Consider the following 230,686-nt stretch of genomic DNA (forward strand, 5'->3'; position numbering starts at 1 on the left):
TCATAAGCCGGGCCACTGCTCTGCTCACATAAAAAACACCGTGTGTATTTACATCAAACACTCGTTTCCAATCTTCATCGCTGAAAAAAGCAACCGGACCTGTTTCAAGCACACCGGCCACGTTCACCAGAATATCAGGAGCTGATAACTCTGCTTGAATTTGGTCGAGTACATGATCTACAGAACTGCTTTTACTTACATCTGCAGGAAAAGCCGAAACGAGTAATCCTTCATTTTGAAATGCTTTCGCTGTGGAATAAAGTAAACGAGCGTTCTGATCTACCATGGCCACCTTGATATGTTGATTGGCGAGTTCTTTAGCCACTGCTTTCCCGATGCCTTGGGCAGCACCAGTGACGATAGCCACCTGTCCTTCCCCACTGGAAGAGCCCATATTTATTCCACCTCTTTATATTGAGAATAATTATCATCTTATTGATAACGTTTCTCATTATAGAGAATGCAATACCCATTGACCATGGATATTATCCGGTATTTTCCAACAAAAAAAGACATGCCCTTATGAAATAAAGGAATGTCTTTTCTAATACGTTAACTTTACGCTTCATTATTCGTCATAAAATAGCTCGCTCAGCATGCTCTCCTTATGGTTCATAAACTGTTTCATAATGACATAATGATCTGTTTCTTCTAGCGTAACCGTTTCAATTCCATGATCATTTAATTGATAGATAACACTGTCTGGATAAGCCATAAGAATAGGTGAATGTGTAGAAATAATGAGCTGACTGTTACGTTTTACAAGCTCATGAATACGAGCAAGCATGGACATTTGCCGGATTGGAGACAATGCGGCTTCAGGTTCGTCCAGAATATAAAGACCATACCCGCCAAATCGATTCAGAAAAGCAGAGAAAAACGATTCCCCATGGGACTGCTCATGCAACGACTTTCCACCATACGAATTTTTGAGCGGAGGATTATAGGGATTCTGCTCTTCATCAAGGATATCTATGTAAGATGCTACATTATAGTAACTTTCGGCTCGAAAGAAAAAGCCATCTCTCGGCTTAGCTCCACCTCTAACGAGTCTGATATGTTCATGAAGGATCGAATGTGTTTCCCTTGTAGCAAACTGAAAATTACGCGTTCCTCCTTCCGGATTAAATCCAGAAGCAATCGCGATAGCCTCCAGCAAGGTTGACTTTCCCATTCCATTCTCCCCTACAATATAAGTGACTTTGGGATGGAATTTCAAAGATTGTAGGTTACGAATAGCCGGGATGTTAAATGGATAGGTTTGACTAAACCGGTGATCTGCAACCGATACCTTGAGTTCTCTCAAAAAAGGACTACTTAGTAAATCATTCATATTGGTCTGCCCTCCTCCATTTTAGGGGGTAATACTTATCAACCGTATTATAACGATTTTCTGGAAAAGAAAGAAACCGCCATCGATTTAAGTAGCACTCTCTATAAAAAGAATGGTCTTCGATCGAAGTTAGTGCGAACAGCTGTCCCGATCTGGACTATAAAGAGTCATTGATCGGGTTAGCCTTGCTCCACCCAAACCGATACAGAACCTCCATTTACTTTGAAATTTCCATAACCCGAAGAATTGATGACTACTTTGTCTGTCCGGTTCCCTGTTACATCTATCCAAGTTTCACCCGCATTTTGGGTACCCACAAACATATCTTTATTACCACCTGGTCCATCTGTAATCAGTGTTGCAAGACCAGATTTTGACTTGCTTGCTAAGCCTTCACGGGTCCAGCCAATAATGTCCTGATGGTTAATGTAATCATGTTGAGTACCAAATGCATAATTTTTTCTCGCTTGTAGTAAAGGGTCAAGCTTGTCTTTCAAAGAATTAATATTATGATTAGGAATCCCGTAGTAATCACCGTAAAATACAGATGGGTAACCTTCTTCACGAGTCAATATATAAGCATAGGCCAAAGGTTTAAACCATTCATTAACCCAAGAAGTGAGGGATTGCCCTGGCTGGGTATCATGATTGTCTACAAAAGTAACCGCATGTACCGGATCCGCACCGACGAGTGTGTTTTGAGCTATTGTACGCATGTCAAAATTACCATTACTGTTTGATGCGGATTGGAACTTGTAATGTAGAGGTACATCAAAGAGAGAAACGGTTCCACCTACTTTATTCAAATAATTTTGTAGTTTGCCAAGATCTCCGCTCCAAAATTCACCTACAGTAAACATTTCTTTGCCTGTTTTCGTACGCACATTCTGTACAAAGTCTTTCATGAAACTGTATTTGATATGTTTTACTGCATCCAGACGAAAACCATCTAGCTGTAAAGTATTAGCGTACCACTCTCCCCAATTCTTAATCTCATTCACCACATCAGGATGATCAAAATCCAGATCTTCCCCCATCAAGTAATCATAGTTACCGTTTTCCGTATCTACTTCCCAGTCCCAATTCTTACCTGACATTTTGTAGACGGCTTCTTTCTTGTTGCTTTCATTCCAGCTTGTACCGTCAAAATGCTGCCATCTCCACTTGAAACTGGAATACATATTGTTACGACCTGGAAAGTCATATTTCGTCCATGCCTGAATATTGTACGTCCCTGACGTTTCTCGATTACGGTCATTCCCTGCAACCTCTACTGCATTACCAAACTCTGTACCATCACCGCCCATACGATGATTAACGACGACATCTCCATATACCTGGATTTGATTAGCATGCAACTGTGTAATCGCTTGCTGAAGTTCAGCTTTTGTGCCGTATTTGGTACGCACAGCTCCCTTCTGATTAAACTCGCCGAGATCGTATAGATCGTAAACCCCATATCCAACATCGTTTACACCTGCTTGTCCTTTGTAAGCCGGAGGAAGCCATACAGCAGTAATCCCCATGTTTTTGAGATTAGATGCATCCGCTTTCAATTTGTTCCAGTGCTGTCCTGTATTCGGTAAATACCACTCAAAATATTGCATCATCGTTCCGTTAAAGGGTTCTGCAGCAGCACTAGCTTTTATCTCAGCAGCTTCAGTGGTTGGGGTTTCAATGAGGGGAGCTAAATAGAAGCAGGTAAGCAAGAGTGCGAAAGAAGTAAACACAGAAACTAGCTTTTTGGCATGTTGGAACAAGATAAAACCTCCTATAATTTGATAAAATCCGAGGTGCAAACGTTTGTGCAAAGTACAAAATAAAAAATCGCTTGCTTCTTGCCAAAATCAGAGTGCAAACGTTTGTTTTTTAGAATAAGTTACCTCCTTTTTATTCATTTAACAGATCCGTCTCAATGTAAGCATTTACAAATAAATATGTACTCATAGAAAAATCTGTCCGAATGGATTCTATCACAACATTTCTGGAGGATACAATACCCTATTTCTAATATTTTCAAGTTGTATTTGTAGGTTAACTACAATGGAGCTTGAATGATGCTAAGCGGATAAAATTTTTCATCAGCTATGTTTTGTCCGATTTGTTTCAACACCGCTCCATTCCGTAGCATTTGGATATCCATCCTTAGAAAATCACTTAGATTGATCCAGTAGCTAGCTGTCACGATGCCTTTCTCAAGCTGAAGAGAACCGCCTGTAATCTCCCCCATAAAATGAAACATAATCACTTGATCGTTCGTATGACTCGTAAAATTATATACTCCCGTAAAAGAAGTAAGACTGACATCAAGACCCGTCTCTTCTTTAACTTCACGCTTCGCTGCATCAAGAATATTTTCTCCTTGCTCGAGTCTCCCAGATGGAAAATTCCACAATCCTTCAGCATATGGTTTTTTCTCTTCGATAATTAGTAATCTTCCATTACTGACGATAGAAACACTAGCGACCAAAACGATTGGACCCTTAGACATTCTTATCTACTCCTTATATTATCTTTTCCTATCTCATATGTATCGTCACTTGTATAAATTATCCTTCTTTCTGATAGCCAAAAATTTGAATAAAAAATAGATTGAATTTGATAATGATAATTGTTATCATTCATATTGTACTATTACATAGAGAATTATAGGGGGAACCACAATGTTAAACCGTAAGAAGAAGTTTATTACACTCCTGGCGAGTCTACTCGTCGTATCCGCATTTTTATCTGCCTGCGGAAATAGCAATGATGCTTCAAATAATACAACACCGAATACAAATTCAAATACGGAAGCACCCGCAACTGACGGTGCTGAAAATACAGCGCAAGACCGTACGTTAACCGATGCAATGGGGCATGAAGTCGTCGTTCCAGCCAATCCACAACGAATTATTGCTTCTTATCTTGAAGATAACCTCGTTGCTCTTGGAGTAAAACCAGCGGCACAATGGTCTGTTGCGAACGGAATTCAAGAATATTTGCAAACCGAACTAAAAGACATCCCAACTATACCGTATGATCTTCCTTTTGAACAAGTTGCTAGTTTTGAACCAGATCTGATTATTATGGACAATGCTGAAATGGTTGCTGGAGATAAATACGAACAATACTCCAAAATTGCCCCTACTTATGTCGTTGGTGGCGAACAAAACAATGACTGGAGAGAAGAACTTCTGAAGATCGGTGAGGTTCTTGGTAAAGAGACCGAAGCTCAAAAAGCACTTGATGATTACGATGCAAAAGCTGCAGATGCCAAAGAAAAGCTAAAAGCTGCTGTACCGGGTGAATCCGCAGCTGCCATCTGGCTCGTGCAGAAACAATTCTTCATGGTGAGCCAAGACCTATCCAGTGGAACTGTAATGTACAACGATTTGGGACTTGCCGTACCTGAGGTAGTGAAAGAAATTTCTGCTACAGGAACAGGAAACTGGCTTCCTATATCCCTTGAAAAACTAGCTGAGCTTGATGCTGACCATCTCTTCCTCATCAATAGTGATAAGGACTCCGGAAGTGAAGCATTAGATGATGCTCTATGGAAGAACATCCCTGCAGTGAAGAACGGCAATGTGTATGAGTATAGTAAAGACAGCAGCTGGCTGTACACTGGATCTATTGCTAACTCCCAAATGATTGATAACGTACTCGAAAGCCTTGTAAAGTAAAATAGAACAACTAATTAAATTGAATTAAATTTGTAAAATCAAATAAAAAAAGGCGACTTTTCATTCAGAATCGAATGGGGAATCGCCTTTTTTTGATATAGTGTTTATTTTGTTTATTGAAACAAAACGATTTTTGCGAATTTTCTATTGCACTACTTTAACTTCCTTCTTCCTCCAGCTTCTACCGAACACTTGCGGATAAGCGATCCCAAATAAAATAATCACAATTCCAATCCACTGGATGAAATATACTTGCTCCTGCAGTACCCAGACGGAAGCAATTACGGCAACGGGAAGTTCTCCTGCTCCTAGAATGGTAGCAAGGCCAGTACTTATTTTCGGTGCGCCAAGTGCAAACAGTAATACAGGTAGGACAACACCAAAGATGCCTAAAATCAGACCAAATATCCATAGCCCGTCCCCAAATGATACTTCGAACACCACTTTTGGTGTCAATATCGTGAGAAGTAGTAACAAACTTCCTGTCGATGTGTAGAAACTTCTCGTAATGGGAGACATCTGCGTCTCTACTCTGCCACTAAAGAATACAAACAACGCCATCATCACAGCGGCTGCTAAACCAAGTAGCGTACCCTTCAGATTTAATTGAAGTTCCTCAGCACCAATAATTCCTCCAGCCATGATGGTTCCTATAAATAATAGAATGACAGACACCATCGTCGCGGTTGATGGCCGCTTTTTCGTCACTATAGCCTCAATGACAACACCGATCCATGTAAATTGAAATAATAGCACCACCGCGATTGACGCAGGAATACTTTGCAATGACAGGTAATAAGCGACCCCTGTCAGACAGGTACAAGCACCGACACCAGCAAGACGGATAAATTGTTTGAAATTCACTTTCTGCCTGGCAAATAAAAGCATCAGAATAAGAAGCAGAATCCATCCGCTCCCAAATTGTCCAAGCGTCAATTGTTGAAACGTAAATCCTTTTTCATATCCCAATTTCACAATCGTGGACAAGATTCCAAAGGAACATGCCCCTAAAAATACGTACATCGAATTTTTCATCAGTTGAAACAATGAATTACCTACCCCCACAAAAAACCCCCGCCTCTATTGTTTTAGGAACCAGAAAACAATAAAAGTGGGGTTTGAATTTTTCATAATATAAAATTTATTAATAATTGTAAGGGAAATTGTTAAAAAAGTAAACTACTGAATGAAAGATAACGCTGTTAATTCACTTCCACACTCGCCTGTTGATTTTGCTTAAAATGTCCTATTTCTGGACGACTCAATCCCAAATGCTCTCTCAGGGTAGTACCTGTATACTCTTCTCTAAATAATCCGCGTTTCTGAAGTACCGGAATGACCAGATTAACAAAATCATCAAGATCCCCTGGAAGAACCGGTGGCATGATATTAAAGCCGTCACATGCTCTTGCTTCAAACCACTCTTCCATTAGGTCTGCAAGTTGTTCGGGTGTACCTACAAACTGCATATGACCACGCGTACTAAGTATTTTTCGGCCTAATTCAAGGATAGATAGCTGCTCCTGATAAGCCATATCCATGAATAACATCACTCTGCTCTTCATTCCATTGGATGCAGCCACAGGATCTGGTATATCATTTGGCAACGGCCCATCTACAGGGTACCCACTCAAATCATAGTTCAAAAACCCAGACAAGACCATCACTGCCGTTGCAGGAGGGATTAGATCTTGAAGCTCTTTATATTTTTGCTGTGCTTCCTCTTCCGTAACGCCAATAATGGGTGAAAGTCCTGGCATAATCTTCAGCGATCCTTTTTGCCGTCCGCTAAATTCCAATTTCTCATTCACTTCTTCATAGAAGTGCTGTGCTGCCTGAATCGACTGCTGTGCGGTAAAGATGACTTCTCCGTACTGTGCAGCAAAATGCTGCCCTGGCTCGGACGAACCTGCCTGAATAAGTACCGGATATCCTTGAGGAGGACGAGGTACATTCAGCGGACCTTTTGTCGCATAGAACTGCCCATTAAAATCAGCTGGTTTAACTTTTGATCCATCAGCGAATCTTCCATTTTCTCGGTCCAATACAAGGGCCCCGTCTTCCCAAGTGTCCCATAGTGTAGTGACCGCATCAACAAATTCGCTTGCCATCTGATAGCGCAGTCCATGCTCCGGGTGTTCGGGTTTACCATAATTATGAGCTTCAATGTCCAGCTGGGAGGTTACAATATTCCAACCTGCTCTCCCCCCGCTAATAAAATCAAGAGATGCAAATTTACGGGCAACATTAAAGGGTTCATTATAGGTCGTCGATACTGTCCCTGTAAGTCCGATTCGATCCGTTACCATAGATAACGCAGATAGCAAAGTAAGTGGATCAAGCATACCTGAAGCAGCATACTCTACTTGTTGTACATACAATAAGTCGGCAAAAAAGATCATATCAAACTTACCTTGCTCAGCCGTCTGAGCGAGTTTTTTATACAGCTCGACATCAAACATTTGCTCTACCCCAGAATCAGGATGTCTCCACCCTGCATGATGATGACCTGAATAATAAATAAAAGCACCCAAATGCATTTGTTCCTCTCTTTTTCCCATGCCGAAACAACCCTTCTACTATTAATTTGAGTTCATCCTTTATATGTTTCTCTCCAGCGAAGCATTCTTGACTCCATGATCCGAACAATAGAATCTGAAAGCTTACCGATCACAGCGAAAATGATAATGCCTACAAAAACAATATCGGTTTGCGAATAAGCTCTTGCATCTTGAATCATATAGCCGATCCCGCTGCTTGTTCCCATCATCTCCGCAACAACAAGCACCAACCAGGAAACTCCCAGTGCTAGACGAATTCCAAGCAGAATATTAGGTAGCGCTGCGGGTAGAATCAGTCTTAGTAGTAATTGAAGTTTAGTAAATTGAAAAATGCTGGACACTTCATACAGCTTCACATCTACACTCCGAATCCCTAGAAACGTATTCACATACACGGGGAAGAATGCTCCGAGAGCAATCATTAGAATTTTGGAAAACTCACCGATTCCAAACCACAGAATAAATAACGGAATGAGTGATAAAAGTGGAATCGTCCGTAGCATTTGGAGCGTCGGGTCAAGTGTCCGTTCGGCTATTTTTCCGAGACCCGTAAATAATCCTAGGAATAATCCCGTTAACCCGCCAAGCACAAAACCGGATAAGGCACGAATCATACTACTTTCAAAATGCCCCCATAGCGTACCGCTCACTAGTAACTTAATGAACTGCTCCACAATCGCGATCGGAGTCGGCAATAAATTGGGAGCAATCAGATGCAGACTTCCCGCTGCCTGCCAAAAGATAAGAAGCAAAGTAGGAAGAATCCAAGCATGAAGTGGGTCAGGAATCATTTGAAGCCAGTCCCTAGAGACCGCCTGCTTTTCCCTCATGGAACTGATTTTCACTACCTTCCACCTCCCTTATAACTGTCCTGCCATGTAAGCATTCGGCGTTCCAACCATTTGATCAATGAATCGGAAAGTTTACCTACTAGTGCAAACACAAGAATACCTACGAATACAACAGACGTTAATGAAAAAGAGCGAGCATCATTGATGATGTAGCCTATACCTGAGCTTGAACCCATCAATTCCGCGACGACAAGCCCAAGCCATGCCACTCCAATCGATAGTCTTATACCAAGAAAAATATTAGGAAGAGCAGCTGGCACAATCAGCTTCCAAATCAGGTCCCATTTGCTAAACTCCAGGACACGGGCTACATCAAACCACTTGTTATCAACAGAACGAATACCAAGAAATGTGTTTACGTATAGTGGAAAAAATGAGCCTTTTGCAATCAGTAAAATTTTCGATGTTTCACCAAAACCAAACCATAAAATAAATAGAGGAGCAATCGCTAAATGCGGTAAGGTTCGAAGCATTTGAAGGGAAGGATCGACAAGCCGCTCTGCTCGGTAAGAGAAACCAACCCACAGTCCTGTGGCAAGTCCAAGCCCTCCTCCGAGAATAAATCCAAGAAATGCTCTTCCAGCGGATATGCCGAGGTTGGAAGCTAATTCACCGGAAGTCGTCATATTTACAAGCTCATTCCATATGACACTTGGTGTAGGGAGCAGCACGGGATTAAGCCACCCGAACGTTCCCGCTAACTGCCACACCACAATGATGATGAAAGGAACAGACCAACCCAGTAAAATATTGGTCCATCTTATTTTCCAGTAAGGATCCTTCTGCTGAAGCGATGCACGAGGGCCTTTCCGTTTCTTTGATAATTTCCTTACACTTTCCTGAAGCATGGAATACGCCCCCTTTCTAAAGAAATCTTATCTTTACGGTTGAAGTGCTGCTTCAATGTACTGATTATCAAACACGTTCTTTACATCAATCTTTTTGCGTATCGTTTTTTGTTCAAATTGAAAATCTGCTGTCTTCTGCTGCTCTTCTATAATCTCCGGGCTTACGGGAATGTTGAGCTGTCTCGATCGCTCGAACGTACCTTTAATGACATCTACTGGAATGCCCCTTTCATCTGCATATCTTTGAAGTGCGTCCTGTTCATTGTCTTTCTCCCACGCAAGCGCATCATTCAGCACTTTTAGATAGAGAGTTACCAGCTCAGGATGGTCGTCAGCAAAATCTTTGCGAACGATATTAAAGGAAGGAGATAATATCCCCAGCTTTTCCCCGTCTGTTAGAACTTTCGCTTTTCCAGTTAGTGTATTGAGTGTGATATATGGGTCCCATGTTGCCCAAGCATCAATGCTCCCGGATTCAAATGCGGGCTGTGTCTCATCGGGTTGAAGCTGAATCACTTCCAAATCAGAAACGGATATTCCTTCTGCTGCTAGCCCTCGGTACAAAAAGTTAAATGCATTACTTCCTTTGGTTACAGCGATTTTCTTCCCTTTTAGATCACTAAGTGTCTTAGCAGAGCTATTTGCTGGTACAATAATGGCAACATTATTTTTGCCTTCTAAGCTTTGTGAAATCACTTTAAAGGAGATGTCTGCTGCTTGTGCAGCAATGATCGGCATATTTCCAAGTCCTGCGAAATCAAGTCGATTAGAAGCCATCGCCTCTGTCATCGGTGGTCCGCTTTGAAATTCTGCCCACTCTACTTTGACCCCATGTTTGGCAAATTCTTTTTCGAACCACTGTTCTTCACGTGCCTTTCCAAACAGCCCACCGCTGCCTTGTACTCCAATTCGAACCGTTATACCTTCAGCTCCATTTTCCCCACTAGGATGTTTAGTGCTTTGATTCGCGCAACCGGCACTTATTAAAGCAATTAACAATAATACTGTCCAAACCTGGAACGTTTTCTTTTTCAACATAAATCATTCTCCCCTTGATCAATTAATGACGTTCACCATTCATCGATTTAAATACCTGCACCTGTATCAATCTCGGGTTCTTCCACCTTTTCAAATTCACGAAGTACCTTTGCTCTAAGTTCTTGAAAGGAAGATCCTGTTCTCTTGCGTGGAAAAGGTAAATCAATGGGCTGGATCGTCCGAATCTGTCCCGGCCTCGGATTCATAATGACAACTCGTTCTCCTAGAAATACTGCTTCATCAAGGTCATGTGTAACAAATACCATCGTTGTCCGGTTTCTCTGCCAAATATCTAAAAGTACCTCTTGCATGTGAGACCTTGTAAAGGCATCCAGTGCACCAAACGGTTCATCCAGTAAAAGAACATCCGGCTCACGTAGCAATGCACGTGCGATGGCAACACGCTGAGCCATTCCTCCTGACAACTCTCTAGGGTAAGATTGTTCGAATCCTTCTAATCGAACAAGTTCAATAAGTTCTGACACCTTGCGGCGAATTTCTGGTTTTTTCAGCGATAAATTACCGGCAATATTTTTCTCGACACTTAGCCACGGAAACAGCCTTGGTTCCTGAAAAATAAATCCTTTTTGAATACTGGGTCCAACAATTGGCTCTTCGTTTAGCAAAACTTTTCCTTCATAAGAAGTGTCCAGCCCCGCAATAATTTTGAGTAACGTACTCTTCCCGCATCCACTTGGACCAATCATCGTTAGAAATTCTCCTTTGCGAACCTGCAAATCAATCTGATGGAGTGCGATCACATCCCCTGCAGGTGCTCGAAAGATTTTATTTAATTGTTCTATCCTGAGCGTATTTGACGTCATAGGAAATACCTCCTGAGTCGCTTTTATTAATTAAACTTACCTGTTTAGTAGGAAAAAGGTATAAAAAAATAGAGACATTACGCAATACAGGTGCATAACAACAAAAGCACCTCAAAAATAAAAAAGCGTGATATCTCCAGTGGTCTGGTCGATTCGCTATTCAATTGGGTCATTTCACAAACTGAAACAATATTCAGTTTGTTCTGTCGCTTATTCTATCAACAGTAAAAATGGATGTCAAACCTTTTTTTGTAAAGTTATTTCTTTTCAAATAATCTCACTAGACGATGTACCTGAATAGAAACAGGGATTTCGAAACCTGGAGCTTTTTGCAAAGTTAATCCCTGAATTAAACTTACAAAATAAAAGGCCAGTTCAATTGGAGGTTCATCTATGAATAATCCTTCCCTTTGTCCTTCCTGAAAGATAGAGGCAAGCGGCTCCAAATTCCTAGTGAATCTCTTCGTCGCTGCTTCTCTAATTTCTGTATCAATCATTTCATTAGTACGTACACTTTGCAACATAATGGTGAAAGCCCAGTTGCTCTCTTGTAATAGCCAAGACTCCGCAAATTCATGCAGTTTCTGAGCTGGGCTAATTCCTTTTCGTTGTGCATATTCACTAACTGTTCTCCCGTAATTCTCTTGTCCTCTTCGTAACACTTCACTTAAAATTTCTTCTTTCGATTTAAAATAATTGTAGACATTCCCTACGCTTAAACGGGCTTCCATCGCTATATCCGTAATACTAACCGAACTTACTCCTTTTCTAGCGATGGCTTGCAGTGCAGAATCCAAAATCTGCTCTTTGCGAAGCTCCCTCATTTGCATATCTTTTTCCATATTTCTTGGAGACATGCCCTTTCCTCCTTTCTTATGTAAAATATTCATAACAGTCTTGACATTATAACCCAACTCATATGTTCTATCTATTCCTTCTTTACATAGCAAAAGAGTGCTGCAGGTCTTGAAACAGACCCTACAGCACTCTTTATTCATCCTTTATTTTACGGTTACTACAACTTTATCTGTCACTGTAATTCCTGACTCATTCACAAGCTCGGCAACATATTCATACGTTCCCGCAGAACGATTCGATAGGACTGACACTGCACGTTGTGCATTGGGGGTCTGTCCACTTAACGATTGAGTATCAATAAGTACACCATTCTCGAATAAGCGGTAGGAAGATGCATTTGTTCCCCACCAAAGATTCATTTGGATGTTATAGTTCCCGTCACCATCCCAATTATCATGAGAAAGTACAGCGTTCCCAGGACTCGCATCCGTAACTACGACTACAACCGAAGAAGAAGCTGTTGTTCCATAGCGATTCGTCAGCTCACTAGTATAAGTATAAGTTCCGTTTGATTTTCCAGTGATTGCAGTCGTAGCCGACTGTTTTTCTGGTGTTTTATCGCTAATTTTCTGCGTATCGATTAGTACTCCATTCTCATATAACTTGTACTCGGTTGCGTTGTTTCCCCACCATAAATTCATCGTAATGTCGTAACTTCCGTCACGCAGACCATTATCATAACCGTTATTGCTAGAAAGTACAGCTTGTCCTGGTACACCCGTGGCCAGAACAGGTTCCTCCGGATCTACAGGTACTTCAGGCTCTTCCGGATCTGTACTTTCCACAAGAGTTATGTCGCTTATTCCTCTTGGTTTTAACTGATACACTCCACGAAAAATAGCAGATACACCTGTGAGATTCACTTTATCTCCTGTTTGAAATGGAAACGTCTCAATGGTAAGACCCGTACGAGCATCAATCCTTACATGGTTTGTCTGCTCACCACCAACAGCATCAAATTCAAATGATCCCTCTGGCGCTGCACTGACGATATTTTGAATCGTGACATTATTCAATTCTACCAGTTGCCCTTGTGTTTCTTCCGTTATCGTTGTAATAGGTTTCGCACTAGGAACATTTGCGGAGCCTATTTTCTCAATCGATTCAATATCAGCAAGTTCAAGTTCGGTGTTATACACGGTTAGTGTAGCCGTAATTTTTACTTTGTCACCGGTATTAAATCCTTCCTGTGATTGATAGACATAAATGCCCGCCGTATCGTCTTGTAAATAAAAAGCTTGTCCCCCGAACGTACCCGGCTGAGTAGTCACTACCCCTTCAACCATAACCACGGTTCCCTCTGCTTTAGCCCTTGCCTCACTTATCGTTGCCAGAGTAACTTCCGGGGTTTGACCTCCGTCACCGGGAAGAGGCTCAGCAGGAACATTCGCAATCGTAACAGGCGTTGTCACCAGATTGGAACCGTTTAGTCGGAGTCGTAAACTCGCAGCTCCGGTCGTTCCCGGTTTGATCTGTACATTTATATCCTTTGTCGCGATACCTTGACTATTAGCAGTCATGCTGAAAGTCTGACTATATCCATATGCACTCGGCCACGTTCCGCCCTCATTTTGAACTTTGGCAACCTGAGTCCCTCCAGTTGTGTATATACCGGCACTGTAGCCAGATACGGAGCTGTTCGGGGCTAAATTATTGATCACCACACGTATCTGGAAAGTTTCCGCATTGGGTAACTGACTCTGATGCACAAAACTGTAAGTCGGATTCGATGGAGCTGCTGTTGAACTTCCGTAAGAACCAGGTTTATAGGTCGAAGAATCCCACCATTTATACCCTGCGGCAGGCTGTGCCCATGGCTCAGCCTGAGGTTCTGTAGAAGCCGCGGGAGCTTCAAACGGCAAGAGAGTTGTGGGTTTGTCGAGTACAAGTCCACTGACCTTTGTAAAATCAGAGTAACTCTCATCTTCTGAAAGCCAATTGACTAGATTTACGAGTAAAGTAGCATCATCCTGCTCTTTGAACCCATCATATGTCGTTTTTTTACTGCCATTCTCCTCACGAACATATTTGGGTGAAGCATCTTCGACAGGAGAAGAATCTCCGATGAAGGCAGCTTTACCTAGTCCTGCTTTGGAAACAGCAACATAAGGACCTTCTTCTACTCCCCCACCATTATAAACACCCTGATCGACAGCATTTCCCCAGGCTGCTTTTGTTTTTGGCACGTACACAATCCCTTTAGCTTTCGTCGGATCCGTAATAGCAAGCGTAGAACCCGCATGCATCGCAACACCGGATACCCCTTCTGTTATACCAAACGCCTGATTAGGAGCAACGATCTGATTCGCCGTTATGTCACCTAGCGCGTTATAGCGGAATCTTACACCGAAGTTATCCGCTAACCAATCTGAGCTGACAACGCCTTGCATCGCTGCTGAATTTTTCTCCTCTGCACTCATTCCTTTTGTCGGGTCCACCCAAGCTCCTCTACGAAAACCGTTAATAGACTCGGATCCATCCCAGCGATTTTTGTTTCGGTCTGCATTGTAATGATCCCCAATAAAAAAGATACTTCCACCTTGATCTACATATTGTTTCATTGCTTCTTGTTCGCTTTGTTTGAAAGGAATATTGGGTTCGGCAACGACAAAAACATCATAAGCGGAAAGATCCGTTATTGTGATCGGAGTAGCTTTGCGAAGTTCTTTCACATAATAACCGTCGGACGCAAGTGCATTGCCAAAATCGGAAAATCCACCGTCAATAACCCAGTCTGCTGCGCCTGCCGTCTGTGCATGCGTATTGTCGAATAACACTTTTTTACCGGCATTTTCATTTACAACCTTCGCATTGATAAAAGGGGCAGGATCTTGCGGTCCCTCTGCTTGTACATAGGAAATGTTTCCAGACCATCCCGTCTGAACAGATAAGGCTACTGCTGCTGCCACCACGTATTTAAGCCAGCTTTTGTTTTGAACCCATTTCCATGTTGTCCCCATGTTATTCCTCCCATATTGTTAATTATTGGTAGATACAGTCTTATTCTAGCACGCATGTATCAAAAATTATCGAATAGTATGTAAAATGATGTGATTTGAACATTTTTCATTTCATGTTAGATTTCATTCACGTTCGTATATCAAGAGAGAGTTCAGCGTTACTATAAGTCTGAGAAAAACAAAAAAAGACTCAGGAATAAAACCCGAATCTTTTTTAAAACGAAAAAAATCACCCCGTTGGAATTGCAACAAAATGTCCTTTTGAAACTTCCACTAACTCTGACTGTAGTAGATTATACTTATCTGCACTGGTTTGTTCCTCCAGTAATTTCCGAGTTTTTTTCGATTCAATTCTTGGGTCCGGTACTGGGATTGCCGCAAGTAAAGACTTTGTATACTCATGCTGAGGATTAGCGTAAAGCTCTTCACTCTCTGCAAGCTCGACAATTTTTCCGGCATACATGACTGCCACACGGTCACTAATATGTTTGACCATAAACAAATCGTGAGCAATGAATAAATAGGTCAAGCCCAGCTTATGTTGTAGGTCTTCAAGTAATTGAACTACTTGGGACTGTATGGACACATCCAGTGCGGATAAGGGCTCATCGCATACTAAAAATTTAGGCTCTACAGCTAAAGCACGAGCGATGCCGATCCGCTGCCTTTGTCCTCCGGAGAATTCATGAGGGTACCTTTCAGCAAAAGATGGCTCAAGGCCTACGAGGTCCAGCAGCTCTTCAACCCTTTTTTTACGCGCTTCCTTACTCCCACTCATCTGATGGACATCCATGGATTCTCCAATAATATCCATAACCTTAAATCTCGGATTGAGTGAAGCATACGGGTCTTGGAAAATCATTTGCATATGTCTGCGCATCATTTTCATTTCCTTATTATTCAACCGATGGACAGGCATTCCTTGATACAACACTTCTCCAGCGGTTGGCTCGTGCAATCGTAATATCGTTCTACCCGTAGTAGATTTGCCTGAACCGGATTCACCTACAACCCCTAGGGTTTCACCTGGATGGATATGAAAACTAATGTCATCCACCGCTTTCACAACATGTCCTCTACCCATATTAAAATATTGCTTCAGCCCCGATACCTCAAGCAGTGGCTCACTTTTACTTGAATTCAAAATCAAGGAAGCTGGCTTAGGTTTCTTCTTCTCATCCAGGCGAGGTAGTGCATTTAGAAGTTTTTGAGTATATGGATGTTTGGCCTCTTCAAAAATCTCTTCCGTTGTACCTGTTTCCACCACTTCTCCGTCTTTCATCACGACAACACGGTCACACATTCCTGCTACTACACCAAGATCATGAGTAATTAGAATAATGGAAGTTCCAAATTTCTCTTGCATATGTTTCATGACATTCAAAATTTGTGCTTGTATCGTTACATCAAGCGCTGTAGTCGGTTCATCTGCAATAAGTAAGGTTGGACGACAAGCAAGTGCAATCGCAATCATGGCACGTTGTCTCATGCCTCCCGAGAACTCATGCGGATACTGATTGTATCTGGACTCACTATCTCGAATACCAACAAGTTTCAACATTTCAATGGCTTCATGCTTTGCTTCTTTACTAGATAATTTGCGATGTTTCTTTAAACTTTCGGCAATCTGTTTCCCTACTTTAATTGTAGGATTCAGTGAAGTCATGGGGTCTTGAAATATCATCCCTATGTCTCTTCCCCGAATGGATTCCATTTCTTTCTCGGTTTTATGCGCCAAATTCTGACCCATGAACTCGATTTCTCCGTCTTTCATATGAGCAGGGGGGGATGGAAGCAATCTCATGATCGAACGAGCTGTAACACTTTTACCGCTACCTGATTCCCCAACAATACCGAGCGTTTCTCCCTTTTTCAGTTCAAAACTAACTCCTTTTACGGCTTCAAACTCCCGATCCTGATTCAAAAAAGAGACTTTCAAATGATTCACTTTTAAAATTGTTGAATTCACGATGTTCACCTACCAACGACGTTTTCTTGAAACTATGTAAAAATAATGCTTGGAATGATTGACTTTTAAACCAGTCGTAAATAAAATATACTATATTGATCGGAATAATGCAATTTAAACGAAAGGAGGTCATAACCATGGAAATTGCGAGAAATTCTCAGCCTGATTCTTCATCAGAGCGTTTCCGTCTTTCAGACACCATAAGTGAAACCTACAAGAAGATACAGGTTCGTCCTACCTATTCATTCTTTCTCTTAATTCTCGGATTCCCAGTTCATTTGTTTACTTTCTTCTATTATCTACTGAAGATAAATAAGGCGGGATCTAATAGTATCAGAGAACAAGTTCAGCAGGAAATGCTCGAAAGAGGATTTTATGATGAATTAGTAGAGCGGTATACTTTGCAATTGGAACGCAAAAATGCCTTTTTCGATCAATCGGCGACTACGAAACAAATTCGTGAAACAGCTGAGAGTTGGGCTAAAGCTGCTAGCGTAGAGAAACAGGAGGAGCTTGTAAGGTTGCGTCTTACGGAAATCGGTCATGAACAGCGTACTTATCATCAAACATTTCAAGACCTTGTACATAACCCGCTATTTCTTGCCTTGTCCTTTCTTCCAGGCATTTTGATGTATACGTTAATTCTTATGTACAGTAATCCGTATACCAAATATGTAATGGAACGTTTCGTCATGACGCTCTTTGTTATTATGGGAGTTGTCATTATTGTTTTCACACTCTTATATATGTCTCCTTTTGATCCTGCTGCGAACATCCTTGGAGAAGGTGCAACTAAAGAGCAGATTGCGAACTTCAATCATATTTACGGTCTGGATCAAGGATACTTTACCCAGTTGTGGAACAATATCAAAGGAATCGCTATGTTTGATCTCGGTACTTCCTATACAGGTAATGAAGATGTTGCCTCCAGCATTGCGCGTAAATTTCCGATTACGCTGACACTCACGCTGATCTCGCTCTTCTTTTCTGTACTGATAGCCATTCCCGTTGGAATCATTTCGGCAACAAGACCTAATTCATTTTTTGATTACACGTTTATGTTTATCGCCCTGCTTGGTCTATCCATTCCAAATTTTTGGCAAGGGCTAATCTTCATTCTTAACTTCTCAATAAAATTGGGATGGTTCCCGGCTACCTTTAGTCCTGAGAATGCAGCATCGATCATAATGCCCGTTATTGTACTAGGTACAGGACTCACTGCTGCGGTAGCAAGAATGACTCGTTCTTCTACTCTGGAAGTCATTCATGAAGATTATATTATTACAGCCAAAGCGAAGGGTCTTAGTCGTAGGGTAGTACTTTGGAGACATGCGGTAGGTAACGCCATTATTCCAATTATTACTGTTATTGGTCTTCAGTTTGGTGGGATGCTCGGGGGAGCAGCGGTAACGGAGAAGGTATTTAACATTAGCGGAATCGGGAGCTACATTGTAGATAAACAGTTTATTCCTGATATTCCCGGCATACTAGGCGGAGTCGTATATACGGCCATTACCATCTCTATCGTCAATGTGTTCATCGACATCTTGTATGCCTTTTTCGATCCTCGAATCAGGTCCAAGATGAAACAATATTAAAGCAGGTGCTGTAATGTCTACCCTAATTGAGCAAAAGACTTCACGGTTCGAAAAGAGTCAGCAGTTAAAACTTTCACCCGAATATATGCAGTCCCAATTTATTTGGGTCGTTTCTCTGTTGATCACTGCCATTCTACTTGTAAGCAGTTATGATTTTGCAGGCAATGCGATAAAACCTATTGTTTTTGCTGTATTTGCTGCTTATGCATTGTTTACTTTGATTCAAATCCTGATCACCTGGCTTATTCGGCGGGATATACTGACGAACGGTGAAATTAGACCCGTCACAAGACGTCTAGGTTATTTGCAGCTATTCTCTGTCCTGACAGGTAATATTTTTACTGTGATTTTTGCGATGCATCTCATCAAAAAGAAAACGACAAGTCAATACACACTCGCCGTCTATTTACTCATAACCCAGATCTTTATCATCGTTCTATCATCACTGAACCTGTTCAAGCCTTATGTGACAGATACTTTTTTACCCGCCATGTTTGTACTTGCCGGAATTGCCGTATTTTATTTCGTTTCCTTGACACTAGTTGCTAAGTTCGTGGATCGCCGTCAGGCTCCCAAATGGATGATATACATAGCTGTTCCACTCCTCTTAACTAGTATAACTGGAAATCTGTTTGCCTTATTACTAGGGCTAGACTTGCTTTTCAAAATACGTCAAACCCTGAAACCAGGTTCAGGGAATTGGGAACGAATATGGAACAAAATTACGAGAAACGTCAGCTCTATGTTTGGGTTATTTTTTATCCTATTTATGTTTGCCATCTCGGTGTCGAGCTTTTTCACTTTCGACTATGATATGGCGATTCAAAATAACTATAGTGCGATTCTTCAAACACCTAGCCTAGCTTACCCACTCGGTACGGATCATTTCGGTCGAGATTTATTCTCTCGTATTGTGTTTGGAGCAAGGATCTCCCTTGTGGTCGGATTTATCTCAACCTTAATTCCGGTTATTATAGGCGGAATACTAGGTGCATTAGCAGGATATTATGGACGCCATACAGATAACATCATCATGCGATTGCTGGATGTACTCTATGCAATTCCAGGTATTTTGCTTGCCATCGCCATCATCGCAGCTTTTGGTGCAAACACGACCAATCTAATCATTGCACTCAGTATTGGCTCTATACCAACTTATGCTAGAACCATGCGAGCGAATGTACTGATGGTATCTAATTATGAATATGTGGATGCTGCACGAGCTTTCGGTTCTAGCAATTTATCGATTATTTTCAGACACATTGTTCCTAATTCTTTCGCACCTATGATTGTTAAATCTACTCTTACGATTGGCGGGGCCGTGATTGCTACAAGTAGTCTCAGTTATTTAGGGCTTGGTGTGGAGCCGCATATCCCAGAATGGGGAAACATCCTAAAAGTCGGCAGCACTTATTTGGAATCCCATTCCTACCTTGCCATCTATCCTGGTCTCGCCATTGTTGCACTCGTCTTATCTTTCAACTTTCTAGGAGACGGACTTCGGGATGCACTGGACCCTAAACTAGATTAATTCATCACTTCATATACGAACTTAAGGAGGATTTCACTTGAAAAAAGCACTCTTACCCTTATTACTTGTTCTCATCCTGGTTATATCCGGTTGCAATGTGAACACAAAATCAGATGTAGCTGGTGAGAATGAAACTACAGAAAACCCAACCACTACGGAACTTAAACCTGTTGATATTGAGCTTCTCGCGATGAGCAGCGGCGAATCTGACGTCAATATTATTCGAGATCAACTAATCAAAAATGGTTTCAACGTCAAACTGAACCTCCAGCCAGATTACGGCAGTTTCAAAGCTCAAGAAGATGCAGGCAACTATGATATTTCCTTGTCCGGCTGGACTACCGTGACGGGTAACCCTGACTATGCGGTTCGTTCTCTTTTCAAAACAGGCGGTGATTATAGCATTCTAGCTGATCCTGAGGTCGACAAATTGATTGAACAAGCAAGTACGGAAACACCTGAAGAATATACAGCGACATATAAAAAGCTGGAGGATTATCTTGTTTTTGATAAGGCATATATCGCTCCACTCTATATTTCACTGAAAAGCCAAGGGTTTAACAAAGATGTACTGAATCCGGATACGATTCGCCTGTCAAAATCTCGTTCACAGGTTTGGGAATCGATTCAATTTAAGGATACTTCCAAAAATGCAACCGAACCCCTACTTCTAACCCAATCGAATTCTACACTGACTTCACTAGATCCGATTAAAGGGAACGATGGGTCCATCAATGCGCTTAATACAAATATGTATGTTCGTCTCGTTAATCTGACCGATGATGACCAAATCACTTCAGAAGGTTCTCTTTCTTTAAATCATGGCATTGCAGATGGCAATTCAGAATATTACTTTGTCCTGCGTGATGATATTCATTTTGCTAGGATTACAGATAAGAAAGCCGAAGATTCCGGCGAACGTGTAGGTGCAGAAGATGTTGTCTTCTCGCTAAACCGCGCGAAAGATCAAAATTCAGTGCCCGATCACCGTACGTATTCCTTACACGAACATATTAAGGATGTCGAAGTCGTTACAGATCTGAATGCACTCGAATCGGTCAAACAAGCGGGAAGCGGAGAGTCGATTAAAGATGCTCTTGATAAAGATTTAGATCAAGGGATTACGCAACTGGTAAGTGATAAAACAGAGGCAGATAACAAATCAGGCAAATACCAAGTTGTAAAATTGACGACGACAGAACCTTTCCCGCAAGTACTGAATTATTTGGCTCACCAGTCTGCAGGGATCGTATCCAAAAAACAAGTGGAAAGCATAAACACTTATGATGTAGCAAGCTTTGATGTAAATAAAGATATTCCTTACGGTGATCAAAAAACAGTAACAGAAGGAAGTTCCTACAATAATACGCTCTATGCAAGCGGCCCTTACATTTTGTCTTACAAAAATGATTACGAAGCTGTCTTCTATAAAAATCCGGGTTATATGAAAGGTACGAAACATGAACCGCAAATTTCTAAGATAATAGTGAAATTCATTAAAGATGCGGACAACGCTCTATCTGCGCTTCGCAGTGGAGAAATTCATATGTACTACGGAATACCTGAAACCAAATATGATCTAGTCAAGCAAGATAGTAAACTACAGTTGCAAACATTAGAAAGCAATGGAGTCAGCTATTTGTTGTTTAACACAAAAGGCCGTGATGTAGCGGAAAGCGAAGATTTGAGAAAAGCAGTTCTCTATTCCATCAATCAAGATGAGATTCTGTCCTTCTATAACAACAATAAAATCAAAGCTGTATCCACGGTAAGCCCCATCGTCAATACGGGTAATGAACTAGTTGCTGATCCGGCAAAAGTAAAAGATTTTTTGACGAAGTATCAGGCAAGCAAATAACTCATGTTATTTAAACTTAAAAAGGAGTGCTCTCATAGTAGAGCACTCCTTTTTTAATGATACGTTTATTAAAATGTAATTTTAAGGAATGTAGCCCTTTCACATTTTTTTAATAGAGCCCACAAATAAGCCAAGTCCCTAGTCATAAGGGAACTTGGCTTTTATTAGAATATCCGGTTCGACCAGCCGAGTAGCTTGGCGATCGTCTCAACGTAGAAGTAATCCCCGTAGATGAGTGAGACATTCACGTTCTGCTCAGCTGGTTTATTGCCCGTTCCTTCCCGAAGTAAGCCTTGATAGTCCGGCTCATCAAGTGTCGCGTAATGCTCAGTCAATGATTTGATGATCTTTTCTGCGGCTTGTTGATAAATTCTGCCCTCCTCGGGAGGAAGCAGATGAGCAATTTCAATCAGACCTGAAGCCGCACAACTAGCGGCGGAAGTATCTCTAGGCTCGTTAATTGGGTCTGGAGTACGGAAATCCCAATGCGGTATATGATCCTCAGGTAAGCAGCTAATGAAATAATGGGCCACCTGCTGAGCTGCACGAAGATAACGAATATCTTTAGTATATTTATACGTATTAGCCATACCATATATCGTCCAAGCTTGACCTCTGCTCCAAGATGAGAATGGACCGTATCCTTGGCCACCCAAATATTTCTCTACCTCACCCGTTTCTGGATCGAATGCAACGATATGATGTACAGAACCATCCTCCCGAATAAATTGGCTGAGAACCATATCTGCATGTGCACAGGCGATTTGGCGGAATCGCGGATCGTTGATCTGTTCGGATGCCCAGAAGAGCAGCGATAGATTCATCATCGAGTCTATGATTGCCCAGCCCGTTTTTTCTTGGTTCCATGCACGCAGAAACTGCCCCTTCAAGTTAAAACGTCCCGCCAGAAAATTAGCTGCACCTAGCGCTATGCGACGGGCATCTTCATTCCCCGTTAACCTGTGCTTCACTACTGCAGTAGGGAGAAATTGAAAGCCAACATCGTGATGAAGATTACTGTTTATAATAAAACATTGTTCAATTCGTGCATCCCAATTCCACGCTGCAGAACGATATTGTTCTTTTCCCGTCATTTCGTGCTGTATCCACAACATACCCGGCCAGAAGCCAGAGGTCCACCAATCTATCCTCATATCATCATAAATACCTGAAACAGAGACATGCGGTGATTTATCGCCAATATCTCGAATCATACGGTCCGTCTTATTTTGGATTTTCTCCCACCACGAGAACAGTTCTGCTTTTTGTAAAATGACGAGATCTCCCATTTATTCATTCTCCTTATGATCATATCGTCTAACAACCCTGTATAGCTTTCCGGCTTCCAATTGGAATTTAGCTACTGTAGAACATGGAACTTCGGCAATTAGGTTCTCACCGTCGACAATTATGACTGCAATATCACCACAACGCAGCGTGCAATGGGTACTTTTCTTCGCAGTTATTCGTCCTTCCTTCAGCAACCCGTCCTCCCACTCAAGATCCACTGTTAACGCTCCTCTTGCCCGCAATCCTGTCACCTTCCCGCTTCTCCAAACGGATGGTAGCGCTGGCAGTAATGAAAGCTCGCTGCCATGCGACTGCAAGAGCATCTCTATAATACCGGCAGCCCCTCCAAAATTACCATCGATCTGAAATGGTGGATGTGCATCAAGTAAATTCGGATAAGTCGAGTGAGTCAGCAGCTTCCTTACATGCGAATAGGCTTCATCCCCATCTTCCAGCCGAGCCCAGAAATTCAATATCCAAGCGCGGCTCCATCCAGTATGACCGCCGCCATGCGCTAATCGACGCTTTATCGTCCGCTTCGCAGCCTCCGCAAGCGCGGGCGTCTGTCTCACCTGAATCTGTTCGCCAGGGTGCAGAGCGAATAACTGCGAAATATGTCGGTGACCCGGATCCTCTTCATCCCAGTCCTCCAGCCACTCCATGATGGTCCCATTTTTGCCGATTTCAGGCCGGGGAAGCTTTGCAAGTGCCCTTTCCAGCTCAGAACGAAGTTCTTCCTCCGTTCCAAGAATTCGAAATACGTCAATACAGGAACTCCACAAGGCATGAACAATCTGACTATCCATTGACGGTCCCATACATAGTGTTCCGACCTCGCCGTTTGCCCTAATGAAACGATTTTCCGGAGAGATTGAAGGTCCTGTTACCAAGCGACCTGACTCGTCCTCCGACATATAGTCGAGGAAGAATACAGATGCTTCCTTCATGAAAGGATAAGCTCTCTCCTTTAGAAATTCTTCATCTAGACTATAGCGGTAATGCTCCCATAGATGCAGGCTTAGCCAGGCCGCTCCCATCGGCCATATCGATGAGGATAGCAGGACACCTTCTACTTGTGTATCGCCCCATAGATTCGTATTGTGATGGGCTACAAATCCCCGGCAACCGTATACATTACGAGCCGTAACCCTTCCTGCAGGCAGCATACTCTCTATTAGATCAAATAATGGCTCATGGCATTCTGGCAAGCCACCCGTCTCCGCCGGCCAATAATTCATTTGAGTATTAATATTAATGGTATATTTAGATTCCCAAGGCGGAGTAAAATTCGAGTTCCAGATCCCTTGTAGATTCGCAGCAAGTGTACCAGGTCTAGAGCAAGACAATAGTAAGTAGCGTCCATATTGGTAATATAGTGAGAACAGCCCTGCATCTTCCTCACCCTCAATTAATCTGTGCAGCCGGACATTAGTCGGCTGCTTCTCCAATAGAATCGCTGCTTGTTCATCAAGACCTCGAAGCTCCAGCTCTACTCTTCGATAATATGTTGAATAATCTTCGACATGCCGTTCTCTCAGTTGCTTGTAAGATAAAAGTTCGGCAGCTTGAAGCTGTTTTAAACAAGCTTCTTGAGGATTCTCATGCCGGAAAGACGTACTCGCTGCAAACAGCAATGTGACAGCATCAGCCCCTTCAATAGAGAGGAAATCACCTATCACCTTTAAGTTACCTCCCTGAGTAACCGCTTGAACTGCTGCTGCATACCGTACCCCATCGCTACCGTTCTGTCCGCTCATAATAATTGTCCGATCATCAGCCTTTATGGTCCCTTCATCGAAAGGACGTCTCATCAGGTTTACGCCAACCGTTATCGCACCGATAGCATCTGCCGTTAGACGAATCGCCATCACTTGATCAGGCGAACTGCTGAAGTACTCTCTTTCATACCTAACACCGTTACATGTATATTGAACACGAGAAATAGCTTCCTCCAGATCGAGTTCCCTCTCGTATCCTTCTACGGTGCCATCCTGTCCTCGCGACCACAACAGCATTTCGCCAAGTGGCTGATAGGGATGATAATATTTCGGACTGGACATCAAACTCATCCGTGCCAAATGCTCCGCTTCGCTCTGTTTACCCTCTATCAGCAAGTTTCTAATTTCCGGGAGATAGACTGGCGCATCCGCATTATTACCATTTACCGAGCCGCCGTACCAGAGGGAATCCTCATTCAATTGAACGGTTTCCTTGGCTACACTCCCGAATACCATGCCACCAAGCCTGCCGTTGCCTATGGGTAGTGCTTCTTCCCACTTGCTTGCCGGTTCTGTGTACCATAGCCTGCGTTTCATCCTCCCATTCCCTCTTTCGTTTTCGTCATGAGTTTCCCTGTACACCTAGTCCCATATTCGCAAAACTCCAGCTCAACTTATCGTACGACTTTGGAAGATCTGAATTGCCTATTAGTTCGCCTTTAAACTCACCAGTGTCCGATTTGGTCACGACAGCCTTAAGTTTGGAAGCATCTATTACCACTATACTTTTGCTAGTTTCGTCTAGATTCCTTCTAATGTGGGCAGTATTCGTGAAAGTGTCCCATCCAACCGTCTTCAAGCTAATGTATTTTCTTAAGCTATACATGTGTAAATTCATGAAATACACCTCATTTGCCTTTTCCTAAACGTTAGTACAATATATCCTCTTCATTCCATTGCCAATAATGCATATGATTGCTGACATTCCCGTATAAATAGTGATACGAACAAATCGATGAACCTTTGTTATATGATACAAATGAACAAAATGGGGTTGATTGTCACAAAATGATATTAAGGATGAGATGGAATTTAAAAATTTTAGAAGAAAAACACAATATTGTAATCTTCCTAGTCTTAAGACCAGGTTTCATATAGACTATAGTCAAGATCTGAATTACTACTTCAGCACGTTTTGTAAAGATAGCTAGCAAGCTAGAATAAGGGTAACAATGTTTTTGGAGGGGAAAAGAAACATGTCAGCGAATAGAGTTGTTTATATCGTTCTGACTTCAACAGGCACGTATTTATCGAAATTGATCCAATTTTATACGAAAGCTTCAATGAATCATGCATCCATTGCGTTTGATCCTGAACTGAAAGAGGTGTATAGTTTTGGACGTAAAAATGTAGCGAATCCGTTCCTGGCAGGACTTGTCCGGGAAGATTATAGCTCACCTTTTTTTCATTCGTCTCACTGCGCTGTATACACCTTAACCGTTACTTCCGAGCAGTATGATCAAATGCACCGCCTTGTCGGGGACATGATGCAACGACAGCATACATATAAATATCATCTTCTAGGCCTGATCGGAGTCATGCTCCAAGTAGAACTTCGTAGGGAGAATGCCTATTTTTGTTCTCAATTTGTATCTTATGTTCTTGGACATGGAGGAGCTCTGCCGGTTCGTAAACCTGCCCACTTTGTCACCCCAAGTGATTTTGAGAAAACCGATATTCTTAAAGAAGTGTATCGAGGCAGTTTGTGGGAATATACACTCAAATCTAAAGAGCGATCCGTCCGTAAAAAGGCCGTTTCTTCTATAGATAGAGTAAAGGCGCATATCATTTAATAGCCGTGTTGTGTCTTGCAATATGGGCAGATAGGATGTCTATTTACAATGGTTTATGACTTTTTACTTGAATTCATTGATCACTTTGGCTACATAGCCTTGTTCCTTGTACTATGTTTGGGACTCATCGGTCTTCCGATTCCCAATGAGGTTGTTGTCATGACAGCAGGTACTCTGTCAGCTACAGGAATTCTTTATTATCCATTTGCTTATCTCGCCGTTAGTCTTGGAATATGCTCTGCAATGACCGTTGGTTATGTCGTAGGACGTTTTTTTGTCAAGACTCGGCTCTTCCGTAGCATGCAGAAGACAACAAAGACGGAACGTTATTTTATGATCTCTGAAAAATGGTTTCATAAATATGGAGGATTCGCAATTAGTATGAGTCTTTGCTTGCCTTTCTTACGTCACATTACGATGTATGTCGCGGGAATGAATCGGATGTCCTATCGAAGGTTTGTTAGGTATGCCTACCCTGCTGCTTTTCTGTGGACACTTGTCTTCTTTTTGCTCGGTATTGTTGCTGAAGATCACATTGCGGAGATAGGTGCTCTGATAGAACATTATGGGATCATCATCGTTATTGTTTTGATCGTCTTATTATTCATATATTTACTGTTCAGATCATCTCGTAAGAAACAGCCTCATAAAACGTTATCTGGGAGGAAGTAAGTATGAAAGATACGAGTCACGAACTTTCCAAACATGACATCGCTGCCTTCTTCAATGCCTATGATACTGCAATTCATCAAGATCCATATCCATTTTACACAAAAATGCTTCAGGATTTCCCGGCCTATTATTTAGAAGAACGAGATACATGGATTGTCTCCAAACATGAATATGTACAATTCATTCTGAAAAGTCCGAAGCTGATTCGTGAACGAAGCAGTCTTGATGGGGAACCCGTAGTTGATGATCCTCCTAGATGGAGAAACATACAGGAATTAGTGCAAGACTGGATGCTGTTTCGCGATCCACCCACACACACGCGCCTTCGTAGTCACGTAGCTTACGCATTTACTCCGAAGACGCTGGAACAGAGCAAACCTCAAATCAGATCCATTGCCGAAAGTTTAGCAGCAGACATGCAAAAGGAAACAAACCCTGAAATATTGCAGCAGTTTGCTTTCCCTCTTCCTGTCATGGTAATTGCTGATATGCTTGGTGTACCAAAAGAAGAACGGGATGTCTTTAAGAAATGGTCCAATTCACTCGCTAGGCTTCTTGATGTGGCCATTTTATCTGAGGAACATTTGGACGAAGGTGACCTTGCTGCGTCAGAGATTCGTGCCTACTTCCGGCAACTAGTTAAAGAACGAAAGAAAAATCCTAAAGAAGATATCATCAGTGAGCTGATCCATGTTCAAAATCACGAACATCAGTTGTCAGAAGAAGAACTGATCAATAACTGTATCTTACTTCTGGTTGCAGGGCATGAGACCACCGTTAATCTCATTGGAAACGGAATGAAACTCTTTATAGAAAATCCTTCTTCCTATAATCTGCTACACCAAAATCCTGAGTTGATTCCTTCTGCGGTAGAAGAAGTGCTCAGATATGAGGGCCCTGTTCAGTTCACTAATCGTGCTGCTGGAGAGGATATCATACTCGGTGATACTTTAATAAAACGGGGCAAAGAAGTAATCGTTGGTCTAGGTGCAGCAAACCGAGACCCTGCTATATTCAACGATCCGAATCATTTCGATATCACACGAAAAAAGAATCGTCATTTAGCTTTTGCAACCGGACCCCATTTCTGTATTGGTGCCCCGCTCGCAAGACTGGAAGCCATCACTGCTTTTCAAGTACTGTTGCAACACTTTCCAGCTCTAAGGCTTGCTGATCCTTCGCCTGTATGGCGTGATCAGATTTTGTTCCGCGGCCTTGAAGCACTTCATGTGAAATTCTAATACGGTAAAAAGCTGAGTCCTCGTTATGAACAGGGACTCAGCTTTTTATTATGTGATCTTATCGACCGATACAATCTGAATATACAGAACGTACATGATATGATTTTCAGCAATGGCCTGATGAAACTGTTTCGAATCAGACAAGCAAATGCGAATAAAATGATTCCTATAGAGCGCCTAAGCATGAAACCACTCCCTCTCTATAGAAGGAACACCCACTCACCCACTACTACTAAAAGAAAAGTTACAAACATTTATGCTTTAAAAAACTAATCATTCAATCCTTTTCCGGCCAGAATTTGCTGCATACTCTTTTCAACCCTTGACACCCTGGTCTTGGATTGTTTGGGACTCGAAAAATAAAGAAGGTATGCTCTTTGCCGTCCAGGTGTCAATGCTTCAAAAGCAGTTTTCAAGGCAGGTGTTTCATCAAATTTATTTTGAAGTTCCTCAGGAATCGTGTATTCATCATTCTTTTTCAGATTCACTTCCAAACCCGATTTTTCAATTTCAATGGCTTCATAAATATAGATTTTCAAGATGGCTTCCATTTCAACTATTTCTTGAACACTATGGAACCGAATCTGACGCGCCGCTTGTACATTTTCTGTTTGTTGAATTAAAATCCCGTTAGGATCCTTTAACAAGGCACCTTTGTGAAACAGAAGCGCACAATAATCTTTGAATCCATGTATTAAAACAACGTTTTTATTCTCTAACGTGTAACAAGGATGCATCCACTTAAATTCTTCGGTCAGCTCACAGTCAAGAACGATAGTTCTCAACTGCTCATATTCTGCCTTCCACTTTTTAGCTTTACTTAAAAATTCATCGACCTTAGGATTCATTTCATTATTTGTCATTAAAGTACTTCCTTTTCATCATCAAAATATTGTTTTAAAATAAGCCGTTTCCAAAATCCACTTAATCTGATGAGATCATCTCTATCTCGTATCTATCATCTTATAGGTTCAATTGTACTGTTTTTTTATGCATTGTACAGTTTACTTACTCAGATGCTAGTTAAACCGATATTTTACATAGATTTCAATCGTTTTACATTTATTGACCTTATGTCAATCCAGTTGTAAAATAAAGTAAATATTTATATTTATTTGTTGAGGAGAGGAAATAATGAATGAACATTATCCTTATGACGAGCCTCTAGACTTAGACACATTAGTTAAATTAATCAAAATAAACTACAGCATCGAAAACTGGGAGGAAGTTATCTCTTTATCGGACGAGCTAATAACTTTAGCAAAAGAAGTTCATAAAGAGCTCGTTGAAACGGATTCTACTTCTCACATATTTAGTCAACATATCATTTATTATTTTGGTTATAGCTATCTAATGACGAGTCTTTCCAATCAAAAACTAGGTGACTATATCAAAACTAGAGAGTACATATCATTTTACGCTAATCTTGACTGGCTTAATGATTCAACTGAAACAGGGAAGCTAATTATACAAGACTTTAAGTTTTTTGCTTCCGCAAATAATCTCCAAACGGATGTACTAGACGGTAAACAAGAAAGATTCCCTCAATATGTTCAATTCTTAGACAAAAACCCTGAACAAGTACTTCAAGGTTTAATAAATATCCTTCGTTCTGCAAATCAGTTCAATTACAATGTCGATTCAGAAATCGCGCAGCTTACGAAACACATAGAAGGATATACTTACTATAGAGAAAAAATTAGGACAGCACATTACTTGTCTTATCATTACCAACTCGCTTTATACAGACATAAAAGACAGGAACATTCAATTGCTATCGATATTACTCTGCATATTCTTCATACTGCCGATAAATTAGGTAATGATAAATATTTCAAAAAGGCCATCTCTCTTTTTGAAATTATTAGAAAATTTAGTAGTGTTTCTCAGTTAAAGACATGTTATGATATATTAAACAATATCATTATGAGAGGGGATTTATCAGATGAAAAAGACCATTCTTTCCGCAACGATCCTGTTGGCGCTGTTAGTAGGAATAACTTTTTCTAGTTTAGGGCCAACTCAGATGCAGCTAGGTGATCATGGTTCTGAGTACTCAGGTCGTGGTAAAAACTAATTTATACATAAAAAAACTATTCACGCAGTCTAAATTTTAGCTGTCGTGAATAGTTTTTTTGATACTTACTCGTCTAGGGAAACTATTAAGACACGGGGTCCATCAGAAACTCTTTGGCGCACTGCTCCAACCAATAACAAAAGGATCGATTCTGTCCTATATAAAATGATGATAAATCATATCGATTCTTATTTGCTTCATAGGTGACTAACAAACGATATCCCATGCGTTCCATAGCATATCTTACAAACTTCTCAGTATTCGGGCCTTCAAAAAGAGTCACATAAGCATAAAGAGAGTGATCCTCGGGTTCGTCGAGTATACTGACTCCGGCACAAGAAAATTCTGTCTTGAATTGTAGCTTCTTGAGTTCCATCAGAGCTGGATATATTTTGGCATCCACTTCGACTCCCTCAAACAACAGCAGTTCTTTCTTCCAGGTTTCAGGCTTAGGGCGCTCGATCCAGGCAGCAAGTTCCAACTTGCGTCTTCTCCACCGATCTCTAGATTGATTGCTCCACAGCTGTTCCACTTCCTGTTCCAACACTCCAAACCCTCCCCTTACGTTCTAAAAACTATCTCTGTTCATTCTACTACAACTTGTAACAAGTGCACATCACTAAAATCGTAATTATTACGATTAATAACATTCAAAATTTTTTCTTTCCTTGTCTTCCCTATAGCTTAAGCACTTTGTTTACCTAGTTTCCTTGTGGAGGGTGTATCTTTTTAATCTCGGACTATATTTCATAAGCTCTATACGCTCAGGGTTTGTTCTCTTGTTTTTGGTCGTCGTGTAGTTTCGATCGCCCGTTTCCGTACAAGCTAGTGTAACAATAACACGCATCATTCACACCTCGTTCTCTTATTTTACTTACATACCTATTTCTGTACTCCATGGTAAAGGGTTAACAAATTCGGACCAATCCATTATCATCTCTTGTTCAGACAAGAGGCATTGATCCAGCCCCTTTATCAGTTCTGTCTCATTCATATCCATTCCAATCATGACAATTTCGCTCCCTCGATCGCCCCATACGTTATCCCATTTGTTCACAATCTCAGGTTCATCCAGTAAAATCATTTCCTGATCTTCCTTGGATAAAGCCGCAACCCAGAATCCAGCGGGTCCAAATTCTATAGAAGGTCCTGCTTGACTTATACTCGCAGCATAATCCTCTTTTGTCGCAATCCATGCAAGTCCTTTGGCCCGCACAACTTCATGTGGCCAGTTACTCAAGTAATCGGCAAGACGTTCTGGGTGGAAAGGTCTTCTTCTCCTATATACAAACGAGCTGATTCCGTACTCATCTGTCTCTGGCGTATGATGTTCTTTCTGTAATTCCTGTATCCATCCTGGTGCCATGCTGGCACGTTCAAAATCAAACAATCCTGTATTGAGAATCGCTTTAGAATCAACTTGACCCTTCACAGTCCGTATCAGTTTAGCCCCAGGTTGAAGTTTTCGAAGAACGGCTTCCAGTTGAGATAACTCTGCTTCATCGACCAAATCACATTTATTTAATAATAAAACATCACACATTTCAATCTGGTCTATCAATAAGTCGACCACATCTCTTACATCTTCAGGTCCAGTTCCCTGCTGCCGATCAAGTAAACTTTCTCCCGATGCATAATCATGCCAAAAACGATTTGCATCAACTACAGTAACCATGCAGTCCAGTTTTGCCAGTTGAGTTAGATCCACTTTTAAAGAGTCATCAGCATAGGTAAATGTTTGTGCCACCGGAGTAGGTTCCGAAATCCCTGAAGATTCTATTAATATATAGTCAAAACGATGGTGTTTCGTGAGACGCTCCACCTCTTCTATTAAATCTTCTCGTAAGGTACAGCAAATACATCCGTTTGAAAGTTCCACCAGTTGCTCCTCCGTCCGAGATAAGTTCCCTTCTCCTTTAATGAGGGTAGCATCAATATTCACCTCACTCATGTCGTTTACGATGACCGCTACTTTCAAACCTTCACGATTATGTAGTACATGGTTTAGCACTGTCGTTTTTCCTGAACCCAGGTATCCACTTAACACGGTTACGGGTGTTCTTTGTTTTGACATTCGTATACCTCCTTGTCATTTATTAATAGTAATTATTACGATTAACAACAAAAATATACTTTCTTGTCGCTTTAATGTCAACTTCGTTTTTCTTGTTCCTTCAAAATTTGATACAATCAGATTCATAATTACGTTGAAGGAGAATAATCATGTTCAAAATATTCATCGTCGAGGACGACAAGTCTCTTGTCTCCTTGCTCAAAGAACGTTTACATAAATTCGGTTTTGAAACCTTTGCTGTACAGCGATTCGATACCGTCATCGAAGATTTTGAAGCTTATCAGCCCCATCTTGTCCTGCTTGATGTGAACCTCCCTAGTTATGATGGCTATTATTGGTGCAGACAGATTCGAAATCTTTCAACCTGCCCGATTGTATTTATATCCGCTAGAGAGAGCAAAATGGATCAAGTGATGGCACTTGAAAACGGAGCGGACGACTATCTAACCAAACCTTTTGACTATGATATTGTTATTGCTAAAGTAAACAGTCACCTACGCAGGGCATTTGGCTCTTACGCGTCTAAAGATCATGATCGTTCCGTAACGGTGGCAGGACTAACACTTGATGTAGAACGACTTGCTTTGTTCTATGAGGATCAGAGACTCGACCTCAGTCATACCGAGGCAAAAATCATGGATGAATTCATGAAAAAACCAGGTCAGGTTATTTCTCGTGATCGTCTTCTAGAAAAAATTTGGGATGAACATACCTTTGTTGATGATAATACACTGAATGTCTATATTACTCGGGTTCGTAAGAAGCTAACGTCGCTCGGTCTTTCTGGCGCACTTGAAACCATTCGAGGTTCAGGTTATAGGCTACATCCTGAACTGGAAGATCAGCCATGAAAAAAGGACTTCTGCTGTTTTTGAGGGAGCAAATGCCGCTATTGTTTATTTATGTACTTCAGCTTGCACTCATCTCCTTCGTCTACTGGCTTGGAGGAATGAGAGACTCTTCCCTCACGCTGTATACCATCTTACTTAGTGGCATTCTTTTTGTTGCCTATTCGCTATATCGTTACTATACTCATCGCCATTTCTACGAACGGCTCGCTAGACCTAAAGCTGCTAATGATGAATTGACGTATAGGACCGAACATGCACCACTAGCAGAAAGTTTGCATGAGCTTCTGCTGCAGCTAGATCGAAATTACAAAACACGTCTTTTGAGCGTGAATGAACAATTGGATCAGCATATACACTTTATCAACCAATGGGTTCACCAGATGAAAACACCTCTCTCGGTCATGCATTTGATCAACCAGGAAAGAGATGATGAATCATCCCTTGGCATGGGGGATGAACTCGACCGAATGCGGAAAGGACTGGATATGGTGCTATATACAGCAAGACTGGATTCGTTTGAACACGACTTGCATATTGAGACTTTATCCCTCTTTTCAACAGTAAGAGCCATTACATCTGATCAAAAGAGACTTTTTATTCGTAATCATGTATTTCCTGTCATCCAGATTCATCAAGATATCAAGGTCGTATCCGACGAGAAATGGCTCAAGTTCATGATTACTCAACTGCTCACCAATAGTGTTAAATATAGTCATCGCACAAATGCAAAAATATACTTTGAAAGTTATACACGAGACAATCGGACTGTACTTGAAGTTAAAGACGAAGGAATTGGAATTCCTAAACAAGACCTGGGAAGGGTGTTCAATCCTTTTTTCACAGGAGAAAATGGACGAACAGTCCAGGAATCCACAGGGATGGGACTGTACCTAGTTAAGGAAGTTTGTGAAAAGCTCGGTCACCAGATAGAGATTGACTCTGTCCAAGGAAAAGGCACCAGCGTACGTCTTATTTTCTAGCCTTACAAATCTGTAAGTTAACTGTAAGTTTGCATGCTGGTAAGTTCATTAGGTAAATCATTATAATAAAACAAGGAAAGAGAAGGGAGGTCACGCTAAAAGTGCCACTTCTTGAAGTGAAAAACGTATCTAAAATCTATGAAGGTACGAATGAAAACAAAGTACTGGACAACATTCGTTTCCAGGTAAAGAGCGGTGATTTCGTTGGAATCATGGGTCCTTCCGGAAGTGGAAAAACGACCCTGCTGAACGCGATCGCTACGATAGATCCCCCATCATCTGGAGACATAAAGATTCGTGGTAACAACCCTTATCATATGAATGCTGAAGAAATGGCGCTTTTCCGCAGACGTGAACTTGGCTTTGTCTTTCAGGACTTTAATCTGCTTGATTCGCTTACGGTTGAGGAGAATGTTGTTCTGCCTTTAACACTTGATAACATCCCTCTTCCTACCATGAATACTCGTTTGGAAGAAATCATTAAAACTCTTGGGATTGAGTCTATCCGTAACCGTATGATTCATGAAATTTCAGGAGGACAGAAACAGCGAACAGCTATTGCTAGAGCGATGATACACCATCCTTCTATCGTTCTTGCGGATGAGCCAACCGGGAATCTCGACTCCAAGTCTTCGAAGGATGTAATGATGATGCTGCAGCAAATGAATGAGCAAGAGCAAGCTACCATTCTCATGGTTACCCACGATGTAATGGCTGCAAGTTATTGTCAGCGTGTCATCTTTATCAAAGACGGAAAGCTATACAATGAAATATACCGAGGAGACAACAGACAAGCTTTTTTTCAGAAAATTGTGGATATGTTAGCTTTGCTCGGCGGAGACCGCTATGACCTTACGACAGCTCGCATTTAACAACGTCGCACGTAATAAACGTACGTATGCAGCCTATTTTTTAAGTAGTGCCTTTTCTGTAATGGTGTTCTTTATCAATGCCATGCTTATTTTTCATCCCGATATCAGACGTGGTTTAAGTTCTGAGATTGCTATCCAAGCTTTCGTTCTTGCAGAATGTATGGTATTTGTATTCTCATTCTTGTTTGTACTTTACTCCGTACGTTCATTTCTCACATCACGCAAGAAAGAATTCGGTGTACTCATGATGCATGGGATGACCCTTGCCCAGCTTGGCAAAGTTATTTTTCTTGAAAATATGATTATTGGGTTATCTGCAACCATGATAGGTACTGCGGCCGGTGCGCTTTTTGCCAAGTTGTTTTTTCTCGTCAGTGCCCTGGCGCTGGAGATTGACTCATTGCCCTTTTATTTATCAATGTCTCCACTCATGCTGACCCTTTTTGCTTTTGTATTCCTGTTCCTGCTGATCTCGGCCTATACTTCAAGAATCGTACGTACCACGAAATTGATTGATCTTTTTCAAGCAGGAGCAAAAAATAAGACAAAACCGGAAGGTTCACCATGGCTTGCTTGGCTAAGCTTACTATTGTTAGGTACGGGATATACGCTTGCTGCCGGTGCTGATACGTATACTATTTATTACCGAGTTATCCCTGTAGTGATCATTACGATGGCAGGAACCTATCTGTTCTATTCCCATCTTAGTGTAAATTTGCTGCAATGGATCAAAAGAAAACGAAGAATCTACCTAAGAAAAACGAACTTAATTATGTTCTCAAGTCTCTCTTACCGGATGAAAGAACATGCAAGACTGTTTTTTATGGTAACAATGGTCTCAACTGTCTCCTTCTGTTCACTTGGTGTGTTTGCTTCTATTAATGTAGTGTCTGAGCTTTTTCTGGAAGATTATCCCGCAGCCATCGGCTATGTATCTAAGCATGGTAATTCATTAGAAGAGGCCCACCTAACTCGCATTACATCCGAGCTTTCGAAGCGAAACATCCCCTATAAGGAGGATCAGATCAAGATAAAATATGCCACCATTCGTTTTGATGAGAAGAACCGGGTATTATCAAACGAACTGCCGATCATATCTTTTTCTGATTATAAACAAGTAGTGGAGCTTGCAGGATATGATTGGTCCGAAAAATCGCCATCTTATAATGAAGCTTATGTACTCATCAGCTCACAGAATGACAAGAGCAAAATCAGATTTAAACAATTAAAAGAGTACACTTTGCTTCAGCCCGATGTGACGATCCGTGAAGTAGGATATACGAAACACGTAATCATTCCGGATAATTTGCTCGCAGATTTTGATGAAAGCTTTGAAGCAGTCGTCATTCATGATAAACTATTCGCTCAGATCGTTCATCCAGAAAGAACCGATATATACACCGGTTTTTACGTAGATCATTTTGAGCAGACCGCATTTCTTGCTGATGAACTTGCTGATCACGGAAGAACACGTTATGACGCAGGAAAAACATATGCAATGTCGGTTAGCGGAACCCTGTTTATCCTAAGGGAAAGCATGTACCGAATCCTGCTATTTATCGCAATGCTGCTTGCGGCTATTTTCTTTATTGCTGCAGGAAGTTTCCTATACTTTAGATTGTACGCGGACCTTGATTACGATCGAAGACAGTATTTAACGCTACTGAAGATGGGGCTCACCCCCCGGGAATTTCGGAGCATCGTGACCGGACAACTTGCGTTTCTGTTTTTTGTTCCTACCGTAGTTGCCGTCATCCATAGTATTTTTGCATTTATTGCACTGCAGAGCTTGTTCTACTTATCCATTGCATCTACAATGGGAGTTGTGCTTTTGTGCTTTGTACTTGCCCAGGTACTGTATTTCTTCTTTATTCGATTTCACTATTTACGAAATTTGAAAAAGTCACTTTAGCAACATATTATTTTATTCTTAGGAGGTAAATCTTGGAGAACTGGATCACAAGTTTTATGGAGCAGTTTGGTTATATTGGTATTGCTCTAATCATTGCACTTGAGAACGTATTTCCACCCATTCCGTCTGAAATCGTCCTTCCTTTCGGTGGGTTCATGACAACTTATACGTCCCTCACGGTATTTTGGGTTATCATCGCAGCTACGATTGGTTCTGTCGTTGGTGCGGTTATTCTGTACGGTGTCGGACTGCTTCTTGATGTGGAACGTCTGGAGAAAATCGTTGAACGCTGGGGACACATCCTACGCGTCAAGAAAGAAGATATCCATAAAGCAGATGCCTGGTTTGAAAAATATGGTTATTGGACGGTATTATTCTGTCGCATGATTCCTTTGGTACGAAGTCTGATCTCTATTCCGGCCGGGATGTCCAATATGAAATTCGGGTTATTCCTGGTGTACACAACGATCGGTACTTTGATCTGGAACACCATTCTCGTCATGGTCGGCGCAACGCTCGGCAGTAACTGGCATGAAATTACAGACTTTATCGGCGTCTACTCCAATTTTGCTTATGCCATTATCGCCATTGTCGGTATTGTCTTCCTAATTTGGTTTTTCAGACGCAACAAAAAATCTAAGAAGTAATAAGAGAAGAACCTTTTATAAAGGAGAAGTGACATCAACATGAATTTTATTGATTTGCTAAAAACCATTATTCTCGGAATGGTGGAAGGATTAACTGAGTTTGCACCCGTCTCTTCTACGGGACATATGATCATTGTTGATGACATGTGGCTAAATTCAAAAGAATTTCTAACACAGTATGTGGCTAACACGTTCAAGGTTGTCATTCAATTAGGCTCCATCCTTGCTGTCGTGGTCGTATTTAAAGATCGTTTCATTAATCTGCTCGGACTTGATAAACTGTTTGGCAAAAAGAAACCCGCTATTCCTGAAGCGCCCGGACATGGTCGCCTCAAACTAACTCAGGTTCTTGTTGGATTGATTCCAGCCGGTGTTCTTGGATTGTTATTTGAAGATTACATTGATGAGCATCTCTTCTCCATCAACACCGTACTTATTGGTCTTGTCATTGGTGCTTTCTTTATGATTGCAGCTGACTTGTTTGCTCCTAAACAGCCTAAGGTAGAGACAGTGGATCAGATGACCTATCGTCAAGCATTTTCAATTGGACTCATTCAATGTCTATCCTTGTGGCCAGGGTTCTCTAGATCCGGCTCTACGATCTCTGGTGGTGTACTCCTTGGAATGAGCCACCGCGCAGCAGCTGACTTTACTTTCATTATGGCTGTTCCGGTCATGTTTGGAGCAAGTTTCCTCTCCCTCATCAAAAACTGGGAGTACTTTACGATGGATGCACTTCCTTATTTCATTGCAGGTTTCATATCTGCGTTCATCTTTGCCCTCATCTCCATCCGTTTCTTCCTGAAACTGATTAACCGGGTTAAGTTGATCCCATTTGCGATCTACCGTATTATTTTGGCGGCGGTGATCTACCTAGTATTTATTATGTAGTCCGAATCGTTTATCCACTCTCCAAAGAGGGTACAAAGAAGAGAGGAGCGGCCGTATAACGGCCCTCCTCTCTTCTTTGTTGTTCGCCTTACGACTTACGAGAACTGAGCTGAATAATCATCAAAATGAGCACTAGCAGTTGGATGAGCAATTCTGCACTCATACGATTCGCCTCCTGCACACAAGATGCTCCTTCAAGCCGCGTTCCTCTCCCATTCGTTTGGAATGCGCCAGTTTTACGTTTCCCGTATTATGTATATGACTGACGAAGTCATAATATGATCTTTATATGATTCTTTGCACTTGCATTACTCGTATGACTCGCATTGCTTGTTCTGTACGTGGTATAAATGTCATACTACATATATACACTTTATTAGCTGTCCCATTTCATTATCAATACATAGTAGAAAGGCTGATTACGAAAAGATGAAAAACTTGCGAAACAAGAAATTACAAACCATTATGATGACGATACTGCTCACTCTGGTCCTCTCCGCATGTGCACAAGGAGAAGCTCATGTTACTGTGCATACCGACGGTACCGCCGATGTGAAGTTAAACCTCAAGATCCAAGATCGTAATTTGGAACTGATGGGTCAGAAGAATCTGATTCAGGCCATACAGAATACGTTTGATGAGAACGGTTTTGAAACGCAAAATACGAAATCAGGGGATACGAGTGAAGTCTCTGCATCTAAAGAAATAAACCTTAACGAAGCAAATGGAACAAAAGAACTCCCAGAGAGTATTTCATACTCCAATGTAACGCAGGAAGGTTTTCTATTTACGAAGTATCAAATAACGGTTGATGCGGATCTCATGTCTGCCATCCCAGACAACACATGGACAGAACATTTACAGGGTATCCCTTCCTTGGTACGTAACTTGTTGTTGAAGGACGTCAAATTGGATCTCAAATTAACACTACCTATTAAACCGGAATCAAGTAATGCTGACGCGGTCACTGCAGATGGCAAAACGATGACGTGGCAAGTAGAACCATTATCAGCCAACCATCTTGAACTATCTGTAAACGTTCCTAACGTTCAGAATATAATTATTACGGCCGTAATTGCACTAGTTCTCATTGTAGCCATCGTTTGGTTCATTATTAGAAAAGTACGGAGAAAAAAATAGCTTGAAATAAAAAAACGCGGTAGATAAATAGGGTTTCAGAACTTGTTCCTAAGTTCTGAAACCCTATTATTATATGTGCTTATAACCACCTGCTATCCAGTTGGTGAATACATGCCTAAAGAAAGTAAGAAGGTTACATACTTACATGCGTTCTCTTATATAAAACTGGTATAGCCGCTGCTATAAGGATCATCCCCATAACAGCGGGTGCGCTAGACCCAAGTGATACATAGATTTGACCTCCAATGATAGGCCCAATCATTCTTGCTAAAGCCTGAACCGATTGGCTCCCCCCTTGAATCCTTCCTTGTTCACTAGAATCGACAGACTTGGATAGCATCCCATTAAATGAAGGCCCAAAGATCGAATCACCAAAACCAAATATAAACATTCCAGCGATAAAAAGAGGATAGAATGAGAACAAAGCAGATAGCGCAATAAGACTGTAGCCTATCATCTCCCAAACCATTCCAAGAATGGCTATTTGTTTATCACTACGTTTTTTCAAAAGTTTTGGCATGATGAAACCTTGTGAAATGATGTCTTGAAGACCCATAATTGAAAACATAAGTCCGATGAGTGCAGGCTTCCAACTGAAAGTATCCATTGTAAATTGTGAAAAAACGGCCTGTAAAGATCCGTTGGGTATCCAAAGTAAGAACGCTGAGATAAGTAGCCTATTTAGGTTTTTCATGGAAAGCAGGTTTGCAAGCTGAGTAAATGGATTCAGCCTTACAAAGGTAATCTCTTTCAGTCTATTATTCTTATCAAGGCTCTCAGGCATAAAGAAGAATCCATAAACAACATTTAATAAAGTGATGATGGCTCCAAAATACATCGGTGCAGCATAATCAAACTTGGCAAGTAATCCGCCTACAGTTGGGCCAATAACCGTACCTACACCTACAACCGCACTCACCCATCCAAAATATTTCGTTCTCTGCTGCGGAGGAATGATGTCCGCAAAATAGGCGAAGATCGTGCTTATGCTCCCTCCTGTGACACCCTCTATTATGCGCCCTACAAATAGTACCCATAGAGCCCCTCCTATCCCAAAAACGAAGTACCGGATTGCTTATATAAGGCTCTACTAAGAATGGGACGACAGGTGTTATGATACTGAAGCCTATTCCGCAAAGAAACACAGAGATAAGACCGAATATTAAAGCGTGTTGATCTACGGTTTGTTCTGCGTTCTGTTTGTGGTGTGATCTAAATTTGAACATTCAAATCTCCCCTCATAAGCTGTGGTTTTATTTCCTTGGAAACATTTTTATTGTATCGCGATTTTGTTTCCTTGTCAACAAAATAACAACAATAAAAAGGCAGCCTGTTCTTAATAGAACACGGCTGCCTGTGGTTTATTTTCATTATTCAATTTTATTCCGAATTCATATCTACACTCTGTTTCTTTATTTCTGCATCCAAATGCCTATTATACTTTTCCACAAAGCTTAGCATACTATCAAATTGTTCCTCGGTTACCTGCTCAAATACGGCTTTATCCCGCTCTTGAAACTCTTTGTGCAAGTCCTCGTGAATTTTATAAATTACTTTCCCTTGCTCAGTAAGCCTAAAATAGATTTCTTTCTTGTTATCCGACTTCTGGTAACTTTCGATAAGGCCTTTTTTTATGAGCTTCTTGGTTAATTTGCTTATGGCACCACGGGTCATATAAAAGGACTCCGCAAGTTTTGTCACGTTAGAATCTACATTTTTTTCAATGTATTCAATGCAATGTACTTCAGAAGGCTTATAACCCTTAAGACTGTCTTCCATCTTATCCTTATTAAGCCAAACCATCTTGTTATATAACTCCCTGAAACCCAATAAGACCTGTTCTTCTTTGTTCATGGTCTGTCCTCCCACCCGCACTTGCATTAACAATATATTATATTAAATTTTGTTTCTATTTCAACAATACACGGCGCTTATACTTGCTGCAATGAAACAGATCAAAAATAAAATTGACAGAATTGCAAGCAAATAGGGTTTTGAAACGGGAATCATTCGTTCCAAAACCCTATTTGTCTCAGTCTGATGCTGTCACCATGTAGATATACCTACGGGTGACCGCCTTTTGTATATCCTATTTATGTTACTATTCTACGTCTCGTTTTTGATCTTTACGCAAGGAATCCGTTGCTTGATCAATAATATTAAGAAAAGCAGCAGGCAGCATAAACTGCTGATCGCGAATTACAATTTTACGCAAATCTTCCTGACTGTTTTGCTCTTCAGCGTCTTTAATCTCTTTAATATCATGATGCAAACGCTCCATCTTAAGATCAAGACTATTTGCTGTGTCCGCAGCACTTTTGAGCTCTTTGAGTAAGTTCTCGGGTACTTCTTTATTATATTTATAAAAGATCTTATGCTCTAGACTTGCCCAGAAATCCATCGCAATCGTCCGAATTTGAATTTCTACACATACATGTTCTACCCCATCGGAAAGAAACACAGGGACTTCCACGATCAAGTGTAAGCTTTTATACCCATTTGGCTTAGGATTTTCGATATAATCTTTGACATCCAGCACTTTAATATCGCTCTGTTTTTGAAGCATCTCACTGACTCTGTAAATATCGGAAATAAAGGAACAAGTAATCCGCAGTCCAGCAATGTCTTTAATATGTTCTTTAATATTAGCTACCGAAATAGGAAGACCTTTTCGATACAATTTTTTAAGAATACTTTCCGGTGATTTCAGTCTGGACTTTGTATGTTCAATGGGACTGTAATCATGAAAAGCTTCAAACTCCTCTTTGAGGATATCAATTTTAGTCTCGATCTCATCCAGTGCAAATTTATAAACCATTACGAACCGTGTAATTTCATTCTTTATTCTTTTCACTTGATCCATTTGATTCTGATGTTTGTTTAACTCGTTCATAGGCTAACTCTTCCTTCCTCACTCTAAAACGAATGTACAAAAATAATCGTTACATGATCTTACTTATCCATTGTACATGATGTGAAGGTCAGAATTCAAAACTGGGCAGGTATGGTAAAATCTAAACAAGAACAATGTTTACCTTGCATTGACTCAATGTAGTGTACAATTACATAATTAACGATCACTCTAAGGGGCGCCTTAAGGGAGTTATAATGCCTATGATTTTAGAAACACCGCACAGGGATATATCAGATCTGCTAATGTCACTCCCCTTTCACAGAATGAATTAATAAAAGCCCTTGTAGCAACTTCAAACTGCTGCAAGGGCTTTTCTATGTAAAAATGGAAGAGTTCAACTAATAATTATTTACATTTTGTAATTATTTTATAGAGAAAAATGTCTTCCATAATTCTGATAATCAGTGATAAACGAAACTAGAATTAACGAAAGTGAAACACTTTTCCAAAAAACATAGCGAAATAAGGAAAACAGTGTTGAAATATTACGCTACCAATGTTAAAATTTCGTTTGTAGAGAAAGTAACATTTTCGTCATTAAATTTGTAACTAATTGTAGTTATTGGCAAAAATACATAGGTGCAATTATGATAACCGCCGAATTCTTACGCACCGAGAAGCGGGGGACCCGCCTACCATGGGTGAATTGATCTCGAAACAGAGTGATCATAGGGTACCTTCAACCGAATCCTTAGCTAACCTCGCAGGCATTGGAAGGAGTATTACATTTTGAAAAAGAAACTTACAGCAGCAGCACTAGGACTTGCACTACTATTCACAGCAGGACTCGGACAAGCTTCCGCTTCTTCTGTTCTCCAAAGCACCGTAAATAAAACAGTTGGAATTCCTTATAAATATGGCGGTACGACACTCGCTGGATTTGATTGCTCTGGTTTTACTCGTTATGTATACAAAAAAGTAGGGGTAACTTTACCCCATAGTTCTAAACAACAGTATCAGAAAGGTCAATCCGTTAAAAAGACTCAACTGACTAAAGGTGACCTTGTATTCTTCGACACTAGCGGCAGCGGCATTTCCCATGTTGGAATCTACCTAAGTAATAATGAGTTTGTTTCTGCCACTTCATCTAAAGGCATTGCCATTACTCCTATTAACAAAGGATATTGGAGTTCCAAGTACTATGGTGCTAAACGTGTACTCAGTACTTCTGCTGCCAAAAAAGTAGGTTTATAAAATCCATTTACACTGTATCCGGACCATTGAAACATCCATTACGAAAATATATAAAGGTCAGAGGAATATTCCTCTGACCTTTTTTTAATGCACCTAATAACGTTACAAGATGTCTTTTATAAATGACTGCTTTTGGCAATGACATAAGGTTGTCTCGCATCACCGATGAGTATTCGATCTGATGTTAAATGTACATCTTTATCAAGGATGACATTTTCAAGCACGGCATTTTCCTCAATCACACATTTTTGCATAATAATCGAATTTTTTATTTTCGCCCCATTGTGAATTTTGACCCCTCTAAAAATGATGCTATTTTCTACCTGCCCTCCGATGACGCAACCATTAGCAATCATCGAGTTACTTACGTCCGCATGATCCAAAAATCGGGTAGGCGGTTCGTATTTGATTTTCGTATGAACTTCATTTTGCTTGAACAAATGTTGATATTGTTCTTGATGAAGTAAATCCAGACTGTTTCGATAATAACTCTCGATAGAGTTAATAACTGCATGGTAACCATCAAAGGCAAATCCAGCCACTTTTAGGTTATGCAAATTTTCTTGAATTCCATCACGGAAAAAGTAATCCTGACCATGGGCAATGCAGTGATCAACAAGTTTTAGGAACAACTGTTTTTCCATAATAAAAGCTCCAAGATATATGTTAGGATGATCCCCTTCCTGGTGAATTCCAGTTACCTTATCCCCATCCACATCTACACGTACACAGGAAGCATGCTCCGGCAGGATCTCATCAACTTTTTTATATAACAGTGTGACATCAGCTTGTTGTGAAATATGAAATTGATACATCTTGCGATAATCCATAGTGTAAATATGCTGACTGCCTGTATGAATAATATGGGTTCCTTTCGCACGTACAAAATAATCACGGTTATTATGAAAATGTTGTAGGTCGCCTTTGGAGCGATCTGTAGGATCATTCCAATCGGGCGGTAAAATAAACAACCCTCCATGCTTGCGATCAAGATCCCATGGTGCGCCCTGACCCAAATGATCGAGCAGAGAACGATACTTACGACGAACAAATAAAGCCGTATTATGAATCCCAGAGTGCATCAAATTTGATAAAACAAAATCGATTAAACGATAACGACCAGCAAACGGAACGGCTGCACCACAACGGAAATATGTTAGTTCATTCATTAAATCCAGCTCTTGATCTAGGTTCACTACACCCATGAGTTGTTGCATACTAGGTCACCGTCCTCATTCATAATTTAACTTAGTCCATAGGTACGTTGTCGATATGTCTCATCAATGAGCAAAATTTCATCTGCCTCATCTTTATCAATACCAATTCTCGCGTAATCTTCAATTACTGTATCCTCACTAACGATCGCCTTATGAATTCTTACATTCTTGCCAATTTTCACTTTAGGCATAATTACTGAATCTGTAATTACGCTTCCCTCTCCGATTTCGACGCCATAGAATAATACAGATTTACTGACATCTCCTTTAACAATACATCCTTCATTTACGATACTGTTGCGAACCTTTGCATCTTTAGCAATATAGCCTGCAGGTTCGTTCGGATTACGGGAATAGATGCGCCACTCTGGATCATTCAGATTGAGCGGAGGATCATCGCATAAAAGATCCATATTCGCCTCCCACAAGCTCTGTACGGTCCCCACGTCTTTCCAGTACCCATTAAATGGATAAGCGTATAGATTCTTCTCATTCTTCAGCAGCAGTGGAATAATGTCTTTACCGAAATCGTACGTAGAATCAGGATCCTGTTCACTCTCAAGCAAATGTTGTTTGAGCACAGACCATTTGAACAAATAAACACCCATGGATGCCAAGGTACTCTTAGGATGAGCAGGCTTCTCTTCAAATTCATAAATTTCATAATTGCTTCTCGTATTCAAAATACCAAATCGACTCGCTTCATGCTCCGGTACATCAATTACGGAAATCGTGCAATCCGAATCCCGTTCCTTGTGATATTGAAGCATTGCATCATAATTCATTTTGTAGATATGATCACCAGATAAAATAAGTACATGCTCCGGTTCAAACTGATCCACAAAATTCAAATTCCGATAAATCGCATCAGCTGTCCCTCGATACCAACTGTTACTTCCTTCTCTCTCATGAGGGGGAAGAACAAACACTCCACCTTTTCGGCGATTAAGATCCCAATCACTCCCGATACCGACATAGGAATGTAACACTAATGGCTCATACTGCGTTAATACACCTACGGTATCAATTCCAGAATTAGCACAATTGCTCAACGGAAAATCGATAATTCGGTAGGTCCCTCCAAAATAAACGGCGGGTTTAGCTAAAGTCCGAGTTAACCCTTTCAGACGTTTACCCTGGCCACCAGCCAACAACATGGCTACCACTTCTTTTTTGTTCATGCAAGAGCCTCCTCAAGATGTGAAATTGGTTAACTGCTTCTAGAGTGTAGGGATAAACAAATAACATTTTGAAGAAGTTGTGACTGCACATGGGTGGATGGATCTTGGAAGTGAGGTAACATTGAAGATCATCTTAGAAGAAGATAATTATAATTGAGGTAAATATGGAGAGAATGTATCAAAGAATATCGATGGCATCCTCTAGGTCGTTATTTATGTATACACATTTCTATTTCATTATAATCAGCCGAAATCCTTCCTGACAAACCGGAGTTATAAGAATTTTATTAGAAATTTATTCATCTGACAGAATATGACAAAATTATTTAATCATTTATCCTTTATTAATACTTGCATTAGGAGCCAGCTGATAGTAGAATACGACTTTGAGTGTGAATTTCTACGAATAGAACTATAGTTTAGAAAGGGGATTATTCCCATGGAACTTCTCAAATCCGCTTTGCCCGGTGTAGGTATGAAATATCAACTGGAGACAAAAGCAGGTTCAAATTTCATTATCGTTCATCACGAAGATGGTCGTCGTGAAATTTACTGTTCGGACCCAGAAGATAATGAAAATCTCATATTCATCGCAGAGCTAGAGGATGAGGAGTGTATGTTGCTCTCTAGTGTAATTGGCGGATGGAACGAATAAAATTAAAATGGACAGTCCACCCTTCTTCTTTATAGAGATGAAGGGTGAGACTGTCCTTTTCATTTCGTGATCATTATTCATTAAGGTATGTCCAGCTCCAGTAAAAATTGAAAGGTAGCCCCTCTACCTTCTTCACTGCTAACGCTGATTGAACCTCCCATAACTTCTACCAAACGCTTGGATATCGCTAACCCAAGGCCTGTGCCTCCGTATTTACGATTTATCGATGTATCCAGCTGCGAAAAGGATTGAAACAATTCATCTTGTTTATGAAGAGGAATTCCAATGCCCGTATCTTGAATTTGGAAGATTAGTAATTTCCTATCCGCTAGATGAGTGTTCATCTGATCCACTTGAATGATCACTTCGCCAGAATTCGTGAATTTAACTCCATTACTAATTAAATTAATGAGGATCTGCGTTATTTTAGATGCATCTCCTAAAAATATCTCAGGAATTTCATCATCACAAATGAGTGAAAGATGAATCCCTTTCTCCTCTGCTGCCGAGATAAATAAACTTTGTGTCTCAGTAAGCACGTCTTTTAAAGAAAAGGGCTCATGAGTAACTTCAATTTTCCCTGCCTCTATTTTGCTGTAATCCAACAATTCCGTAAACATTTGCATTAAAGAATTGCTGCTATTCGAAATAATTTCGGTGTAAGCTCGCTGATCCTCATCGAGCTCTGTATCTAAAAGTAGAGAAGTCATTCCAACAATGCCATTCATTGGTGTACGCAGTTCATGACTCATCATCGCAAGGAACTCAGATTTAGCACGATCTGCATGAATAGCTTCCTCTTTTGCCTTCATGATCTCCTTAATGGAAGTGATGTCTCGTATTACAACGACTGCACCTTTATGTTCATCTTGATCCATCATCGGAGTTACTTGATACTCTGCAATAAAAGTGCTACCATCCTTGCGTCCAAGCACGGTTTCTTTCACCGAATGACGGACACCTGAAAGAATATTCTCATACATCGGCATTTGGTGAGAAGGATAAGGATAATAATCTTCATTGAATTGTAGAAACTGGTTTGTCAGTTTAAGACCTACTGCATCCTCCTGACTCATGTCTAGTAACTCCGCTCCCGTTTTATTTAAATAGGTCAGATGACCTTCATGATCTACCCCAAAAATGCATTCATTCACTGTATTGAATATCAGTTCAAGTTTGTTACTTAGATTTTCGATTTCCAGAAGATATCGCCTGCTTTCTGTTACATCGCTAGTAATCCCGTAAACACCGACCACCTCTTCATTTAAAATAATTGGTACGTTAATTACATGTACTTCAATGGAATGTCCTTCTTTATGCAGCAAACGAATGTGATATGCTTGAGGAATCCCTTTCGAAGCCATGGAAAAATGATAATCTGTTTTTTCCAAATAATCAGGGTGAATAAGGGGAGTGAACTTGTCCGAAAGGAGTTCTTCCTTTGTATGTCCTGTTAACTTGCATTGCCCATCATTTACACGTAGCAGATTCCCATTCAGATCCAAAGAAGCGACACCTAAAGGATTATATTTAAACAACGATTTGTACTCTTCTATTTCCCGTTCAAGTTTTTCTGAGTTCACTTGATGAGCTTGGGGAAAGGGATCTTGACGACTCTTCTGAGTAGAAACCAGCTGGACAATAAAACAGTGACCTTCGGATTTCGATGAAGATTCCAAAAGAGAGATGTATAGATCTGCTTCATTTGCTTTTATATGATTAACGTTCAGAGGAACCTTGAAATGTACAGAATCTTTTATTTCCTTTAGCAATTCATCTGCAATGTCCTTGAAATTCAGATCATGTTCATTCTCATACCCTAATATATGTATCAAAGATTTAGTAAGCAGATCATCCGAACTGAGTCCAGCCCAATTTTCAAAGGCTTTGTTCACTTTACATACGATTCCCCTATCGCCAGCAACCATGGCCATTGGAATAGGAGCGTTCAAAAAAATGTTCTTCCACACTTTGTTGTCCGTTAAAGGCCCTAACATCTGGCCGCCTCCTTCATCAGTTCCAATTCTGTCTATCTTATAGTTACCTCGTTTAGCCTTACTCCAAACCCAGGTTACAAAAGATTCATTTATTATTTTTTGAATCCCCATTTATCAATCATTTTGTGCAAACAAAAAAAGCCTGGCTATGTATAATAAATGCCAAGCTTTTCGGATACCAAAACTGTTGCTTACATACTGAAATTATAAAAATAAAGTTGCGTTTAAATATCGTTTAGATAAGGAATGAAGGTATGTGGTTTGTATAGATAAGGTTGCAATAAAAATCGTATTTCTTACAATTTGATGCTGTCTTTTTGTTAAATGAACGAATGAATCGACAATCTCGTCTGCAGCTAAGCGGATCTCTGCTTCTGTTAAGGTATCGGTATGAATAAAACGCTCATGCTCACAATCCAAATGCTCAAAAAGGTCCGCATACGTATTGTACAAGAGTAAAGGATTCAATAAATCATCATCATCACGATCCGGATCAACAAAAATGCCTTTAAACAAATTACGAATCGATTCAAAATCCAATACCGCTTTTAAATCATCTATCATAAAAAGTAATGCAGCTTGATGAATGGAATATTTCTTACCGATTTTTGGAGAAGAGAAATACTCTTTAAAATCCCGTTTCACCCAATTTTGCATTGAAGTTATAGATGCGTTTGAATATTCGATCATTTGTGCGAGTGAAGCGATCTCCTGAAGTGAAAAACCGGCTGTTCGATTCCCTTTAATTAACTTTTCCAATATGGGAGGAAGTGAAGTCGACAAAAAAGCAGCATAAGTCGTACCTTGAACTACATCCGACTGATGGTGCTCATTCCATGTTTTTTGAAGCAGTTCTAGCGGCGTAATCTTATGGTGTCCTTCGATGGACAGCAGCAGTTGTGCCATTTCACTACGAGTAAGGGTAAATAACTCTGTCATCTCATGGACCTCCTACAATTAAGTTTTAACTATCCTATCAAATCATATGGACTTATATTACGTGACCCGTATCACCTTGTAAAGGCGTGTATGTAAGAGCAAAGTTGCATTATGTTCTTCATTTCAGACGCTAAACGTCATAAATCAATCATACTAGACGATATTGCACATTGCTCATCAGATGATAAGTTCTGTATACTAGTTCATATGAACTTAAAATTTATTAAAAAGGATTGTGAAAAAGTCGAATGGATGACATAGGACTGAATTTGTTTTTGTTTGTCGTATTAATTGCGCTTACGGCTTTCTTCGTAGCAACTGAATTTGCGATTATCAAGCTACGTTCGAGCCGTATTGACCAATTAGTACTAGAAGGACGCAGAGGTGCACTTGCCGTACAAAAAGTGACATCCAATCTGGATGGATACTTGTCTGCGTGTCAGCTTGGTATTACGATAACTGCCCTTGGACTTGGATGGCTAGGTGAACCTACTGTCGCTAAATTGATTGAACCGTTGTTTGAACGCTTCGGCATTGCTACGGATGTCAGTCATATCTTCTCGTTCATCATTGCGTTTGCTATCGTTACCTTCTTGCACGTCGTCGTAGGTGAACTCGCTCCGAAAACAATGGCTATTCAGAAAGCAGAAGCCGTGACCTTCTTGGTTGCTAGACCCATTATGTGGTTCTATAAAATTATGTATCCATTTATCTGGCTCTTAAACGGATCTGCCAATGCCCTGGTTCGACTCTTCGGACTTAAACCAGCAAGTGAACATGAAGATGCTCACTCTGAAGAAGAAATTCAAATCATCCTCTCTGAAAGTTATCAGAGTGGGAAAATTAATAATACAGAATACGGATATGTAAATCGTATTTTTGCTTTTGACGACTTATTAGCAAAAGAAATCATGATTCCTCGTACAGATATGGTTTGTCTTTATACCAATAATACATTTGATCAGAACATGGATATTATCCGTAGAGAACAATACACACGTTTTCCTGTTGCCCATCAAGGCAAAGATCAGATTATCGGAATGATTAATACGAAACAAATGTTTCTTAATTATGAAGAAGGAAAAAGCCTTGACCTCAAACAGTTCATGCATCCCGTTCTTACGGTCTCAGAAGCTACAGCGGTTAATGATCTTCTGAAACGAATGCAGAAAGAACAAGTGCATCTCGCTGTACTTGTAGATGAGTTTGGCGGAACAGCAGGTCTTGTGACAATCGAAGATATTCTCGAAGAAATTGTAGGAGAAATTCGCGATGAATTTGACTCCGAAGAACGCAGAGAAATTGAACAACTTGGTGAACTACACTATATCGTAGATGGAAAGATCCAACTGGATCAAATCGCTGACATGACGGGTGTACATTTTGATCTGGAAGCCGCTGATACCATTGGCGGATGGTTGTTTACGATTTTACTCAACCCAAAACCAGGTCAATCTCATCATCATCAAGGTCTCCTCTTTACCGTAAGAGAAGTTGGACGCAATCGTGTGAAGAAAGTAGAATTTAAAAAAGCACCGGAAGAAACACAATCAGGTCTAGAGCCAGAACCTTCCGTCTCTATCTAAATAAAATGAATCATAAAAAAAACCTCTGACAAATGCGTCAGAGGTTTTTTTGATTCGTATATTATACAAGTGCTTCTGTAAGGACAGGAACAATTTGAGATTTACGGGATACTACACCTTTAAGTAAAGCTTTCTTCTCTAGAAGTTGTACACCATATGCACGTTCAACAGCATCTGCTTTTTCACCAATAGCGAGGACAACAGAATCATTATTAAGAATATCCGTAATTACGAATACGAACAGATCCAAGTTTTTCTCTTCAACATTAATCGCAATCGCTGTTTCGAGCTCATCTTGTTTCACCAGTACATCATTAATATCTACTGTATTTACTTGTGCGATTTCCACTTTAGAATTACCCATTTGGAACTCTTTCGCATCAAGTGTCAAAAGTTGAGCGATCGATTTCTTGCTCAGGTCTGCACCTGCCTTCAGCATATCAAGACCGTACACATGAGCGTCTACGCCAGCGATCGCCGCAAGTTCTTCTGCAGCTGCTACATCTTGATCTGTGCATGTAGGGGATTTAAACAATAAAGAATCAGAAATAATGGCAGACAACATCAAACCAGCAATCGGTTTGGAAATTTCAACATTATTTTCTTTGTACAATTTATTGAGAATGGTCGCTGTGCAACCAACAGGTTCAGCACGATAGTACAGTGGCTGGCTTGTCTCAAAATTAGCAATACGGTGGTGATCAATAACCTCAGTAACTTGTACTTGATCAATGTCACTCACACTTTGTTGACGCTCATTATGATCTACCAGAATTACAGTACTTACTTCGTTCGCAACTGTATCCACCTGACGCGGTGCAACAACGCCAAAATAGTCAAGCGCGTACTGTGTTTCGCCGTTCACTTCACCAAGTCGAACAGCTTCAGCTTCTACGCCGATCTTGTTTTTTAGATCAGCATATGCCAATGCTGAGCAAATCGTATCCGTATCCGGATTTTTGTGACCAAAGATTAATGTTTTCCCCATGAGAAGTAACCTCCGTTATTTGTAAAATTATTTGTTAAAATTAGAGCATCCGCTTAGGATGTAAGTCCTTTTAAGATTATAGCGTTAAATCAATTGTATTCCAATAACTATACCTTGATTTAACGACATTTTTTTTATGGATGTAATTCCACTACAGCCTGTTTTCCACTAAGTTGAATCCCTGTACTAGGTGAACCCCAAGGTTTCAAATCGCGAATGAGGTCTTCAAGTAACTTTTTAGCTGCATCTCCTTGTTTCCCTTGGATCTTAACGACCAATTTAGCGATATCACCTGACTTTAGGATTCTTTCCATTTGTGTTTTTTTCGTATCATAATCATGCTCTTCGATGTGAGGCGTAAGTCTAATTTCCTTCGTCTTAGGTGCTCTGTCCTTCCGTTTCTCTGCTGCTGCCTCCTGTTTCGCTGCTCCCGCACGAATGAGCTTGCAAGGCGGAGGACTTGTCATCAGTGAAGTACATATCAAATCAACCTTTAATTCTTTGGCAAGCTTAAGCGCTTCTTTCGTAGACATAATCCCTAAGTCTTCTCCTTCAAGTCCGGTTACACTAACTTCGGATGCTTTTATCTTTTCATTTTTTATCATGATTTCGACCCCTCCATCTGTCTTTTATCCTGACAAAAGGCACCGTACCTTGATACGGTGCCTTTTCGCTAAATTTTATAATCCCCGCTTAGGGAGTAGCTTCACATATTCATCAGACAATTTCATTAGCTGCATAATATATTCATAGTCTGATTTGTATTTCGCAAAATCTTCAACAGGGGTATAAGTTTTGAGTGAGATCGCCTGACCATCCTCAAACCCAGTACCTGGAATAAACATAATGTCATTGTTGAAGAAAGAACCCGTCGGCAGGTAGTATCTCATGCCAATCACATTTTGATCCACATTCAGGAGATCCTGACCGAACGCGGTGAACTTCGTATCCTGAAGCGAAATTCCTAAAAGATTGCTAACCGTAGGCACGATATCCATCTGTCCACCCACCGTCTCAATCTCTTTCCCTTCCATCCCGGGAACATGAATGACAAGAGGAATATTAAACCTGCTGATCTCTTCATGATACGGAATACCAAGAGCTGACTCCACTTCCTCTGGAGAAGTACCTTGGTTCTGTAGTCCAAAATGATCTCCGTACACAACAAGCACGGTATCATCCCATAGTCCCTGCTCTTTCAGACCATCAATCAGCGTTCCGAGAGCATAATCAGCGTAGTTGAGTGATGTCAAGTATTCACCCAGCGCAGTTCCTTCAATAGAAGCAGGAGTTTGCCACTTTAAGAATTCCGGTTTCACCTTGAAAGGAGAGTGACTTGATGCGGTAATAAACTGAGCATAAAAAGGCTTATTCTGTGCTTTTAAATCTGCTAGTTTATCAACCCCAACCCGAAATAGTTCTTCATCTGATGCTCCCATTTCATTGTAATTGTCATTATTGAAATAAGGTTTGTCATAATACTGATCAAAATGAAGTGCAGGATACATTTTACTGCGATCCCAGAAGCTAACCGAATTTACATGATACGTTTCTGCGGTATATCCTTCATTTTGCAGCAATCTAGGTAAGCTCGGAAGTACACGATCTCCAAAACCAGTAGACATCGCCATCGTGCCGAGCGGATAGATAGAAGTATTGGAAATAAATTCGGCATCAGATGTGTTACCTTGACCAATCTGCTGAAATACATTAGGGAAATAAAGACTGTCTTTGACAAGCTCATTCAGAACTGGAGTGACTTCTTGTCCCTCTACAGTCTGACCTATTGGAAAACGTTGAAAAGATTCCAACTGAACGACAATGACATTTTTGCCTTTCATCGCTCCAAAACCTTCAGGTTTGGAACCCTGTTTACGCTCTGTAGTCTGGTAAGGATATGACGACTTTAGATCGTTCACTTTTTTAATTGTATCTTCCAAATTCCCTGCTGCGATTGCTTTGTTCTCCGCATTCGCTAAAATGGCGGCAGCTATTTGATAATTTAGAAATCCAAGCTCATCTGCGCGCACGGTTTCGTTCTCAATGGTTCCGTCCTTAGCAATTGTCAGTCCGGAGAGGACGATACAAATAGCTGCAACCCCAACAATAGTAATACGGGACAGCTGTTTGGTGTATAAGTTACGTTTACCCTGCAGTCGCAGATAGAACCAGCCGAGAGCCATAAGGATCACATCTGCAAAAAACCAAAAGTGAATCGGCTTAATCAGCATTCCAATGCTTCCTGCAACCTGTGGAACCTGATTCAAACTGAGCAACGTCGTGTAAGTAGGTATAGAACCAAACTGCACATTATAAAGCGTTGCTGCAAACAGAATGACAGAGAAAAGTGTATTTAAACCAAAATAAGCACTACCTTTCCACCTGCGGGGTATAATTAGCTCCCAAATGCTAAGAATAACAAGAATAGCGAGGGCATCTGTACCCAACCGTTCCAACGACAAATCTCTGAATACAAAAAAGCGAAATAGTGCAAACTTTGCCATAAGCAAAATAAATACAACAACAAATAAGGACCCGCGAAGCCCCTTCATCGTTTTTTTCAAAATAATGACCCCATTTATACATAATTTACTTCTATTTTACGAATAACAAGATCAATTATAACACTCATTCAGCCTGTCTTCCATTTCAAATCATGGGAAGACAATCTCGTCATAATAAAAAACACCCAAAAAGGGTGTTTAAGGATTTTTCTTTTCTCAGACTCTATTTATTTTATCTACTATTTAAAAATTATTTTTTGAATGGCAGGCTCTGTTTCGTGAAAAGCTCGGTTTAGTCCTTTTTTCTGAATGTCTTTTTTGGCTACTCTGCGATAGCATAATTCCGTCTCGAAAGAACGACTAAAGGGAGTCGGCGACACCTCTACTGTCATTTCGTCTCTCCAGTTCGCTATAAGAGGTTCATCCCCCTCTTGATTAAGAACTGATGTTTTACCAAATCCTTTTTGAAACCATGGATGTTCTTTTTCTTTGCTAACTCCAGGCTCGTTCATGCAGGCATAAAGAGAGAGATCGTCACACAACTGTAGCAATAGATAATGTTGACTTATCTCAGACTCATCTTTAGCGCCCATTTTCTCCTTCAGCCGCTCCTGCCTGCATATCTCCTCTTGAATAAAAGCAATACTAAACGGGTCCTTCCCGTTCTTAATATCAGGAAATGAAGAGAAATGATAACTAACTAGATAAGCAGCATAAGGATTCACCTCTTCTACTTCCTGAATTCCAACCTGATACATTTTCAGTTTAACTGCGTACGGATAATCCACAAAATAATAAGGTGCTTGCGATACTTCATTCAAGATGGGATCTGCATCAATGCGAATCCATCCTCGGTCGTGTTCATAGATTGCATAAATTACATCCTGTCGGTCACTTTCATGAAAGAAGTATTCAGATTTTAGATTGATTGCGATATCTCCACATAATCTGGCATGTTCATGCTGCTCAATCATAATGAAATGTTCTACTTGTTCTCTTATCACCATACGAGATTTCAACTCCTGTCATCATCTTTGTCTATGATAAGTAACCCAGGCTGGGGCAGGCTCAAACGGATACACATTTAACATTTCCATTTGATAAGGGTCCGTGCTGTCCACTTCGGACTTAAGCTGATGTATTCCGTTGTCTATTGCATATTTTATTTGCTCTCTTGTAACGAGTGTAATCAGATCCAGCTCCTCTGAAGAAGCAACTCCTCTCCATCCCAGCTCCGCCACGAATTCATCTGAGGTCGAATGAAGCATTGCAAATCCTGCACAGCGACCTGTAGTACGATGAATGACTACATAAGAACCTTGTTTGATCACATCCTGCTCATGCAGAAAAGCTTTCCAGCGAAATAGTTCAAAAGCTTCCGGCGGGTTCACACGATGTGTATATTCGTACGTCTTTTTTACAAGTAATGCGAGTTCTTCTTCTCCTTGCTCACTCTTCAGCAGTTCAGATAACTTTAATAATTGATAGTCCGAGTGACGCCTCATTAGTACATCTTCGTCTCTCACATCATACGCTTTTGAGGTTTCAATATGGACATCATAAGTACTTCTGATTTCGTAGAAGCCTTGTTTTACAAGCGCCTGCTTGATTGCAAAATCCGTATCCCAGATAGAAATTTGAAGTGGATATACCACCCGAAGTTCTGAAACCGCTTCCAGAAGCTGCGCTGCAACCAGCTCTCTATCCGTTGATGGCAATACCATAAGCGAAACATATGTGCAAAAAGGATGAAACTGATTATGATATGTAAAAATAATGCCTGCTTCTTTACCTTCCGCTACAGCAACAAAGGCAAATTGCGAATCTGCCGGGTCTTGACGTATCCCATAGCCAGTTATAGCCCGCTCTTTTATCTCTGTATAAAAACGACTATGCTCTTTACAAAAAGGTTCAATTGTAATACTTCGGTACCCCATTCCAGAAAACAAATAAACTCCCTCCGTTATCATATTATTTTCTTTTATCGTATCAAAATAAACAGAAAACCGCCAGAAGGCGGTTTCATATATAACCCAGTATAATGCCGGCTGTCTCTTCAATCGCCTTGTCTGTGACATCGATGACAGGACAACCTAAGCGGTCGAATAACGTATAGGCATATTCCAGTTCCTCCACGATCCTTGCAAGCGAAGCATATTTGGAACCATGGGGGAGGCCCATCACTTTGAGACGTTCCGTACGAATTTTGAGTAGATGTTCTGCATCCATCGTAAGACCAATCACTTGCCCTTGAATGGTCTCATTGAGGGGATCAGGAGGTTTGATCTCAGGTACAACGGGATAGTTAACCACCTTATACCCCTTATGAGCCAAAAAAATGCTAAGCGGCGTCTTCGAAGTTCGAGAAACACCGAGAAGTACGATATCTGCTTTACGAATGGCACTCGTATCTTTGCCATCATCACATTTCACTGCAAACTCGACCGCTTCTACTCGCCGAAAATAATCCTCATCTAGGCGATGAAGTACCCCGGGACGCCGAGTAGGTGAATCATGAAAGGTATCGATAAAAGCCTGCATCATTGGCCCCATAATATCAACAGTTCGAATTCCTAACCGAATGGACTCCTCTTTAATGGCCTCACGCAGTTCAGGCTGTACAAGAGTGTACGCAACAAAACCTGACTTCCTATGCACTTCCTCCATCAGTTCCCTGATTTCATCTTCACTGCGAATTTGCGGATATCGTTTAATCCGAATTTGTAAAGACTCGAACTGGTGCAGAGCAGCACGTACTACCAAATCAGCTGTTTCTCCAAGCGAATCCGAACATATAGCAACAAATTGCATAAATTCCTCCTCCAGCGGCCTATTCTACTGCGATGTGAACGACAAGCTTGGTTATCGTCGTCTTCGAGATCCTGCCCACCACCTCATATCCTTCCTCCGTATTCCACGAACGTATAACCGGAAGACTGTCCACCTCATGATGTATCATTTTCTGAGCTGCTTCAATTACACGATCATCAGGCGTTACAGCAACGAGCTGGGCTACTCTTGTCATCATCATACTAATAGGGACCTCTGATATGTCCTGATTTCCTAGCGTCATCTTCAGGAGGTCCTTGCGAGATAGAATACCTGCTAGTCTCCCCTCATTGTTAATGACTAGCAGGGTTCCCACATCCTCCAGAAACAGGGTGATTACTGCTTCGTGAATTGTGGCGTGCTCATAGACCACGACAGGGACGCTTTGCACATCCTTCACTTTCAGATCATGAAGTGCGGTTCGAAGAGGCTCTCGAACTGTCAAACGCTCACCTGGAAAGTATCCCACCTTGGGTTTGGCAGATAAAAATTGGGTCATCACAAGAAGGGAAAGATCTCCCCGGATGGTCGGTTTGGATAGATGAAGCTGTTCTGCAATTTGATCTCCAGTAATCGGTGTTTGACTTTGTACGATTTCAATAATTTGCTGCTGACGTGAGGTAAGTTCGATTTCTTTCACCCTCCGGCATGTTTGATGTTCCGTGCTCTCATGCTGTTGTAGAAATATGGATCACAGCAGGTTTATCCGCAGCATTTCTTAATGACAAAATTTGTGCCTGAGCTGCCGCGATTCGGGCAAAAGGTACCCGATAAGGAGAGCAGCTTACATAATCTAGCCCGATGTCATGACAAAAGAAGATAGAGTCTCGCTCCCCTGCATGTTCACCGCAAATTCCGGCGATAAGGTCTGGTTTTATCGATCGCCCTTGTTCAAGAGCAATACGAATCAGTTCACCAACCCCATCCTGGTCCAGTACTTCAAAGGGATTGGCAGGCAAAATCTTTTGTTCTACATAATGGCTTAAAAACTTACGTTCTGCATCATCTCTGCTATACCCTAGTGTCATCTGTGTCAGATCATTTGTACCAAATGAGAAAAAATCGGCATGACTTGCAATTTGAGATGCAGTGAGTGCTGCCCGAGGGATCTCAATCATCGTGCCAACCCGATAAGGACAATTTTTCAGTTCTTCTCTAAGCACTTGTTCTGCCACTCCATCCACCAGTTTACGAAGGACAGATAACTCGCTCGCATGGCCAATCAGCGGAATCATAATCTCTGGGGCAACTTTGATTCCTCTATGGATACACTGTAACGCTGCCCGGAATATAGCTTCGATCTGCATATCATAAATTTCAGGGAAAACGATGCCGAGCCTTGCTCCTCTCTGCCCTAACATGGGGTTCGACTCTTTCAGCTCTTTTACCTTCTCGATCACGCGATCTACTTTTTCCAGTTCATCCGTATCACCGTCGAGTGTAATCATATTCAAATGTTCTCTTCTTCCTTCAAGAACTTCTAGTTTAGGCAAAAATTCATGAAGCGGCGGATCAAGCAATCTAATTGTCACGGGAAGACCATCCATCTCTATAAAGATCTGTTCAAAATCAGATTGCTGTACTGGTAATAACCTTTGCAGCGCTTCCTGACGTTCCTGATTACTGCCTGCTACAATCACTCTTTGTACGAGCGGAAGTCTTGATGGGGACAAAAACATGTGCTCTGTACGGCATAAACCGATACCCTCTGCGCCCCATGTACGAGCGAGCTTAACATCCTTCGGATGATCGCTATTCGCGAACACTTTCATTTTCTTCACTTCATCTGCCCAGTCCAACATCCGTGTTAATTCTTCGGATATTTCAGGTTCTCTCAGTTCGATCTCTCCGGAATACACTTTCCCTGTTCCGCCATCGATTGAAATTAAGTCACCTTCCCGAAAGGTATGTTCAAAACAAAGGAGTTCTTTCGTCTCTTCTCGGAGTTCTAGTTCTTCGCATCCGCATACGCAAGGTGTTCCCATCCCTCTTGCAACAACAGCCGCGTGGCTAGTCATTCCTCCACGTAGAGTAAGGAGGCCTTCAGCAGCAATAACTCCGTGTATATCTTGTGGGGTCGTTTCTCTTCGAACCAAAATCACTCGTTTTCCGAGTGAAGCCCATGATTCCGCTGTTTCTGCATCAAAAACGAGCTGTCCGCTCGCCGCTCCCGGAGATGCGGGTAGTCCGTTTGCTACAATTTCATCTTCTTCCCTAATCTGGATCGATTGATGGAGAAGCTGATTCAGATGCTCCGTTTCAATTCGAAGAAGTGCATCTTCCTTCGAGATAATGCCTTCCTCTGCATAATCAACCGCCGCTTTGAGCGCCGCTTGCGCAGTTCTTCTGGCGTTTCTCGTTTGTAATATGTACAATTGCCCTTTCTCAATCGTAAATTCAATGTCCTGAATATCACCATATAATTCTTCCAATTGAGAAGCAGCTTCATGAAGCTGTTCGTATACAGCAGGCAAGGTCTGCATGAGATAAGTAATACCAAGTGGAGTCCTTGTACCTGATACGACTTCTTCCCCTTGAGCAGCGGGTAAATACTCTCCCAACATCTCATTACCGCCAGTTGATGGGTTCCTTGTAAAGAGAACACCCGTGCCGCTCGTTTCATCCAGATTTCCAAAAATCATTTCTTGGACGCTCACTGCAGTTCCTTGATCATCTGCTATTTTATGGACTTTCCGATATACCTTTGCCCTTGGATTCGACCATGAACGAAAAATGGCCCTTACGGCATCAATTAACTGTTCTTCTACATTTTGCGGGATCGATTTTTTGGTACGATGAAGGACAACCTGTTTGTATTTAAGGATCAGTTCTTCCAGCCTCGCTTCCGCCAACTGTCCGATATGATCTACTTTTGACTCTTGATTAACCTGCTGAAGAACTTTGGTGAATGCATTATTTTCGATATCCAGTGCGACATGACCATACATCTGAATAAATCTTGCATAACATTCCAGGGCAAATCTACGATTTCCTGTAACTAGCGCAAGTCCTTCTACTGTCTCATCAGTAAGACCCAGATTAAGAATCGTATCCATCATACCAGGCATAGAAGTGACCGCTCCCGAACGAATCGCGAGTAAAAGAGGATCAGATGGATCACCAAAACGTTTATTTGATTTGTCCTCAATAACCCGAAGTGCAGCTTTAATTTCATCAATGAGTGTAAGCGGGATATGTCCAAGGTGCGTATAATAATCTCTGCAGGAAGCTGTAGTAATGGTAAAACCATAAGGAACCGGTAATCCGGCATTCGTCATCTCGGCAAGATCAGCACCTTTACCGCCCAGCAGTTCGCGCATGGATGCATTTCCTTCATGAAACAGAAATACCCGCTTGTTCGTCATTGTATCGCTCCTCGTCCTAATTTCCATTATTTTCAAGTTATGCTCAGCCAATATATTACGTCACGAACTACAATCGGTCAATATATAATACGTCACTATAAACAACCTAACGAAACACGGCTAAATCCCCTTATATCATGCAAATTTCAGCATAACAAAAAGCCGCCTAAAGGGGCGGCTTGGTCTACATTTTGTTTTGATATGAACTCTTTTTATGAATAACAGCTTATATAGAACATCTTAATTAATGTTTCAGTGTGAATTCATATTGTCTGATTCATTCGGAATGCCCTCTCTGTCAAGAAACTGACGGATAGTGCTACTGAGATAGGCAATTCTAGGTCGCAATAAGATTTCTTCCGGTTTACCTTTCAAGTACAATGTAAGCTCATTCGTTTCATTATATTGACGATATCCTTTGATCTGATCGAAGGTGTAAAAACGCGTCCCCCACTTGATGCCGTGAGTCCCCAAATAAAACCGTGTAACAAAATAATGTACGATAAAAGCGATGATGAACAACGCATATTTGATCAAGCCTGTACCTGTAATAAGGTAAACTCCCCCTAGAATAAATACAAGTGTGGTCAGAAGCGGTTGTTGTTTTCCCTGACCATCAAACCAAATTTGTCCCACTTTTTGGCGAAGCCATAGACTATAAATGAGCGCTCCGGCAGACAAACACAAATAAATGACCAAACAAATGACCTGATACGATAACATGTACTCACTCCTTGCGGCTGCTGATATTCATGGATTTTCTGTCTTTCCTCATTGTACTTGCTATGTACAAAAAATGTACAGGTTTTTCCAATCGTCTAAGGTCTCTCAAAATGAGAAACGGCAGCTTAACTTCACTTAGGAATCCACCCTAATAAAAAAAGGCCAATCCCAGTTCATATTTCAACTGAGATCAGCCATAATTGCATCTATTCTCAAGCTCCTGCCCAAACATCCTTAGCATATTTACCATTTGATTCGAGTTCAGATAACCATGAAATCGCATCTTCTTCGCTTACACCATGTTTGTTCTGATAAGCTGTTATCAGCGTTTGTTCCACATCCGGCGCCATTCTCGTACCGTCACCGCAAATGTACATCTTAGCTCCTTGTTCCAGCAGACCAAGCAGTAACTCCCCATCTTGTTTCATCAGATGTTGAACATAACATTTATCCTGACCGTTCACTCTTGAGAAAGCGGTATGAAGCTGGACAAGTCCATCTTGTTCCGCAGCTACTAACTCTTCTTTATACAGATAGTCATGTTCCGGATTTCGACATCCAAAGTACAGATGGGCTTCGCTTAAGTTTGCGTTTTGCTGTTGTAATACTCTTCTGGCCTGAATGAAACCACGGAATGGAGCAACCCCGGTACCCGGTCCAATCATAATAATAGGAGTCTCGGTCTCCTCAGGAAGATGGAATCCCGATTCTGGAGTCCGAACAAACAGGAAGACTGCTTCGCCTGTTTTCAGTCCTTCCAGGTAGTTAGAAGCGATCCCCTTATACTCACCTTGACCACTCCATGCAGCATCCCTTACTACACTCACCGTAATACTAACAGTATCAGCACTCACCTTAGGTGAACTTGATATCGAATAGTATCTTGGTTTCAATGCAGGCAATAGTTCCATGAAACGTTCAAATGACAGTTCACAAGCTTCATACTTTTCTAACAGATCTAGCATCGTAATTCGTTTCCCTCTGATTTCCGTCTGATAAATATCATCTTCGAGCATAGCTGTCAGTTCTTTCGCATGAGGAGGACATACGGTATGCGCTGCAAGCTCGCGAATCTGAGCACGGGTTGCAGGTTCTTGAAGCTCCACACTTCGTGATAACAGATCGTCAAGACGAACCGGAGTTCCTACTGGCAAATGAGCACTGCTTCTTCCGCTGGCAGATAGAACAAGGTGACTGCTTCCTTGCAGAGCAAACCGTTTCAGCACTCGCTGTACCAGAACATCAGGATTAACAGGTAAAATGCCCAGATGGTCTCCTTCCTGATAAGTCACACCTTCTGGCAATGCAATCTCAATATGCTGCGTTATTCTACCGCTATCTGCATTTTGCAAATTCAGACTGCCTACTACACGCCCTAGATCTGCATGGTATGTCTCTACCAAAGGTACAGCGGCTACTCCGCTGACATACTTCACTTTTAGACTGCTGCCTTTCTTCTTGTTGCTTTCTTCGAGTTTAAGATCAAGTGCTTGCATCAGATCTGGCCACAATCCTTCTGTCCAGTCATCCACTTCCTGTTCGAAATCACCACTCGCATCACTTTCACCCCTGCTTAGAAGACGAGTTGCCCCTTTTGACTTAAGTGTTTCATCAATCAATCTTGGAATACGTTGATAAGTACTGGCCCAGTTGTGATCCCCACAGCCGAATACAGCATAACGAACCCCTTCCATCTCAGACGGTTCAGCTGACTCAATCCACTCGATGAACGATTTGGCATTAGAAGGTGGCTGACCATTGTAGGAAGCAGAGACGATAATTACGACACCCTCTTTAGGCAGTTGGCCTGCGTAATCATCCATTGGAGCAACATTGCTGTCAAACCCTTGATATTTGGCATGATCGGCAACTTCACGAGCGATCCCTTCCGCGGTACCGAGGTTTGATCCATACAGTACAAGCATAGGCGTATGATGAGCATTCTCCGGCAAAGATTCGGTTTCCACCGTTTCCAAATTGTCGTCTTGAGCGATAGATGCCGTAGCCCCTGGGATCATAAGAGCGGCGTTGTTCCCTCTACTGCGAACCTTCACATGGAAATCTTCCGGTTTCAAAGTTAAAGTTTCTTTGACTTTAAGCTCATAATTGCCATCATCTATAAGTTCGAAATGTTTCACAACCATACCGAGTACGAGCGTAGCTTCCTGAAGGGCAAACTGCTGTCCAATACAGGCTCTTTGGCCATTACCGAAAGGTTTATAAGCATCGTGCGGCACCTTGCTCGGGTCAGCGAATCGTTCCGGCTTGAATTCCTCTGCATCGTCTCCCCATACTCGGGTATCCCGGTGCAACTTAGGAATGAGAACTGTTACACTATCGCCCTTTTTCATAGGATACTTACCACCTATTTGGGTCTCCTCTTTCGCATACAAGGAAAAAGCAGGAGCAGTTGGCCACAGTCGCAGCGCTTCATTCAGCACCATCCGAGTATACTTCAGATCCCTGACCTGATTGTACGTTGGTACCGGGTCTTTCAGTACCCGGTCTACTTCCTCAACTACCTTTTTCAATTTGTCTGGATTTTTTATCAGGTAATAGATTGCAAAAGACAGGAGACCACTTGTCGTCTCATGGCCCGCAATGAGGAAAGTAATAATCTGGTAGCGGATATTTTCAGAATCCAGACCTTCCCCAGTCTCGGGGTCTACCCCTTCTAACATATAGGACAGTAAGTCGCCACTATTGCCACTGCCATGTTCCTTTCGCTCCTTAATCAGATTATCTACCAGGTTAAACATGAACTCCGTGTCTTCTTGGAATTGCTTCTTCTTCTTGACCATAAACATTTCCTGAATACCGAGCCTGTGAAGCTGACTCATCCCTTCGTCCAATGCACGAACCATACTATCGATAAAAGGATGATTGTCTTCTCTATAAAAACTATTAAATCGGTATTCAAAACCGCACAGACCGATCGTATCGAGTGTAAGTCTTGTCATGTCACCCGGGACATCGACGGTTTCATCCGGATTTAATCTTGCCCATTTCTGAATCAGCTGAAAAGCAATATCAAGCATCTTGGTGTGGTACCCTTGCATCGCCCGTTGACTGAAACTGGACAGCAAAATATTATGCGCTTTTTTCCAGTTCGGTTCGTACGTTCCGCTCGTAAACAAGCCATCTCCAGCAAAAGGACGTACATTTTGTAGTGGAGCCCATATTCTTTTGTCAAAACGTTTCTCGTCACTTGCATCCTTTACGAATTCATGACCTGATATATACAGCTCCTTGCGCCCAGCAGGATATTGAATTTGAAAGATGGGACCATACTCTTCTGCAATTTTGGATAGTGATTGTATAGGCGCATTTCCATCGATGAGAGGTAGATTCCCCAAAGGTCCATATGTTTTGGGTTGTGGTATTTGAACAGATTCTGTCATTTTGTTTCCCTCCGTTATCCTATATTTCTGTTTATTTTCACTTCAACAGAACTGACTGACCATTATAGTAAAACGGTCATTTTATTGTAAAAAAAAGCGGATCTGATTTTTTCATCTCTCCTACTGATTACACTACCACGATGTTAATTTGGCACACAACAGGTACAAGGTCATGATTCATTCCGACAAATGATCCATATTTTTTTCTGAAAATAATCACTTTTCTATCCTCATCCTGGTACTTTTATCACATCATATTACCATTTCATCCTCTTGATAAATAAAAAAAGTGAAGAAACCTCTCTCATTTTGTGATCAGAGGCCTTCACTTGATTCTGGTTTATCCTACAATAATGGCGTATACAATCCCGGGTCCGTGAACTCCGATGGTCAAATCATTCTCTATATCAGAAGAACGGCTTGGTCCCGATATAAAATGAACACCTGCCGGTAAATTCTCTCTTCCCTGTTCATCAAGTTCGGTAAGAAGTTCGCCAAGTCTCGTTCGAATACGCTCTTTTGGAACGATGAGAAATAGGACCGTAGGTAATAAACTAACGGATCTACCCTTCTCCTTGGCCGACTTTACCATTATTGAACCGGTATAAGCTGCGACTCCGTCGGCAACAACGATCCCGATGTCCGCTTCCGCAGCCGCAAGTTTCTCGTTCGTCCCATCCTCCGTGTTCCAAACGCTTACCTTAGCATAAGGAATTGAATCTTCCAGCTTTAAGGCTCTCAGCTCTTCCTGATCTTGAAGGATAACCCTTTTTGGCTCAAGCTCTTCTGCTTTTTCCTCGATCCATGCGAGCAATTCCTGTTCATTACGAACGCAGGCGACATATCCGCCCACACTTTTAAAATGCACAGAAAATTGTTCTACACGCTTCTCAAGATCCCAATCGGTCTCATTCCAAAAATCTGGCGATCCTTGAAACGGTCTAATCGGCTTGTCTGTAACAAGTGGTCTTTGCAGTCTAGAGGCAATTCGTCCCATAAAGACATCCTGCCTGCTGCGTGACTCTTGTTCAAGTTCCGTTAGCCACGCTTCATTCGGTCTATTCATGAGATGCGCCCCCTTGTTGTCTGCGGTCCAGCATGGTTTGCATTCGTTCTCGGACAGCGGAGTCCATTTCCAGGTGCTCTGTCCGAATTTCGGACTCGAGTGTACTCCATGTCTGTCTGAAAGATTGCTTCGCAAGTGATGGAGTTACTCTATATCTGTTCCAGCCCTTCAGCGGGCCAACCTTTATCGATATTTCACCATTTTTCACGATCAGTTTTTGACCGATTTGCCCCATTTTTATTGCCGTACCAAAACGACCTGCCTTGGCAACTACCGTTCCAAATGCTTTCATGCCCGCAGTTTCTGCCTTATTTCCATAACCCTGTTCTACCTTTCGTCTACGGAGAGAAACAAGCATCTCATGTAACGGAATCTTCACAGGGCAGGCCTCATAACAGGCACCACATAAACTAGAGGCACTGGCGATGTCATCCCACTCCGCCACATTTTTATTCAGTGCAGGTGTGAGAACAGCTCCAATCGGTCCACTGTAAGTGCTTCCGTAAGCATGGCCTCCGATATGTCGATAGACCGGGCAAGCATTAAGACAGGCACCGCAGCGGATACAATTCAACAGTTCTTGAAACTCAGGATCGCCAAGTTGTAAGGAGCGGCCGTTGTCCACGATAATGATATGCATCTGCTCCGGTCCATCGGCATCTTCTGTTCGTTTTGGACCTGTAATTCCAGACATGTACATCGTCATGCGTTGACCTGTTGCCGATCTTGGCAAGAGCGTAGCCATGACCTCAAGATCAGCCCAAGACGGTATGATTCGCTCCATACCCATAAGCGTAATCTGTGTACGCGGGAGGGTACTTACCATACGGGCATTGCCTTCGTTTTCGAAGAGGACCATGGACCCTGTTTCTGCTATCGCAAAATTACAACCCGTCATTCCGATATCCGCATCAAGAAACCGTTCTCGTAGTTTTTTACGGACAAACCCGGCAAGGATCGTTGTATCCGGCGCCAGCGTTTCTCCAGCCACTTCTGATAGAAGTTCCGCAATCTGATATCGGTTTTTATGAATAGCCGGGATAACGATATGGGATGGCATCTCGCCTGCAAGCTGAATAATATACTCACCGAGATCCGTTTCAATGGCTTCAATTCCCGCCTTTTCCAGCGCATGATTCAGATGTAGTTCCTCTGAGACCATGGATTTCGATTTCACGACAGACTTTGCACCTCGGTGTTCGGCAATCTTCAGAGCAATTTTCACAGCTTCCTCACCTGTATCTGCAAAATGGACATGGACACCGTTTGCTCTCGCATTCTCTGTAAATAGATTCAGATAATAGTCCAGATGGGCTATCGTATGAAGACGAATCTGTCTTCCTCGCTCCCTCCATTCTTCCCATCTACCATGCTCTTCCGCTGCCAGCTTTTTGCCTCCACGAAGTCTTTCTGTCGTAAACTTGACTGCTCTACGCAAAAATTCATCATGTAACGCGATTTCAGCTCGTTCTCTTACGGCATGTTTTCCCACTCCTGTACTCATGAAGACTTCACCCCTTCATATAGCAGTTCAGCAAGGTGCATCACGCGCACCGGCTTATTTTTGAAGCGAAGCTGACCGGCAATATTCATGAGACATGCCATATCCAGACCAACAAGAACTTCGGCTTCGGTTTCGGCGATATGTTCTGCTTTTTCGGTCACCATTGCACCTGATATATCTGCCATTTTCACCGCAAAGGTTCCACCAAAACCGCAGCAATCTTCGGCAAAAGGAAGGGGAACAAATTCGATGTCCTGGACTTCCGCGAGGAGCGCCATTGGCTCTTCTTTCACTCCAAGCAAACGACTGCCATGGCAAGAAGGATGATAGGTGACTTTATGAGGGAAACGCGCCCCTATATCCGTGATTCCCATTACCTTTACAAGAAATTGGGTAAATTCAAAAGTTTTTGCTTCGAGACGTCTTGCTTGTTCTGCAAGCACAGGATCATCTTTGAACAAATCTGCATAATGATGAATCATATAAGTACACGAACCAGAGGGAGATACGACAAAATCACTGTCTTCAAAAGCTTCAAGAATGGTTCTCGCTGCCGTTCTGGCTTCTTCAAAGTACCCGCTATTATAAGCCGGCTGACCACAGCAAGTTTGCACTTTTGGAAAATGAAGCGTAACACCGTATCTAGCCAAAATACGAACCATTGCTTCTCCCACACTAGGATAGATCGCATCACTTAAACAAGTAATAAACAAGGAGACTTTCATCAGCTTACACCTCTTATCTAAACAAACTCATCTTATTCTTTAGCGGTTAAACATATGCAGCAAGATTTGTATACTTTACATAGCGGAGATAAGCTTCTTTCCACGCTTCTGAACCCTCTGGTTCATACGTAAGTACAGGAAATGATTCCTTGATGGCCTTTCTAGCTTCTGTTAATGAACTGAAAACGCCTTCATGAATCCATTGTACAATCACATTCCCAATCGCACTTGCTTCCACGGGTCCTGCGTAAACAGGCTTTCCAATCGCATTTGCGGTCCAAGCACATAGGAGGCGATTATGAATTCCTCCACCGACCATATGAAGTCCACTGAATGAATGTCCAGATACCTGTTCCGTCAGTTCAAACACATATCGATACTTTAATGTCAGGCTTTCCAAAATACATCTGATGATCTCTCCTTGTGTTTCCGGTGAACGTTGATTGGTTTGCTTACAATATTCCCGTATTCTTGAGGTCATGTTACCCGCAGGAAGAAACAAGGAATCATCTGGATCAATAAAATGCTGAAAAGGAGTAGCTTGTTCAGCAAGGCCGAGAAGTTTATTGTAGTTAACATTCAGACCTTCCTGCTCCCACTCTCTTATCGTTTCTTGAAAAATCCACAATCCCATAATATTTTTCAGCAAACGATAAGTATGGTCTACGCCGCCTTCATTCGTGAAATTACTTGCCAAAGTCTTTTCATTCATGACCGGAGCATCTACTTCCGTGCCCATGAGCGACCATGTGCCGCAGCTTAAATAAGCAAAAGGACCTTCGTTTGCCGGAACAGCCGCAATCGCAGAACCGGTATCGTGCTCTGCTACAGCGATAAAAGGAACAGAGGAAATTCCGAGCTCTTTCGTAACAGCGGTTCTGAGCATCCCTACTTCTGTGCCCGGAGCTACTATCGAACCGAACCACTCCTCCGGAATCCCTACTTGATGAATCAATTCTCTGTCCCAATCATTCGTAACCGGATTAAATAACTGGGTCGTAGTTGCGTTTGTAAATTCATGCTGTTTTTCACCTGTCAGAAAAAAACGAAGCAAATCAGGTATCATCAGGAGATGTGCCCCTTCTCTCATCAAGTACGAATCCCGTTTCTTTAGTGCTGCCAGTTGGTAAATTGTATTGAACGGTAGAAACTGAATCCCTGTTTTCCGGAAAATCGTTTCTGCAGGTATCTTTGTCAGTACCTCTTCCATTACACCGCTTGTATGCGGATCACGGTAGTGGTAGGGGTTACCTAGAAGCTCTCCATCCTTGCCAACGATACCAAAATCGACTGCCCAGGAGTCAATACCAACACTGCGCACCGTTTCTCCTTCCTGCTTCGCTTTCAGTAGTCCTTGCTTCATTTCATGAAGAATTCTCAGGATATCCCAATGCATTCGCTCCCCGGCGAATACCGGGTTGTTACTGAATCGATGTACCTCTCTAATCTCGATACGGGAGTTGTGGAGCAGTCCGAGGACTGCTCTCCCGCTGCTGGCTCCCAAATCGTACGCCAGGACACTCACCAGCTCGCCCCTCCTTTTCCACGCACCGCAATTTCAGCAGTATAACGGCTGCTCAGATAGGCTTCCATTGGATCCACCGGAACCCCTTGTTCTTCCCGCAATACATGAAGTAGTGGAGTAACATCGAATTCAAATGCTTTCCGTACGGCATTTTCGGCGGCAAGAACATCATTATTTTCCTGTGCAGCTGCTACTTCCTCATGATCAACAAGCAATGCCTTGGCATATTGAGTTTGTACATTCAGTACAGACCGAATCATCGCAGGGATCTTCTGTTCAATATTATGAGATTGATCGAGCATATAAGCAATGTTGTTTACTCCACTGCGTATGCTCTCATCTTCATCCATACTTCCTTGCTGAATCTGATAGAAAATAAGGAAAAGTTCATATGGATTAACAGTCCCTACGATGAGATCGTCATCGGCATATTTCCGACTGTTGAAATGAAAACCTCCCAATCTTTTCTCATCCAGAAGGTAGGCAACAATATGCTCAATATTCGCTCCTGGGAGATGGTGCCCGGTGTCGACGAGAACTTGTGCCTGATCCCCTAGCTTTAGTGCCATGTTGTACGCCATTCCCCAATCCGCCAAATCGGTATGGTAAAAGCCAGGTTCAAAACATTTGTATTCAATCAGCATCCGCATGTCTTTATCAAGAGCACTGTACATCTCTTGTAATGCCTCATACATCCAGCCTTTTCGTTTGCGAATGTCGCCTTGCCCCGGATAGTTCGTTCCATCTGCAAACCATAGCGATATATCTTTGGAGCCTGTTTCTTTGGCGATATCGACACACGTAAGCAAATGGTCGGTTGCCATGCGCCGTATTCTACGATCGCTATTCGTTACGCTACCAAGCATATATTCGTCAGCCTGAAATAAATTCGGATTGACTGCCCCAATGCGCAGTCCAAGTCCTTCTGCATGAGAACGAAGTTTACTGTAATCGTCCACTTGATCCCATGGAATATGAATCGCTACGCTCGGTGCAAGCCCAGTAAAGCGATGAACTACCGCAGCATCTTCTATCTTTTCAAAAGGATTTCGTGGTACTCCCTCTTTCTGAAATACTTTAAATCGTGTACCTGAATCTCCGTATCCCCAGGAAGGTGTTTCAATTTTCAGCTCCCCTAGTTTTTTCTTCACGTTTTGAAGATCGATTCCTCGTGCTAACTGTTGCTCTTCAAAAAGAGCATAGGCTTTATCCTTCATATCAGACCCCTCCTCCGAATAAAAAGCGCAATCAAATGTTAAATCAATAGTTTAGCGGGTAAAGGCAGCTGGCACACCACCGTCAATGGTAAGCATACAGCCAGTCGTTTTTTCTGCTTTGGATGAAGCAAAGAAAGCGACACCTTCGGCAATATCTCTTGGGTAAATGTTTACGAGCAGTGTCGTTCTTTTTCGGTAATGTTCTTCCAGCTGATCTGGTTCGATACCGTAGGCTGCCGCTCTCTCATTCCGCCAGTTGGAGTTCCAAATCGCGGAACCTTGTAAAATCGCATCAGGCAAAATGGTGTTCACACGGATGCCGTATTCCCCGCCTTCTGTCGCAATGCAGCGAGCCAAATGTGCTTCCAGCGCTTTCGCTGAACTGTAAGCGGTCACATTTTTACCAGCATAGATTGAATTCTTGGAACCGATAAACACCATGCTGCCTCCAAGCTCTTGTTCTTTCATTACCTTAAAAGCTTCGCGTGCAACAAGGAAATATCCTGTTCCTAACACATTTATATTTAAATTCCATTCTTGTAAAGAAGTTTCGTCAAACCTACTTGAGGTAGCAAGGCCCGCATTATTCACAATAATATCGACACCGCCATAGGTGATTGCACACTGACGATAAGCTTCTTTGATTTGTTCTTCATTTGTAACATCCATTTTTACAGGAAGCGCACGGCCTTCTCCATATTGCTCGTTAATCTCAGCAGCGACACGTTCTGCTCCTTCGAGATTAAGGTCAGCAATCACAACGTGGGCCCCCTCTGATACGAGTAACCTAGCGGTTTCACTGCCGATGCCTCCCGCACCTCCGGTAATGAGTGCAACTTGACGAGAGAACTCGGTCTCTTTTGGTGCAAGTGATAATTTATAGAGCTCAAGCGGCCAATACTCAACGTTATAAGATTCATTTTCGCTAAGTGAGACAAAATTACCGAGTGCAGTAGCACCTTTCATCACAGCAATCGCCCGATGATACAAAGCACCGCTGATCAGAGAATGTGCGTGGCTTTTTCCCGTATTAATCATACCAATACCGGGAATCAAAATGACACGCGGTGCTGCTTCAAACATCTGATCTCCCTCATGTTTGTTTCGTTCGAAATAATCCTTGTAGCTATGTTTGTACTGCTGAATTCCTTCCTTCAAATTCTGTTTCAATTGCTCTATATTTTCTGCCTGTGGCTCCCAATCAATATATAGAGGAACTACTTTGGTATGTACGAGATGATCCGGACAAGCTGCACCTACCTGAGATAACACTTTTGAATCTGTTCCATTAACGAACGAGAGTACATCCTCCGCATCATCAAAAGTCAGAATCATTTTCTTATCATCACTTACCGCTCCGCGAATGAGAGGCATAATTTCTGCAACAGCCAGTCGGCGTTCTTCTTCTGCCAGTGAAGCATATTGGGCTCCCCCAAATGTTGCCTTCTCCTGTGAACGTTGATTAATGTAAGATTCGGCTTCCTGAATGACACGAATTGTCTTCGCGTATGTTTCTTCCGGAGTATTGCCCCACGTAACCAGTCCATGTTTCTCCATAAGAACGAGTTCAGCGGAAGGATGATTTCTGACCCCTTCTGCGATCATTTTTGATAATGTAAAGCCTGGACGTATATAAGGCACCCACACAAACCGATCCCCGTAGATTTCACGAGCAATCTCACGACCATTATCTGCACAGCAGATACTAATAATCGCATCGGGATGAGTATGATCCACGTGAGGAAACGGTAAAAAGGCGTGCAGCAACGTTTCAATAGATGCTCTTGGGTGCTTTGCATCGATCATACAATTGCTAAGATAAGCGACCATCTCTTCATCTGACATTTCATCTAATTCATATAAAGGTGTAATATCCTCAAGCCGAAGTCCCGTAAAATGTTTCCCTTGCATCGTGCCCAAATCGGACCCGCTGCCTTTGACATACATGACCTCTATTTCTCTTCCCCGGAAATCTTCTACGATTGTTTTGGTGGATGTATTCCCCCCGCCCCAATTACATACGCTCCGATCTGACCCAATCAGATTGGAACGATATACAAGCTCATCAAGCCCTTTCTTCAGCTGTGCCGCTTTCCCTGTGTCCCACAAATTCTGTACCATAACGAAATCAACCCTCCAGAGGTTCTGTATTTAGAATATTTTGTAAGTTCTTACCGGGAGTATAACACTTTTATTTGGGTTTGAGTATGTATTTTTCTGTTTTTTAAAGAAAAAACAATGATAATAAAGCAAATACATCTTTGTTTCAAACATTAAAGATGCATTTTCTTGGAAAAAAATGAAGTCACTTTCTCGGACAGGGACAATCTTTCCCGGAGGACATTCCTTGTGTTCACAGCGCATATCATAATAACAATAGAAGCAAGTGTGCTAATGAACATTACTTATTAAGACAATGTTGTAGAGGAGGAACGAATTTTTATGATGATTGAGGTAGAGGCTGGTGTACAGCTATATGTAGAAGACCTGCGTCCTCAGGACGGCGGAAACGGACAAACGATGATGTTTATTCATGGTTGGCCTGTAAATCACCGAATTTTTGATTATCAGATGCAAATGTTTCCGTACTTTGGATTTCGCTGTGTTTCTCTCGATCTTCGTGGATTCGGAAAGTCAGATAAACCATGGCATGGGTATTACTATGATCGATTTGCTGAAGATATCTCTCTTGTAATGGATATGCTCAACCTTGAAAATGTCATTCTAGTCGGATTCTCCATGGGGGGTGCTATCTGTGCTCGCCTTATTGCGAAATACGATACAGGAGCTAGAGTAGTGAAGCTCGTTCTCGCCGGAGCAGCAACGCCTTCAATCGTAAAAAAAGAACAAGCTTCATTTGGCTTGCCCTTGGCTCAAATTGATCATTTGCTACAGCAGATACAGATTGATCTCCCTCAAGCACTCTCTGATTTTGGAGGTACCTTTTTCTATCAATACATTAGCCCAGAATATAAAAACTGGTTTCAAAATATGTGCCTTGAAGGGGCCTCTTACTCGATTTTACAAACAGGAATCGCATTAAGAAACGAAGATGTGTCCACTGATTTATCACAGATTCAAATACCTACGGCTATATTCCATGGGGTTCATGATCAGATTGCTCAATTTCAGGGGGCAGTTGCTACTCAGCAACATATTCCTGGTTCCTTATTGTATCGTTTTGAGGGGAGTGGTCATGGGTTACTTTACGAAGAAAAAAATCGTTTTCAAGCTACACTGCTTGATTTTATTCAAAAAACGTAGCATTTCCATTAGATGATTAGCCAGCGTTTGATGAGCATCGCCTGAGGGGTATAATAGTACAAGCGTGAACCTAACAACTATGACAAAAGGTGATGAGCATGTATTATGATTTATCATGTTACTTATCCATCGCAAGGACTTCAAGTAAAAGGATATCTTAGTCTGCCCTATGGATATCAGCTTCTCGAAGAGGAAGCACGTCATTTGCTGGCAGGCAAATTTAGTAGTGTAGAACACCCGGCAATACAACTAAACTCACCACTACATCCATCAGGTCAAGATTTTGCTTCCAAAAAGTGGCCTGTGTTTATTTATTGCCGCGGTGGAATCGGCAATTTCGGCAAAGTTCGAACCCCTTGGGTAGAAGAGTTTGCCATGCATGATCATATCGTATTCGCTCCCTCCTATCGGGGTACAGAAGGCGGTGAAGGTCGTGATCTCTTTGGTGGCGATGACAAAGAAGATGTATATGCTGCCGTCAAACTATTGTCCGAGCTTCCTTTTGTTGATGCTGGTCGTATAAGCATTATGGGATTTTCGCGAGGTTCAATAAATGCAGCCTATACTGCGCGCACCTTGCCGAGTATTCATAAACTGGTGCTCTGGAGCGGAGTCTCCGATATGACCCAAACCTATGAAGAGCGAGTCGATCTTCGCCGTACGTTCAAACGTGTCATTGGAGGTCCTCCTTCAAAAGTTCCAGAAGCTTACGAAGAGCGCTCACCCGTTAATATTGCAGGAGAACTAAGCTGCCCCGTGCTCATTGTTCATGGTACAGAAGATGTTCAAGTGTCTTTCAGTCAAGGGGAGAAAATGTACCACTCCTTAAGTGAAGTAGATGCGGATGTTAATTTTCATCGCTATGAAGGCCTTGGTCATCATTTCCCGCAGGAAACACACCGCGCAGCCATCGCTCGAATGTTCGAATGGATTGGTGAAGGATCAGGGAATACAGAAACAGCAATTCCAATGTAATTCGAAAAAAGGCTACCCGTGTAGTATTAAACTACAATGGGCAGCCTTTTTTATGTTTTACACATTTAGATAACGCACAGTTTCTTACTTAGCTGACGGAATCCGGTGTGCGGAGTGTCTTGTCGGACCAACAAATTTGTTCAATGGGAAACCATTAGAAATGGCTTGCGTAACGAATGTTTTTGCGCCAGAAACTGATTCACGAACCGTGCGTCCTTTGGCAAGTCCCGCTGTAATCGCAGCCGAAGACGTGCAGCCAGCACCGTGTGTATACTGTGTAAGAATGGCACCCGCTTCAAACCATTCAAAAGTTTGTCCATCATATAGAAGGTCAACAGCCTTACCTTCACGAATCTTTCCTCTATCTTTAATCAAGACATGTTTTGCTCCCAGGTCATGAATGATGGATGCAGCTTCCTGCATTTGTTCCAGGGTCGTAATTGGACCTGTTTTTGCAAGTTGCGAAGCTTCAAATACGTTAGGCGTTACGAGATCAGCACGCGGAAGAAGGAACTCAATCATCGCTTCTGTATTTTCCGGTTGCAACACTTCATCTGTCCCTTTGCAGACCATAACAGGGTCAATTACAATTCGATTAAGTTTATAGCGATCTATATAACGAGATACCAGTTCGATGATTTCGACAGAACCGAGCATGCCGGTCTTCATCGCATCAAAACCAATACCTTCAATCACCGTTTTGAGTTGGGTCTCCACAATCCCGAGTTCTACTGGAAATACTTGATGATCCCATGTGTTCGGTTCCATACATACAATCGTCGTAAGAGCTGTCATCCCGTACACATCAAATTCCTGAAACGTCTTCAAATCAGCTTGAATCCCAGCACCACCACTCGTGTCTGAGCCGGCTACCGTTAATGCTTTTCTTATCGTCATGTTCATGTTCCCTTCGCTAGTAAATAACTTTTTATTAACAAAAAATTTAATGGCTATAATCCATACCCATTTAGTAAGATTATAATAAATCTCCATTTCCTTTGGCAAGATAATGTTCTTCTTATTTCTCATTTAGTTTAACATATCTTATCAAAAATAAGGACTGCGCGATCCATTCTCCTTCGAGATGATCGGGCAGTCCTTTTACGGATTCGTACCTTAGACGTATCAAGTCCGCATTTATTTTTTCATGATCTAAGTGGATTTTTCATTCTTTCAAACCCTAAGTAGCGGGTTCCCTGATAAGTAAGTCTCCCCTCGTCTCCTTCAACAAGCAGACCATATTCATCTGCTTTCACCTGAAATTCCGAGCGGTGCCCGTCCTCAAACTCAAAGGTAATATAATAGGTCGTAAAAGCACTACTGTCACCGGAACCTCCGCTCACATTCGTTCTTTTGGTCAGAATGCGTGCCTGCTCCGTCAGACGTTCAGCAGCATTATTACGAAAATAGGTAGTAAGTCCTTTAATAATAACAAAAAGAATCGTTCCCACAATGATTAGTGGGATGATCGTAAATAAAAAGTTGAACAATGGTGGTCCTCCGGAAAAGAATCCTCCGAAGCCTGAAAAGAAACCCTCGTCCACTTCAGTAAAAGCATCGTAACTGTTAAAATCATAACCAAATAGATATCGACTTTCGAACATCTCTTACCTCTTTCCTATACTAGGATAGAGCCTGCAATATGAACCATAGAGCTTAATATAGACTTTCCAGTTCATCAATCAGTTCCCCTACATAACGAACGGCACTACGGATCGGATCCGGTTGCGACATGTCTACTCCTGCTAGCTTCATGAGCTCGAGCGGGCTTTGACTTCCTCCAGCTTTCAGTACTTCTAACCAGCGATCTACGGCAGGCTGCCCTTCGTTACGAATCTTTTCAGCAACGGCGGTCGATGCAGTTAACCCTGCTGCATAAGTATAAGGATACAAGCTCATATAATAATGTGGCTGACGCATCCAAGTGAGGGATGCATTATCATCAATAATGACATCTTCTCCCCAGAAAGCAGATAGAATTTTACCCTTGAGCTCGCATAACTTCACGGCTGTAATTGGCTCATCATTCATCGCCAGCCCATACACCTGACGTTGCAATTCCCCTTCCAAAAGATGCGTCACAAAGTTATGGAAATAAGTGCCTAGGAGCTGAGAAATAACCCAACGCCGCATGCGAGGATCACTGGAGCGTTGAATTAAGTGATCTGCCAGCAGCAACTCATTCATTGTAGACGGTGCCTCAATAAAATAAAGCGACGGTCTTGCATTGATGAGACGTTGATACTTTCCAGCAAGCATCAAATGTCCGGCGTGACCAACTTCATGAGCGAGGGTAAAGGCACCTCTCATATTACCCGACCAGCTGATCAGAATGTAGGAATGTACATCCGGTATAGACATACAGAAAGCACCGGTTCTTTTACCTGCGTTATCAGCGTAGTCAATCCATCGCTTGCTGAAGGAGTCAGCTACAATCTCACCGTATTCAGGGCCAAGAATAGATAACGCTTCTTTGATCAATTCTCCTGCCTCTTCAAATGAAATCCCAGGGCTAAAATCAGGATCAAGCGGGGCTTTCAAATCCGCAAAAGTCATCTCAGATAAGCCTAGAACCCGTTTCTTAAGTGCGGCATATTTCCGCATATGAGGTGCTAGCTCTTCTTGGATAATATCCAGTATATTATTATACATCTCCGTTGTTACCTGCTGAGGTGTAAGTAGCATCTCCGTAACAGAATCATATCCGCGAAGCCTTGATTCGATGATTTGGCGCTTTACTTCTGTACCATAAGCTTCTGCAAACGTATTACGATATTTATACAGTGTTTCACTAAACGCTTTGAACGAATTCCGGCGCAAATCGGTATCTGCAGATTCTACATATTTATTTTCATATAAAGCGAATGATACCGGTACTTCTTCTCCTCGCCCATTTTCGGCAGAAGAAAACGTCATATCCGCAAGTTTGCTGCGTTCATAGATACGGTAAGGTGCACCCAATACATCCCCGAAGGAAGCAAGTACCTTTTCCGTTTCAGGTGATAGACGATGTGGTTTTGATTCAAGCAGCAACTTCAAGCTTCTCTCAAACACTTTAAGTTCCGGCTCCTCTTCTATGTAGGCTTCAATTGTTCCATCCGGAAGGGAAAGAATTTCTGATCTTACAAAGGAGAGGGCTGAGCTTACCGCCGAAGATACATCCCTTGCCTTAGAAGCATTCATTTGGTTCTCTGGATTGATGCTGTCCCCCGATTGATGAAGATATGAATACGCACCCATTCGTTGCAATCTTCCCTGAAGTTTTTCCTGGGCTTCAAGACATGCGAGTAGTACGCCTGCCCCTTCCCCCAATTTCCCTTCATACCGAGTTACTGAAGAGATGTCTTTCTCAATGGACTTACGTTCTTCCTCCCAAGCTTCTCTGGTTGCGAAAATATCCTCCAGATTCCAAGTGGATTCGGTACTGACTTCAGACCTTGTTAAAATTTTGGACATACGTAAAGCTCCCCTCTCCAACATCGTAATTTAGGACCAACTTATTCCATTGTATCATAAAACCTCCTCCCCTTCTTTTTTCAAAAAACTACAAAAAGGACTCTTTTCTGTTTCCAGAAAAGAGTCCTTGATTCATGATTATTGTTCAATTAGCTCATTCATTGTACCTAACGTCTCTTCACGCTCATCTTTCCAGATGACGTTCTCGCCGTACTCTTTGCCCCAATTATACATGGCATGGAGTACAGGCATCAGGCTCTGACCATGATCGGTAAGGGAATATTCTACTCGGGGAGGAACCTCTGCATACACTTTGCGGTGTACAAGTCGGTCCTCTTCAAGCTCGCGCAACTGATTGGTTAACATCTTCTGTGTAATATGGGGAATCAGCTTTTTAAGTTCACTAAAGCGCTTCGTCCCTTCAAGACCCAAATGCCATAATATAATTAGCTTCCACTTCCCGCCAATAACGGCAAGTGTCAGTTCCTTCTCACAGTTAATTTCTTTCAAATTAATACGCTCTTTCACTTCAGATGCCACAGTTATCAAGCCCCCTTTATCCCAGTGTACTACATCTTCATCTTTCCCGGCAAAAGGGGACGCAAGCTATTCGAGATTGGCATGCCTTTGAAACATAGCTCCTGTATCCTGATTCATCTTCTTCATTAACGACAGAATGATTCCATCCAGCGTAATGATTAGGCTTTGTTCAAAAAGAGAGCCCATCGGCTGGATTGATTTTCGCTCACCCTCATCTTCCTTCGCAGCAGCATGAATTTGAATAGCTACATCAGCCAGCTGACCAATCGAAGATTGTTTATGAATGGTAAGGACTACGACAGAAGCACCTAACGATTTTGCTTTTTGTGCCATAGAAAGTAGACTTTTGGTTTCACCAGAACCGGTGCAGAGAACGAGCACATCTCCTTTGCGGATGGGAGGTGTGGTTGTCTCTCCAACGACAAACGTGGGTACCCCAAGATGTGCGAGTCTCATGGCAAAAGATCTTCCCATCAGACCTGATCGTCCTGCCCCCGCCACGAATACTTGACTTGCTTCTGCAAGCAGGAGCATCGCTTCCGTTAACTCCTTTTCGCTAAGGAGATTCGCTGCCTGTTCTAGCTCCCTAAGAATAGATACTACATTACTCTTTACCATCATCTTTCGTTACCCTTGTTTAATTAATTGCTGCATTTGGGAGGCTACCGCTTTTTTATCTTCCTGTCCTGTAATACCGCCCCCAACAATAACGAGATCTGGTCCCGCTTTGATTACTTCTGGCAAGGTATCCAGCTTAATTCCGCCAGCAACTGCTGTCTTTGCTTGTGTTACTGCTCTTTTGATGGTTTGTAAATCTTCAAATGAGTTTTGACCCACAGCTTGAAGATCATACCCTGTATGAACACAAATGTAATCCACACCAAGAGCATCAATTTCTTTAGCACGTTGTTCGATGTTTTTGACGTTGATCATATCCACAAGAATTTCTTTACCTTGCTTTTTAGCTTCTTCAACGGCACCCTTGATTGTCATATCATCGGTCGCACCGAGTACAGTAATAATGTCTGCCCCAGCTTCGGAAGCTTTCATAATTTCATATCCGCCTGCATCCATAATTTTAAGGTCTGCAAGTACGGTAAGATTGGGGAATGCTTTTTTCATTTCTTTAACTGCATGCAGTCCTTCATTGATGACAACCGGTGTTCCGATTTCGACAACATCAATAAAAGATTCAACCTCTCTTACGACTTCAATCGCTTCCGGGATATTTACTAGGTCAAGTGCTAATTGTAATTTCATTAATATACGCTCCTCTATATTTAAGTTAATTACAAACTAAGTTTAGATCGTCTGTATCACTCATATTAAGTCCATCCTTTCTAAAGCGGAAGTACGCACTTTGAAGTAGGGTAGTTACCTGGAGGATACTATTGAGAAGAAGTTGCATTTTCCAACTTCTGTTGACGACCAAAACCGTTCATAGATTTACTCGTTTGATTCGCTGGTCAGAGCTATACTATAATGCTAAGAGGTATGATAAATATTATAAATTGATAGAAATTAGCAGGGAGGGAAAACTTTTGTCCGGCTGCAGGACACGGCAAAAGTATAATTGATGAAACCACCACTCGAAAAAGTAAAAGCCCAGGACGATGCCTACATAAACTACGCACCGAATGAACCTGAGCAAAAATCACAAATGCTTGCCAAGACGTCTAGATTCCTTACTATGATCTGTTCTCGCTCGTTATTGTTTTTTTCACTAATTATGCTGTTTAAAAGCTATGTTGCTTGGTTTGGTGTTTTTGAAAATGGACCTTCTTGGGCTATCATGCTCAAAGAACTACCTTTTATTCTGCTCATTTTCTGTCTTATCGAATGGTTTGCAACGAAGCGAAAACTAATGGTGTATACCATCTTTAATTTGCTTCTAACTGCGATTTTCTTCGCAGTTATAATTTATTACAAATATTACGGAGTCATCGTTACTTACAAAGCGCTAGAACAAGTAAATCAAGTAACAGCAGTCAGTAACAGCGTCTTTTCACTGATTGACCCTCAATATTTGCTCATATTCACCGATGTACTTATATTTGGATATTTACTGATTAGAAATAAATCCGCGAGTAGCTGGAAGCAGGCCATTCGTAGACCAGCAAATAAAAAGCTCGTTGCTTCCCTCTTTTGTATATCACTCCTCATTACATCGCTGAATATATACACAAACCGCGGTGGTTTTAATGAAGTAGTCAAGGCAGAGAAAATGGGCATATTCAATTATGAAGCATACACCCTGCTGAATCAGCGGGAACCAGAACTCATTCCTTCCGAAGAAATATCGCAAGAACGAATCAATACTTTAAAAGGAATATCAACTGACCCTTCTGCTGTTCCGAGTCTGAATGGTGCTTTAAAAGGGAAAAACCTGATCATTATTCAAATGGAATCATTGCAAAATTTTCTTGTTAATCTGAAGATTGATGGACAAGAGATAACGCCGAATTTAAATAAGCTTGTTAAAGATAATACTTATTTCTCCCACTTTTATCAGCAGGTAGGCCAAGGAAATACGTCCGATGCTGAATTTGTAGTCAATACGTCATTCTACATTCCTCCTGAAGGCGCGGCAGTGCAGAATTATGTAGATAAGGATTTACCGAGTCTGCCGAAACTACTGAAGAATGAAGGTTACGATACTGCTACGTTCCATACGAATGTGGTGGAATTTTGGAATCGGGGCGAATTATATTCTTCGCTAGGCTTTGATAAATATTATGATAAGTCCTTCTTTGGTGAAGAAGACAAAGTGTTTTTCGGAGCTTCAGACCATGTCCTCTACCGAAAAACGGCGGAAAAGCTGGAAGAGATGGATCAAGCGGAGAATCCTTTTTATGCACAAATTATCTCCATGACAGCGCACCATCCATTTACCCTGCCAGAAGACAAAATGACGCTATCTCTTCCAGATCGATATGACGACACCTTTGTGGGAGACTATATCCGTGCACAACATTATGCAGATGCCGAACTCGGAAACTTTATTGCAGATCTGAAGGAACGCGGTATATGGGATAACAGTGTTATTGCTCTTTACGGAGATCACTTAGGACTTCCTACTACTTCTCTTGATGATAAAGATCTAGCCCTTCTGAATGAAGTGCTGGGGCATTCTTATGATTATCCAGATATGATTAATATTCCATTTGTCATTGCATCTTCCGGTGTTACCCCGACAGGTGAGCAAAAACAAATCGGAGGACAGGTCGATATCTTGCCAACCTTATCAAACCTGCTCGGTATTTCGCTTGAGAATCACGTCCACTTTGGTCAGGATTTATTAAATGAACAGAATCATAACTTGTTACCAGAGCGCTACTATTTGCCAACGGGTTCCTTTGTGAACAGCAGTGAAGTTTTCATATCTGGTAGTGGATATGATGATGGGGAACACCATAAACTGGAGAATATTAAAGAAACGGATCATAAGACGACCGAAAAAGATTTCTATAACGCACTTTCTCTGCTGGATTTGTCACATAGCTATATTTCTCAGCTTCCCCTTAAAAAATAAAAAGAACAGCACCCCATACCTTCACATAAAAGCGGGAAGATGAGGTGCTGTCTTTTTTTTAGTAAAATACCTTCTAATTACGTAAATACGAGTTACATGTATACAGGCCACACACATACTGGCTTCGGTGATTCCATTTGTTTGCCTGTATATGTAAGCTCACCTGTCTCCTTGTTCACTTGGAACAAAGTAATATTGTTCGTGTCCCGATTCGCTACAAGCAGCAAATTACCGCTTGGGGTCAGCGCAAAATGTCTTGGATGAGCGCCTTCTGTGGAAATATGCTGTACATATTCTAGTGATCCGTTGTCAAGAGCCGCATATACGACGATGCTGTCATGTCCACGGTTTGAACCATATACAAAACGTCCATCACTTGAAATCGTAATTTCGGCACATGTATTTTCACCGGTAAAGTCGTTTGGCAGTGTAGGCAATGTTTGAATCTCAGTTAAATTGCCTTCTTGTCCATCGTAAGCGTAAGAAGTTACCGTAGAATCAACTTCGTTAATCACATACGCATACTTTCCATTTGGATGGAACACAAGATGTCTTGGACCAGCTGCTGCATGGGTATTCACTTCACGATGGAGCACAAGCTCTTCTTTCTCTCGATCGATTTGGTACACAAAAATTTTATCAAGCCCTAGGTCTTGGACCATAATATATTGTCCATCCGGAGAGAAAAAAGCAGAGTGTACATGAGGACGGTCTTGACGTTCTGGATGAGATCCCTGACCCGCATGCTGTTTGGAATCGAGCATTTCACCAATGCTGCCATCTTCCTTCAGTGACACTAGGCTTACTGTCCCCCCATGATAACTGGAAATAACGAGATATTTCCCTTGTGGGTCCTTCTGTACATGACATGTTGGAGCATAAGCGGACTGAGCACGATTCATGAATTCTAATTCCCCAGATTCCGGCTTAATCGTATAGGCAATTACTTCGCCTGCCTTGGAACCATCAGCTGCCGACATTTCTCCAATGGAAACAAGACGATTTTTTTCTTTGTCCACATGAAGGAAGGTCGGATTTTTCAATCCCTTTTCCTGACTGAGCAGTGAAAGCTCGTATGTACTTTCGTCAAGTTCATAGACATGAATCCCTGAATCTTCTTTTTCTGAATAAGAACCTGTAAATACCAATAATTTTGAAGTTGTCATGTTGTGTTTCCCCCTTACATACTGGCTACGAGCACTTTGGGCTCTGTTTTTAATTGTACATTTCCTTCAACAGCTCTTGAAATCATGCAGGAACTTTCCGCTTTATGTGACAAACGATGTGCCTTGTCCACTTCTGATTCTGAGGAACCTTGTTTCAAAGTCACCACCGGACGATGAGTAATGGCTTCATAAGTAAATATATTATTCGTCACATCTACTGTCGCCTCTGAAGTAAGCGTGAGACTTTCCACTGAAATTTCAGACCGCTCCAGCATTGCAGCGAGTGTAATAAGGTAGCAGGTTGCCGCTGCTCCAAGCAGCATTTCATCGGGATTCGTGCCGATCCCGGGCCCACCCATTTCCTTCGGAATTGAAATTTTTGTTTTGAGTTGTCCAGCTTCAATGGTACCGTCGCTGTCTCTTCCACCGTTCCATACGGCTTCAAGTACAAATGGGTGTTTCATCTGCAGTCATCCTCTCTGTCTTTCTTACTATATCATAGAGTAACTAAAGAAATGAAATAAAGCCGGAAGGCTTCAAACGAAGCTTCCGACTAACAAATCATATTACTTTGACTCCCCTGTTTCAAGTACAGGGAACCAGCCTGGCACACCCAGAATCATGTTCCACAGCGGATCTGGAATGACGAGACGCTCCTGATCCTCTTTTGACAGATGTACTGCAATATGTTCTTCGTTACCAGACTCAATCTTCTCTACCCAGTCAGGTTCAATAATAAGTTCTCTACCAAGTGCGAGCATGGTAATACCCGTACCTAATGCAGCCAATGCCTCATCAGGTGTATGAATGAGACCTACTCCTATGACAGGAACTTTACCCTGAGCACGCTCAACAAGCCATTCCATGCGAGATTTCGAATCATCTGCCCCGCGTCTTGGTTTGGACCAGAAATCAAGGAGAGACACATGAATATAATCGAGATTTTTCTCCGCTAATGCATCCATCAGCACGAAAGACTCTTCCATTGTAAGCCCTGGTGTCTCTGGTTCTTCTGGAGAGAATCGGTAACCTACGATAAATGGACTTTTCGCATGTTTTTGGACAGCGGATTGAACGGAATCAATCACCGCCATTGGGAAAGACAGTCTTCTCTGAACATCCCCACCCCAGCGGTCTTCTCTGCGGTTCGAATGAGGAGAAAAAAATTGCTGAATTAAATAGCCGTTCGCACCGTGAATCTCCACACCGTCAAACCCGGCTTCGATCGCACGGCGAGTAGCCTCTCCGAAATCTTCAATAATAGAAACAATCTCGGCATCTTCCAGTTCACGTGGCACAGGAGATCCAGGTTTTTCACTTGGGATTGTACTCGCACTGACCACATCACCACCTACGGCGTCCGGCGGACATAATCTACCACCATGGAAAATCTGCAGAACTGCTTTCGCTCCTTGTTCCTTAATGGTATCAGCTAGTTTCGTAAGTCCGGGTATGAAGGAATCATCTGTAATCGAAAACTGGCCGGGGAACCCTTTGCCGTTGTCTGACACATACGTAACCGCAGTAACAACCACACTTGCTCCTCCAGATCGACGTGCATAGTAGGCAAGCTCTGCATCCGATACCGTGCCATTGTTATTCGAGGACGAATGCGTCATTGGTGCCATCATAATTTTATTTTTCAAGATCATTCCATTTGGCAAGGTAACCTGCTCAAAAAGAGGATTATATTTCGAATTCATCTCTCCATCACTCCCTACAATTTCATAATATATCTGTCTGCCTCATATGAGTATGCAACATGAGTATGTTGTAAACCTTTTATCTCTTACTGAAACAAGTATAGTTACTTTAAACTATTCATGCAAGATTATAAACCTCCTACATACAAAAACATACCAAAAAGGCGACTCATATTGCCGCCTTGGTATGCATATGTGTATTTGGCCTCCTTTTAAGGTTTGATCAAAGCCATTCGCATATCGACTTCTTTGACGCATTCTAATGAATCATGATTGTCATTTCCGACAAGAGGAGATACCGGATAGATTTCCATTGGTGTTTCCTGATATGCCGTGAGGTGAGGAAGCAATTTGTGCACTTCTGTAACCTCTGGATCAAGCCATGCGTCTATAGAATCTTTCGTTAATATCGCTGGCATTCTGCTGTCAAATTCACGAATAGTGAGATTTGCATCCGACATCAACATCGTACAGGTACGAAGTGGAGTCTTACGGGTATCTTTCCAAACTTCATACAGTCCCGCTATTCCAAACATGGATCGGTCTGGCATAACTACGCGAACCGCATAGGTTCGTTTACCTTCCTGACGCCAGTAAAAGAAACCGTTACAGGGAATAACACAACGTTTCGTTTCAACCATTTTTCGATAAGTAACATTGTCATGAACAGACATCAAGTCAGCATTAACAGCATCTTTGCCCCAAAAAGGAATAAATCCCCAACGATACTCGTCCAGGACACGTTCCCCATCTTCATGAAGAATGAGCGGAGCATGTTGTGTCGGGCTAATATTGTAACGGTTTTTGTAATAATACATAACCCGCTGAATGCCAAAATGATCACGAACTTCATCCAAATCTGCTGCAAGCGAATAACGTCTACACATCCTTTGTAACCCCCCTAAATTTTCCTTTACTGTTTACAAAGAAAGGGAAAAATATGCATCGTTTTTTATGAATAATTCATTCAACTTCTAATAAATGAAAAATTTGGGTTTTCACCTCTCTGATTGGAGCGTATAATCATCTTTGTTTTGTATTTCGTTTTGCATGAAAATAACAGCTGGAGGAATTTCATCATGAAATTAAAAAACGTATGGAGCAATCATCGAAATTACGCTCTACAGCTTGCCACCGTTTTTATCGGTTTTCTCATGTTCGGTTTTTCGGAAAATGTGAAAGGACCTGCTATTCCGCGAATGCAGGCAGATTTCCATATCGATGAAATGCAGGTTGGAACACTTTTGTCTCTAAATTCACTTGGATATTTAATCGCCTGTTCCTTTACCGCTCTGCTTGTTCGAAGGTTTGGTATTAAATACATAAGTGTTTTTTCATTTGTTTTTATGGCTTTTTCAGGCATCCTTATCTTTCTGTCTCATAACTACACTTCTCTTGCCTGGTCATATTTCCTTATGTATTTGGGGAATGGAATGCTCGAGATTGCGCTTGCCGTTCTGGGTGCTCGGATTTTCATTAAGAATACGGGTACGATGATGAACCTTGCACATTTCTTCTATGGTCTCAGTTCAACTTTTGCTCCGTTAATCGCTTCCGGGCTCATGAGTCTTACTTTGTTCGGATATACGCTCGACTGGAGGGGGATGTATCTTATTATCCTGATGTTGTCCTTGATTCCAGTTATTCCAGCTCTCTTAAGTAAGTTCTCTGAAGATCAAACAGCAGAAGAGGACCGGATGCCCTTCAGTCAATTACTAAAAGATAAGGCTGCTTGGCTCGTCGTTATTATTCTAACCTTTGGGGTTATTGCCGAAATGGGCGTAGGGGGATGGCTCGTTAATTTCCTGGAAAAAGCTTATGGATGGAATGCACAAAGTGCAGCTGGAATGCTGTCTGCCTTCTTCCTCTGCTTCATGCTAGCACGGCTTTTGCTTGGTCCGTTCATCGACCGAATCGGTTTTACTTTATCCCTTGTTATACTCGCCGGATTTAGTGGAATTTGTACGCTGATCGCCATTATTGCCGGAGAACCCGGAGCTATTTTCTTCGCACTAGCGGGTATTGGAATCGCACCAATTTATCCTACCGTCATGGCGCTGATAGCAAGAAGATACGCGAAAGGCAGTGACTCCGCCATCACTTTTACCGTAACGCTCATGGGCATTGGTAATGTCATTGGTAACTATTTAATTGGAGTAATAATTGATGGTACCAAAAATCTACATGCAGATACGGGTTCAGATACGGCACTTCGTACCGGTCTTCAGTTTGGTTATGGCTTTATCGGCTTATGTACGTTTCTCTGTGCGTTGTTTAGTATCGTTTTATATGTATACCTCAAAAAACGTAATGAACTGATTTGATGAAGGATCATCGTAGGAAACGATGATCAATAAGGCTTTTCATCCCCCTCGTTTCATCTTTCTATATCTTGGTGAATATGCCTAGAGTTAAGGAAGGAAATGAATTTATTTTGAGGGGTTGTGAGTGGATGGATTTCTGGATGTATTCAATGATTACTCTTGCATACATAGTCTTGTTAATTTTGATGATTAAAATGATATCACAGACAAACCACTGGCATCAGTATCCCATTTTTATGGTGATTGTCGCTCTAGGTCTCGCTTACGATAATGGCATTATCGCTGCTGGGAATCGCATCGGTGAAGGAGCGTTGCTTATGATGTTAAGCAGTCTCCGATTCTGGATCCATGCTTTCGTAACCCCTTGTCTCATTCTTGTCGGATATTACATACTTCGTAGATCAAGCGTAGCATTTGCTTCCAGATCTTATATCCGTATCTGTGCATGGATAGTAACGATCCTATTGATTCTATATCAGATCTTCATTCATACTTTGCATGAAATACGAAATTTACAATTAGTGCAGGATTACGGCGTACTTCGCTATATTGCTGGCGGAACCACAGGTCCTCCTGTGATGGTAATTGTCGTTGGTGTTGTTCTACTGGTCGTAGGGATCATGATAATGATTCGACATAAGTGGATTTGGATGTTTGTCGGAACAGCAATACTGTTTATTGGGCAAGCAGTCCCTCTTCCTTTCGAAAGCTCTGCTCCAACGAACATTTTAGAGCTAATCCTGATCATATCTTTATGGGCAACCATTCGATATCAAGACCTTAAGGAAGAAAATAATCCTACGTAATATCAAAACAACACGGGCTTAATCTTTCATCGAATGTATTATTAAGCGCATTAATAAACCTCTCGTATCTGCTAATATAACGCAGTAGCGAGAGGTTTATTTGTTGGCAACTTTATTCATAGCATCCACATTCGCTGGGTAAGTGCAGGCACGCTATTCCGTTCTCCCCACTTTGACAGACCATTGATACAGCAGTAGTGCAAGTCCTAACAGGAACAAGAAGCCTATAATCACTGTAGTTATATCGATATCAGGAGAATCGAACCTATCTGAAATGGACTGATATCCCATCATATGTGTAGATAGCCATAGCGAATAGATTCCTGTATCTTTTTCTGGAGGTGACTTAAATCTCAGGTCCAGTCATGAACATATCCACCCTTTCTCTGTTATAGTAATGATCTGACTTTACCATCTCGAATTTCAATCTGATATTTCGCTGCCCATTCCTGTAACTGGTCGAACGCTTCCTGTTCCGTGTGCTGGTCAGCAAATAGAAATTGTAAGCGCTGAGGAATCCACCTGTGATTTGTTAGTTTTATCCCAATAGAAGAATGAATAAAGCCTTCTGAGATAATCAGATCGATTTGAGTAGGAAGAACCACCTGATTATGTAAGATTAGACGATCTTCATCTATAATTAGAAATTGTTTTTTGCTGGCACGATTGTATGTAAAGTAATAATAAATTTCATATCCTATGAGCAAAATATAGGCCGTAATAACAATAAAAAGGAATACGTTTAGAACAACATGATCTGGACTCGATTGAAAAATAACAATAATTAATAGGGTTAACATAATAAATAAAGCTGCCAGCCGTGATTTACGATCTTTATTCATAATACGATATTGTTTCTGTTCCATCCTCTATTTAATTCCCCCTTTCCTTGATTAATAAAGGATACTTTTGTGTTGAATCGGAATCTCATGCATTTGAGCCCAAGAGCGCAACTCTTTCATGATCTCTTCCTCTTGTTTTGTATCTTGATATTTGAGCCAAGGGGAATCCGTTTATTTTCTTTCAGTTTAACCCCCACCGTCGGATTCCAATATCCATCAATAAGAATCACATCAATCTCAGTCGCTTGAATTGTACAATGATCGAGTCGAAAGGAACCAGGCAATAATTCGAGTTCAACTAATCGGAAGGGATAATACGTAAAGCTATATCGCAGAAAACAAAACAACTTATAGGCAAAAAATACGAACCCAAAGGTAAACGTACTCATTAATAAGATATAAAGAAGCAAAGGTTCGTCATACCTGATATTGATGACAATAACATAGACATAAAAGGCAAATAAGAAGATCAAATATAAAATTTTCCCAATATCATTTTTTCTCTTCACCCTATGTACGTTATCAATCAATGACTTCTCCCCTTCCTCAGCATCCACCTGATCCCTGTCCGAACCATCATATAGATCAGGAGTATTAATCCTGCCAAACCTATCAATAGCAAGGGAGAAACGGTAATCGATTGAACACGAGAAGGCTCACTATGTAAAATCTGGGGAACGTATAGCCAGGTCATAACCATTCCCGAAAAAATAGGAAGTGTCACAGCAATAAGCGTAAGAACACCTGCACCTTCCAGGACGAGCCGCCATGTCTTGCTCATAACATCACCTCTCTTCGATTTTCATTACATGCATTTCCATAAAATACGATTCCCTTGTTATTGTAGAATTTATTTCCTTTTCATGTCAATTCATCCTTTTAAACACTATAGATATTTACGGAAACCCACAACCGATTCATGTTCATTGTATCCAAGTGATTCATACAGCTTATGAGCTTCCGCTCTCTCTGCTCCAGATACCAAAATGATATACGAACAATCTTTACTGCGTGCCATCGCCTCCAATTGGTTCATTAGCTTCCGCCCTACTCCTTGTCTTCGTACCTTGGAAGATACGACTACATTTTCGATCACCATAAAAGGTCTGCATTCACCCACAAGGTCCTGACAATAGATTCCCATAACCGATCCGGCCAGCTCACCTTCGTAAAAGGCACCCAACACTTCATAGTTTTCATTTTGTAGCAGTCTTTGATATGTTAGTTCAAGCTTTGCCTGATTCGTCTCTTCTCCCGTTAATTGTTCATACAGTACCGCTAAAGCAGGCAGATGTTCCATCTCAATCTTTTGAATCGTAACCATACTCATCCTCCACTTTCATCTAGTTCATTTATTTCATCACATAATAACTGTTCATTACAGTTGTTTCTTCAAATAATATTGTTTGATATTCTGAGGGAATGCATCATTCACACCATAGATTTCATATCCGTTCTTCTCGTAAAAAGACGGAGCCTGATAAGAAAATGTAGAAGTATGGGCAAACAAGCAGCCGATTTCCTTTCCCCGGCGTTCTGCTTCGAGCAGCATTTGTCTGCCATATCCCGCATTACGATAGTCTTCAGAAATCCACAATACATCGATATACAGCCCGTATAGCCACGATTCACAAAAAATGCCCCCAACTACCTCTGAATCGGGATTTTTTAAATACAAATGAATGCTTTGCCCCGGCTCTTGAAGCAAGCCATTCGTCGCTCGGACATTATAGCCATATAGTTTCCTACAAATATGCTCATAGTCTTCCGCCTGCTCACGCAGATCTGATAATCGCATATCTTGAATCTGGATATCGCTCATCTATGTATTTTCACCTCTTTTCCATTTGTTTGTTTCTTGTCAGCCATACGATGATAAGAGAAGCGAGTATTCCATTCACGATTCCTCCATACGGAAATAAACTATTATTTCTCGGGTAATCGCACAATGCCCTTTTCTTTGACAAAGTTTATGCTTCTCTGTCAGGAACCGCTCCAAAGTTCTGATGAAACAGGTAATATTCAGCATACATTTAGCGATTTATTAGCGTGTTTGATACTCCTGCTTTAGCACAGAGAACAGAAGTGAACTATGATATTCCCCATTATAGAATACATGTTCGCGCAGTACTCCCTCCTGCGTCATTCCAATTCGCTTCATCACCTTACTTGAGCCTACGTTTCCGGGCCGACAAGTAGCGTAAATGCGGTGTACTTCTGGTTGTTCAAAACCGAATTTCAGCATTGCGGATGCGGCTTCACTCGCATACCCTTTTCCCCAATAATCCGGGTGAAAACAATAGCCAATTTCAGCATTACTCCCCATAAATATAATATTTACGCCTCCCAGAAACTCTCCAGTATATTTGTTTTCGACTGCTAGCGAATACTCATCTCTGTTTATTTTCTGTTGATCCTCCATACAAAACTGTATGAATGCTTTTGAATCTTCTTCCTCGTTTGGCCCCCATAGTGTATATTTCGTCACCCTTACATCCGACGCATACCGATGTACATCCATCCAATCGCCAGCTTCAAACTCTCGGATTATTAAACGTTCGGTTTCCATTGTTGTAAACAACATCGATTCCTCCCTTATAAAATAAATAAACCCGGTCATTCCTTAATAGGGAAATATCGGGTTTATCCAGCTTTTTCTATTATACGATTTGATAGAAATGAACGAAAGGATATTCCCCTCTAGAAAAAAGGGTTGAATTAAACAAGCGGCTTGGAGTAGCGATGCTCTTCACCCGAAATTGCAAACCCTAGAGCGCGATATAGCTCGAGCGCATTGTCGTTCTCCGCCTGTACACAAAGCATAGCTTTGGGATATCCTTTCTCTTGAAGATATTTTAAACCACACTTGATTAGATGTGTTGCAATTCCTTTCTTCTGCCAAGCCGGAACAACAAACACCTCTTCCACTGCCCCTAATGTTTCATCTTCTTGGCATACGATGATACTCGCGACCAGTTCCTGTTCCGTATCATATGCAGCAAAACTCGTAAAATGAGCTTTTCCTTTCAGCCAGCGAAGACGATGTAGCCCAAGTGGAGATTGCGGCCAGATTGTACTTTCCGTGCGTAGGTAACGTTGTTCTTCTTCCATAGATTCAATGGCAGATTGGATAAAATGAAGTTCAGGAATACAAAAATCTGGTGCTTCCTGCATATCGTATAATTCTCTTTCCATTTCGTACTGACGATACAAAGGGGTAAAGCCATTCTTTACAAAAAGATTAGAATTCTCCGTTTCTTCTTCGTTATTTCCAACGCATATTTGTACTGGATGTGTTTTCGGAAGACCTTGAGCCAGGACAAGAGCTCGTTCATATACTGCACTGTAAAGTGACTGAAACACTTCTTGCTGAGCAAATACATCCGGTCTTACTTTTATATTTAAGTAAATATGATGAAAGCTCTCTTCTGTTCTAACACTTGATTCTGCACCACCACTTGCTTCATCTAGGGATTGAATCGAAATGATTTCTACCTGCCCTTTTCCTATGAGTAGGTCCCCCGCAAATGCACAATACACATTCTCATGATTCGGTTTCGGACCAGGCCACCAAAAACAAGCATGTTTGTACTTGGCTGTAACCGCCTGATATAGCTGTACAACTTGCTCATGAAATGAATCTTCATAAGGAATAACTTGAATTTGTTCCATTTGCTTCCTCTTTTCATTTGTTTTCTTCATTGTTAACCTTGAACCGATATAGAGCAAGCTACTGAATAGGTATAGTCGTTGTCTACCGGGGTCAACCATCCCGCTCCGTCATTTATCTAATGAAAGAGAAGCTTCGTTTCAAGTTGATCCTGATTTTTAGATATGGTACGTTTTGACATGAATCTGTAAGTCTAGGGAGTGAAAATGGATGTACATAGGAAAAATTCAAGAGATCATTCGCCATCCCGTAAAATCTTTTCAAGGCGAACGAGTATCCCATACCCACGTGATGGAGTATGGACTTTATGGTGATCGCAGCCATGCTTTTGTGCATAATACTAACTTGAATAAATACGTAACCATTACACAGTTCCCCCAAATGGCAGGTTTTCAAGCTCGGTTCACAGGTGAAGAAGGTTTGCAGCAGTATCCGCGTGTAGAAGTCACTACCCCGGAAGGACAAAAGTTTTACTTTGGAGATGCGGACCTGACCCAGAAGTTAGAGCAAATGTATAACAAACAAATAGTCCCTGTTGAGTTTGCACCTGAACATGTACCTCTCGGTGCCATAGAAGAAGAACATATTCAGTTCGTAACCGATGCTTCCATTCGAGCGCTTGAGGCGTTATGGGAAAACAAAGAAGTAGATCCTCGCAGATTTCGACCCAATTTTGTTTTGTCGCTTGTCGAAAAAATCCCTTTTATCGAAGAAGAGTGGTTTGGCAAACGTATACGAATCGGGGAGAATGTCATCCTAAAGATCAAAAGATCTTGTGAACGCTGCTCCATTATTAATGTACATCCTGAGAATACAAAGAAAGACCCTTCTTTACTTAAGAAAGTTGCCAAAGAACGAAATAATCAGTTTGGTGTATATGCTTCCGTTCTTCAGACGGGTATCATTCGCGCAGATGATCAAGTTTTTCTTTTGGATTAACTCTATATAAAAATAAAAACCCGGAAGGAGTTTCCCTTCCAGGTTTAGTGTATCTATTTTATGATTTAACTTCGATTGGTTTTTTCCATAAGCCGAGAATCAGAGCCGATACAATCGAACCAATGATTACAGCGACTAAGAACAACAAAGCATGGTTCGCAAGTGCTGCTACGAAAATACCACCATGCGGTGCAGGAAGGTTGATGCCCCATAGTTGTGTCAGCCCGCCCGCAATACCGGAACCAACAATACAGGAAGTCAAGACACGCAGTGGATCTGCTGCTGCAAAAGGTATGGCACCTTCGGTAATGAAGGAAAGACCAAGTACATAGTTAGTTACACCTGACTTACGTTCTTGTTCCGTAAATTTGTTTTTGAAGAACGTTGTAGCAAGAGCAATTGCAAGGGGAGGAACCATACCTCCGGCCATTACTGCTGCCATCATTAATCCATTTTCGTTACCGCTGGAAGTAAACACACCGATAGCAAATGTATACGCTGCTTTATTGAACGGGCCACCCATATCGATGGACATCATTCCACCCAGAATAATACCAAGGAGAACCATATTTCCTGTTCCTAGATTATTCAGAATATCGATCAAGCCAAGGTTAAGCCAGCTGAAAATCGGCGAAAGAATATAGAACATAATTGCACCGGTTATCAAAAGTCCAAACACAGGATACAGTAATATCGATTTCAAACCATCAATTGCTGATGGCAAGTGTTTAAATACTCTACGCAGACCAAGGATTACATAACCAGCAAGGAAACCGGCAGCAAGACCACCCAAGAAACCTGCGTTCGCATTTACAGCCATGATACCACCGACCATACCAGGCATAAGACCCGGACGGTCCGCAATACTCATCGCGATGAAACCGGCAAGGATTGGAATCAGGAAGTGGAATGCCCCGTCTCCGCCGCCAATGGTTTGCAGCAACTGGAAGATCGGACTGCTTTCACCGGCTACTTGCTCAATGAGGAAGGAAATCGCAAGAAGGATACCTCCGCCCACCACAAATGGGAGCATATGCGAGATCCCGTTCATCAAGTTTTTATAAAGCGTGCTGCCAATACTCATTTTCTCTTCAGAGGAAGAGGAAGAAGAATTCCCTTCTGCACGAAGAATAGGCGCATCGCCTTTTAATGCCTTCGTAATTAATTCTTCAGGTTTACGAATTCCGTCCGCTACCGGACGCTGCAGTACAGGTTTTCCGTTGAAACGATCCAGGTCGACTTTTTTACCAGCCGCGATGATAACCCCTTTGGCACGGCGGATTTCATCTTCGGTCAGAACGTTTTTCGCACCTTCGGCTCCGTTCGTCTCAACTCGAATGTTGACACCCATTTCCTTCGCTTTCTTAATGAGTGCATCTTCAGCCATAAACGTATGGGCAATTCCCGTTGGACAAGCAGTTACAGCAACGACGAAATCATCTTGTGTAGACTCTGCCTTTTCTTCTGCTATCTCCGCTTGCGGAGTGGCTTTTACAGCTTCTTCTTTCTGTTGGTCCACTTCTTCTTCTTGTTGTTTCGCATCAAATAATGCAGTCACTTCATCCGGCGTTTTCGTATTCATTAGCTGTTCAATGAATTCGCTGTCAATCAGCAGTTTGGACAAAGCAGCAAGTGTACGAAGATGCGTATTTCCTGCTCCTTCTGGTGCTGCAATCATGAAAAACACATGCGCAGGAGCACCATCAAGGGAATCAAAATCAATGCCGGCTTTGCTTTTTGCAAATACAACCGTAGGTTCATTGACTGCTTTAGTTTTGGCATGCGGCATCGCAATGCCTCCACCAATTCCTGTGCTTGATTCTGCCTCTCTCTTGTATATCATTTCTTTGAACAGAACAGGATCATTAATACGGCCGCTCTTATTAAGGCTGGTAATCAGCTCATCAATTGCTCCATCTTTTGTTGTTGCTTGTAAATCCATAATCATTGTTTCTTTGATCATCAGATCTGTAATTCTCATGGTCTGTACTCCTTTACTTAGGGAGGGACAATATCGTCCTTGCCCCCCACTATGATGTATGTTATTTCCAGCTTGTGATTTGTACTTGAGGAACTAGAGCATCAATTTGATCTTTTACCGCAAGGTCATCTGAGAACGCAGTGGCACTACCGGATGCAACACCTGTACGGAAAGCTTGAACCACATTACCTGTTAGAACGAGCGTTCCAATAAATCCAGCAATCATGGAATCGCCTGCTCCAACTGAATTTTTCACTGTTCCGGCAGGAACATTTGCGTGAAGCACTTCGTTTTCTGTAATAAACAATGCTCCTTCACCAGCCATAGAGATGAGAACATGCTTAGCGCCTTCTTCAAGAAGCTTCCGTCCATATTTAACTAGATCTTCTTTTGTATCAATCGTGACACCAAACAGTTCCGCGAGCTCATGATGATTAGGTTTAACCAGAAGTGGTTTATCTTTTAACGCATTTAAAAGAGCTTTACCCGTCGTATCAATGACGAACTCTGCTCCAGTATCCTTACATACCTTAATCAATTGTTCATAAAAATTTCCTCCAAGTGATGGAGGTACGCTACCCGAAAGAATAAGGATATCGTCTTTTTTCAAATGAGATAGTTTCGCCAGAAGAGATTTCGCTTCTTCATCTGAAATGGCAGGTCCGAGACCATTGATTTCTGTCTCATCCCCGTGCTTCAGCTTCACGTTAATTCTTGTATCATCAGAAATACTTACAAAGTCGGACGGAATCGATCCCTCGGTCAAGAAATCGCTGATGAATTTACCTGTAAATCCACCAAGAAACCCCATCGCTGTATTCTCTGCCCCCAACTGTTTAAGCACACGAGAAACGTTGATCCCTTTACCGCCGGGTAGCTTCAAGTCGCGCTTCATACGATTTAACTCACCGAGCTGTAAATTATCGACTTCCACGATATAGTCAATGGAAGGGTTCAGTGTAACTGTATAAATCATCTGTTCATCCCTCAATTACTTTATATTTCTGACCGATGGATACCTTATATGGTTCAGGTACCGAATCGGTAATTAGCGTTGCCTCGTTCAAATTAAATAATTTTGCAAAAGCAACTTCGCCAAATTTACTAGAGTCGGCCAATACATAAGTGTTACCGGACATCAAATGTGCACTTCTTTTTAATAAAGCTTCTTCTGGATCTGGAGTAGTATACCCCATTTTTACATCTACACCATTCGTTCCTATAAAAGATTTATCAAAGCGGAATTGATCCATATTTTGTAAAGCAATGCTACCAACAACTGCTTTTGTATGCGTTTTTATCAATCCACCGAGCAAGTAACTTCTAATATTTTTTGACACTAAAGCTTCCACATGGGACAACCCATTCGTAACTACGGTGATATCTTCCGCCTCTATATAAGGAATCATGGCAAGAGTGGTCGTACCTGCATCAAGGTAGATACAGTCCCCATTTTGAATTTGCTGTGCAGCAAGTTTAGCCACAATATTTTTTTCTTGAACGTTTTTGAACGTTTTTTCTTCCATGCCAAGCTCAGCGCTTTTCTGCGTGATGAGGGATGCCCCACCATGCACCCGTTTGAGCAATTGGTTCGCTTCCAGATCAATTAAATCTCGTCTAACTGTTGATTCAGAAGCTCCTAGCAGTTCAACAAGCTCTTGCAGCTTTACTACACCGTGTAATTGTAAGCGTTCTAATATTAAACGGTATCTTTCCTCGGTCAGCATTCACATTCCTCCTGACAGCTATTATAGTAACATAAAATCATTAAAAAACAATCATTTTCTATCAAAAATATTCAAAATCCGTCATTAAATGAGCTACTATGTAACAATTTTCGTAATTTATATGATTTCATTTCCGCCTGTGAGCAGTTTCACTGCTTATATCCCTTTATTCCATTTATAATCATTACCCCTATTTTTCTCAAATCTATACCCCATATGTGTCCGATTTTATCCCTACGCACATGTATAAGTCCTTTATCCCTATACGGACCCAAAATATGACAGCATGCCTTTTCATTCTACGGGATCTTCTGCTCTGTTTAGCATACCGCTCATTACTTCGTTTATCCATATGGATGACTATCGATTCGAATACGAAATTCACAGGCTTTAGGAACTATGTACAAACTTTTTATGACTTTCTATGATGAGTTTGGAAACGAAATCCAATTTCTATGACCAGAAGGAGAATGACGATGACTGAAGCGAAACGTTCCGTATCCAGATCTCTAGCCTATAAAAGTGTTGGTATTGCTCTCAGCTCTGCTCTATTGCTATCCCCCTTTACTGCTGCAGCCCAAAGTCAGAACTCGGTAGTTTCCAAGGAATCTACTACTAATCCTTCGCCTGGAGGTTTGACCAAGTTAAGAGGTCTTAGCTTGATTCAGTACAAAGGCAGTTTTTTAGATTTGGGAGAACATCGGTTGCTCTCTCGTAAAGATATCGTTCAGGAATGGGATGATATTGACCCGGATTATTCACCGGACAAATCCATCGAAGCCGTAAAAGCATTGCTATCAGAACAAGATTTCGAACAATTATTCCCTTACCGACTTGGCTCGGATGAATGGTTCAAGGTTGCCAAGGGAAAAGAATACTATAAGGAAAACCAAAGTGATTATTTCTCGTATGATAACCTCATACAGGCAGTCCAAGAAGTATCCAACCTGAAAATCAAGATCAGCACACGCTCGGGTACTCCTTCACAGGAAATTGTGCGCCTTGATAAAGAAGCTAAAGTAGAGACTCTTGTCCTACGCTCCGATGATTTTAATTCAGAAGAGAATAAGATGAAAACGATAGAAACGGTTATTGTCGATTGTGGAACTTTTCTAAAGGAAGGATTCAAGAAAGATCGGAAACGAGAACTCGCTGCATTTCTGGCAAATCTGTCTCATGAAACAGGAGGAGGATGGGCAGATGCGCCTGGCGGTGAACTAAAATGGGGTCTTTTCTGGAATGAAAATATCGCGGGTCGTACCGGAGTCAATATGGACGCTTTTGTTGATCCAGCCACTGCCAAGCTATTTCCTGGTGTCAATGGTCAGCGATATTATGGACGTGGGCCGATCATGCTGAGTTGGAACTTTAATTACGGATTGTTCAGTTCTATTATCTACGGAGATAAAAATGTACTACTTAAAAATCCGGAACAAGTAGCCGCAGATGGAAAACTCGGTTATATGACAGCAATCTTATTCTGGATGACACCGCAGGACCCAAAACCTTCTGCACATGATGTCATGGTGGGAAGATGGAAGCCAAATTCCGCAGAAAAAGCAAAAGGTCTTGTTCCTGGATTTGGTGCAAGTATTCTTGTACTGAACGGACTTGAAGCTGATCTTGGTGAAACCATCGGAAGCCCTGTTCTCCGCAGAGCCGGCCACTACCGTGACATTACCAAGCGAATGGGCGTAGATATCACGGGAGAGAAAATAGACACGTTAAATATGAAACCATTTTAAATTATGAAAACGTATTCACAAGCTAGGAAGTAACGATCAGCTCTTGCTGCTTTTTAGTCAGGCTTTTAAGAACCAGATCATAAGAATGATCAATCATGGATATTACATCCTCAACGGGTAAACTTCCATGAAGATTCACAGAATTCCAATGCTTCTTATTAAGATGATAGCCGGGGACAACTTCTTCATGTTGTTCCCGCAAATTTTCGGCAATAACAGGATCACATTTCAAGGAAATATTCGAAGCTTCCTTTTTCTCATTGATAGTAATTAGGGCAAACATCTTTCCACCAATTTTCACTACAAGAGGAGCGGGTCCAAATGGGAAATCTTCCGTTGCTCCCTTTTTTGACAAACAGTAAGCTGTAACTTTATCTTTCGTAAGCAATTTTATCTCTCCTTTTAACTTAGAAATAAGTTATCTTTCCACAAACGATTCACCTCAGTAAGCTTCTTGTCACGAAAGATTAAGTGGTAGATATCCGGCTTTGAGGTTTGTTCCCAGAAATGATAATCATACTTCGAATGATAGTAGTTCATCATGATTGTCATAATGTTGCCGTGCGTGCCAATAACGACATGTTTCCCTTCATACTGTTCTAGTAGTAATTCAAGTGTAGGAACGGAACGTTCTCGTGCTTGGTTCGTTGTTTCGCCCCCTTGAAGCGCATAATCTTTATCATCAAATGACACCCGAATGGCTTCAACAATTACATCCCACGTTTCCTTGTAATTGAGTCCTTTTATTGGACGCTCTCTCAAATCTTCGTACTCCTGAATGTTAAGACCTTTTTCAGCTGCTATATACTGAACCGTTTGTATTGCTCGCTCATAGGGACTTGAGACCACAACGTCGACCTGAATATTGGCGAATAAATCTGCTATGTATTTAGCATGAAGTAGCCCTTCTTCTGTAAGTCCTCGTGAACGTTCCTCACCATGAATATGTACCGATTCTGCATGTCTTACCATATAGATATGTGTATCTATCATTGTCAAGTTCAGATCCCTCCTTTCATATTATTAATGATCGTCTGAACCACTTCTTCAGGTTTCATCTGATCAGTAACGATTTTGGTTTCAAAACGGGCATCAGCGAAAGCAGCGATACAATGTTCAGCTTGCCGAAAAGTCCATCCACCTGGCGTTTCTCCACGCTTCTTCAATCTGTTGAAGATGGTTTCCCTAGAAGCAGAAAGACAAAAATGAAATACCTCTGAATCAATTTCCGAAAGACCATTCCTGATATATTCATAATTCTCATGTTTATAGATGGTCATCGGAATGATTAGTGTCCGGTTATATTTACGTTTTAGTTCTTTCGCACAAGCTACGGTAAGTGTTCTCCACAGTTCCAAGTCTTGAAAATCATCCGTTTGCTCTTCTTTACATTTTACCTCATCCGAAATAACCTGTCTCAGCATATAACCAATCTCTTCCGGGTCAAATAACATACTATTCGGTAACATCTGATTCAGAGCTTCTGCGGTAGTTGTTTTGCCCGCTCCAAAAGCACCATTAATCATGATCATCATAAGCGTACACCCCTCTGCAAAACTAAACATTACATTAATAATTTCTATGTCATATACTTCTCCATTTCACTCCTGTTCCCTTGTAGAAAATATAAAAAGAGAGCAGCACGAAGCTTCTCTCTGAATATACTCTCTATTTACTAAGACTAGCAAAACGCTCATTATGAGAAGAAACCATGGCAATCTCAGTGGCTTCTGGTTCAAGATATCGTTTCGCTGCATTGACCGCGAGAACACTATCCGTAATTGCTGCGGCAATAAGAGGCACATGCCCTTCATGGGCAACTACATTTCCTGCGCCAAAAATACCAGGTACACTTGTTTCCCTTTTTTCATTTACAGCAACACGCCCATCTCTCGTGTCAATGCCCCATTTTGCAAGTGGTCCATATTCGCCTCTCATCCCGTGATTCACTATAACTGCATCCACCCTATGGGTTTCCAGATGATCCGTTTCCCGGTGCTTAATCGTGACCTCTTGAATCGCTGTGCTGTCCCCGTGCAGCTGATGAAGTTCATAGGGTGTTTTTAAAATTGCACTGGATTCCTTCAAACGTTTCACGTTCCGCTCCAGCCCGCCAAAGTGATCCCTGCGATGAACCACCATTACTTCTTCGGCTACATTCACCAGTTCATTTGCCCAGTCTACAGCGGAATCTCCCCCGCCGGAGATAAGCACTTTTTTACCGCGAAAAACGTCCAATTCTTGCACGGTATAATACAAATTAGAAACTTCATATTGGTCAATACCTTCAAAATCGAGTTTCGTCGGCTGAATAACTCCTCTTCCCATCGCGAGAATAACTGTTTTTGAATAATGTACCTTTCCTGAATCCGTTGTAAGTAAAAAATATTGATTCTCATCACGCTGGATGTCTACGACCTGTTCTCCTAAAAACAGATCAGGTTCGAACACGGTTGCTTGATTCTTCATCTGATTCACCAATTCCCTCGCCATAACCGGAGGAACTCCGCCTACATCCCAAACTGTTTTTTCAGGGTATAGCAGTACTTGACCACCAAGTTCAGTTCCGACTTCAATGATCTTCGTTTTCATATCCCGCATTCCACAGTAAAATGCGGCATACATCCCTGCAGGACCCCCGCCTATTATCGTAACATCGTACAGTTCATGTTCATGTTTCATTCGATTTCCTCCTGGTGACATCATGTCAAGTTATGTATCTCGTAATCGGTTTGGAGCCAATCTTATGTATAGGAAACGGTGTCCCTTATTAACCAAGTCATGTAATTCATGTAATTCAATTCATTAAGGATATTCTTACCTTATTATATTGATATTGAAAATCATTATCAATAGATAATGAAAAAAATATAACCTGCTTTTTAAGAAGTGGCTATATTTTTCATTTCTATTGAAAAAAGAATTGTTAATTATTCCGATTTGTCAGCATACTCCATGAGCCAGCAATCTCTATATGCTCCTTCATGCCATTCGTGATTTGGCAACAATTTGATTTTTTGAAAACCACATCTCTCATAAACATGAATTGCTCTCGTATTCCACGCCTGTGGGTCCATTACAATTCGAGCTGCTCCACATTCTCTCGTCAGATAACGAGTCATTAGCTTCATCAATTTTGTCCCGATTCCCCGGTTCCAGTAAGAAACTTCGCCAATGAATTGATCCATCCCATAGATATGCTCACCAACTAGTCCGGTTAACCCGTACTCTTCTATTTCTTCAGACTCTACGACATAGTACTGTATATATCCAATATCCAGTCCCTCATATTGAATGATACAAGCATGAACTTCATCCCTATTCTCATAAAAATGACGCTGTACTAGCTCCGCATCATGAGGGCGGTCTCGACCTTCATAATAACGCAGTACTTCTTGATCTGACAGCCACTTTACGAGAAGATCAGCATCTTCTGGCTGTAGTTTACGAATAGCTAATGAAGCGTCTTCTAACATCGTAATTATCATAACCGATCACCTTTTCTACACTTCTCCCCAGAAGATCTGGGTCTTGTAATCAAAAAATACATGACCTTCCTTCTGAGTGCGATCAAATATCGACTGGAGCGCATCCATCATTGGTTCGTAATTCGGATGTCCAGGCGACGGACTATAGGAAGATGATAGCAGCCTGCCTCGTAAACCTTCGTAATCAAAAATTTGTCTGTTCGCAAATTCTTTGAGCTCTAGCGTTCCTTCTTTAAAGAAAGAACTGAACATTTCTATAGTAATATTCGTATGTTTTACTTCTTTATAATCCGTTCCATAATCGTGTAACAACTGATCATATTCCGTCAGAAATTCACTTCCTTCGGTTAAACGGGAGTTCCAAATGAGCACAGCTTTGCCTCCTGGCTTTAGAACACGGTGAAATTCAATTCGAGCTGCTTCTTGATCAAACCAATGGAAGGACTGCGCACAAACAATAGCATCAACGGATTTATCATCTAGGCCAGTTCCTTCAGCCGGGTAAGGCTGTATACGGAAATTCGGATTACTAGATAACCGTTTCTCGGCAGCCTGACGCATGTCCGCATTTGGTTCGACAGCAATAACCTTACTTCCTCTTGCAAGCAGTAATTCGGACATAATCCCTGTACCTGCTCCGATATCTGCGATGACACTATCCTGTTTTATACCAATCGTGTCATACAAGTAATCCAAGGCTTCTACCGGATAGCTTGGGCGGTATTTGACATATGTATCTACCCGATCTGAGAATCGTTTTTTACTATCCATCTGCTTGTTCACGCTCCTCACTTTTGATACCCATATCATATCTTTAATCTACCAATGAAGGCAAACTTTTGAATATAAAAAGACTGTACTGGACATTAGAATCCAAGTACAGTCTTAGTTACAGACATTTGGCCATAAAATACTCATCTATATAGGTTCCGTCGATCAAAAGCGAGTGTTTCTTGGTTCCCTCTACCTGAAATCCAACCTTTTGATATAAACGAAATGCTGCTGTGTTATGTGACATCACCGTTAACTCTAAGCGATGTAGTCCTTTCTTTTGACACCATTCCTCCATAGCAGAGAACAATTTACCTCCAAGTCCTTGCCCTGTACATTTTTGTTTGATCCCAATGACAAGATAAGCGGTATGTTTGGTTCTGGCAAGTGACGAACCAATGATCGATAGTTGACCGACCAATTCTCCTTCATCTTCAGCAACAAAAATGGTAGAATGTCCACTGTCCAGCATAGAATGAATTCGCGTTTCCTGCGCCTCAACAGTCATTTTTCTTTCTCCAGGTTCAAACATCATAAACTTTGTTTCTTCATCTAATTGTTTATTCAAACGTACGAAATCGCTCGCATCCTGTGGGGTAATCATTCGAATTAGCATATGTAGGTTCTCCTTTATACAAAAGCTATCTTTATTCCATCTCTTCATAGAAAATAAGTCGGTTACCAAACGGATCGATCACCGTTACTTCTGAAGCTCCCCAACTTGTCTTCTCTATTCCAGGCTTTGAATACGTATTATTTTTACTTAGTAATTGTCGGTGATAGGCTGCAAGCTTAGAAACATGGATACGAAGAGCACTACCCGGCGTTGAATCTCCATAATGTTCAGATAAATGAATACGAATATTGTCCCTAGATACTTGTATATAGAGCGGCATATTTTCATCATACTGATGTTCAAAATCCAGCTTGAAACCAAGATAATCAACATAAAATGTCTTCGCGGTTTGAACATGAAATATCCGAAGTATTGGGGTAACCTGATTCATATACATTTTTATCCACACTCCTCTTCTCTCCTACTAAAAAAAGACCGTGATTCATTAACCTACGGTCTGCTGTGAGCGATGAAAGCTATGTATATGAGTAGGAACATCTAACCATCAGCTAGGTTCCTATAACTCCTAGTTCTTTTACAAAATAGAGAAGTAAATCATCGTTCACTTGTACCGTTTCTCCTTCGGAAACTTCCCGGTGCTCATACATCAGTCCATTTCCGTCTGGAACATAACCTCTTTTACAGTAGATACGCTGTGCTGCGCCAAAGTCTTTGTATAAACCCATACCTATTCCGATGCTGTCATATGAGTTATAGGCCGCGATACTCTCAAATTCTTCAATCAGCTGGTTCCCGATCCCGCGACGACGAAATTCCGGAAAAATATTAACATCATTAATCTCAGGAATACCTTGTGCTCTAAAATAGAGGTAATCGGATTCAAATTTCAGATGCGCGCATCCCGCAAGCGTCCGCCCATCTAAATAGACAAGTAGCGTAACCCGAAGTCCAATTCTATTCTCATGCAGACACTGTCCGTAAAAAGAATCTGGACGTCCAATTTTATGTTGATCAAACGCTTTTTTCCAACTAAGAGCCGTTTCTTCTGAATCAAGTCTTTCGATGATCATGGACATAATCAACCTCACATTAATGGAATTTGAGCAATAACACGGGTGAGAATAAGGAAGACGTTATAAAAAGAGTCACGATTCAATAATTGCTGATAATTATGATTATATTCCTTTTTCAGCTGTGAGGCTATAGAAGAAATCTTCTATACGGGCAATAGGATGTTATTTCATGTGTAAAGAAACAAACGATAGCTGCAAGCTACCGTTAGTGTTGTACTTTAAGCGAAGATGCTTCTAGCAACTTACCCGTTAGCGCGAATTTCAAGTGGATAGCGGGAACTCCAGTATTTAAGCACCCATTTCCGAATGTATTTTGCACATTCCTCGGGTGAATGTAGAGAAGTATCGATCGTTGATATAGCAGGAGTGAATGCAGAATCCGCATTTTGAATAAACCAATTAGCGAGTAAGGCATGCTTTTGGATATGCCCCTCTTCTGCTCCTTTTTCCCGTAAACGCTTTGCGCGCACCTCATCATCACAATGTAGATTTATATAGTATATATGGCTGAACCGATTCTTTACTTCGCTTCTTTGAACAATTTCCGGGGTAATCGTACCAAATAGAAGGGTTCCCCGATCACTTAAAGAGATCTGATGAGCGACTTTCAACCAGTGCTCTATCGTCTGCTCAGGATTTAGTGCTCCCTCCAGATCCATATCAAACACATCAAATTCTGAAAGCAGACTTCTTACATAAGGAATTACAGACGTTTTTCCAACACAACTTGCACCAGTCACGATAAACAAGGGAGTCTTAGGCATCATTATATCTCCTCTACTTTAGAAATGATACCGCTTTCGAAAACGGTTTTAGGGCTGCGAAATAGCCTTTTAAAAAGGTTACCACAACAATGAGAGGTTTTAAATACGAAGATCACAAAAACGACAAAAATTATCCCTTTTTATCCATTAATATGTGATATTTATCCTACTTTTGTGCATTGATTTTGTATTTTCAAAAAATTACGAACAACATTTTTAATCACGATCTTTGGCAGTATGGTGGTGGAGATTTAAGGGGCTCTGTCGAAAGGAGTCCAACTGTTTATAAAAAAAGGGTTGAAGACTTTTTTGTCTTCACCCTTTTATTTTAACTTCTTCTGTTTTATTTTTTGAAGCAGAGCTTCTTCTAAAAGTGGGTTCGCAGATAAATTCATATAGGATTGGGGCGGAGAAAAGTGATAGCCTCCTTTTAATAATTCGAGTGATAAGGGAGCGAATTCCGTAAAGGAAAGAATCGGAATGGCATATCCTGAATTCATTCCTTTAAAATACTCCTTCAGGCTATCCCCAGTTCCTGGATATAATTTTTCGGAAATTGATATCAGTGCAGAGACATTCTCTTGTTCAGGTTTACCAAATTCAATGAAAGCTTTTATTTGTTTAACAGGGGACGAAACATAGATAAAGGCGCCTACAGGTTCTTTGATGAATCTTCTACGGAACTCTATCTTCTTCCTTCCGCTTCGTATCTCCTCGTAAGGTCCTGGTTGCAGACTCAAAATAATTGTTCTTTGTGGCAAATCAAGTGAAAGGAGTAACTGTTCATACATATGCTCATTCATCCTTCCTGTTCTATTACCAAGTTATTTCGGTAGTATTATCGAAAATCCCTGCTAGCTACTACGGAAACTTCCGTAATCTTCATATCAAGGTTTCATCTACAAAGGAAAAGAGCTGCCATCTTTAGCAGCTCTTCCTTACTTATATTATTTATTTGGTAATTACCCACTTTTGCCGATCAAGGGTGGCATCAAGATCATTTAATAGGAGCGTCGTCCCATCTTCCGATACTTCGAGTGATTTCTGATGATGAACAGAAGCAATATTGACAGTTCCATCATCACTCTTGCGAAGAAGTTCAATTTTCACTTTATAGGTTTAACCCGGCTGAATGAAACTAGGAACTTCGGCTAACAATTGACGATCTTCAAAGTGACCATCAATCTTATAAAACAGACGAATAGATTTCATATTCGGGTCCATATTCAGATAATATCCAGTTCGTCCGTCCTCACTTGCCCGGAACAAAATCGAACCTGCTCCCCCCCGTTTCCCCAAGCATCATATCTGCTTCATAAGTAAAATCCCCTGCTTTTTGCTCAGCAATATAATTGGCGTCAATAGCGTAGCTTCCTCGAATTCCGTTTTCACTTACGATCCAAGAAGCTGCTGACAAGTCTTTTGTCTATCCACTTAAATTGGTCTTGAATTCACCACCTGATACTTTAACAAGCACACTTGCTGAAACCCTCCCATTCGGTGTAGAGACAGTAATGATGGACTCACCTTCTTTTTTTGCTACAATGTTTGCCATTGATTTGTCCACCACGTTTTCCCGTTTTCATCTCCGATGCCACACACGAATTTCGTTCCACAGGCAAAAACCGCTCCTATACGCATCTAAATCCACCCCTCCCACTGACTAGTTCTTGCTGTGCTCTGAAGATGAAGTTAACTTATAGACATCGACTGAAATGAACAAGTCATTCTCATGATCTGCAAATACCGCAAGACCGGTTGACTCTGGTTCAGGGAAAATCAGATCCGTAATAACCGCTTGACCTCCATTACTGAACACTTCAACTGAAGAGCGATCCACAAAAATGTGAAGATCATTAGACTCACCGAGTGCTTCTAATTTTGCAGAATGGCACCCAAGGAAATGTTCATGGAAATCATGCTGGCCTGAAACCATTCGATCTACATATAGTTCATCCGTCTTCGCATTAATACCGATAACGGTTTGTTTATTTGCCCCTACTCTAACTTTGAAACCGGCTGACGTACCTGAAGTAAACACAGCTTTGATCTCATAAGATTCCAAGTGAAGCTCAGCAAGAGAAGTATTGAGTTCTCTTACAGATGTATCTTGTAACGAGAGGACAGGGACTCGGGCCGCTTCCAGTTCTTTTGCTGGTTTCTGAACAAGAACGGTTTTCCCTCCTCTGGATTCTAGGTAAAGTTCTCTTGCAATGGTCATCGCACCGCGGAAAATTTCTGTTGGCGTCTGGTTCGCATACATCCAGTTACTCATCCATCCGATGAATAGTCGTCTGCCATCTTCAGCAGGAACATCTGACCAGCTTACACCCGCGTAATTATCTCTCCCGTAATCAATCCAACGAGTTGACATAGAATCTTCATCCGGCGTGAAAACTTCCCCATCAAACTCACCCGTAAAATACTGCGTTCTTGACCCTTCTACAAAAGCAGGATCAGCGCCAATACTCACCAGCATCACCCATTTGGAGTTCGATTTGTCGCCATCAATTGCAAGTGGGAACAAATCTGGGCACTCCCAGACACCATCATGTGAACCGATTCCTTCGCCAAATTCGCTGGCAAACGTCCAATGGATTAAATCCGGCGAATGATACAGACATACCGTTTGTCCACAAGCGACGATCATTACCCATTTACACGTCTCCTTGTTCCAGAACACTTTCGGATCACGGAAATCAATGAATCTGTGATCTTCTAATACTGGATTCCCCTCATACTTCGTCCAGCTTCTTCCGTTATCTTTGCTATAGGCTAGACTTTGACGCTGAATGGCAGGTTTGTCTTCCGGCATTTCCAAATGATGTGTAAAGATGGCAACGAGCCCTGGCTTATCATCAAAAAATCCAGTTGTATTGTTCCAATCAACAACAGCACTTCCCGAAAAAATCATTCCCAGTTCATCCGGCGCGAGCGCAATAGGTAACTCTTCCCAGGTTATAAGATCCTTGCTTACTGCATGACCCCAATGCATAGGCCCCCAAGTCATCCCGCCTGGATGGTGCTGGAAGAACAAATGATACTCTCCTTCAAAATAAACCATACCGTTTGGATCATTCATCCACTTTGCCTTCGGTGAAAAATGATAGAGACCTCGGAAATTTTGTTTTGCAATCGTAGACATTATCGTTTATCTCCTTTACTCCTGTAATTGGTCCTGCATTCAAGGACCTGCTCTCTTTAATAGAAGAAGGTCGTGATCAGCAGTGTGACTGCTTGAAACACGGCCCTCACCGTTTAATGAATTTATTTTGCTGCTCTGTCATAGCCGCCTTGCTTTATTTGAAGCCATTCTTGCAAACCAAGACGATCCAGTTCTTTTAGATATTCATCCCACTGCGCGTCGATTTTACCGTTTTGGTACCATTCAGTACGCATTCTAAGCACATAGGCGAAGAGGTCTGTTTCAATTGTCGTAAGACGGTCAAGCTCTTCAATAGAATTAAATACGCTTGGCATTACATTTTCTGCTTTCATATTAGGAGCCATGATGTTCTTGATAATATCCATCCTGCCTTTTGCATCATCCGGCATGGTTGTGTATTTACCATAGTAGGAGTCAAGAATCGCAAGTGGCCCACCGATACTTGTCTTCTCACGCAATTCAACAGGAGCTGCACCATCTAGTGGCAAGTGTTTCAGCATACCTTTTGATTCATCAAATTCGAAGATATTCTGCTGTGTGTCATCTCCAAAAGTTCCCCAGTTATTCTGTACAGATTGCACTGGATCGTATAGCTGATCAACCCATTTTGCTGTCGTTTCCAAGTTTTTATTAGCACTAGTAACAACCATCTTACCTCTGCTGAGTCCAAGAGCGTTCGTTCTTGTTACGTTAACTTCCCCGTCCGGTCCCGCAAGTGGAGGCATGACATCGTAAGTATCGTTTGCTCCCGTAATGTTGGCTTTATCCCAAGAGAAGTAAAGTCCATATTTCTGATCCTTCCCTTTTGCAAGGTACGTACTCCAGTCTTGCGTGTATGCTTCGATATCGATAAGTCCTTCTTTATATAGTTCATTAATAAATGAAACTGCTTCTTTGTAGTCTTCTTGTGCTGCTGTAAAAATCACTTTTCCATCGTCGCTTACCACCGCATGGTCAGGGTTCTCACCCAGTCCAAACGAACCAAAGAGGAATGCCAGATCTTCGGCTCCCGGTTTGTTAATGAAGGACAAAGGAATTTCATCTGCCTTACCGTTGCCATTTGGATCTTTTGTCTTGAATGCAATCAGCACTTCTTTTAATTCTTCTGTTGTTGTAGGCATTTCAAGGCCGAGATTATTAAGCCATTCCACATTGATCCAAGGCATGCTGTCTACAGCCTGAATTCTTTCTTTTCCGTTACCCAGCTCTTCAATCCATGGGAATGCGTAGATGTTGCCGTCTGGAGCCGTAATCATGCTCTTGTATTCAGGAGCCTCTTCCAGCACTTTTTTGAAATTTGGCATATTGGTTTCGATGATATCATTCAGCGGAATGATCGCTCCATCTTTGGCGAGTTTAAGTAACTCATAGTCACTGTAATCTGCATTGAAAATAGCATCAGGAAGATCACCGCTTGCTACAGCCAAGTTTCTTTTTTCAGCAAACACGTCACTCGTGAAATTTTTCCAATTAATATGAACATTCGTCTTTTCTTCGAGACGTTTATTGATCAGTTTTTCGTTCGGATCAGCTGGTGCGAGTGCGGAGCTTTGCGTAATAAAGTTTAGGGTTACTTTACCGTTTGGATCTTGTTCTTTACTCGCAGCGCTTCCTCCCCCGCCTCCCCCACAGGCAGTCAGGAACATAAGAGAGGCAAGCACAGAAGCGGAAGCTACTTTCGTCGAAACTCTTGATTTTTTTATTCTTTTCATCGGATATGACCTCCATAATTGGGTATGAATGAACTTATCTTTATCTATGTGCAATCCTGCTTCCTATTTAAGGGAACCGACCATGACACCTTTTTCAAAGTACTTCTGAAAGAACGGGTACATAATGATAAGAGGCAAACTGGAAACAACAATGGCAGCATACTTAATGATTTCAGACAATCGTTTCATTTCCGCCATAGCAAGTTGATCACTGATCATGCTCGGATCTACCTGATTCTGAATCAAGATGGAACGCAGTACGAGTTGCAGCGGATGTAGATTGGGATTATCCAAATAGATCATTGCGTCAAAGTAGGAATTCCACTGACCAACAAAGGCATATAGAGCGAGTACGAAAATAATTGGTTTGGAGAGAGGCAATACGATACTGAAAAATATTCGCATCTCTGACGCCCCATCCACATTCGCAGCTTCCTTCAGTTCATTCGGTACTCCTTTAAAGAATGTTCTGGAGAGAATGATGTTCCATACATTTACTGCCCCCGGAATGATGACCGCCCAAACCGTATCAATCAAACCAAGATTCTTAACAAGAAGGTACGTTGGTATGAGTCCTCCGCCAAAGAACATGGTAATGATAAAAAGTGTCATGAAAAATCCTTTTCCTTTTAACCTGTCATCCGACAAGGCGTATCCTGCACAGATCGAGACAAGGACAGTAAGGATAGCGAATGAAACGGAGTACAATACAGCGTTTCCAAAACCACGGATCATAGCCGGATTAGAAAGAATCTTTTGATACCCCTCTATAGACCAGTCTGACATTTTGAAGGATAACCCTTGACTAAGCAGCACAGACGGATCCATAAAGGAAGCGACCACTACATAGACCAGAGGAAGAACGACAATGAGTACGGCAAATGTTAGAAAGATGGCATTCAGCACAAGAATAAAGCGATCGAGTCCGGAATGTTTAATGGGCATGACGTGTTGCTCCTTTCTTAGTAGAGACCATCGCCGTCATTGAGTTTCTTCACGATGAAGTTAACCGTAACGAGCAAGATGACATTAATGAGAGAGTTAAATAATCCTACAGCTGCTGAGTAAGCATAATCACCGGACTGCAAACCGATTTTGTAAACGTAAGTCGGAATGATTTCAGATGTTGGTAAGTTCATTGCCGTCTGCATCAAATAGGCTTTCTCGAATCCAATAGACATGATGCCACCGGCTGCGAGGATGAACACAATAGCCATAATCGGGCGAATCGTTGGCAGATCGATATGACGTATTCTTTGAAGAAGATTAGCACCATCAAGATTTGCTGCATTATGTAACTCGGGATCGACATTCGCGAGAGCTGCTACATATATAATGGAAGCCCAACCCGCTCCGGTCCAAATATCCGATAGGATGTAGATCCAGCGGAAGTACTCAGGACGAGACATGAACATAATGGGTTCACCGGTAATCCAGTTAAAGAGTTGATTAATTGGGCCTGTGGGAGACAAGAAAATAAATAACATCCCAACCACGACGACGACGGATATAAAGTTAGGGGCGTACAAGAACAATTGAATGTTCTTTTTGACTCCAGCCCTGCGAACCTGATTCAACATCAAAGCAAGCAAGATCGGAACCGGAAAACTCAGAATTAAACCAAAGAAACTTAATTTAAGCGTATTCATAAAGATCACTTCGAAATTGGGAGAAGAAAGGAACTTCTCGAAGTTGTAAAATCCTACCCATTCACTCCCCATAATTCCTTTGATTGGGCTGAAATCTTTAAAGGCGATGATCGCACCATACATAGGACCGTATTTAAAAATAAGGGTCAAGATCACAGCTGGTGCGAGCAAAAGATAAAGAAAGTAATGTTTCTTTACATAGTCGAGCATCGAGCTCTTATGTTTTGTCACCATTGTTCTGTGATCGGCTTCTATTGAGTTATGCAATGCCTTTACCTCCGTTCTTTTGCAAAGTTTACATTTCAGTGCAGTAAGGGCTTTCATTGAAGAATTTTCATTTTCGCTTATGTCCTGCTGCATTTACAATTTACCAAAAGTGTCATCATACGTCAATACATTTTGTAAAAATAATATTGTGCATTTGACAATATTATTTGTTCATAAATAACCTAAATAATTTTACATAATTACAAATATAGTCGTTATAAATGGAATTATATTGGGAAAAGAGTAAATTTAAGATAAAAAACATATAATGTCCTTGACGTATTCACAATGAGAAGTACATAAAACATTAGTTTTGACCACTTAAATCAGTAATAAATGTAAACCAAATTGTGCATTTGTAAAATCAATGTTGCTATTTCAATCAAACTATTATACATTTAAGAGAGCTGAAATGTTAACAAATAGCGCACGTTTTGCTAAAACGATAAGAACAATCATACAGAGGTGAAATTACATACATGGCTAGGGAAAAAGTAACCATACAAGACATCGCAGATGCGTTGGGGATCTCCAGAAACACCGCTTCCAAAGCCTTGAATGGAACCAATAGCATACCTGATGAAACTAGAAATAAAGTAATTAAAAAAGCGATAGAGTTAAAATACAAGCAGTTCGCTTTTATGGAAACGGAAAACCTCCTATCAAAGAACTCGGGGAACATCGCTTTATTAACAGAAAACTTACCGAACACATCTCATTTTGGATCGACACTGATCAGCGGTTTGGAAAAACGAATCAGCGCCGAAGGATACAATTTGTCCATACACATTATAAGAGACGTTGATCAAGAGTCGTTGTCCCTTCCGAATAATTTTGACATCTCGAATGTTGACGGTATTATTTGTATTGAGTTATTCAATTTGGAATACAGTAAACTGATTACAAGTCTTGATATTCCGACTATTTTCATCGATTGCTCGGCACATGTCTGTTACCCTGAATTTCAAGCGGATGTACTGCTGATGGAAAACGAACATAGCACTTATCAACTTACGAAGAAATTAATTGATGGTGGCTACGAAACATTGGGATTTATCGGGGATTATAATCACTGTAGAAGTTTTAATGAAAGATGGGTTGGCTTTAATCGCGCCCTGACGGAGTCTGGAATTCAGCTTGATCGCTCACAGTGTGTTCTCGATGATGACAGACTATTTTTCGCAAGTCCAGGTTGGACAGATAGTAGATTAAGTGAAATGAGCGAGCTCCCTTCTGCTTTCGTATGTGCTAACGATTACATCGCTGTCACCTTTATGAAATCACTTAAAAATACGCTCTCCATTCCCAAGGATATCGTCATTTGCGGTTTTGATAACGGTCCAGAATCAAAGATCGTAGAGCCTCATCTCACTACCGTTCATATTTACAGTAATGAGATGGGAGTGAAGGCTGCCGAAATGCTACTTTCTCGGATTAATGATCCTAAACAGCCGTATCAAGTCTCTCATATCTATACAAAACCGATCATAAGAGAATCTACACCAAACATTGACTGATTTTTCGATAGAAATGCCAAAACCACCCTACTCTCCTTGAGAATAGGGTGGTTTTTTGCAGTAAAACATGACTTATTTTCATTGATTAAAGTAGGAAACGACAAATACAGCAGGTGAATTCCAATAGATCGTAATCTCGTTGCCTGCATAACTGTCTTCATGATCAATGTAACTGGCTGCAGCCGGTTTCCCTTTTAAAGTCTGCTCCATAATTTCGTCATTCAGATTTCGATTAGGTCCTCCTACTACCATCCCTGGAACTGGGGCATCTACATGATCACCTACTGACGGACGATGATGTGGGTTCATAACTGATCGCGTTCCAAAACCAGTGACATACGATAAATAAAGAGTGTTTTTCCCTAACAAATAATGCAAATGTTGAGTAGCCGCATTTACATATTCCGGTTTTGGAGACCATTCCCTTGCTATTAGCAGTAACATCGCTCGGTTCATCAGAACCATATTGCTGCCCCAAATATAATCATTTTCTTCAAGGGAGATACCATATCCATCTTTCTCGCAAATCACCAAAAGACGTTCTGCCTCCTGAATCAGTTCTTGCTGTAATGAGGTATATAGGGATTGACTTTCTTCCGTTTTCCCTTTACGCAAGTAGCTAATTGTGCCGTATCCCCCCACATCAGCCCAGCCCAGCTCACATTTAGAAAATGATTTGGTGCTGTAATGCCGAAAAGCGAAATGATATTCCTCCTGATTGGTCGTATGATATAGTTCTGCAGCAGCCCAATATTTTTCATCATATATGCAATCATCTCCATACTCCCCAGTTGTAATATCCGGTGGATTTTTAAAGTCACCTGCTTCTGGATGCTCCATGATCCACTCCCAAGCATACTCTGCAGAATTTAGACATTTATCCGCATAAGAAGGATCGTATGAACGGTAGATCCGGGATGCAAATGCCATGATAGCTGCATAACTTGCTGTCGCGGCGGCAGATATGGGTGAGAAGACCAATTCCGCTAGGTCATCTTCTGGCATTACAGATAATCCTGGGAAATGCCTAGTTGTCAGTTTGTGATACACTCCTCCACTTCTTTTGTCTTGCATTTTGAACAAAAAATCAAGCTCTACCTTACATTCATGTAGAACATCCGGCATTAGTTGATCCGATTCTGGGAGAGGAATAGATTTACTGAATGCTTTCGGGTACATTTCATAGGCTAGTAGTAAATCAGCCACCGCTTTAGCCCCGGCAACGACGTACTTTCCATAATCGCCGGCATCATGCCATCCTCCGTTACCATCAAGATACAAGCCTTCTTCCCCATGAACTGCACCTAATGTTGTATGACAAGATTCATGTCCCCATTTGCCGGCATACCTCTCATCTAGAGTCACGCCACATCGCAAGTAATAAAACGCTTTCAATAATCCGTTATGTAATTCAACGTAAGGACGTTCTTCCACGACAAAAGGAGTAGACCGATTTCCTTCATCGTCCACTACTACATAGGTACCTGGCTTAGACAGTTCGGAAAAATCGGCTTTTCTCACAATGCTCCCTGAGGACAGATCGAAAGTAGGCGGCGACGCATTTCCACGATACACAATCTTATTCGTCCCTTCCTCAGCAATATGAAATCCAGATGACTTTTCAGTGACAATGGCCGTTTTCTGCCCGTTTATCGGATAGCCAATTTGATTCACCGCTACTGAGCGCTTCATCTTGTGCATTATGTTCTCTCCCTCTGGAAATAAGTTACAACAATTCCCGGCTGTGAATACACAGCCGGGAATTGTTCAAACCTTTGTATAATACTATTTCTGCACTTGTGTTTCTTTAATAAAGTCGGCCATGGAACGTACCTTAAGATCACCAGCACTTGCTAGTTCAAATGCTTGTTCTCCGCCCTTACGTGCATGGAATGTAACTTCTTTCGTTTCCCCTGGGATAAGGTCAAAGAAATTGTCGCTGAAAATTCCTTCCTGATCACAATCAAGCCATACTTGTTTTGCTAAAACGGATGTTTTCAAGTGGAACTTCGATCCTTCTGAACCTTCCACTTCCGTAAGTTCGATTTCTGGCTGACTTAGTTTCAGATCCTTAAACGGAACAAAGTAATGTTTCTGACTATCAATCACTTTACCTTGACGTACAAGCTCAGCAATCATAACCGTACTCTGTTCGTCTCTTCCTTTCAGAAGCTCGTCCTTATCCAGAGACAAAACAAGTTTGGTCGTATTTCCTGCAATGCTTACGGTATGCGTCTGTACATCATGAAGGGTACCATCAAAATCTGTAATACGGATACTTATTTCACCTTCCAGTGGCTGTAGTACATCCGACAACAGATAAAGATCAACTTTACCTGGTTTTGTACCATCTACAGAAATCATCTCATCAGCAAAGCTTCGTTTTGCGTAGTAGTGCAGTGCTTTCCAGTTCCCGTAGTAATCCATACCTGCCCATGAAGCTACAGGCCACGTATCGTTCATCTGCCAATATAAAGTTCCCATAACTAAAGGACGATTTCTACGATGCGCTTCGATCGCCATTTTCATAGCATCGGCCTGAAGCACCTGACTCATATATAGGAAGGAAGGGAAATCCTTCGGTTCAGTCATATACATGTCCATATATTGTTTGATCAAACGATTCCCGTTCCCATTCTTCTGGTGAGCCATCATTACTTCTGAAGTCAATTCCAGATCGGATGGTTCTGCATAACGAAGCACTGATTTGTGCTCAGGGAAGGATTGGAAACCATATTCACTCATAAATCTTCCAAGCTGTACATTATAGTTTTCGAACGGTTCTGCATTATGCCACACACCCCAATAGTGAACATCGCCTACTGTGGAACTGGTTGAAGCATGCTGATTGATATCATTCGAAACGGATACGATTGGTGACGAAGGCCAGTAGTCTGCACCAGGCAAATACTCCTCAACCACTTCTGGAAGTAGCTTGTGGAACACAGCTTCATAGTCTGACCAAATCTTTTCACGCTGCTCAGGAGTATAATCTTTCTTCCAACCCCAGCCACCATTTTCGTTATAATGAGCCCACGCAGAATCAATCTCATTATTACCACACCAGAGAGCTATACTTGGATGATTCCGCAGACGTTTTACATTGTCAGCAGCTTCATGACGAACACTATTCAGGAACGCTTCATCTCCAGGGTACATGCTGCATGCAAACATAAAGTCCTGCCATACCAAAATTCCGTGTTCGTCACAAAGATCATAAAAAATATCCTGCTCGTAAATCCCTCCACCCCATACGCGTAACATGTTCATGTTCGCTAGAACGGCAGACTCAATTTCATGGCGATATCTTTCATAAGAGACCTCGGTAACAAAGCTATCATTCGGGATATGGTTTGCCCCTTTAGCAAATACTGGAACTCCATTCAGTTCAAAATAAAACGATGTTCCATACTCATCTGCTTCTTGTACAAGGCGAATGTTACGAATACCTGTCTTGACGCTACGTTCTGCCTTAGACTCGCTTCCTGATTCATCCAATATTTGAACTTTAAACGTATACATATGAGGTTCACCAAGACCTCTAGACCACCATAACTTTGGTGATTTCAATTCAAGTTCCACTTCCACTTTAGAAAGACCTGCAGGTAGATCAACCTCTTTTGTCCATTCTCCACCGTCGGTTTCAATACGAATTACTCGTGGTCCAGCCTGATCAACGTTGACTTCCACAACTGCAGTAAGTGCCGCGGACTCTTCATTCACCTTATTCTGATGAATATATAGATCCTCTATATAATCCTCAGACCATGCTCTTAGTTCAATATCACGCCAGATGCCGCTGGTTACAAATCTTGGACCCCAGTCCCAACCGTAATGATACGGTGCTTTTCTTGCGAAAATACTTACTCTCTTCTCACCCAATTCGCCTACTTCTGATTGGTCATTGGAAGCAGGAAGTGGATAGCCAAGTGCTTCGAGTTTTGGTAAATCTTCTTGAATCGGAGAACGAAACTTAATGCGAAGCACGTTATCCTCAGATTTCAAATTCGATTTCACATTGACTTCCCATACGCGAAACATATTGTCTGCTGATAGGATATGTACATCATTCAAATACACATCCGCATATGTATCAAGACCATGAAAGACTAGATCTACATGCTCTTCTTTTAAAATATCTTCTGTCACTTGAAAAGTGGTTTGATACTCCCAGTCTTTCTTGTCAATCCATTGAACCAGTTTTTCATTTGTTCCGTAGAAAGGATCAAGTATAAGTTCGTTCTTAAGTAAATCCGTATGCACAAAGCCAGGAACTTCTGCTTTCTTCCACTCCTGCTCATCGCATGCCTTAAAAGTCCAAGCTTTGTTTAACACCAATTTTGTTTCATGCATGGTTTGAAACCCTCCAATTGTGTTATATTTCCTTGAAGCCATCATGTGAATTCTGCCCTGAATCAAAGGAAGTAAAGAATTGGACTATTCTATGATCCCCACTTCTGCGCTTCTTTGGTATCAGTAAGTCCATTGTCTCACGTTCTTGAAAACGATTCAATACATTTTGTTATCCTAATTTTAGGTTTGTAAATAACTTTTATAGCAAAATTGTTTTTCTATCCTAACAATCGTCTTGCGGCACTCGGTCTCTCCACACTTCATACAAAATAACACGGTACAAATAATAAAATAAACGAAGCAATCGCGAGCAATATCCCGCTTTCTACGGTGTATCTTTTTTTATCAATTATCAGAATCTCTGCGGAAACGAAAAATCTTGTCTCTACCGTTTTTAGGTAGGTCCTTCATTACTAGCCAAGCTTCCGCAATATTACCTTCATAACTTTACCGCATTAAAGATACAATGTAAAAAAAGCAGAGGCAATTAACTAGGAACCTGTACCCTATTTAAAGTGTCTCTGCAACATGTTTATGTTTGCTCTCTTATTCTTTTTTTAGCTTCTCTTCATCAATCATAATCGTTAATTCTTCTTCCACTTTACGCAAAAATTCTGCAATATTCATATCTGAATTTGCAAATTCAGATAACTTCTCAACTATAAAGTCTTCAGCCAATTTTTGATATTGCGATTTTCTACCTTCCAAAACTCTTGCGTTTTCCGGGAAATACGCTTTTACATTTTGTCCCTCATAAATGTCTTTTTCACTACCGAATGTAGCGATGACTTCTGGACTCTTCAGTACTGTCGGGAATCCATTAGCGGAGAAATACTTCTGTATATCTTCCGATACTTCTTCCTTCATCCATTGGAATGCAGCGTCCTTATTTTCACTGTATTTATTCAGGATAAACATATGAGCTTGCGTTGGTGGTGTAAATTGATCTTCTCCTCCCCAGATCGGAGCAAGAACTGCATTGGTACTCGCTCGAACTTCCTCAGAAATTCCCCATTCCATGTATGTCGGCCAAGACACTAACATCGCAGCGGTTCCACTAGCATAGAAGCTTGCTTGTTTCTCAAGGTCACGTTCATACAAACCTGGTATACTATAAAACTTCTTCATCAATTCGAAATATCTAGTTATATCAGGATCCTTCGTAAGCAACACTTCATCGGTTTCTGGATCTACGAAGTTGCTAGTGATTTCTTTAAGAGGTGCAAGAGAATCATTCGATACACTATTATTATATCCGATTTCAAGACCCCGGTATTGCACTCCGTTTCGTTCTCCAGTCAATTTCTTGGCTAGTTCAATCGTTTCATCCCATGTCATGTTGTCCGTCGGGTAAGGTACACCGAACATATCAAAAATTTCCTTGTTGTAAAATAGCGTGAATGTATCAGCAAACGTAGGTACACCGATCACAGAGCCTTTATCATCATATGATCGGAGTAAGGACATTACCGATGGATCAATCAAGCTTGTATCCATTTCATATATTTTCATATAATCATCAATCGGCTCAACCATGTCCAATTCCTGCAAGGCAGATACTCCGATAGACGAATAAATAATATCAGGGACGACGCCACTAGCGTTTAATTCTTGCAACGATACTGAATCGGCACTCCCTTGAATCCAATTAACGGTTATATTTTTCCCTTCAGCTTTGAGCTTATCTTCAATTGGCTTCATGAGGACAGAAGTCAGGTCCGACCCCCACTCATGTTGAATCGTGATAGTTGTCTCTTCATTAAAGTCCGTCACTGCTTTACTCGTCCAATCCACCTCTTCTTCTGTAGTCCCCCCAGCCTGTTCTTCGGCTACTGTTCCCGGTTCCTTAGCTTCCGAATCACTTCCAGTGCAGCCAGAAAGTAATGTTGCGAGCATCAATACAAAAGTAATGATTAATAATAATGATTTTTTCTTCATATATACCCTCCTGTATTTTACCTAAATATAATAATTACAGATCTACTCAACTAAACCTGTACGTTCAACACTCTCAACAAAATAACGCTGTGCAATCAAGTAAAGAATGAGCGGAGGTAAAATAACTAAGAAACTCGCTCCCATCTTTATCGGCTCTGCCAAATATTCTGGTAGTCCTCCATTCGTTATAAACGTTGTCAGTTGATTATCGATAAATGACATCTTCAATGCTAGTGGCATATCGCCGTTTGAACCGAGGAACATCCTCGGGTAGTACGTATCATTCCAAGTCCAGACGAATGAGAACAACAAAACGACGAGAATAGCGGGTCTAGCCAGTGGGAACATGACTCGCAAATAAAACCGTAATGCACTTGCCCCATCGATTCGCGCTGCTTCTTCTAGTGCTTTAGGCTGCGTGGAGAAGAATTGACGGAAGATGATGACAAACAGTGCACCTTTCACACCGAATCCAAAGATTGAAGGCAAGATTAATGTTAATAAATGACCGTTCAAGCCAAGCTTGGTATACGCCATAATTGTAGGCAGAATTACGACTTGCGGCGGAATAATGAATGCTAGGAAGACGAGGAAAAGAATCGTCTTCTTGAAAGGTACATCCAGCCTGGCCAATGCATAACCCGCAAGCCCGCACGAGATGCAGTGCAACGCGGCAGTAGAAATCGAAATAAGTAAACTAATGGAGAGGGACTTCGGGTAATCTAGCAAATCCCATGCTTCGACCACATGGCCTAAGTAAATGGAAGATGGAATCCACGTCACAGTGGGATCAATTAAATCCTTAGCACTCATAACCATCTTCACAAGCATTGTTAAAATAGGGTTCATATACACATAAGAGGTTACGATAAATATTCCATACAAGACCAATTTAAATAACAGGCCTTGATTCATCTCTCGCCCTAAAATGGTATATCTCACTTGCCGCAATCCACGCTTCGTCGAGAACTTCTGTTTCACACGTGTCGTTAGATCAATCTTCATGGTCTGCCTCCCTTCCGCATTAACGATTTGTTCCGGTATGTTTCCGATTAATTCTGCTGTAAATGAGAATGACAATTCCCAAAAACACAAGAATGATAGCGAAATAGATCCATGCCAGCGCACTATTGAAACCGTAGTTACCTGTATTAATCAGATTAATGACTGGGTTGGAGGGGAACGTAAACATATCTACAACGGTATAAATCAAGTTCAACAGGATGAATGGTGACATCGCTGGAAGTGTTATTTTCCAAAAAACTTCCCACGGCGTAGCCCCATCGATTCGAGCTGATTCATATGCAGAGGTTGAAATGGTCTGCAGACCAGCAATAAAGAGTAAAATTTGCACCCCAGAATACCACAGGACAAGGACAAACTGATTTAATACGGTCTTTACTGGCGTCGCCCACGAGCTATCCCCAAGGAACATATCCATATAACTCCCAATATTAAATCGTTCTAGGAACCCGAGATTCCCTTCCCCTTGATTAATAAATGACATAAGTACTGCACCTGTTGAGAAGATAACTGGTAGAAAGAAAATGGCACGGAACAAAAATCGACCAGGTAGCTTCTGATTAAGCATGATGGAGATCATCAAGGCAAAGATAACAATTACCGGAATCATAATAACGACTTCTTGGAAATACGGTATTAACTTATCGTATAAATCTGAACTGTTAAACAGGATTTCACGATAATATTGAATGCCAACAAAGTCGTACACAACTTTCTTCGGTAATATTTTGACCGTGTGAAAGCTCATAAAAAGTGAAAAGACTAGTGGAAATCCTAAAAAAGCGGTAAAACCAATCAACCACGGTGCAATAAATAATAACCCTTCGAGCTTTCTGGATCTTTTCGCAGACAACATTCGCTTCGAGGCCATCTTACACACCTCCCTTGATTACGATGTAATCTTGCGCTTTCACAGTCGTGTTACCCACAAGAACGTCATTGTCGTTATAATTCACGATCACTTGCTTCCCGTTGCTGTAGGTTGTCTCGAACACACCGCTTACGATTTCACGATGACCGTTAATAAATTCATTCTGTACATCGCTAAGTGCTTCTTCAAATTTCTGATACTGAGATACGATCTCTTCCAACCAGTCTTTATAGTTCGTACTATAAAATTGATGTAGAGATAGGGATTTTAAAAGCTCCTGTGATGAAGCATTCGTTACAACAAATGATGGTACTGCACCATATTCAATCCCCTTCAGGAAATTTTTCTTGTAATCATCACTCAAGTTCGCATACTCGAAAGAATATGTTGTTAAACCATGGAGCGCAATTTGAGCAAAGGGTACAATACGATCGATAAACAAATCGTAGGAGAAATTTGAAGCCATGTTGTTCATATGGTTAATGTAAGGAAGTGTGTATGCATTACCTCTTGCCCCGTTGACACTGCCAAAAGTTTCTTTTGTCTTCTCATACAACTCTCTCTGAATTTCCATCGATTGTTGTCTTGTTGTTAAATAATTCTCATTAAAATCGGTGTTTAAGAACGAGCCAATTCCATCACCAAACAAATAACCATTGATGCCTAGCGATTTTGCCTCTTCTAGATCGCCTTCAACTACACCTTTCATAAATTGAGGACTGACAAATGTCTTCCGTCTGCTATCCCAGCTCCTCGACTCAATAACAGAAGAAGCAAGATCTCGCAGACCGTCTCGATTTTTCCGGAATCCGTCTTTACCACCTCGGTTATACGTATAGGAGGATGCGTCCAGATAAACTGTGTAGCCCTTCGATTGGGCGAAATCGGTAAATTTCTTCATACCTTGATTCCCACCGAGCTTATTTGCTACCGGGAAGTCACCACCAAACTTGCTGTATCCATCGTTTTGCCAACCGAGATAGGTGATGTCCATATGATCAACACCGAGTGCAGAAAGCTCTTGGACGATTCCTTCTGCCTCTTTCGTTGTTGTTAACGGTAGATAGGAATCCCATAAGAATCCGTCTTCCGTGTCGCCACCAAGCAGATGAAGTTGAAGCCTCAGCTTCGCTTGCTCACCTTCTAACGGTTTCATTCCTGACTCGCGCATTAGCAATTCCCGAAAACGCTCGGCTAAAGTAACATAACTTATCTCATCGTCCTTCTCCTCGATCAAATAGTAACGGGTCTCACGATCGGATTTCGTTATTTCCTTGCTATAGGTTAAATAACCGTTCTGCTTCTTCGTATCTGTCGGCTGAAAGAACTTGAATCTGTATTGATACTCCGGCGCAATCCAGTTGAATTGGCTGAAAGATCCTGAGGGAGCAGCAACCACATTGGTATACTCTTCCCCTTCCGTAATGACCCCAAGCAAAGCTTGCTTATTCGATTTAATCCCAAATACCGGCATCGTAATTGGATTACGATCAGACATAGTATTGCGGTTACTATAGGCCCAATCGTCTCCATAAATGCGCTCAGTATACAGATTTTGCGTACCCGCACGACGTTCCTTAAAATCAATCAATGCACCCGGACCATCTGGAACGTATAAGAATCCGTCCTCATCCTGCGAAGTTTGAGCGCCCATGAATGGGAATAATCGAATGGAAGCAAGGCGGGCCATCGGATCTTTCTTAGGCTTTGGCTTCTCCACCTCTTTCCCATCCTTATCCACGTTAACCGATTCTTCCCTCGGAATGACCAACTCATCCACCAGTCCATCGCCAAGTACTTTCGTTTCGACGAAATCTTCACCTAGCTTCACTTCGACAGGAATAATAAAACCAAGATCCGGCATTTCGTAAACCACCTTAAACCCTTTATCAGTAACTTCAAATTGACTAATTACACCGTTCTGTGCATAGAGGTTAGACTCTTTCAGTAAATCCTTACGCACATTGAACTCCACATAACGAAACATAAATGGTGAGGCAAGATGTAACTTCCATGCATCTGTATTCTTCTTATCTTGCCAATCCTTCGGATTAGGAAAGGAGCGCCATACTTCTCCGGTTGTTTTACTTATTACGTTAAAATGACCAGAGGATTTATCCGCTTTGAGCATTAATTTCTCGTTCTCTGCAATCATCTGGAACTGGGTTTCATCTGGCAACTTCCCTAAAGATTTTTTCACAGGGGTCTCAGCCTTTGCAGTCTGCGCATCGGTCTTCGTTACGGTCTGGGCTACTGGTTCAACTGCTGTTTGAGTTTCCGTTTCTGTTGGTGTTTGCGCTTCAGTCTGCTTCTTATCCGTGGAACCCGATTGAGCGTAGATAAATCCGCCGAGTGTAGACGCCGATATAGCGCAGATCACCGCTACCATTACTATTTTTTTGGAGCGTACTAAGCGCATCACATCGACACCTCCTGATAGATCGTATAAATGAAGTTACCGAATTCAGATGTGAGTCCGATTAAGATGAACAAAAGTACCCACATAATGGTCATCGTGATGGCCGTCAGTGTTATATTCAGCACTGTTTCGCCAACTCCGTAATTTTGAAGGGCTTGGATATTCCAGAAAAATAGCAGTCCACTCCACAAAATCATACCGATTTCAATAGCGCTATAAATGGATGCCTCGCTTTGAGTAAAGACATTCGAAAGAAGTGCCAATGGAATTCCTAGCAGCACTACTGGAAACAAGGAATAGCAACTTCCTACGAATACATCCTTAAACCGGGCTTCACCTTGCTTGATAGAGCCAACCAGATAGTTGCAGATAACCCAAGAGAACCATACAGCTAAGAAAACTGTAAGGATGTAGGCCGATCCTTTGGCATACACCGGCACTGGATTATACGTGAAGCTTGTATAGAATGATTTCACAAGAAGCATGATTACGGTTAAGATCAGGATCACGGAAGCACTAATATAGCCACCTTTATTCAAATACCTCAGATCACCAAACCCATCAATTGGATGTTTTAAAATGTAAAATACATGCTTTGCTTGCTGGAACCAGGTCTGTTTGTATAACTTCGACGATTTCGGCATGATTCGAAAATTGAATTTCTGTTTTAGCTTTATTAGAATCCATAATAATAGACCCGCAATAATCGCATAGTTTGCCAAGGTAGAAAAATTTTTCTGGAACCATTGCAAACGAATTTGCCAGAATGAATCTGAGTAACCTGTCCCATCGCCTGCAAGCTTAAATAAGTCTCTAGCACGCTCATATTCACCACGGGAAAACGCTGCATCAGCAATTCCTTTATACGCTGGGGAGAAATGACCATTCAGCTTAAGAACTTTGTTCCAATATTGTTCTCCTTCTAGATACTTACCATCTTGCATCAACTTGTAAGCTTCATGGACCATTGCTCCAAATTCGGTTGGCTCATAGACTTGAATGAGGTTAAGCGCTTCATCCAGGATGTACAGGCGCTTGTTCGAATTTGTCTCTACAGCTACAGGTGCCAACGTTAAACCGACAAGCGAATTTCCTAGAGCAGAACGACCTGACCAGTAGAATAACAACGTTCCGTTTGCATCATACTGAGAAACAATGTTTTTTGACTTATCAATGATCGTGACATTCTCGTTCTGATCCAGGGATACATCGGTCAGCTGATTCTCTACCAATTCTTTTGAATCAGAAGTAGCTATAGAAAACATATTTTCATTAAAAGACTTTTCTTTCCATATGTTTTCTCCGCGAATATTTAATTTCTTAACTTGTTCTGTTTTGGAACCGGACACTGTATAGATGAATCCCTGTTCGTCGATATCAATATTCCGGATTGTTACAGGCAACAATCGTACTTGCCGACTCAATTGCTCCTTCGAATAAAACTGTCTGCGGATGATATCCATCAGAGTGACTTCCGTTTTATTCGTACCGAAGAACTGATCGAACTTTCCTTCAGGAGTGAACTGAATGATCCCGTTATAGCTCCCTTTGGATACGACATAGATAAATCCGCGTTGATCAACAACCATATTGGTCGGTTCATATACGAAGGAATCATTAATAAAACGAGAATCCGGACGACCGATTTCTTTCAATAACTTCCCATTTCGATCCAGGTGAACAACCCGCTTATTCCCTGTATCCGCAATGAAGATATCGCCGTTTTTAACTACAAACACACCCTGTGGTTGTTTTAGCGGACTTTCTGGTACGGTGATTAATCGAATAAATTCACCATCTTCATTCAGATGAACAATCCGATTATTATCTGTATCTGCAATGTATATGTCATCATTATCTGCTATGAATAAATCTTGGGGTCTTTGCAGCGATGAGTACTCTGTTTCGCCTTTCTCATTGACTACTGGAATTTCCTGTGCTAAAACGCCGACCGGAGAATAAGCAGATTGAGTCATAATCGTACGTTCATAACTATCCTCAGTGAAGGTACGATAAGGAACATCAGCGCTAGCTTTCATCGGGAAACCAGTCAAGGCAATCAAGCAGACTAGCCAAAGCACATATTTCGATTTGCTTTGATTGTTGCGCATGGTACACCTCCCCATTCCTCTGCTTATTTGATCCCCGAATGCGCCATCGTCGTGATCACTCTACTCTGAAAGATCAAAAAGATTAGCAATGATGGTAAAAACATGAATAAAGCTCCTGCTGCTGCAGCCCCTTGTCTAGCTACCGAGTTACTTAGACCCGATGTTAAGGTATTCATGTAGAACGGCAGAGTCTTCATAGAATCTTCCTGCATAAATAACGTAGAAGTCTCCAAGTTTCCCCATGCCGATTGGAATGCAAGAATTGAAATGGTAGCAATAGCAGGTGTAACGACAGGTATGACGATTCTAAGGAAAATGGTGAATTCTTTCGCTCCGTCGATCTTCGCTGCTTCAAGCAGCTCGTTCGGCACTTGGTCCATAAACTGCTTTAATAAGAATACCCCTACTGGCATTGCGACAAGAGGTAGTACATGACCTAAGTAGGTGTTCATAATCCCAAGACTTTGAATAACGATAAAGCGTGGAATCGCAATAGCCTCTGTAGCAAATAGTAACGACAGCATGATCAGCCCCAAAACAATTTTCGAACCTGGAAAAGGGTGCTTAGACAAAGGATAAGCGCACATCGCTCCTGTAATAACCATGCCAACGCTAGATAATAAGGTAACGACGATACTATTAAAAACATACCTCGATACCGGAATTATCGTACTTTCTGTCATGGCGAACAGTTCCGTGAAGTTTCTTGTTGTCGGCTCTCTAACAAAAAATGTAGGCGGGAACATGAATAGCTCGTGCAGTGGTTTAAATGCATGGTTGAACATATATATCAGTGGAAGGAGCATGAAAATAGCAAGCGGGAAGAGACAGATGGCAATCCATATTTGTGCTCGATCGATTAATCTAAGAGCTAACACAAAATCGTTCCATTGTATCTTTAATTTCCGCTGCATGGCGGTCATTCTTGCCTCTTGCATCATTCATCCTCCTTCGGTGCAAATAAATAACCGAAAAATCTACTTAACACATAACACATCAGAAGAACAACGATAGATATCGCACTGGCATATCCGAGTTCGAACCGAATAAATCCATAATCGTTGATGTGATCAATTAATAATTGTCCCGAGTAATTCGGAGTTGGGTTCGTCCCCGATAATTGAACCCCGATCCCGCCAGATTTAATCGTATGAACAATTGACATAATCGCTGCGAACATCATCTGTGGCTTCATCATTGGAATTGTGATATACCATACTTCCTGAAGACGACTCGATATGCCGTCAATTCGACCTGCCTCATACAACTGTCTATCCACATTAAGAATACCAGCCAGAATAGCTAAGAAACCGATACCCATGGAAGACCATATTGAGACGACGATCATAATGTTAAGCAAGTAGTCTTTATCGAGTAGGAACAATACGGGCTGATCAATCAAGCCCCATTTAAGCAAAATGCTGTTAATATAACCCGACCGGTCCCCTGTAAACATAACCGTCCATATTACGGTCATCGCTACACCAGCAGATAGAGAAGGAGCATACATGGCAAGAGCGTACCAAGTCCTCATCGTGTTTGGTAACTGAGCGATTATCCAGGCCAGTAGGAAAGCTAGAATATAGCCTATTGGTCCGACAAATATGGCGAATTTAAACGAGTTAGGCAGTACATATTGCAGGAAAATAATATCCTGTGAGAATAAGTTCTGATAGTTAAGCCATCCACGCCATGTTGGGAAATCAAAAGCGTTAAAATAAGTGAAGCTTAACAGAATACCTGAAACAACCGGAATGAGTATAAATACAATAAACATCGCCATAAACGGTAAAATAAATAAATAGGATAAGCGATATTTCCATATTTCTTTCAGCAAATAATTGATCCGTTCCGAGAAACTCGGCTTCGTATTACTAAGCTTGATGGGAGCTCCATTCATCTGTTCAGAAAGGGCTGCTGCATTATCCTTCAATTTAGATTCGCTCCTTTCCAAGGTTCTGTAATTCGGATCAGTTCCAGCTTCTTCAATATATTCCCGTTCTCATCGATATAATTGAACTCTTGCTGTTTACGCTTCATCTCTCGGTTAATTTCTTTAACCGCCTTTTCCAGCGCTATCCTTGGATTTACTTGATCAATGACTGCATTGTTCCAAGCAAAACCGAGCTCACGAGCCGTCATGTATCCTCCCGGTACATTCGGCCATTCTTGCAACCACTGCCATTGATCCAAAATAACACTCAGATCATCCTGCTTCCATGGCATATTGGCAAATGCATGAACATTAGCGGAATTCCAGCGGAAGCTCTCCCCGCGATATTGTTCCAAGTTCAGTCCAAACTCCGTTTGAATATCTTCGGACATATACCATTTGAGGAAATCCCAAGCTACAACACGTTTTTCCTTCGGTGTATCATTAAATAGAACGTTTGCTGTAGGTGCTCCTGCAGCAGCCCATCTTGCAATCGTACCGTCTTTCTCCTTCGTTCCAGGAACAGGAGCAATTGCCCACTCATTCATAATCTCAGGTGCTGCGACAAGTAACTGCATATAAGTATTGAAATCTGAAATTCCGATAGGCATTGTTCCATCTCTAAATTGTTGGTAGAAGCTGTTTACTTGACGTTCCATACCGTACACATTGAACATTTCCGTCCACTCTTTGAACGCCGCGTAGGCTTCGGGTTCATTTAAAGCACTTGACAATCCGTCATCCGAATATAGATCCACTTTATTTTGGAAGAATAGATAGGAGAAGTTATCCGGCGGAATGTAGAAGTTACTTTCGTTCTGCAATAATGTTGGTAAAATGCTGTATACATCATCCCAAGTTTCCGGAACTGATAAGCCAAGCTGGTTCATAATATCTTTACGATAGAACATGATATTGAAGTTGTTCGTCTCAGGTGTACCGTAAATACCACCGTCATAACGATAAGGCTGAATAATCCCTGGATGAAATAGATCCATTACTTGATCTGAGTCCGTGAACTTCGTCAAATCATAGACAGCATTACGTAATGCGTAATCAAAGATAGATGCACTCGGTACCCCAATTGCTATATCCGGTAATATTCCAGCCGCTTTACCAAGGACAACTAAATCCGCCGATTGTACTAGATTAATATTCACTTTAATGCCGTACTCTGGTGTGAATCGTTCATTAGCAAGCTGCTGTAGTTCATCGACGTAATCACGTCCTTTAAACATCCAAATATTTAGTTCATCATTCGCATTCTCATCAAGCTGATTCTCGCTTGTAAATGAATAGAACAATGTAACGATTGAGTTCCATAATTTCTCAATGAAGTTTGCCTCGATCTTAGGAAGTTTTGTGTCTGGAGCAGCTACATAAATACGATCTATTTGCAGTGGAGTATTCATCAAATCTACACGCTGGGCCTCAATCTTCTCTTGCATCGTTCCAATCGTTAACTGACTGGATGGAATTTCATTTGGATCTTTCAATAAATCTTCTAAATCCCGGGCACTAGATTTAAAGGATTGAGATACATTGTCCTGCACCTCGTTAATGGCGAACATATCATCTGTAAGCTTGTTGAAATTGTCTTTTAGTACTTCAAGTCTTTTGGTCATGCCGGGGATGTCTTTCTCAATATTCCATACACGGTAAGCATCTGTACTATTCCCTGTCGCAATCCGAAGTTCTTTCGATACATTACGAAGCTCTTTCGACAACTGATCAATACCCGCTAGGATCGGTATATATGGTTCAACTGTAGCCTCCATCTTGATGGAATGCTTTCCTTTCGTGAAAAAGAAATCGTAGGCAGCCCCGTCTCCATTCGACAGTGATACTTTTTTCCAATCACTGCTGTATGGGAAAGGATAGTTTTTCATCTCCGTAAACGGAATCTCCCCGTCAATGTAAATATTGCGGAATACCGTAGCGTTTTCACGTAAATTTTGCTTCACACTGAAGGTTAGGTTGTATATGCCATCTTCCGGAACTTCGAAATCCCAAGTTACCGCTTGCCCGCCCTTATTCCATCCTGTACCACCAATCGTATTAAATCGAACGCGATCGAGCGACTTAGGCTGAGAAAGTGGACTCCGATCATACTGGGTTTGAATCGAAGATGAGTTTTTTAGACTATACTGTTCACCCTCAATGACAATTGCTTCCTTACTGCCGCTTGCATCAGCCTTTGGATAAGCTTCTTTCACTTCTTCATAACTAGCTAAAGATTGAGGAGCTTGCAGACGGAGAGATTTCAACGCAACCGACTGTCGAATCGTCTCGATCCGGATCGTATTCTCCCCTTTGATCAGATGCCATTGTAATGGCTTACTATAAGACCCCTCAGAATCACGAAAAGAGGTCGTTTTCCAGCCCACTTCCTCCTCGATGAGAGAGCGAAGTTGATTTCCATCGTCATCAAATTTCACAGGCCTTACCTCTGTAAAAAGTCGTTCCAACGAAATGGAGTGTGCCTCGCGAAAAGGATATTCTCCATTAATCTGAACACTCATCATCACAGATTGACGTCCGATCCCATCTTCAGAGAGGAGGGGATGATAATCTGCCCCCAGTTCATAGATCCCTTCTTCATCTACATTGATTTTGTACTCTACCCAGCCTTTTGGTTGAGACCATAGCAGTACGTCCTTCGCTCCTTCATAAGTACCGACAGAGACGATTGAATCATCAGATTTTGCGTCATACTTTGATGCATCAATCTCCAATAGTTTCGTCCCCAGCGGAACCTTCTTCTGTTCCCATTCTTTCGAAATCGTATAGAAATATGGTTCATTACTCGATAAATCTGAAGTAAGTGTATCCTCACTACTCTTTTTTACTGTCTTGGAAGCTCCTTCTGCGTTAACTGGCAACACCGGATTACCTATAAGGGCTACAAATAAGATGACGAGCAATAATCGGTTAAGAAACTGGTTTCTTCTCTTTACCATTCGTACCCCTCCATCACTTTGTTAATAAAAACCCAGTATCTTTATGGAAAAACAATGCTTTATTCATATCCACGGCTACAGCAGTTCTCATTCCATCATCGAAGTGATAGCGTGGGTGTGCACGTGCAACTAGATATTTCTCCAGTCCAATATTCATATGGTAATAACGATCTGAGCCAACGAATTCACTTAATTCCATGGTTCCGTTAATAATCGAATTTGGATGCGCTTCCATCATAATTTCCTCGAAGCTAATGTTCTCTGGACGCATACCAATAATGATTCCTCGGTCTACGAGATTCATCTGTCTCATCGCATGAGCTTGCTTCTCAGTAAGTCTGAGTCCGAATCTCTTCGTATTGAATTCAAGGAAACCATCACGGTCTTCAATCTTTCCGGTCACAAAATTCATCGGTGGGTTTCCGATAAAATTAGCTACAAATAGGTTAGCCGGTTCGTTATAAATGACCTCTGGCGTATCCACTTGCTGAACAATCCCTTTCTCCATCACCACAATACGGTCACCCATCGTCATGGCTTCAATCTGATCGTGGGTAACATAAATCGTTGTAACACCGATCTTCTTGTGAAGGCGAATAATTTCAGAACGCATCTGCACGCGCAGCTTCGCATCCAGGTTGGAGAGCGGTTCATCCATAAGAAAAGCTTGCGGTGTACGAACGATTGCACGGCCCAGAGCCACACGCTGACGCTGACCACCGGAGAGTTCTCTTGGTTTACGATCCAAAAAGTTCTCAATCTCAAGTACACGGGCAGCTCGTTTCACAGATGTCTCAATTTCATGTTTCGGAAGCTTTCTCATTTGCAAACCAAAGGCGATATTTTCATAGACAGACATGTTCGGGTATAATGCATAGTTTTGGAAGACCATCGATATATCGCGATCTTTAGGAGGCATATCATTTACAATCGTATCGCCGATGTAAATTTCACCTTCAGAAATATCCTCCAATCCCGCGAGCATACGTAATGTTGTCGATTTACCGCATCCTGAAGAACCTACAAAGACAAGAAACTCTTCATCCTCTACTTCGAGATTGAAGTCATTCACCGCGTATTCTTTATATTTTCCGTAACGCTTGTGAACATGATTAAAAATAATTCTCGACACTGGAACTTCCTCCTTTGCACGCACTCGCCATTTTATTGAAATGTTTACTATAATTTGTATCTTAACAACATCTCTGTGGGGGTAGTGTGAGAATGATGTGTGTTTCTTGTGAATGTTGTCTTATCTTCCATCACTCGACAAAGGGTGACCTTATTAGAGCAAGCCTGTCCTGGATAGACAAGCCTGCTCTTGAATGATGTATCATACCGCTTATTGCTTGGACTTCTCTTCCTTGATCTTGATATCAGTCTCTTCCTTCAGCACACGAGTAAACTCCGCTACGTTCAAATCACTCGTTGCAAACTTTGTGAGTGCTTCATTAATCGCAACATATTGATCCCATGGACTTTTACGTGCTGGTGGCTCAGCAAATGTATTTTGGAACATTGCGCTAACATTTTTATCCGTATACGTTGGGTCGTCTGCACCGAATAGTTCCCCGTCTTCTTGACTCAAGGAGACCGACGGGGTACCCATTCTCATCCGGTACTGCAGCTGGTAATCCGGTGAAATCAGATAAGATAACACTTGCAGTGCTGCTTCTTTATTCTCACTAAAATCATTGATGACCCATGGGTGAGTGCCTGGTTTCGGAGCTATTCCCGCCATATCTGCAAACGACGGAACGGGAACCATATCCATGCTTTTCTCATATTCAACTCTCTCTTCCGTTTCTCCGCCAAACCAAGTTAAGAAGCCATGCCAATTAACGACCATCGCAGCTGTTTTACCTTCAAACTTACCTTGATCTTCCGGATTATAGATATTTGGAATGCTGAAATACTTTGTAAGAACCTCCATCATTTTTGCAAACTTCGGATCTTTATCAAACAAGACTTCTCCCGTTTCCGGGTCGGTATAGTTCATAGATAATTGATTAAAGATCGCTGTTGGCATGTACCCTAAATCAAGACCACTGTATTGAACACCATCCTTCATGACGGTTAGCTGTTTCGCCAAGTCAAGAAGTTCATCCCAAGTAATATTGTCAGTTGGGTAAGAAACACCAAACAGATCAAATATTTCTTTGTTATAGTACAAAGCGAGAACATCTCCAGCATCTGGAAGACCAATCAAGCGTCCTTCTTTATCGCGTGAACGTAATTCCTGAAGCAGCTCTGGATTCACCCCACTTACATCAACACCATATTCTTCAATCATTTCATCGAGGCCGAATACCATCTCAAGCTCTTCTAGCGGTGCTTGACCGGTGGAGCCATGAACGATATCAGGAACAATTCCTTGCGCACTTAGCTCCTGCATGTTCTCAACCGTGCCGTTCCAGTTAACATACTCTACTGTTACATTGGGAAATTGCTCTTGAATTGGATCAATCATTCTTGGTGTGAAATAGTTTAAGTCCCACGTCGTTGCAATTTTTAACGTGACAGGCTCATCACTAAATTGCTTGGTTGGTTCTTTCGGTCCTTCTTCTTCTGATGTACCCGTGTTATTGGTGTCCGAGACCCCTGATTCAGGCTTGTTTTCTGTTTCATTTGCTGTGTTATCCGAGCTACTACATGCAGTTACAAAGAGCGTGAACATTAGGCATAAAACCATGAGTAAGTTCCCGATTTTACGTTTTTTCATCACAATCAATTCCCCCTAAGTGATTTTAAAAGCAAAATGCTAGAATCTTTTCCCCAATGGAAGGAGTTTAACTCTTACTCTTACCTAAAGGTTGATGTTTAGGTTGTTCTCGTATGATCGAACCATCACTAAGGTGCAACCAGGTATCGAATGTTCTTGCCCCTTCTTGTAATTGAATCACTCTGGCTCCCACCTCAATCTCCTTCCCCCACTGGATGTAGCTCGAGGATCTTCCATAACACAGTCGAATCCCATGTAGTTCCCCGAAGTAATCATTACCATGGTCGTGTCCGGCGAAAGTTCCCATAACATCTCCCATCTCTACCATCGCGGTAAATAGACCACTGTTCACACGGGGTGCGGTAATCTCCTCTCGTTTTTCTCCATAACATATTTTCGTGTTCCAGACCTCTTCGTACTCCGGAAGCGGGATATGAAAGAAAGCCAAGGACGGAACCGTTACTCCCTCATTGTTCTTCGTCAACTTCTTTGATTGTGCTACATACCATTCAATCTGGTCCCTTCGAATCCAATCATAGCCGCCCACATGCCCTAGCGTTGAATAGCTGCCACTATCCATAAAATAAAGTGCTGCACTTGTCTGATCCTCATGATTTATCAACTTCAATACAAAATTGCCTGCACCACTAAGACTCTCTTCTCCTTGTTCAGCAACACAATATTCGTGACTTAATTGAATCTCCATTAATTGATCCCTTGTAATACCCGCTTCCGAATCATGGTTGCCAAAGACAGCAGCCCATGGAATCTTACATTGTTCGGCCACAGACACGACCTCTCGAAAGGTGTGCTCCGGATTTATACAGCGCAAGCTCCCAATAATGTCGCCGGTAAACACAATCAAATCAGGACGTTCTACGCGAATAACATCCTGCATCATCTTCCCTGTCTTCGCGTTTAATCCATGGTCATCATCTAAGTACTCTGTATCAGTGAACTGTACAATCTTGAAGAAGCCATCATTGTTAAATCTCAATGCTTTATTCAGATACATAGGTCTCCCCCACGTAGTAGATTGCCATCTGACGGATAACAGGTACGTCTTCACATTCAATAATTTCTAATTCGACACCCCGTACTTTCATTGCAGGGATACGAATAATCGTTTTATGCCCGATGTTTTTTCCTTCATAAACCGTAATAGAACGATGTGTCTTCTCCGTGGTGACATTAATGCGGAAACTCCGGGCATGCTCTCCGTTCGTTAAATCCTCTTGAAGGACAATATGGTCAATTAAATGAGGTGTGTCTGTCTTATAAGACCATCCTGACTTGCTCTGAGAACACTGCTCTATTGTCGCCATAGGCTTGTTGAATCTTCTTCGGATCTCTTTTCCCATGGCTTGCAATTGAACAGTATCTAGATCAGGTAACAGCCCCTCTCGATTGGGCCCGATATTTAATAGCATATTTGCCCCTCGCCCTACCGAACAATAATACAAGCCCATCAGTTGATCCAAGCTCTTGAGCGTGTGTTCATCACTATCGCTATAGAACCAATTCGCACGCATCTGTACATCACATTCCACAGGCAACCAAATATCTTCTCCTAAAGCTTCCTTCTGTTCAGTTAAAATCGAGAATTCCGTTGCATCTGTGACATTCCAACTAGGAATCGGTGCAATCCCGTCTTCATTACCTACCCACCGAAAATTAGGATCGCCCATGTTAAAAATCAATATATTCGGCTGCAGACAGCGAATCTCTCCAATAATTCTTCGCCAGTCATATTCATGATCCTCAGAGCCGCAGCCGTCAAACCACAATACATCAATATCCCCATAGTCACCTAGCAATTCCGTAATTTGATTCACGAAGTAGTCATCATAAGACTTCGCATCCTGATGATAGAAATCTGCCGATCCGTCAAATGGAGAATAATAAAGTCCGGGCTTCACGTCGTACTTCCGACATGCGTTAACGAACTCCTGAACGACATCCCCCTTTCCCTCTTTCCAAGGAGACTGTGCAACAGAGAACGAGCTATATTTCGATGGCCAATTGGAGAATCCATCATGATGCTTCGCGGTTAGTACTGCGTATTCCATCCCTGCTTCTTTCGCTGTTCGAATCCACTGTTCACAATCCAACTGATTGGGATTGAATGCAGAGGGTGACATCGGCCTTTTATCAAAATCAATATACCCCTCATAAAATGTACGTAGGCCAAAATGTAAAAACAGTCCGAATTCCCATCCCTGATACTCTAACTGCCTATTTGTCGGTTTGATCATCGAATTCTCTATCACCTAGAGCCACCCCTCAACATTTTTTCTAATCGTATCAATTCTGTTGTGAAGGTAGTGTGAAGACTTCTGCGCATTTCATGTGATAATATATACGACCATGTTTCACAAATATTTACCAACAGGAAAAATTCCAAATTTAAGTATACCCTTTTAATTTTAAGACTTTCTTTTAGTCGACTGCTGTTGCTTCTTCAGAATCACTTTCGTCCTCTCCTCTACTTCGAGGCTTGAAGGAATTGGGGTTGGAGGTGGGCTAACTTTCGCTTTCCAACCATGTGCTGAATAAACACACCATGGTCTGCAAAATGAAGCAGGCCTCCAAGTTTGAAACCCTTGAACGGCCTGTTTTTTTCTATTTAGGCGAAGATCTATCCCCGCGTGTCTAAAAACGTCTACTAGGCGGATAGCTTTTTTAAGAGGATAATTATGTATAAAATGGATATTATCTGTTTCCTTGCAGATGCTTGGTTTGACACAACTGCTGCATAAAAGCAATTTGGACAGCGCCAAGAACCACTGCGCAGATTGGTATCGCAATAATGATAGCTACTGGACTCCACAGCTGGTGGATCAGCAAACTAATGACGCCCGAACTTATCATCATGGCAATGATTATGCCCGAAGTACTAAAGCTCGTTGCTTGAAAATAACGTATACTTTGCCGAAATGCTACGTTCACGTTCAATTGATCAACAACGATACAGAACTCTACATAGATAAAGATTATTCGGAGAATAACGAAGATAATGAGGGAAAGAAAGAGGCCAACGGCACCCAGAAACGCTACCAGCAATGTGGTCATTGCAGTCTTGGCTGCTGTTATGATCATAAAAAAGAAGATAAAGCGAACCCAGTGCTTTTTGCCATCCATCATAAATTGACGGATTGAAATTGGACGACCCTCCACAACATGATTCAGCGAGGCAATATAGCCGCCTTGAGCAAAAGCCATCAATAAAAGTACAAAGATTACCGGAATCCATGCTCTTACCGACACCGTATCTCCCATAAACTGCATTTGGTTAACAAGCTGCGGTATATTGCTCACATAACTTACAGATGGAACCCCCATCTCGAGAATCAGACGCACTGAGAAGGATGGTGAACCTATAAATCCAACGATTATGAGCCCTAAAATGAAGGACAATGTATCCAAAACGATCGGATATATTAATATTAATGGATTTTTAAACAGCATGCGGAATACTTTTTTCATTATGAAGACAACCTCCGTCACAACTAATAATTGAGTATTTAATTTTGAGGCAGGCGAGCTTCCGGAATATCAATTTGAAACATCGAACCATGACCGAGTTCACTTTCCGCTTGAATGGTTCCACCGTGGGCTTCAATAAGCGCTTTAGCGATACTTAGACCCACTCCTATTCCTCCGGTATCTCTTGAACGAGCTTTATCTGCTCGATAAAACCGATTGAAGATAAGTGGTAAATCTTGCTCAGATATCCCGATGCCATTATCGCTGCAGTAAATCGTGATCATATCCTTGTGTTCAATCGTTACACCTACATCAATGGTCCCTCCTACCGGGGTGTATTTGATCGCATTGGAGATAATATTTGTTATGATCTGGACGCAACGGTCCGAGTCGACTTTGACAGGACACGGGATAAAAACGGTATGTAGATTAAAGGTTATATCCTTGGCTTTAGCCAGAAATATTAAGTTTTCGAACACATCCTTAACCAGATTACGTATATCAATAAATTCAGTATCCAGCTGGAATTTGGCACCTTCTGCTTCCGACAACTTCTCTACATCATCAACCAGACGACACAGGCGATAAATCTCAGCATAAACACGGTTCAAATTTTCTTCATTTGCTGGATAAAGACCGTCAATAAGCGCTTCCATTCTTGATAACATCGAAGTCAGGGGGGTACGAAGCTCATGCGTTAAATCCTGCATTGATTGCTCACGCCAGTGTTCTTGGCTATTCAAATCCCCTACAAGCCTGTTCGTGGAAGCAATAAGCTGCTTCAATTCCGCTGTACCTGTCTCCGAAATTAACGTCTCCCTATGACCAGCAGCAATATGATTCGCCTGAAGGCTACTTAATCGAAGTGGCTTGGACAATCGCATGGCTAGAATGTAACAGATAGCTATGGCTAAGCACAGAAGAAGGATTGCAACACCACCCTCTAAAGTCGAAAATGAAAAGAAAGACATCGTAGGTAGATTATAATCGTCACCTAAATCCACGATAGATTCCAAAATCCCGATTAACTGACCATCAATATAAATCGGGCTGCTTACCGTGAAAGGCCTCTCCAACTCCTGAACATCCGGCCACGAATCGTACAACACAGTTTCATGGTTTGGAGCATAGTAACGTACATTCATCGAATACACATTCACCGCCTGTTCCAGCCAATCTGCCATCTCGCCTGGTAACCTATCAGGTTCAAGTTGGGTTCGTAAAGAAAAGGCAATCTTCTGTGTCTGGTCTTTCGCATAGATCATCTTGTAGTCTTCTAGAGAACGATCAATGGTGAACTTAAATAATAAATACGCCACGGTTAAGAAGAGCATCACAGTCACGATAAAGGTAATAAAAAGAACATAATGTGTCTGTCCAAATCTGTGCTTTAGGCCCATTAGTAATCCTCATCCGGATGAAATGTAAATTTATACCCTGCACCTATTTTAGTTACAATATAAACCGGATTTTTATGATCCTCTTCAATCTTCTTACGGATATTCTTAATATGGGTATCCGTCGTTCTTCCATCACCAATATCACGATAACCTTGAACTTCATAAGATAAATCTTGGCGACTATATAGCTTATTAGGGCTTTTGAGCAAGACACTGAGCAGCTTAAACTCCGTAACCGTTAAATTTACAAGTTTACCATTAAGTTGAACCTCTTTCGATTCGAAATTAATGATAAGACTCCCTTTGTTAAATCTCATCACCGTTCGGCTATTCACAGATAGCATATTCATTCTACGCTCTAAAGCCCGAATACGGGCGACCACCTCTTTCATACGGAAAGGCTTTGTAATGTAATCATCTGCACCTAAATTAAGACCATTAATCGTATCAATTTCACGAGCCTTGGAGGTGATCATAATAATAGGCATGCTTGAAGACTGCCTTACTTTCCGACAAACCTCTTCTCCTGGTATACCATGAATCATCAAATCCAGAATTAACAAATCAATTTTAAAATTATGAATTTTTTGCAGGGCATCATTACCGTCCTCGGAAGTGATTACCGTCCAGCCTTCATTCATCAGGTATGATTGCAGTATGTTACAGATTGATTCATCATCCTCAACGACTAGAATATTCATGTTACATTTCCTTTCATTACATAATTTGGTATATAAATATCCACTTATTCTATCACCTAAGAGCGTCACTGAAAACAATAAGAATACATAAATAAGAATATCTGCTACTAAAGGTCCGTTTTTCCTTACATCCTCATTACAATTGGTATACTAAATTCTCATTTCTTGCTTTCTTTTTCCTTCAATTTAGCACCAAATCATATTGATATTTACAATGAAAATTTACATCAAAAAATATAATAACAAATTTTCTGATAAGTTCATTTTGTTATTTCATGTTAAGAAAACAACGAACAAAAACCATCATTTCTGGAGCAGCGCTACTCCAGAAATGATGGTTTTTCATTTATATCTATCCTCTTTTAGGTGTCATATATGTATCCCTAAATATCATTTCTGCATGGATAAGCAGTCTTTCCGCCGGAGAAGACGGATGTTCCACTCTCCATAACAATTGATCAACGGCTCTTCTTCCAAGTAACGATTTATTCACATCTACCGTTGCCAGTATCGGGAGGTCCACCATGACATTATCAAAACCGGTTACCGTACAATCGTCTGGGACCGATACATTTTGATTGGTTAGCTGTTCCAGCACAAAACGTGCAGTTGAATCATTCACACATACAAATACTTCAGGAAGTTGACTCTTTGGAATCTCGCTCACTGCTTCCTTCAGTCCTACTATATCTTCATGAAACAATTTGGTGTTTTGTTCCAAGGGGATATTATGTTCATCGAGCATCATCCGAAAAGCCGTCCAACGCTCTAAGAAGCTGGGCGCATCATAGATATTCCCTGCAAACTGAAATTTTCGATAACCAATGGCAATCAGTTGATTCATCATCTCTCTCATGAGACTTATATTGTCACTAAACACGGTGTCACAGTGAAATGCAGAATCAGAATGATCCACCATGACCACTGGGATCTGCAACCGCTGGAACTCAAGCAGTAGTGAGGGAGAGACGGCTCCAACCGTAATAATTCCTTGTATTGCTTCAGGATTTAGTAGGGAGAACACTTTATCAGAAGAAGGTTCAGTTAAAGTTAATATATCGAGTCCCTTCTCATTCAGCCTAGCAGATATTCCTTCAAATACAGGACCCCAATATAAAGAATCCATATTTTGATGCCTTATATTTGGAAACAGCACAAGAATTGTACCTGTCTGTCTCTGCCAGTCAGGATTCATCTCTCGATCCTTTTCCTCGTCAGAAACAACCGCCCTTGCAGCTCCACCCGTCCCATTCTTAAAATAACCAAGCTGGCCAGCAGTACGAATGATCTTATCTCTTGTCTGCTCGCTAACTCCGGATTTGCCCGTGAGTGCTCTTGATACAGCGAATTTGGACACACCTGCCGTATCAGCAATTTGCTGCATTGTCACTTTCTTTCGCATCTTCTCACCTGTCTTCTAAGGTCAAAATGTACACATATAGCGTCATCTTATCATACTCCAGGGGAAGAAGCCTACTTTATGTCCGATAATCTACGATGTAAGGCTTAAGACGTGTTTTGTAGTAACCAATACTCCACTCAATGGCACGATCCATTTCATCAAATGTATATCGGTGTCGCTGCAATACAACCTCACCCTCTTGCATTGCTAGTTCATAGGCAACCGTAGCAGGAAGTGGTCCAACGGTAAATTGATCCTGATAATGATCAGCAACTAAATTTTGCTCCTCCATCCACTCATACAAAGAGAATTCATCTCCCGGATTCCATTCCACCTGATCCGCTAAGTCTGATGAGAGCCGGTGTTCATAAAAAATATAGGGTTCCTCATTCAATAAGTATAACCGTTCAATACACAGACAAGAGGGTCCAAAAAGGGTATACGCCTCATCATTAGGACGATTTTCTTTCACTTTTTTACTTATTAATTTCTTATCAATTCGGTCCCCTTGCTCTACTAATATTTCCGTGAATCTCTTCCCTTTAGACATTTGGGGAGAAGTAGAGTTTCGAAGTACTGTCGTTCCGACTCCGCTTTGCTTCAGTACATATCCTTCTTGTTGTAATTCCTGAATTGCATTTCGCACTGTCATCTTGCTCACTTTAAATTCTTGTTCGAGCTGTGGCTCTGAAGGAATGAGCGAACCAATAGGGTACCTGCCATGCACAATGCGATCCCGGATTATTTTTTTTAGTTGTAAATAAAGCGGCCCTTTTTTTCTGGATAGGGTCACGTAAATCACTACCTTTCAATATCAAGCACAAGCTCATTCATGACCTGAAGAATGTCCTCCTCCGAAGAGAGGGCGGTATCTCCAATGATCGTATGAGCGAGGACGGACGCAGCCGTTGCATACTGAACAGTATACCCCGGATCATATCCACAAATCTCACCGTGAATTATTCCTGCTGTGTACGCATCGCCAGCACCAATTCGGTCAAGCACCTGTACTCTCATCGGTTTGCCAAACGTCATACCACCTGTTTCCTTGCGGTATAGAAACCCTTGAATGGAATGGCCATCCGCTTCAATCGTCCGCTGGGTCCCGGAAATGACACGAATATGATAATCTTCTGCGATCCGAGGAATGAGCTCTTTGATTTGGTCTAATCGGTCATCCGATGAAGCCTCGTAACCTAGCAGCGATATGGCATCCCGCTCGTTCATCATGACGATATCCGACAGACGGAGCATATCCTCGTAGTGATGCTTCGCCTGTTTTTTCTCTTCTTCCGACCATAAAGAGGCTCGAAAATTACAGTCAAAGACCACCGTTCCGCCTTGTGACTTCACCTCACCTGCTAAGGTTTTCATCTGATATCTTATCTCTTCATTCATCGCAAGTCCAATCCCGCACAGATGAAAGTAATCACTTTCCTTTGCCACAGGCAGATGATCGTACACATCGCGAGAAGCGCTATTGAAAGAGCTGTTTTTACGGCTTGCATAAGTCACCTTACTTTTTCGGGGACCATAGCCAGTTTCGAGAAAATAAGATCCGAGCAGTTGTCCTTCCCTACGCACGTATTCCATCTGAAACCCGAGTCCTCTTAGCGAAGCTTCAGCAGCATCTCCCAGTGAATTAGACGGCAGAGTAGTTACAATCGCTCCTTGATGTCCAAGCTTAATAAGGGCTGCCACTACATTCACACCAGTCCCTGTGAAAGAATAATTCAGAGAGCGGCTTTGACTCAAAGTTAAGTGTGAAGGCACCTCGAGTCGCATCATTACCTCACCAAATGAAGTAATTTGCTTTAGATTAGCCTTTGCCATGAGCATCCACCTCGTACTTAAGAATTTCCGTTAATTCTTGTACGTCCTGGATGATGGTCTCTCCTGTTGTTTTATCAATAATGGATGAATAAACGTGGGGAATCACTACAGGCACGCCTGCCTTAAGTGCAATTTGCACAATTTCACGGAAGTTCTCTTTATCAATACCTCCGGTTGGTTCGAGTGCAAATCCTGCTTTTGCGCAGGCGTTAGCAACGGCGATGAACTCTTCTTTAGTATCCAGTCCATTCATTGGAAAATACTTCAGCGCATTGCCGCCCATGTCAGATACGAGAGCAATCGCTGCTTCCACAGGTACAATCGCTTTCTCGGGCGTAGAGGAACTAAGAGGTCCTGTAGACAGATTAACATAACCCGGTTTTCCGCAAGGAGATACAAGGCTGTTAATCCAGCTTTCTTCTCCGTTCAAGCTTGAACGGGTTGCCCCTACTCCTGTAAACACTTGATTAATATGCGTTCCTGCATATTCTCTCGCAATCTCTGACACGACCTCCGATTGCTTCGGATCTCCTGCACCCAGTCCAATGGACACTGCATCTTCGCATACTTCACCGTGAAGTTTCATCGCTGTTACTGCAGCGTTTGCGTCTGGATAATTTTTAGATAAAACACCAATGACCACATGTCCTTCTGCTGCTTCAAAAATATTCTTTGCATTTTCTACGCTTCCTGCCAGTACATTAAGTGCTGCTCTGCCTTTATACAACCTGTTATCCATTGTCGTCATGATTGTGTACCTCCAGATATAATTTGATAGATACGAGAATAAATAATGTCCATATCATCTTCTCTTAGTGATCTTGGATCAATATCAAAATAACCTTGTCTTACCCCGTAATCACGGGTATAAACAGCAATATCTCCTGTACGCAGCTGCTCAGCAACCTCTACAGCGCTGATGCCCGTCTTTTTCTCATCAATTCGAATACGCCCTCGAAAAATAAGTCTGCCCGCTTCGTCCTGTACTGTCGACATCTCAACGCCAACAAGTTCGGAAAGGGATGCAAGCTTTTGTAATGCTTGTTTCTCTTGCTCGCTCTTGTTGGTTTTCACGCCATATTCATCCAGCGCTTTTAGCAGTCCGAATGTTGTTTCTTTACCCACTTTCATACTCCGTCCAATTCCAGAAAGTTGTACTTTTAGCCATTCAATATACTGCTTTTTACCCGCCACGATTCCGGAAGTAGGCCCTTCAATCGCTTTCGATCCACTAAAGATTACAAGATCAGAAATACCGATATAGCTGGTCAGATCTTCTTCCGCTGCAGCATCAATGATCAGAGGGATTTTATGTTTTTGTGCGACTTCGTAAGCTTCTTGAGCCGAAATCATATTCTTTTGCACGCAATGATGGGATTTGACATACAAAATTGCAGCTGTGCGATCATTCAATGCTTCCTCAATATGTTCTTTCTTTCCTTCGTTGGCATACCCAACTTCAAGAAGTGAACCGCCTCCCAGATAAACCATCGTCTCTACAGGAGCACCATACTGAACGTTATGACCTTTTAACATCACAATCTCATTTTTCAGGATCAATTCTTGATGGAGTTTTTCGCTCTTTCTCTTGTTCCCTTGGGTTACAATTGCGGCTACAGAGAGCGCAATTCCACTCGATGCAGAATTCACCACTACTGCTGACTCAGACCCTAGTACATGCGCGATGTGATCACCTGCTTTGTTCGTTAGATCCGCAATCTCCACATACTGCTGTCCTCCCTGTTTCATTGCATCCATGACCGTGTCCGTTGGCGCCGATACGCCAAGAATACTCATTCGACCACTTGCATTAATAACCCGTTTCAAACCATATTGTTCAAGAATAGAATTTGTCACCCATAATCGCTCCTCTCGTTTTAATGATTGTCTCTGCCTTGCGCAAATCTCCCATAGAATCTGTAAGTTCAATTGAATCTTGAACCAATTCGAACAAAGTAAGGTTTGCTTCATCCCCTACCTGAATCCGTCCTAGCTCAGGGCGCCCCAGCCAATCTGCTGCATGCGTCGTAACCGCATTTACAACATCAACTAGCGAATATCCCAGAAGTAAAAACTTGCTCATCACCTGAGCTAAACTATAAACTGGCCCGGTTAAACGATTGCCACGATAGATATCCGAGCTGATTGTACCTGGGTGGATACCCAGTTTCCTTGCCGTTTCCGCTACCTCAAATGAAAAACTTGCCGTTCCATGACCTACATCAAGGTGAACTCCCCTTTTTATTGCAGCAAGAAATTCGGGAAGAGGCTGTTCATTTTCATCCAGCACATTATTTTTCTTTCCATTCAAATAGTGCGTAATGATATCTTTACGTTGAAGTAGGTTCAGAACTTCCTCTATAGCAGGTGGCCCTGAGCCGATGTGTACCATTAGAGGCAATCCTGTTTTATCTGATAAATATCTTGCGGTTTGAAGTGGACGAATGCCTTCATTCTTCACGACACTCTTGCTAATTCTTGCTTTGAGTCCAACAATAAAGGAACCAAACCTGTTAATCGATGTAGTAATTTCATTCTCATCTACCCATTCCTCAGCGCAAAGCTCATCTTGACGCTCTCCAAGACCAATACGTGAAATGTTAAGAAAGGCAAGAACCCTAGTTGCAGCTTCTTTACTTTGCTGTGCAAGGCTTGCGATATGATCGGCACCACAGCTTCCTGCATCAATGATGGTAGTGACACCCTGGCGTACGCCAATCTCATCCATGTTGTCGCCGTAAGGCTGATAACTTTCCATCGCATGGACATGCATATCAATCCAGCCACTAGACACGTACAAACTACTGCAATCTATGATATTATTTCCTGAAGCAGTTCCCGGAGCAGACTTCCCAGCGATGATACCGTTTACAATAATTAAATCAAAACGTTCCTCATGATCAGCTGTGCGTACAGAGCGAAGTATTGTTGTAGCCATTTCACACCTCCTTCTTCCTAACATTGGTATTTTATTATGTGATTAGGATAACACAGTTTTTGTGTTAGGTAAATATAACGTTATAATGTTTGTTCGATAAAAAAGATCGTCTTACATGACGATCTTTTACTCCAAGCTCATTTAAACTCCTACTTTTTCGGTTCGTTTTTGTTTTCTTATCCACTGTGGTAACCGTGGCGTAATCTCTGTGAGTAATACCCCTGACAAGATGAAACACGCCCCTACCCATCCATTCCAAGGCAATTTCTCTCCGTAGAACATCAACGCAAACCCCGCTGCAAAGACCGGTTCCATGGAAAAAATAAGTCCAGCACGTGTAGAAGTCATATGTCGCTGAGCCAATATTTGAAGTGTATAGGCTACTGCACTGCATAGCACAGTCAAACCGAGTACTGCTACCCATGCCTCATTTGTATCTGGTAGCCTCGGTTGTTCAAAGATAAAGGAAAAGATTAGAGCAATACCTCCGGCGAATCCGAGCTGCAAAATACTAAGTAAGATAGCGTCCCCATTTTTCACGATAAATCCAGAAAGTATAATGTATACAGCATACATCAGTGCTCCTAATATACACAGTATATCTCCCGAACCAATGCTCAGGCTCTGATCTAAGGTCAGTAGAGATATGCCCGTCACCGCCAGCATGATACAAACTACCATTTTTTTGCTCGGAAGTTGCTTCTTCCAAACTGCTGTTAGTAGTGGAACAAACACAACTGACAAACTAATTAGAAAACCGGCTTGAGAAGTACTTGTTCGTTTTACACCATAAGTAATGAAAATAAAAGCGGTGAACAACACTGCTCCTAATAAAAATCCTTGTCCTACAAGCTTCCAGTTCAAACATGACCACTTTCTATAAAACAGAATACCCAGTAGCAGAAAAGCAAAACCAAACCTGAGAGCAATCAGATTTATCTCTTGTACACTTCCAAGTCCTTCTTTCATAAACAAATAAGATGATCCCCATAAGAGGGTAACAAGCAGCATTTGCAAATCGGCTATTCTTTGTATATTCATTCTCCTAATCATGTCTTGCTTCTTCCCCTCGTTACCTTGTTATGTATACTGAGCTAACCGCTTCCATAAGCAGCAAGACAAAGTATATATCAACTCTTCCCATTAGAAAAATGAATGTTTATAATACATAACATGAATATATTTCATGTAAGGGGAAATGAAGATTGAGCCTGACCAAATACGCTATTTTGTGTACTGTCATTGAAGTTGGCAGCTTGACGAAAGCAGCAGAATCCTTAAATTTAACACAATCTGCTGTCAGTCATGCCATTATGAGCCTGGAAAAAGACTACGGTTTTACTCTTCTTATCCGCGCGAAGTCAGGCATACAGCTCACCACTAACGGAGAACGAATTTATAACTATATGAGAGAGATTCTTAAATGGCAGGAAATGATGCAGCAAGAAATTCATTTGCTGAATGGCATTCAGACAGGAACAGTACGTGTCGGTACCTTTACCAGTGTTTCTTCGCAGTGGCTCCCTGGTGTTATCAAATCTTTCCATCATGAATATCCAGATATTCATATTAAATTGAAAGAAGGGGATTATGGGGAAATCAAAAGCTGGATTGCTTCCGGCGCCGTAGACTTTGGCTTTATCTCTATACAAGGGAATTCGCCGCTGGATACGATTCCACTTAAGAAAGATCGCATGGTTTGTATCGTTTCAAGAGAACACCCTCTTGCCGGATCTCCTTCTGTCTCCCTTGAACATTTGAAAAACGAACCCTTCATTATGCCGAAATGGGGAGGAGATGATGAGATCGAGACCATGATCAAAAAGCATCAGACGAAACTGAATATCAGATACGAGGTCGCTGAAGAGCAAGCGATTATTGGAATGGTTCAGCATGGTCTTGGCGTAAGTATTTTACCTGAAATGGTACTTACTAGACTTCCAGAGACCATTCAAGTCATTCCAATAGAAGAGGAACCTTACCGGTTCATCGGATTAGCGGCCCTCTCCCTATCAGAACTGTCTCCAGCTGCGAATCGACTTCTTCAAGCGATTCAGGACTGGTTACGTCTTCAACATCTACTGGATGAATCTCGTAGTTGAATCTACTTTCCTTCGCTTGAGGATCATCAAGTACATACAGCTACCAAGTAGTAGGGCAGCGATCGTCCATTGGAGCAAGGAAGCAGAGACTACTGCTGTTTTTACATTGTGCAATTCAGCTACATGACTAATGAACCAGATCATTATCATTTCAAGCAAGGCATGTACAAAGCTATATACACTAGTAACTCGCCCGATCATAGAGCCCGGAATTTCATTTTGAATAAAAGTAAAATAACCCGTATTCATAAATGCTTGGAAAAATGACAAGATCACAAATCCCATACCTGCAATAACGAAGAAATGGGACAAACTGTAAATAAAGTATCCTGTAGAAAATAGCATAGCCCCGAATCCCAGAAGGATCATAGTATGCATCCTATGGACGATACGGGTCTGAATAAACGATCCCAGTAGAAAACTGATGCCTGTGACACTCAGAAGCAGGCTATATTGTGAATCACTACTGTGAATGACTTGTGTGATGAAGGCAACTTCAAGAGAATCCATAGCAGCAGCCATGATCATAACTGCATGAAATAACCCATAGATAAGGACTACTCTTACATGCGTTTTACTGAACGCCCATACGACTGACCAGTCCTTTTTTAGTAAGCTCCATTTGTTCATAGTTTCTTCACTTCTCTCCTCCAGCCGATCTATAGAAGGCTCAGAAAGAGTTTTGGGTAGCCCGGTAAGCAGAAGTGCAGACAATAAAAACGAGAAACCATTAATGAGAATCGCTGTTTTTCCAGTCGAGACAGCAAATAATCCGCTCGCTACAGCAGGGCCAATAACGTAGGCACCAGATTGAGTCAACGCAACCCATGCATTGTATTTTTTTCGAAGGGAGATCGGAATTAGAGAAACGGTATAGGCCAGCGAAGCTGGTTCAAACAAGGAACTAGCCATGCTGATTAGAAATACGAAGAGATAGATAAGAGATAAGGAAGGCAAAAAAGGGATAGCGAGGATAAAAGCAGCTCGAATGAGATCGAGCATAATCATCATATTACGCTTGTTCATTCGATCTACGATACTGCCGGCAAAACCCGCAGTCAACATCGTGGCAATGGGCCTAAGAATATACAACAACCCAACGGCTGCCGGAGATTCGGTCATATGAAGAATCATTAGATTAATAGCGATCAGATAGATCCAATCCCCAATGTGGGAAATACCAATACTGGACAATAAAAAGGTAGCGTGTTTTTTTCTGAATACATACAAATTCATGATATACATCCCTCTCTATGTAGAGGGCATATGGCAATAGAAGTTACACCGGATGCCCTGCATTAACTTTTTTCATCGTTTTCTCCTCCTCCTTTATTCATTTTCTGTCGTTTGCACATCGTCATTATAAACTTGGCATTCATTTTGATCTCCTCCTTGAAATTTTATCCATTAGCATACCTTATTCCTCACCATCTGGCAATCATCCATACAAGATACGTGCCTATTTTCACGGCAGAAATGTATTAGCCCAAACCTATACCCATTATTTGTCATAAGATGCAGGAGGTTGGTGAGGGGAGGTCAGTACTCATGAGCGAAGAAAAACGTAATGGCGGATATGGCTATGGATGTGGTGAATCTGGATTTGGCGGCGGAGGATACCAGTCTATCGGAGCAATCTTAGTTCTCTTCATACTTCTTGTTATCATTTCTCGTGCATTCTCCTGGTAGTCATCTTGTGAAAAATAAAGAAGACATCTTCCACTGTGAAGATGTCTTCTTTGCTTGTTCATCAAAAATCAGCTTGAATCAAATCCATATTGATTCCAATTGCTGCACGGCTCCCTTCCCCGGCAGCGATAATAAGCTGAGTCGGAGACACGACTGAACTGTCTCCAGAAGCATAGATCCAGCGGATATTGGTTCTCCCAAAATCATCCGTCTGAATGGCTCCCTTGTTATTCATTTGACAGCCCAGTTTGTAGCAAATCGCACTTGGCTGGGATAGTTGAGGGGTCACAAATCCTGCCTCACAATAAAGTTGATCTCCATTCGTAAATACGACACCGCTTATTTTCCCTTCTGTCCCAACCAGATGATGTATCGGCTGATCCCGTACTTGAATCCCTTTAGACCCCAGTATTCGATATTGCTCTAAAGTAAGAATGGAATGCCCATTGGTACATAACACCAGATCTTTACTCCAGTGCTGAATAATCCGAGCTGTAGCAAATGCGTTCATCGATTCCGTAATAAGAACAAGCTTCTTCCCTCTTATTTCATACCCATCACAATAGGGACAACTAAACAAACTTTGTCCATAAAAAGAATCTAGGCCTTTTATCTGAGGAAGGGTTTCCTTTAGGCCCGTAGCTAAAAGCAATGTTCTGGCTGCCGCCTGTTTGCCTGTTGAGGATAGAACTTCAACCCCCCCACTAGCCCCTTGGCGCACATCAACAACTTCTTCATTTATCATTTTTACGGAAGGATAAGCACTCAGATCCTTGTACGCAAATCTTCTGAACTCTGCCGGACTTACACCATCCCGCGTCAAAAAACCATGAGAGTGGCGTGTAGGAGCATGTCTTGGTCTGCCCTGATCAAAGATAAGAACAGTTCGCAATGAACGCCCAAGTACTAACGCCGCACTAAGCCCTGCTGGGCCACCTCCGATGATAATACAATCAAACATAGGGACACCTCTTTTTATCGAGCATCACTTTCTAGGCATTATATGTTGTTCATATCTGTTCTACGTCCATTAAATTTCATTGTGATTTCAGACTGTTTTCAGCTTCTACTCAGTTTGAAGACATGTTCAGTTCATATGAAAACGATACACTGTTCTCATCAAGTAAGTTTAACTACATTGTTTAAAGGAGATCTAGAAAATGAATCAAAAAAACAAGTCACAACTTATGTCTATTGGATTAGGCATTGTACTGCTTTTCATGTTATCCGGGTGTGGTACAACAACAGAAAATGCCCAGAGCAGCACTGCCTCCGTACCTGAGACATCTTCTTCAGCAAGTACTACTGCCTCATCATCAGAAACGCAGGGAACGATGCTTCTTGGCAAGGTTAAATCTTTAGATGAAAATACACTTACCATTTATACATCATCGATGCAGCCTGGTCAGGGCGAGGGGATGAACGGAGCAGAACCGCCACAAGGTCAGCCGCCTGCGGGTTCTGGAGCTGGAACAGGAACTCCTCCAGAACAAGGACAAGCACCAGAAGGAGAAGTACCGGCGATGCCACAGGATGGAACTGCACCACCGGATATGGATAATTTATTTACGGAGGAGACAACGGAAATTACCATTACGGACACCACAAATATGCCTTCCTCTGAACTGCAAGCAGACGATATTGTAGATATTACACTTGAAGAAGGAACACAGAATGCACTTTCAGTACAAGTTCACGAAGGATTCGGGGGTCAAGAAAAAAGTACAACAGAAGAAAGTACAACACAAACTCCTTGATTCACCTTCGTTCTGAAATTAGATGAAATTATAAGGTATTCTTCATAACAAAACCCCCTTCCAATTGGTAAGGGGGCTTTGTTCTATTCTAGAGCTTAAGGGATATATTGCTGTACAATTTGAATGACTTCTCCATCTTGAATTGTTACATGATAAGGAAACTGACTCATATCCAAGTTCTCTTTATTTTCATAAAGTTGGATGAACTTCTCAAGACTGATCTTCTCATTCCAGTTCAGATCAATATCTTCTGGATTGCCTGTACGATCATAAATTTGTACTAGCACTTCCGCATCCGGAGCGATTTTCAGCTCTTGGATCGATTGGTCATCATTTACGATATAATAACCATCCGGTGCATAATCAATTCCTGCATTCGGTTCATGCTCTACGAGAGCCTCATCTGCTGCTTTACCTTCAAACCAATCAATATCATCAGCTAGAATCGTAAGTTGCCCAGCTTCATTGACAAGATTCGTAACATAAATGGTTTCCTTGGTTGTATCTGCTGTATCTTTATTTTCAGTCTGCTCGGCTGGATTAGAAGTTTTGGCTAACACGGTTGCCGAATCATAATTTATATTTCCATATGTAAAGGATCCCAAAAAGATTACACTCAATAAACTAATAGCAAGTATTGATTTTTTCATCCTGCATCTCTCCTCATGTTCAGCATGATCCCAAAAAGTGAATCACCTGACTTGTTCCTAGTGTCGAAAAAACGGTGCACCCAGCAATTGTTGGGTTATCAATTCATCTCTATGCACTCGAATTTCGGCTCTAGATATAGTATAAACGTTGTAAATGATGAAAGAGTTTCAAAGTTGTTATCAAAAATATAATAAATATTCATATCAAGGTCTAATGGGTCCCTCTAAGACTTATCTTGAATACATTATGAATCAGCTTTGACAAAACGGACAAGTACCCTTGCTAAGATGAGTTTCTCTTCATTATCTGCAACATTCCATAATTCTTGAAGTAATTTTTCCTCACGATTTCGTGGTTCTTCCTTCAAAGCAAGAATATCTGCTATCTTCTGGGCTACTTTTGACATTTGTTCTTCATCCAGCCCCAGTGATTCACCAAGCGATACCCTTTTGCTTAAATATTGTTTGAATGCATCAAAACTTTCAAGGATATCTTCTTTTTGCTCGGGATCCATTCGCTGCATCACACTTTCCACCTGATCGAGACTCATTTCTTTATCCTTATTGATCATATGTGTTTGTTCTGACATCGTGTATCCCTCCAAATATTTTTTCCTAGGTTTTTCCATAGCTCGTCTTACTTTCTATTAACCTTGTCCCTCAGCTTGAAACAACATCCACGAGTAAAATTTGTGAAAAGATCTCATTTTTTCATTTTATGAAGTGCTTTGTTAATCCAAATTCCAGACAATACGCCATCACCCATTGCGACTGCAACCTGTTCTGAATGTATACCCATTCTCAACTGATGTCATTCTCGAACGCGCATCTGCCACCACGTGCTTATTATCCGCAATTTCTGCACCGAGTTGTTCAGCAAGTTCGGAATGAACTGGGTTATTCCCAAAAGCAATAAATCTTTCGGACGAAAACCTTTGTAGATAAAGGGTTACGCGACTATCGAATAGCCACTTGGTCATATATTGGTCACATTGCGATCATTATTCTAAATTCTCTTAATCACTCAAGTACACAACTTGTTCTAAATTTTCTGCAACTTCGTTCGCCACACTCCGAAGAACATGACTATAGGTATCAAGTGTTACTCCTACTTGAGAGTGTCCCAAACTTTCCGAAACTACCTTTGCATTAGTGTTCATTGTTAACAATAGAGTTGCATGAGAAAGCCTTAAATCGTGGAATCGAATAGATGGCAAGTTCGATTGAGCAGAGTCTCTTTTGAATGCATCATATAGTCTGTTCGGGAGCACTTGCTTACCATTCTTAAGATTAAATATAACAAAATCCATTCTATCCATTCTTCTATCTCATCTTTAGAGAGTATTTTGATGAGTTTCTCTCTATAAGCTTGTTTAATCTCTTTTTGTTAGAAATCCAGAGACATGTATTTGATTCTCCATAATATCCTCCTGTTTTTTAAATCAAAGTCGTCTTTTATTAATTCTTATATTTTTACATGTATGGTGCATTTAGAGTATAGTTAAGGGATTCCCATAAAGAAGACGGTCATCTTATAAAAGTTCAACGTATCTATAAATCAAAAGAAGATCTTCTAAATAGAATGAAGTCAGTCGATGCTACATCTCAAATTAATTTCAATCTGCAGGATATGTCTCTACATATCACGATTACATCTTCAACTGAAGATCAATTGTTCATCAAACTATCAGAATTCGTAAATTATGATGATGATCCTCAGCTTTTAGCGGATGATTCGTTTTTTATAATATTGAATGAAATCAAAGCCATTAATTCTGGCGAGAAATTTATTGGACCATTATTGGATCTATTTAATAGAATACTTGTTGCTGTGGTTCTTATGCCCGAAGAACATTACCATATAACAGATAAAAAGCTAATTGATGAGATTCAAAAAGATTTTTATTGGAGCGATATCTATGAGAGTGGAAATTTAAAAACTTATGTAATATTTCTTTCTGCCGAAAATTTGTGAATTCTTATAATTAGCCTCTGGAGGTGTGCCTATGTTTATTTATTGGGTTATTGGTCTGGGTATAATAAGCGCTTTAATTCTTAATTGGCCTTTCAAGAAATTTCTAAGTATAAAACCAACGTTTACAGATATCATGATACTAACTCTGTTTTTACTTGGAGTAGGATATCTCTTTGAAGTTTTATTTAAATATAATTCAGATCCTTTTGTTGCTGTCATGACCATTATTACTTCAATCATACTTGCTTTCCGTCGCTATATGGAAATAAAGAAAACCTTTAAACAATCATAAGTTAATCTTCATAACTAGACCTTGAGAAGAGGTTTTTTATTTGTCATCAAGGGAGTGATTATTGGCATTAATAACATACCAATCACTAACTCTTTGAATAGCCAATGATCTATGAGATAGGTGAACAAAATACACATGCCTATTGCTAGTATTCATCTAGTTCTATGTTCATTCTTTTCAGTAGTGTTTTGATATGCATTGTCCTCTCTGAATAAATATGGGTTTCATTAATAAAGTTCATTTATCTGATTTATTACTCGATTTATTAGCTCTGTTTCTTCAAACAAATTCTCTAACAGTCAAGTTATCAAAATATAATACAACCCCATTTTTGCGAACAATCATATACTTATCCTCATTCCTATCTTCATTAAAAAGTGTCTCCTAAACGATAAATTTAATGGATTCAAGAGAATCGGATAAAGATACATAAATCCACCCGTAAAGTCCCGTAATTGATCTCCGTTGTTACTGAAATATCTACCCCATTCATGTCTTCCAAATGAACTTGCACCATCAATCCCAATCTTGTCTCCATCATAACTAAACCAAATGTCATCATTTTTTTGTAAGTAACTAGTTGGGGTATGCCCGAATACAACTTTTATTGTCTGTGTTGGTCATTTTATTTCTATAAAAGATATCTCTGATCCAGAGAAAGTCATCGTCATGTGTCAGTTCACATGACCTATAAAATGGATTAATTCCTGCATGAACAAATATATGACTGTCTGTCTCATGGTAATAAGGTAGAGAATTAAGAAACTCTATGTGATGCATGTAATGTTTTAAAATAAACTCTTTTGCTTTCTCATATGTATCCCAATCAAATTGCTCTTCGAAGAAATCAAAACCACAATAACTCTCAACCGTCTGGTAAGCACCGTTATTCAACCACAACTCATCTTCGCCATTTAACATAGCATCCACAAACATTTGATCGTGGTTACCCTTTAGAATAACTACTCCATGTTCTTCGTGTAATGTCTTTACTTGTTCAACAACCTGCCTACTTTTAATACCTCTGTCTACATAATCACCAAGAAGAATTAAATTGTCTGAGCCTGGATTGTATTTATTTTGAAAAAGCAGCGGTTTTCTTATCTAATTTTATTTTTCTTTGATTTTTACAAAATATTGTTTATAAATTACATATATTGGTTATTTATCCATTGTACTAAAAAAATATATATTGGAGGTAAAGAAATGAAGCGACTTTTTACAGCACTATCTTTTTTTCTTGTTATCCTATTGATTCCAGCTAATTTTGCTGGGGCTGCATCCAACGAAGAAGGAGATACGATAAGTATCAATCTCGATGAAGAAAACTTAAATTCAATATCATTGGATACTATTAAATCTCACATAAGTAAACCTGGTAATACATTGATACTAGAGGCAAACGAAATTGATAAATTAGAAGTCTACAACAACATACTAGAACCTTTGAAAATACCTTTGTTTTTAGAAGATAACGAATTCGTTCAGGCAAATCCTGATGCAGAACCGTCAAAAGAAGAAACTAGTATTGATGGTTGGGAGAACGTAACTGTTGAAACTAAAACAACGTTAATTGCCCTATACAATGCTCATGGGAAAATTACAGTGTTGCAAAACGATCAACCTATTAACAAAGAAGCAGAAAAAGCAAAAACGTTCAGGACTTACACGACAACAGATAGTATAGAATCGTTTATCGAAGATTTTAAGAATGATATGGACAAAATTATTCCTTCTCAAGAGGTTGCGCCCTTAGCGGTACAAGAAGGGGAGCTTCTCACTAGTATTCGAAAATCATTTTCTGTAGACGGAAGTTATGTAGCTATAGGCGGCACTACCGTTAAATACATTGCAGGTAAAGCTGTAACTGATTATATTTTATATGCAAACGGAACAGGTACCCATTTCTACGTTCTTGCTGATTCTCAAGTTTCTCCGGCAGGGGTAGCCGATACCAATAATTCAGTTTACACTTCTGGGTATAAATCAAATATTAGAACTAACTCAACTACTAATTCATTAATAAGTTGGACCCCAAACACTTCTAATTTAAACTTGAATACCAGTTCATCATATCAAGTTGGGGTGAGTGTTGCTGGGACAGGAATTTCACTGAATTTCGGTTACACATGGAGTGGTAAATCATCTACAAGTTTGCAAGGTTTAGGCGACAAAACAAGCGGTTTAACAACTAGTTTTTACTCAAGGGAAGGCAATGTACTAACAGGCTATGGGCTTGCCTCTTCTAAATTCACCACTGGACATGGTGCATTAATTAAAGCTTCTAACAAAGTACTATCTTTTTCTTCAAGCCATCAATTTAGAAATTCTAATTTACAATCAGCTGGTGGTACTTGGTATTCTACAACGGCCACTAACCTTTCATACAGTTATAATTAAGGCTGGACATATTACCTATGAAAAGTTATCATTTTTAGGTAATATATATCAAAAGGAGGCATATTATGGTTAGGATTTTCTTGGGTTGCACATCAATTTTGTCTTCCGTTATTATCCTGTGTACAGGATTTATACTTTCCGGTCTAAATTCATTGCAAGATGCCATTACTAGTCGTAGCGGTGGTTTCGTTTACAGCATCTTCGATATTAACTTATTTTGGTTTATAGTTCCCATCTTGTTGTTTATAATTGGTGTCATCTTTATCTATTCAAATTCTGAAAAATAACAACTATATAAAAGATCAATGGATAATGAGAACTCGTTCATTCCATTGGTCTTTTATTTTTATGAAAGCTACATTTCATTATTTAATATTGTTTATAAAGAAGTCGCGTTATACAACTCCTCTATAAATTTAGAAAATAAAAAACGATGTACTGAAAGTTTAAGTACATCGTTTTTTATTTACTGAAATTTTTTAGACAAATCATATATGATAATTTTATAAAAATAAAATCTATATTTAATAAAGCTCTAGCTTGCTTATTCTATCTACAAAAAGAAAGCCCAGTTCTACGAGAACCAGGCTTTAATAATTCTAGATTAGATTTAGTTATATACGTTACCGGCAAATGCAGTTGCTTGTGTGATAAGATTCTTGCAATTCAAATAAAGCGGCACGCCTGTATGCACTAATTTACTTGTAAATGTGTTGTAATACCATTCGTTTGATAGTGACTGTTTGTAAGTTCCCCATACACCAATTTTTGATAGCGGCGATGTTTGTCCTGTTACTCCATGAAGCCAAATAGAATACATCATATCAGCTTGCTTAGTATTGGACTCTGGTTCTTGCCAGCCTTTAATGGATATAGCATTTGCACTATATTTACGTTCAAAAACATTAGAAGAATTATGCTGTTGTAAGCCGCCTATTGTTGCAGCATAATAGCTAATTGCTGCTTTTGGAGTTGGCGCTGCTGCTTCTGTGTAACCGTAAGAAGCATTGTTATTTTTGTATAGCTCTACCTGGTTATTCTCTCCCAATGGTTCAAGTGGGCTAGTTTTCTCTAAAGTTGTACTAGTTTCTTCGAGAATTTCTTTAGCTTCTGGGTTATCTTTGTCAACTAATATGTATTCCTATGATAAAGATGGTAATCAAGTTTTAAATACGCCAAATGGACGTAGTAAAGTTTTTTATGACATCGCAACTTTTGTGTATCGTTACCTCAATAAATAATCAAATTAAACTAGGAGTTGTTACGTATGAGTAAATGAAAAAACTCTGGTTTGTGGGCAGCATTGGTATCCGCGTTTCTTTTGGCTGTTCAATCTGTGGGTGCTTTATTTGATTTCCAACTTACAACTGAACAGTATGATGGCATTATGACATGACCGCCGTAAACTCTGTTCTAGGACTGTTGGTTGTATTAGGAGTAATTAGTAACCCTAACCTATGTAAAGGCTTCACAGATAAGAAATAATAGCTTAAATTGACTGTTAAGATGAAATGGTAATTTTATAAAGAAAACAGGCTTAAAAAACGTTGATTTGATGCGGTTTTCAGACATACATATTTAGAAATTGACTGGAAATACAACTATACCCTTCTTTAGGATGAGATTTTCCTATTGAGGGGTATTTTTTTTCATTTTTTAATGCCCAACTCCTATGTATCTCCCCTGTAAAATTCAGGGGGGTCATTTTCCTTATATTCACATGTTCACTTCGTTTCAATTATGGTCACTTTGGTCACAGTTTTGGTCACAAAAACTAGATAATCAGGGGTGAAACTAGTGACTAATCAGTAAAAGTCAGAAAATAGTTAAATCTTTCTATTAACCTTGTCCCTCAGCTCGAAACAACATCCACGAGTAAAATTTGTGAAAAGATCTCATTTTTTCATTTTATGAAGTGCTTTGTTAATCCAAATTCCAGACAATACGCCATCACCCATTGCGACTGCAGCCTGTTCTGAATGTATACCAAGATCTCCTGCAATCCATAAGTTCTCAACTGATGTCATTCTCGAACGCGCATCTGCCACCACGTGCTTATTATCCGCAATTTCTGCACCGAGTTGTTCAGCAAGTTCGGAATGAACTGGGTTATTCCCAAAGGCAATAAATCCACGTTCCGCTTCGACCACTCTGCCACTATTCAGAATAACTGCTGAGATCATTCCATCTTCTTGTTCTTGAACTTTTTCAATCGGTTCATTTATATATTCAATCTTCTTATCTTTCAGTTTTTGAAGAATTTCGCTCGGAACTTCGGTTTGCTCATGATTAATGTATACCATCTCCGGTGTTCTGCTTGATAGAATACGAGCCATATTCGCACCGGCTGTTCCCGAACCCATAATAATCGTTTTTTTATTTTTGATCTCATATCCATCACAATCAGGACATACATATACCGAAATCCCTAACGTGTTTTTTAATCCAGGAAGCTCTGGGTGGCGATCGGTTAACCCTGTGGCGAGTAACAACGTTCTGGACTCATACATTGCACCAGAATCCCCTGTTAAAGTAAACACACCTTCTTTTTTATGTGCCCTACTAATACGGTCATGAATAAAGCTTATGCCATAAGCTTTTGCATGTTGTACTCCTCTCTTCCGCAACTCTTCTCCTGATATTCCATCTGGAAACCCTAATATATTATGATAACTACGACATAAGTTCGATCTTCCTTCTCCACTATCAATGACGAGCACTTTATGCTCAGAATAGCGCCCCAGCTGAATAGCTGCCTGTAGTCCGGCAATGCCTCCACCTACAATAATGCAGTCATGTATCATCCTATCCCTACCTTCTCTCTAGTTACTATCTATTTTCAAAAGTTCATCTCTTTTATCCTTAAACAAATCCGTTGTTTTTAAACGTAGATACAAGGAACAGCAAAAAGACCATGTGTAATCACATGGTCTTTGATTAAATATTTTATTAATCTAACTGAAAACGATAGTTTTCATAGATTCTCGTATTGTTAATAGCAGGCCAAATATCTTTTGTCTCTGAGCCCATATACCAATAGGCATACCCAGCTACTCCTAGTTGTTCTGACAAGCGTACTTTGGCAGAGAGCGAACGACTGTCTTCTGTCCAAATTTTACGTTTTGAACCTGTATTCGTATAAGTTAGTGTATATTGCGAGCAGATCGAATCCCAATGAAGAGCACGCCGATTTGAGCTATAAATCTGACCCTGACGCTGTAATGTAATATCATAAGAACCCTTAATAGGATCGGCAAGTGACCAGTCTCGTGTATAAGTTGGGAGCGCCACTATAATATGTTCCTTATCCATCACCTTCATCAGTTTCTGAATACCTGATTTGAGCCAAGGCAAGGAGGATACAGAACCAGGATTCGTCGATCCATTCCAATGCTCTTCATATGCCATTAGAATGACGTAGTCTGTATTCTTCCCGAGCATTTCGTAATCGAATGCAGCGGTCCAGCTCGAACCAAGATCAGGAGAAACGTCAATAGAAAGAATAATTCCGTTGCTTTTTAATTTGGGATATAAGGAGGCAATAAACGCACTCAAATAATCGCGATCCTCGGGTTTTACATTTTCAAAATCGATATTCAGTCCAGCCAGACCATAATTAGATGCACTTGAAACAAGTTTCTGCACGAGTAATTCCCGTTTTGCCGGACTTGAGAGTATCCGATGTGTAAGCTCCGCATCCGAACGATTCCCTACCATTCCCCATATGTCCAGCTTATGTGTTGTTGCAAAGTTAATGAGTCGTTGCTCAACATTACTTTTTACCAGATTGTCCTCATCTAGGAAAAACCAGCGAGGAGATAAAGTGTTGATTCCTGAAGACAATACTTGTTGTTCAAATTGTGCCGTTGTTGAATCGTATTGCCATCCCAGTTGCACTTTGTTCACAGGTTTCATTCGAAGCGCATTTTTTACTGTAGGAGTTTCCAAGATTCGATCAATGAGTACGGCAGCTTCCGCACGGATCAATGATCTTTGGGGATAGAAAAGATGATTATCCCCTTGCATATACCCCAGCTCCGTTACTTTGGCAACAGAAGATCTAGCCCACGCAGAAATTCTTTCACTATCATAATAAGGAAGCTCAGATGGAGATGTAACGGCAGGCGGGCTTGTCTTTAACATACGAGTCATAATCGCTGCAGCTTCTTCTCTAGTCACGGCTGACTGCGGCTCAAACCTAGAAGTAGATCTCCCTTTCATCATCTCCAAATTAACAAGGGCATGGATATCCCCATAATACCAATCTGTTTTTTTCATATCCAAAAAGGGAGACAGGTCATTTTTCACGGGAATTAACCTTAGTGCTCGAACAATCATCGTAGATAGTTCTGCTCTTGTCAGCTTTTTACCTGGTTCAAAATAATGAGAACTCGTTCCGCTGACGATTCCGTTCTTATATAGCCGTAGAATAGCTTCTTCTGCATAGCTAGCAGATATATCATAAAAAGGTTTTTTCACTGAAGCGGCTTCCGTGAGCTCTGGTCTTGATATACCGATCGCTGTAGTCAGCAGGATCAGTGCAGTGCATGTCATGGTTATTCTTTTTATTGTCCGTTTCAAAATAGGAGCGCCTCTCTTTATTTTTCATAGTACATCCATCCTATCAATGAACTCGGTTACTGTATCTATGTAAATACTAGAAAGATTACCAAGTATATAGAAAAACACCGCTTTGCAGCGGTGTCCTCATGAATCTATTTTCGATAATCAGCTCGATACTTTTCTTTGGTAGATGAATTACTTTTGGTAGCTTCCTTATCTTTTTCTTCCTGTTTTTCAAGACTCAGATCTTCCATGGGAATAGGATCAACATGGAGTTCATCTTCATAACGATCGAATAAACTTTCTTCCTCGGTCCGGTATTGTTCTGGATGATCCATAGTATGACTCCGTTTTTTATCTTCTTGTTCGTAAACATGATCTTGTCGATCTTTATTCGGTAGTTTGCTCATTACTGAATCCTCCCTCACATTGTTGTTATTTATTACCATAATACTTTGGAGTTCAAACAATCTATCCACTTCATCCCTTCTTAATACAAAAAAAACACTACAGAATATCATTCCGCAGTGTTTTCATATTAAGTGCCAAACTGAATCTGTGCCTCAAATATAAGTTTGCCAGTATGATTGATCCCCCTGAACCATATCGATTGATCTACCAGCTCAGAACGTTCAACAATCCCCTGTTCGTCTTGCTTCACCTCTCGGTGATAGGTTATTCGAAACCGTTCCATGCGAAGACTGCTGACTTCATTAGCACTCAAGGCATCATAACAAAGATCAGCATACCTCGCATTGTTAACATGTCCATTGCTATCAATAAGACTATATGTAGCTATAAATTCATAGGCTTTCCTCATCTCAATCTCAAGGGGAATGGATACCTTAGCGGGAGGTCCGTCTGTTATATCTCCTGCTACTACCGGGATCTCATAAGGTAGGGCTGAAGGACGCAAAATTTTACGCTTATGAATATCAACTAATGTCCAAGCAGAACGAGCATATCCTGATGCTCCTGAGGTTCCTATAAATTCATAATCTCTCAACCATACGACCCCTTGATAACCTTTAGACCAAGTAGAAATCTCCACTTTTTCCTCCAGAACAGGAGTCTGTGTAAGTGTAAGATCCATGGTCATCAACATCCAGCCAAAACCGTCCCGAAGCATTTCAGAAATGGTCATCCCTAGCTGCTGCAGATGCCGGTCAGCACCATCTTGTAGTCGTTCCAGCATGGCTGATAACTTGATTCTAGACTCTACATCAGATTGACTCGAACTAACTTGAAATGATTCTATTCCTTTTTCGTTCATTGGTTAATCCACATCCTTTAATTACTACACTATTCCTATTACTTTACCGTGTTTGGGTAAGTAAAGGCAAATAGTTAAGTCATGGATCGAACCTCAACCTCCCAGTCCGCTAAGTTGCTCTCGAAGGTTATTTATATTCGTAATTAAATCAGGAATCCCTGTTTGCTCCCAAGCTTCTTGCGTAAATCCTCTCTGTTCCAACTCCGTTTTGAAACTTTCTACCATCCCCATCAGCTGCTCATTGTACTGAACAAGCTGGGTATGAATCGCTTCACCCAATGCAGGTGGAGTCAGTTGAGTAAACTCACTCGCTTCTGTTTGAATCTGCTGAAGAGTTTCTTTCATTTGTGTTGCAATCTGAGGATTAGTTACCGCTTGTTCCGCCAAACCTTGCAATTCAGTTCCTGCCGTTGAAATCTGCTGAATATATTCGGTTGCATCATTAACATAAGTTATAGAACTGTTTACACTCTCAACTGCACCACAAGCCGATAACAATAATGTGGTTACAAGGACAGACGTCATAACCGCTATGTTACGATTTCTATTGCTGTTCTTTTTTCTCATTTTCAATCTCCCTTCAAGCTGTAAGCCCTTTCTTAATAGTACGTTCCGTCTCATGCAACCGTTTCAGTTATCTTGATGTAACCGTGTTTGTTGCTGAATTCGATACGTTTCAGGAGAGCATCCTACCGCTTGTTTGAAGGTACGGCTAAAATGGGAAATTTGTTTAAAGCCTGCTTTTTTACTGACTTCCGTTACACTAATTTCAGGCTGGAAACGAAACAGTAATTTGGCCTGATTGATCCGTCGCTGATATAAATACTTGATAATTGTCGTACCAGTCAGCTCTTTAAACAAAGCTGCCATGTAAGGTTTAGATAAATGGAGTTCACTCGCAATGTCTGATAACGCTACTTCGTACATATAATTTGATTCAAGATAGGTGATAATGTGCTGCAAATGTTCTTCTTTGTCTGATAAAATTTTACGATGATGCATAGCCGTTTCATAAAAATGAGCGGCCATCACCAGAAAGTCACACAACTTGAAAATAAATCGATCATGCGCCCTCTCTTGATTTTCATTCCCCTGATGCAGCTGATTCATCTGCGCAAAACATTCTTCCACTTCGATTTGCTGTGCTTGTGTAAGATGAATCACTTCATTGTTTAATTTTTCAAATGGTTCAAGAAGCCATTTCGCTCTCTCTGGATGCAAATATTGTTCTATTTCAGAAGGGTAAAAGTGAAGCGTTGTTCGGATATAAGTTGTATCAGGTTCGGGGTGAGGCCTGTGAAGCGTCATCCCATGCATAAGGATAAGGTCCCCCGGCTCGAGTATATGAATCCGATCTCCGATAATATAATTGCATTTTCCTGCGTGAAAATAATAAATTTCGTAAAAAGGGTGGGAATGAAATCCGTCATCAACCTCAGTATGTAATGGATCACAATTTCGGTGAGTAAAGCTGAGCGGCTCCTTCATCTGCATTGTATAGGCCAAAAGCAAGGTCACTCCTTCATCGTTAACCTGTTCTTCTGGCTCCATTGTAACATGATGCGGTCTGCCGCAGTTATATATCAGCGATGCTCTAATTAACTATTTATAAGCTGGTGCAAGTTGCTCTGCTTGCTGCTGGGCAATGAGACATAATTCAGCTGCTTTAAATGCATGTTCCTGGGTCATGGCAAGCTCTGTCCGCTGTAAGCAATCTGTAATCAGTTGACCAAAGAAAGGATATCCCACCTTCCCTTTCACGCCAAATCGGTATTCACCTTCATGATTCACGAGGTAGACTTGGTCCCCTTCTTGTTCCCTCGCGACATCGGTATATTTTCTAAGTTCAATGTATCCATCAGTACCAAGAATTGTCGTTCTTCCATCCCCCCAAGTAGACAAGCCATCAGGCGTAAACCAGTCCACTCGAAAATAGCCGGAAGCACCATTATTTCCAATCAAAGCAGCTTCACCAAAGTCTTCAAGCTCCGGATAAGCAGGGTGATTCAGATTGGCAGCACGGCTATACATTACTTTTGCATCTTGGCAAGAAGCGAAAGTTAGAAACTGTTCAATTTGATGACTACCAATGTCACATAGAATTCCTCCGTATTGCTGCTTTCGAAAAAACCAATCCGGACGACTTGCTGCATTTAGCCTGTGTGGTCCTGTCCCCATGACTTGTAATACACGGCCAATTGCTCCTTGTTCAATCAGCTGACCTGCGTATACTGCGCTTTCAACATGAAGACGTTCACTGTAATAGACCATATACTTCCTGCCCGTCTCTCTCGTCTTAGTACGAGCGGCTTCCAGCTGAGCAAGGGTTGTAAATGGAGTTTTATCGGTAAAATAGTCCTTTCCTACATCCATCACTTGCAGCCCAAGCTCGCCTCGCTCCGATGGAATTGCAGCAGCGGCGACAAGCTGAACTTCATGATCTAGAAAAATCTCGTCCAAAGATCGGGCAGCACGAACTCCTTCAAACTTTTCCATAAAGACTTTTACTTTTTCCGGGTCTTTGTCATATACCCATTTAAGCTTTGCTCCTGCTGCAATCAAACTACTGCACATTCCATAAATGTGCCCGTGATCTAAAGCTGCAGCGGCGAAGACAAATTCCCCCGGACCACATACCGCCTCTTGGGCTACACTTTTAGGGGCATAAAACATTCCGTCTTGAGGGCTCATCCGATTCTCTCCTTCGATCATTGATCAGTAGTTACATCCAGGAAGACGATGCTGTTATCGACTTTTTTAGTAAGTACCACTTAAATCTACGAGCTCTTTTGTAGCCTGTTCTTCCGATTTTTTGATTTGGGAAGATCTGATTTTTTCTTGCAGCTGTTCATAGAATTGATCCTCATCTATAGGAAGATCAACCCACTGATCCGTCCAGGTAGACAAATACATTGCATTGGACAGGGTAAGCCCTTTTATCCCCTCTTCACCTGGGGCAATGAGCTGCTTCTGCTCCCTAATCGCATCAATAAAGTTTTGAATGATACCTAGATGACCCGTTTCTTTCCCCGTAATCGGAATTTCCGTTTTCCAGCATTCAGGTTGAGCAAAAGCGGTCGTATTTCGTTTATTAAATTCACTCTCTAGTTCACGTAACCGCCAGAAAGTCATTTTCCCGTCTTCAATTACAATTTTGCCGCGATCTCCCGTTATCTCAAAACGGTTTGTGCCCGGTGCTTCTCCTGTTGTTGTTACAAACACTCCTGTTGCCCCATTCTCATACTCCACATAGGCGGTAACGTCATCTTCCACTTCAATGTTTCGGTATTTACCGAATGAACAAAAAGCACGTACACGCTTAGGCATCATACCGATCGTCCACTGCCATAAATCTAACTGGTGCGGATCTTGGTTTATGAGAACTCCGCCCCCTTCTCCTGCCCAGGTGGCGCGCCATCCTCCAGAATCATAGTAACTCTGAGAGCGATACCAGTTCGTAATAATCCAGTTCGTACGTCTGACCTCGCCAAGTTCTCCTGATGAAATCAGATCCTTGAGTTTAATGTACAAGGGGTTAGTCCGCTGATTGTACATAATGGAAAAAACTTTACCGCTCCCTAGTGCTGCTTCGTTCATCTCACGTACTTGCTTGGTGTAGACACCCGCAGGTTTTTCAATGAGAACGTGTAGTCCATGCCTAAATGCCAAAATAGCCTGCTCCGCATGATGGTAATGTGGAGTAGCTACAAGAACAGCGTCTATGCTGCCAGATTGATACATCTCCTGCGGCTCTTTATAAAAGAGTACATCTTGGGGCAGTGTTTTCTCTGCCCACTCTCTAACCGAATCCCTAGCGTCACATACAGCAGCAAGCACCGCACCCTTAATATGACCTTGGACAAGCGTCAACGCATGGGAAGAACCCATATTTCCGATACCGATAATCCCTACTCTTACCTGTTCCATGATGCTATACCTCCGTCCGAAGCTCGCCAAGGAGCGTTCTCATACTATGGCTAAAATGCTTCAACATCTCCGCTGAAGACAGACTCTGGCTGAAATCCTCAATGCCTAGGTAACCTTCGTAACCTACAGATACCAAATCCTGTAGCACCTGACTCCATGGAACAACTCCGTCAAGTAAAGGCGACCATTTACATCCATATTGTATTTCCTCAAGGCCATCCACAACGTCAGTTCCTGGTTTCTGTGTCCAAACTGCATTCTTAACATGCACATGTGCAAGATAAGGACCAAGGAGCTCAAGTCCCATACGATAGTTTTCATATCCTTCATGGACCATATTACCTGGATCGTACAAGACTCCAATATGATTAGGGTCGAAAGTAGACACTAGTCGATAGGCGAGAGATGCGCTTGGTGCAATGGTTACATGATGAGTTTCGACGATCGCCTTTACTCCATATGTGCGGGACATCTCCTGAACTTCAGAAAGATAGGAGATTCCTGTTTTAAATAATTCATTATAATTTTCTGTTCGATTGTAAGAAGGCACACCTACTCTCATCATGGTGGCCCCTAGGGCACGAGCAGCTTCAAATGCTTGTTCGGTAGATACAAGGTCTGTTGCAGATAGATAAGGGACAAGTGCAATCGATGTCAATCCTTCTTTTTCAGTCAGGTTTCGAATCGCCGTGATGTCTTCTAATGTCCCAGCAGGATCGATAGATGCTAAATTCCTCCCCCAAAATGAAGGACTTTCCGCTATTGCATGTTCCGGAATTCCCTTGTATCTCCATTCAATTCCTTCTAATCCGGCGCTGGAAGCAGCCTTAACAAGTTCCTCTGGAGTAAAGTCAGGGGTTGCGACGGTAAATACGGATAACTTCATTTTCGAGCACTCCTCTCAAATAAAAGCGTATTCATTAATTCATCGTAACATCACTTTCGCTCAGCAGATACTCCACTTCCACAACAGAAGAATCTCAGATAACAAACGAAGGAAGGTAAACAATCTCGTGCAAATGATCATGATTCAACGGCTAGGCCCCATTCGCTTCCCAATACAAAAAACACCTCTTGTCATGACAAAAGGTGTTCGTTATATGAAGCTTACATTGAATTTATAATGAGAATAAGAGCTATGATTTACTATCATAAAATACATGCTCTGCATGAATATCGCCATCAATCGTAATCACCCCATGTGAATATTGAGGTTGTCTCCGTTTGTCTGTTGGCGATCCAGGGTTAAACAATAGGCATTTTCCATCCTGTTTCAGTAAAGGTATATGGGAGTGTCCAAAAATAATACAATCAACCTGTTCACCACTGAAGGCAGCTATAGCATTCGCTTCTGTGCTTCCTTTGCCATGATGTCCATGCACCAGACCAAATCGTTTTCCCCCGGCTTCTATGATCGTTTGTTCAGGTAATATCCCTCTGATCATCGTCAAGTCTGTGTTGCCCGTTACACCATGAACCTTCCCCATGGATGTAAGTTCTTCATATACCGAAATATCACTCCAGTCTCCTGCATGAAAGATAAGGTCAGAATCTTGTATATCCTGAAGAAGCGGAGCTGGCCACTCCTTCGACATTCTCGGCATATGTGTATCTGATAGAACGGTAATCTTGATCATGATTAGTAACCTCCTTCACCCGAAAATGGGATGGTTCTACTTCATTTAATCTAAAAAGGGATCTTTGCTTTCAGGACGAGCTACTTTCCCCTTCAACTGACGAATACTGTATTCGAGCTGTTTAACCACTTCTTCTAAGTGTTTGCGGTCAATCAAATTCGGATCAGCTTCCGGTTTTGGAGCACTCTTCATACTTCGAATCGTATACTGCTGTTCTTGCCACTTATCCATTAAATCCGAAATATGGGCATAGAAACGCTCATAATCCTTAATAATGAGGTCCAGAAACTCATCCACCTCATCAGAATCATAACCTCTAAGTTTATAATTAAACTGCTTTTCATGGATTGATAGAGCATCCAGCTGAATTCCGAGCTGTTTAAACAATTGTTTTTGCTTATCTAGACGACGCTTCATATGTTCATCCATCATAACGACCCCCATTACATCTTTCCTAAGGAAATCACCTGTTGTCATGAGACAAGTAAAGGTTCCCCTATATTTTTATATCATAATTTGGCCAATTAAGAAAACGATACCGCTTAATTCGCCACCTCTGATGACCATAAATTTACTTATCAACCAAATACATTATGATATTTTGAGTAGCATCGATAGATTTGGTTGTAAATCGACAAAACCGGGTATATAGATGACACGAATGAAATACCGAAAGGAGATTTACACATGACATCTACATTAACTAAAGCAAAAATTCAAAAATTACAGGAGCGCCTTCTTACTGAAAAAGAATCCATTGAAAATCATTTTGAAATAAATCAAGAGAGTTCAGAAATAGCTGAATCTTCACTCCGTGACTCAACAGGAGAATTATCTTCAGTCGATAATCATCCTGCAGACATCGGTACTGAAACCTATGAACGCGGACGTGATCAAGCTCTGGACGAGCACCAAAATAACGAGCTGGAACAAATTAACCATGCCCTTGAGAAAATAAAGGATGGCTCTTACGGTCTGTGTGAAGTGTGCGGTCAGCCGATTCCCTACGAGAGACTTGAGGCTCTTCCCTTTACCACACTATGTATCGATGATGCAGCACAAGCCGGGCAAGGAAAGCTGAACGAACGACGTCCTGTAGAGGAGCAAGTAATGACCCCACCACCACGTGGTGCAGGAGAAATCAGTCAGCGTAATGCCGGTAAATTTGATAATGCAGAAGCATGGGAAACTGTAAAAGAATTTGGTAATTCCGATTCACCGGCCACTTCCACCAAAAGAGATGTAAAAGATTACGATGATATGTAATCCTTAGCGAATTGGTAAGAACCTTTCCTTTATTGGAAAGGTTCTTCTTTTATGTTCATGTACATCATTCTTATTTTTCTTTATTACGTACAAAAGTGGCAAACACATCATAGCCAGCCTGATCTGCGCCTTTCCTCTTCCTGAAATAAGGCTCACATAACTTAATAATTTCAGCATGCAGGGCTTCTGCTTCAGTATCTGTCATATATAAAGAACGGTTAAACAGATGTACTGAGGAAGAATCCTCAGCGTTTCTCTCTACATAATTGATTTTGTTGCGATCAAACAATTGTCCCAAATGGTGAACATGTTCTGCCACGATCACATCTTTTACCTCATCATCCTCTATATTCTTCTGACCAATCTCAATTTCCCCTGAAAATACGGCATAATACTTTGCTATAATTCCGTTGATTTCTTTAGTATCTACCAAGGAAAGGAGACCTATCTTCTCTAGTTTTTTAACATGATAATGTACTTTAGCAGGAAGCTCTCCTAGCTCATCTGCAATTTCCTTAACCGTAGCAGGCTTACCAAATCGCCGAAATACATGTAAAATCTTTAAACGGTAAGGGTCAGAATAGGTCTTGATTTCCTCCATTGTGGTCAAAACTTTTACATCCATGAAGAATCCCACCTTTAAAAAGGGTTGATGTCTATTATAGTGTTAAGAGGATGCTCTGGTCAAAATCGTCAAAAACGCCTCTTACGGACAGATCCTGGGAGAGACGTTTTGATGTATAGCTATTATCATGTGAACCGAAATATTAACATTTAATAATGAGATCAGAATACAGGAACCTTAGAAGTTAACTGAACACGTTCACGCTTATGAGCGGATTCCAAACAAGCTTCAATAACCCGAATATTGTTGACTGCATCTTCCGGAGCAAAGGGAAGCGGCTTACCATCCAGAATGGCGTCAGCAATAGCTTCCGCCTGAAGCACAAACGAATTAGAGACGGAAACTCTTTCTTCTCTGGTTACATGGTCTGTATGAATAATGATTTGCGGAGGAATATCACTGTTTTCCCAGCCAAATACTTTGGGAAGTTCTATTCTTCCTTTCGTACCGAGTATTTCGAATTCCGCTCTCGCACAAGCCCACATCCCACAATCGAAAGTGAGTGCCACCTTATTAGGAAATTCGATAAGACCCGATGCCATCATATCTACATCATCATGTTCTGGTGAAAACAACGCATGCACAGTGACTGCTTCGGGTTCAGTTTCTAGAAACATGCGAGCAGCAGAAATGGGATAGACGCCTACGTCATAGAGAGAACCTCCACCCATATTTTTTTGAAAACGGACATTGTCCTTATCCTCACAATTGTTATACGTAAAATTCGCATGAATAGCGCGGACTTCGCCGATCTCTCCGCTTTCAATAATCTCCTTCACTCGGCGGTGCTTAGGATGATATCGATACATGAACGCTTCCGCAAAGACTACATTTTCTTCCCTGCACACTTCAATCATTTGAGAAACCTGTTTCTCATTGAGCGCAGCTGGCTTCTCACATAATACGTGTTTGCCGGCTCTTGCGGCACGGATCGTCCATTCCATATGCAAATGATTCGGCATGGGAATGTAAACAGCATCGATCTCTTCATCTGCCAGTAGTGCATCATAGCTCCCGTAAGCTTTAGGAATATTTAGTTCCGCTGCAACTTCCGCAGCTCGGCTCTCATCACGACTTGCAATTGCTATAACCTGACCACGTTCTGATTGCTGTATAGCAGGAATCACTGCAGTTCTACCGATCTTTGCAGTACTCAGGATCCCCCATCGAATCTGCTTACTCATACGCTATTCTCCCTTTCTGTTTCAGATGAACTTTGAAATACGAATCCACTGTTTACCACTCGTTATACAAAGCTAAAAGTTATCTCGCTCTGCTTTGTTTAACATGCCGAGACAGCGATCCAAATCTGTTTTCACTTGCTTTTTATATAAATTCGCCTTTTCTTCTCCATCATCAGTAAAGTGATACAATACGATTTCTTGAAAATCAACACGAGGGTCGTTTCCCTTTAACCGCTTTGTTCGATAGAACACGCCTTCCTGAACTAGTTCATGTAAGGCGCGATAAACTTCACTTTGAGGCGGGACATAACCAAACCCTTTGAATTCATCCTTCATGGCCTCCAGCATTTCGTAGCCGTAACCTCTATGTTGCTCTACCATCGTAATTAAATAGAGTTTGATAAATGCTCGCTGGGATATCATAAAAGCCAAATGATGTCCTCCTCTCATAACAATCAAATAACCATCTTTGTTCCATTATAAACCTCTTTTTATGTCTTGACATCCTTCTATTTTTTCAAATAGCTATTTTGTGACAGAAAATATCACATCGTAATAAAGGAAATATAACGTGGGGATGAATAAAAAAAGGAAATAAGGATCTTACTTGAATTTACTATTTTGAATTTTTCATGTATTGAAATTTAGATGATTTGTTTTATTATAGATGGCCATTCTTCTTTTTTATAGTAAAATTAAGGAAATAACGAAGAATAGGACGTGTTATTTTGACCACCCGTATTTATTTCTCGGCCCCGCGTATGGCTGATATAAAACAATCGACCTTGCAAGATATGCTATCTCGCTGGAATCTCGGTACCCTATACTCATACAAACCAACGGATCACGGCATGATGAAACAAACGCTGTTTATTTATACCTCTTCTGGTAATTATGTATTCAAAGGAAATCCTCTATTTCCCGGACAGTGGAAGGAAGAGAAGTTTATAATTGATCAGCTCTCTATACATACAAATGCTCCGGTTCCTATGCCCTATCTGATGGACACAAATGAAGATCTATTTGGTTACTCGTATGCACTTATGCCTCTTCTTCCTGGAGTCCATTATCATGATTTGGATCTACATTCTTTGACTGAAGACGAGCATAGTGCGATTCTCATCCTGCTTGCTGCTACGCTTGTCGATCTCCATGGATGGGAAACAGCACTTGCAGGGGAATATGATCCGGGGACAGATCGAATCCAGCCTTTTGATAACAGTTATTATCATTTTCTAGAGCACCAGATTATGTACTGGCTTGAAGACGCACGAAAATATGCTCCAATTAAGGAAACAGACGTAACTTGGGTGCGTGAGCAGATGATCTCGGCTGAAGCTGCATTTCGTCATTTAAATACTTATTCGTTTGTAATGGGAGATTACAAGTCAGAAAATATTTTGCTACAACAACACACCGATAAATGGAAAGTAAGTGGTGTTTTTGATTTTACAACAGCTTATTTTGGTGACCCCCTTGCAGATGTAGTAAAATTCACGAATCAACTTCTATGGAAAGGACAACAGAAAGAGGCTGCTCTATTCCTCACCTCTTACCTACAACGAAATGACAGATCCTTTTCCCGCAATGATGTCTCATCACGACTTACCATTCATTTCTTGTACAGTCTCATTCTTAAATGGGGTGAAGCCCACGCAACCGGACAAATAGATACTGAAGAAAAATTCACCTTTCGAGAGTTTGCTTCCCGTCACTTGGAAATGGTGCGGTCATTATACTAAAAAGAGCCTGATTGCTCGTATGATCGATGCAATCAGGTTGTTTCTCATCACTACTATGAACTTTTCATAACTTGTTCTTTTTAGATAAAGGAATATGGATCCCTACGATCCACTTTCCTACCTTGAAGAAAGCAATGAGCCGCGTCATCCCAAGTGATAGCAAGGAAGCAATCAAAAAGGTCATTAACATTTGCAAGGTGACACTCCAAGAGGAGTACAATGCTTTTTCAATCTGATAACTAAATACAAGCATAAGCGCGTGCATAAGATAAGCTCCAAATGATAAGGACCCCATGACAGCGAGTGCCCGTGAGAAGAATCCTTTAGGTAGCAGCATAGCAGCCAAATAACAAACAAACAGGGATATAACGAGATAGAGCGCCATATCTGGTCGAAGTAAGGAGACTCGATTAAAATTGATTTTCAGCCCCTCCGGAGTAAGAAAGAGACTCGAAAGTTCGTAAACGTAATATCCGGAAAACAAAATAAATAAGGGAATCATCACCATTCTTGATTTCCAGACGATGGACTGCCACAAATTTGGATATAATCCGGCTGCAGCACCAAGCAAAAAGTAAAAGAAAAAAAATAGAACATTTCGGTCTGCATACGTAGTGAACCAAGGCGTAATCCCTGGAATATTCGCGATCGCTGCCCATTCCCCAATTCTCCCGCGATAGTACATTAGAATCAGATAGACAACACCCATGATCAGCAGTAATAAGAGCAGCGTAGTTTCTTTATATTTATTCTTCAGCTTGAGAATCGCGATACGAATGAATGGAAACAGCAAATAGAGCTGCATGATCATGATGATATACCACAGGTGATAACTGCTCTTACCTGTCAGCAGTTGCAATAAACTCTTCCCTATATCAAACGAATAAAATCCTGCAGGTCCAGATGTTCTCCATATATTGAAGCAGATATAGATAACGGACCACAAAATGTAAGGAAGAAATATATCGGTTACTCTACGTTTTAAAAATGTGCGGCTGGCAAATCGGTCTTCGTAATTGTAAAACAACACCATACCTGTAATGAAAATAAAAGCAGGTACAGCAAATTTAGATAACATAAGTAATACTGACATTACGATACCATCCGTGAACGTAACCCCAGGTACATAAGCATAATGAGCGATGGAATGTTGGAGAACAACAGCCATAAAAGCTATTCCTCGCAAAGATTCAATTGCAGTCAATCTCGGTTTATTTGGCACAAATCCTCCGTTAATGAATTTATTATTCATCTTATTATTTGAAATATTTACGAAGTCTATCATACACGAAAAACCCGAAAAAAACCTCCTGAACCAAAGGCTCAAGAGGTTAATAAAAATAATATGTTCTTAGGACAATCTCTCCTTAACGGATGGAACGATCCATATTGGTTTTGATTGCTTCTTCTTCCACTCGATCACGAGCTACACGATTGGGACCTGGTACATTGTCTGCATGTTCATAATCGTGATAACGATCTGCATTTAGAGACCGATTGTCTCGAAAAATACCATGAACTTCCGTGTCCTTCGCTCTTTGGTCTACTAGAACGAGAATATTACCCTCATCTACGTTTTTCTCATATTCTTGCGCTTCATGTTCTGGAATACCTAGCCCTACTAGACCACCAACTAACCCACCTGCTCCGGCACCTACAGCAGCACCAGTTAAAGTAGCCGCAATCGGCCCTGCTGCCAAGATCGGCCCAATCCCCGGAATAGCCAGTGCTCCAATCCCAGCGAACAATCCTGCTAAACCACCGAGCACACCACCTGTTGCCGCACCAGCGGCTACACCTTCCGGTGCTTTCGTACCTGTCTCGGATTCGATTGCTTTCATATCATCCTTACTCCGAGTAATAACCGAGATTTCATTGTTACGATACCCTCGTGCTTGCAGTTGCTCTATTGCACGTGAAGCTTCCTGTTCTGTTTCGAATACACCGACTACTTTTTTGTTATCCATCGTTATTTCCTCCTCAAGGAAAAGTAATTTGTTGTTTGTTAATTACCCGCCTCTCCAAGGACTAAACAATTAGATACATAAATATTGAAGACAAACCAGAAAAGCTATTCTATTTAGACACGTCTGCATGGAACAACATGTAAAGAAGGACGGATTATTTTTTTTGCTTTACACGACTTGTCGCTTCCGCTTCTAATGGCTGTTCAGGCCAGTAATGTTTAGGATATCTTCCTTTCAAATCTTTTTTCACCTCATAATAACCTTCCCGCCAAAAGCTTGCGAGGTCAGATGTGACTTGTACAGGTCTTTGCGCAGGAGATAGTAGATGAATTGTTAAAGGAATACGACCTTGTCCCAAACGCGGGCTGTCCATGAGACCAAACATTTCCTGCAGCCTGACCGCAATATAAGGACCACCTTGACCATCATATTTGATTGGAATTTTGGAGCCGCTAGGGACGGTAAAATGGGTCGGGGCTTCCCGCTCCAGTATTTGGCGGTCTTCCCACGACAGACTATCTAATATAACGGATGTAATCGAGATGTTCTGTAGACCCGCTGCTGAACGTACGCCAACTAGATAAGGTGGGAGTTTATCCAGTAAGTATTCTAGAAGATAGGGATCTGACATATCCGGCCAAGCAGGATCTGCTTCATGCAGAAATTGCATTCGCTCCAAAAGCTGACGAGTAGATTTACCGATTGAAAGTAATGATACTCCTTCCGTCCGGATCCCCCCAAGCAAAGCTTGCAAAACCTCTTCCTCAGGCGGATCAGGGTAAACCATTTCTTTCAGGATAATGGCTCCTCGTCTCTGTCTTCTCACTGCTCGTACACTTCGTGTATTCTGATCCCAATAGACGTCTTCTTCGATCACGATCAGTTCTTTCAGAAAAGAGTACATGTATTCAAGCTTGATCGGAGCACAAGTCCGAATCACCCCATCCGCACCTTGGTCGTCTGCTTCAGCAACGACAAGATAAGGAGCATCCAGGTCGCGCGCGTTCGAAGCGATCCGAACTCCACGGCCGCTAGCAAGCAGATAGCGGCCGTCTTCTCTCCTTTGCCCGATCCGGTCCGGATAGGCAAAGGCTAGCAGCAAGCCACAGCTGTCTTGTGGAGGTAGAGTCTCGCTATCGATCTTGCGAGACTCTACCTCACTGTACAGCTGGCGGCTCTCTTGCATGAGGCGGCGAAGCAGCGCCTCATCACGGGAAGCTGCCGAGGCAAAGCCGGCAGCTGAAACCGCCCGCAGATACTCGAGCTGCGGGCGAAGATCCCATCCCGCCGCTGCATCTTGCAGGCGGGGTGATCCTTGCTGCAATAGCGCGCCAAGTAGGCTGGCATCTCTGGCCAGCCCGAGCTCCGCTGCTTGCAGCAGCATGTGCCCAATGCGGGGATGTGTCCCCATCCCCGCGATATGCTTGCCGCGGCTCGTTACTTGGCCGCGGCCTGTGAGGCAGCCCAGCTGCTGAAGCAGCGCACTTGCTGCCTCATAGGGTCCGGCTGGCGGGACATCTAGCCAGCGGAGCTCTTCAGGGTGTTGCACGCCCCAGACTGCAAGTTCAAGTGCAACGGGTGCAAGATCGGCTGTCAGCACTTCTGGCCGGTTTTTATCGGGTCTGGCATCTTGTTCCAAGCGACTCCATAAACGGTAGCAGATACCTGCTGACGTCCTTCCTGCCCGTCCTTTTCGCTGTTCTGCAGAAGCTTTAGAGATCGGAATCGTCACCAAGCGGCTCATTCCTGATCGGGAGGAAAACATGGAATCTCTTCTTAACCCACTATCGACCACTGCACCAATACCATCAATGGTTAAGCTGGATTCCGCTATCGTTGTAGCTAGAACGACTTTTCGGTTCATAGCTCCAGAAGATGAGATCGCTTGATCCTGTTCTATTTGAGATAAAGCTCCGTAAAGCGGGTATACCTTTACCTCTGATCCCCATTTTTTATCATCCAGCATCCTCTTCACCCGGTGAATTTCTTTTGCACCAGGTAAGAAAGCCAAAACATCCCCTTCTTGCTGATCTAATGCCATTTGAATAACATCTGCCATGTGAGATTCCATATCCATGATTCGAGGTTTCGGGACATATTTCGTTTCCACTGGAAATGTTCTTCCTTCACAAGTAATCAAGTCAGTATCCCCCAGCAGAGAAGCGACAGGCTCGGCTTCTAGTGTCGCTGACATGACCAAAATTCGTAAATCTTCACGGAGTACAGATTGGCTTTCGAGGGCTAATGCAAGAGCTAGATCACCCTGCAGATTGCGTTCATGAAACTCATCGAAAATGAGAAGCCCAGCCCCCTCCAGTGCCTGATCCGTTTGAAGCATTCGTGTCAAAATCCCTTCAGTCACTACTTCTATTCGGGTAGCACTACTAACTTTACTATCCATCCTGACCCGATAACCTACGGTTTTTCCCACTGGCTCACCTAAACTTTGGGCCATCCTCGTTGCAGCATTTTTGGCAGCTAGTCTTCTAGGTTCAAGCATTATTATTTTTTGATCTTTCATCCACTCTTCTTCTAGAAGAGATAAAGGAACGACCGTGGTCTTCCCGGCGCCTGGTTCTGCAATAAGAACGGCAGATGTGTGATCTATAAATGTGCTTTTAAGCTTTGGAATGACTTTAAATATAGGGAGTTCATTATTAGATTCTTTAAAATGTATTGGCATTTCTGGTCTCTTTTCTCCATGATGATATATTGTTAATCAGTCTTCCAATCTTGCGCGGATTTGTGATTCATACTGGGCTAAAGCAGGATTCTGATAAATCCCTCGCTGTTCCAATAGTAACCGGACCCGTAATTGTTGTTCTGTCAGTCTCTTTTTCAGTTCATGCAGCTCCGTATTATTCGTACAAGCAGCAATTAACTGCTGGATTTGGATTGTATCCTGCTGTACGAGTAGCTCTTCGGGTAAAACACCTGCATTTTTCAGTATTTTATACGAGGCTCTCAGTTCTTCCGGTACATGAGACAAATCTTCCAGCTCCAATGGTTTCCCCATACCAGGCAGATTATCAAGATCTCCCCGTTCCATGGCTTCCGCTATTTTCTGTTCTGCGAGTCGTTCTACCCATCCCACCTGCTCAGCCCTCCTTCATCCATACGCTAGTGTCAATGTATATAAAATAGCGAAAAAAACCGCCTCCCGCAAGGGAAACGGTTTTCTATTCAATTAAAAGTTTGCATCAGCTACTAGGGAGTATCCTATGTTTCTGCTAATTCCTAAGCAATCCTAGCTTCGAATATCCCTCTTCTACCTTCTTATAGGTTCACACTAACTCAAAAGAGATTCAGCCCCATCAATCACAATTTGAGCTCCCGTAATGTGCTGTGCTGCATCAGAAGCCAAAAAAGCGACCAATTCTGCTACTTGTTCCGGTTTTCCAGGTCCATCGGATAAAGGTATTCTTCCTTCTGGAAATTCCATCTTTATAGAAACTTCGCTAAGCTCATCTGATTTTTCTGTACTTTGATCAATATTGGTTGAAATTGCACCCGGACAAATAACGTTCACCCGGATTTTGAACTTAGCAAGCTCAAGCGCAGCCATTTTAGCAAAAGCAACTTGTCCTGCCTTGGATGTACTGTACGCCGACATTCCTATATTAGAAAAAGTATAGTTACCATTAATGGAACTGGTAATGATAATACTTCCTCCATTTCTTTTCTTCATATGAGGTAATGCAAATTTCACCGTAAAAAAAGTGCCCCCTAAATTCGTAGTCATCGTGTTATGCCAATCCTCAACGTCAATATCCTCTATGGGAGCAACTACACCATTAATACCTGCATTTGCAAAAATGATATCTATTCCGCCAAACTCAGCCACCGTATCTTTTACTGCTTTTTCTACCCGCTTAGGGTCGGATATGTCCACATCATAAGAGACTACTTTTCCCGTGTTTAATCTCTTAATTTGTTGTTCTGTTTCGTCCGTTCGATGATCTATTAGGTCAAATAAAGCTACATTGGCCCCTTCTTTTGCCAGCTTCAACGCTGCTGCTTTCCCGATTCCGGAACCCGCTCCCGTTACAATAGCCGTTTTTCCTACAAAACGTAATCCTGCTTCCGAAGATGCTGACATAAAAAATTCGCTCCTTTTAAAGTCTGTCCAGAGAAATTTGGAAATTCTCTTAGACAGCCTGCCCAAAGGAGCGAATATTTAACAAAGATTTATGATTTCCAGTTCAATTCAATAAAAGCAGCGTCATCTTCGAGCCCGCCTGTATGAGGTGCATCCATCAGTACCTGTATTTCCTCATCGGGTAGATGAATACCAATGGGATCAAGTTCTCCCATCCCGTCCGTGTATAACCGAAGGACAAGATCCTCTCCTGAAGAAAAAGTCTGTTCACACACATGAGGACTTCCCCCTACGGGACCTTCGGCCGTAGACCACCGCTCAGCCGTAGCCCTAGTCTTTTCAAAAGAGAGATCTATTTCTGTCCCGTTACGGAACAGTCGAATTCTAGAGTCCCCTTGCCAAGCAAGTTGCAGCGTGCTTCTTTTTTTACCTGCTAACTTAATTTTACCGCAGATGTACATGGACTGGCTTCCTTGTTTCTTCTTGGTTTCCAGAACTTCCCGAAGTAATATAGGCATGTTAGCGTTCTGACTTCCTTCGTAATTGCTAAGTTCCCTAGAAGCAGGAATGGTAAGACTCATCAGAAATTGATACAACAAAGAGGAGGACCAGTCTTTGGTTTCGTTCATCCAGGCAAATAAAGCCTCTCCGAGATATTTTGCTGCAAAATCTCCGTGATAACTCATAGACACTCCGTCACAAAGCACAAAGGTGCACACATCTCCCTCAATATGAATCGCGGCAAAATCCTGTCCTCTATCTCCATACGATGCCGACTCGGATGACAAGCCATATCCGTATCGACAGAACCATTGCCCCTTATACGTAGATAAAGGTTGGTTTGTATGCTGGGAACTGACATAATGGAAAGTTTCTTCGGAAGAGAGGGATTTCCCTCGATCTGGTACCGATGCTCGCAAAGACTTCAATCTCGTCCCCTCCTTACCTTACCGGCGTAGCCGCCGACATTTGGAATCCTATAGACACTAGTTCTGCACAAGAGCCTGGCAGCATCATTAGTGAACCAGGTGACAACAAATAATCTGCCTCTATCAGCATTTCCCGATAACTTTCGGGAAGAACCGAAGACATATTGCGAAGTTTCTCCCCATGTTCATCTTTCAGCTCTGTATCTTCAAGAATTCCACCCCATCTTCGTGGCTCGGTGATGGGTGTATCCAGTAGATGATCGGATATAAATATATTCTCTATGAGTACATTCCCGTCTGGTACACTCATATCCATAATGCGTCTCGCAATTGGCTCCGGATCCTCGCCCGTGGCAACGCCGTCTGTCATATGACAGATCAGAGGTGCTGGACAGTCTTGCATGTGTGGAAGCTCACTCTGCAATATTTTTTCTGCCTGAAGAAATGCTTTAGCTGAGTCAGAAAAACGCATAGGTGTTAGATCCGGGATAGAACCAATCGCAGCAATCTCATCGATTCCTTTTACACCGCCAAGTAAATCATACACATCATCACTATAAGCAAGAATCGCAATTCGATATCTTGGAGTAAGTCTATTTCCCTTCGTCGAACGAAAAACCATTTGACGAATGGCCAGAGATAAAGCATCGTACACGATATCCATCCGTCTACGGTTATCCATCATCATATTCATGGATGCACTAATATCAATTAAATAAATGATCAGCGCAGGAGTACGCTGCGACGCTTGTATCGTATAATTCATTTGTTCCTTCTCCTCTGAAAAATAAATAAAAATGTTATTGATCAAATATCAGGTAGCCGGTAACTTCGATTACTAATAAATTTCTTGATATGTTTTACTCGTTCCGAAATTTTACCCACTCCACTGTAGTAGCTGGCATCCTTTTCATAGCGATCCATAAAAGCTCTCGCATGAGTTCTTGCACTCTCAATTTTACGTCCTTGCTGGGCATTGTAAGCCAGATTATAGGAAGCAATGAGTTGAACTACGTTCTCTGCACGTTTTTTCTTTAGTGCTGCCGCTTCTTCTTTTGCCTTTTTCTCAGCAGCAGCTTTTTGAGCTGCTTTCTGAGCGGCTGCTTTCTGAGCGGCTGCCTTTTGGGCTGCTAATTTCTGTTCAGCTGCTTTTTGGGCCGCTAGTTTCGCGGCTGCTTCTTTTTGCTTTTTAGATTCTTCCGCTTGTTTCGCTTTTTTAGCTTGTTGTTCTGCTACATATTTTTCATACTTGGCTTGTTTCTCGTACTTCTCTTGCAGTTCTGCTTTTTCGGCCGCTTCTTTTTGAGCTGCTACCTTGGCAAGATAAGCTTCATATTTCGCTTGTTTCTCATACTTCTCCTGTAAGGCAGCCTTCTCTTTTTGCGCCGTTAGTTTCGCTGCTACTTCATCTGCATTCTTTTTGGCGAGCGCTTCGGCTTCCTGCTTCTTTTTTTCTTCTGCGAGCTTTGCTGCCTCTTGCGCCTGCTGTGCTTCTGCCTGTTTCTTCATTTCTTCCTGCTCTTTGAGCTGCTGCGCCTCTTGCTGGGCCAAAGCTTGCTTCGTCTCTGCTCGATCTGCAAGCGTATGCATACCAGGAATAGCGATAGCCCCAACCACAGCTACAGCCGCCGCCGCAATTAGAATCTTTCGATTACGAAGAAAGAATAACGGGGCTTTCGGTGTTTGGCTCTCTTCCTTTTGAAGTTGATCACGTTCTAGCTGCTTTATAGCCGCTGATATTTCAACAAATACTGCGCTGCCTGATTGTGTGTTAGGCAGGACAGATTGGTACTTTTCCATTGCTAGAACATACTCACCTTGATTTTCGAGAACTCTCGCATCCTTGATTGCCTGTTGTATTTCCTGCTCAGTCCAAATCCTGTTTGTGACAGTATCATGGGCAAGAGGTACTACAGCTGTATCAAATTCACTGTTCTTCTGCTGCATATCCTTAGAAGGAAGTTCATTCTTGCCTTCATCACTATATATAAATCCTGTTGGAACATGTTCTTTTTCAGAAGAGTTCTTAAGACTTTCATCCAAGTCTGCTACTTCCGGTTGCAGTTCAATGGTCGATATGGCGATCAGCCATTCTCCAAAAGTAGGACAACTACTAAGATCTTGACTATTCCATGCTCTACTGAATAATTCTGAAATTTTGCGACCATATCTTCGTTCCAAAAATTGTAGCAGCTTTATATATCTGTCGCAGCTCGTTTGGAGTTCACGCTGATCAAAATAACTTTCTCCGTAAGTCCTTTGAACGATATCCTGATCACTGTAACCAAGCATCTCAGCTAGAATAACAGCCCCTGCAAAACGATCAGCATAACTGCTCCATAACCCGCTATTTACGATACGATGCGCCGCATATCCTGCTGAGCCTGCAAGCAAGGCATCCGGTCTATCCATTTTGGGACTATATATTTGCTCCACATCAACCAATTCCACTGCTGAAGAGCCTTCAGGCTGTTCAACTTCGGAAAAAAACGGAATAAGCACATTGGGCGCCGATAAATCACAATGTGCAATCCCTCTTTGCTCCATCGCTGATCCAATCCCCGCAAATGAAGCTGCAAGTGTCAGACTTTCACTAGGAGTCAAAAGTTTCTTGTCACATATGATATCAAACCAGGTAATCCCACTGATCCATGGCATAAGCACTGAGTATAGTAAATCCCCATGCTCACTAATTAATTTTCCGTTTCTTTCAGGAGTGAGCACGTCACGATTACAAACCTGCAAGCCTGACACTTCACTGTACTTTTCCATCTGTTCAGATTGATAGACCATGGCTGGAACACGGAACTTTGGAAAAAACACTTTTAACGCTTTAGATTCGTATTCATTACCATCGGCAGGTATTAATTTATAGACTGTACCTTGCCTTCCCGTCTGTGCATATGCGATGCCCGGGGCAGCCGGATGTTGACCCACCAGGTAAGTGATACCATTAATATGGATCTGATCCCCGGGATTGGGTTGAAAAGACATGAACATCCCTCTCTTTTTCGTTATCGATGCAAGAAAACCGGAAGTTATGTAAACTTCCGGTTTCTAGGTTGGAGAAAACTTCGGTTTTAATTAAGTAAGTATAAGTACATTAAATCTAATCCACACGCAAATTAGCGAGATTGGTCAACAGAACGGAATTTCTGAGCAATAGCATTAAGCTCTGTGCTAATGCTGTTCAATGTTTGAACAAAACTTTGCATTTGCTTGCTTGCTTCTTGAAACTCGGTGAAGAAGCGTTGTTTCGTCATCCCTTCCCATTGACCTTCCATACTGTTAATGGATTGAGTCAAGCTGGAAACGATTTGTTGACTTTGCTCACCACTTTGCTTGAATTGATTAGCTACTTGATCCACTTGTTCTGGGGATATGAGAATACGTCCTGACATAAAATGATCTTCCTCCTTCATTTTCACCAAATATTAGTTAATTTCTAATAAAATTGTACCAAAATGACTTTAGTCCTGTCTAAAGTCATTGGTCCTAATTGTAAATAAACCCAATTTGGTAAGAATGAAACTTCTGCAAACAATGAGTTTATAAAGGATTACCATAAATATTAGCATTGACTAATTTACCATTTTTTTCGCAATCGAGAATCTAATAAGGAAGTTGTGTTCTTTGCTTAACCCGCCTTTTCTCCTATAGCTGGGTCCTTGAAACTCCATCCTCTCGGATTTGTTTCAGAAGCTTGAAGGAGTACTCCTATCCCATTTCTATCTTCTGTGCTGTTAAAAGACTGATGAATGGCCATGACAGCGGACCTAGGATTAGACACGGCAAAAGATGTTAATTCATTATTTCTTAGAGAAGTGATCTGCTCAGATTGGAGCATGCGCATGGGTGAGACGTTAGAATAATCAACATAAGTTAAAATCGTATGATAATCCTCGTCTGCACGAGCAAAATCTTCCGCCTTACGCGACAATTCGGAGCTAAATCTCTCAAGCTCTGATTCGATAAATGCAGCAAGCTGCTTTGATCTCATCCACTCATACACAATTCCTTCATGAACAGCCGTGTCTCCCTCGATTGAACTGAGAGCTCTTTCCAAAACAACAATAGTTTGCTGAATTTGCTCCGCCGCGAGCTTTAATTGACTGCTAAGCGTTCGAAGCACATTCGGTTCCACACGAATGCGCATAATGCATCACCTTTCTTCATGATCTACAGGCTGATTCAGCCAATCGAGAAGCATATCTTTAAATTGTTCTTTTGTTGCTGGAGAAGCAACAAGCCAGTCCCCTTTTCCAACCGTACTCATGCGCAGCAACCAGTTCGCTGAAGCATCGGATATAAAAGCAGCGGACTGAGATTCCCACTCATGTCCATTCCAGACAAGCAACTGGAATTCCCCTTCAGACTGCTGTTCTACGATTGTTTTCGCGAGAGCATCAGCTCCCTGACTGTCATGACAGTCTTCAGCGAGAGCCTTACTCAAGGTCCCCCATTCCTGATGTTGTTTCATATTCTCATAGAACTTTTTCTTCGAGAACATTAACGCTGGAATATTTTCGCTTATATTTTCTGAACTCCAGTTAATTCTATTAACAACATTCTCACATGCCTGTTCTACATTACCAAGATCCGATAATTGGTAGGTTATCGGCTCTTCTTGTGTTCGGATCACTTCCACTACGCGTTCATTCGTGCAGTGCAGGTATCCTTCATAACTACTACCCTTTTCTTCCAATTGAAAACGGAATGCTCTTGAGGATAATCCTGCAATGGCTACTCTAGAAAATACGGTTGGTGTCATCGTGATATCACTGGAGCCTTCATCTTGAATCAAATATCCTTTTTGCAGCAATGTTTCCTTAACCTTGTCCCATTCCTTAACAATATCTTCTGTCAAATATCCTACAAAGGGATCATCAATACCAAGCAATCGATCAGATCCTAAGATTCCGGCCAGAAAAAACAGCTCTGTTCGTTCCAGTGTTACTACCTTCTGTTTGGAATGATGAACCGTCAACATTATGAGCCACCTCCCTTCAAACTACAACATGCCATCGGTCACGAATTTTTTTAATCCATTCCGCACATTCTTTAGTGTTATTCCATGGCAGCGCAGCTTTAATCCTAGAAAATCTTCTTTTTACATAGTACCCTTGCCCTGGTGGAAGGACTTTCAGACCATTCGTTCCCGCACTCGATTCTGAATATGGTATACGGAAGGAGGATAGATCGTTCGGGTCAAGGGTCCCGAACAGTAATCCACTTTGTGATGCTTTCACATCTGTTACCCAATCAGCTCCAAAAGTAGGGAAATCTGCTGCCACTCCAGCAAGTACTACATGAACTCCCCGATCTCTCCCCTGCCTTACAATCGCACCTAGCTGGTCTTTCATCGTAAAATCATTCATCTGTTTGGCCAAAGTATCGGCATCATCAATAAATAATACGATTTCAGGACCACAGGCTTCAGATGAAAGCTTCATTACCCGCTCGTATACCTCTTGGATAAGGGGCGCAAGTTCCTCTTCACGGGCTGCATGTCTACAAACATGTGGCAGTTCTTTTAATTGGCCCAATCCATGCTCGCCATATCGCGTATCAATGGTATACATATTTAACTGATCCGGTGAATGATGATAAGCAAGAGATAACATCCAGGTCATTAAAAAGCTCGATTTTCCGCCCTCCAGTGGACTGGCCACCATAAAGTGAGGGCCTTCACGCAGACTAATATGGAACACTTCAAGATCATCTGTCATAAGTCCCACCGGTACTTTAAAGATGGTGGTTTCCTCCTGTGACCTCGCCTGAACAGGAAGAAGTTCCGAAAGTGTCACTACTTCTGGTAAAGGTTCGATTTGCGGTACTTCCGTACCGAAATACTCATTTTTGATCGTTTGAACAAGTACCTTCAATTGTTCGGCTCGCTCAGACTCTTCCCTACCCGATACAGGAAGGGCAACTTGGAATTCAAGCGGAGGGATCTGGCCTTTAATGAGCGCTCTACCTGGCGGATAGCCATTGGGAACTCGCGCTGGCCTACCCACTGCATAATAGTAATCACTCGGATCAGCCATTTCAAATGAAATAGCATTAGAAATATTACTTCTTACTTTTTCAAATATGTCTGTAATCCGATTCGCCGTAATTATGAACGTAATGCCTAGGCTGGTTCCTTCTCTCAGAAGAACTTCAAGCTGTTCGTTCTCATCTGGGTAAGAATTACGGAATGACAAATATCCATCTATCACGACTACGATTTGAGGAATCTGTTGTCCTGTTCCTCTACGATATGCAGAAATGGTCTTGACGCCTGCCTCGGAGATGAATTCTCGCCTTTGCACAAACACTTTAGACAAATAGCGGAATAAGCGTTTAATCCGGTCATCATCCTCTGCGGTCATTACACCGCCAATCTGAGGCAGATTGTTGAATTCTCTCATCATACGGCCCATATCAATGATATATCCGTGCCAAAGGCTACGGTTGTTCTGGGCTAGTGACATCAGAATGGTTTGAACAAACGTCGTTTTACCAAGTCCCGGCATTCCGTAAACTGCATAGTGTCCAGAGCTTAGTGAAATCTGCAAAGGTACCTGCCTTTGATTGGGTAGATCATCTAGTAATCCTACGACAGGTTCCCAAGACATCACTTCCCCCGGTTCATGACTGGTTTTAGCAACTTGGGAAGAAACAAAATCCAAATCAACAGCTTCTGGTAATGGTGGCAGCCAAGGTCCTTGTAAACGCTCGATCCCATTTTGCTCAGCAATTTCAGCTATATAATCAATAAATACTTGCAACTGTTTGGAAGAACCCTCTGATTTCATCATAGTCACGCGCTCACCAGTAAGCAAAGGTTCACGTTTGCCGTTAAGCCGCACCTCCATCAGCGGAAGGGAAGAGGCACTGTCATCCGTGTTCGATGTATAAGGTGCCCCGCTCCAAGCGAACTGCATTTCTTCAAATACTTCATCACTTCCAACCTGAAAATATCCTCGCCCTGGCTTTGTAATCCAAGCTGCGTTCGGTATTTTAATCATATCCCGACTATCGCCTTCGCTTTGTACCCTTAAACAAATACGAAATCTTGAGTTACTCCAGATTTTATCATCAACGACCCCAGCTGGTTTCTGCGTTGCCAGAATGAGATGAACCCCCAGCGTCCTGCCGATCGCGGCAATGCTGATCAGTTCATCCATAAATTCCGGTTGTTCTCTTTTGAGCTGAGCAAACTCATCAATAATAATGACAAGATGAGGGAGCGGTGCGGCATGATGGGAATCAAGCCATTTATAATACTCATCAATATGTTGCAGATTTCCTGCATCATTCAGAAGTTTTTGTCTTCTAACGAGCTCCGCACGCAGTGAAATTTTAGCTCTCTCCATCAAAGATTGATCGAGATTCGTTATCGTACCTACCACATGAGGGAGTTTATTAAACGTGTTCGACATGCCTCCACCTTTATAATCAATTAGCATGAATGCAAGATCATGTGGATGAAACTCAGAAGCAAGAGAAGCAACAATTGATTGAATAACCTCACTTTTTCCTGAACCGGTTGTACCCGCAATAAGGCCATGAGGACCATGCCCTTGTCGTTCTATTTTGTCATGGAGATTAATGAATACACGTTTCCCACCTGCACGAACTCCCATCGGCACGGGAAGCGTATTGGGATGCCTGTTGCTTGACCATCTAGATGCTACATCCAGTTGCTCGACTCTTGATACCTCCATCATATCAAACAAAGGAAGCAGCGGCGGTATATCCGAAGCTGAAGAACGTTTCAAGCGAAGAGGTGCCAAATGTCTTGCACTGATTTCCGCTTCTTCCTTACTCATTCGATCGGGAACAAATGATTGATGTATCACATCCGCTTGCTCCGTCTTTTTAGAATAACTTCCTTCTTTTTTACCGGCTTCGACAACTAACTGACAATGCATAGGAAGATGTTCTTTACGTGAAGCAAGAATGATTGTACATGTCGTAATTGCCTCTGCATCTTCTAGAATAAGTGGAAGTAAAGGTTCCTCTTCAATAATGTCTCTTTCCGATAACAAAACTACGTAGCACGGAAGATCTGGGCTTTTCTTTCCCCGTTCCTTTCGAGTCATTTTACGACGATGCAGTGATGTATACAGATTATCTGCCAACTGGTGAACCCCATTGTGACGATCCGCCATATATCTCAGATCACGTTCATCATCCCAAAAATGAGGCAACCAGCGCATCCATTCCCATTCATCTGCCTCTTTATCTTCATAAAAAGCAGCAAGTTTCATTTCATCCGGTGAATGACGTGTCGTTAGTTGAGTAACGAGAACTCGTAACATGGACAGAACATCTTCCCGTTCACCAACGATTCCGACTACTTTGGATTCATAAATTGGAAGAACTATGGAAGCTTCTTTCACCATACGAAAATCTTCCGCAAGTTCATGAGCCGCTTCAATCAGTGGTTCTTTCTCATATCCGTCCTGCCTAGGAGGAACAACCGTAATACGAAACGGTACTTCTCCAAGTCCTGCACGAACTTGTAAGAAGTCAATATCATCGGGGGAACGTTCCCACAAAGAACTATGTCTGTTTTTCACAATCTGACAGCATACATCAGGATCTCCATGAATTTCATGCATCACCTGTACCTGCCGCTGCGCTTCAAGTGTCAGCTCATCCCGATGTTTCTGAAGCTCTGACCGATACATCTGATCTCTCTCTTCGATCTTCCGCTTGTAGTCCTTCTTGTTGCTTAAGTAAACAAAAAAAGGAATGGTATAGGTCATCAGCATCATCGACATCATGACCATCTGGATCGTCATGAAACTACTGTTACCGAGTTTTCCAGACCTGCTTAAATAGAAATACAAACTAACCGTAACGGCAGTCATTACGATAGGTATTATAATAGAAATAAGAGAAAATGTTGGTTTGTTCGGTTCAACGGGAGGTCGCAAAATCTCTACCGTTTCTTTCTTGAGCACTTCCTTCATTCGGGGGGAACGCTGATATAGAATATTCATTTAAGTTCCTCCTCTAGGCTATGTAAGAGATCCTGATTGAAATAAAAGACGTTTACCGATCACAGGAGCTTCTTTTTCTGTCGTAGAGAACGTTTTTTGTAATCTGACATAACTTCCTTCTCGGAGTCCTGTTTCGGAAAGCTGTTTCGTATCCGGAAGCACAAACCAATGAGCTCCAGGAAATTTTGCTTCTACTATATATTGAACATGATCTTGTGGCGGCTCATTAAATAATCGAACAGCAAGTACAGATTTGAAATACTGAATTGTGCTCTCATCTGGAACTTCAAGATCAAACCACTCACTTCCCTGCCTGCCTTGAACTACTGTGAGAATCATCCCATTCACACCCTTTTTGGCTATGTCCATCGTCCTAAACAATATTTCACATATTTTGACGAATAAGCTTATCCCTTAATCTATCATATTTTCTTACAGAAGATACTTATTTGCAATGTTAAGAATTCATTTTTAAAGCTAATTACCTAGTTTCATAAGTCAAAACTGTTACTATAGACTTACTTATTTTTAAATCAATCTATTAGAGTTGATCTCGTTCGACAATAAAACCTTTATTTTTCACTCTTCAAATAAAAAGCGAGATAACCTGTTGTTCACAACCTAATTGTGAACACTTTGCAAACGTTACTGTTCTTTATGTTTATATAAGCTAATTTTAAGGTAATTTTAAGCAACGGAATATATGATTAGCAATATGAAATAGCTCTAGTAATCTAGTTGAGGTGATTTCAATGAGAACATTAATTTTTTTCCAAGACAAAAGAATCCCAGTTTATTTTAACCCAGAAAACAAACAACCTGTCCAAAAGACTCTAAAACTACTTAGCAGTGCTTTGGAAACAAAGATTAATCACGGCAAACGTGCATTGCAGAAATGTTTAAATACGCTAATTAGTATCGAAATTATTGGAAGTGAAGCTATTTTGCACAGCATCAGCGAGAATGACACATTGGCACTATCCCTTTATTAAGGGATGGTGTTTTTGTTTTGTAACAAAACATAAAGATCCTCGCTCAAAAAAAAGAAGACTTCTACCCTCAGAAGCCCTCTTTTACACCTATGTTTTTAAGACACATATCCAAATGTAAAAACGGATTTGCGCCGAGTCATTAGCTCCTCCGTTCGCTCCGCCATCTCGATTCGGATCATAAACAGTTCTAACAGATGTTCTTTTGTATGTTCTTCTTGGCAACTATTTAATTTCCTAATAATAAAACGGTCAATGGAGTTGGACATACGTGACAGCCTCCTTTTTCATTTGGCGTTCCCAAGTGACTGTAAAAATACGCATTGTTCCGGCACTTTCCATTAACCATTTATTTACATATTTGAAACAGGTTTTTGTTGTTTACTTAAAAAAATGAGGAGGAAATTGATTAGCAATTACCAAGCTTCTCGAAGTTTACGTAGAACCACAATTTGTCCTATATGGTAAGCATCGTGCTGAGTCCATAAAGGTAAATATTCATGAACATACTTGTCATCCATCGTTTGATTTTTCCTTTGTTTCTCTAATTCTTTACGAATCCCCTTATATATTTCAAAGCTTTGCTCACAACAATTTTGAAATCCTATATCGTCAGTCGGATCTCCTGGTGCTCCGAAAGTCGCTTCATTCGTCATATCATTATTAGGAAGAGCTTCTCCCTTTAATGTACTTAGTACTCTGTTATTGTAATAGTTCATATGCCGCAGTGTCTGCCATATCGTATTCACACTCCCGCCTGGCTGCCATGAAGCAAGTTCTGCATTCACCCCGTCTAATACTTTCATAAGTGTCGCATACCAATCTTCCTTGGATTCATTCTGATCGAGTTGAAGTAAAATAGAACCGATTACATTTGTAGTCATGTTTAACATCCTCTCTTTTTTTATTCTAATCCCCTATAGAAAATGGAATCCTACACTTTTAGATGAGATACGACTTCTTATTCAATTCTTCAGGGGTTACAATATAATATATCCGAATTCCATTATTTTGTAACCTCCTATTTTTATTTTAAAGGTTACAAAATAATGTGTACATCAAGAATGGAGGAACGAACATATGGATCGTCTTTGGACAGACTATGCTAATAGTAAGTGGCGTGATTGGAAAGGAGATGGTCATACAGAAGAGGAATTATTTGATGAACAGTGGCAGCATTCATTTTTGAACCGTTATTCATTTGTTCTAGAAAAGGAATTATCCTTAGATGAAATGCCCTTCATGCTCGAAGTACGGGATAACCTTATTAAATCCGCACATCATTTATTCCATCATCAGACTCTATCTGACGAGGAGATGTCTTATTATAATGAGATTTTAGGAAGAAAGCATCTTCAACCGGTACTCCGCAAACAAACCGAATCAGGTTACGAATTGAACTATAATCATCGAATCACTGGATGGAGTGATATCATCCATTCCGTTTTGCTTGATTTTGCCAAGACGCTAGCGGAAGAAGACATCGGACGTATCCGATTATGCACGAATCCTAACTGTCAGTGGATCTTTTATGATGAGACTCGCAACCGAAGACAACAATATTGTGATGATAAATTGTGCGGGAATCTTATGAAAGTTCGAAGATTTCGAGCGAGGCAAAAAGAAGATTCGCAGGATGAATAGCAAAATAAAAGCGGATAGAGTTTCGAGTGTACTGAATCTCTATCCATTTTGTAATTACCTTATATGTAATTGAACCTTACCCTTAATCAAATCTACCAAGTTGCCTGGAGTTACTTCTGTAGTAACGTATCTAGCACTGTATAACATATCTCTTGTGATGGAGTCTCATCATGGTTCGATACCACGACAACGCCTAATCGCTCTGATGGAACCATACACACATAGGCACTAATTCCATGAAATCCCCCTCCATGTTCAATAATGAGTAGATTCCCTTCCTCCCTTGTTCCCCATCCTAATCCATATCCCGTTTCACGATCAAAGTGCCAAACGGGCTCATACATTGGATTCATCATAGCTTGAGATATAAAGGGAGCTTCACTCATATACGAGGATAAATACTTCCCTAAATCATTCGCAGTTGAGTAAATGAACCCCATTGGAGCGCCTAAGGAATTAATTGGATAGGGGCACTCAAACACATCCATATCTAAGTTAGGTTTTGTTACATGATGTAAGATTTCTTGATTACTACAATAATATAGTGCAGAATTTTCATCTTTGTATATGTTCTCAGCATGTAAGGTCGTTCTTTTTAGATCTAGTTTTTTGAAAAGCACATCTTCTATATATTTGTCCCATCGTTGCCCACTAACCTTCTCATACAGATCAGCTGCGATCATATATGCGTCGGTGCAATAACTCCAGTCTGTACCTGGTGCATGAGACAAAGGAACCGATTTAAAAAACTTCGTTATATCTTCTCTGTTTTTTATCTTTTCAAGATCAGAATCCGTTACTCCGTATTGTTTCTTCACCTCATCAAACTCACGAAATTTCTTGGCGTTGGTACACAGTAAGTAACCGATTCCTATATCACCCGCAAATCCTGCGGTATGCGATAATAATTGCCTTACAGTTATCGTGTTACTTATTCTTTTCTCTGTGGTCTGAAAATAGGGCAAATATTGCACAACGGGTGCATCCAGTTCGAGCATTCCCTTTTCTACTAAATGAAGTAATGAAGCTGCTGTAAAGCTTTTTGAGATACTTTGAATGCTAATGATCGTATCTGGTGTAAAATCTCTTTCATTTTCGCCTATCCTTGCTTTACCAAATCCTTTTCCATACATCACCTGACTATCTTTCACTACGACAACCGCTCCACCAACAAGAAAATCTTGCGGACGTATAACATGATTCAGCTGTTCTTCCAGTGTCAGTCTCATTACTATTCCCATCTCCCAATTCCAATTCAAATAGAATCGCTCATGAAAATAATGATATCAAGTCCCAAGGTTCAATGGTTGGTAAAGATTAATTATTACTAAACTATGCTTGTATTTAATGAAAACAAAAAAACCGCGCTATACGCGGTTTCTATGGATGTCTCTTCCTTAATTAAATTGCAGAAGCTTTGTCCGTTTTATGAAGGTGACAGGCTACCCAGTGCCCCTTTTCAACTTCCTGCCATTCAGGCACTTCTGCTGCACAGATTTCAGTTGCAAATGGACATCTAGTTCTGAATCTGCAGCCGCTAGGTGGATTCATCGGACTTGGTAAATCCCCTTGAAGCACTTGACGTTCCCTGCTTCGTTCAAGCTTCGGATCCGGGATAGGGATCGCTGATAAAAGCGACTGTGTATAAGGGTGAAGTGGATTATCGAATAGCTCATCACTTTCTGTAAGTTCCACCATACCTCCTAAATACATAACGCCGATCCGATCACTGATATGCTTCACCATGGATAAATCATGAGCAATGAATAAGTAAGTCAAGCCGAGCTCTTGCTGAAGTTTCTTCATTAGATTGACGACCTGCGCTTGAATTGAAACATCCAGTGCCGAGATTGGCTCATCTGCAATGATAAAACGCGGATTAAGAGCAAGCGCTCTGGCAATACCAATTCTTTGACGCTGACCTCCAGAAAATTCGTGCGGAAAACGCTGGGCATGATTACGATTTAAACCGACCGTTTCCAGCAGCTCGTAAACCATTTCCTCACGTTCCTTGCGATTTTTAGCAAGTCCATGTGCATCTATGCCTTCAGCTATAATATCTGTTACGGTCATACGCTGATTCAGCGAAGCGTAAGGATCCTGAAAGATCATTTGGATACTTCTGCTTAACTTCTTCATCTCTGACTTAGACATCGAACCATGAATCGGATGGCCCTCAAAGTTTACCGTTCCCGCTGTCTCTTTATATAACCGAATCAGTGTACGCCCTAGCGTAGACTTACCGCAGCCTGATTCACCTACAAGACCAAAAGTCTCGCCAGGATAAATCTCAAAACTGACATCATCAACGGCTTTGAGGATTTGACCTTTGCCGACATTGAAATGTTTTTTTAAGTTTTTCACTTCGATAAGTGGCATTTTTTGTGTACTCATCACCATTCACCTCCTGCAATCGGACGTTCTACCTTGGGTGCACGACTGTCCTGCAGCCAACAAGCTGCACGATGGGTATCCGAATGCTCTGTATAGGCTGGCATATGTCCATGGCAAATTTCCATTGCATAAGAACAACGTGCTACAAAAGGACAGCCTTTGGGCGGATCACTCAGATCGGGCGGCGTACCTGGAATCGCAATCAGCTCTTCTGATTTCTCATGCAGCTTCGGCATCGAAGCCATTAGCCCCCAGGTGTATGGATGTTTACCCTCGTAAAATATTTCATCGACGGTTCCAGTCTCTACAATTTTACCCGCATACATTACAGCAACACGGGAAGCCATATTCGCAACAACGCCCAAATCATGTGTAATAAGAACAATGGATGTACCGAGTTTCGTTTGAATCTCCTTCATCAGTTCGAGAATTTGTGCTTGAATCGTAACATCAAGCGCAGTTGTTGGTTCGTCGGCAATAAGAATTTTCGGATTACAAGCAAGTGCAATCGCGATGACGATCCGTTGCCGCATTCCTCCAGACAACTGATGCGGGTATTGTTTCAGACGTTTTTCCGGATTCGGGATACCCACCTGTTCGAGCAATTCTAAGGCACGCTTGCTCGCTTGTGCGGTAGCCATGCTTTGATGTTTTTTAAGCACTTCGTAAATCTGCTTTCCAATCGTCATGGTTGGATTCAGTGAGGTCATTGGGTCTTGAAAAATGAGTGCGATTTCCTTACCACGAATATTTTGCATCTGTTTCTCCGGCAATCCTGTGAGCTCCTTGCCTTCGAAGAGGATTGAACCACTTTTAATTTTGGCGGTCTTTGCTAGGAGTTTCATGATGCTTTTCGAAGTCACCGATTTGCCTGATCCTGATTCACCTACGATCGCGAGCGTCTCCCCTTGACCGAGGGAAAAGCTGACATCACGTACAGCCTGAACCTCGCCAGCGTATGTGAAAAAGCTGACCTGCAGATCTTTAACCTCTAACAAGTTGTTCATCGTCTTTTCCCCCTATTTCCGCATTCTTGGATCGAGCGCGTCGCGAAGACCGTCGCCTAGTATATTAAAGGTTACCATGATTAATATAATCACTATGGAAGGATACACCATCAAATAAGGTTGCGTCGTTAATGAAGCAAATCCATCATTGATCAGCACCCCAAGTGAGGACATCGGTGATTGAAGTCCAAGACCAATAAAGCTTAGAAAAGCCTCCGTAAAGATCGCAGATGGGATGGTAAACATCGTGTTAATAACAATAATACCAATCGTATTTGGAACGAGATGCTTCAGAATGATACGACTGTTCGAAGTTCCAAGTGTGCGAGCTGCCAAAACAAACTCTTGTGATTTCAGCTTTAAAATATGTGCACGAACAAGCCTTGCCATATTGACCCATCCCGTAATGGACATCGCTATCATGATGGTAAGAATCCCTGGCTTCATAATCATCATGAGCAAAATAATAATGATTAAGCTCGGAATACCTGTCATTATTTCGATAATACGCTGCATCACGTTGTCTGTTTTTCCTCCTAATAGAGCAGAAACGGCACCGTAGATAACACCCACAACTAAGTCAAGTGCAGCAGCTAATACGGCGATGAGCAGGGATACCCGTGTTCCTTCCCATATTCTAGCCCACTGGTCACGTCCAAACTTGTCCGTACCAAACCAATGTTCAGCGCTTGGCTTTTGATAAACTGCATCGTAATTTGTATCGTAATAATTGTGGTTACCCATCCAAGGGCCAACGACTGCCAGCACTAGCATAATGATTAGAATCACAAGACTGAACATAGCCGCTTTATTCTTTCTGAGCCGTCTCCAGCTATCCTGAAAAGCAGTTAGCGATTCACGGGAGATTTTTTCTCTATCGTCGGGCCGAGCTACAGATGGTGTAAACAAGGCATCCAAGTTTTCTACTTCCTGCTTCATAAGCTTACTCCTCCCCTGATGCCAGACGGATCCGTGGATCTACAATGCCATATAACAAATCTACGATCAGCATGATAAATACGTAGAAAGCACTGTAAAAGATCGTAATCCCCATAATCGTGGTGTAATCGTTCATTTTAATAGAATCTACAAATAGACTACCAATACCAGGAATCCCGAAAATATTCTCAATAACGAGTGATCCAGTCAAAAGATTAACTACAATAGGTCCCAAAATCGTGATGACCGAAATTAATGAGTTACGAATGACATGCGAGAACATGATTCGTAGGAATCCTAAACCTTTTGCTTTCGCTGTAATAATATAGTCCTGTTCTAATACTTCCAACATCTCTGTACGAACAAAGCGTGCAATTAGTGCTACTACTCCGACGGAAAGAGCAACCGATGGCATAATAGAACTTTGATAACTTTCCCAGAAGGCAACGGGTAAAAGCCCCCATTTGAGTCCCAAAAAATATTGCATTAACGCCGCGAGAACAAAGTTTGGTACCGAAACCCCTAAAACTGCGATAATCATTGTTGCATAATCCCAACCCGTATTATGGCGATAGGCAGCAATAATTCCGAGTATCATGCCGATCGTGAGCCCAAGTAAAACAGCCTGAAAGCCGATGAGTATCGAAGGCCCGAGACGAGCAGAAATAATATCTACAACTTCCTGACCCTTATAAAAATAAGAAGTTCCCAAATCACCTGTAGCAATATTTTTCAAATAATTCACATATTGAGTAAAGACCGGTTTATCCAGGCCATAGCTAGCATAAATAATTTCTTTTTGCTCCTGCGGAAGTTGAGTTAGCTTCTCCTCATCAAACGGAGTACCCGGTAATGATTTCATCAGAAAAAAAGTAGCTGTCGTGATAATAAATAACGTTAATAGTAAATACAAGATTCTGATGCCGATGTACCGTTTCAATATTGCACCTCCCTATGTATGGGGCATGTATATTTTTTGTCGTAATAAAGAAAAAGGAGAAGCAAGCTTCTCGCTTTTTCAGAAACGATATTCAAGTGTAACTATTTGATGTCTGTGTATTTAAAATCTACCGGGCTACCATATGGATGATATACAAGTCCTTCTACTTTTTCGTTAAGAAGGTATGAGTAACCCCCGAAGAAGATTGGGGAAACCACTACATCTTTTGAAACCAATAGTCTCTCAGCTTGTAGTAACATGTCTATACGTTTTGCCTCGTCTGCTTCTTGTTTTGCTCCAGAGATTAGAGCATCAAAATCAGCGTTCTCATAATTACCACGATAAGGTGTGTGGTTTGCCCATAAGTCTAGATATGTCATTGCATCGTCATAATCTGCGCCCCAACCTGTAATCGCCATTTGGTATTGGCTATTATCCATCAGTTGTCCACGAGCTTTAGCTGTCTTCGTATCGATAACGACATCAATACCTAGGTTCTTCTTAAATTCACTTTGCATAAATGTAGCCACATCTTTTGTTTCTGAATTGTCCGCTACTAACATCGTGATTGTTGGTGTTTTACCCAGTTCTTTTACACCTTGTTCCCAATAAGCTTTAGCTTGTGCCGTATCTGCTTTGAGCAGGTCGCCTTGCATATCTCGGAAGGATTTACCGTCAACTCCACTCATTTGGAAAGGAATAAGTCCTGTAGCACTTTTAGAACCGTTGTTTAATACTTGATCAGCTAGCAAATTGGAATCATACGCAAGACTTAATGCTTTACGAATATTAACATTACTTACGCCATCTGCTGTTGTGTTGAATTGTAAATAGGTTGTTTTGAATTCAATCCCTGTTCCGAATCCTGGATCGGATTGGTTAGCATCCACATCAGAAGAAGTAAGGAGAACGCGATCGAGTTGACCCGCTTTGTATGCGTTCATTGCTGTACTTTTCTCTTTAATAACTTTCATGTCTACTTTGTTCACTTTTACGTTCGCTGCATCCCAGTATCCTTCATTTTTCGAAAGTACTGCACCGCTTGCCGCATCCATAGTAGTTAGAGTATACGGTCCATTAAAGAGCATGTTTTCTGGATTCAGAGCAAACTTGTCACCTTTTGATACAACAAACTCTTCTTTCATCGGGAAGTACGGAATAAATGAAGTCAATCGTAAGAAGTAAGGTGTTGGTTGTTTCAACGTAACAACCAGCGTCTTGTCGTCTGTAGCATCGATGGCAACTTGATCAGCAGATCCACCTGCGGCATATTCCGCAGCACCAACGATATAGTCATTAAGAATAAAGGAGTAGCCATTCGTTCCGATTGCTGGGTTCATTCCACGAAGCCATGAATATTTGAAATCAGCAGCAGTTACTGGAGTACCGTCACTCCAATTCGCATTATCACGCAATTTGAAAGTGTAAGTAAGCTTGTCCTCAGAAATATCAACCGCTTCCGCCATTGCAGGCTGCGGCTCATTATCCACGTCTAGACGATAAAGCCCTTCCGTTACATTGTTCAGAACGGAAAATGAAATATTATCCGATGCTGTCCATTGGTTCATATCTGTGATCTCTGTCTCTACATAAAGCTTAAGTTCCTTTGCGGAAGTAGAGGTTCCCCCAGTAGTAGCGCCATCTGTCCCCGTTGCATTTTTGTCAACTGTGAATGAGCAGCCTGTAAAAACAACTGCTACTACTAGCAAAGTTGCCAGCAAACTTACCTTTTTCTTCATTGCTTGTTCCACTCCTTTTGTCTTAAAACTAATGTATGATTAAATCGTTATTTCATAGAAACAACGAATGAATCTGCTACCAAGAAGTTTAGATTAATGATTGCTATCTGTTTGCACTGCTTTTTCAAACTGCTTGTCAATATTCAGAAACTGAGACTGAGCAAGCAAGCTTGATCCGATGACAACACCATCATCTTCTAGTGTAGAATATTGAATTTGGAATGTTCCTTTTAGCGGTTCCCATACGAAATGTTGCATGCATTTCTCAGCTATGAATTCTTTCACTTCTGGAAACTTTTCGACTAGCTTGCCGCTTAATATTACGGTGCTGGGATTGTACATACATGCAATGTTACTGATGGTTACCGCAATAAAAGTCATCGCTCGATCTACAATATTAGCAGCCCAATACTCTCCTTCACGTTTTGCTAGAAATAACTCATCCAATGTTGATATTGGTTTCACTTTGTTAGACTGCTCAATCAAGGAAGCTTCGGCGATATAGGTCTGCAAGCAGCCAACTTTGCCACATTTGCATAATAGTCCGTTAGGATCAACGACGATATGCCCAATCTCCCCGGCGCTGTTTGTTTCACCTCTGTAAATTTCTCCATCAATAATAATGGATGAACCTACTCCACTACCGAATCCAATCAGTACAGAATTGTTGGAACCCCGAGCGGCACCATATAGATGCTCTGCGAGTGCTTTTACTTTTAGCTCGTTATCAACGACTACATCAAGTCCGGTAAGTTTTTGAAGCATGCCAGCCACATCCAGCTGCTTCCATCCAAGTTGTGCAGATAGCAATGCCGTTCCGTTCTCGTAGTCAATAATACCTGGCAAGCCGACACCAATCCCTACAACCTTACGAGGATCAATGTAATCATGCTCCATTAGCTCCTTGATGCCTTGAGCAATTCGTAAAAGGGTTACTTCCGGACTCTCACCAATGTCGATCTCTATCTGTTTACTACGAATTACTTTGCCGTCCAAATCTACAACACCAATGCGACTGTTAGTAATGTCGATCTCGACACCAATCGAAAGGACCGATTCTGGTTTCGCTTGCAACATCACTGCCTTTCTACCTACACCTGTAGTTACATATTCAATTTCATGAATAAAGTCCTTATCAAACAATTCGGACACAATTCTACTAATCGTGGTTGGACTCATACTAGTTAATCTTGCAAGTTCAGCACGGGACAGCGGAGCGCTGTTCTTTATCAGTTCAAATACAGTACTTCTATTCTTTCTTCTAATAAAATCCTGATCGTGCTTCTGCATACCGGAGACAGCGCCTCCTTCGATTATTTTCACTTGTGGAGAAATTAATTGTAAATAAAAAGAAATATAGACTATTTAATTCCAATAACTATCGAATATCTTCCTTTTTTGTTTTATTTTCTCCAGTGGTGTTATTAAAGAACTGTAAATTAATTCAATAATGGTGTCAATATACATGTCATGTATTTTTTTCTTATTCAAATCACTTGTCGTGAACATAAAAGGAGCCCACTCTATAAATAGAGCGGGCTCCTTTTCTTCTGAACGTTATGCTTAATTTGTTAAATAGGCGAGATTACTCCATCCATAAGCAATCTCCTGTAGTTTTTTTTCGCTAATCTGGATCTCTTTTCTTCCTGCAGGATTCCCGCCGAGCTTTTCATAAAAAGATCGGTAAGGATTGTCTTCAAGAGCCCACAAATACATCGATTTATGTCCTTGTTCGACCAGAAAACCAGTCATAGAAGATATGAGCTGCTGTCCAAGTCCCTGTCTTTGATAATCTTCAAGCAAATAAATCGCATAAATCTCCCCGTCATAGGGCATCTGATCCGATCGATTGGGTCCACCACTCGCAAATCCTACGATCTGGCATGTGTTATTCTCAGCTACAAATACTTTGGTTCCTGCATTTGAAACTTCCAGCTGTCTTTCCCATTGTGTTGTACGCTGTACTACAGATAAATCAGCCAAATAAGAATCTGGAACGATTCCTGCATATGTTGATTTCCAGCTATTTACATGAACTTCGGCAATCTGACTTGCCTCTGATTTTCTCGCAGATCGAATTATCATTTACTTTCCCCCCTTAGCTAAGTGAGTGCATATTGCCATAAAGATAACAACTATCGAACAAACTTCTCTGCAATTTTTAACAATTCCTGCTTACTTAACTTACTTTTCTCCGTGTCATTTATATGATAATAGACTCCCGACGATTCATCGACCCATTTGATAACATGGTGGGGATTCTTCCCCTTATACTCCATATAAAGAACTTTTACTTTCCTCTTCTCCACATCCTCTGCATCTTCCCTGTTCCCGAGTAAACGCCAGCAGTACATAAATATTTTCTGCTCATAAGTTTGAACAATCGTTATGTAGGCATCGATATTACCTGACTGTACAAGTCTTATGGCATGAAGCACATTATCATCTGCTGATAGGTTACTATTTTCATCCAAATCGTCCCCCCTCTCATGGATCTTGTATTTGCTTCTCATAGAGTTACAACACATGAGCTTTCAAAAAAGGGACAAAAGAACACAATCGGATCACTTTTTCATTGCAGCAATAATAAAGCGGTGACAACTGCAATCAAAATACCCTTGATTTACAATGATGTCATAGATCTCTCTCAGCTGTTTGTCATACTTTTGAATTGAGAAATCCGGAATTTGCCATGGAATAGCCTCAAGATAATAGATCAGGGCACCCAAATCATAAAATCTAGTCTTCGTCACTTCCTCATCCTGAAAACGGATGTCAAAATGGGAAGAAAGCTGCTGAACCGCATATTCTGCATTTAAATAGGCATACTCAAAAGGGACATCAAATCTAGCATTAATCTCCTGATCGTTTAAACCTCCAACTTGCTGAGTAACAAATATTCCATCCGGCCTCAAAATACGAGCCACTTCTGAAACATCATAGGATTCATGCTTATTCATAACCAGTTCAAACCATTCATCCTGATAAGGAAGACACTCATCTTCCGTAAAATAACTAACTTGTACACCCATAGGCTCTAGCTTGTCCTTAGCTACATTTACATTCGGCTCATAGCCTTCTGTCGCACATACTTGTCCTGGAAAAGGGTGAAACAGAGAAAGGCTTTCTCCTCCTCCTGTCCCCATGTCAAGCACCGTATCTCCTTGCTCCCACAGTTCTTTTACTCTACTGTAGTAATTCCAGCGCAGCGGAAACTCTCTCATACGCCCTGAGCTTTCGATTCTTGAAAAATCCCATCCTTTAAATGTACTGGGCTTGTCCAATAATGCCTGTTCATAACTTTGTGGTTTGTATACTTTCTTCATTAAAGGTCCTCGCTTTAACTAGGTTTAGAAATAATTGATTTATGGAACTCAGTTACAGGACATCCACCTATGAGGAAAGTATCGAATGCCCTGTTAAAAAGTCCAGTTATCAAGCTCTTTACAACATCAAGAACGGATACTTACTCTGGTACCTATAGACACCTTACTTGCGAGATCAAGCACATCTTCGTTATACATTCGGATGCATCCATGAGAGACATTGTGACCAATGGATGCCGGGTTATTGGTCCCATGAATACCGTAATGTGCTTTGGATAATCCGAGCCAAAATACGCCGAATGGTCCGCCAGGATCTGGCTGCTTATTCACAATCGTAAATTCACCTGTCGGTGTTTGCGTTACCATCGCTCCAATGGCGACCGGATAACTTTTGACGACAACATCGTTGTCTAAAAGATAAAGCATATGATCCGTCTGATCCACAATGATACGATAATTTGGCATATACAACTCCCCCTGCCTTATCGTATGCATATGCTTATTTTGAAGCGCCGAATTCTTCTTCGACTTCCCCACGCCATCCGCCTCTTTTTTGACGCCGGGGTTCGTTTTTCGCTATTTTACTGTTCTTTTTCGAAGCAACCGCTTCTTTTCGCAGCTGATAGGCAATCTCACGTTGCATTTTTTGATAATTGATCAGTCGACTAGGATCCATCTTTCCTTCGTCTATTGCTTCTCTTACGGCACATCCCTTTTCCTGTCCATGCTGACAATCATCAAAAAAACATTGTTTTGCCAATTGCTCAATATCGTCAAACGTACGAGAGACTCCGTCCCCATCATCCCATATCGATAATTCCCTCATTCCGGGTGTATCAATGATGACTCCTCCATCAGGCAGTAGAAACAATTCACGATGTGTTGTCGTATGTCTCCCTCTGCTGTCATCTTCCCGTACCTCCTGAGTCATCTGATCCTCACGACCCGTAAGCCAGTTGATAATGGTAGATTTTCCACAACCAGAAGATCCGGTAAGAGCCACGGTTTGTCCAGAGCAAGCATATTTTTCAAGCTGTTCTCTGCCAAGACCTAATCTCGCAGATACTGCAAATACAGGAACTCCCGGGGCAATCGACTGCGTCTCTGCTAATCTAGATTCTATGTCATCGCATAAATCACTTTTGCTAAGTACAATGACAGGATTTGCTCCGCTATTCCAAGCGAGAATCAAATATCTTTCCAAGCGGCTCACATTGTAGTCCCCATTCAGGGCACAGACGATAAATAAAGTGTTTACATTGGAAGCTATGATTTGTTCCTTGGTCTCAAAACCAGCTGCCTGTCTAGCTATGACGCTACTTCGCTCCAAAACTGCATGCACCCGTGCATCATCTTCTGCCCCATGGGATGTAATTACAATAAAGTCACCTACACCCGGTTTACTTTCCCCTTCATTCAGCTTTTGTCTGAACTTTCCTGTTAAACTTGCAAAGCGGCTACCCTTCGATGTAATTATTCCGTACTTTTGGCCAAAGTCAGCAACGACGCGAGCTGCTTCAAAAGCACGGATCTGATCTTCATCTGCTTTTATGATTTCTAGAGCTTTTTCCCATTTTTGATCCCATTGTTCCGTCCAGCCCCAGCATTCTAATGTTTTCATGTTCAAATGTGAACCTCCATTTTCTCTCATTCATTATTACATCCATCTAACTCATCTCTCCAAACAGACACAAAAAAACCGCAGGAAATTAGATCCTGCGGTTCTGCTATTCATTCTATGCTTAAATAGAATAACAAAGATAAAGCCATAGACTTATCTCCCTAATCCTAATTGAGCAATCAAAAAAGCATCCGCAGGATATACTCCCATGCGGATGCTTTACAGGTATTAAAGAAAAGGGTTACGTAAAATACGCCCTACTCTATAATAACTGTGGTCCGTTTGGGAGACGATGTACACAAGCAACATTTAATTCCATCATCATATAGTTACTCATAGTTATCGCCTCCTTCATCATTTTCCACATATTACAACACATCACTATTTAATGTCAAACTTTTTTTATTTTACTTGATCCCACCGGGTCCACATTTCCACCGGATTCACCTCATACACCCCGTTTTCCCGGTACATAAACTCATGCATAATAAATTCCCGGCGAAGGGTTGCGAAATCTTCGTGGTATCCTTTAATGAATTCATTAATTTCTTTTTCTTCGTACTTTTTCCCTTTGTCCAGCTGTTCTACCATGTGCTGAAGCACGATTAATTTCTTCTTATATTGAGCAGGGATCGATCTCAGCTTACCTTCTTTACTAAAGAAATTACGCATAACGGATTCTTTCAATTTCTGATTCGGGTCCATTTCCTCCACCTCATTCTTTCCCTTGAAAATAAAGTTTAGCGATGCTTCAGCATGTTGTTTAATAAAATAAGGATACAAACTGAAATAAATCGTATTCTTATCTCGACGTTCTTTAATGAGTCCTACTTCCCTCAGTTTAGCTGCATGATGTGTCACTGTTGGCTGCGACAAATTGAGACGTTCTGCGAGCTTTTGACCATTCATTTCCCCCTGGGATAAGATCAGCAAAATACGCATCCGAGTTGGGTCTGCCAGTGCCTTATGATAATTAACAATTTTATCGAGCTGCAATAGATATCCCTCACTTATAATTTAGAAACTTATCTAATTAGATAATATTGCAATCTCATTCTAATGTCAATCTTACTCCGCTTACACCTGTTTACTGGCATTCAAAAGACGAATACGGTAGGATAATAATACTTATGTTTAACCATGAAGTATGGAAAGATAGATACAGAAGGAGGAAATGATACGGTATGAAAAAAGATGTCATCATTATAGGAGGAGGACCTTGTGGTTTATCCGCAGCTATAGAATGTGGAAAACTTGGTTTATCTTCACTTATTATTGAAAAATATAACGTGGTCCAATCCATCTATTTGTACCCAACGAACATGCAGTTTTTTAGTACAGCAGAACTGCTCGAAATTGGAGATGTGCCTTTCAGCACACCTAACGACAAGCCCTATCGCTATGAAGCGCTTGCCTATTATCGCAAAGTAGCATCACATTATCATCTTGAAATGTCCCTGTATGAAGAAGCATATACCATAGAACCTTCGAATGAGGAAGGATACAAAGTGAAAACGAAAAACCGTAAAGGGGACATTACGGAATATGAAGCTCAACATGTCGTTGTTGCTACGGGTTATTTTGACCACCCGAATTTTCTCGGTATTCCGGGCGAAGAAATGGATAAAGTGACCCATTACTTCCGTGAAGCTCATCCTTATACACGTACGAAAGTTACTATTATCGGAGGAAGTAATTCTGCGGTTGATGCTGCTCTCGAACTTGCTCGTGTGGATGCAGAGATTGATATGGTCTACCGGGGAAACAGCATTTCCGAGCATATCAAACCTTGGGTACGTCCTCTCTTTGAAGGAATGGTTGCGAAAGGAAAAATTAAATTGCACCTTTCTTCAAGAGTAACCGAGATTCATGAGAATCATGTCGTCATTACTCCTATTGAAGGCGAGCCAGTAGAACTTGCGAATGATTTTGTTCTGGCTATGACTGGATTTCGTCCAGATCGCAAACTGTTAACTTCCATTGGAGTAACGATGTCGGATGATTTGGATAAACCTCTGTTCAACCCGGATACTATGGAGAGCAGTGTTCCTGGTATTTACATAGCAGGTGTTATCGCTTCGGGACGTAATGCTAATGAAGTATTTATTGAGTCAGGCAGATGGCACGGGAAACGTATCGCTGAACACATTAAATCAAAGCTCGCTACTGTGGTCATGGAAGGATGAAAACGATGGATGTTACTTCCCTATTGCTGTTAGCTTTTGCAGCTCTCGGGATTATCAGTAGCAACGCTCCCATTACGATCGCCGTAGTGGTGCTGTTACTGATCCGAGTAACCGGTATGCAGCAAGCTTTTCCGTGGCTTGAAAAGTATGGCTTGACTATCGGAATTATTATCTTAACGATTGGGGTAATGGCTCCTCTCGCCAGTGGAAAAATCAGTTTAGAAACGCTTGGCTCCTCTTTTCTAAACTGGAAGTCGCTTCTAGCGATTGCCGTAGGCATGCTTGTTGCATTCCTAGGTGGACGCGGAGCTAGTTTGATGAGTGGTCAGCCTACAGTCGTAGCTGGACTTCTAATCGGCACCGTTCTTGGGGTTGCTCTTTTTAAAGGCGTACCTGTTGGTCCCCTTATTGCAGCGGGAATTTTATCCTTACTAATCGGCAAATCATAACTCGCTAGGCGTAAAAGGTCATCTCTTACATCACTAAGAGATGGCCTTTCTGTTTAGCCGTTCTTACACCGATAAAGCTGTATAGCCTAAGTGATGTGTGATATACTCAAATCAATTGTCAAAAAAAAGAAAATACATCGCAGCAGGAGGATTACCCCATGCCACGACAACTGGTTACGGAAGCCGTGATGATTGCAATATATGGTCAGTTGCTGGCGCCATCAGCGCCTGTTGAATATCTGTTACCTTACACCACGGTGGTGGAATTATACGAACTACAATCAAGTCTCGATCCCCTTATGGAATCCAAACATGAGGATCAACATGTAAAGAAAAAAATCAGTCAGCTCATTCAATATTTTGAAGAGCCGCTCAATCAAAAGAAAATACGCCGTGCCCTTCAGATTCCATGGGCTCAAAGCTCATCTATTCTACTGAGTGACTTAGTCTCCGTTCGGATTGTGAACGCACTTGATACAGCAGTTTACGGCGAATTTTTTGATCCGATTGAAACCGAACTATTGCTGACTTCTCAGCGATATCAACTTCCACTGTTAACCGATCAAGTAGAATGGATAGCCCGGATACTGGAAGCAAATATTTCTGTACAAATTTATGATATTGACGATTTTGAATATGCTATTGAGAATAACGACTTTCCTACAGAACCATAAAGTGTGATCTTATTATCCCTTATCTTCATCTTCACATCAAAAACGGCCACCCTTGTATAAGAACAAGGGTGGCCGTTTAGGTCTACCTTACAAACGCGAAAGAATCATACTTGTAACAGGACATAGATCTGGGAAATCCTCTTGAGCAAAAAAACGTAAGGGTCCCTCTTTTACAGCATCATAATCAATTTCAGAAGAAAGTGCACCTTGGGCAGAGTAAATTCCAATCAAATCGTACTCTTCATCTCCAGAAGAAAACGTGCGCTTCAGCTCAGGACCCGATAACAAGGCTTCGAGCTTGACTGACTCTGCGGTAAGCCCTGTTTCCTCCCATAGCTCTCGATGCGCAGTATCCTCCAGAGCCTCGCCGGGCTTCATGATTCCAAGAGGGATATACCATAAACCATCATCTGCACGCTGCTGCAGCAAAAGTTCACCTTGCCTGTTCTTGACTGCAACTGCTGCCTTAACCGTAATTGAGGACTTTTTCATTACAAATTGCGCGATATCCCCTTTTTTGGAATTCACAAGGTTATCCCTCCCTGTCTATGAGTTACAAGCCTTTTAATTCTGTATTCGCTTATTCCGTCGTCTCGTAACGGTATATGATGTCATCTTCTGCTTCCACATAGGTTACATCCAGCCGATGGCCTTTTAAATACCAATGGTCTTGTTCCTCCATATAGAACGTAATACCCGAAACTTCGGTACGTTCAATCGGATCTTCCGGCTTTTCAACTGCAATCCCGAGTGAGAAGCCCGGATGAAGTCCTCCGCCAGAGCTGTACCGAGCAAAGAATCGAATGGCTTCCCCATCGGATATCCCAAGCTCTTTTTTGTACCATTCTGCGGCTGCTTCCGTTACATGTATGCTCATCGTTATGTCAACTCCTCATCGTTTGTTTGTATTTTATCATATTGACTCCCTTCAAGTCATACTTAAGCAGTATGAATTGAGAAAAAAGAGAGAACGATTTTTGAAACACCTAGTTTTTGAATTTTTTATGAAAATATTTGACAGATAAATTGACGGGTGGTAATATTCTTTTCAGACGATTCCTTAGCTTGAATTAAATTCCAATTTACGAAAGGGTGATTCCGATGTTGAACTTTATGGATGATTTGCATACAACAAGACAACTGAATACGGAGCAGCCCATGATAAACATTGGATTCAATTCTGATAAGTGAAAAATGTAGCTCACGACTTTTACACCTAACTTTTTTACATCCATTAGCGGCTTTTGCTCACGCAAGTGACTTTTGCTGCGTATGAACCTGAATATATTAAAGGCATACCGTTTAGCGAACGGTATGCCTTTTTTTGTGGCTATGTAAAAATGTGCTAGGACCTTGAATCGTATCTGATATGCTCAAGGATTACTATATCCAACTTAGAAAGGAAGGGATTTACTTGTTCGCTGTACTTAAAAATTTAAGCTGGTATTTTAAACAGGAACGAAGGCGATATATCGTTGGGATGCTATTGCTTATTTTGGTCGGTGTCGCTGAATTGTTGCCACCAAGACTGCTAGGTCATGCCATTGATGATATTGTCAGCGGTTCGATCACCTGGTCCTCCCTTACTCGTTATATTCTACTTATTATTGGCATGCTCGTTGTAATCTATCTTGTTACATATGTATGGATGCACAAACTTTTTGGAGGAGCTAATCTCGTAGAAAAACTGCTGAGATCAAGATTCATGGGACATTTGCTTCGGATGACTCCACCGTTCTTTGAACGAAATCGTACAGGCGACCTCATGGCAAGAGCTACCAACGATTTACGCTCAGTTGCACAAACCGCAGGTTTTGGCATGCTCACACTGACTGACTCGACTGCGTTTTTAGCTACCGTACTATTTGCGATGGGATTTCTAGTCAGCTGGAAACTCACCCTTGCCGCTATCCTTCCTCTTCCATTTATCGCAATTGCCATGATGATTTACGGTAAAAAAGTACATGAACGTTACTCACTTGCACAGGATGCATTTGGAGATATGAATGACCAGGTACTTGAATCCGTAGCAGGAGTAAGGGTCATTCGTGCCTATGTACAAGAACGGCATGACGAAGACCGCTTTAATGAAATTACGGATGATGTATATCGCAAAAATTTAGCCGTTGCCAAAATGGATGCTCTATTTGAACCCACCATCCGCTTGTTTGTTGGACTCAGTTATATTATCGGGCTTGGTTACGGGATGTACCTTGTTTTCCGCAATGAAATTACACTTGGAGATCTGGTTTCCTTTAACATGTATCTGGGTATGATGATCTGGCCAATGTTTGCCATCGGCGAGTTGATCAACATCATGCAGCGAGGCAGCGCTTCTCTCGATCGGGTGAACGAGACCTTGCATGTAGTTCCTGATGTGCAAGATCCTGCTGAACCTGTTCATGTAGCTTCACCTGAACGAATCCAAATGAAAAATCTAAGCTTCCGTTATCCGACCTCTACTGTCAACAATCTAATAGATATCAACCTTGATATTCGCCAAGGGCAGACGCTTGGGGTCGTTGGAAGAACAGGCAGCGGTAAATCTACTTTGCTGAAACAACTCCTTCATGAGTACCCAGGAGGTTCTGGTGAACTACTCATTAATGAGACGAAGATGGACGACATTTCCAAAGATCAACTCCATAGCTGGATCGGGTATGTTCCTCAGGAACAAATTTTGTTTTCCAAAACGGTACGCGAAAATATCCAGTATGGTAAACCGGGGGCTTCCGATGAAATCATTATGGATGCCATCCGCACAGCTGCTTTTGACGGAGATCTCGGAACGCTTTCCGATGGTCTTGAGACACTCGTTGGGGAGAAAGGGATTGCCCTATCGGGCGGCCAAAAACAGCGCGTATCCCTTGCAAGAGCTTTTATTGCTGATCCCGATATTCTGATTCTAGATGATGCGTTGTCAGCGGTTGATGCTCGGACAGAAGCTAAAATCATTACCAATATTCGAAAACAGCGTGCCGGTAAAACGACCTTTATTTCCACACATCGTTTATCTGCTGTTGAGCATGCGGACCATATCATCGTTCTTGATCAAGGTAATATTATTGAACAAGGTACGCATGAAGAACTGTTAAACCAAGATGGATGGTACAAAGAGCAGTATGATCGTCAACAAGTTGAATCTAATCTCACTAGTTAAGGAGGTGCCTATTCCATGAATTATACGAAAAATGTAACCAAGCGATTAATTGAATATGCTCTTAAATCTAAAGGTACATTCGTTGCAGCACTGATCATGTTATCCATAGGAGTTGCAGCAGATCTAGCCGGACCCTTCATTGCGAAAAATATGATTGACAATCACGTTCTCGCGATCGAAAAACCTTACTTCGAGTCACAGGCTAGTGATGAAGCTGTACAGTATAAGGACACATATTATAAACGTTATGACCGATTTAGTGAAGGTGAAACAAAAGGAGAAGAAATTCGCATATTACAAAGCGGCCGTTCTTTTTATTTCGTAAATGATCCGGTCACTATTGAAGGTGGAGATCGTACCTATGAGAACGGTATTCTCACGGTGACACGTGGAGATCAGACCGCTGCGTATGAAGCAACTCCCCTGTCTGTAGACGAGATCTTTGCTTTCTACAAACCGGAGCTACCAGGAATTTATAAACTGATTGCAATTTATTTTGTATTTTTGCTTATTGCTATCATTATGGAGTTTGGGAAAACTTACTGGCTGCAATCCTCTGCGAATAAAGTTATTCAACGACTTCGAAGAGATGTATACGCCCACATACAAACACTGCCTGTTCATTATTTTGATAATTTGCCTGCTGGTAAAGTGGTTTCTCGAATTACGAATGATACAGAAGCAGTTAAAGACTTGTTTGTAGCCGTACTATCCAATTTCTTCTCAGGGATCATTACGATGGTCGGAGTTTACATTGCACTCTTCATCCTTGATGTAAAGCTTGGCTTAATTTCATTGTTTGTTGTTCCGCTTCTTGTTCTGTGGGTGGTAATCTATCGAAAAATTGCAACTCGTTATAATACCATCATTCGTTCCAGACTGAGCGAAATTAATGCCATGATTAATGAATCCATTCAGGGGATGTCCATCATTCGAGTGTTTCGTCGTCAGAAGAAAACTTATGATGAGTTTGAGGCATTGAACGAAGACTACATGAAACATCAGAATAAAATGCTGAATCTAAATGCATTCACTTCTCATAACCTTGTAACTGTACTTCGTAACCTGGCGTTTGCCATCATTCTTCTCTATTTCGGCGCAAGTTCGATCGATGGATCCAGCATCATCTCTCTCGGTGTACTCTATGCGTTTGTTGACGTACTCGGCCGTTTGTTCCAACCCGTTACAGGTATGGTAAACCAGCTAGCGAACCTAGATTCCTCCATGGTATCTGCCGGACGTGTCTTTGAACTAATGGATCAGACAGGGGAAAAAGTAACAGACGGTTCCATGCCTAGGTATCTGGGGAACGTTGAATTTAAGGATGTCTCGTTTGCTTATAACAAAGATTACGTACTCAAAAATATTTCTTTTGAAGCGAAGCAAGGTGAAACCGTAGCTCTTGTAGGTCATACGGGCTCAGGAAAAAGTTCTATTATTAATCTGCTATTCCGTTTCTACGACCCGCAGAAAGGTACCATCACGATTGACGGTCAAGAGGTAAAAGGCTTGCCGAAACAATGGATCCGTGAACATATGGGAATTGTGCTACAAGATCCTTATCTTTTCACTGGAACAATTGCATCGAATGTCAGTCTGAATGATAACAAAATTTCGCGCGAAACGATCGAAAAGGCGCTGTGTGATGTCGGTGCAGAACAGTTGCTCTCTCATCTACCCCAAGGTTTTGACGAACCTGTCGTTGAAAAAGGAAGTACTTTGTCCGCTGGGCAACGTCAGCTAATTTCTTTTGCAAGAGCTTTAGCTTATGATCCCGCGATTCTGATTCTTGATGAAGCGACAGCGAATATTGATACGGAAACAGAATCGATTATCCAAAGTGCGCTCGAGGTTCTTAAAAAAGGAAGAACGACTTTTATCATTGCCCATCGCCTCTCCACCATTCGCAGTGCCGATCAGATCTTGGTTCTTCATAAAGGACAGATTGTGGAACGTGGAAATCATGATGAATTGATGGCTATCGGCGGAAGATATCACCAAATGTATCAACTTCAACAAGGGAATACGCCTGCAGCTCAGGAAAGTTCAGACAGATTAACGAATCCCGTAGGCGTCCAAGCGGCAACCTAAATGTAATCCACCATCTAAAAAACCCTTTTGCAAAATCGGCATGCCCATCAGTTCGGGCACACTCCATTTTGCAAGAGGGTTTTTTGCCATTCTTTTAGAAAGTCCTAACGAAAGAAATGAATACATCTATAGCCTATGAGCAGGAAAGTCTCACGCAGGAGAAAAGGAAACTTGGTGCTAAGACTCACGTATTTTGAAGAACGGGTAGGTGAAGTCACTACATTCATCCCCATATTTTTCCCGATCACAATAGCTCTCCTCATATGAAGCGGATCACTAACAAGGGTGTAGGTGGTAAATCCTTTTTGATCTCCTATTCTAAGAGCTTCCTTCAGGTTCTGCTCTGTAATTCGAGAAGAGGTTTCCACAAAAATATGTGATTCAGGAACACCTTGTACCATTGCATACTGCTTGCCAACTTCTGACTCTGACAATCGATCTTCTGGCGATCTTCCACCGGTAAAGATAATTACATCTACGTCCCCAGAAAGGTAGAGCTTAATAGCATGATCAATACGTGCCTGAAATACAGGCGAAGGGATATCATCACGAACTGCAGCACCAAGAACGATCGCAGCATCGGTATGTATGTCCTCCGTTTTCTCGGCATATTGTGTAATTTCTGTCATGGTATACAGCATCCATAATGCTATCAAGATCAAAAGCACTATAATCGATTTAAACCAGCGTTTATTTCCGCCTCTACCTAGTGATGTCACCTGCGCGATCTTCTTCATAGGCTTCTTGATCCATTTCCTCGTCTAGTTCAAGCTGATTAATCAAAATCTGTGTATAATACAGCAATTTATGTTCCAGTTTCTGAGCTTGATCTTTAAATTCAATCAGCTCCTCAATCATTTGAGAACGTCCTTCAAGCGTAAAAGTTTCCAAAATCCGTTCTTTAAAATAATCATGCACGATATAATTTCGTTTTTTCCATATATTATTTAACAGCATACTTTCCTCTTCTGAGAAATCGAAATTGTGCTGAATTTCATGGACTAGCTGTCCTAGTGAGCTGCTTAATTTTTTATAATATAGGTTCGTAAGTTCTTCTTCCGGGCTGATCTTTCCTTGCGTCAGCTTCATTAGCACCAGCAAATTGACGAGTTGTTGTTCTAAAGCTTGTGAGTAGTATACCGCCAATCCGTAATATGAGAACAATTCTTTGGAATGTTCACTATCCAGTAGCCGATGCTCTTGCATAACATGTCTCTCCTTTATACTTTCTTATGCTTATGTTACAAGGAAAGTTGTGGAAAGATCAACCAAAATCTGATCATTTTTATTAAATTTCGTTCTTTTTCTGAATTGGGATAATGATGGTAATGTTGGTTCCAATACCTAATCTACTGTAAATCGCCACTCCGAATTCCTCACCAAAGGATAACTGAATACGTTCATGAACATTAAAAATCCCGTAACCTTTTTGATCGTCCCCGTCTTTTTCTAGCAATGATTCAGCATACTGTGTTTTCATCCCAATCCCATCATCGATGATCTGAAATACCACTTTATCATCCATCTGTTCACCAATCACTCGGATATAGATGCGATCCCCACACCAAGCATGTTCCAATGCATTTTCAATAAACGGCTGTAAAATAAGTTTGATCGTTTCATACCGCAATATGTCAGGATCAATATCAAAATCAACTTCCATCCGATCTCCATATTTCACCTTTTGAATATCAAGATAGGCTTTCACCTGCTCAAGCTCTTTGTAAATGGAAATTATGGTCTGACCGTCATTTAGAGTAAGCCGATAAAATTTGGCAAGATTCATGATCATTTCATGTTGCTGCTCCACTCTTCCAAACTTAGCTAAACGACTGATGGATGACAGCGTGTTGTATAGGAAATGAGGATTGATCTGGGCTTGAAGAGATTCGAGTTCTGCCTGCTTCTTCTTTAGATTTGTCTCATATACTTCTTCGATCAAATGTTCTGTCTGCGCTCCCATTTTGTTGAGTGCATCCGCAATTAATGTAAATTCATCCGTACCTTTATAATGAATTCGTTTATGATAATCCCCCTGCTGAAACATGACTAGGACCGAGATAAGCTTACTGAATCTTTTTGAAATATAGCGAGATAAGTAGCTGGCAACTGCACTGATTAGTAGTACAAATAAAAGGCAGATCAGCAGTGTAATCTGAGTAACTTTTTGTACCCCTTTTTCCAAAATATCCTGTGGTACATAAGCTGTAATGGTCCAATCAAGCTCTGGTATCTTCTCATGGATGACGAGCTGATTAGACGTGCTTCCATTATGCATGGCCTGATGTTCCACGGAATCCAGATCGCCTGTAGAGTACATTTTAGTACCATTCTGATTAATGACTTGGATCAAGCTTCCAGGCCCGATTTTGTTATAGTCCATGCTCTCGAACAGTTCAGATAAATATACACTTCCTCTCATAAAACCAATCTCTTTCAAATCGAGAGGATCCACAGTATTCACCAACCGTCTTAACAAGGAGATCCGTTCAAATTGCTCGTCATCATCTACTTGGGTCCACTTCATGGTCTTTCCATACTGTTCCGGCGGAAAACTTTTATACCAATTTTCAAATTGAATCCGGTTAATATGATAAACATCAAAATACTTATCTTTCACCCGCAGTAAATCCACATCACCTGAATCGTAATAAATTTCCGGCAAATTCGTATCACGTAAATAGATGGACAACCATAGTTTCTGATTCGTAGATTCAACAGCTTGTCTGAATTTAGGAAGAAGAATAGTTGATGTTGTTTCGTAACTAATCCATCCTTCTTCCAGTCTCATGAGATTCAGTGCAAGAGTCTCATCGTAATAAAGCATATCCGAAATTCTTTCCGTATCCCTTAATTTATAACTTACATTATCTCTCATTTGAGCAAGTGTGCCATGCAGATTCGTTACTGTTTGTGTTCTCATAGAATCTACTAGAATGGAGTTTGCCGTGTATGCTAAAATCACAACAGGAAGGATGATTAGTATTAGATAGGAAATAAATAATTTCCAGCCAAACGGAAGAAACTTTGACCCAGGATTCATCAGTTTATACATTAGCAAGCCTCATTCTTCTTTATGCTTTTCTACGATATTCGATAGGCGTCATACCATACGTTTCTTTAAATTGTCTGCTAAAATAAGGCATATACCGGTATCCTACCCGGTCTGCTACCTCATACACTTTTATTTTCGGATCTTGCAATAACGTCCTCGCCTTCTCCATACGAAGAGCAATAATATATTCATTGTAACTTTTCCCCGTCTCCTCTTTGAAAATAGCGCCCAGATAATTGGGTGAAAAGGACAACTCATCTGCTACTTCGCGGAGCGTCACATTTAAATGTAGATGCTCCTCCATATATTGAATAACCTGACCAATAACCTTGGCATGTTTCTTCTGCTTGAATCTTGGATGATTATCCATATCAAATAAATTTAATAAGTGTTCCGCCAGCCAGCAGATGAGTCCACTTTTAGAATGATGGCTTTTGATCTGCTCTACTTCCATTTCACTGAGTGGGATAAAACCTACCGGGTAATTTAGATGCGTACTCACATAATTATCAATACGAATAAGCAAATATAGGACAATGAAGTGGAGTTGGGACTTCCTATTATCATTTCGAACGGCACTTAACAAATCTTCCATCTCTTGAAGCACCATAACTCGATCACCAGCAAGCAGACAGGACACCAACCGATCCAGAGGTTTATCAAGAATAAGCGCCTTTGCATCTGCTGTCATACGGTATATATCAGGATGTTGTTCATTTATATGAGCGGAGCGTTTTCCAATTAGATGATATTCGATTGATTTAATCGCTGCCTGACTGAAAGCAAAGTCAAATTCGTCACACAAGTGTTTCTCGTTTAACTCATTCGTTATTTTTTGAAGTACGGTAATAAGTTCGTGATCATCCATAGGCTTGAGAACATAACTGTAGGCTTGTAATGACAAAGCTTCCTTTACATAGGCAAAGTCTTGGTAGCCGCTTACAAAAATCAATTTCAAATCTGGATGGAGATGAAGTGCCTTACGTGCAAGCTCCATTCCAGACATCCCAGGCATATGTACATCTGTTACTAAAATATCGACATGTCTATTCTCGAAAACTTCCATGGCCTCAAACCCATTATTTACGGTTCCAGTAACTTCAAGCCCTAAATCTGTCCATGGGATAAACTGACACATTCCTTCCAGATCCAAAATTTCATCGTCCGCAATTAGTACCTGATACATAGAGTCACTCCCTTGCCTAGAATTCATAACGAACAAATGATAAACGCATTGCACCGTTCTTGAGCAGAGCGGTGCGCGTTTATCATTATTATACTTCACTGAGTGTGATCAGAGAGACTTAAATTAAATTAGTTACCAGCAATTTTCGCAATATTTTCTTGCCATTTTTGTGTTTTGAAAGCAAGCAATTTGTCATAACCAACTGCTACTGCTTTTTCCTGAGCACTATCAAGGATCGACAATACTTCTTCATCACTCTTCGCATAAAGTGCTTTTGCTCTTGCTTCAGAGAAGATTTCATTAATTTGCTGTTGAATAATACCTTCTTCTGATTCAGGCATAGCTGTAAGATTGATGTATTCCGTTGCGTCAAACTGTGTTTTCCAAGTTATTTCGGATTGATATTTTGTCTCCCAGTTTTGCTCATCAGCTGGAAGCGTTTTTTCGAATTTCATTTTAGCGTTATCAACAAATACCGTGTTACCATTCCATTGAAGGTTAACTGTTGCATCCATCATTTTGTTACGTCCTTCAATATCCGTTACGTAAGCATCTGTGAATTTTGGAGAACCGTCTTCATCTGTTCCATCCCAGTACTTACCTTCAGGTCCCCACATGATGTTACGTTGACCTTCTGGTGATGTGTACCAGTCGAGGAAAGCAAAGATTTTTTCTGGATCTTTTGCACTTTTCGTAATAACACTAACGTTCCAACCAAGACTGTTATACGTACCCGCCCAAATCTTGTTTTTGTCCAGACCTTCTTTGTGTACAGGCCAGATCATAAAGTATCCGTCATTTGGATCTTTCTTTTTCAGTTCAAGGTCACCTACGGCACCATATTCAGTCGGGCTTGCACCCGCCGCTACGGCAACACGTCCTGTGTAAACTTTTTCTTTGATTTGATCTTTTGTTTGAGTAAGTGCATCTTGTGCCATCAATTTCTCGCGGAACAATTTGCTTACATACTGAGTCGACTCTCTGAATACAGGATCAAGGAAAATGGAAGTAAGCTGGTTATCTTTTGGCACAGCTCTTTCCTTAACGAACACGGGAGGATGATCTTCACCAAAAGAACCGTAAAGTACATCAAGACCTTGTCCATCTACTGCGAGATCCGGTTCAAATGGAACCACATTTGGATACTTCGCTTTTACTTTTGTAAGGTAGTTATACAAGTCTTCTGTTGTTTCCAGAGCTGGTTCACCGAGCTCAGTGTACATCTTTTTGTTAACCAAATATCCTGCATTACCATTAGGCTGAGAAGTATACCAGTTCGGGAATTGATATAGTTTACCGTCGCTAGAGCGGAGCATATTGAGTGTTTCTTCTCCAGCCCATTCTTTCAGGTTTGGATATTTATCAAGATAATCATCGAATGGGACTAGAGCTCCCGCTTCACGTAAACGTTCTACATCAGCATTACGATCCATCCAGATTACGTCTGGAAGTTCTGAAGAAGCAATCATAGTGTTCAGCTTCTGGGCTGCATTACCACCCGAGTTGATTGCGGAAATATCTACTTTTTTATTCTCTTTAATCCATTTACTTGCTTCATCGCCACCCCACTGTGGCATTGTGTACCAATCATAATGACCGTAGAAAGAGAAACTCAAATCTTCTTTACCCAGTTCAAAAGCAGTAGATTCTGCATTTTCTTTTGGTGCTGGATCTGGTTCTGGTGTTGCAGTCGTTCCCCCGTTACTGCTTGAACAACCTGCAATACCAATTGCTGAAGCGAGCAGTGCAACCAGCAAGGTGCTAGTTCCCTTGTTTTTTCTTTTCCACATCTTTGTAAACCCTCCCCTTAATATATGCCTGGCAAAACAATCTATGGTCCAAAGCCAAAGGGCTTTAAACACCTACTCTTTAAGAGATCCAACAAGTACACCTTTTACAAAATATTTTTGTACAAAAGGGTATACCGCAATGATCGGAAGTGTTGCAACCATCATCGTTGCCATGGATAACGACTTCGTTGTAACGCTTTGCATACGAGACATACGGGCTTGTGCAGCTGAATCCAGCTGAGACATCTGCTCACTCATGATGTTGGAGTTCAAAATCTGCTGCAACATGGATTGAATCGGCAATAGTTTTTCATTATTAATGTAGATACTCGGTAAAAACCACTCATTCCAGTGGAAGATCGCAGTAAATAGTGATAATGTCGCAATAACAGGTCCAGATAGCGGAAGCACGATACGGAAGAAGGTCCTAAAATGGCCACATCCATCAATTTGTGCTGACTCCATCAATCCATCTGGAAGTCCACGGAAGAAGGTCCGGAAAATAATCATGTTCCATACACTAATTAAAGTTGGAATGATAAATACCCAGAATGAATCCATAAGTCCGAGACTACGTACCACTAGAAACGAAGGAATCAAACCACCACTGAAGTACATCGTTACGATAAAAAAGACCATATAAAATTTCTTGCCTATTAGATCCTGCTTGGACATCGCAAAAGCGAGCATAGCAGTAAGTAAAACCGATAAAAGAGTTCCTATAACCGTTCTCATAATAGATATGTAAAACCCATTTAATATTCTGCTATCTTGGAATACAATGCTATAGTTTTCCAAAGTCCATTCCCGAGGCCAAAAAGTTACGCCTCCCAGAGCAGTATCCATCCCTTGATTAAATGAGACCACCAGAGCATTCCAGAAAGGATAGAATGTGGAGAACCCAAGTAAAATGAGAAGGGTGTAGATAATAAACATCATTATTCGATCATTCACACTGCGGTGTTTCATCTAGCTGACCTCCTTGTATGGCACACACCTTGTCCAATTACCAATCCTACCATAAGCTGTTCCCCGATCTACGTGCGACATAGTTGGCTACCGTAAGAAGCGTTACACTAATGACCGCCTTAAAAAGACCGGCTGCTGTAGCATAGGAGAAGCGTTGATTTTCGATCCCGATCCGGTAAACATAGGTGTCAATAACATCGGAAACCTCTCGGAGTACTGGGTTAGAACCAAGTAGCAAGATGTCTTCAAATCCAGCATTTAACAAGTTACCAATCGCCAAAATAAAGAAAATAACGATAACAGGCATGATGGAAGGAATCGTAATAAATGAAATTTGTTTTAAACGGCTTGCGCCATCCATCTCAGCTGCTTCATACAGACTAGGGTTAATACCCGCTATGGCTGCCAAATATACGATAGAGTTAAACCCAATTTCTTTCCATACATTGGTACTTACTAGAATCGTCCAGAAATATTCAGCTCTACCTAGGAATCCAATCGGTTCATCGATTAAATGAAGCGACTGCAAAAGAATGTTTAAACTTCCGTTATCTGTCGAGAGAATTGACATCGCAAAACCTGCGACAATAACCCAAGACAAAAAGTGTGGTAAATAACTGATCGTCTGAATGACCCGTTTAAAAGCCATCAGTCTAACTTCATTTAGCATCAGTGCTAAAATTATTGGGGCAGGAAAACCTACGATTAATTTCAATGCACTGATGACCAGCGTATTCCTCATAATGGTCCAAAATTCTGGTGCATTAAAGAACATTTCAAAATGTTTAAATCCTACCCATGGGCTTGCCCAAAAACCATCAAAGATGCTGTAATCCTGAAAAGCCATAAGTACGCCATACATCGGAATATAGCTAAATATGAATACAAGAATCAGTGCCGGGATCACCATGAGCTGGAGCTCCCATTGTTTTAATAATCGAACCGCTAGACCTCTTGGTTTTCTGCGTTCCGCCACTCTAGTATCCGTAGAGATCTGTGACATTGTTCCCCCTCCTCTTGCTTTAATTGTAAAATCTTCTGGAAGAAGAAACTATATATGTAATTAACGAAATTTTATAATAATCAATGATTATGTGAGTAATCGTCACATAAAAAGTTGTTTTTTATTATAAAACTGAACATTTTTTTCAAGATAACGGTTACATTAAATACAATAAAAAATGTAAGCGTTATAACATGACATCATTTTTTCGAGAAGAGAAATAAATATAACATGAAGCTAAAATGATAGCGTATACAGTTGCGAACCCAGATAAAACTAACACGGATGCTACTGAATCCGATTGGATCATACTTTGAATAATAGGTAATACAGGGGGTAAAATCCAACTAATACATTTCATATTTTCTGGTAATAGAGATATCAATTGTGTATGGAGCAATGCTGCGAGTGACCATATGAGAAGTAAGTTCAATCCATAAATTGTTTTATGGATGAAGCTTCGTTGGGTCAGCAGTGCTAAAGAGGAACCTAGAATTCCGAGTGAGAAATGTCCTACTAATGCTGTAATCCATTCTCCTCGATCTGGAAATCTTTCGAACATATTCATTAGAACAGGAAAAAGAATCGTTACTACGGCTAAAATGAACGTAACTGCAATCGCAGAAAACCATTCCGATAGATAAAACTTCCATTTATTTCGAGAGTGCGTTATGGTGATAGCTCGCTGATCAGGGTTTTCTGCATGATATACCCCTCTTCCAATCCAGCAAGAAAAGAAAAAAAGAAAAGCTGCTGTTACGCTATAGCTGTCAGCAATAGGGTTTGGCTTGTAGGAGTAGATTAACACCGTTAACAGAAAATAAAGAAAACAAGGTAAGAAGTAGGAGCTCGATCGAAAATAGGTACGTAGGAGATAAATAACCGTTGATTTTATCACTCATTTCACTTCCTTTGAGATAGATGACTCTTCAGTTTCTCTTGATACGTCTTGAATAGATCCACCATCTGCCAGCATGAGAGATAGCAAACGATCACTATGGTTCGCGTGTATAATGATGGTTACTTCCGTAGTTTCCCTTATTGTCTGAGCACTCAATTCAATAACACCTTCATATGTAGTAAGATTCTTCAGCATTGCTTCTGAGAGATTTATAACTTGCACAACCACCCTACTATCTTCGGTAACAATCTCTTCCGAGTTTACAATACGCATGAGATTACCTCTTTGTAATTCAACGACATTGTCAGCAAGCTCTTGAATAATAAGAGTCTCATGACTTGCACACACCAAGGTAGTTCCCCTCTTCTTATGCTCAAAAAGTAGCTGTATTAGTTGCTTTTGAGATTTCCTATCTAATCCAGACAGAGGCTCGTCCAATAGCACAAGCTCAGGGTTACCTAATAAACTTTGCATCACATTAACCTTCTGTTTCATTCCTTTGGAATAAGAAGCAAGCGGCTGATTTCGATCCTCCATAAGTCCAAACAACTCAAACCAAGTGTTCGTTTGTGTTAGGATTGTTTTTTTATCGAGCCCTTGAATATAGCCCATAGCTAGTAGATATTCCTCAGCGGTAAAATGAACCCAAGGCAAACGATCAATAGCATACCCTGTTTCTCTATTAAAAGACTTTTCTTTTCCCTGCGCAGCTTGCCTAAGTATTCTCCCTTGTGTTGGATAGATTAGACCAGCAAGCAACCGGAGGAGGGTGCTTTTGCCAGACCCATTATGGCCCATCAGCACGGCACACTCCCCTTGCTCAATCTGCAGTGAAACATCAGAGATAACGTGCTTCTCTCCAAAACTTTTACATACATTCTCCAATCGAATCAATAGAACCCCTCCTCCTCATCCCTTGCAACAATGAAATGATTTACATGCGGTCCGGTGTTTTCACTCCGAGGAGTGTCATAATATTTTGAATACTCTCGCCTGTCACTTTCACCAATGAGAGTTTATACGATAGTTCCCCCGGTTCTCCGTCCAGAATGCGCTCATGATGATAAAAACGATTAAATAATTGAGCGGCATCAATGACATACTTGGCCAGCACAGATGGTTCTTTTAAACGCACTGCTTTTTTAAGATACTCAGGATATCTGGAGAGGTGTTTCAATAGACTCCAAGCTGAATCGCTAATCGTTATTTCGTTCAAAGCATCACCTAAATCGGTATTTCTATCTGAAATTGTCAGCTCTGCCTTCGTGAGCAGGCTTTGAATTCTTGCATAGCTATACTGTACATACGGCCCCGTTTCTCCTTCAAAACTAAGTGCCTCTTCAAGTGAGAAATCAACCTCATTTAAACGATGATTTTTGAGATCTCCAAATACGATTGCACCAATTCCTACCTGCTCAGCTACCTCTTCTGCATTTGGCAGATTCGGATTTTTTAGTTTGATAATTTCACGTGCACGCTGTACTGCCTCATCTAGTACTTCTTCCAGAAAAACTACTTTTCCGCGTCTAGTGGACATTTTACGTCCTTCAAATTTCATTAACCCAAAGGGAACATGGATACAGTCTTTCGCCCACGGCTCACCCAGTTTGTTAAGGACAGCAAAAACCTGCTGAAAATGAAGCTTTTGCTCGGCACCTACTACGTAAAGTATTTCATCTGCTCCCATTTCCTCACGACGATAAAAGGCGGTAGCCAAATCCCTTGTCGGATAAATGGTCGTTCCATCTTTTTTGATAATAAGACAAGGTGGCATTCCCTCCTCCTCTAGTGGTACGACGAGTGCTTCATCACTCTCGATAAGCAACCCTGATTGTTTTAGTTTCGTAACGATACCTTCTGTTTTATCGATATAGAAGCTTTCTCCGAGAACGTGGTCAAAATCCACCCCTAAACGTTTATACATCCGTTCGAACTCCTGCATACTGATTTCAACAAAATAGGTCCACAGACGAACGGCTTCCTCATCCCCTTGTTCCAGCTTACGAAACCATTCTCTTGCCTCAGGACCAAGGGTCGGATCATTCTCTTCTTCATCATGGAATTTCACATATAATCTTAGCGATTCTCTGATGGGCTCTTCTGCAAGCTTCACGTCATCTCCCCATCTTTTGTAGGCCGTAATTTGTTTGCCGAACTGAGTCCCCCAATCTCCTAGATGATTTACGTTTACTGTGTTATACCCTGCCGCTTTATACATTCTGTATAATGCTGCTCCGATAACCGTTGAACGTAAATGTCCTACGCCAAAAGGTTTCGCAATATTAGGCGATGACATATCGATCACTACTTTTTTCCCTTCTCCTATCGAAAGCTTGCCGTAGTCAGGGTGATTCAACTGGGTTAATATAGCTTCGGTAGCTAGACTACGATTGAAAAAGAAATTCACATAAGGACCTGCTGCTTGTACCGTTACCTCTGGATGCTGGATAGAAGCTGCCAGTTCAGCAGCAATGACTGCAGGCGATTTTTTCAAATGTTTGGCTAATGTGAAACAAGGGAAAGCTATATCTCCCATTTCAGGACGCGGAGGATGTTCTAAATAATTTTCAATTTCCTCCACCGTCAAGTTTAAGTGTAAATCCAAAATCTGAGCTACTTTTGTCGTTAACATCCTTGATACACTCCTTAATCCTTTTTTTGATATCAAAAAAGCCCCCATCTCTGTATAACAGAGACGAGAGCTAAACTTCCCGCGGTACCACTCCATGTGAATAGAACAACATCACAGCTTCATATACGTTCATATAGCTGCTTAAGAAAATTCTATTCCCCTTATCAGCGGGTAACGTCCGCTACTGCCGGATACGCCTACTACCATTTCAACGTATCATCTCCCGAGTGCGTTTCATCCCAGATCCTACATACCGGCTCCCACCAACCCGGTTCGCTAATCATGCGGTGTTCTGGATTACTCTCTCGATCATCGACTGTATAATTTGTAATATTATATATTTTGTTTTTCCGAAGTGCAACTTTTTTTAAAAATAATTATTTATTTTAAAAAATAAAAAAAGCAGCACAAGGAACCCCTTCCTCATCTGCTTTCTTTCTATTCGTGACTCACACCGATAAGATTCATTATACAGACATGCTCATACTTGAGCATACTTCTGCGCAACGACGACATGCTTCAACACTACTTTGACAATGGATATGCTTGAATTTCTCACATTCGTTCGCACATTGTTCGCAAGCTTTTACAACAAGGGAAAGAATTTCTTTTTCGTATACAGTCCCACGGCTAAGAGCCGCCGCTGCAAAGCTACAAATTTCTGCTGCTTCTCTATTATACTTAATGCTTTCCCGCAGGGAAGCCAGATCATATTCTTTCAAGCTCGATACATAGCATTTATTACACGCGTTCATCGCTTCAATACATGCTGCAATCTTAGTTTGCATTTCCATCTCTACGTTTGTCATTGCCATTGTGATATACCTCCGTGTATTCGCTATTTGTTCTTCTATTACCCGAAGAACGTATATGCTAATCAATATGCAATGACATTTGTTATGATTCGACTTTTTATGATCTTTTCACTCAATCCGAAGACACCATATGATCTTCAAGCTGTTGCAAAGAATGTCGAATTTCTGCTTTGGAGAAATGTTCTCCGATAAAAACACCCACATCTTCTAGATGATCAGCACTTCCGAGCTTCGTGAAATCGGTTTCCCGATAAGCAAATTGGAACAAGAAGCGGCTGTTAGTATCTGAGAAGGTGACGATTCCTTTCGCACGGTAGATATCTCTTGGCAACTGGCGCAGCCAGGATTCAAACTGAACACTGTTAATCGGTTTCGAAAAATAATGTGTATACGCCATTACATGATCATGGGAATGAACATGATGATGTTCCGCGCTAGGAACACCTTCTTCTTTTGCTGACTCACATTGGATATCTCTTGAAAGTCCAGGGAGTTCCATCTCTCTAAGAATCAACGATGGCTCAATGGTACAGTAGTTCGTCAAATGGATTTTCGCAATTGGATTCCAGCTACGCAAACATTGCATTAATTCCTGACTTTCAGCTTCATCGACAAGATCAATTTTATTCAGTAGCAATTGAGAAGCAGCTCGAATTTGTTCTTGCATTAGACGATAAGTTTTTCCTCTCTGCTTACGGTACGTATCTAGCAAGTGAATGCTATCTACCACCGAGATTAATTCTCTAACTTCTAGTTTCACATATAGTGAAGTATCCGCGATCCCATCTAAAATTTCCACTGGATTTGCAGCTCCCGTTGCTTCAATAACAATTACATTGGGAGATGAACGATGCACTAATTCCACGAGCTGAGGGGCCAAATCTCCACGCACAGAGCAACAAATGCAGCCGCCGAGGATTTCAGCCATGTTCACATCTTTTCCAATCATCTCGCCATCGAGATTAACATCGCCAAGCTCATTCATTACAACGGCAGGGGTCATTCCTTTACTTTTCCAATACTCAAGTAGTTTGATTAGCAGTGTCGTTTTTCCACTTCCCAAAAAACCAGACAAAATATATACTGGTATCGTCTTTTGATTGGGTTGTTCAGTTGTCATCATATAACTTCCTTTCGATCTCTTGCGATCCGTTCACTGGCTATATATTTTATAGCATTAATTATGTAGCTTCTAAATGAAGCCTATAGTTTACTATCATCAATTCTAGACTGCGATGGGCCATCTATGTTTGCGTCCTATAGCGTTATCGTCTAAAGTAGATTCATATTCTAATCTTGGAGGCTTGATCACAATGAATTCTGCCCATGAGCACAAGCAACAAGCTCCCTCCAGTGTAAACTGTATGGTCATCACGGTTTCAGATACCCGGACCAAAGATACAGATACTGGTGGACAACTCATGCAGGAGCTTCTTCATAAGTCTGGTTATGCTGTTGTCGATTATATCATTATCCCTGATGACACTGCCACTATTCAATCGGTTATTCATCAGGCAGTAGTAAGAGATGATATTGAAGCCATTTTATTAACTGGTGGTACAGGGATTTCCCCACGTGATAATACATATGAAGCCGTGCATTCCCTACTCGACAAGGAACTACCGGGATTCGGGGAAATATTCCGATATCTTAGTTTTTCTGAGGATATTGGTACAGCTGCGATCTTAAGCAGGGCTGTTGCTGGGACGATTGGCTCCAAAGCGGTGTTTTCCATGCCGGGGTCAAAAGGGGCAGTAAAGCTCGCCATTACGCGGATTATCGTTCCAGAATTACGCCATATTATGCGAGAAATATACAAAACCACCTGAATCCCAAAAACAAGGTAATCTGCTCATCCCCTGAGTATAGATTGCCTTTGTTTTTTCTAATCCCAAAGAGGCAGAAAGTAATAGGCAGAAAATTCGAATAGAGAATAAGTAGAACTGCTCAGCGATACTCTTGCGTTTGAACAGATTATCGGAACGGACACGAAGAAATCAAGGAACTATGAATAACCCTTCTTCCATAGTTCCTTGATTCTATTATCATTCTAAGATAGTTTAACCACCGTACGTCCCACAGCTTTACCTTCCAAGATACGACTTAATGTATCTGGTAATTGTTCGAGGGATACTTCATTGACTCCCATTTGCAGTGCTGATTTTGGCTTCCATTCCCTACCCAGATGCTTCCATAGCTGAGTACGTCTTTCAGCTGGGCAATATACGGAATCTATACCGATTAATTGAACCCCTCGTAAAATAAATGGAATTACACTGGATTCAAACTGATAGCCACCTGTCATTCCAGAGAGAGCTACGCCACCGCCGTATTTCACTGAGCCCAGGACAACTTCAAGCATTTTGCCTCCGACCGGATCAACTACCCCTGCAAACCGTTCTGCTGATAAAGGGCCTTTTCCTTTGGCATAAGCTTCTTCGCGCGTTATTACTTCGGTTGCACCGAGCTTCTGCAACAACTCTTGTTCTTGTTCCTTCTTACCAGTGCTCGCAATAACTTCAAATCCCAGCTCCGATAAAATCGAGATAGCCATACTTCCAACCCCACCACTGGCACCCGCTACAAGTACAGGTCCGGAGTCTTGATTAATGCCTGTACGCAGTAGACTTTCTACCGACATAGCCGCTGTAAATCCTGCCGTACCAATAGCCATTGCTTCTTTCGTTGTAAGTCCTTCCGGCAAAGGCACAAGCCAATCTCCAGGAACTTTCGCATATGGACTGTATCCTCCAAAGTGTTTTACACCAAGTTCATAACCGGTTGCCAGCACCTTATCCCCTTTCTTAAATCTTGAATCGGAAGAGTCTATGACTGTACCTGCTAGATCAATACCTGGGATGACCGGGTAACCTCGAACTACTTTTCCACCCTCTGTACTCGCTAGTCCATCTTTATAATTGACACTTGAATATTCTACCTGAATCGTAACGTCTGCTTCTGGTAGATCAGCCAATGTGATCTGTTCTAGCCCTGCCCGAAATCCTTCTTCATCCTTGCGAACCATATAAGCCTGAAAAGTTTGATTACCGAGTGTTTCCATTTCTAGTTCCTCCTCTTTATCCCTTACTTACGGTTACTACGTATATTGTTACATCTAAATCTTCATTTTGCCATGAATTACATAACAACTTTCTATAAAATTACCCTACATTAGAATTATACAAACTGTATGCAAACAGGAACTCCTGACACATTCTTTATTCATCATTGTCGAACGAGGAATATTTTGGCGGGTATTGCCGTCTGGTGCGCTTTCCCAAGAAATAATTCCAGACTTCATCTCCATTATTTCCCGGGTAAATCAAAGAAGCATCCGTTATTATCCCTGTAAAATATAAGGAGTTTTAACGGATGCTCTTTCCTAAACTTAGGAATGAATATATTCAGAAATCATTTTTTGTTTTAAATTCCATGCTGCTGGGCTAATATTAACACGATATATTTCCGGATTGAGTTTCCGTAAATATTCTGGCCAGAACATATCCATTTGCTCCCGATGATAAGCGCGAATCTCTTCAAGTGTTGGAAGTTCATACACTTTACGTCCCTTGATAAATATAGGTTCAAGCATCGTAACAACATCGTAATCCTGAATTGTTTTCTTCAGATAGGGATGCACAGGATTAAACAGTTGCAACGGTTCTTTTTGCTTTGGCTGTTCGTCGTCCGGATAGCTAATATAGTCAGCAATCGCCTTTTTCGTTTTTGGATCCACAAGGCGATAGACTTCTTTTTTCCCTGGGGTTGTTACTTTTTCAGGATTCGCAGAAATTTTGATCGTCGGTTGCATAGTGCCTCTGACTTCTCGCTCTACCAGCTTGTATACTCCACCGAGAGAAGGCTGATCAGCAGCTGTAATTAGCTGAGTTCCCACTCCCCATGTATCAATCTGAGCACCCTGAGCTTTCAGGTTAAATATCGTATGCTCATCCAGATCGTTAGAAGCTACGATTTTAACATAGGGAAGTCCTGCTTCATCCAGCATTTTTCTCGCTTGAATGGATAGGTAAGCAAGGTCTCCACTATCTAACCGAATCGCGTTCATTTTCTTACCTTGAGCTTCAAGTTTCTTAGCTGTCTCTATCGCATGAGGAACACCGCTTCCAAGCGTATCAAACGTATCGACCAGCAGCGTCACTTGATCAGGCAACACTTTTGCATAGGCATCAAACGCTTCCTGTTCGCTCTCAAAGCTCTGTACCCATGAATGAGCATGTGTTCCCGCTGTAGGAATACCAAACTGCTCTCCTGCGAGCATATTAGACGTAGCATCAAAGCCAGCCACATAAGCTGCACGTGCTCCCCAGATGGCAGCATCGGCCTCCTGAGCTCGTCTTGTACCGAATTCCAACAATGTGTTATTACCAGAGACTTGCTTAATTCGAGATGCTTTGGTAGCAATCAGTGTTTGATAATTCATAAAATTCAAAATTGCTGTCTCAACTAATTGCGTCTCCATGATATTGCCTTCAACCCGAACGAGTGGTTCATCTGGAAATACCATAGCGCCTTCTTTCATCGCATAAATCGTGCCTTGGAAAGAGAATTGCAGCAATTCTTCTAGAAAAGCCGGGTCATAATTTTCCTCCTGGCTGGATAAATACTTGATATCCTCCATCGTAAATCGGAGATTGCTAATATAACGTACGATCCGCTCAAGTCCCGCAAAAACGGCATAACCATTTTTAAAAGGTAA

At 41.4% G+C, this 230,686-nt stretch carries 211 protein-coding genes, 1 pseudogene, 1 riboswitch and 1 other annotated feature (2 of these 214 only partly in view); of the genes and pseudogenes, 42 read left to right on the forward strand and 170 right to left on the reverse strand.

Annotated features, from left to right (window positions below):
* From KFT32_RS03210 to KFT32_RS03225, 4 genes are all read right to left on the reverse strand, one after another.
* On the reverse strand, positions 1–394 hold the 5' portion of the coding sequence (locus KFT32_RS03210) for a 2,3-dihydro-2,3-dihydroxybenzoate dehydrogenase (RefSeq protein WP_211745685.1). The gene continues 392 nt to the left of window position 1, outside the view; only the first 394 of its 786 coding nucleotides appear in the window; the start codon lies at positions 392–394; its stop codon lies off the left edge, out of view.
* Positions 395–568: 174 nt separating this feature from the next.
* The gene (locus KFT32_RS03215; RefSeq protein WP_211745686.1) at positions 569–1,333 is read right to left on the reverse strand and encodes an AAA family ATPase; all 765 of its coding nucleotides are present in this window, start codon (positions 1,331–1,333) and stop codon (positions 569–571) included.
* 179 nt (positions 1,334–1,512) lie between these two features.
* Positions 1,513–3,012, reverse strand: coding sequence for an alpha-amylase (gene amyS, locus KFT32_RS03220; RefSeq protein ID WP_349304857.1), 1,500 nt, complete (start codon positions 3,010–3,012; stop codon positions 1,513–1,515).
* Positions 3,013–3,371: 359 nt separating this feature from the next.
* A complete protein-coding gene (locus KFT32_RS03225; RefSeq protein ID WP_211745687.1) occupies positions 3,372–3,824 on the reverse strand; it encodes an NUDIX hydrolase in 453 nt (150 codons plus the stop codon).
* A gap of 172 nt (positions 3,825–3,996) precedes the next feature.
* Between KFT32_RS03225 and KFT32_RS03230 the strand changes: the two genes are divergently transcribed.
* Positions 3,997–4,998 carry an ABC transporter substrate-binding protein gene (locus tag KFT32_RS03230; protein WP_211745688.1) on the forward strand — a complete coding sequence of 334 codons (1,002 nt, stop codon included), beginning with the start codon at positions 3,997–3,999 and terminating at the stop codon, positions 4,996–4,998.
* Between the two features lie 144 nt (positions 4,999–5,142).
* On the opposite strand, the gene KFT32_RS03235 is transcribed toward KFT32_RS03230, so the two are convergent.
* From KFT32_RS03235 to KFT32_RS03275, 9 genes are all read right to left on the reverse strand, one after another.
* Positions 5,143–6,063, reverse strand: a complete 921-nt coding sequence (locus KFT32_RS03235) for an EamA family transporter (RefSeq protein ID WP_349304848.1) — start codon at positions 6,061–6,063, stop codon at positions 5,143–5,145.
* A gap of 137 nt (positions 6,064–6,200) precedes the next feature.
* Entirely contained in the window at positions 6,201–7,559 is a 1,359-nt protein-coding gene (locus KFT32_RS03240) for an LLM class flavin-dependent oxidoreductase (RefSeq protein ID WP_211745689.1), read from the reverse strand.
* 32 nt (positions 7,560–7,591) lie between these two features.
* On the reverse strand, positions 7,592–8,389 hold the full coding sequence (locus KFT32_RS03245; protein WP_211746004.1) for an ABC transporter permease: 798 nt from the start codon (positions 8,387–8,389) through the stop codon (positions 7,592–7,594).
* Between the two features lie 14 nt (positions 8,390–8,403).
* On the reverse strand, positions 8,404–9,258 hold the full coding sequence (locus KFT32_RS03250; protein ID WP_211745690.1) for an ABC transporter permease: 855 nt from the start codon (positions 9,256–9,258) through the stop codon (positions 8,404–8,406).
* Positions 9,259–9,291: 33 nt separating this feature from the next.
* Positions 9,292–10,296, reverse strand: a complete 1,005-nt coding sequence (locus tag KFT32_RS03255) for an aliphatic sulfonate ABC transporter substrate-binding protein (protein ID WP_211745691.1) — start codon at positions 10,294–10,296, stop codon at positions 9,292–9,294.
* 47 nt (positions 10,297–10,343) lie between these two features.
* Complete coding sequence (locus KFT32_RS03260; RefSeq protein WP_211745692.1) at positions 10,344–11,120, reverse strand: ABC transporter ATP-binding protein; 777 nt, start codon at positions 11,118–11,120, stop codon at positions 10,344–10,346.
* Positions 11,121–11,377: 257 nt separating this feature from the next.
* Positions 11,378–11,977, reverse strand: a complete 600-nt coding sequence (locus KFT32_RS03265) for a TetR/AcrR family transcriptional regulator (RefSeq protein ID WP_211745693.1) — start codon at positions 11,975–11,977, stop codon at positions 11,378–11,380.
* A gap of 144 nt (positions 11,978–12,121) precedes the next feature.
* Positions 12,122–14,938, reverse strand: coding sequence for a chitinase N-terminal domain-containing protein (locus KFT32_RS03270; protein ID WP_211745694.1), 2,817 nt, complete (start codon positions 14,936–14,938; stop codon positions 12,122–12,124).
* 229 nt (positions 14,939–15,167) lie between these two features.
* Complete coding sequence (locus KFT32_RS03275) at positions 15,168–16,907, reverse strand: ABC transporter ATP-binding protein (RefSeq protein ID WP_211745695.1); 1,740 nt, start codon at positions 16,905–16,907, stop codon at positions 15,168–15,170.
* Positions 16,908–17,044: 137 nt separating this feature from the next.
* Here KFT32_RS03275 and KFT32_RS03280 point away from each other — a divergent pair, with 137 nt between their 5' ends.
* From KFT32_RS03280 to KFT32_RS03290, 3 genes are read left to right on the forward strand one after another with little or no spacing between them, the layout of a single operon-like run.
* Positions 17,045–18,505, forward strand: a complete 1,461-nt coding sequence (locus KFT32_RS03280) for an ABC transporter permease (protein ID WP_211745696.1) — start codon at positions 17,045–17,047, stop codon at positions 18,503–18,505.
* A 13-nt stretch (positions 18,506–18,518) separates the two neighbouring features.
* Complete coding sequence (locus KFT32_RS03285; RefSeq protein WP_211745697.1) at positions 18,519–20,036, forward strand: ABC transporter permease; 1,518 nt, start codon at positions 18,519–18,521, stop codon at positions 20,034–20,036.
* A gap of 37 nt (positions 20,037–20,073) precedes the next feature.
* The gene (locus KFT32_RS03290; protein ID WP_211745698.1) at positions 20,074–21,894 is read left to right on the forward strand and encodes an ABC transporter substrate-binding protein; all 1,821 of its coding nucleotides are present in this window, start codon (positions 20,074–20,076) and stop codon (positions 21,892–21,894) included.
* Between the two features lie 164 nt (positions 21,895–22,058).
* On the opposite strand, the gene KFT32_RS03295 is transcribed toward KFT32_RS03290, so the two are convergent.
* The gene (locus KFT32_RS03295; protein ID WP_211745699.1) at positions 22,059–23,183 is read right to left on the reverse strand and encodes a glycoside hydrolase family 88 protein; all 1,125 of its coding nucleotides are present in this window, start codon (positions 23,181–23,183) and stop codon (positions 22,059–22,061) included.
* A complete protein-coding gene (locus KFT32_RS03300) occupies positions 23,184–25,499 on the reverse strand; it encodes a glycoside hydrolase family 95 protein (protein WP_211745700.1) in 2,316 nt (771 codons plus the stop codon).
* A gap of 659 nt (positions 25,500–26,158) precedes the next feature.
* Here KFT32_RS03300 and KFT32_RS03305 point away from each other — a divergent pair.
* Genes KFT32_RS03305 through KFT32_RS03315 form a run of 3 tightly spaced genes read left to right on the forward strand, consistent with a single transcriptional unit; the run spans position 26,159 to position 28,668 of the window.
* Positions 26,159–26,755, forward strand: coding sequence for a hypothetical protein (locus tag KFT32_RS03305; RefSeq protein WP_211745701.1), 597 nt, complete (start codon positions 26,159–26,161; stop codon positions 26,753–26,755).
* A 48-nt stretch (positions 26,756–26,803) separates the two neighbouring features.
* Positions 26,804–27,427 (forward strand): DedA family protein, encoded by a 624-nt coding sequence (locus tag KFT32_RS03310; protein WP_211745702.1) that lies wholly within the window; start codon positions 26,804–26,806, stop codon positions 27,425–27,427.
* Positions 27,428–27,429: 2 nt separating this feature from the next.
* Complete coding sequence (locus KFT32_RS03315; protein WP_211745703.1) at positions 27,430–28,668, forward strand: cytochrome P450; 1,239 nt, start codon at positions 27,430–27,432, stop codon at positions 28,666–28,668.
* A gap of 269 nt (positions 28,669–28,937) precedes the next feature.
* Here the strand turns inward: KFT32_RS03315 and KFT32_RS03320 are convergent, their stop codons facing one another.
* Complete coding sequence (locus KFT32_RS03320; protein ID WP_211745704.1) at positions 28,938–29,531, reverse strand: YdeI/OmpD-associated family protein; 594 nt, start codon at positions 29,529–29,531, stop codon at positions 28,938–28,940.
* A gap of 271 nt (positions 29,532–29,802) precedes the next feature.
* Here KFT32_RS03320 and KFT32_RS03325 point away from each other — a divergent pair, with 271 nt between their 5' ends.
* Positions 29,803–30,678, forward strand: coding sequence for a hypothetical protein (locus KFT32_RS03325; RefSeq protein WP_211745705.1), 876 nt, complete (start codon positions 29,803–29,805; stop codon positions 30,676–30,678).
* A 152-nt stretch (positions 30,679–30,830) separates the two neighbouring features.
* Here the strand turns inward: KFT32_RS03325 and KFT32_RS03330 are convergent, their stop codons facing one another.
* The 3 genes from KFT32_RS03330 to KFT32_RS03340 all read right to left on the reverse strand — a co-directional run bounded on the left by KFT32_RS03330 (position 30,831) and on the right by KFT32_RS03340 (position 32,819).
* The gene (locus tag KFT32_RS03330) at positions 30,831–31,292 is read right to left on the reverse strand and encodes a hypothetical protein (RefSeq protein ID WP_211745706.1); all 462 of its coding nucleotides are present in this window, start codon (positions 31,290–31,292) and stop codon (positions 30,831–30,833) included.
* Positions 31,293–31,442: 150 nt separating this feature from the next.
* Entirely contained in the window at positions 31,443–31,592 is a 150-nt protein-coding gene (rpmG, locus tag KFT32_RS03335; RefSeq protein ID WP_211746005.1) for a 50S ribosomal protein L33, read from the reverse strand.
* A 27-nt stretch (positions 31,593–31,619) separates the two neighbouring features.
* A complete protein-coding gene (locus tag KFT32_RS03340) occupies positions 31,620–32,819 on the reverse strand; it encodes a GTP-binding protein (protein ID WP_211745707.1) in 1,200 nt (399 codons plus the stop codon).
* A gap of 149 nt (positions 32,820–32,968) precedes the next feature.
* Between KFT32_RS03340 and KFT32_RS03345 the strand changes: the two genes are divergently transcribed.
* The 7 genes from KFT32_RS03345 (at position 32,969) to KFT32_RS03375 (ending at position 40,112) form a co-directional block, all read left to right on the forward strand.
* A complete protein-coding gene (locus tag KFT32_RS03345) occupies positions 32,969–33,670 on the forward strand; it encodes a response regulator transcription factor (protein WP_211745708.1) in 702 nt (233 codons plus the stop codon).
* The gene (locus KFT32_RS03350; protein ID WP_211745709.1) at positions 33,667–34,650 is read left to right on the forward strand and encodes a HAMP domain-containing histidine kinase; all 984 of its coding nucleotides are present in this window, start codon (positions 33,667–33,669) and stop codon (positions 34,648–34,650) included. The genes KFT32_RS03345 and KFT32_RS03350 overlap by 4 nt, the downstream gene beginning before the upstream one ends.
* A 101-nt stretch (positions 34,651–34,751) precedes the next feature.
* Complete coding sequence (locus tag KFT32_RS03355) at positions 34,752–35,522, forward strand: ABC transporter ATP-binding protein (RefSeq protein WP_211745710.1); 771 nt, start codon at positions 34,752–34,754, stop codon at positions 35,520–35,522.
* Complete coding sequence (locus KFT32_RS03360) at positions 35,497–37,434, forward strand: FtsX-like permease family protein (RefSeq protein ID WP_211745711.1); 1,938 nt, start codon at positions 35,497–35,499, stop codon at positions 37,432–37,434. Before KFT32_RS03355 ends, KFT32_RS03360 begins: the two co-directional genes overlap by 26 nt.
* 32 nt (positions 37,435–37,466) lie before the next feature.
* The gene (locus KFT32_RS03365) at positions 37,467–38,081 is read left to right on the forward strand and encodes a DedA family protein (protein WP_211745712.1); all 615 of its coding nucleotides are present in this window, start codon (positions 37,467–37,469) and stop codon (positions 38,079–38,081) included.
* 39 nt (positions 38,082–38,120) lie between these two features.
* Complete coding sequence (locus KFT32_RS03370) at positions 38,121–38,972, forward strand: undecaprenyl-diphosphate phosphatase (RefSeq protein ID WP_211745713.1); 852 nt, start codon at positions 38,121–38,123, stop codon at positions 38,970–38,972.
* 429 nt (positions 38,973–39,401) lie between these two features.
* Positions 39,402–40,112 (forward strand): FeoB-associated Cys-rich membrane protein, encoded by a 711-nt coding sequence (locus KFT32_RS03375; protein WP_211745714.1) that lies wholly within the window; start codon positions 39,402–39,404, stop codon positions 40,110–40,112.
* 133 nt (positions 40,113–40,245) lie between these two features.
* On the opposite strand, the pseudogene KFT32_RS03380 reads toward KFT32_RS03375, so the two are convergent.
* The 3 genes and pseudogenes from KFT32_RS03380 to KFT32_RS03390 form a co-directional block, all read right to left on the reverse strand.
* Positions 40,246–41,338 (reverse strand): annotated as a pseudogene (locus tag KFT32_RS03380) (MFS transporter).
* A 154-nt stretch (positions 41,339–41,492) separates the two neighbouring features.
* Positions 41,493–41,966, reverse strand: coding sequence for a MarR family transcriptional regulator (locus KFT32_RS03385; protein WP_211745715.1), 474 nt, complete (start codon positions 41,964–41,966; stop codon positions 41,493–41,495).
* A gap of 247 nt (positions 41,967–42,213) precedes the next feature.
* A complete protein-coding gene (locus KFT32_RS03390) occupies positions 42,214–43,005 on the reverse strand; it encodes a GTP pyrophosphokinase (protein WP_283246401.1) in 792 nt (263 codons plus the stop codon).
* A gap of 606 nt (positions 43,006–43,611) precedes the next feature.
* Positions 43,612–43,751: riboswitch (cyclic di-AMP (ydaO/yuaA leader) on the forward strand.
* A 4-nt stretch (positions 43,752–43,755) separates the two neighbouring features.
* On the opposite strand from KFT32_RS03390, the gene KFT32_RS03395 reads away from it, so the two are divergent.
* On the forward strand, positions 43,756–44,220 hold the full coding sequence (locus KFT32_RS03395) for a C40 family peptidase (protein WP_211745716.1): 465 nt from the start codon (positions 43,756–43,758) through the stop codon (positions 44,218–44,220).
* A gap of 116 nt (positions 44,221–44,336) precedes the next feature.
* Here KFT32_RS03395 and glgD read toward each other — a convergent pair whose 3' ends face one another.
* A complete protein-coding gene (gene glgD / locus KFT32_RS03400; protein ID WP_211745717.1) occupies positions 44,337–45,437 on the reverse strand; it encodes a glucose-1-phosphate adenylyltransferase subunit GlgD in 1,101 nt (366 codons plus the stop codon).
* Positions 45,438–45,463: 26 nt separating this feature from the next.
* Positions 45,464–46,618 (reverse strand): glucose-1-phosphate adenylyltransferase, encoded by a 1,155-nt coding sequence (locus tag KFT32_RS03405; protein WP_211745718.1) that lies wholly within the window; start codon positions 46,616–46,618, stop codon positions 45,464–45,466.
* 439 nt (positions 46,619–47,057) lie between these two features.
* Between KFT32_RS03405 and KFT32_RS03410 the strand changes: the two genes are divergently transcribed.
* Positions 47,058–47,273, forward strand: coding sequence for a cation:proton antiporter regulatory subunit (locus KFT32_RS03410; RefSeq protein WP_211745719.1), 216 nt, complete (start codon positions 47,058–47,060; stop codon positions 47,271–47,273).
* An 80-nt stretch (positions 47,274–47,353) separates the two neighbouring features.
* On the opposite strand, the gene KFT32_RS03415 is transcribed toward KFT32_RS03410, so the two are convergent.
* Positions 47,354–49,270, reverse strand: coding sequence for a PAS domain-containing hybrid sensor histidine kinase/response regulator (locus KFT32_RS03415; protein ID WP_211745720.1), 1,917 nt, complete (start codon positions 49,268–49,270; stop codon positions 47,354–47,356).
* A gap of 204 nt (positions 49,271–49,474) precedes the next feature.
* On the reverse strand, positions 49,475–50,209 hold the full coding sequence (locus tag KFT32_RS03420; protein ID WP_211745721.1) for a DUF1836 domain-containing protein: 735 nt from the start codon (positions 50,207–50,209) through the stop codon (positions 49,475–49,477).
* Positions 50,210–50,457: 248 nt separating this feature from the next.
* Here KFT32_RS03420 and KFT32_RS03425 point away from each other — a divergent pair, with 248 nt between their 5' ends.
* The gene (locus tag KFT32_RS03425; protein WP_211745722.1) at positions 50,458–51,795 is read left to right on the forward strand and encodes a hemolysin family protein; all 1,338 of its coding nucleotides are present in this window, start codon (positions 50,458–50,460) and stop codon (positions 51,793–51,795) included.
* A 61-nt stretch (positions 51,796–51,856) separates the two neighbouring features.
* On the opposite strand, the gene KFT32_RS03430 is transcribed toward KFT32_RS03425, so the two are convergent.
* From KFT32_RS03430 to KFT32_RS03505, 16 genes are all read right to left on the reverse strand, one after another.
* Positions 51,857–52,783, reverse strand: a complete 927-nt coding sequence (locus KFT32_RS03430; RefSeq protein WP_211745723.1) for a manganese-dependent inorganic pyrophosphatase — start codon at positions 52,781–52,783, stop codon at positions 51,857–51,859.
* Positions 52,784–52,917: 134 nt separating this feature from the next.
* Positions 52,918–53,388 carry a translation initiation factor IF-3 gene (gene infC, locus KFT32_RS03435; protein WP_211745724.1) on the reverse strand — a complete coding sequence of 157 codons (471 nt, stop codon included), beginning with the start codon at positions 53,386–53,388 and terminating at the stop codon, positions 52,918–52,920.
* 75 nt (positions 53,389–53,463) lie between these two features.
* On the reverse strand, positions 53,464–55,347 hold the full coding sequence (locus tag KFT32_RS03440) for an LTA synthase family protein (protein ID WP_349304849.1): 1,884 nt from the start codon (positions 55,345–55,347) through the stop codon (positions 53,464–53,466).
* Between the two features lie 179 nt (positions 55,348–55,526).
* Complete coding sequence (locus tag KFT32_RS03445) at positions 55,527–56,294, reverse strand: DUF3891 family protein (protein WP_211745725.1); 768 nt, start codon at positions 56,292–56,294, stop codon at positions 55,527–55,529.
* A 21-nt stretch (positions 56,295–56,315) separates the two neighbouring features.
* Positions 56,316–57,236: a hypothetical protein gene (locus tag KFT32_RS03450; protein ID WP_211745726.1), complete on the reverse strand. Its 921-nt coding sequence runs from the start codon at positions 57,234–57,236 to the stop codon at positions 56,316–56,318.
* Between the two features lie 73 nt (positions 57,237–57,309).
* The gene (locus KFT32_RS03455) at positions 57,310–58,098 is read right to left on the reverse strand and encodes a pyruvate, water dikinase regulatory protein (protein ID WP_211745727.1); all 789 of its coding nucleotides are present in this window, start codon (positions 58,096–58,098) and stop codon (positions 57,310–57,312) included.
* 19 nt (positions 58,099–58,117) lie between these two features.
* Positions 58,118–58,756, reverse strand: a complete 639-nt coding sequence (ccpN, locus tag KFT32_RS03460) for a transcriptional regulator CcpN (protein WP_211745728.1) — start codon at positions 58,754–58,756, stop codon at positions 58,118–58,120.
* Between the two features lie 28 nt (positions 58,757–58,784).
* Positions 58,785–61,481 carry a pyruvate, phosphate dikinase gene (gene ppdK / locus KFT32_RS03465; RefSeq protein ID WP_211745729.1) on the reverse strand — a complete coding sequence of 899 codons (2,697 nt, stop codon included), beginning with the start codon at positions 61,479–61,481 and terminating at the stop codon, positions 58,785–58,787.
* Positions 61,482–61,733: 252 nt separating this feature from the next.
* Positions 61,734–62,204, reverse strand: coding sequence for a hypothetical protein (locus KFT32_RS03470; RefSeq protein WP_211745730.1), 471 nt, complete (start codon positions 62,202–62,204; stop codon positions 61,734–61,736).
* A 212-nt stretch (positions 62,205–62,416) separates the two neighbouring features.
* Complete coding sequence (locus KFT32_RS03475; RefSeq protein ID WP_211745731.1) at positions 62,417–65,605, reverse strand: bifunctional cytochrome P450/NADPH--P450 reductase; 3,189 nt, start codon at positions 65,603–65,605, stop codon at positions 62,417–62,419.
* Positions 65,606–65,945: 340 nt separating this feature from the next.
* The gene (locus KFT32_RS03480) at positions 65,946–66,671 is read right to left on the reverse strand and encodes a LutC/YkgG family protein (protein ID WP_211745732.1); all 726 of its coding nucleotides are present in this window, start codon (positions 66,669–66,671) and stop codon (positions 65,946–65,948) included.
* The gene (locus KFT32_RS03485; protein WP_211745733.1) at positions 66,664–68,175 is read right to left on the reverse strand and encodes a LutB/LldF family L-lactate oxidation iron-sulfur protein; all 1,512 of its coding nucleotides are present in this window, start codon (positions 68,173–68,175) and stop codon (positions 66,664–66,666) included. Before KFT32_RS03485 ends, KFT32_RS03480 begins: the two co-directional genes overlap by 8 nt.
* Positions 68,172–68,900, reverse strand: a complete 729-nt coding sequence (locus tag KFT32_RS03490) for a (Fe-S)-binding protein (RefSeq protein ID WP_211745734.1) — start codon at positions 68,898–68,900, stop codon at positions 68,172–68,174. The genes KFT32_RS03485 and KFT32_RS03490 overlap by 4 nt, the downstream gene beginning before the upstream one ends.
* A gap of 46 nt (positions 68,901–68,946) precedes the next feature.
* Positions 68,947–70,425, reverse strand: a complete 1,479-nt coding sequence (locus KFT32_RS03495; protein WP_211745735.1) for a rhamnulokinase — start codon at positions 70,423–70,425, stop codon at positions 68,947–68,949.
* On the reverse strand, positions 70,422–71,642 hold the full coding sequence (gene rhaI, locus KFT32_RS03500; protein WP_211745736.1) for an L-rhamnose isomerase: 1,221 nt from the start codon (positions 71,640–71,642) through the stop codon (positions 70,422–70,424). The genes KFT32_RS03495 and rhaI overlap by 4 nt, the downstream gene beginning before the upstream one ends.
* A 51-nt stretch (positions 71,643–71,693) precedes the next feature.
* Entirely contained in the window at positions 71,694–73,763 is a 2,070-nt protein-coding gene (locus KFT32_RS03505) for a bifunctional aldolase/short-chain dehydrogenase (RefSeq protein WP_211745737.1), read from the reverse strand.
* Between the two features lie 321 nt (positions 73,764–74,084).
* Between KFT32_RS03505 and KFT32_RS03510 the strand changes: the two genes are divergently transcribed.
* Together KFT32_RS03510 and KFT32_RS03515 are read left to right on the forward strand one after the other, a co-directional pair.
* Complete coding sequence (locus tag KFT32_RS03510; RefSeq protein ID WP_211745738.1) at positions 74,085–74,906, forward strand: alpha/beta fold hydrolase; 822 nt, start codon at positions 74,085–74,087, stop codon at positions 74,904–74,906.
* A 105-nt stretch (positions 74,907–75,011) separates the two neighbouring features.
* Complete coding sequence (locus KFT32_RS03515) at positions 75,012–75,881, forward strand: alpha/beta hydrolase family protein (RefSeq protein WP_211745739.1); 870 nt, start codon at positions 75,012–75,014, stop codon at positions 75,879–75,881.
* An 84-nt stretch (positions 75,882–75,965) separates the two neighbouring features.
* On the opposite strand, the gene pdxK is transcribed toward KFT32_RS03515, so the two are convergent.
* From pdxK to hxlA, 6 genes are all read right to left on the reverse strand, one after another.
* Entirely contained in the window at positions 75,966–76,778 is an 813-nt protein-coding gene (gene pdxK, locus KFT32_RS03520) for a pyridoxine/pyridoxal/pyridoxamine kinase (RefSeq protein ID WP_211746008.1), read from the reverse strand.
* Between the two features lie 248 nt (positions 76,779–77,026).
* A complete protein-coding gene (locus tag KFT32_RS03525; protein ID WP_211745740.1) occupies positions 77,027–77,485 on the reverse strand; it encodes a DUF2500 domain-containing protein in 459 nt (152 codons plus the stop codon).
* 52 nt (positions 77,486–77,537) lie between these two features.
* Entirely contained in the window at positions 77,538–79,337 is a 1,800-nt protein-coding gene (pepF, locus tag KFT32_RS03530; protein WP_211745741.1) for an oligoendopeptidase F, read from the reverse strand.
* Positions 79,338–79,475: 138 nt separating this feature from the next.
* Complete coding sequence (locus KFT32_RS03535; protein ID WP_211745742.1) at positions 79,476–79,877, reverse strand: winged helix-turn-helix transcriptional regulator; 402 nt, start codon at positions 79,875–79,877, stop codon at positions 79,476–79,478.
* A 66-nt stretch (positions 79,878–79,943) separates the two neighbouring features.
* Positions 79,944–80,498: a 6-phospho-3-hexuloisomerase gene (hxlB, locus tag KFT32_RS03540; protein ID WP_211745743.1), complete on the reverse strand. Its 555-nt coding sequence runs from the start codon at positions 80,496–80,498 to the stop codon at positions 79,944–79,946.
* A gap of 6 nt (positions 80,499–80,504) precedes the next feature.
* Positions 80,505–81,137 (reverse strand): 3-hexulose-6-phosphate synthase, encoded by a 633-nt coding sequence (gene hxlA, locus KFT32_RS03545; protein ID WP_211745744.1) that lies wholly within the window; start codon positions 81,135–81,137, stop codon positions 80,505–80,507.
* Positions 81,138–81,537: 400 nt separating this feature from the next.
* Between hxlA and KFT32_RS03550 the strand changes: the two genes are divergently transcribed.
* Positions 81,538–83,409, forward strand: a complete 1,872-nt coding sequence (locus KFT32_RS03550) for an LTA synthase family protein (protein WP_211746009.1) — start codon at positions 81,538–81,540, stop codon at positions 83,407–83,409.
* A 92-nt stretch (positions 83,410–83,501) separates the two neighbouring features.
* Here the strand turns inward: KFT32_RS03550 and KFT32_RS03555 are convergent, their stop codons facing one another.
* The 4 genes from KFT32_RS03555 to KFT32_RS03570 form a co-directional block, all read right to left on the reverse strand.
* Positions 83,502–84,575, reverse strand: a complete 1,074-nt coding sequence (locus KFT32_RS03555) for a lactonase family protein (RefSeq protein ID WP_211745745.1) — start codon at positions 84,573–84,575, stop codon at positions 83,502–83,504.
* Between the two features lie 14 nt (positions 84,576–84,589).
* Positions 84,590–85,039, reverse strand: a complete 450-nt coding sequence (locus tag KFT32_RS03560) for an OsmC family protein (protein WP_211745746.1) — start codon at positions 85,037–85,039, stop codon at positions 84,590–84,592.
* Positions 85,040–85,141: 102 nt separating this feature from the next.
* On the reverse strand, positions 85,142–86,278 hold the full coding sequence (locus tag KFT32_RS03565) for an NADH-dependent flavin oxidoreductase (protein ID WP_211745747.1): 1,137 nt from the start codon (positions 86,276–86,278) through the stop codon (positions 85,142–85,144).
* A 212-nt stretch (positions 86,279–86,490) separates the two neighbouring features.
* Positions 86,491–87,165 carry an SOS response-associated peptidase gene (locus KFT32_RS03570; protein ID WP_211745748.1) on the reverse strand — a complete coding sequence of 225 codons (675 nt, stop codon included), beginning with the start codon at positions 87,163–87,165 and terminating at the stop codon, positions 86,491–86,493.
* Positions 87,166–87,357: 192 nt separating this feature from the next.
* On the opposite strand from KFT32_RS03570, the gene KFT32_RS03575 reads away from it, so the two are divergent.
* Positions 87,358–88,602 carry an MFS transporter gene (locus KFT32_RS03575; protein ID WP_211745749.1) on the forward strand — a complete coding sequence of 415 codons (1,245 nt, stop codon included), beginning with the start codon at positions 87,358–87,360 and terminating at the stop codon, positions 88,600–88,602.
* 128 nt (positions 88,603–88,730) lie between these two features.
* The gene (locus KFT32_RS03580; protein ID WP_211745750.1) at positions 88,731–89,408 is read left to right on the forward strand and encodes a hypothetical protein; all 678 of its coding nucleotides are present in this window, start codon (positions 88,731–88,733) and stop codon (positions 89,406–89,408) included.
* A 389-nt stretch (positions 89,409–89,797) separates the two neighbouring features.
* On the opposite strand, the gene KFT32_RS03585 is transcribed toward KFT32_RS03580, so the two are convergent.
* From KFT32_RS03585 to KFT32_RS03610, 6 genes are all read right to left on the reverse strand, one after another.
* Positions 89,798–90,274 carry a hypothetical protein gene (locus KFT32_RS03585; protein ID WP_211745751.1) on the reverse strand — a complete coding sequence of 159 codons (477 nt, stop codon included), beginning with the start codon at positions 90,272–90,274 and terminating at the stop codon, positions 89,798–89,800.
* A 502-nt stretch (positions 90,275–90,776) separates the two neighbouring features.
* A complete protein-coding gene (locus KFT32_RS03590) occupies positions 90,777–91,031 on the reverse strand; it encodes a hypothetical protein (protein ID WP_211745752.1) in 255 nt (84 codons plus the stop codon).
* Positions 91,032–91,136: 105 nt separating this feature from the next.
* The gene (locus tag KFT32_RS03595) at positions 91,137–91,574 is read right to left on the reverse strand and encodes a GNAT family N-acetyltransferase (RefSeq protein ID WP_211745753.1); all 438 of its coding nucleotides are present in this window, start codon (positions 91,572–91,574) and stop codon (positions 91,137–91,139) included.
* Between the two features lie 54 nt (positions 91,575–91,628).
* Positions 91,629–92,072 carry a GNAT family N-acetyltransferase gene (locus KFT32_RS03600; RefSeq protein ID WP_211745754.1) on the reverse strand — a complete coding sequence of 148 codons (444 nt, stop codon included), beginning with the start codon at positions 92,070–92,072 and terminating at the stop codon, positions 91,629–91,631.
* 222 nt (positions 92,073–92,294) lie between these two features.
* Positions 92,295–92,834: a GNAT family N-acetyltransferase gene (locus tag KFT32_RS03605; RefSeq protein ID WP_249435634.1), complete on the reverse strand. Its 540-nt coding sequence runs from the start codon at positions 92,832–92,834 to the stop codon at positions 92,295–92,297.
* A 134-nt stretch (positions 92,835–92,968) separates the two neighbouring features.
* A complete protein-coding gene (locus KFT32_RS03610) occupies positions 92,969–93,922 on the reverse strand; it encodes a GNAT family N-acetyltransferase (RefSeq protein WP_211745755.1) in 954 nt (317 codons plus the stop codon).
* Positions 93,923–94,130: 208 nt separating this feature from the next.
* Between KFT32_RS03610 and KFT32_RS03615 the strand changes: the two genes are divergently transcribed.
* Entirely contained in the window at positions 94,131–94,859 is a 729-nt protein-coding gene (locus KFT32_RS03615) for an MOSC domain-containing protein (RefSeq protein WP_211745756.1), read from the forward strand.
* A 58-nt stretch (positions 94,860–94,917) separates the two neighbouring features.
* On the opposite strand, the gene KFT32_RS03620 is transcribed toward KFT32_RS03615, so the two are convergent.
* The 3 genes from KFT32_RS03620 to KFT32_RS03630 form a co-directional block, all read right to left on the reverse strand.
* Positions 94,918–96,840 carry a PTS fructose transporter subunit IIABC gene (locus tag KFT32_RS03620; RefSeq protein ID WP_211745757.1) on the reverse strand — a complete coding sequence of 641 codons (1,923 nt, stop codon included), beginning with the start codon at positions 96,838–96,840 and terminating at the stop codon, positions 94,918–94,920.
* Positions 96,841–96,901: 61 nt separating this feature from the next.
* The gene (gene pfkB / locus KFT32_RS03625) at positions 96,902–97,816 is read right to left on the reverse strand and encodes a 1-phosphofructokinase (RefSeq protein ID WP_211745758.1); all 915 of its coding nucleotides are present in this window, start codon (positions 97,814–97,816) and stop codon (positions 96,902–96,904) included.
* Positions 97,817–97,820: 4 nt separating this feature from the next.
* Positions 97,821–98,567, reverse strand: coding sequence for a DeoR/GlpR family DNA-binding transcription regulator (locus KFT32_RS03630; RefSeq protein WP_211745759.1), 747 nt, complete (start codon positions 98,565–98,567; stop codon positions 97,821–97,823).
* Between the two features lie 476 nt (positions 98,568–99,043).
* On the opposite strand from KFT32_RS03630, the gene KFT32_RS03635 reads away from it, so the two are divergent.
* Positions 99,044–100,312, forward strand: a complete 1,269-nt coding sequence (locus KFT32_RS03635; RefSeq protein ID WP_211745760.1) for a chitinase — start codon at positions 99,044–99,046, stop codon at positions 100,310–100,312.
* Between the two features lie 22 nt (positions 100,313–100,334).
* Here KFT32_RS03635 and KFT32_RS03640 read toward each other — a convergent pair whose 3' ends face one another.
* The 19 genes from KFT32_RS03640 to KFT32_RS03725 all read right to left on the reverse strand — a co-directional run bounded on the left by KFT32_RS03640 (position 100,335) and on the right by KFT32_RS03725 (position 113,746).
* Positions 100,335–100,700, reverse strand: coding sequence for an MmcQ/YjbR family DNA-binding protein (locus KFT32_RS03640; RefSeq protein WP_211745761.1), 366 nt, complete (start codon positions 100,698–100,700; stop codon positions 100,335–100,337).
* A 14-nt stretch (positions 100,701–100,714) separates the two neighbouring features.
* Entirely contained in the window at positions 100,715–101,305 is a 591-nt protein-coding gene (locus tag KFT32_RS03645) for a histidine phosphatase family protein (RefSeq protein WP_249435658.1), read from the reverse strand.
* 8 nt (positions 101,306–101,313) lie between these two features.
* Entirely contained in the window at positions 101,314–101,847 is a 534-nt protein-coding gene (locus KFT32_RS03650) for an AAA family ATPase (protein WP_211745762.1), read from the reverse strand.
* Positions 101,848–101,980: 133 nt separating this feature from the next.
* The gene (locus KFT32_RS03655; RefSeq protein WP_211745763.1) at positions 101,981–102,994 is read right to left on the reverse strand and encodes an NAD(P)/FAD-dependent oxidoreductase; all 1,014 of its coding nucleotides are present in this window, start codon (positions 102,992–102,994) and stop codon (positions 101,981–101,983) included.
* Positions 102,995–103,242: 248 nt separating this feature from the next.
* Positions 103,243–103,800, reverse strand: a complete 558-nt coding sequence (locus KFT32_RS03660; RefSeq protein ID WP_249435635.1) for a GNAT family N-acetyltransferase — start codon at positions 103,798–103,800, stop codon at positions 103,243–103,245.
* 15 nt (positions 103,801–103,815) lie between these two features.
* Positions 103,816–104,571: a class I SAM-dependent methyltransferase gene (locus KFT32_RS03665; RefSeq protein WP_211745764.1), complete on the reverse strand. Its 756-nt coding sequence runs from the start codon at positions 104,569–104,571 to the stop codon at positions 103,816–103,818.
* A 118-nt stretch (positions 104,572–104,689) separates the two neighbouring features.
* Entirely contained in the window at positions 104,690–105,187 is a 498-nt protein-coding gene (locus KFT32_RS03670) for a GNAT family N-acetyltransferase (RefSeq protein WP_211745765.1), read from the reverse strand.
* A gap of 31 nt (positions 105,188–105,218) precedes the next feature.
* Positions 105,219–105,584, reverse strand: coding sequence for a glyoxalase superfamily protein (locus tag KFT32_RS03675; RefSeq protein ID WP_481856295.1), 366 nt, complete (start codon positions 105,582–105,584; stop codon positions 105,219–105,221).
* Between the two features lie 112 nt (positions 105,585–105,696).
* Positions 105,697–106,224 carry a GNAT family N-acetyltransferase gene (locus KFT32_RS03680; protein WP_211745766.1) on the reverse strand — a complete coding sequence of 176 codons (528 nt, stop codon included), beginning with the start codon at positions 106,222–106,224 and terminating at the stop codon, positions 105,697–105,699.
* Positions 106,225–106,463: 239 nt separating this feature from the next.
* Positions 106,464–106,988 (reverse strand): DEAD/DEAH box-containing ATP-dependent helicase, encoded by a 525-nt coding sequence (locus KFT32_RS03685; protein ID WP_211745767.1) that lies wholly within the window; start codon positions 106,986–106,988, stop codon positions 106,464–106,466.
* Positions 106,989–107,308: 320 nt separating this feature from the next.
* Positions 107,309–107,776, reverse strand: a complete 468-nt coding sequence (locus KFT32_RS03690) for a hypothetical protein (protein WP_211745768.1) — start codon at positions 107,774–107,776, stop codon at positions 107,309–107,311.
* 160 nt (positions 107,777–107,936) lie between these two features.
* Positions 107,937–108,095 (reverse strand): hypothetical protein, encoded by a 159-nt coding sequence (locus tag KFT32_RS03695; protein WP_211745769.1) that lies wholly within the window; start codon positions 108,093–108,095, stop codon positions 107,937–107,939.
* 9 nt (positions 108,096–108,104) lie between these two features.
* Entirely contained in the window at positions 108,105–108,284 is a 180-nt protein-coding gene (locus tag KFT32_RS03700) for a hypothetical protein (RefSeq protein ID WP_211745770.1), read from the reverse strand.
* Entirely contained in the window at positions 108,238–108,402 is a 165-nt protein-coding gene (locus tag KFT32_RS03705; protein WP_211745771.1) for a hypothetical protein, read from the reverse strand. Before KFT32_RS03705 ends, KFT32_RS03700 begins: the two co-directional genes overlap by 47 nt.
* Positions 108,403–108,411: 9 nt before the next feature.
* Positions 108,412–108,540, reverse strand: coding sequence for a hypothetical protein (locus tag KFT32_RS27400; protein WP_283246402.1), 129 nt, complete (start codon positions 108,538–108,540; stop codon positions 108,412–108,414).
* Positions 108,541–108,648: 108 nt separating this feature from the next.
* Positions 108,649–110,130, reverse strand: coding sequence for a glycoside hydrolase family 32 protein (locus KFT32_RS03710; RefSeq protein WP_211745772.1), 1,482 nt, complete (start codon positions 110,128–110,130; stop codon positions 108,649–108,651).
* Between the two features lie 122 nt (positions 110,131–110,252).
* Positions 110,253–111,863, reverse strand: a complete 1,611-nt coding sequence (locus tag KFT32_RS03715; protein WP_211745773.1) for an ABC transporter substrate-binding protein — start codon at positions 111,861–111,863, stop codon at positions 110,253–110,255.
* A 63-nt stretch (positions 111,864–111,926) separates the two neighbouring features.
* Positions 111,927–112,808: a carbohydrate ABC transporter permease gene (locus KFT32_RS03720; RefSeq protein WP_211745774.1), complete on the reverse strand. Its 882-nt coding sequence runs from the start codon at positions 112,806–112,808 to the stop codon at positions 111,927–111,929.
* 17 nt (positions 112,809–112,825) lie between these two features.
* Positions 112,826–113,746, reverse strand: coding sequence for an ABC transporter permease (locus tag KFT32_RS03725; RefSeq protein WP_211746014.1), 921 nt, complete (start codon positions 113,744–113,746; stop codon positions 112,826–112,828).
* Between the two features lie 512 nt (positions 113,747–114,258).
* On the opposite strand from KFT32_RS03725, the gene KFT32_RS03730 reads away from it, so the two are divergent.
* Positions 114,259–115,296 (forward strand): LacI family DNA-binding transcriptional regulator, encoded by a 1,038-nt coding sequence (locus KFT32_RS03730; RefSeq protein WP_211745775.1) that lies wholly within the window; start codon positions 114,259–114,261, stop codon positions 115,294–115,296.
* A gap of 78 nt (positions 115,297–115,374) precedes the next feature.
* Here the strand turns inward: KFT32_RS03730 and KFT32_RS03735 are convergent, their stop codons facing one another.
* From KFT32_RS03735 to KFT32_RS03850, 24 genes are all read right to left on the reverse strand, one after another.
* Positions 115,375–116,997: a glycoside hydrolase family 9 protein gene (locus KFT32_RS03735; protein WP_211745776.1), complete on the reverse strand. Its 1,623-nt coding sequence runs from the start codon at positions 116,995–116,997 to the stop codon at positions 115,375–115,377.
* Positions 116,998–117,081: 84 nt separating this feature from the next.
* A complete protein-coding gene (locus KFT32_RS03740; protein ID WP_211745777.1) occupies positions 117,082–119,649 on the reverse strand; it encodes a beta-mannosidase in 2,568 nt (855 codons plus the stop codon).
* 546 nt (positions 119,650–120,195) lie between these two features.
* The gene (locus tag KFT32_RS03745; protein ID WP_211745778.1) at positions 120,196–121,587 is read right to left on the reverse strand and encodes an ABC transporter substrate-binding protein; all 1,392 of its coding nucleotides are present in this window, start codon (positions 121,585–121,587) and stop codon (positions 120,196–120,198) included.
* A gap of 42 nt (positions 121,588–121,629) precedes the next feature.
* A complete protein-coding gene (locus KFT32_RS03750) occupies positions 121,630–122,592 on the reverse strand; it encodes a carbohydrate ABC transporter permease (protein ID WP_211745779.1) in 963 nt (320 codons plus the stop codon).
* 19 nt (positions 122,593–122,611) lie between these two features.
* Entirely contained in the window at positions 122,612–123,481 is an 870-nt protein-coding gene (locus KFT32_RS03755) for a carbohydrate ABC transporter permease (protein ID WP_211745780.1), read from the reverse strand.
* A gap of 1 nt (position 123,482) precedes the next feature.
* A complete protein-coding gene (locus KFT32_RS03760; RefSeq protein WP_211746015.1) occupies positions 123,483–125,900 on the reverse strand; it encodes a DUF5696 domain-containing protein in 2,418 nt (805 codons plus the stop codon).
* Positions 125,900–128,011 (reverse strand): YIP1 family protein, encoded by a 2,112-nt coding sequence (locus KFT32_RS03765; RefSeq protein WP_211745781.1) that lies wholly within the window; start codon positions 128,009–128,011, stop codon positions 125,900–125,902. Before KFT32_RS03765 ends, KFT32_RS03760 begins: the two co-directional genes overlap by 1 nt.
* 23 nt (positions 128,012–128,034) lie before the next feature.
* Positions 128,035–128,952, reverse strand: a complete 918-nt coding sequence (locus KFT32_RS03770) for a carbohydrate ABC transporter permease (RefSeq protein ID WP_481856296.1) — start codon at positions 128,950–128,952, stop codon at positions 128,035–128,037.
* Entirely contained in the window at positions 128,949–129,911 is a 963-nt protein-coding gene (locus KFT32_RS03775) for a carbohydrate ABC transporter permease (protein WP_211746017.1), read from the reverse strand. Before KFT32_RS03775 ends, KFT32_RS03770 begins: the two co-directional genes overlap by 4 nt.
* Positions 129,912–129,940: 29 nt before the next feature.
* Positions 129,941–132,904, reverse strand: coding sequence for an extracellular solute-binding protein (locus KFT32_RS03780; RefSeq protein WP_211745782.1), 2,964 nt, complete (start codon positions 132,902–132,904; stop codon positions 129,941–129,943).
* Positions 132,905–132,917: 13 nt separating this feature from the next.
* Complete coding sequence (locus tag KFT32_RS03785) at positions 132,918–134,036, reverse strand: ABC transporter ATP-binding protein (protein ID WP_211745783.1); 1,119 nt, start codon at positions 134,034–134,036, stop codon at positions 132,918–132,920.
* Between the two features lie 210 nt (positions 134,037–134,246).
* A complete protein-coding gene (locus tag KFT32_RS03790; protein ID WP_211745784.1) occupies positions 134,247–135,626 on the reverse strand; it encodes an ABC transporter substrate-binding protein in 1,380 nt (459 codons plus the stop codon).
* A gap of 67 nt (positions 135,627–135,693) precedes the next feature.
* Positions 135,694–136,641 carry a metallophosphoesterase family protein gene (locus tag KFT32_RS03795; RefSeq protein ID WP_349304850.1) on the reverse strand — a complete coding sequence of 316 codons (948 nt, stop codon included), beginning with the start codon at positions 136,639–136,641 and terminating at the stop codon, positions 135,694–135,696.
* Entirely contained in the window at positions 136,628–137,896 is a 1,269-nt protein-coding gene (locus tag KFT32_RS03800; RefSeq protein WP_211745785.1) for an alpha-L-fucosidase, read from the reverse strand. The genes KFT32_RS03795 and KFT32_RS03800 overlap by 14 nt, the downstream gene beginning before the upstream one ends.
* Positions 137,897–138,338: 442 nt before the next feature.
* Positions 138,339–139,112 (reverse strand): hypothetical protein, encoded by a 774-nt coding sequence (locus KFT32_RS03805; protein WP_211745786.1) that lies wholly within the window; start codon positions 139,110–139,112, stop codon positions 138,339–138,341.
* 38 nt (positions 139,113–139,150) lie between these two features.
* A complete protein-coding gene (locus KFT32_RS03810) occupies positions 139,151–140,512 on the reverse strand; it encodes a sensor histidine kinase (RefSeq protein ID WP_211745787.1) in 1,362 nt (453 codons plus the stop codon).
* Positions 140,512–141,213: a response regulator transcription factor gene (locus KFT32_RS03815; protein ID WP_211745788.1), complete on the reverse strand. Its 702-nt coding sequence runs from the start codon at positions 141,211–141,213 to the stop codon at positions 140,512–140,514. Before KFT32_RS03815 ends, KFT32_RS03810 begins: the two co-directional genes overlap by 1 nt.
* Before the next feature lie 352 nt (positions 141,214–141,565).
* Positions 141,566–142,615, reverse strand: coding sequence for a substrate-binding domain-containing protein (locus KFT32_RS03820; protein WP_211745789.1), 1,050 nt, complete (start codon positions 142,613–142,615; stop codon positions 141,566–141,568).
* A gap of 76 nt (positions 142,616–142,691) precedes the next feature.
* Complete coding sequence (locus tag KFT32_RS03825) at positions 142,692–143,408, reverse strand: GntR family transcriptional regulator (protein WP_211745790.1); 717 nt, start codon at positions 143,406–143,408, stop codon at positions 142,692–142,694.
* 8 nt (positions 143,409–143,416) lie between these two features.
* Positions 143,417–144,448 (reverse strand): sugar kinase, encoded by a 1,032-nt coding sequence (locus tag KFT32_RS03830; protein WP_211745791.1) that lies wholly within the window; start codon positions 144,446–144,448, stop codon positions 143,417–143,419.
* On the reverse strand, positions 144,435–145,196 hold the full coding sequence (gene dagF, locus KFT32_RS03835; protein WP_211745792.1) for a 2-dehydro-3-deoxy-phosphogluconate aldolase: 762 nt from the start codon (positions 145,194–145,196) through the stop codon (positions 144,435–144,437). Before dagF ends, KFT32_RS03830 begins: the two co-directional genes overlap by 14 nt.
* On the reverse strand, positions 145,193–146,305 hold the full coding sequence (locus KFT32_RS03840; RefSeq protein ID WP_481856297.1) for a DgaE family pyridoxal phosphate-dependent ammonia lyase: 1,113 nt from the start codon (positions 146,303–146,305) through the stop codon (positions 145,193–145,195). Before KFT32_RS03840 ends, dagF begins: the two co-directional genes overlap by 4 nt.
* The gene (locus KFT32_RS03845; RefSeq protein ID WP_249435636.1) at positions 146,286–147,386 is read right to left on the reverse strand and encodes an amidohydrolase/deacetylase family metallohydrolase; all 1,101 of its coding nucleotides are present in this window, start codon (positions 147,384–147,386) and stop codon (positions 146,286–146,288) included. The genes KFT32_RS03840 and KFT32_RS03845 overlap by 20 nt, the downstream gene beginning before the upstream one ends.
* 141 nt (positions 147,387–147,527) lie before the next feature.
* Positions 147,528–148,427: a DMT family transporter gene (locus tag KFT32_RS03850; protein ID WP_211745794.1), complete on the reverse strand. Its 900-nt coding sequence runs from the start codon at positions 148,425–148,427 to the stop codon at positions 147,528–147,530.
* Positions 148,428–148,591: 164 nt separating this feature from the next.
* Here KFT32_RS03850 and KFT32_RS03855 point away from each other — a divergent pair, with 164 nt between their 5' ends.
* On the forward strand, positions 148,592–149,488 hold the full coding sequence (locus KFT32_RS03855) for a LysR family transcriptional regulator (RefSeq protein ID WP_211745795.1): 897 nt from the start codon (positions 148,592–148,594) through the stop codon (positions 149,486–149,488).
* On the opposite strand, the gene KFT32_RS03860 is transcribed toward KFT32_RS03855, so the two are convergent.
* Positions 149,465–150,724 (reverse strand): MFS transporter, encoded by a 1,260-nt coding sequence (locus KFT32_RS03860; RefSeq protein WP_211745796.1) that lies wholly within the window; start codon positions 150,722–150,724, stop codon positions 149,465–149,467. The genes KFT32_RS03855 and KFT32_RS03860 overlap by 24 nt on opposite strands.
* 312 nt (positions 150,725–151,036) lie before the next feature.
* Between KFT32_RS03860 and KFT32_RS03865 the strand changes: the two genes are divergently transcribed.
* Positions 151,037–151,177 (forward strand): YjcZ family sporulation protein, encoded by a 141-nt coding sequence (locus KFT32_RS03865; protein ID WP_211745797.1) that lies wholly within the window; start codon positions 151,037–151,039, stop codon positions 151,175–151,177.
* A 61-nt stretch (positions 151,178–151,238) separates the two neighbouring features.
* Here KFT32_RS03865 and KFT32_RS03870 read toward each other — a convergent pair whose 3' ends face one another.
* Positions 151,239–152,138 (reverse strand): NAD(P)/FAD-dependent oxidoreductase, encoded by a 900-nt coding sequence (locus KFT32_RS03870; RefSeq protein ID WP_211745798.1) that lies wholly within the window; start codon positions 152,136–152,138, stop codon positions 151,239–151,241.
* A 199-nt stretch (positions 152,139–152,337) separates the two neighbouring features.
* On the opposite strand from KFT32_RS03870, the gene KFT32_RS03875 reads away from it, so the two are divergent.
* The gene (locus KFT32_RS03875; protein ID WP_211745799.1) at positions 152,338–152,934 is read left to right on the forward strand and encodes a hypothetical protein; all 597 of its coding nucleotides are present in this window, start codon (positions 152,338–152,340) and stop codon (positions 152,932–152,934) included.
* 95 nt (positions 152,935–153,029) lie between these two features.
* Here the strand turns inward: KFT32_RS03875 and KFT32_RS03880 are convergent, their stop codons facing one another.
* The 4 genes from KFT32_RS03880 to KFT32_RS03895 form a co-directional block, all read right to left on the reverse strand.
* Positions 153,030–153,584, reverse strand: a complete 555-nt coding sequence (locus KFT32_RS03880) for a hypothetical protein (protein ID WP_211745800.1) — start codon at positions 153,582–153,584, stop codon at positions 153,030–153,032.
* 245 nt (positions 153,585–153,829) lie between these two features.
* Entirely contained in the window at positions 153,830–154,174 is a 345-nt protein-coding gene (locus KFT32_RS03885; protein WP_211745801.1) for a DUF3243 domain-containing protein, read from the reverse strand.
* Positions 154,175–154,342: 168 nt separating this feature from the next.
* On the reverse strand, positions 154,343–154,564 hold the full coding sequence (locus KFT32_RS03890) for a hypothetical protein (protein WP_211745802.1): 222 nt from the start codon (positions 154,562–154,564) through the stop codon (positions 154,343–154,345).
* A gap of 36 nt (positions 154,565–154,600) precedes the next feature.
* Entirely contained in the window at positions 154,601–154,903 is a 303-nt protein-coding gene (locus tag KFT32_RS03895) for a tyrosine-type recombinase/integrase (protein ID WP_211745803.1), read from the reverse strand.
* Positions 154,904–155,166: 263 nt separating this feature from the next.
* Here KFT32_RS03895 and KFT32_RS03900 point away from each other — a divergent pair, with 263 nt between their 5' ends.
* Both KFT32_RS03900 and KFT32_RS03905 read left to right on the forward strand, forming a co-directional pair.
* The gene (locus KFT32_RS03900; RefSeq protein WP_211745804.1) at positions 155,167–155,559 is read left to right on the forward strand and encodes a hypothetical protein; all 393 of its coding nucleotides are present in this window, start codon (positions 155,167–155,169) and stop codon (positions 155,557–155,559) included.
* A 31-nt stretch (positions 155,560–155,590) separates the two neighbouring features.
* Positions 155,591–155,851, forward strand: coding sequence for a hypothetical protein (locus tag KFT32_RS03905; RefSeq protein WP_211745805.1), 261 nt, complete (start codon positions 155,591–155,593; stop codon positions 155,849–155,851).
* A gap of 576 nt (positions 155,852–156,427) precedes the next feature.
* Here the strand turns inward: KFT32_RS03905 and KFT32_RS03910 are convergent.
* Entirely contained in the window at positions 156,428–156,955 is a 528-nt protein-coding gene (locus KFT32_RS03910; RefSeq protein ID WP_211746019.1) for a metallophosphoesterase, read from the reverse strand.
* Positions 156,956–157,057: 102 nt separating this feature from the next.
* Here KFT32_RS03910 and KFT32_RS03915 point away from each other — a divergent pair, with 102 nt between their 5' ends.
* Positions 157,058–158,251 (forward strand): hypothetical protein, encoded by a 1,194-nt coding sequence (locus KFT32_RS03915; RefSeq protein WP_211745806.1) that lies wholly within the window; start codon positions 157,058–157,060, stop codon positions 158,249–158,251.
* A gap of 610 nt (positions 158,252–158,861) precedes the next feature.
* Here KFT32_RS03915 and KFT32_RS03920 read toward each other — a convergent pair.
* From KFT32_RS03920 to KFT32_RS03975, 12 genes are all read right to left on the reverse strand, one after another.
* A complete protein-coding gene (locus KFT32_RS03920; RefSeq protein WP_211745807.1) occupies positions 158,862–159,299 on the reverse strand; it encodes a hypothetical protein in 438 nt (145 codons plus the stop codon).
* An 847-nt stretch (positions 159,300–160,146) separates the two neighbouring features.
* Positions 160,147–161,055 (reverse strand): NAD(P)/FAD-dependent oxidoreductase, encoded by a 909-nt coding sequence (locus tag KFT32_RS03925; RefSeq protein WP_211745808.1) that lies wholly within the window; start codon positions 161,053–161,055, stop codon positions 160,147–160,149.
* A gap of 145 nt (positions 161,056–161,200) precedes the next feature.
* Positions 161,201–162,832 carry an S-layer homology domain-containing protein gene (locus tag KFT32_RS03930; RefSeq protein WP_211745809.1) on the reverse strand — a complete coding sequence of 544 codons (1,632 nt, stop codon included), beginning with the start codon at positions 162,830–162,832 and terminating at the stop codon, positions 161,201–161,203.
* Positions 162,833–162,966: 134 nt separating this feature from the next.
* A complete protein-coding gene (locus KFT32_RS03935) occupies positions 162,967–163,152 on the reverse strand; it encodes a hypothetical protein (protein ID WP_211746020.1) in 186 nt (61 codons plus the stop codon).
* A 200-nt stretch (positions 163,153–163,352) separates the two neighbouring features.
* Complete coding sequence (locus KFT32_RS03940) at positions 163,353–164,087, reverse strand: acyl-[acyl-carrier-protein] thioesterase (protein WP_211745810.1); 735 nt, start codon at positions 164,085–164,087, stop codon at positions 163,353–163,355.
* Between the two features lie 93 nt (positions 164,088–164,180).
* Positions 164,181–164,654, reverse strand: a complete 474-nt coding sequence (locus KFT32_RS03945) for a DUF6376 family protein (RefSeq protein ID WP_211745811.1) — start codon at positions 164,652–164,654, stop codon at positions 164,181–164,183.
* Positions 164,655–164,717: 63 nt separating this feature from the next.
* A complete protein-coding gene (locus tag KFT32_RS03950) occupies positions 164,718–165,593 on the reverse strand; it encodes an AraC family transcriptional regulator (protein ID WP_211745812.1) in 876 nt (291 codons plus the stop codon).
* A 96-nt stretch (positions 165,594–165,689) separates the two neighbouring features.
* Entirely contained in the window at positions 165,690–166,778 is a 1,089-nt protein-coding gene (locus KFT32_RS03955; protein WP_211745813.1) for a Gfo/Idh/MocA family protein, read from the reverse strand.
* Between the two features lie 66 nt (positions 166,779–166,844).
* On the reverse strand, positions 166,845–168,014 hold the full coding sequence (locus KFT32_RS03960) for a Gfo/Idh/MocA family protein (RefSeq protein WP_211745814.1): 1,170 nt from the start codon (positions 168,012–168,014) through the stop codon (positions 166,845–166,847).
* A 4-nt stretch (positions 168,015–168,018) separates the two neighbouring features.
* Positions 168,019–168,900, reverse strand: a complete 882-nt coding sequence (locus KFT32_RS03965; protein WP_211745815.1) for a sugar phosphate isomerase/epimerase family protein — start codon at positions 168,898–168,900, stop codon at positions 168,019–168,021.
* Positions 168,901–169,150: 250 nt separating this feature from the next.
* Complete coding sequence (locus tag KFT32_RS03970; RefSeq protein WP_211746021.1) at positions 169,151–169,648, reverse strand: metallophosphoesterase family protein; 498 nt, start codon at positions 169,646–169,648, stop codon at positions 169,151–169,153.
* 48 nt (positions 169,649–169,696) lie between these two features.
* Complete coding sequence (locus tag KFT32_RS03975) at positions 169,697–170,080, reverse strand: DivIVA domain-containing protein (protein WP_249435663.1); 384 nt, start codon at positions 170,078–170,080, stop codon at positions 169,697–169,699.
* 258 nt (positions 170,081–170,338) lie between these two features.
* Here KFT32_RS03975 and KFT32_RS03980 point away from each other — a divergent pair, with 258 nt between their 5' ends.
* Positions 170,339–170,917 carry a TraR/DksA C4-type zinc finger protein gene (locus KFT32_RS03980; protein WP_211745816.1) on the forward strand — a complete coding sequence of 193 codons (579 nt, stop codon included), beginning with the start codon at positions 170,339–170,341 and terminating at the stop codon, positions 170,915–170,917.
* 70 nt (positions 170,918–170,987) lie between these two features.
* Here KFT32_RS03980 and KFT32_RS03985 read toward each other — a convergent pair whose 3' ends face one another.
* From KFT32_RS03985 to KFT32_RS03995, 3 genes are all read right to left on the reverse strand, one after another.
* On the reverse strand, positions 170,988–171,542 hold the full coding sequence (locus KFT32_RS03985) for a winged helix-turn-helix domain-containing protein (protein WP_211745817.1): 555 nt from the start codon (positions 171,540–171,542) through the stop codon (positions 170,988–170,990).
* A gap of 161 nt (positions 171,543–171,703) precedes the next feature.
* Positions 171,704–172,726 (reverse strand): Gfo/Idh/MocA family protein, encoded by a 1,023-nt coding sequence (locus KFT32_RS03990; protein ID WP_211745818.1) that lies wholly within the window; start codon positions 172,724–172,726, stop codon positions 171,704–171,706.
* A gap of 72 nt (positions 172,727–172,798) precedes the next feature.
* A complete protein-coding gene (locus tag KFT32_RS03995; RefSeq protein ID WP_211745819.1) occupies positions 172,799–173,158 on the reverse strand; it encodes a replication termination protein in 360 nt (119 codons plus the stop codon).
* Between the two features lie 296 nt (positions 173,159–173,454).
* Here KFT32_RS03995 and KFT32_RS04000 point away from each other — a divergent pair, with 296 nt between their 5' ends.
* Positions 173,455–174,468 (forward strand): phosphotransferase family protein, encoded by a 1,014-nt coding sequence (locus KFT32_RS04000; RefSeq protein WP_211745820.1) that lies wholly within the window; start codon positions 173,455–173,457, stop codon positions 174,466–174,468.
* A gap of 64 nt (positions 174,469–174,532) precedes the next feature.
* Here the strand turns inward: KFT32_RS04000 and KFT32_RS04005 are convergent, their stop codons facing one another.
* The 13 genes from KFT32_RS04005 to KFT32_RS04065 all read right to left on the reverse strand — a co-directional run bounded on the left by KFT32_RS04005 (position 174,533) and on the right by KFT32_RS04065 (position 190,798).
* Positions 174,533–175,690: an acyltransferase gene (locus tag KFT32_RS04005; protein WP_211745821.1), complete on the reverse strand. Its 1,158-nt coding sequence runs from the start codon at positions 175,688–175,690 to the stop codon at positions 174,533–174,535.
* A gap of 145 nt (positions 175,691–175,835) precedes the next feature.
* On the reverse strand, positions 175,836–176,435 hold the full coding sequence (locus tag KFT32_RS04010; protein WP_211745822.1) for a general stress protein: 600 nt from the start codon (positions 176,433–176,435) through the stop codon (positions 175,836–175,838).
* Positions 176,436–176,589: 154 nt separating this feature from the next.
* The gene (gene hrpB, locus KFT32_RS04015; RefSeq protein ID WP_211745823.1) at positions 176,590–179,118 is read right to left on the reverse strand and encodes an ATP-dependent helicase HrpB; all 2,529 of its coding nucleotides are present in this window, start codon (positions 179,116–179,118) and stop codon (positions 176,590–176,592) included.
* A 36-nt stretch (positions 179,119–179,154) separates the two neighbouring features.
* On the reverse strand, positions 179,155–179,529 hold the full coding sequence (locus KFT32_RS04020; RefSeq protein WP_211745824.1) for a DnaJ family domain-containing protein: 375 nt from the start codon (positions 179,527–179,529) through the stop codon (positions 179,155–179,157).
* A 195-nt stretch (positions 179,530–179,724) separates the two neighbouring features.
* Complete coding sequence (locus tag KFT32_RS04025; protein WP_211745825.1) at positions 179,725–180,534, reverse strand: SDR family oxidoreductase; 810 nt, start codon at positions 180,532–180,534, stop codon at positions 179,725–179,727.
* A gap of 89 nt (positions 180,535–180,623) precedes the next feature.
* A complete protein-coding gene (locus tag KFT32_RS04030; RefSeq protein WP_211745826.1) occupies positions 180,624–181,463 on the reverse strand; it encodes a PP2C family serine/threonine-protein phosphatase in 840 nt (279 codons plus the stop codon).
* Positions 181,464–181,476: 13 nt separating this feature from the next.
* Positions 181,477–182,229: a vWA domain-containing protein gene (locus KFT32_RS04035; RefSeq protein ID WP_211745827.1), complete on the reverse strand. Its 753-nt coding sequence runs from the start codon at positions 182,227–182,229 to the stop codon at positions 181,477–181,479.
* Between the two features lie 41 nt (positions 182,230–182,270).
* The gene (locus KFT32_RS04040; protein WP_211745828.1) at positions 182,271–184,457 is read right to left on the reverse strand and encodes a hypothetical protein; all 2,187 of its coding nucleotides are present in this window, start codon (positions 184,455–184,457) and stop codon (positions 182,271–182,273) included.
* A 131-nt stretch (positions 184,458–184,588) separates the two neighbouring features.
* Positions 184,589–184,864, reverse strand: a complete 276-nt coding sequence (locus KFT32_RS04045) for a WXG100 family type VII secretion target (RefSeq protein WP_211745829.1) — start codon at positions 184,862–184,864, stop codon at positions 184,589–184,591.
* A 236-nt stretch (positions 184,865–185,100) separates the two neighbouring features.
* Positions 185,101–185,619 (reverse strand): WXG100 family type VII secretion target, encoded by a 519-nt coding sequence (locus KFT32_RS04050; RefSeq protein WP_211745830.1) that lies wholly within the window; start codon positions 185,617–185,619, stop codon positions 185,101–185,103.
* A 6-nt stretch (positions 185,620–185,625) separates the two neighbouring features.
* Positions 185,626–186,453, reverse strand: coding sequence for a hypothetical protein (locus tag KFT32_RS04055; protein ID WP_211745831.1), 828 nt, complete (start codon positions 186,451–186,453; stop codon positions 185,626–185,628).
* Positions 186,454–186,469: 16 nt separating this feature from the next.
* Positions 186,470–190,459, reverse strand: coding sequence for a type VII secretion protein EssC (essC, locus tag KFT32_RS04060; RefSeq protein ID WP_211745832.1), 3,990 nt, complete (start codon positions 190,457–190,459; stop codon positions 186,470–186,472).
* An 18-nt stretch (positions 190,460–190,477) separates the two neighbouring features.
* Positions 190,478–190,798 (reverse strand): hypothetical protein, encoded by a 321-nt coding sequence (locus KFT32_RS04065; RefSeq protein ID WP_211745833.1) that lies wholly within the window; start codon positions 190,796–190,798, stop codon positions 190,478–190,480.
* A 413-nt stretch (positions 190,799–191,211) separates the two neighbouring features.
* Between KFT32_RS04065 and KFT32_RS04070 the strand changes: the two genes are divergently transcribed.
* Positions 191,212–191,451 carry a hypothetical protein gene (locus KFT32_RS04070; RefSeq protein WP_211745834.1) on the forward strand — a complete coding sequence of 80 codons (240 nt, stop codon included), beginning with the start codon at positions 191,212–191,214 and terminating at the stop codon, positions 191,449–191,451.
* 95 nt (positions 191,452–191,546) lie between these two features.
* On the opposite strand, the gene KFT32_RS04075 is transcribed toward KFT32_RS04070, so the two are convergent.
* Together KFT32_RS04075 and KFT32_RS04080 are read right to left on the reverse strand one after the other, a co-directional pair.
* Positions 191,547–191,717 (reverse strand): hypothetical protein, encoded by a 171-nt coding sequence (locus KFT32_RS04075; RefSeq protein ID WP_211745835.1) that lies wholly within the window; start codon positions 191,715–191,717, stop codon positions 191,547–191,549.
* A gap of 147 nt (positions 191,718–191,864) precedes the next feature.
* Complete coding sequence (locus tag KFT32_RS04080) at positions 191,865–192,332, reverse strand: DinB family protein (RefSeq protein WP_211745836.1); 468 nt, start codon at positions 192,330–192,332, stop codon at positions 191,865–191,867.
* A 196-nt stretch (positions 192,333–192,528) separates the two neighbouring features.
* Between KFT32_RS04080 and KFT32_RS04085 the strand changes: the two genes are divergently transcribed.
* Positions 192,529–193,092, forward strand: coding sequence for a CGNR zinc finger domain-containing protein (locus KFT32_RS04085; RefSeq protein WP_211745837.1), 564 nt, complete (start codon positions 192,529–192,531; stop codon positions 193,090–193,092).
* Positions 193,093–193,202: 110 nt separating this feature from the next.
* Here the strand turns inward: KFT32_RS04085 and KFT32_RS04090 are convergent, their stop codons facing one another.
* The 13 genes from KFT32_RS04090 to KFT32_RS04150 form a co-directional block, all read right to left on the reverse strand.
* Positions 193,203–194,321, reverse strand: coding sequence for a serine hydrolase domain-containing protein (locus KFT32_RS04090; protein WP_211745838.1), 1,119 nt, complete (start codon positions 194,319–194,321; stop codon positions 193,203–193,205).
* Between the two features lie 172 nt (positions 194,322–194,493).
* Entirely contained in the window at positions 194,494–195,486 is a 993-nt protein-coding gene (locus tag KFT32_RS04095; RefSeq protein ID WP_249435638.1) for an oligopeptide/dipeptide ABC transporter ATP-binding protein, read from the reverse strand.
* Positions 195,486–196,493 (reverse strand): ABC transporter ATP-binding protein, encoded by a 1,008-nt coding sequence (locus KFT32_RS04100; protein WP_211745840.1) that lies wholly within the window; start codon positions 196,491–196,493, stop codon positions 195,486–195,488. Before KFT32_RS04100 ends, KFT32_RS04095 begins: the two co-directional genes overlap by 1 nt.
* Before the next feature lie 12 nt (positions 196,494–196,505).
* Entirely contained in the window at positions 196,506–197,432 is a 927-nt protein-coding gene (locus KFT32_RS04105; RefSeq protein WP_211745841.1) for an ABC transporter permease, read from the reverse strand.
* Positions 197,433–197,436: 4 nt separating this feature from the next.
* Positions 197,437–198,372 (reverse strand): ABC transporter permease, encoded by a 936-nt coding sequence (locus KFT32_RS04110; RefSeq protein ID WP_211745842.1) that lies wholly within the window; start codon positions 198,370–198,372, stop codon positions 197,437–197,439.
* A 101-nt stretch (positions 198,373–198,473) separates the two neighbouring features.
* A complete protein-coding gene (locus tag KFT32_RS04115) occupies positions 198,474–200,111 on the reverse strand; it encodes a peptide ABC transporter substrate-binding protein (RefSeq protein ID WP_211745843.1) in 1,638 nt (545 codons plus the stop codon).
* Between the two features lie 93 nt (positions 200,112–200,204).
* Positions 200,205–201,401, reverse strand: a complete 1,197-nt coding sequence (locus KFT32_RS04120; RefSeq protein WP_211745844.1) for an ROK family transcriptional regulator — start codon at positions 201,399–201,401, stop codon at positions 200,205–200,207.
* Positions 201,402–201,674: 273 nt separating this feature from the next.
* The gene (locus KFT32_RS04125) at positions 201,675–202,196 is read right to left on the reverse strand and encodes a GNAT family N-acetyltransferase (RefSeq protein WP_211745845.1); all 522 of its coding nucleotides are present in this window, start codon (positions 202,194–202,196) and stop codon (positions 201,675–201,677) included.
* A gap of 50 nt (positions 202,197–202,246) precedes the next feature.
* Positions 202,247–202,585 carry a DUF4367 domain-containing protein gene (locus tag KFT32_RS04130; protein WP_211745846.1) on the reverse strand — a complete coding sequence of 113 codons (339 nt, stop codon included), beginning with the start codon at positions 202,583–202,585 and terminating at the stop codon, positions 202,247–202,249.
* A 90-nt stretch (positions 202,586–202,675) separates the two neighbouring features.
* Positions 202,676–203,437, reverse strand: a complete 762-nt coding sequence (locus KFT32_RS04135) for a class I SAM-dependent methyltransferase (protein WP_211745847.1) — start codon at positions 203,435–203,437, stop codon at positions 202,676–202,678.
* A gap of 126 nt (positions 203,438–203,563) precedes the next feature.
* Complete coding sequence (locus KFT32_RS04140; protein ID WP_211745848.1) at positions 203,564–203,902, reverse strand: L,D-transpeptidase; 339 nt, start codon at positions 203,900–203,902, stop codon at positions 203,564–203,566.
* Between the two features lie 34 nt (positions 203,903–203,936).
* Positions 203,937–205,058 carry a ribosome small subunit-dependent GTPase A gene (gene rsgA / locus KFT32_RS04145; protein WP_211745849.1) on the reverse strand — a complete coding sequence of 374 codons (1,122 nt, stop codon included), beginning with the start codon at positions 205,056–205,058 and terminating at the stop codon, positions 203,937–203,939.
* Positions 205,059–205,460: 402 nt separating this feature from the next.
* Complete coding sequence (locus KFT32_RS04150) at positions 205,461–206,054, reverse strand: DUF2087 domain-containing protein (protein WP_211745850.1); 594 nt, start codon at positions 206,052–206,054, stop codon at positions 205,461–205,463.
* A gap of 188 nt (positions 206,055–206,242) precedes the next feature.
* On the opposite strand from KFT32_RS04150, the gene KFT32_RS04155 reads away from it, so the two are divergent.
* The 3 genes from KFT32_RS04155 to KFT32_RS04165 all read left to right on the forward strand — a co-directional run bounded on the left by KFT32_RS04155 (position 206,243) and on the right by KFT32_RS04165 (position 208,367).
* Positions 206,243–207,244, forward strand: a complete 1,002-nt coding sequence (locus tag KFT32_RS04155; protein ID WP_211745851.1) for a YpdA family putative bacillithiol disulfide reductase — start codon at positions 206,243–206,245, stop codon at positions 207,242–207,244.
* Positions 207,245–207,249: 5 nt separating this feature from the next.
* Entirely contained in the window at positions 207,250–207,693 is a 444-nt protein-coding gene (locus tag KFT32_RS04160) for a DUF441 domain-containing protein (RefSeq protein WP_211745852.1), read from the forward strand.
* 158 nt (positions 207,694–207,851) lie between these two features.
* Positions 207,852–208,367: an ADP-heptose synthase gene (locus KFT32_RS04165; protein WP_211745853.1), complete on the forward strand. Its 516-nt coding sequence runs from the start codon at positions 207,852–207,854 to the stop codon at positions 208,365–208,367.
* Between the two features lie 87 nt (positions 208,368–208,454).
* Here KFT32_RS04165 and KFT32_RS04170 read toward each other — a convergent pair whose 3' ends face one another.
* Together KFT32_RS04170 and KFT32_RS04175 are read right to left on the reverse strand one after the other, a co-directional pair.
* Positions 208,455–208,895 carry an NUDIX domain-containing protein gene (locus tag KFT32_RS04170; RefSeq protein WP_349304851.1) on the reverse strand — a complete coding sequence of 147 codons (441 nt, stop codon included), beginning with the start codon at positions 208,893–208,895 and terminating at the stop codon, positions 208,455–208,457.
* A gap of 52 nt (positions 208,896–208,947) precedes the next feature.
* Entirely contained in the window at positions 208,948–209,244 is a 297-nt protein-coding gene (locus KFT32_RS04175; protein ID WP_211745854.1) for a HesB/YadR/YfhF family protein, read from the reverse strand.
* Positions 209,245–209,781: 537 nt separating this feature from the next.
* Between KFT32_RS04175 and KFT32_RS04180 the strand changes: the two genes are divergently transcribed.
* Together KFT32_RS04180 and KFT32_RS04185 are read left to right on the forward strand one after the other, a co-directional pair.
* Positions 209,782–211,527 carry an ABC transporter ATP-binding protein gene (locus KFT32_RS04180; RefSeq protein ID WP_211745855.1) on the forward strand — a complete coding sequence of 582 codons (1,746 nt, stop codon included), beginning with the start codon at positions 209,782–209,784 and terminating at the stop codon, positions 211,525–211,527.
* A gap of 15 nt (positions 211,528–211,542) precedes the next feature.
* Positions 211,543–213,618, forward strand: a complete 2,076-nt coding sequence (locus KFT32_RS04185) for an ABC transporter ATP-binding protein (protein ID WP_211745856.1) — start codon at positions 211,543–211,545, stop codon at positions 213,616–213,618.
* Between the two features lie 104 nt (positions 213,619–213,722).
* Here KFT32_RS04185 and KFT32_RS04190 read toward each other — a convergent pair whose 3' ends face one another.
* From KFT32_RS04190 to KFT32_RS04245, 12 genes are all read right to left on the reverse strand, one after another.
* Positions 213,723–214,355: a YdcF family protein gene (locus KFT32_RS04190; protein ID WP_211745857.1), complete on the reverse strand. Its 633-nt coding sequence runs from the start codon at positions 214,353–214,355 to the stop codon at positions 213,723–213,725.
* Positions 214,321–214,824, reverse strand: coding sequence for a hypothetical protein (locus tag KFT32_RS04195; RefSeq protein WP_211745858.1), 504 nt, complete (start codon positions 214,822–214,824; stop codon positions 214,321–214,323). The genes KFT32_RS04190 and KFT32_RS04195 overlap by 35 nt, the downstream gene beginning before the upstream one ends.
* An 82-nt stretch (positions 214,825–214,906) precedes the next feature.
* Entirely contained in the window at positions 214,907–216,673 is a 1,767-nt protein-coding gene (locus KFT32_RS04200; protein WP_249435639.1) for a sensor histidine kinase, read from the reverse strand.
* Positions 216,674–216,692: 19 nt separating this feature from the next.
* Positions 216,693–217,859, reverse strand: a complete 1,167-nt coding sequence (locus KFT32_RS04205) for a response regulator transcription factor (RefSeq protein WP_249435640.1) — start codon at positions 217,857–217,859, stop codon at positions 216,693–216,695.
* 128 nt (positions 217,860–217,987) lie between these two features.
* The gene (locus KFT32_RS04210; protein WP_211745859.1) at positions 217,988–219,649 is read right to left on the reverse strand and encodes an extracellular solute-binding protein; all 1,662 of its coding nucleotides are present in this window, start codon (positions 219,647–219,649) and stop codon (positions 217,988–217,990) included.
* A 72-nt stretch (positions 219,650–219,721) separates the two neighbouring features.
* The gene (locus tag KFT32_RS04215; protein ID WP_211745860.1) at positions 219,722–220,618 is read right to left on the reverse strand and encodes a carbohydrate ABC transporter permease; all 897 of its coding nucleotides are present in this window, start codon (positions 220,616–220,618) and stop codon (positions 219,722–219,724) included.
* Positions 220,619–220,664: 46 nt separating this feature from the next.
* Complete coding sequence (locus KFT32_RS04220) at positions 220,665–221,621, reverse strand: ABC transporter permease (protein WP_211745861.1); 957 nt, start codon at positions 221,619–221,621, stop codon at positions 220,665–220,667.
* 187 nt (positions 221,622–221,808) lie between these two features.
* Positions 221,809–222,519, reverse strand: a complete 711-nt coding sequence (locus KFT32_RS04225) for a hypothetical protein (RefSeq protein ID WP_211745862.1) — start codon at positions 222,517–222,519, stop codon at positions 221,809–221,811.
* Entirely contained in the window at positions 222,520–223,416 is an 897-nt protein-coding gene (locus KFT32_RS04230) for an ABC transporter ATP-binding protein (RefSeq protein WP_211745863.1), read from the reverse strand.
* 40 nt (positions 223,417–223,456) lie between these two features.
* The gene (argS, locus tag KFT32_RS04235) at positions 223,457–225,154 is read right to left on the reverse strand and encodes an arginine--tRNA ligase (protein WP_211745864.1); all 1,698 of its coding nucleotides are present in this window, start codon (positions 225,152–225,154) and stop codon (positions 223,457–223,459) included.
* 56 nt (positions 225,155–225,210) lie between these two features.
* Positions 225,211–225,476: a binding site (T-box leader), on the reverse strand.
* 145 nt (positions 225,477–225,621) lie between these two features.
* Positions 225,622–225,969, reverse strand: coding sequence for a four-helix bundle copper-binding protein (locus tag KFT32_RS04240; RefSeq protein ID WP_481856298.1), 348 nt, complete (start codon positions 225,967–225,969; stop codon positions 225,622–225,624).
* A gap of 112 nt (positions 225,970–226,081) precedes the next feature.
* A complete protein-coding gene (locus KFT32_RS04245; RefSeq protein WP_249435641.1) occupies positions 226,082–227,092 on the reverse strand; it encodes a CobW family GTP-binding protein in 1,011 nt (336 codons plus the stop codon).
* 190 nt (positions 227,093–227,282) lie between these two features.
* Here KFT32_RS04245 and KFT32_RS04250 point away from each other — a divergent pair, with 190 nt between their 5' ends.
* On the forward strand, positions 227,283–227,798 hold the full coding sequence (locus KFT32_RS04250; protein ID WP_211745865.1) for a MogA/MoaB family molybdenum cofactor biosynthesis protein: 516 nt from the start codon (positions 227,283–227,285) through the stop codon (positions 227,796–227,798).
* 221 nt (positions 227,799–228,019) lie between these two features.
* Here KFT32_RS04250 and KFT32_RS04255 read toward each other — a convergent pair whose 3' ends face one another.
* Positions 228,020–229,030 (reverse strand): acrylyl-CoA reductase family protein, encoded by a 1,011-nt coding sequence (locus KFT32_RS04255; RefSeq protein WP_211745866.1) that lies wholly within the window; start codon positions 229,028–229,030, stop codon positions 228,020–228,022.
* Between the two features lie 327 nt (positions 229,031–229,357).
* Positions 229,358–230,686 carry the 3' portion of a nicotinate phosphoribosyltransferase gene (locus KFT32_RS04260; protein WP_211745867.1) on the reverse strand. Its footprint extends 117 nt past the window's final position, so the window shows 1,329 of its 1,446 coding nt (coding positions 118–1,446); its start codon lies off the right edge, out of view — the gene reads right to left on this strand; its stop codon occupies positions 229,358–229,360.

The organism is Paenibacillus sp. Marseille-Q4541 (assembly GCF_018310695.1).
In the GTDB taxonomy this organism is placed as follows: domain Bacteria; phylum Bacillota; class Bacilli; order Paenibacillales; family Paenibacillaceae; genus Paenibacillus.

Coding starts and splice junctions, on each gene's coding strand:
- KFT32_RS03320 (WP_211745704.1), bottom strand. CDS start 29,531: ATGACAAATAATGAAATGAATCCTAAGGTCGATGAATTTTTAAGTAAA.
- KFT32_RS04040 (WP_211745828.1), bottom strand. CDS start 184,457: ATGTCTTTTCAACCCAATCCCGGGGATCAGATCCATATTAATGGTATC.
- KFT32_RS03790 (WP_211745784.1), bottom strand. CDS start 135,626: ATGAAAAAACGTAAAATCGGGAACTTACTCATGGTTTTATGCCTAATG.
- KFT32_RS03455 (WP_211745727.1), bottom strand. CDS start 58,098: ATGCAATTTGTTGCTATATGTTCGGATTCGCTTGGAGAAACAGCTGAT.
- KFT32_RS03570 (WP_211745748.1), bottom strand. CDS start 87,165: ATGTGTAGACGTTATTCGCTTGCAGCAGATTTGGATGAAGTTCGTGAT.
- KFT32_RS04035 (WP_211745827.1), bottom strand. CDS start 182,229: ATGAATTATACGATACAAGCGTCGCAGCGTACTCCTGCGCTGATCATT.
- KFT32_RS03905 (WP_211745805.1), top strand. CDS start 155,591: ATGTTTATTTATTGGGTTATTGGTCTGGGTATAATAAGCGCTTTAATT.
- ppdK (WP_211745729.1), bottom strand. CDS start 61,481: ATGACGAACAAGCGGGTATTTCTGTTTCATGAAGGAAATGCATCCATG.
- KFT32_RS03715 (WP_211745773.1), bottom strand. CDS start 111,863: ATGAAAAGAATAAAAAAATCAAGAGTTTCGACGAAAGTAGCTTCCGCT.
- infC (WP_211745724.1), bottom strand. CDS start 53,388: ATGATAAAAAATGAAAAGATAAAAGCATCCGAAGTTAGTGTAACCGGA.
- KFT32_RS03875 (WP_211745799.1), top strand. CDS start 152,338: ATGAATCAAAAAAACAAGTCACAACTTATGTCTATTGGATTAGGCATT.
- KFT32_RS04195 (WP_211745858.1), bottom strand. CDS start 214,824: ATGCAAGAGCATCGGCTACTGGATAGTGAACATTCCAAAGAATTGTTC.
- KFT32_RS04115 (WP_211745843.1), bottom strand. CDS start 200,111: ATGAAGAAAAAGGTAAGTTTGCTGGCAACTTTGCTAGTAGTAGCAGTT.
- KFT32_RS03225 (WP_211745687.1), bottom strand. CDS start 3,824: ATGTCTAAGGGTCCAATCGTTTTGGTCGCTAGTGTTTCTATCGTCAGT.
- KFT32_RS04120 (WP_211745844.1), bottom strand. CDS start 201,401: ATGCAGAAGCACGATCAGGATTTTATTAGAAGAAAGAATAGAAGTACT.
- KFT32_RS03865 (WP_211745797.1), top strand. CDS start 151,037: ATGAGCGAAGAAAAACGTAATGGCGGATATGGCTATGGATGTGGTGAA.
- KFT32_RS03960 (WP_211745814.1), bottom strand. CDS start 168,014: ATGGAACAGGTAAGAGTAGGGATTATCGGTATCGGAAATATGGGTTCT.
- KFT32_RS03250 (WP_211745690.1), bottom strand. CDS start 9,258: ATGCTTCAGGAAAGTGTAAGGAAATTATCAAAGAAACGGAAAGGCCCT.
- KFT32_RS03985 (WP_211745817.1), bottom strand. CDS start 171,542: ATGGATGTAAAAGTTTTGACCACAATGGAGGAAATCAAGACCTATTCT.
- KFT32_RS04090 (WP_211745838.1), bottom strand. CDS start 194,321: ATGAGACTGACACTGGAAGAACAGCTGAATCATGTTATACGTCCGCAA.
- rpmG (WP_211746005.1), bottom strand. CDS start 31,592: ATGCGTGTTATTGTTACACTAGCTTGTACGGAAACGGGCGATCGAAAC.
- KFT32_RS03280 (WP_211745696.1), top strand. CDS start 17,045: ATGGAAATTGCGAGAAATTCTCAGCCTGATTCTTCATCAGAGCGTTTC.
- KFT32_RS04025 (WP_211745825.1), bottom strand. CDS start 180,534: ATGTCAGCATCTTCGGAAGCAGGATTACGTTTTGTAGGAAAAACGGCT.
- KFT32_RS03965 (WP_211745815.1), bottom strand. CDS start 168,900: ATGAAGTTATCCGTATTTACCGTCGCAACCCCTGACTTTACTCCAGAG.
- KFT32_RS03240 (WP_211745689.1), bottom strand. CDS start 7,559: ATGGGAAAAAGAGAGGAACAAATGCATTTGGGTGCTTTTATTTATTAT.
- KFT32_RS03810 (WP_211745787.1), bottom strand. CDS start 140,512: ATGGGCCTAAAGCACAGATTTGGACAGACACATTATGTTCTTTTTATT.
- KFT32_RS03775 (WP_211746017.1), bottom strand. CDS start 129,911: ATGAATGGAGCTCCCATCAAGCTTAGTAATACGAAGCCGAGTTTCTCG.
- KFT32_RS03585 (WP_211745751.1), bottom strand. CDS start 90,274: ATGGAACAGAAACAATATCGTATTATGAATAAAGATCGTAAATCACGG.
- KFT32_RS03610 (WP_211745755.1), bottom strand. CDS start 93,922: ATGGAACAAATTCAAGTTATTCCTTATGAAGATTCATTTCATGAGCAA.
- KFT32_RS03915 (WP_211745806.1), top strand. CDS start 157,058: ATGAAGCGACTTTTTACAGCACTATCTTTTTTTCTTGTTATCCTATTG.
- essC (WP_211745832.1), bottom strand. CDS start 190,459: ATGAATATTCTATATCAGCGTTCCCCCCGAATGAAGGAAGTGCTCAAG.
- KFT32_RS04100 (WP_211745840.1), bottom strand. CDS start 196,493: ATGAACAACTTGTTAGAGGTTAAAGATCTGCAGGTCAGCTTTTTCACA.
- KFT32_RS03600 (WP_211745754.1), bottom strand. CDS start 92,072: ATGAGCGATATCCAGATTCAAGATATGCGATTATCAGATCTGCGTGAG.
- KFT32_RS04220 (WP_211745861.1), bottom strand. CDS start 221,621: ATGTCACAGATCTCTACGGATACTAGAGTGGCGGAACGCAGAAAACCA.
- KFT32_RS04105 (WP_211745841.1), bottom strand. CDS start 197,432: ATGAAGCAGGAAGTAGAAAACTTGGATGCCTTGTTTACACCATCTGTA.
- argS (WP_211745864.1), bottom strand. CDS start 225,154: ATGTTAACGACAAAAGTAGCTCAGATTTTGGATTTACACTTAAACTTG.
- KFT32_RS03575 (WP_211745749.1), top strand. CDS start 87,358: ATGAAATTAAAAAACGTATGGAGCAATCATCGAAATTACGCTCTACAG.
- KFT32_RS03360 (WP_211745711.1), top strand. CDS start 35,497: ATGACCTTACGACAGCTCGCATTTAACAACGTCGCACGTAATAAACGT.
- KFT32_RS03780 (WP_211745782.1), bottom strand. CDS start 132,904: ATGGTAAAGAGAAGAAACCAGTTTCTTAACCGATTATTGCTCGTCATC.
- KFT32_RS03620 (WP_211745757.1), bottom strand. CDS start 96,840: ATGAGAATTACAGATCTGATGATCAAAGAAACAATGATTATGGATTTA.
- KFT32_RS03430 (WP_211745723.1), bottom strand. CDS start 52,783: ATGGGGAAAACATTAATCTTTGGTCACAAAAATCCGGATACGGATACG.
- KFT32_RS03990 (WP_211745818.1), bottom strand. CDS start 172,726: ATGAGTAAGCAGATTCGATGGGGGATCCTGAGTACTGCAAAGATCGGT.
- hxlA (WP_211745744.1), bottom strand. CDS start 81,137: ATGAAATTACAATTAGCACTTGACCTAGTAAATATCCCGGAAGCGATT.
- KFT32_RS03385 (WP_211745715.1), bottom strand. CDS start 41,966: ATGAACAAAGAAGAACAGGTCTTATTGGGTTTCAGGGAGTTATATAAC.
- KFT32_RS03925 (WP_211745808.1), bottom strand. CDS start 161,055: ATGATACATGACTGCATTATTGTAGGTGGAGGCATTGCCGGACTACAG.
- KFT32_RS04160 (WP_211745852.1), top strand. CDS start 207,250: ATGGATGTTACTTCCCTATTGCTGTTAGCTTTTGCAGCTCTCGGGATT.
- KFT32_RS03245 (WP_211746004.1), bottom strand. CDS start 8,389: ATGAGGGAAAAGCAGGCGGTCTCTAGGGACTGGCTTCAAATGATTCCT.
- KFT32_RS03665 (WP_211745764.1), bottom strand. CDS start 104,571: ATGGATAGTAAAAAACGATTCTCAGATCGGGTAGATACATATGTCAAA.
- KFT32_RS03410 (WP_211745719.1), top strand. CDS start 47,058: ATGGAACTTCTCAAATCCGCTTTGCCCGGTGTAGGTATGAAATATCAA.
- KFT32_RS03655 (WP_211745763.1), bottom strand. CDS start 102,994: ATGAAACATGAACATGAACTGTACGATGTTACGATAATAGGCGGGGGT.
- KFT32_RS03820 (WP_211745789.1), bottom strand. CDS start 142,615: ATGCGAAAGAAAGTGACAATGCAGCAAATTGCTGATACGGCAGGTGTG.
- rsgA (WP_211745849.1), bottom strand. CDS start 205,058: ATGAAAACATTAGAATGCTGGGGCTGGACGGAACAATGGGATCAAAAA.
- KFT32_RS03690 (WP_211745768.1), bottom strand. CDS start 107,776: ATGTATGAACAGTTACTCCTTTCACTTGATTTGCCACAAAGAACAATT.
- KFT32_RS03615 (WP_211745756.1), top strand. CDS start 94,131: ATGTACATAGGAAAAATTCAAGAGATCATTCGCCATCCCGTAAAATCT.
- KFT32_RS03605 (WP_249435634.1), bottom strand. CDS start 92,834: ATGTTGTTTACAACAATGGAAACCGAACGTTTAATAATCCGAGAGTTT.
- KFT32_RS03675 (WP_481856295.1), bottom strand. CDS start 105,584: ATGTATATGAATCAGGTTACCCCAATACTTCGGATATTTCATGTTCAA.
- KFT32_RS03795 (WP_349304850.1), bottom strand. CDS start 136,641: ATGTATCTGAATAAAGCATTGAGATTTAACAATGATGGCTTCTTCAAG.
- KFT32_RS03215 (WP_211745686.1), bottom strand. CDS start 1,333: ATGAATGATTTACTAAGTAGTCCTTTTTTGAGAGAACTCAAGGTATCG.
- KFT32_RS04165 (WP_211745853.1), top strand. CDS start 207,852: ATGCCACGACAACTGGTTACGGAAGCCGTGATGATTGCAATATATGGT.
- KFT32_RS03805 (WP_211745786.1), bottom strand. CDS start 139,112: ATGAAAAAAGTATTCCGCATGCTGTTTAAAAATCCATTAATATTAATA.
- KFT32_RS03555 (WP_211745745.1), bottom strand. CDS start 84,575: ATGACAACTTCAAAATTATTGGTATTTACAGGTTCTTATTCAGAAAAA.
- KFT32_RS03425 (WP_211745722.1), top strand. CDS start 50,458: ATGGATGACATAGGACTGAATTTGTTTTTGTTTGTCGTATTAATTGCG.
- KFT32_RS03370 (WP_211745713.1), top strand. CDS start 38,121: ATGAATTTTATTGATTTGCTAAAAACCATTATTCTCGGAATGGTGGAA.
- KFT32_RS03265 (WP_211745693.1), bottom strand. CDS start 11,977: ATGTCTCCAAGAAATATGGAAAAAGATATGCAAATGAGGGAGCTTCGC.
- KFT32_RS03635 (WP_211745760.1), top strand. CDS start 99,044: ATGACTGAAGCGAAACGTTCCGTATCCAGATCTCTAGCCTATAAAAGT.
- KFT32_RS03720 (WP_211745774.1), bottom strand. CDS start 112,808: ATGCCCATTAAACATTCCGGACTCGATCGCTTTATTCTTGTGCTGAAT.
- KFT32_RS03845 (WP_249435636.1), bottom strand. CDS start 147,386: ATGGCTACAACAATACTTCGCTCTGTACGCACAGCTGATCATGAGGAA.
- KFT32_RS03765 (WP_211745781.1), bottom strand. CDS start 128,011: ATGCGCAACAATCAAAGCAAATCGAAATATGTGCTTTGGCTAGTCTGC.
- KFT32_RS04075 (WP_211745835.1), bottom strand. CDS start 191,717: ATGTCCAACTCCATTGACCGTTTTATTATTAGGAAATTAAATAGTTGC.
- KFT32_RS03745 (WP_211745778.1), bottom strand. CDS start 121,587: ATGAAGAAAAAATCATTATTATTAATCATTACTTTTGTATTGATGCTC.
- KFT32_RS03660 (WP_249435635.1), bottom strand. CDS start 103,800: ATGATAATTACGATGTTAGAAGACGCTTCATTAGCTATTCGTAAACTA.
- KFT32_RS03315 (WP_211745703.1), top strand. CDS start 27,430: ATGAAAGATACGAGTCACGAACTTTCCAAACATGACATCGCTGCCTTC.
- KFT32_RS03670 (WP_211745765.1), bottom strand. CDS start 105,187: ATGCTAATTCGAATGATTACCCCACAGGATGCGAGCGATTTCGTACGT.
- KFT32_RS03770 (WP_481856296.1), bottom strand. CDS start 128,952: ATGATGCAAGAGGCAAGAATGACCGCCATGCAGCGGAAATTAAAGATA.
- KFT32_RS03375 (WP_211745714.1), top strand. CDS start 39,402: ATGAAAAACTTGCGAAACAAGAAATTACAAACCATTATGATGACGATA.
- rhaI (WP_211745736.1), bottom strand. CDS start 71,642: ATGAAGGATAAAGCCTATGCTCTTTTTGAAGAGCAACAGTTAGCACGA.
- KFT32_RS03255 (WP_211745691.1), bottom strand. CDS start 10,296: ATGTTGAAAAAGAAAACGTTCCAGGTTTGGACAGTATTATTGTTAATT.
- KFT32_RS03890 (WP_211745802.1), bottom strand. CDS start 154,564: ATGACCAAGTGGCTATTCGATAGTCGCGTAACCCTTTATCTACAAAGG.
- KFT32_RS04205 (WP_249435640.1), bottom strand. CDS start 217,859: ATGTATCAGGTACTAATTGCGGACGATGAAATTTTGGATCTGGAAGGA.
- KFT32_RS03405 (WP_211745718.1), bottom strand. CDS start 46,618: ATGAACAAAAAAGAAGTGGTAGCCATGTTGTTGGCTGGTGGCCAGGGT.
- KFT32_RS03525 (WP_211745740.1), bottom strand. CDS start 77,485: ATGTTCGAAAGTCGATATCTATTTGGTTATGATTTTAACAGTTACGAT.
- pdxK (WP_211746008.1), bottom strand. CDS start 76,778: ATGACGATAAGAAAAGCATTAACGGTAGCCGGCTCAGACACGAGTGGT.
- KFT32_RS03680 (WP_211745766.1), bottom strand. CDS start 106,224: ATGTCCATGATCATCGAAAGACTTGATTCAGAAGAAACGGCTCTTAGT.
- KFT32_RS03940 (WP_211745810.1), bottom strand. CDS start 164,087: ATGAACGAAAAAGGAATAGAATCATTTCAAGTTAGTTCGAGTCAATCT.
- KFT32_RS03885 (WP_211745801.1), bottom strand. CDS start 154,174: ATGTCAGAACAAACACATATGATCAATAAGGATAAAGAAATGAGTCTC.
- KFT32_RS03755 (WP_211745780.1), bottom strand. CDS start 123,481: ATGGCCTCGAAGCGAATGTTGTCTGCGAAAAGATCCAGAAAGCTCGAA.
- KFT32_RS03230 (WP_211745688.1), top strand. CDS start 3,997: ATGTTAAACCGTAAGAAGAAGTTTATTACACTCCTGGCGAGTCTACTC.
- KFT32_RS03390 (WP_283246401.1), bottom strand. CDS start 43,005: ATGAACGAGTTAAACAAACATCAGAATCAAATGGATCAAGTGAAAAGA.
- KFT32_RS03945 (WP_211745811.1), bottom strand. CDS start 164,654: ATGAGAAAAAAGAACAGCAATAGAAATCGTAACATAGCGGTTATGACG.
- KFT32_RS03850 (WP_211745794.1), bottom strand. CDS start 148,427: ATGAATATACAAAGAATAGCCGATTTGCAAATGCTGCTTGTTACCCTC.
- KFT32_RS04200 (WP_249435639.1), bottom strand. CDS start 216,673: ATGTATAAACTGATGAATCCTGGGTCAAAGTTTCTTCCGTTTGGCTGG.
- KFT32_RS03510 (WP_211745738.1), top strand. CDS start 74,085: ATGATGATTGAGGTAGAGGCTGGTGTACAGCTATATGTAGAAGACCTG.
- KFT32_RS03420 (WP_211745721.1), bottom strand. CDS start 50,209: ATGACAGAGTTATTTACCCTTACTCGTAGTGAAATGGCACAACTGCTG.
- KFT32_RS03560 (WP_211745746.1), bottom strand. CDS start 85,039: ATGAAACACCCATTTGTACTTGAAGCCGTATGGAACGGTGGAAGAGAC.
- KFT32_RS03350 (WP_211745709.1), top strand. CDS start 33,667: ATGAAAAAAGGACTTCTGCTGTTTTTGAGGGAGCAAATGCCGCTATTG.
- KFT32_RS03815 (WP_211745788.1), bottom strand. CDS start 141,213: ATGAATATTCTAGTCGTTGAGGATGATGAATCAATCTGTAACATACTG.
- KFT32_RS27400 (WP_283246402.1), bottom strand. CDS start 108,540: ATGGCAAACATTGTAGCAAAAAAAGAAGGTGAGTCCATCATTACTGTC.
- pepF (WP_211745741.1), bottom strand. CDS start 79,337: ATGTCCAAAATTTTAACAAGGTCTGAAGTCAGTACCGAATCCACTTGG.
- KFT32_RS03595 (WP_211745753.1), bottom strand. CDS start 91,574: ATGGTTACGATTCAAAAGATTGAGATGGAACATCTGCCTGCTTTAGCG.
- KFT32_RS03480 (WP_211745732.1), bottom strand. CDS start 66,671: ATGAATAGACCGAATGAAGCGTGGCTAACGGAACTTGAACAAGAGTCA.
- KFT32_RS03550 (WP_211746009.1), top strand. CDS start 81,538: ATGCTTGCCAAGACGTCTAGATTCCTTACTATGATCTGTTCTCGCTCG.
- KFT32_RS03980 (WP_211745816.1), top strand. CDS start 170,339: ATGACATCTACATTAACTAAAGCAAAAATTCAAAAATTACAGGAGCGC.
- KFT32_RS04140 (WP_211745848.1), bottom strand. CDS start 203,902: ATGCCAAATTATCGTATCATTGTGGATCAGACGGATCATATGCTTTAT.
- KFT32_RS04240 (WP_481856298.1), bottom strand. CDS start 225,969: ATGGCAATGACAAACGTAGAGATGGAAATGCAAACTAAGATTGCAGCA.
- KFT32_RS03590 (WP_211745752.1), bottom strand. CDS start 91,031: ATGAGCAAGACATGGCGGCTCGTCCTGGAAGGTGCAGGTGTTCTTACG.
- KFT32_RS04095 (WP_249435638.1), bottom strand. CDS start 195,486: ATGAGTACACAAAAAATGCCACTTATCGAAGTGAAAAACTTAAAAAAA.
- KFT32_RS03305 (WP_211745701.1), top strand. CDS start 26,159: ATGTCAGCGAATAGAGTTGTTTATATCGTTCTGACTTCAACAGGCACG.
- KFT32_RS04045 (WP_211745829.1), bottom strand. CDS start 184,864: ATGTCAGGACGTATTCTCATATCCCCAGAACAAGTGGATCAAGTAGCT.
- KFT32_RS03475 (WP_211745731.1), bottom strand. CDS start 65,605: ATGACAGAATCTGTTCAAATACCACAACCCAAAACATATGGACCTTTG.
- KFT32_RS03760 (WP_211746015.1), bottom strand. CDS start 125,900: ATGCGCTTAGTACGCTCCAAAAAAATAGTAATGGTAGCGGTGATCTGC.
- KFT32_RS04065 (WP_211745833.1), bottom strand. CDS start 190,798: ATGATTCTCACAGTAGTTCAAGGCAGGCAGGGAAGTGAGTGGTTTGAT.
- dagF (WP_211745792.1), bottom strand. CDS start 145,196: ATGACGACAATGGATAACAGGTTGTATAAAGGCAGAGCAGCACTTAAT.
- KFT32_RS03740 (WP_211745777.1), bottom strand. CDS start 119,649: ATGCATGAAACAAAATTGGTGTTAAACAAAGCTTGGACTTTTAAGGCA.
- KFT32_RS03725 (WP_211746014.1), bottom strand. CDS start 113,746: ATGGTGACAAAACATAAGAGCTCGATGCTCGACTATGTAAAGAAACAT.
- KFT32_RS04250 (WP_211745865.1), top strand. CDS start 227,283: ATGAATTCTGCCCATGAGCACAAGCAACAAGCTCCCTCCAGTGTAAAC.
- KFT32_RS03935 (WP_211746020.1), bottom strand. CDS start 163,152: ATGGATCATCCAGAACAATACCGGACCGAGGAAGAAAGTTTATTCGAT.
- KFT32_RS04255 (WP_211745866.1), bottom strand. CDS start 229,030: ATGGAAACACTCGGTAATCAAACTTTTCAGGCTTATATGGTTCGCAAG.
- KFT32_RS03645 (WP_249435658.1), bottom strand. CDS start 101,305: ATGATAGATACACATATCTATATGGTAAGACATGCAGAATCGGTACAT.
- KFT32_RS03340 (WP_211745707.1), bottom strand. CDS start 32,819: ATGTCAAAACAAAGAACACCCGTAACCGTGTTAAGTGGATACCTGGGT.
- hrpB (WP_211745823.1), bottom strand. CDS start 179,118: ATGCCAATACATTTTAAAGAATCTAATAATGAACTCCCTATATTTAAA.
- KFT32_RS03710 (WP_211745772.1), bottom strand. CDS start 110,130: ATGTCTACGATTGCAAAACAAAATTTCCGAGGTCTCTATCATTTTTCA.
- KFT32_RS03345 (WP_211745708.1), top strand. CDS start 32,969: ATGTTCAAAATATTCATCGTCGAGGACGACAAGTCTCTTGTCTCCTTG.
- KFT32_RS03880 (WP_211745800.1), bottom strand. CDS start 153,584: ATGAAAAAATCAATACTTGCTATTAGTTTATTGAGTGTAATCTTTTTG.
- KFT32_RS03295 (WP_211745699.1), bottom strand. CDS start 23,183: ATGGGAGATCTCGTCATTTTACAAAAAGCAGAACTGTTCTCGTGGTGG.
- KFT32_RS03730 (WP_211745775.1), top strand. CDS start 114,259: ATGGCTAGGGAAAAAGTAACCATACAAGACATCGCAGATGCGTTGGGG.
- KFT32_RS04215 (WP_211745860.1), bottom strand. CDS start 220,618: ATGAAACACCGCAGTGTGAATGATCGAATAATGATGTTTATTATCTAC.
- KFT32_RS03310 (WP_211745702.1), top strand. CDS start 26,804: ATGGTTTATGACTTTTTACTTGAATTCATTGATCACTTTGGCTACATA.
- hxlB (WP_211745743.1), bottom strand. CDS start 80,498: ATGATGGTAAAGAGTAATGTAGTATCTATTCTTAGGGAGCTAGAACAG.
- KFT32_RS03325 (WP_211745705.1), top strand. CDS start 29,803: ATGAATGAACATTATCCTTATGACGAGCCTCTAGACTTAGACACATTA.
- KFT32_RS03685 (WP_211745767.1), bottom strand. CDS start 106,988: ATGATGCCTAAGACTCCCTTGTTTATCGTGACTGGTGCAAGTTGTGTT.
- KFT32_RS03470 (WP_211745730.1), bottom strand. CDS start 62,204: ATGTTATCGTATCAGGTCATTTGTTTGGTCATTTATTTGTGTTTGTCT.
- KFT32_RS04050 (WP_211745830.1), bottom strand. CDS start 185,619: ATGCGCATTCGTGTGGAACCGAATGTGCTTCGAACGCTTAGCAGTCAA.
- KFT32_RS03565 (WP_211745747.1), bottom strand. CDS start 86,278: ATGAATTCGAAATATAATCCTCTTTTTGAGCAGGTTACCTTGCCAAAT.
- pfkB (WP_211745758.1), bottom strand. CDS start 97,816: ATGATTTATACAGTTACACTGAACCCTTCCATTGACTATATCGTGGAA.
- KFT32_RS04125 (WP_211745845.1), bottom strand. CDS start 202,196: ATGATAATTCGATCTGCGAGAAAATCAGAGGCAAGTCAGATTGCCGAA.
- KFT32_RS03650 (WP_211745762.1), bottom strand. CDS start 101,847: ATGATGATCATGATTAATGGTGCTTTTGGAGCGGGCAAAACAACTACC.
- KFT32_RS03750 (WP_211745779.1), bottom strand. CDS start 122,592: ATGAAGATTGATCTAACGACACGTGTGAAACAGAAGTTCTCGACGAAG.
- KFT32_RS03515 (WP_211745739.1), top strand. CDS start 75,012: ATGATTTATCATGTTACTTATCCATCGCAAGGACTTCAAGTAAAAGGA.
- KFT32_RS03260 (WP_211745692.1), bottom strand. CDS start 11,120: ATGACGTCAAATACGCTCAGGATAGAACAATTAAATAAAATCTTTCGA.
- KFT32_RS03445 (WP_211745725.1), bottom strand. CDS start 56,294: ATGGTGATAAGAGAACAAGTAGAACATTTCATTATGATTGAGCAGCAT.
- KFT32_RS03955 (WP_211745813.1), bottom strand. CDS start 166,778: ATGAGCCCTCAAGACGGAATGTTTTATGCCCCTAAAAGTGTAGCCCAA.
- KFT32_RS03485 (WP_211745733.1), bottom strand. CDS start 68,175: ATGAGTACAGGAGTGGGAAAACATGCCGTAAGAGAACGAGCTGAAATC.
- KFT32_RS04190 (WP_211745857.1), bottom strand. CDS start 214,355: ATGAAGAAGATCGCGCAGGTGACATCACTAGGTAGAGGCGGAAATAAA.
- KFT32_RS04085 (WP_211745837.1), top strand. CDS start 192,529: ATGGATCGTCTTTGGACAGACTATGCTAATAGTAAGTGGCGTGATTGG.
- KFT32_RS04155 (WP_211745851.1), top strand. CDS start 206,243: ATGAAAAAAGATGTCATCATTATAGGAGGAGGACCTTGTGGTTTATCC.
- KFT32_RS03830 (WP_211745791.1), bottom strand. CDS start 144,448: ATGGCAAAGGCTAATCTAAAGCAAATTACTTCATTTGGTGAGGTAATG.
- KFT32_RS03900 (WP_211745804.1), top strand. CDS start 155,167: ATGAAGTCAGTCGATGCTACATCTCAAATTAATTTCAATCTGCAGGAT.
- KFT32_RS04070 (WP_211745834.1), top strand. CDS start 191,212: ATGAGAACATTAATTTTTTTCCAAGACAAAAGAATCCCAGTTTATTTT.
- KFT32_RS04175 (WP_211745854.1), bottom strand. CDS start 209,244: ATGAGCATACATGTAACGGAAGCAGCCGCAGAATGGTACAAAAAAGAG.
- KFT32_RS04055 (WP_211745831.1), bottom strand. CDS start 186,453: ATGTTGACGGTTCATCATTCCAAACAGAAGGTAGTAACACTGGAACGA.
- KFT32_RS03505 (WP_211745737.1), bottom strand. CDS start 73,763: ATGGTACAGAATTTGTGGGACACAGGGAAAGCGGCACAGCTGAAGAAA.
- KFT32_RS03270 (WP_211745694.1), bottom strand. CDS start 14,938: ATGGGGACAACATGGAAATGGGTTCAAAACAAAAGCTGGCTTAAATAC.
- KFT32_RS03300 (WP_211745700.1), bottom strand. CDS start 25,499: ATGAAACGCAGGCTATGGTACACAGAACCGGCAAGCAAGTGGGAAGAA.
- KFT32_RS03415 (WP_211745720.1), bottom strand. CDS start 49,270: ATGTTAGGGCCTTTAACGGACAACAAAGTGTGGAAGAACATTTTTTTG.
- glgD (WP_211745717.1), bottom strand. CDS start 45,437: ATGCAACAACTCATGGGTGTAGTGAACCTAGATCAAGAGCTGGATTTA.
- KFT32_RS04135 (WP_211745847.1), bottom strand. CDS start 203,437: ATGAAGAAAGTATACAAACCACAAAGTTATGAACAGGCATTATTGGAC.
- KFT32_RS04080 (WP_211745836.1), bottom strand. CDS start 192,332: ATGACTACAAATGTAATCGGTTCTATTTTACTTCAACTCGATCAGAAT.
- KFT32_RS03735 (WP_211745776.1), bottom strand. CDS start 116,997: ATGCACAAGATGAAGCGCTCAGTAGCGGTGAATCAAATTGGCTATCCG.
- KFT32_RS03870 (WP_211745798.1), bottom strand. CDS start 152,138: ATGTTTGATTGTATTATCATCGGAGGTGGCCCAGCAGGGCTTAGTGCG.
- KFT32_RS03895 (WP_211745803.1), bottom strand. CDS start 154,903: ATGGATAGAATGGATTTTGTTATATTTAATCTTAAGAATGGTAAGCAA.
- KFT32_RS04010 (WP_211745822.1), bottom strand. CDS start 176,435: ATGGATAACAAAAAAGTAGTCGGTGTATTCGAAACAGAACAGGAAGCT.
- KFT32_RS03630 (WP_211745759.1), bottom strand. CDS start 98,567: ATGCTGACCGAGGAAAGATACCGTTTAATATTAGAACGCTTACAATTA.
- KFT32_RS04210 (WP_211745859.1), bottom strand. CDS start 219,649: ATGTGGAAAAGAAAAAACAAGGGAACTAGCACCTTGCTGGTTGCACTG.
- KFT32_RS03285 (WP_211745697.1), top strand. CDS start 18,519: ATGTCTACCCTAATTGAGCAAAAGACTTCACGGTTCGAAAAGAGTCAG.
- KFT32_RS03860 (WP_211745796.1), bottom strand. CDS start 150,724: ATGAATTTGTATGTATTCAGAAAAAAACACGCTACCTTTTTATTGTCC.
- KFT32_RS03490 (WP_211745734.1), bottom strand. CDS start 68,900: ATGAAAGTCTCCTTGTTTATTACTTGTTTAAGTGATGCGATCTATCCT.
- KFT32_RS03975 (WP_249435663.1), bottom strand. CDS start 170,080: ATGGATGAACATATGAAGCGTCGTCTAGATAAGCAAAAACAATTGTTT.
- KFT32_RS04245 (WP_249435641.1), bottom strand. CDS start 227,092: ATGATGACAACTGAACAACCCAATCAAAAGACGATACCAGTATATATT.
- KFT32_RS03580 (WP_211745750.1), top strand. CDS start 88,731: ATGGATTTCTGGATGTATTCAATGATTACTCTTGCATACATAGTCTTG.
- KFT32_RS04185 (WP_211745856.1), top strand. CDS start 211,543: ATGAATTATACGAAAAATGTAACCAAGCGATTAATTGAATATGCTCTT.